The sequence below is a fragment of the Roseibium polysiphoniae genome, assembly GCF_014842925.1.
Classification (GTDB): domain Bacteria; phylum Pseudomonadota; class Alphaproteobacteria; order Rhizobiales; family Stappiaceae; genus Roseibium; species Roseibium polysiphoniae.
Genome location: NZ_JACYXJ010000007.1, coordinates 56,789 through 282,420, shown reverse-complemented (window position 1 = coordinate 282,420; position 225,632 = coordinate 56,789). Strand labels below are relative to the sequence as shown.

Sequence of the window (225,632 nt, the reverse complement as noted above, 5' to 3'; positions counted from 1 at the left end):
CGTGCGCTATCTGATTGTCGCCGCGATCACGCTGGGAATTTTCTAGGCCACGGACGCAAAAAAGCCCGGGCATTGCCCGGGCTTTTCAGCAGTCTGTCGAAATGGTCTTAGGCAGCTGCGGCCGTATGCAGACGCGCCTGAACGATCTGGTGGCCCTTGAGGCCGGAAACCGTCTTTGCGCCCGCGAGGATCGCGAGATCCACGAGCGGCTCCATGAGAACGACCAGCATGTAGGTCGCACCGAATGTGCTGACTGAAGCAAGGTTCGCAGCGCCAAAGCCCTGACCGTAGAAGGCCCAGAAGGCCACCCAGGCAACCACACCGCCCTGATAGGCGGTCGAGAGGGCAAGCGCCTGTCCATAGCTCAGGTCGACATAGGCGGTTTTCGCCGGAATGACCTTTTTGGCCAGCATGGCGACTGCGAAAAGCGGCACCAGAAGCGTCGTGACGTTCATGCCGTACTGCGGCAGGTCGGCGGGGGCGAAGAACACGCCCTGCAAGAGCAAGCCGCCGGCAAGGCCTAGCGCTGCGGGACCTGCGCCGAACAGCAGGAACAGGGTCGAGCCGAGAATGAAGTGCACCTCGGAAACGCCAACCGGATAATGCGGCAGAATCTGAAAGAAGCTGAAAACAAGCGCGGTTGTTAGAACGCTGCGGTTGAGAAGGCCGGTAATTCCGCCATTGTCCTGGCGATTGGTGATGGCCATCTTGGCCGCATAACCAAGGGACGCGATCGCTGTTGCGTAGCTGAGAGTGAGTTTGGCACCGTCGACGATACCCGGTTCGATATGCATTTTTTTCTCCTGTCCACACCCACCGTGGGAAGGGTTGCTAGAGGCCCGGCCGCGAGGCCGGAGTTTGTATGGCAGGTCTCCTGGCTTGCAGCTCAACGCCCGTTCCGCCTTCCCGGCGCGCTCAGCCGAGCACGCCAGTGGCTTTTGGAATGGACTTGCCGCTCACAGTTGCGGGGGCAGCCACGGTTTCGGTCCCTTTTGGGTACGCCTCACCGTGTTCCCTTTTAATCCGCCGCACCGTTTGATTGGCGGAACCATCGAACCACAATTGCGGAATCTGCACCCTCTTTGCAAGCCATTTTGCCGCCAAGGCGAAATGCTTCAGGGAATGAGCCAGTTTTGAGGTGTCACATTCGTCCGCCGGCAGGAGCGCGCGCGTCGCAAAAGTGCGTCACGCAATGTTCATATGAACGAAGCGTGGCAGTCATCCGAACGCCATAGGGTTCTGACCGTGACGCCGATGCGCGGTTTGCTATCCGGTCATTGATGGCTGGAGCTCGGGAAAAACGACGGTTTCGCTGCGGTATTTCTGCTGCTGAAATCGACAGAAAGACCGCTCCGAAATTTATATCGATGGCTGGTCTTCCATGTTCGTTTTGACTGTCGTTTAATGTTCATATGAGCGACATATAGCGTTCATATGAAAACAATACGAAACGCAGGCGTTATCACACAGGCTGTCGAGCAAGCCATTTTGGCAGCCTGGATACTCAACTGCTGACCGAGGCATTCGCCTCAATTGATGGGAGCAAACATAATGGCTTACCGTAAGACTGTCGCCAGCATCGTCGCTGCGGCCGCTATGCTCGGCACTTCTTCTGTTTCTTATGCTGCAACCGAATTCACCTGGTGGCACGCAATGGGCGGCCGCCTCGGCGAAGTCGTCAACGAAATCTCCACTGGCTACAACGCCTCCCAGGATGCGTGTAACCTGACACCGGTCTTCAAGGGCGGCTACGAAGACGCTCTGACCGCTGGTATCGCTGCGTTCCGCGCTGGCGAACAGCCGAACATCCTGCAGGTTTTTGATGCCGGTTCCGCAACCATCATCGGCGCTCCGGGCGCTGTTGTACCGGTTGAAGACCTGCTGAACGACAACGGCGTTGAGTTCAACATCGAAGACTACATTGCCGGTGTTCGCTATTTCTACGCTGACGGCGAAGGCAAGATGATCGGCATGCCGTTCAACTCCTCCGCTCCGATCCTCTACGTGAACGAAGACGCCATGAAAAAAGCTGGCGTTGAAGCTCCGAAGACCTACGAAGAGTTCGAAGCAATTGCTCCGAAGCTGAAAGAAGCTGGCTACGTGCCGCTCGTTCAGTCCCACCTTCCTTGGGAATTCGTCGAAAACTTCAAGTCCCGTCATGACCTTCAGTTCGCAACGAACAACAACGGTTACGACGGTGCAGAAGGCACTGAGTTGATCTTCGGTGAGCCAATCCGCAACCACTTCAAGGCTGTCAAGAAGTGGCTCGATGCTGACCTGTTCGGCTATTACGGCACCGGCTGGGGCGACAACCAGGCTCCGTTCAACGAAGGCAAGGTTGCTCTGTGGATCGGTTCTTCCGGGTCCTTCGGTGGCATCTCCAAGACCGTTGAATTCCCGTTCTCTGCAACGTTCCTGCCTTACTGGGATGCTGTTGAAGGCGCGAACAAGGCTTCCTTCATCGGTGGTGCTGCTCTCTTCGCAATGTCCGGCAAGTCGGCTGAAGAAAACAAGTGTACCGCTTCCTTCTTCGAGTACCTGACGTCTCCTGAAGTCCAGTACATGTGGCACAAAGAGACCGGCTATGTGCCGATCACCGAAGCTGCTTACGAACTGGCCAAGAAAGACGGTCACTACGACCGCACACCGGCAGCCGAAGTTGGCATTCAGCAGCTTTCTCTGGAAGGCGGCGAGTGGACCAAGGGCTACCGCATGGGCTTCTACGTTCAGGTTCGTGACGTCATGAACCGTGAACTCGGCAAGGTCATGTCCGGCGAAACCGACGTTGACAACGCATTCGACGTTATCAAGGCCGACGGCGACAAGCTTCTTGAGCGTTTTGCCAAGACCACCGGAAACTAATTTCCGAGCTTGAGATCCGATGGGGGCGCGTTGAGCGCCCCCATTCCCATGAAGCGGGCGGGTGCGATGGTGTCACAACCATGACCCGCCGCGTTCGTTCGCGGTGAGACGATGAAAAAAGTCCAGTTCCAATCACGTCTGATCCCCTATCTCCTGCTGTTACCGCAGCTCGGGATTGTCGGGGTCTTTTTCCTTTGGCCGGCAGCAGAGGCGGTGCGCTCTTCCTTTTACCTGGAAGATCCGTTCGGCTTTGGCTCGACCTTTGTCGGTTTCGACAATTTCATCGATACGGTCACTTCGACGGACTACGGGCGCGTGGCCCGGTTCACGGGCGTTTTCACATTCTTCGTAACAGCCCTTTCCCTGGGCATTGCGTTGTTGCTGGCCGTTAAGGCCGACAAGGTTCTGCGCGGTGCATCGAGCTACAAGACCCTGTTGATGTGGGTCTATGCCGTTGCGCCCCCGGTCGCCGGCCTTATCGGCATTTTGCTGTTCGACCAGCATGTCGGGCCGATCGTGGATCTGGTGGCGATGTTCGGCTGGGAAATGCAGGTGGGCGTCAGTTACTCCGACACTGCGATCGCAATGGTCGTTGCAGCGGTCTGGAAGCAGGTCCCGGTCAACTTCATCTTCTTCCTGTCAGGTCTTCAGGGGATTTCCAAATCGGTCCAGGAGGCTGCCAGCATTGACTGCCGGTCGGGCTTCCGCCGCTTTTGGACGGTCACATTCCCACTGCTCGCGCCGACCGGTTTCTTCTTGTTGATCATCAACATCACCTACGCCTTCTTCGACACCTTCGGCATCATCGACGTGATCCTCAAGACCGAGCCGGGCAACAACCCGGTGACCCTGGTCTACAAGGTTTACCTGGACGGGTTCCGCGGCAATGACCTTGGCGGTTCCTCCGCACAATCCGTCATTCTGATGGCCCTGGTGTTCATCCTGACAATCATCCAGTTCCGCCTTATCGAGCGGCGCGTTCACTACACCTGAGGAGGCGGGGATGAAACGTTTGCAAATCTGGGATCATGTGATCCTGCTTTCCGGCGTCTTCTTCATGGTTGCGCCCGTCGTGCTGGCCTTCATCACGTCAACACACGACGCGGTGACCATATACAGGTCAGGCCTCCAATTCGGATTTGGCGACCAGGGGCTGCAAGCCTATGAGGACGTCCTGTTCCGGGCTGGCGGCTTCACCAAGGAAGTCAACGGCCTGGTCATGCTGAAGAATTCGCTGATCCTTGGCCTTGGCTTTGCCATCGGCAAGATCGTGATCTCGATGCTGGCCGCCTACGCCATCGTCTACTTCCGGTTTCCGATGGCGACCTTCTGCTTCTGGATCATCTTCTCCACGCTCCTGCTGCCGCTGGAAGTTAGGATCCTGCCGTCCTACGAAATCGTTCAACAGCTCGGCATGGTCAACACCTACCAGGGGCTGATCGTCCCATTGATCGCATCGGCGACTGGCACATTCTTCTTCCGCCAGTTTTTCATGTCGGTTCCTGACGAACTGACAGAGGCAGCCCGCATCGACGGTGCGGGTCCGTGGAAGTTCTTCATCGATATCCTGGTTCCATTGTCGAAAACGATGATGGCCGCGATCTTCATCATCATGTTCGTCTATGGCTGGAACCAGTATCTCTGGCCAACGCTGATCACGACCGATGAATCGTTCTTTACCCTGGTGCGCGGGATCAAGCAGATCCTTCAGGTATGGGTCGGAGCACAGATCCCTGACTACGATCAGATCATGGCCATGGCGATCCTCGCGATGCTGCCGCCTGTCATCGTTGTGGTGATCTTCCAAAGCTGGTTTGTCAAAGGGCTCGTCGAGAGCGACAAGTGAGGTTCTAAATGTCTACGATTACTCTCGATACAGTCCGCAAGGTCTATGCCGGAGATGTGGAAGCAGTCAAAGGTGTTTCCATCGATATCGCCGACGGCGAGTTCATTGTTCTGGTCGGCCCGTCCGGCTGCGGCAAGTCCACGCTGCTGCGCATGATTGCAGGGCTTGAGGATATCACCACCGGTGAAATCAGCATCGGCGACCGCGTGGTCAACAAGGTTGATCCTGCAGATCGCGACATCGCGATGGTGTTCCAGAACTATGCGCTCTACCCGCATATGTCGGTCTATAACAACCTCGCCTATGGCCTGAAGAACAGGAACATGGACAAGGCGGAAATCGACCGCCGTGTGAAGGAAGCTGCCCGCATTCTGGAAATTGGCGACTATCTCGATCGCAAGCCGCGCGCCTTGTCCGGCGGCCAGCGCCAGCGTGTCGCCATGGGGCGCGCCATCGTGCGTGAGCCGGCCGCTTTCCTGTTTGATGAGCCGCTGTCCAACCTCGATGCCAAGCTGCGCGTTCAGATGCGCGTCGAAATCAAGCGCCTGCAGAAGGGCCTGGGCACGACGAGCGTCTATGTCACTCACGATCAGCTCGAAGCCATGACCCTGGCGGATCGTCTTGTCGTCCTCAATGGCGGCAACATCGAGCAGATCGGTGCACCGATCGACGTCTACGACAAGCCAGCGTCGACCTTTGTCGCGAGCTTTATCGGCTCGCCCGCCATGAACTTGCTCAAAGTGAAGGGCGACGAAAACGGCCTTTCTCTGGTGAGTGGCAAGGGTCTGTCGGGTGCGAATGCGTTCGGCAAGTCCGCCTATACGCTTGGTATTCGGCCCGAGCACATGAGCGTTGTGGAAGCGCCAAAGGGCGACGGAAACTCAGGCGTGGATCTGGAGATCAAGGTCAACGTTCTCGAGCCGGTCGGAGCTGAAAGCTACATCTATGGCGAGTTTGCCGAAAGCGGTGAGGAAATCGTTGTCCGTGTCGAGAGTCACTCCACCTATGAGCCTGGCCAGACGCTATTCCTGCGTGCCGAGCCAAAGGACGTGCACTTCTTCGATGCAGAAACGGGCGCTCGCATTGAGTCCTGATCGGATTTGAAGGGCAGCCTACGAGGGCGCTGCCTTTCAAGGAAAAGCCGCTCCGGGCAACCGGGGCGGCTTTTTAATTGCTGCAGAATTCTCTATCGGGTGAGCTGTTTGAGACGAAGCATTGCGGCGATCCCGAAAGCCGGGCCAAGTGCCATGATGATGAAGACTGCTTGCCAGCCAATCGCGAGCGCCAGAACCGGTGTCAGCTGGACTGTGGCGAATGTCAGGGCGAAGCCCAGCGCCGTCTGGAATGTCATCAGGCTGCCGGTCTGGTCCGGCGGGGAGTGATCGGCAACAAGCGCAGAGAACTGGGCTGAATCGGGCAGGATGGCGGCGCCCCAGATCAGAACACAGAGGATCGTCAGCCATGCAGGCCCGCCGAAGGTGATCGCGCTGGCAACTGCGCCGCAACCGCTCACAACAAGGGCGACGATTGCTATGTTTTCCTTGCCAAAGCGGTCTGCAAAAAGCCCGCCGACGACACAGGCAACACCGCCGGCTGCTATTGCGCCAAAGGCGAGCAGGCGGCCGAGGGCGATGGCCTCCGCCTCGGGCATCGACATTGCAAAGGACACCGTGGCCGCGAGGCCGATCCAGGCCCACATCGCATAGAGCTCCCACATATGGCCGAGGTATCCGGCATAGGCGAGGCGCACTTTTCGATTGGTCCAGGCCGCTCCGATGGTGCGGATGTCAAAGCGGCCAGCTGCTGCATGGAACGGTCCGAGCGCCGCGGCCAGGCACAAGAATGCTCCGGCAACCGAAGCAAGAGAGGCGATTGAAACGCTCCAACGCCAGTCGGCGCCTCCGGCAAGCGCCAAGAGATGGGGTGCTGCCGATCCAAAGGTCAGGGCACCTACGAGAGCTCCAACCAGAAAACCGCGGTCCTTCTGTCCCCAGCCGACGGCAATCTTCAGCCCGACAGGATAGACACCGGCCAGAAGAGCGCCCGTAACAAAGCGCGCGAGGATCGCCAGGTTGCCGCCTGGAGTGACGACGAGAAGCGACGCATTGGCGAGCGCGGCAGCAATTGCACACAGTGCAAACAGGCGCCTTGGATCCATACGGTCGGGCAGCCCGGAAACCGCGGATGCGACTGCGCCGACAACGAAGCCGGCTTGAACGGCACTCGAAAGGGCCGCTTGCCGGAACTCCGAGATAGCGGTTTCCGCTACCATGTCGGGAAGGATTGCCGCGGACATGAACCAAAGGCTCATGCCTGCGATCTCCGCAAGCATCAAGAGTGCCAGCGAGACCGGCTTGGCCAGCTTGTTCTGAGGATTCATGACGTTTGCGCCAATCCGAGGTCCTGCCGCTGTTTGCGAGTGAGTTTGGCCGTGATGATTGCGTGGGCCGCCTTGATATAGGCGCAGCAATCTTCCTTGCTCAGTGCATCAGGGTCCTCGACGCGCACCCACTTGGCTCTTGCCAGATAAGGTGCTGGAACAATGCCTTCTTCCTGGATCAGCATCGAATAGGCCATATCCGAACATTTGAAATTAACCCGCTGCTCGCCTTCGCTGCCCCATGAGGAGCAGATGGCGAAGATCTTGCCACCGACCTTCCAGACCGAGGCGTTGCCCCATTGGACGACATTGGTCGACGCAGGAAGGCCTGCGCAGAAGCTGTTGAATTCGTCTCGGGTCAAGGGATTGCCTGCCATGAAAGAGAAGTCCCGCGAAGTTTTCAGCTTTTGCCCCTGAGAGCAAGGCAGCTCATGGCGCAGCCAATTCAATACAATGTGTCACACCTGCCGGCCGGCGGTCCTCTAACTTACCAAAGGAACCAAAAGGGACTTGGTGAGATGAAGGCAATTTCGAACGAGCTGATAGCGGCGGCACAGGCCGGTGACCAGAGCGCGCTGGAGGCGGTGCTCATCGGAATTCAGGACAAGATGTATCACCTATCAATGCGGGTTCTGGCCAACCCAGACGATGCACTGGAGGCGACACAGGAGATCCTGATCTTGATCCTGACGAAACTCTCCACCTTCCGGGGAGAGAGCGCTTTCTCCACTTGGGCCTATCGGGTCGCAAGCAATCACCTTCTGGGCGCGAAAAAACTGCGAGACCGGGATCCAGGTCTGACGTTTGATCTCTTCAAAGCGGATCTCGAAACCGGGCTTGTCGCCGATCCGCCCGCCGCGCCAGACGAGGCTCTTATGCTCAACGAGCTTCGGATCTCCTGCACAATGGCGATGTTGCTCTGTCTCGATTTCAATCATCGCCTTGCTTATGTGCTCGGCGATATTCTCGAATTCGACCACGTGGAAGCAGCGGCGATCCTGGAAATAACTTCAGACAATTATCGCAAGCGTTTGTCACGGGCCAGAAAGGACGTGATTGCCTTTACGTCCACATCCTGCGGCGTGGTTTCCAAGACCGCCAAATGCAATTGCCGGAGCCGCTTGCCTGCTGCGATTGCCGCAGGCCGCGTAAGGCGGGACGATCTTGCCCATGCAGATGCTCGGCAGCCGAGCTATCAAGAGGTGGTCGCCGACGTTGAAACAATGGTCGGGGATCTCAAGACCCTGAAGCTTCAGCGCAGCGTTCCAGAGCCCGCATTTCCACAAAACCTGTTGGCGCAGATAGCAGGCATCGTCTCGCTACCGCACTGACCTTGATCGCCTGAACACTGTTCATGGACGAGTTTTCAACCGGCCGGATTTGGCGGGAACGCTCCCTCTTTGTCCGGTCCCTTCCCCCTCCAAGAAAGGAGAAACGATGACTTGGAAAACAATACTCAAGACCACCGCGGCGGTCGCCGGCCTTGTCGCCACGACGCTGAACCCGACCTTTGCAACGGAGACATATGAGATGAATGAAGAGCAGAAACAGGTCATGAAGGCCATCGAAACCATGACGTCGGACTTTCAGAAGGCTGACTACGATAAGGTAATGAACGCCTATGAATCTCAGGCGTCCGTCGTTTTCGAACCGGGCAAACCAGTCTCTGATCCTCAACATGTTCGCCAGGGTTTCGAGGTTTTCGGCACCATGAAACCTGTCTTCACCTACGCGGGCCACGAGGTGATCGTTGAAGGAGATATCGCAGTCCATCTCGCGCCATGGGATATGACCGGTACCGGGCCTGATGGCAAGCCATTGAGCATGAGTGGGCTATCGGTTGCGGTCCTGCGCAAGCAGACGGACGGGAGTTGGAAGATGGTGATCGACAATCCCCATGGACAGCGGTTGATCCCGCAATAAGTCGGCCCGAGCAGAACGCTCTGAAACACTCTCTCTGAAATCGGGTCGTCAGGTAACCATAGCTGTGTTGGCTGTGGTCATCTGGCGGCCCTTAGCTTGAAAGATCCGCCGACTGTCGCCATATTCGATAACGAAACGGAGTGAAGGACACTCCTGTTCGGATGCCGCTCAAAATGGGTCCGGACGCAAGGTCGCTTTAAAAGGACTTTGGCGATGACACGCATGTCAGCGTTTTCAAGCCCGTTCATGCTCGGGTTCGATGATATCGAGCGCGTGCTTGATAGGGTTTCCAAGGCTGCCAATGACGGCTACCCGCCCTACAATATTGAGCGTCTGCCGAAAACGGACGAACAGGGCGACGTCATTCGGATCACTCTTGCGGTTGCCGGCTTCACCCGGGACCAGCTCGATGTGTCCGTTGAAGAGAGCCAGCTTGTCATTCGGGGTCGTCAGATTGACGACAAGACCCGGCAGTATTTGCACCGCGGGATCGCTGCCCGCCAGTTCCAGCGCGCATTTGTGCTGGCAGAAGGGATCGAAATCCTTGGTGCGGACCTGAAGGATGGCCTATTGTCTATCGATCTTGCGCGTCCGGAGCCTGAACGTGTGATCCGGAAGATCGAAATCTCCAGCGGCGACTGACACTCCCCCGCCGGAAAAAACCTTGGAGAGACCATGACGCGTAACACCAATGATGCTGCAGCGCTGGCGCGAGAAGCGGAGCTGATTGCCATGAGCGAAGAGGTCCTGGCGGACCTCGGTATCGGCAGCATGGCGTATATCCGAAAGCTCCAGGCCAAGGATATGGCCGCGCTCTTCCCGGAAGTGCCGCCGATTCAGGACAGCACAACGCTTTGGGCGCTGCTCAATGCAGACGGCACACCGATCCTTCTAGCGGACAGTCGCGAAGCAGCTCTGGCCAATGCCTTCGAGCACGACCTTGAAATGGTCAGCGTTCACTGATCGTCTGGAATGGACGACATTACAAAACACCGGTGCGAGCGATCGCGCCGGTGTTTTTTTATGCTCTAATTGGTGGTTTCCGCCACTTTGGATCGAGGTGATGACACTTCTTCTGACAGCCGTGAAGTTTGCGGTTTTGGCGATTTTCGCCAGGGCTGTCCCTTGAACCAGGCCACCACATAGGCAACTGCAATCAGAGCCGCAAAGCCGAGCAGGTTGGACAAGGTCTGAGGTAGCCATTCGCCGCGCCCCCAGACCATGTCGCGGAGAATGCCGGCAGCTTGAGCGATGACCAGGCTCGCCATGAAAACCGCAAGGGATTGTTGGCCGACTTTCTGAACGATGCGGACGAAGCCACCCCAGATGCGGCCATGCCCGAAGAGTCGAAAGCCTTTGTCGCCTGCTGCGACCCAGGCAAGGTAAGCCAGCGCCAGGAAGTGCACGTACCGCAGGAAGCCGAGCTCACTCTTGATCCAGAGTGGTTTCAACATGTCCCTGACGATCTGTGCAAACTCGACGTTGAGATGGATCCGGAAGTAGGCGAAGGGCAGGGAAAGAAGCAGCACAGCGATCGCGAGCGCAATCAGGCGCTCATCCACCGGCGGTGCCGGAATCCAGCCTCGCATGAAGGCAAAGCCGGTAAAGAACACCAGCTGCCACGCGAAAGGATTGAAGTACCAGGAGCGGTCAGACCACGGCTCTGCGGGCAGGTTCAGCAGTTGGAAATTGGCAGCAAGCCAGAGCCCGATGGAGAGTACGAAGGCGGCCCAGACCGAGATCCGCGATGCGATCATGATGACGGGTATCAAGGCTAGGATCACAATGTACATCGGCAGGATGTCGAAGTAATTCGGCACATAGGTCAGCGTCAGCAGCCCTGGCAAATTCAGGGGCGTATTGTCAAAGAACGGCCAGAGGTTCAGCGATCCGACATAATTCTGGGTCAGATCGCAGCATTGCGTGAGAAAGCCGCTTTCGTGGATCGCGACAAGGCCTGCCGCAATGACAAGGAACTGGCAGATATGCGCCCAGTAGACCTGCCACATCCGCTGCGCCACTCGCGCAATTCCCATTCCTGCGCCGTGAACGTCAAACACCTTGCCGAAGGCGAGCGCGGAGGCCATGCCCGAACAGAAGACGAAGATCTCCGTGGCATCTGAAAACCCGAAGCGGGCCGGGATCCAAAGCGTCCACCAGTTTCCCGGAAGATGGGCGATATAGATGATGAACATGCCTATGCCGCGAAAGAAGTCGAGGCGAGGGTCGCGGAATTTGGTCGGGCTTGATTGAGCGTTCACGTCAGAAATCAGTCCATGGGCTGGGCGGTCCAGCTTATCGGCCGCCAAGGGCAATGTCGGTTTTCAGCTCAAGTCAGGCGTGAGCTGCGCGCAGCCGTTCGTCTAGCATGATCTTGGAAGCGCTGCGCATTTTCTCGCAGGTTTCGAACCTTTGCTCGGCAAAGTGATCTACCGCGCCACGTTTGCGGGTGCGGTCCTTCAGGACCCTTTCGGCATCTTCAGCAAAACCGGCTCGAAGGGCGGCGTCGATGGTGATGCGTTCGAAGACATCCCTTTGAGCGTGGGAGCCGCCAATGGTCGGAAGCTCATCTCTCGCGGACGAGAGCATGTGGAAGGCCGAAGCGTAATTGCCTTTGCGATACTGCTCGAGGCCCAGGCCGACTGGCACACCGGCTTTTGCGGAAATGCGAGCAATGTCTCCTGTTTGACGTGAGCGCGACTGCAGGTCTCCCAACAGGCGCTCGGCTCCCATGCGGCGCCCGCCATTCAGCAGCGCCAGCAGGTAATGCAGATCCGCAAACACGTTGCAGCCGTCCTCCGCGCGTTTGTCCGAAAGCAGCGCAAGTTCTTCCCAGCGTGCGCCCACATTGACGCCTTCAATCTCAAGGCGTGAGAGCAGGGAAGTGGCGTTGGAAATATCGCGGAAATCATCCGTCCGGTCGCGGCGGATCTCTTCGTCGTAAAGCGACAACACCTTGTCGATCTCGCCGCGCTCCAGATACATCAGCGCAAGGTGCCACCAGACATGGTAGCCGAAGTTGTTGCAATGCGCCCAGCCTTCAGGTCGATGCTCAAGCCAGGTAATACCTTCGTCCGCCCGGCCGGTCATGTCGTGGACATGGGCGACCGCATGGAGCCCCCACGCGTCGTCCGTGGCATGCTGGAGGCCCTTGCGGCCAAGCAGCTCCGCGTCCCGGTAGTCTCCGGTTTCCTCGAGCGCAAAGGCGCGGCAGCCAAGAATATAACCATAAGACGGATGCTTGCTGTCATAGGCTCCAAAAACACTGTCGATCGACGCACGCATGCCCTTTGAATCGCCCAGAACAAATCGAATGGCGTGCACCAGCTTCACGATCAAGGCGTCCCGGGGAGCCGACGTGAGCACACGGTCCAGGCGTTCGGCCGCATGTGATGGCCACCCGTCAAGCCAGTCAGCCAGCGCGCCCATGAGCGCTTTTTCCCGCTCGGTGAGGTCCGCCGTTTTGCTGATCTTTTGGGTCGTGCTCAGGCAGTCCTTGGCCGTCGCCACGAGCTCCGAGCGGCCCATTAGCAGGCAGAAGATACCGCGCGTCGCATGTGCCATGGCGAAATCGGGAGCCAGCTCCAGCGCCTGTTCCAGGTGGACTGCAGTCTCTTTGCCATGTGCGAGGAAGGCATTTACGGCCGCATTCCAATGAACGACGGCTTGCTGGCTTGAGACTGTGACGTCATAGCCGAACTGATCTGTATAGCGCATGGCAAGCCCTTTGACCGTATTGCTGGCATTTCCGGAATGTGTGCGACAGAAAAGGCGGGGCCTAATCAGCTGCAAAATCACATCCTCGCATTGCAACAAGAGGGCAGGCGGCTTCTGAACTGCAACACACAAAAAGGTGTTAGCTCTGTGTTGAGTTGGCCGTAATGCTGCCTCAAAATGGAATCTCTTTCTCCATAGGCAGTTCGATAGCGGATGGTATTTCTTGTTGGATCAATGGGAAATGCTTAGATGGGTTCCATGACAGTCACGACCGTAACACCTCCGAATGAGGGTTCTCAGAAGCCCATACTCGCCTTTGCTGTTGCAGCTTTGGTGATCGTCGCGCTTGGCGCCTACTCGCTCGGCGGAGCGCGCCAGGCGGGAGCCGCCCTGATTGGCGGCCTCGCTGGTCTTTCCCTCTATCACGCCAGTTTCGGCTTCACCGCCGCCTGGCGTCATATTGTGACCGAGAAGCGCGGAACGGGCCTGCGTGCTCAGTTCGTCCTCATCCTTCTGACATCCGCTGTTGCCTTTCCCCTGATCGCCTGGGGCGGTGATTTCGGCATGCCGACCGGCGGCTTTGTCTTTCCTTTCGGCTATGCGGCAGCCGTTGGCGCATTCATGTTCGGTCTTGGCATGCAGCTCGGTGGAGGCTGCGCATCCGGCACGCTCTTCACCGCAGGCGGAGGGTCAACACGGATGATGGTCACCCTTGCGGCCTTCATCCTTGGATCGGTCCTCGCGACAGCCCACATGCATCTTTGGGGACAGCTGCCCAAGCTGCCGGCCTATTCTCTGGTGAGCAATTTCGGCCCGCTCGCCGCCTTTGCGATCACTGCGGTGGTGTTGGGCGCAATTGCCGTTGCAACGATCAAGATCGAGAAAAAGGCGCATGGTCGGGTTCTCGAAGCGCGAAAGACCGCCTCCCTTACGACAGGTCCCTGGTCTCCCATGCTCGGTGCTGTAATGCTTGCCGTGGTCGGCATTCTCACCTTCATCGTCGTTGGTCGGCCCTGGGGCATCACCTCGGGTTTTGCTCTCTGGGGTGCGAAGGTTTTCGCGGCAATCGGCATCCCGGTCGAAACCTGGCCCTATTGGCAGTGGCAGACCAAGGCGCTTGAAGCGAGCGTCCTTTCGGACAGCACCTCGGTCATGAATTTCGGCATCATTTTCGGTGCGCTGGCGGCTGCTGCGCTTGCCGGCAAGTTTGCGCCGGTTTGGCATCTGTCCGCCAGAGATCTGCTGACCGCGATCGTTGGTGGCCTGTTGATGGGCTACGGGGCGCGGCTGGCCTATGGCTGTAACATCGGCGCCTATCTTGGCGGGATTGTCTCCGGATCCATGCACGGCTGGCTGTGGCTGGTCTTTGCCTTTGCCGGAAGTTTGCTCGGCACGCGTCTTCGCCTCAAGCTCGGAATGGGTTGAGGCGCCTGCGCCTGAGCACTCGATTGTGATCAGCACGTGAGCGCTTTTACAGTCCGGCGCCTTCAAATCGGCGTCTGTTGCGTTTCATTCTCCCCTCCCATCCATGAAGGAGAATGACATGACTTTGTTTCGCTCGATCCTTGCGTCCACGCTGGTGCTGGTTTGGTTTTCGGCCCAAGGGTTGGCCAGTGGCCTGCAACCCCGTGATGGCTGGCGGATCATCGATACGCCGCACGCATTTTCTGAACTCGTGGATCGGGTAAAGGCTGCGGTGAAGGCCGAGAAGATGGGTCTTGTCACACAGGCGAGTGCGTCTGCGGGAGCAAAGGGCCAAGGGATTGTCATCCCGGGAAACCAGGTACTCGGTGTCTATCGCAATGATTACGCCCGCCGGATGCTCAAGACCTCCATCGCTGCTGGCATCGAAGCGCCCATCCGCTTCTACGTCACCGAGAACCACGACAAGTCCGCGACGCTTTCCTGGAAGACACCCAGCGAGGTTTTTGAACCTTATATGGCCGAAGGCGGCGATGACCTGAAAGTCATGGCAGCAGAGCTCGACGGTGTCTTTGAAGCGATCGCCAAGCGTGCCACCATCGAGTAGCGCCAGGCTCTAAAAGGCGACATCGCCGGTCACCTTCGGCACGATGGGCGCGAGGCACTCATGAAGCCGGGTTTCCCATTCGCGCAGTTTGCCCCGCGAAGATGCAACTGGATTGAGCGGGGCAAAAAGTGAATAAAGCGGTTCGATACCGTGCGTTGGCAGACCTCTGGCGGAACGAGGTCCTCCGGCACGGTGTTCGGCAAAACGCTTGCCGATCGGGCGCGTGGTCGAACCCACGTACGCGCCATACCAGAGATTGGTCTCCGTATAGCCACCTCTCAGGATGACATAGACCTTTCCCCTTGCTGATGACTTGGGCGCGGTCTCCTGAATGTCCGGCAGAAGAACGTCTCTGACCGAGCGCCTTGCATCGGCCAGCCAGACAATCGGCTCCAGGTCCGCGTTGGCGAATTTCATTCGGGCCTGCAGATCTTCACGCCTGATCGTCAGTTCCTCCAGAGCGAGCGTCGCCAGCTCAAGGCAGGGTGGCTGGAGCTGAAGCCATCCTCCGATCAATGTGTCCAGATGCCCGCTCTTCCACATCGAGAAGGGGCGCGGGCTGGAATAGTCGAGCCCGTCTAGCGGCGGGTTGCAATCCGGGGCATGGCGTCTGTGTTCCATCTTGATACTTTTTGCGTTTCCGGGCGCCGGGGGCAAGGTGCCCGCTGAGACTTTTGCCTTTCCTTTTGGCAGCGGCGCACAAGGAACAGGCTTGCAAGAAGCGTTTGGGGCACTACCTTTGATCTCATGTTTAACAACCTGAAAGGAGGTGTGCCCATGTCTAGTGAGACCCTGAATTTGGCCCTTAAGTCTGGGCGGAATGTGTCGGTGCCGGAGCAGCCTCTGGCAACAACAGGTTTCGCCGGGATCTAGTCCGGACAAAAAGGTCAGTTCGATCTCATGGGAGGCCCGCTTTGCGGGCCTCTTTGCGTTTCACAGGTCGTGCGTCTTTCCAGAGTGATAGTCTTGGAATTTTGTTTCATTTGTAACTAATATCGGTTCGGGTCAACCGTCAGGGAGGGACATGTGACCAGACCAAGACTTCATTCCTACTTCCGCAGTTCGACATCCTATCGACTGCGCATTGCTCTCAATCTGAAGGGCGTGGAGACAGACTACATTGCGCATCATCTGAGAACCGGTGCGCAGCGTTTCGAAAGTTACCTTAAGCTCAACCCGCAAGGGCTTGTGCCTTCACTGGAGCTGCCGGACGAGAGTGTTGTTCTCATCCAGTCCCTGCCAATCATCGAGTATCTTGAAGAGACGATCCCTGAACCGCCCCTGCTGCCGGCTGACCCGATAGGACGCGCACGCGTGCGGGCACTGGCGCAGATGATTGCCTGTGAAATCCATCCGGTGAACAATTTGCGTGTGCTCAACGAGCTCCGGCAAAGCTTCGGGGCTGACGACGATGCGGTTGCTGACTGGTTCAGGCACTGGGTCGTGGAAACCTTTGGTCCGCTTGAGGCGCTGCTGTTTGGCAGCCCGGATACGGGAACCTTTTGCCACGGCGACAACCCGGGCCTCGCGGATATCTGCCTCGTCGCGCAGGTTGCGAACAACCAGCGTTTTCAGGTCGACATGAGCCCCTATCCGACCATTCGCCGCATCTACGACGCCTGTATGGAACGGCACGAGTTTCAGCAAGCTGCGCCAGCCAACCAGCCGGACGCTGAATAACCTGGCAAACACCGAGCAGAGCACGGCGGTCACTCGACCGCCGTGCTCTGTGTTGAACCAGGACCTGTTGCTCAGACCAATCCGATGGCCTTGCGAACATCTTCGTCGCGAAGCGAGCAATCCATACCTTTGTAGGCGTCTCCGGCATCCGTTGCGAGCCAGGCGATTGCCTCGCCGACCCACTCCGGGGGAATGTGGACGCCCGGGTCGAGCTGGCTGACCGGGTTGATGCCGGATGCCTTGATCGCGACCTGCATTTCGGTGGCAACCGTACCGGGGCTCAGGCCGAGGACGCGCACGCCTTTGTCGCCAAACTCCTTGTCAGCGCATTTCGTCAGGGACAGAACGGCGGCCTTTGATGAGCAATAATGGCTCCAGCCCTCAAGTGCGCCGGTCGCTGCACCAGAGCTGATGTTGATCACTGTCCCGCTTCCTTGCGCAGCCATAACCGGCAACGCTTCGTGAAGGCCGTAGTAGACACCCTTGACGTTGACATCGATGACCTTTCCCCAGGCTTCTGGATCGGAATCCTCGATCCGGTTGATCGGGTCGATCAGTCCTGCATTGTTCACCAGGATGTCCAGGCTGCCGAACTTTTGGGTGCAAAGGGCAACGGCATCTGCAACAGCCTTGTAGTCGGACACGTCGCAGGCAATCGCTTCCGCCTGGCCACCTTCGGCGCGGATCTCGGAAGCAATCCGTTCGATGTCCGACGTGCTGCGCGCTGCGAGAACAACCGCAGCGCCATGCTTCGCCAGGATACGGGCAGTGGCCTCTCCGATGCCTCGGCTTGCACCTGTCACAAGAGCAGCTTTTCCATTCAAGTCAGGCATTTGGTCCCCCAGTCGTTCGTTGTTTGGAAGCCACCATCTAGGAACAAATTGCTTGAGATGCCAGAGGTGCGGTTGTGCGACTTGCCTTTCAGGCCGCTTGCGTCATTCTCCGGCTATGACTTTTTCCTATCAAGCTTTGCGTGAGCGCCTTCGGCATCTCTATTTCGGTCAATCATCAGCTGCCCGCATCTGGCGCTATGTGCTGTTGACGTTCGACGTGTTGACGATTGGGTATTTTATCGTCTCTTCGATGCTGGATCCCGGCCGGATCCATCATGAAATCGACTACCTGATCGCGGGTGTCTTGCTGCTCGACTACCTCGGGAGATTGATGGCTTCCGCGCAGCCCGGGCGCTATGTGATCAGCTTTACAGCCATGGCGGATGTGGTTGTCATCGCATCCCTGATCGCACCGGCCTTCTTCGAAAACCTGGCTTTCCTGCGCGTGATCCGCATGCTGCGTCTGCTGCGCTCCTATCATGTGCTCAAGGAGCTGCGAGACTCCTCTCGCTGGTTCAAACGCAACGAGGAAATCATCCACTCGGGCGTGAACCTCGTCGTGTTCATCTTCATCGTGACGGCCCTGGTTTACGTCGTGGAGGACGATCGCAATCCGGCGATCAACAACTATCTGGATGCCCTGTATTTCACCGTCACGACGCTGACCACAACCGGGTTCGGCGACATCACCATGAGCGACAGCGCGGGACGGTTGCTCACGGTCGCCATCATGATCTTTGGCGTGGCGTTGTTCCTGCGTCTTGTCCAGACGATCTTCCGGCCGGTCAAGGTCCACTACAAATGCCCGGATTGCGGCTTGAGCCGTCATGATACGGATGCCGTTCACTGCAAGCACTGTGGACGGGTCTTGAACATTCCGACCGAGGGTGAGTGGGGATAGGCGCGGAAGATATCTTCTTTTCCACCTGATCGCGTCACTGTGATTGGCAGGCTCTTGGGATCGCTGGCAGATGATGACAACGTCTGATGACCGATTGTCGACGTCGACCTAAAGGAGCGTCCATGCCCTCGAAGAAGTCCGTGCTTGCAATCTCATTCTGGTGGGCCCTTGCCTTGCAGCCAGCTGTGGCTGCAGATGCCTGCGGCGGTGAAGTGCCCTGTGAGCTTGAAGAGGGTACTTATTATGCTCTCTTGCCCGATGATGCTGAAACGGTGCCGCCTGTTGGCGCAGTGTTTTATCTTCATGGGCATCGCGGGAAAGCACTGAACGCGGTTCGGAATGCCTCGTTCAAGAAACTTGCGAACGATCTGAATGTTGTCTTTGTTGCAGTTCAGGGGATCGATGGCACGTGGTCATTTCCCACCGGTCCGCGAAGTCTGCGCGATGAAAACGCGTTTTTTGACGCAGTTCTCGACGATGTCGAAGACCGGTTTCACATCGATCGTGAAAAGACCCTTCTCACCGGCTTTTCATCTGGCGGCTTCATGACCTGGTATCTGGCTTGTGACGATGCGGACCGGTTTGCAGGATACGCTCCGATCGCCGGTGCCTTCTGGAAGCCCCTGCCTGAAGAATGCCCGACTGAGGCTCCCTATCTGTTCCACGTTCATGGAACGTCGGACACGGTCGTGCCGCTTGAGGGGCGTCCGCTTGGTGGTGGAAAGTATCACCAGGGAGATGTCTTCAAGAGTTTTGATGTCTGGCTTCAGCAGCTTGGACTGACTGACGACAAACCCATGACCTATGACGACGGCAGCCTGAGCTGTGAGCGCTGGTCGCCTGAAACGGGGCTGCTTGAGCTTTGCCTTCATGATGGTGGGCACAATGTGCGCGCCGAGTGGATGGAGCGTGCATGGCATGAACTTGGCAAGCTGAAGGGCTGGTCCTGATCACGGCATTTGACGAACACTTGAGCGAATTTGCTGCTCTGCCGGGCGCGGAGCAGTTGACGGGAGAGAATTCAGTCGGCTCATTGGGCGCAACGCAATTCTCTTGGTGAGCCCTTGTCAGTGTCTTCCTCTCCCGCCGGCGCCCTGTCTGGCCTTGTTGTTCTTGACCTGTCGAGGATTCTCGCCGGTCCGACGTGCACCCAGATCCTCGGAGACCTGGGAGCCGAGGTCATCAAGATCGAGCGGCCGGAGAAAGGCGACGATACGCGTGGTTGGGGCCCGCCCTTCCTGAAGGATGCCGCAGGCCGCGAAACGCAGGAAAGCGCCTATTACCTGTCGTCCAATCGCAACAAGCGATCTGTTGCGATCAACCTGGCATCGGAGGCCGGACAGAAGCTGGTCAGGGATTTGGCCATTAAAGCGGATGTTCTCGTCGAGAACTTCAAGGTCGGCGACCTGAAGCGCCGGGGCCTGGATTTTGACAGCTTGAAAGCTGTCAACCCTGGCCTGATCTATTGCTCGATCTCCGGCTTCGGGCAAACAGGACCCTATTCCTCAAGGGCAGGCTACGACTTTCTGATCCAGGGGATGGGCGGGATCATGTCATTGACTGGACTTCCCGACGATGAAGGCGGCACGGAAACCAAGGTGGGTGTCGGCATCGCCGATGTCATGTGCGGTATGTACGCAACTGTGTCGATCCTTGCTGCATTGAACCATCGGAACAAGACTGGTGAAGGGCAGTATCTCGATATTTCTCTTTTCGACAGCCAGGTCTCCTGGTTGATCAACCAGGGTGTTGCTCATCTGGTTTCAGGAGAGATTCCGGGGCGTCTCGGAAATGGTCATCCAACCATTGTGCCCTATGAGACTTTTCCTGCGAGTGACATGTCGTTCATCCTGGCTGTTGGGAATGACAGTCAGTTCAAGAAATTCTGCGTGGCGGCTGGCGCTCCTGCCTTGGCAGACGACCCACGATTTGCCGCCAATGCGGATCGCGTACGAAATCGCAAGGACCTTGTGCCGCTGATCCGCCGACTGACGATTGAAAAAACAGCGGTTGAGTGGATTGAGCTTCTTGAACGCGAGGGCGTGCCCTGTGGCCCCGTGAACGACCTTGGGTCGGTCTTCACAGACCCACAGGTGCTTGCCCGCAATATGAAGATTTCAATGCCGCACGAACTGAGTGGATCGGTCGACCTGATCGGATCGCCCATTCGCATGAGCAAGACGCCTGTCGCCTACCGTCGTTCGCCGCCAACGCTGGGCGAAGGAACCGAGGACGTCCTGACATCCCTGCTGGGCCTGACAGACGACGACATTCGGCAGCTGTCAGCGAGCGGCTCCATCCAGACAAGACAATCTAGGGAAGAACCTGAATGACCACCGGAGCCGATATTATTGCGGGCAAGCTGCATGCTGCCGGGTGTCGCCACGCCTTTGGCATCCCTGGCGGCGAAGTTCTCGCCCTGATGGACAGTATCGACCGTGCAGGCATACGCTTTGTACTGGTCAAGCATGAGAATGCAGGTGGCTTCATGGCAGAGGGTGGGTGGCATGCCGATGGAGCACCTGGCGTTCTGCTCGCAACACTCGGGCCTGGCGTTGCCAACGCCATTAATGTGGTTGCAAATGCCTGGCAGGATCGCGTGCCCCTGGTCTTTCTCACCGGTTGTGTCGATGCTGCAGAGGCGGAAAGCTACACGCATCAGGTGTTCGACCATCAGCAGCTGCTGCGGCCGATCGTGAAGGCCAGCTTCTCCGCCCGCCTGGATGCTCTTGACGTCATGATGGTCAAGGCGATTGCGATTGCCCTTGAGGGACAGCCGGGACCGGTCCATATCGACGTGCCGATCAAGGTCGCCGAGGCGTTGACGCAAGAACCCTGGAATCCGAACCGGGGTCCCTCGCTGCCGCAGCTGGCGGTCGCCGATGGCCCACATCTGACGGAGGCCCTGGAGCTATTTGCAAAGGCGAAGCGGCCGATCGCTATCGCCGGTGTCGATGCGATGAATGAAGGTGCAGGACCCGAGCTGGCGGCTTTCTGCAGGCAATTCTCGATCCCCTTGATCACCAGCTACAAGGGCAAGGGCCTGCTTGATGAAATGGATGCTCTGGCGCTGGGCGGCGCAGGCCTTTCTCCCAAAGCGGACAACATTTTCCTTCCGTTGATCAACCAGAGCGATTGCGTCCTGCTTCTTGGATACGATCCGATCGAGATGCGGGCAAACTGGCGCAATCCCTGGCCCGATGACGCCCCTGTCATTGATGTGTCGCCTGTGCTGAGAGCCCATGGGATGCACAAGGCGCGTTTTGAGCTGCGCAGTTCAGTAAAATCCGCGTTGTCCGTGTTTTCCAAAAGCAGGACGGCTGATGCGCCGGCCTGGCCCGCCGGAGAGCCTGCCAGGGCCAGGGCGGACCTGGAGAGTGCATTCGCTCCTGAAACAGATGGCTGGGGCCCCGCGACTGTCTTCCATACCCTTCGCAAGCTGACGCCGGATGAAACCGTCGTAACGGCCGACAGCGGTGCGCATCGGATTCTTGTCAGCCAGATCTGGAAATGCAGACAGCCGAGAGGGATGCTCCAGTCCTCGGCTCTATGCACGATGGGATGTGCGGTTCCACTGGCGATCGGACATCGACTGATTGATGACACTGAGGCGCCTGTCGTTGCTTTCGTTGGTGATGCGGGACTTGAGATGTGTCTGGGAGAACTCTCGACGCTTCGTGATCTGGGCCTGCCAGTGATCATTTGTGTCCTTGTGGACCGGTCCTTGTCGCTGATCGAACTGAAGCAAAGGGCCAGCCAGCGTGCAAATGTTGGCGTCGATTTTGGCGAGACCGATTTCCCGGAAATCGCGCGCGCCTACGGCGGCCACGGGACTTGGGTCGAAGCGGTTGACGGGCTGGCGAACGAGATTGAGGGTGCGTTGCATAGACCTGGATTTACAATTATTGCGTGCCGAATCTCAAATCGCGCCTATGACGGTAAACTCTGATTTGCATCGTGTGGAGGGTTCGAGGGGCGTCGTAATGCCCTGGAAAGCAAGCATTCCAGCCTAATTTAACGCATTCATTATTCTTGCCACTATTGGGCGAATACGTTTCGGCGACTTTACGTTGAAAAATGCGCAAAACACGCAATGTAGCTCGATATGTCTCAAGCGAATATCATCGATAAAAATACTAAATTTATGATTTATTGATCGATGTTTCCCCTCGATTGAAGATATGAGGGTATAAATAGAAACCACCCCTATATCGGGAATTCGATGTAGATATTATGATTTTAATGTAAATTTATCATGATGTAAAGCAATTGTATAAGATATAGTTATATTATTCTTGATTTATTATCATTTTAGTAAAAAGCAACACCTATAGAATCAAATAATACTTAGTATCTTAATAAGTAAATATACGTCATCTTTGTCGGTTTAATTTTTCATTAACCGTTTCGATCTCTCATCTCCACAAGTGTTAGTTGCCGAATTGCTGCCGCGGCCCTTTGCAATTGTGGATTTAGAAAAATGAATACTGAAAATATTGTCACCGATAAAAATGACGATACTCGCGAGTATTTCGAGCTTCCTCAGATTTGTGATCTGGCGGCCGCTTCGAAGGTCCACGCGGCGATGTGTGACCGCGGTGAGAGTTCCGATCTCCTGATCGACGCAGGCAGGGTGGAACGCTGCGGCACGGCCGTTGCGCAAATTCTGCTGGCCGCTTCGATCGATCTCGAGGGCCAAGGCAACCGGCTCGTCATTTCATCCATGTCTGAACAATTCAAAATGTCTCTGCAGGACCTTGGTCTCGGAGATTGCCTGTGTAGCTGGGAGTAATCGCATCATGGCGAAACGCGCACTAACCGTTGATGACAGCAAAACCATGCGGGACATGGTGGCTTTCACCCTGAAGGGAGCCGGTTTTGATGTCCTTGAAGCGGAAGACGGCGTTCATGCCCTTTCGGTGGTGAAGGGGCAGAAGGTCGATGTCGTCATCACGGATATCAACATGCCGAACATGGATGGGGTGACGCTCGTCCGCGAACTCCGGGCAAAGGCCGAGTTCAAGTCGACACCCATCTTGATCCTGACCACCGAGGGTGGGGATGACAAGAAGGCCAGCGGCAAGGCCGCCGGCGCAACCGGCTGGATCGTCAAGCCCTTTGCCCCGGACAAGCTGCTGTCCGTGGTCAACAAGGTCTGTCCCTGACCCTATCCGCACTGAGATGAAGTTTCGCACCGACAGGTCACGTTTATGAGCAATGACGGCACATCCGGATCAGATTTCGAGCGCTTCCGAATTACGTTTTTCGAAGAGTGCAACGAGATCCTGGCCGATCTGGAAGTTCATCTGACGCAGCTGCAGGAAGAAGCTCTCGACAATGAGGGCCTGAATGCGGTTTTCAGGGCGGCTCATTCCATCAAGGCGGGCGCAGGTGCCTTCGGCTTTACCGATCTTGTCAACTTCACGCATTCCTTCGAGGCGTTGCTCGACAAGATGCGCGACGGCGAGATCGATCAGACACCTCAGGTCGCAGACCTTCTCGTCCGTGGCGGTGATGTACTCGCAGAACTCGTCTCGGCAGCCCAGGAAAACCGGTCCGCAGGGCCGGACTTCGGCGCCGATGTGCTCGAACAGGTCAACGATCTGTTGGGCAGTGGTCAAAAGCCGACAGAGGTTTCGTCGGATGCCGATGCTCAACAGGCGACGGTCAGCAGCGGGATGGGCATTTGGACTATTAGGCTGACACCCAATGCAGATCTCTTCAAGAACGCTACGGAACCGCTGCTCCTGATCCGGGAGCTGCGCGAGTTGGGATCGCTCAAGATCCAGTGCGACCGCAGCCAGTTGCCACCATTGCGCAAGCTGGATCCTGAGCTGGCCTATTTCTCGTGGACGTTCGATCTGGAGTCTGAGTGCTCAAGTGCGGACATCGAGGAAGTCTTCGAATTCGTTGACGACACCTGCGAAATCGCGATCGAGCGCGCGGTCTCGTCAGAGGAAGACGCCGAAACCGCTGAAGTGCCGCCAGAAGGTACAGAGGTTCAGCCAGAAGTAAGTCTGCCTGCTAAAAGCGTTGCGGCGAAAGAAGCAGCGCCGGCCGGCAACAAGGCCAAGGCTGCTGCGGCGTCCTCCATTCGTGTGGAGCTTGGCCGGATTGACCGCCTTGTGAACACGGTCGGCGAGCTTGTGATCACCCAGGCAATGCTCGCTCAGGAGCTGGCCGACCTGACCGCGGACAACGAAAGACAGCCCATCGCAGGGCAGGAACAGCTCGCCAATCTCACGAGGGAGCTGCAGGAATGTGTCATGGCGATCCGCATGCAGCCGGTGAAGTCGGTTTTTGCGCGTATGCCGCGCCTGGTACGGGATTTGTCCGGGAAGCTGGGCAAGAAAATATACCTGCGCATGTCTGGCGAGCATACCGAGGTCGACAAGACGATCATCGAAGAGCTCGCCGACCCGCTGACCCACATGATCCGCAACTCCATCGATCATGGACTGGAAACACCGGACGAGCGTGTCGCAGCGGGCAAACCGGAAGAGGGAACAATCGACTTGTCGGCTGCGCATGTGGGCGGCAACATCGTGATAAGCATCAGCGACGACGGTGCGGGGATCAACCGCGAACGGGTTCTTGCGATCGCGATTGACAAGGGCATTGTTCTGCCCGACGCTCATCTCACCGATCAGGAAATCGACGAGCTTATCTTCGCACCCGGCTTCTCGACCGCCGAGGAGGTCACCGACATCTCCGGCCGCGGCGTTGGCATGGATGTCGTGAGACGAAACATCGTCAGTCTTGGTGGCCGTATTCAGATTCAGTCGCAACCGGGGCATGGCACACGGCTCAACATGCTGATCCCGCTAACCCTCGCGGTGCTCGATGGCATGATCGTGGCGGTCGGAAACCAGCGCTACATTCTTCCGATTACAAGCATTGTCGAGAGTTTCAGGCCGAGCCCGTCCCAGATGCGGCGCCTGGATGATTGGACACAGGTTGTCCAGATCAGGGGCGAATTCATTCGTATCGTTCGCCTTTGCGACCTCTTCAATGTCGAAAATGCAACCCACGACCCAACGCAGGGTCTGGTCGTTCTGACGGAAGTCGCGGGCGGCGGGAAAATCGGCATCACCGTTGATGAGCTCATTGGTCAGCAGCAGATCGTGATCAAGAGCCTGAACGACAATTTCGATCCGGTTCCCGGCATCTCCGGAGCGACAATTCTCGGCAACGGCAAGGTGGCGTTGATTCTGGATATCGAACAGTTGGCCGGCATGAAAGCGACGGTGCCTTTGCCGCACGACGGGGACGGTCCGAAAGAGGTCGATACTCCCGTCGCGATTGTGGCGGCCGAATGAGGATGGGGGACGAAATCATGCAAGCAAACATGCTTCAGGCACAGGATTCAAATCCGGCTGTCAAAGGGTCAGAGACGGCAGCAAGTGAAATTGTTGCGTCGCCGACCTCTTGCCAGTTCATCAGTTTTCGCCTCGGCGAAGATGAATATGCGATCGACATCATGGCGGTCCGCGAGATCAAGGGATGGACCGATGCCACGCCCCTGCCAAACCAGCCGCCGCACGTTCTCGGCGTTCTGAACCTTCGTGGCGCGATCGTACCTATCCTCGATCTTCGCAGCCGATTTGGACAGGGGCTGACAGAGGCCACGCCCATGCATGTGGTCATCATCGCCAACGTTGCCGAACGCACCTTCGGCATCCTTGTCGATGCTGTCTCAGACATCCTCACGGTGGAACCCGAAGAGATCAAAACCGTACCCGATGCTGACCGTTCCGAGGGCGAGGACTATCTGTCCGGGATCATCAACGCCGACCATGGAATGGTGGTGGTTCTTGGCCTTCAGGAACTCTTCCGCTGATGCAATCCCATTATAGCAACCGACGCCAGACCGGTTCTGAAGCTTTCCAGGAGAGAAAAATGCAGACCACCGATGAGACGGCCCAAATTGCCCCGCAACGCAGCGGTGGCTTTTCGGTCAAAAAGAAAGTTCTGATCTTTTCGAGCATCTTGACTGTCACGATCCTGTTGATCGCTGGCCTGTCATTCCTGTCTTACTCTCGGACAAATCAGTCCTTCGCAGAGGTCGAGAAGGCATTTGCCGCCGAATACGAGATGGCGCATTTGCTCCAGAACTTCCTGGTTCTGAAAGCCGACGCACGCGAGTATCTCCTGGGCGCATTGGATGGCAGCTCCTCCCCGGTGCCTGAAAAGCTTGTCGTATTTGAAAAACAGCTTGGCGAAACCAAGGGTCATGTGAGCGCGCGCCATCACGAGGGACTGGCCAAAGTCGAAACCGACACGCTCGAATTTCATGAGCTCTATGAGAAGGCAAGCCATCTCAAGCAAGAAGAGCAGGTGTTGTTCCTGGAGACTCTGAAACCGCTTGGCGAAGAGCTTGAGAAAGTCATTCACGACGTCGAGACAGCCGCGATCCGGAGCACAAACTCCAATGCGATCTCCCAATCGGCGGCGCTCATGGAGCAGTTGATGAAAGGGCGCCTGATTGCAAACCAGGTGATTTCATCCGGCAAAAGCGACGGCGTCGAAAAGGCGGAACAATCGCTTGCCAAGAGCGAAGTTTTGATCGCCTCGCTTGCCAATTCCTCAATCCCGGGCGTGTCGTCGCGGGCCGCGGAGATTTCGGGCAAGGCGGCCGCATATTCCGAGACGCTTACCAAGATCGTTCAACTCGCAGAAGAGCTTCACGCGCTGATTGAGAACGACATGGTGTCGACGGCGGGACACATCGAAGAAGACTTCGAAAACATCATGTCCGCGTTGAGCGACGAAGAAAAACAAATCGCTCACGGCGTCGAAACCTCGACCTTCACGACCTTCCTGATCAACGCAGGTTCGTCGGTGCTTGCCCTCGTGATGTGTGTGCTTTTCGCCCGCCTGGTCATTCGCGGCATCGTCAAGCCGCTCACGGATCTGAGCGATCAGATGGTCGAGCTTTCCAATGGCGCGCTTGATCTGGACGTGGCGTATCAGGATCGCTCTGATGAAGTCGGCCAGCTGGCACGTGAACTGGAGAATTTCCGCAAGGCAGCCAACGATTCCGAACTGCTTCTCGGCGTGAATACCCGGATCAAGGTCGCGCTGGACAATTGTACGACCAACATCATGCTGGCCGATATGGATGGCAACATCGCCTATCTGAACAAGTCAGTCTCGAAGATGATGCGCAATGCCGAAAAAGACTTGCGCGAGGTGTTCCCAGGTTTTGCAGCAGACGAGCTGGTTGGAACCAATATCGACATCTTCCACAAGAACCCGGCACATCAACGCAACATCCTGGCTTCGCTTAATCAGACGCTTGAGACTGAAATCAAGGTCGGCAGTCGCGATTTCGGCCTGATTGCCAACCCTGTCCTGGATGCGAATGGAAATCGTCTGGGTGCGGTTGTCGAGTGGACCGATGTCACCGAAGAGCGTCGCGTTGAGAGTGAGATTTCCACGGTGGTTGATGCGGCGGCCAACGGAAACTTCCGCGAGAAGCTGCCGCTCGAGGGCAAGCAAGACTTTATGCTTCGCCTGAGCACCTCGATCAACGAACTGTGCGAGACAACTGCAAATGCGCTCGATGACGTGAATGGCAAGCTTCGGCTTCTGTCACAAGGTGATCTCACCACCCGCGTGACCACGCCATATTCTGGCATGTTCGACGAGCTGAAAAACAATCTGAACGACACGGCAATCCGTTTGGCGGAGATCGTTTCGGAAGTTGCAACGGGGGCTGGTGAAGTCAGCAACGCTTCGGCCGAAATCACGTCGGGGACGACAGACCTTTCGGAGCGGACCGAGCAGCAAGCGTCCAATCTGGAGGAAACATCGGCCTCCATGGAAGAAATGGCCGCGACGATCCGTCAGAACGCGGAAAACGCGCAGCAGGCTGATCAACTCGTTGCAACTGCGAACCAGGTGGCAACGCACGGCGGTGATGTTGTCACCAAAGCGGTCGATGCGATGAGCCGGATTGAATCGTCCTCGCAGAAGATCTCCGACATCATTGGCGTGATTGATGAAATCGCCTTCCAGACCAACCTGCTTGCCTTGAACGCCGCGGTAGAGGCAGCGCGTGCGGGCGATGCCGGCAAGGGCTTTGCGGTCGTGGCCTCCGAGGTTCGCTCTCTCGCACAGCGCTCTTCGGAAGCGGCGAAGGACATCAAGGACCTGATCGTCGAAAGCGGCGGACAGGTGACCGATGGCGTTGATCTGGTGAACAACACTGGCGAAACGCTCAGTGAGATCGTTACGTCGGTGAAGAAGGTGGCGGATATCGTCTCGGAAATTGCCGCGGCCAGTCGCGAGCAGGCGACCGGCGTTGAGGAAATCAACAAGGCGGTGAGCCAGATGGATGAAATGACCCAGCAGAACTCCTCCTTGGTCGAGGAAAATGCAGCGGCCTGCCGCATGCTTCAAAGCCAAGCCGAGAACATGAGCCAGCGCATGGCGTTCTTCAAGACGGATGCCGCCATGCTCAACGCGGCGCCTCAGGTTGCGTCAGCCGGCGGCAATGTCGCCACGCTTGGCGGAAGCGCCGCCGCATATGGCCGGCCCGCGCGAGCGGGAGCGGTTGCCCTCCAGGAAAATCTCGCGGTCGCGATCAACGCGGATGACGACTGGAAAGAGTTCTAGGCCCTCTTCACGCCGCGGCGGGTGCAATGCGCCCGCCGCAGGATTGCGAGTGATTGATCATGTTAGCCGCCGCTGCCCAAGACGCCGATAGAGAGTTCAGCTTCAACGAGCAGGAATTCCGCTACATTGCGGACCTGGTCAAGACGAAGACTGGGATCGTTCTCGCTGATCATAAGAAGAACATGGTCTACTCGCGCCTGGCCCGGCGCCTGAGAGCGTTGCGTCTTGAGAGCTTTGAAGCCTATTGCAGTTTTCTCGAGAGCGGAGACTCCGAGGATGAAATGGGCATGTTCATCAATGCAATCACCACCAATTTGACCCGCTTCTTTCGCGAGCCCCATCACTTCGATCATCTGGCGGAAAAAATGTCGGAGCAGTTTGGAAACGCTCCAACCGCCTCGCGCATCAGGATCTGGTCAGCCGGATGTTCATCAGGTGAAGAGCCGTACTCCGTCGCAATGACCATGGCAGAGAGCCTCACACGGCTTTCGGCCTATAACTTCCGAATTTTGGCGACCGATCTGGATACCTCCATGGTCGCCAATGCAACAGCTGGACGTTACAGGCTTCGAGACGCGGAAGGTCTTTCCAAGGCTCGGCTTGCGAAATGGACAATTCAGGATCGCAGCAGGAATGAGATGACCATCAAGCAGGGACTGCGGGATCTGATAACTTTCAAGCAACTCAACCTCCTTCACGACTGGCCGATGAAGGGGAAATTCGACGCGATCTTCTGCCGGAATGTGATGATCTACTTCGATGGCCCCACGAAGGACCGTTTGCTGAACCGGTTTCACAGCTGCCTGGCGCCGGGAGGATGGCTTTATATCGGGCACTCGGAAACGATTCTGGAGCAACGGGACCAGCTGATCCCGATGGGCAAAACCATCTATCGAAAGGCCCTCCGGTGAGAACAGCGGCGTCCCTCGCGCGCTCTGGCCAGCGTTTTCCAGCTGATGCTCAGATCGAACAGACCGCGCTTTACCACAAGGTCCGGGTCCTTCCAGGGGACACAAGAACGGTCTCTGAGCCGGAGCAAACGCTTGTGACAATTCTCGGCTCTTGCATTTCGGCTTGCATCCGAAATCCGAGAACCGGCTTTGGCGGCATGAACCACTTCATGCTGCCTCAAAGTGATACCGGCCAATGGAACGGAGCAAGCGCTGCCCTGCGATACGGCAATTTCGCGATGGAAGCTCTGATCAACATGGTCCTGAAGAGCGGCTGCTCCCGGCAGGAACTCGAGATCAAGATCTTTGGTGGCGCGAACCTCGGATTTCATTCGGCCCGTGTCGGAACCAAGAATGTCGACTTCGTGAGGCAGTATCTGCGCACGGAAGGGCTAGCCGTGTCGGCATCGGATGTTGGTGGAAATCACGGCCGGAGGATCTACTACCGCCCGTCCACGGGCGTCGTTCGCCAGCTTTATATCCGCACCAATCAGGAAGCACGTGTTGCGAGTGAAGAACTGAACTACGCCGAAACCCTGAAGACCGAAACCGCGTCCGGTTCGATCGAACTCTTTTGAAGCAGGTCATGACCATGTCCCGAGAGATAAAGGTTCTGATAGTCGATGACAGCGCGCTGGTTCGCCAGATGCTGACGGAAATGCTGTCGTCCGACCCGGCAATAAATGTTGTGGGAACGGCTTCCGACCCGATCTTCGCGCGGAAATTGATCAAGGAGCTTAATCCGGATGTTGTGACGCTGGATGTGGAGATGCCGCGCATGGACGGTCTTCACTTTCTTGAAAAGATCATGACCTTGCGCCCCATGCCCGTTGTGATGGTGTCGTCGTTGACCCAAAAGGGTGCAGATGCAGCTTTCCGGGCTCTGGAACTGGGCGCTGTAGATATCGTCGGGAAACCGACACTTGATCTGAAAGATTCATTTCAGCACCTTCGCAGCGAGATTACCGCCAAGGTCAAAGCCGCTGCATCGGCGCGCGTCAGGGCTCGTCGAAGCCATACGCCTCCGCAGACGGCGCGCCCGGTCTCATCGCACTACAAGACCACAGAGCGGGTGGTCTGCATCGGGGCCTCCACCGGAGGTGTTGAAGCGCTTGCACAGGTTCTGCGCAGCCTTCCGGGCGACGCGCCGGCAATTGCGATCACCCAGCACATGCCACAAAGCTTCACGCCGAAGTTCGCGGCCAGGCTCAACCGCATGTGCGCCATCAGGATTGCCGAGGCGCACGGCGGCGAGAGAATGCTTCCCGGACATGCCTATCTGGCACCGGGTGGGACGCATTTGAGCATCCAGCGCTCCGGCGCCAACTACGTCTGCAAGGTTGACGGCAACACGCTTGTCAGTGGTCACTGCCCCTCCGTCGACGTTCTCTTCCGGTCCGCAGCAGAAAACATCGGCGTGAATGCAGTCGGTGTGTTGCTGACAGGCATGGGCCGGGATGGTGCCGAAGGACTAAAGGCAATTCGAGATGCCGGCGGCAACACCATAGGTCAGGACGAGGCGACTTGCATTGTCTATGGCATGCCGCGCGCTGCGCAGGAGCTGGGTGCCGTCGAGCGCCAGGTCCCCCTCGGCGAAGTCGCGGAAACTCTTTTGAATGAATGTGCAAAGGACGGCAGGCAGGCAGTTCGTATCTGATCCTGTGTTCAAGCCGATTTGGAAAGACCCGAGAATGGAGGCCGCCATGGTAGCGAGTGAAAAGGCCGAAGACGTCGCATCAATTGAGGACGTGGATGGAGACCTCTTCGAGGGGGAGACGCACGAGCCGAGGTCGGAGATCGCTTCGACGGGCGGCGAGCAGTTGCATGCCTTCTCTCTTGAGTTGGGCGAGAGCGAGGTGTTGGGCCGGCTTGAGGATCAACGGTCGGTCCAGCAGCAGACGCTGGAATTCTTGATCAAGGAAATCGGCAGTGTCTCCGAGTATGTCGAGGAGAACACCTCGTCTCTGACGGAGCGTTTCCGGAGCATGGCGGTTGCCTCGCGAGAGCAGAGCGGTGTCGTCGACACCATGGCTTACGACGTCCAGCACATCGCGGTCGAAGAGAACGATGTTCCGATCAGCGAGTTGGCAAAAGACCTCTCTGACACGATGGAGGACTTCTTCAAGAAGGTGGTCTTCCTGTCCTCGCGTGGCGTGAAGATGTCCTACACGCTCGATGACATCTTCAAGGTTCTTGAAAACATGCAGGAGAGCATCAACGAGATCGAGCGGATCAACCGTCAGACCAACCTGCTTGCCCTGAATGCCAAGATCGAAGCCGCGCGGGCCGGTGAGGCGGGCAAGGGCTTCGCCGTGGTGGCCGAAGAGGTGCGCAGCCTCGCGACGTCGGTCAACGATCTGTCTTCGGATCTGCGGGATCAGACCAGCCGGGTCACCGCAGGCCTTGATGGTGGCTATTCCATCATTAAGGAAATCGCGACCGTTGATATGTCAGAAGACAATATAGCGGCGCATGAACGCTTGAAGGTCATGACCAAGGGCTTTGTTGACAAGAATGCCCAACTCGCTGGTACTCTTAAGCGGAGCGCCGAAGCAAGTCAGAAAATGGAAATGGAGATCGGCGCGTCTATTGTCGAGCTGCAGTTTCAGGATCGAGCCAAACAACGGCTCGAAGGCGTATGCGACGCCATATTGAAGATGCTGGCGGTTTCAGGGGAAACCCTGCCGGGAACGGCCGTCTCGCTTGAAGGTACGAGCCTTGAGTTTCGACAGGCCCTCGCGAGCGAAATCGCAAACATCTTCAAACTGGGAACGTTGAAGTCCGCGTATGAGGCAGAATTCGGCATTGTGTCCGCCGAAACTGCAAGTGCCACAGCTGACGATGCATCCGGATCTGATGATGACGACATCGAATTGTTTTAGGAGATCCCAATGAATTTGAGAACCGAATGCAATGGAACGCAATACACGGCCTTTATCAGCGGTCAGTTGCAGTATCAGGACAATGGTGCCTTCCGCACATTGGTCGATGACATGACTGAGGCCAACGTCAAGAACTGCGTTTTTGAACTGTCCGACCTCACATCCATCGATTCCGCCGGGCTTGGAATGCTTGTTATCGCGTCCGACGCTGGCAAGAAAAATGGATGGGCGCTGACCTTGAGCGGCGCCAAGGGGCAGGTTCGCAAAATTCTGGAGCTCTCTCGCTTCGACCAGCTGATGACGATCACTGACTAGGCTTTGGGAGTAGGGAGGGAGGACGATGGTCGGAACGGCTCTGACAAGCTCTGACTTTACAGATCCTGGTCCCGCTCCGGGAAGCGGACTTCTGGAATTGGGGACGCTGGCAAGCGCGCGTCTCCTGTTGATCGACGACAGCCGCTTTGCCCGCAAGACCATCAACGCCATCCTGGCCAATCATGGATTTACCAACGTCAAGTTGGCAACAGACGGCGAAGAAGGGCTTCGCGTTGCACGCGAGTGGCTGCCCGAGGTCATTATTACTGACCTTTTCATGCCGGTGAAAACAGGCTTCGATCTGTGCCGGGAGCTACGTGAGGACGCGGCCTTTCAGGAAACGCCGATCATTGTTCAGACGTCGTCCGACACCCCGGCGTTGCGCGGCGATGTTTTTGAAGCGGGTGCTTCGGATCTGATCAACAAGCCAATCAATGCGCGCGAACTTCTGAGCCGGATACGCGTGCATCTGGAACGTCTCCGGCTGATTGAAAGCCTCAAGACCTATCGCCGCCAAATGCATGAGGAATTGAACTCGGCCAAGGCGATGCAGATGGAGCTTCTGCCGGCCGACCAGACGATCGATGCAATGGAGCAGGAATTTCCGGTGAAATTTGCCTGGCACAGCCAGCCTTGTCAGGGGCTTGCAGGCGATATCTGGGGGGCAGAGAGGCTCGATGATCACCGCATCAGAATATGGAATGCGGACTTCACGGGCCACGGCGTCAAGTCGGCGCTGAACACCTTCCGGCTCAACACATTTCTGCGGACCTCCTTGAAGGATGATCGTCGAGGTCCTGGTGATTGGCTTGCGACCGTCAATGATTTCCTGTGCGAGGTGCTTCCCGTTGGGCAGTTCGCAACCATGCTGTGCTGCGATGTTGATTTTCGCGAAAGTACGATCGATCTTGCCTCGGCTGGAGCACCACAGCCAATCCTTGAAACGGATGGGCGCAATGAAGTGGCCTCCATTGGTGGGATACCCTTGGGCATCTCCGAGGGCGTCGTTTTCGACCAGATCCGGCTGCCATTTCCCGTTGGAAGTTGCCTGTTTGCCTACAGTGATGCCCTGACCGAAACACCTTCGGCTGAGACCCCGCTTTACGACATGGATCCCCTGATCGACCGGCTTGACGAGCTCACCGACGTGAAGTTGTCAAAGCGCCCGCTCGCGCTCGTCGGCGATCTTGCTGCCGTGGCGCCGGAGGGGCTGGACGATGATCTGACCTTGGTTTTCCTCGAGCATGTGAAGGTCAAGCGCGTACGCGATGAGCAGGGAGATTGCAGCCAGATACACCTCGTTAGTGAAAAGGCTGATGAGCCGGTGGCAAGCGCTGTGGTTTCCCAGGACACTTTCGTCATTCGGACCATGCAGGATGCCGAGGAACTCACCAAGGAACTGGCAGCGCAATATCCGGAGCCGGATGCGGTTAGTACGGGAATATGGGAGTTGTTGGCCAACGCGATCGAACACGGCAATCTGGCCATACGCCATGACGAAAAAACAGAACTTCTGCTGGCAAATGAGTTGGACAGTGAGATCGAGTTGAGGCTTTCCCTGCCGGTCTTTCGCGATCGCCGGGTTCAGGTTGAATTCGAGAAATCCGACAGCCAGATCAAGCTCAAGATTGCCGATGAAGGCGAAGGTTTTGACTTTCAGACTTATCTGGACGGCGAGGCAAGACTGGACGCGCCCAATGGCCGAGGCATCGCGATTGCGCAGAAGTTGTCTTTCGACGGCCTGACCTATCGGGGAAAGGGCAACATCGTCGAAGCGGTTGTTGAGTTGTCAAAGGCTGAGCCGTGTAATTCTGCCTAGCCTTCGGCCGGGTAAAAATCCCAAACGAGCCTTCGGGCCAACGTCTCTTCGTTATGGCGCATGCGCAAGCTCAGAAGGTCCGACATGGCCTCCATTTGCACGCTGTATGTCTCGGCTTGAACCGCAAAATTCGTCGTCGATTGCGTTTCGTTCGGCTTCAGCAGCAAAGCGGGCAGTTTTTCAAAATGCACATACTGCCAGGTCCCGTCATACCTCGATATCAGGGAGCGATCCCGTCCGTCAGTGCTCAGTGAAAGGCCTTCAGGAACGGTCGCGAGCCAGCGATAATCGTACTCCCATATGGCCGTCGAACGCCACCGATCTGGCGCTTTTCCCTCGACAAAGGGCACCAGGGAACCGCCGTCGGGCGCATGGTTCGGTTCAATATTGAGCAGGTCCAGCAGTGTCGGGAAAATGTCGACCGCGGATGTGAAAGACGGCACCCTGACGGCCTCTTGGGCCGCAGGTGGCTTGATGATCAGTGGGATATGATAGCTCTCGCGGTAGAAGCCACCTTTTCCGAGCATGCCGTGATCGCCCATCATCTCTGCGTGGTCGGAGGTGAAGATAATCAGCGTGTTTTTGAAATCGCCGGAGGTCTTGAGCCGCTCGAGTATACGACCGATCTGGGCATCGACTTCGGAAATCATTCCAAAATAAAGCGCCCTCAAACGTCTGAGATCGCGCTGGCTCAAATCCCGCGCAAGTCCTTTGGCGCCGGGAATGTGCGAGAGCTTTTGGCTGGCTTGAAGCGCCGCCGCCAACGGATGAACCGCTGCCTCAAGGTCAATAGACGCTGACCCGGCAAAGCTTGCATCATCTTCCGGGTCGTACATCGTGTTGTAGGGCTCTGGCACGCAGATCGGCGGATGCGGCCGGAGAAACGAGACATGCGCGAACCAAGGTTCTTGCGGTTCTTGTTCATCGTGCCAATTCAGAAAGGCATCGGTGAGAAAAGCTGTCTGTGTTTCGTTGGCGCCATAACGTGTCGGTGCGAGTGAAATCCTTTCACCCGCCTCAGGCTCAACGTGATGAATTGTATCCAGGCTCCGGCGATCGTAATCGCGCGAGGCAAGCCACGAGAGCCAGGGTTTATCATCCTCCGGGAGAGATTGCCTCACTTCAAAACCGGGAAGCGTTCCCTCGTAACTCTGTAAGTTTGGATCGGCAGGCGCTAGCGTTCTGGGGTCCGGGGACGTGTCGGTATAGCCAAAAAGAGAAGGCAGATATCCCGCCCGGCGCGCGGCACGGGCAATGTTGTCGAACCGATCATCCAGCGGCGCGCCATTCCAGATCACCCTGTGGTTCATCTGGTACAGCCCGGTATAGAGCGACGCACGCGCCGGCGAACACGGCGCAGTGGCAGCATAGTGATTTTCGAAGAACGTCCCATCCGCGGCAAGTTCATCGAGTGCCGGTGTCTTGACGGACGGATGTCCCGCCGCGCCAAGGCAGTCGCCCCGCCATTGATCTGCAGTGATGAGAAGAATGTTGGGGCGGGTGCGCGTCATGCCTGCTCTAGCCTTTCAATCAAGGCAGGAAGGTCTGCCACCGTATCAATGACGTGGTCGGCCCCGGCTGCAGTGAGCTTTTCGGTCGCGAGCTGACGCAGGGCGTCGACTTCCGACTCGGGCAGTGCGGCGAGTTCTTCAGGTGTTTTGCCGGCATAATTCCCGGAAAGCGCCAGACCCACCGTTACGCAGCCTGCTGCGACACCCTCCGCGATCCCCGGCTCGGTATCATCCACCTTGATCACGAGCTCCGGCGGATAGACCACCAGATCAACAAAACACTGGTACATGCCGATCGGCCCTGGTCGCCCCTCGGGGAGGTCGTCCGCACAGATCAGATTGTCCGGCTCATATCCTTGTGCGGCGGCAACTGGCAGCACACGCTTCATGATCGAGCGGGTGTAGCCGGTGGTCGAGCCAATCTTCATGCTGCGCGCTCTGAGCCAGGTGACGACTTCCTTCGCGCCCGGGACTAGGGTTGCGAAGTCGGCCACAACCTCCTCATTCATGGGTACGAAGATCTTGTAGACCGCATCAACATCCGCATCCGTCGGTGCTGCCCCGTGCTTGTCGGTCCATTGGGCGGCAATGTCGGGATCGTCCATCATTGAGCGGATATGATCCCACTTTGGCGCACCCATGGGCGCACGCGCCTGCTCGATCGTCGCCGTAATGCCGAATTTTTCGAAGGCCTTGACGAAAACGCCCATCGGCGCAAAGGAGCCGAAATCAATCATCGTGCCGGCCCAGTCGAAGACGACAGCCTTGAATTTTGTCATGAGGGGGTCCTATCCGAAAAGCTCTTGAATGGTTTCCTCGCCAATGGCGAAAGCAGTTGATGCGCCGCAGCCGGCTGTCACCACAACGATCCGGGTCGCGTCATCCGGTGCATCGGTAAAGCGCCAGCGGTCTGCTGCAGACGCATATGTTCCGATCCAGGCCTCGCTGACCTCATAAGGGCCGAGATCGAGAACGGCATCCATTTCTTCTAAGATGAGATCGTTGACGCCATTGTCGATGAACGGATCAGGTGTAGGGCCATAGTGATGGCTGTCTCCCACAACGAGGCTTCCGTCGGCGGACTGGACGACAATCAGGTGAATGCCATTTTGCCGGCAGGCTGCCTGCTCCTTGTCGAGGAGCTGCTTGAGGGGAGCCGCTTCGGGCAGATCCGCATAGCCGAGATAGCGCGCCAGACCGAGATCAGACATGACGGCGGTGCCCAATGGCGCTGGTTTTTCTGGCTTCACGCGCAGCATCTGCAATTTGCACCGGGTCACACCATAAGGCGCGATGCGGTCGGCAAACAGGCTGGTTCCATCATCGCCAGGACAGACAATCACGGATTCTGCGTGGACGTCGCCACGGGAGGTCACGAGCTTCGGAGTCTCGACCGAGGTGATGCTTGTTTGCCAAAGAAAGTCGACGCCCTTCTCGGCCTCGAGCCAGGAAGCAATGCGTGGCAGGGCATCTTTGGACTCTACACGCAGCTCAAAAGGCGAATAAAGCGCAGCCGATATACCGCCCACGCGTAGGCGAGGCGCTTTTTCCAGCGCTTGAGCAGGTGTGAGCCGTTGGCACTCGGCCCCCATTTCGGTCCGGAGAAATGCGTCAATAACGGCCTCCGCCTCGGGCCTGCGCGCGGTCATGGTGAGGCCGCGATGCAGGATTGGAATGCCAGCGCTTTCGGCAACCTTGCCCCAGACCGTGCGGCTGCGCATTGCCTTTTGCCAGCAGTCTCCGGCTTGTTGCCCGGTGATCGTGACGAATCCGAAGTTGCGGATTGAGGCCCCGTTCGCTGCGGCGTCCCGGTCGATCACAATGACCCTTTTGCCTCGATTTGCAGCGGCAAGTGCGTGCGCGAGGCCGACAATACCGGCTCCGACAACAGCGAGGTCGTAACTGCTTGGTTTCATGAAGTCTCCACCAAAGAGGGACGCAATGAGGTGAGCCTGGCAATGCAGGAATCTTGCCAAATAGGACGGTGCGATCCTGATCGCTTAGCTCATTTAACACGACGGGATTATGATGGTGGCTTAGTTTTCTGTGTCCTGTCGTTTCGCGCCGAAAAATTGCCTCCTGGGGCCATGTCGCAGCTGATTGCGATCTGGACCCGCTGGCGGCCTTGGCCTATTCCTCCCTTCCAACAAAGGGTCAAATGACAGCCACACGGCTCACCCAGAAGGTTCGGGAGAGAGAATGAAAATCTGCGCGACAAAAAAGGCGATCCGTGAGGAGGTTCGCGAGACGAGACGCAAGGGTTTGAGCGTCGCACTCGTGCCGACGATGGGGTTCCTGCATGAGGGGCATCTGTCGCTGGTCCGGGAGGCAGCATCGCAGGCCGACCGTGTTGTTGTCTCCATCTTTGTCAATCCGACCCAGTTTGGCCCGAATGAAGATTTGAGCTCCTATCCGCGCGATCCCGAGCGTGACTTGAAGCTTTTGCAAGACGAGGGCGTTGCGGCGGTCTTCATGCCCGATGTTGACGAAATGTACGGCGTCTCCGGCGACACATTTGTCGAGGTGCCAGGCCTTTCGGGCATTTTGCAGGGCGCTCTTCGGCCTGGGCATTTTCGCGGAGTCGCGACGGTTGTGACCAAATTGTTCAACATTGTCGGGCCGGACGTCGCCGTTTTTGGCGAAAAAGACTACCAGCAACTGGCGCTGATCCGGCAAATGGTTCGCGATCTGGACATGCCGCTCAAGATCATCGGTCATCCGACGGTGCGCGAAGCCGATGGTCTTGCGATGTCGTCACGCAATGTCCGCTTGGAGCCAGATCAAAGGGCGGAGGCCCCGGCGTTGAACCGTTCGCTTCTGGCGGCCAATGACGTCGCACGCGCCGGCGGGACGGTCGCCGACATGGATCTGGCCGTCAGGACGGTCCTCTCTGAGGCAAGTCTCGGCAAGGTCGAAAGCGTTGATATTCGAGACGCCGAGACCCTTGAAGAGCTAGAGGGCGTGCTGACCAGGCCAGCGGTCCTGCTCCTTGCCGTGCGTTTCGGAAAGGTTCTTCTGATTGACCAAAAGGTCATTCATCCAGGGACCAAAGGGTAATTGCACTGGCTCGCTTCAGGGCTTAAATCCAGCGCGACGACGCTTCTTTGAAAGGATGCTCGATGAGCACGCAAAAACCGATCCGCCGTGTCACGGTGCCCCAGATTGCAGCGAGAAAGGGAGGTGACCCGATCGTGTCACTCACCTCTTATCACGCGCATACGGCGGCCATCGTCGATAAATACGCGGATTTCATCCTCGTCGGCGACAGCCTGGGCATGGTGATGCATGGCATGGAGTCCACGGTCGGTGTGCCGCTTGATCTGATGATCATGCATGGCAAGGCAGTGGTACGTGGCACCCAGCGCGCCTTGATCGTGGTTGATATGCCCTTTGGCACCTACGAGGAAAGCCCAGCCGTCGCATTCCGCAATGCTGCGCGGATCATGAAGGAAACGGGGTGTGGTGCGGTCAAGCTCGAAGGCGGCAAGCGCATGGCCGAGACCATTCACTTTCTCACCGAGCGGGGCATTCCCGTCATGGCACATACAGGTCTGACGCCGCAGTCGAGCCACGTCATGGGGGGCTTCAAGACCCAGGGGCGCGATGAAGACAGCTGGCCGATGCATGAGGAAGACGCCAAGGCGGTGTCCGAGGCTGGCGCCTTTGCCATCGTGCTTGAAGGAATGGTCGAACCGCTCGCAGCGAAGATCACCAAGCAGATTGCCATCCCGACCATCGGCATTGGTGCGTCGGCAGATTGCGACGGTCAGATCCTGGTGCTCGAGGACATGCTCGGCCTGAACCCGAAACCACCGAAGTTCGTCAAAGTCTATGGCGACCTCGGCAACCAGATCGAAAATGCGGTCAAGTCCTACGCGGACGAGGTCAAGGACCGCTCCTTCCCATCTGCGGCTCAAACCTACACGTAGGACCCGAGCACGCAGTCAGTTCCAAAGCCCGCCGAACTTCGGGGGGCGTTTTTCCGCCTTGCCGGCGAAATTGATCAAAATGGCGGAGAGAGAGGGATTCGAACCCTCGGAACGCTTGCGCGCTCAACGGTTTTCGAGACCGCCCCGTTCAACCACTCCGGCACCTCTCCGCGGCACTTAAGATAAACGAGTCTCAAGTGGCGCGGAACATAGACAAGGCTTTTCTGAGCCGCAAGAGCCTGTTGAGCGGTTTTCGCGTTTTTTATCGCAGGCGGGAAAGGGGGCGACGACTGCAAGGGCCAGGCAATCGGTAAGACCACGTGCCCGACAACGAGAAAGCGCATTACGGCAAAGCGATAGTGTCCTGGCGCGTCGCTGGTTGATCGGCCCGAAACTGGCAGTTAAGCGTTGACTTGTGAGGCGCCATGCATATAGTGCGCGAGCTTGAAGAGGCGGGATTGGCAACGATTCCGCTCTTTCGCCTTGTTCGAAGGCCTGGCAGGCATCAGCGGTAACATCCGCAGTTCCTGCCGCAAAGACCCTGACTGTCCCAACAGACAAGTTGTTTCCGGGCGCCAACGAACAGCAACGGACCGCATCTGCCGTCAAAATGGCAGAGCGTAGTAAAAACGAAAAGAAGGACGTGCGAGACATGTTCGCAGTGATCAAGACCGGCGGTAAACAGTACACCGTCGCCGCAGACGATCTTCTGAAGATCGAAAAGCTCGATGCCGAAGCTGGCAGCACCGTTACCTTTGACGAAGTGCTCATGCTCGGCAACGGCACCGACACGACAGTCGGCGCGCCGCTTGTTGAAGGCGCCAGCGTTGTTGCTGAAGTCGTTGAGCAGGGCCGTAACCGCAAGATTATCATTTTCAAAAAGCGTCGGCGTCAGAACTCCCGTCGTCGCAATGGCCATCGTCAGTCCTTCACCATGGTGAAAGTGACCGACATTCTGGCCGCTGGTGCAAAGCCGGCGAAAAAGGCTGCGCCGAAGAAGGCTGAAGCCAAGAAAGAAGAGCCGGCAGCTGCAAGCGATGACGCTGTAACGCCGCTGTTCACCGCGCCGGAAGGCAAGGCCGACGATCTGAAGAAGATCTCCGGCGTTGGACCGGTTCTGGAGAAGAAGCTGAACGCGCTGGGCATCACCACCTATGCGCAGGTCGCTGCTTTCTCCGCCGACGATATCGCCCGCGTCGACGATGCCTTGAGCTTCAAGGGCCGCATCGAGCGCGACAACTGGCTTGAGCAGGCCAAGGAACTGGCTGGCGAATAATCGCTGCCATCCGGTCTGAACAACACTTTTAGGAACGAGGAGCACCCTCATGGCACATAAAAAGGCAGGCGGTTCGTCACGCAACGGTCGCGATTCCGCTGGTCGCCGTCTCGGCATCAAGAAGTATGGCGGCGAAGCCGTAATCCCGGGCAACATCATTGCGCGCCAGCGTGGCACGCAGTGGCATCCGGGCACGGGCGTTGGCATGGGCAAGGACCACACAATCTTCGCAACGGTCGAAGGCAAGGTGGAATTCCAGGCCAAAGCCAACAAGCGAACCTTCATTAACGTGCTTCCAGTGGCGGAAGCAGCGGAGTAAAGCCGACGTGTTATCGAAAACCGCCGGCGCCTCATAGCCCCGGCGGTTCAAGATGAACCGGTCAAAGTTCAAGGGGAGATGGGGCGCCATCTCCCCTTTTTCTTTGAATTTTGACTGGAGTTGGAAACATGGTTGTTGAGAGTGATGGTCTCTTAGACGAAAGCTGTCGTGGTGCGGCCCCCTTGCCGCAGGAAGCCGTCCGGGTGCGTCTTGATTTGCCGCGAACGGACGATCTGGCCGATATCGTATATCTGGCCAATAACCATCGTATCGCAGCAAACCTGGCGACCATGCCGCATCCTTTCGGCCTTGCCGACGCAAAGATGCTTGTTGCGAAAGCCGAAGCGGCGAGAGGCAATAGCGCCGTCTTCGCGATCAGGCTGACGGTAACCGGCCGCTTCATTGGCGTCGCCCGCTATGCCGAACTCGAAGCCGGCAGTCCGGTTCACGTCGGCTATTGGCTTGGCGAAGCGTTCTGGGGACAGGGACTTGCAACCGAGGCGCTGCATTCCCTCGTCGATCATGCCTTTACCTATGGCGACATGAGGGAACTTACCGGCGCTTGTCGGGTTACCAATCCTGGGTCCCGCCGGGTTCTGATCAAGTCCGGTTTCCAGTATCGCGACCAGTCGATGATCCATTCGCTTGGTGCGGGCGGGAATGTTCCGATTGAACGGTTCAATCTGGAAAGGGCCGTTTGGTCATCTTTGAAGACGTGGGGAGGGCGCCGGTGATGCTTCCGACCCTGACAACGAAGAGATTGGTTTTGCGACCGATCCAATCGAGCGACGCGGAAGCCATCGCAGCCCTGGGCGGCAAGGACTTCGAGGTTGCAAGGTGGCTGACAGGTTGTTCCTGGCCATACAACGAAGGCGATGCTGAAACCTTTGTTGCCGATGTGATGGCTGGGAACCCGTTGGAGCGCGAAGCGGCTTTCGCGATGACGCTTGGCGGTATCTTTATCGGCATGATCGCGATCGAGGCGCCGGGAGATCTTGAACAGGAGCCTGACTGTCCGACCTTGGGCTATTGGATCGGGCGAAGCTTTCAAGGCTTTGGCTACACCAGTGAGGCAGCGAAAGCTGTTCTGGATTGGGCCTTTGCCGCATATGACTGCCAGGCTATTGCGGCAAGGGCCTATGAGGAGAATACGGCGTCCCGTGCACTTCTCAGAAAACAGGGGTTTCGGCCTGTCGGAATGACAGAGCGGTTTGCCAAGCCCTTGGACCGGAAGGTCTCATGCGTCGTTGTTCGCCTGGAACGGGATGACTTCGAGGCCCGGCGGGTAGCGGCGTGAAGCATGTTACTACCATCGAGCGGCGGGCGCTGCGTCCGTCGTTTGCGGCTGATTTGGACTGTATCGTCGACTTGATTGACGGTGTTTCGCCACTCTAGTTGCCGGAACGGTCTACTTTGAGGTATTGGCAGGGCCGCGCCGAGTGGTTCTAAAGAGTATATGAGTGAGGCCGTAGGCGCAGTAGGCACGGCTTTCGTGAGCAAATGAGTAACCTGACCGACAGGACAGAAAGAAGAAAACAATGAAATTCCTCGATCAGGCCAAGATCTTTATGCGCTCCGGAAATGGTGGTGCGGGCTGTGTATCGTTTCGGCGAGAAAAATACATCGAATACGGCGGGCCGGATGGCGGCGATGGTGGCCGTGGCGGTGACGTTTGGGTTGAGTGCGTAGACGGACTCAACACGCTGATTGACTACCGCTATCAGCAGCACTTCAAGGCCGAGACCGGCATTCACGGCATGGGCAAGAACCGAACCGGCGCCGATGGTGGCGACGTGACGCTCAAGGTGCCCGTGGGAACGCAGGTTCTCGAAGAAGACAATGAGACCGTCGTCGCTGATTTGACCGAGGTCGGGCAGAAAGTGCTTTTGCTCAAGGGCGGCAACGGCGGTTTTGGCAACGCGCATTTCAAATCATCGGTCAATCAGGCGCCGCGCCGTGCGAACCCTGGCCTCGTCGGCGAAGAAAAATGGATTTGGCTTCGGCTCAAACTGATTGCGGACGCGGGCCTCGTTGGACTTCCCAACGCCGGCAAGTCGACGTTTCTCGCAACCGTGTCGGCAGCAAAGCCGAAGATTGCAGACTATCCATTCACGACGCTTCATCCCAACCTCGGCATTGTCCAGATTGATGGCAACAGCTTTGCCATGGCCGATATTCCCGGATTGATTGAGGGGGCACATGAAGGCACAGGCTTGGGCGATCGGTTCCTCGGCCATGTCGAACGCACCAGGGTCCTTCTTCATCTGGTCGATGGTTCAAGCGTCGAGGACCCGGGCGAAGCCTACCGCGTGGTGCGCGGAGAGCTGGAGGCCTATGGTCATGGTCTGGCCGAGAAGCCGGAGATCGTCGCCCTGTCGAAATGCGATGCTCTGACGGATGAACTGATCGAGGAGCAATCAGCCTCTCTCGAAGCGGCTTGTGGTCAGAAGCCACTGATCCTGTCCTCCGCCAGTGGCCACAACGTGGATCGGGCGCTGCGCATGATCATGCGCGCGATCGACAAGGACAAGCAGGACTCAGCGAATGAAGTGCCGTCCAAGGAGCAGGAAGGCTGGCATCCCTGATGGCCAGCCTGCGTCCCCTGTCACAGCACGGCCGCATCGTCGTGAAGATTGGCTCTGCCCTTCTCGTGGAAAGAGGGGAGCTAAAGCGCGACTGGCTGGATGCGATGATCGAGGATCTTGTGTCGCTGGTGAAGGCCGGCTCCGAGGTCATTGTGGTTTCTTCCGGATCGATTGCTCTGGGGCGCGGCATCTTGGCTTTGCCAGCGGGACCTTTGAAATTGGAGGAAAGCCAGGCCGCAGCTGCGGCGGGTCAGATTGCGCTTGCCAAGGCCTATGCGGAGAGTTTGGACCGGTTCGGCATTCAGGCCGGGCAGATCCTTTTGACATTGGGTGATACGGAGGAGCGTCGGCGCTATCTGAACGCCCGCGCCACGATCGGGACGCTGCTGAAGCTCGGAGCGGTGCCGATCATCAACGAAAATGACTCAGTTGCGACCTCCGAAATTCGATATGGGGACAACGACAGGTTGGCCGCCCGTGTGGCGACCATGGCCAGCGCGGATTGTCTCGTTCTTCTGTCCGACATTGATGGTCTCTACACTGCACCACCCCTGACGAACCCGGATGCGGTCTTTTTGCCTGAAGTGCCTCGCATTACGCCGGAAATTGAAGCCATGGCGGGAAGTGCAGGGTCCGAGCTGTCCCGCGGCGGCATGAAAACCAAGATCGATGCCGGCAAGATCGCAACTGCGGCCGGAACATCAATGGTGATCACGTCTGGAAAGGCTCTCAATCCTCTCAAGCGTTTGAATGAAGGCGCTCGTGGAACCTGGTTTCCGGCTCTGGCAACGCCGGCGACAGCCCGCAAGGCCTGGATTGGAGGTCACCTGGAGCCGCGTGGAGAGATCCAGCTCGACCCGGGCGCAGTCAAAGCGCTTCAAGACGGAAAAAGCCTTCTGCCGGCGGGCGTGACACGCGTTTCTGGAGAGTTCTCCCGTGGTGATGCGGTTCGGATACTTGATCCGGAAGGTCGGGACATTGGTCGCGGCTTGATAGCCTATGACCTCGATGAAGCGGTCATGATCGCGGGGCGAAACAGCCGAGAAATCGAGGCGATCGTTGGCTATCCGGGGCGGGCCGAAATGATCCATCGCGATGATCTCGTGCTGGACGATGCAATTTCAGGCTGAAACCGGTAAGAAAGCCGGGGTCAGAGATTTGGGTCTGCAATCGCAGACGATGAAGCGGAACGAGAAAAATGTTGGAAAAGGTTGAGTCCGTCAACGTTCAGGCTCTCATGGCAGAAATCGGTCAGCGCGCTCGCGCGGCAAGCCGAATACTTGCCGTGGCTCCAACCGAAACCAAGGACAGCGCGCTTAAAGAAATGGCCAAAGCCGTGCGCGCAGCCATGCCGGATATCCTTCAGGGCAACGCCAAGGACCTTGAGTTGATGCGCGCGAACGGTCAAAGCGCATCGTTTCTCGATCGCGGAACGTTGACCGAAGAGCGCATCGAGGCTGTTGCTCAGGCGCTGGAAGATATTGTTGCGCTGGATGACCCGGTCGGCAGCGTGATTTCGGCCTGGGAGCGACCTAACGGTCTTAAGATCGAACGTGTTCGAACTCCGCTAGGCGTCATCGGCGTGATTTACGAGAGCCGTCCGAACGTGACCGCAGATGCTGGCGCGCTCTGTCTGAAGGCGGGCAATGCGGTGGTTCTGCGCGGCGGCTCGGATACGATCCATTCCAACAAGGCCATACATGCGGCTCTGCAGGCTGGTCTTAAGGCAGCCGGCTTGCCAGAAGACGCCATTCAGATGGTGCCGGTCACCGATCGCGCGGCCGTTGGCGAGATGCTGAAGGGGCTCGGCGGCAATCTGGATGTGATCGTCCCACGCGGTGGCAAGAGCCTCGTGGCGCGAGTCCAGGACGAAGCCCGGGTGCCGGTCTTTGCTCATCTGGAAGGCCTCGTACATATCTTTGTCGACAGACAGGCTGATCTGAACAAGGCTCTCGACATCGTCGTCAATTCCAAGATGCGGCGCACCGGTATTTGCGGAGCACTGGAAACCTTGATGTTTGATGAGGCCGTGGCCCACAGCCATCTGCCTGCGATCGTGAAGGCACTGCAAGACGCAGGCTGTGAAGTGCGCGGCGATGCACGCACGCGCGAGCTTTGCGAAAACGTGGTGCCTGCGAGCGAAGCCGACTGGAGCACTGAATATCTTGATGAGATCCTGGCGGTGAGAGTCGTCTCTGGCCTCGATGAAGCCATTGAACACATCTCAGCCTATAGCTCCAATCATACCGATTGTATCGTCACGGAAGACATTGACGCGGCAGAAGCCTTCTTCCAGCGCGTCGATTCAGCCATCGTTTTGCATAATGCGTCTACGCAGTTCGCTGACGGCGGTGAATTCGGTATGGGGGCAGAAATCGGCATTGCGACAGGGCGTATGCACGCGCGCGGCCCTGTTGGTGTGGAGCAACTGACAAGCTTCAAGTATCGTGTTCGCGGCGAGGGACAGATCCGTTCATGACGGCATGTTCCGGTCAAGAAAAGCTGGTTCCTGAATGGTTGAAGTTGCCCCACGCGGAGCGCGGCAATCGCATCGGCATATTCGGTGGCTCGTTCAATCCGGCACACAGTGGACATCTGCTGGTCGCGGAGACAGCCTTGAAGCGTCTCGATCTTGATCAGGTTTGGTGGCTGGTTACCCCTGGAAACCCTCTCAAGGATCACGCAGAACTTGCGCCGCTCGAAATGCGGGTCCATATGACCAGTGCGCTGGCCAACCATCCAAAGATGAGGGTTTGCGCTCACGAAGTGATTCTCGGATCGCCCTACACGGCAAAGACGATCCAGTTGCTGAAGCGAAAACGTCCTGCGTTGAACTTTGTTTGGATTATGGGGGCCGACAATCTCGCCGGATTTCATCATTGGCAGGATTGGCGGTCGATTGTTCAAACCGTTCCGATCGCGATCATCGACCGACCGGGCTCGTCATTGGCGACCCTCGGCGCACCACTGGCGAAAGCCTATGAGCGCCAAAGAGTTGCAGAGGAAGACGCTTCCTTGCTGGCAGATCTGAAGCCGCCTGCTTGGACATTTCTTCACTCCGCACTCGACAACACGTCCTCAACTGGTTTGAGGCAGAAGAAGATTCCGTAACGGAAAGTGAAGCCCCTGGATTTGTTGCATGTCTTGAAAATGCAAACTTGAAGGGCTTATCCTATAGGAGGGCGCCGATATGGCGTCCGAGGTACGGTCAAACCGTCCCCCGACATGATGTGCGGGGGCAACAAGGCGAAAGGCACAAAACCTGACCATGACCTTTGAAAGTGAGGGGGCCATCCAGTCCGCTCCGAAACAGTCTCCCGCAAGCGCTGAACTTTCGGGTGAGCTGATCGATACGGTTCTCGCCAGTCTTGAAGACTCCAAGGCAGAGGACATTGTGACTCTCCAAATCTCCGGTAAAAGCTCATTGGCGGATCAAATGGTGATCGCCTCGGGTCGCTCGCATCGTCATGTGGGTGCGATTGCTGATCACCTTCTGCGCGACGTCAAGGACGCGGGTGCCGGTAACGCCAACATTGAAGGTCTGACGACCTGCGATTGGGTTCTGATCGATGTCGGTGACGTCATCGTCCACATTTTCCGTCCTGAAGTGCGAGGTTTCTACAACCTCGAGAAAATGTGGGCCCCTGAGCCGGACGACGCACCGCAGTACGTCGGCTAGCAAGCTGGCTGGTCTGAGAGAGTAAGAGTGCGGGGCCATCGGCCCTGCAAGGGATGCTATGCGGTTTAATATAACCTGTGTCGGGCGCATGAAATCCGGGTCCGACAAGGATTTGTTCGACCGCTATATTGACCGCGCTAGAAAAACCGGACGCGGTCTCGGCTTGGCGGACATCTCTGTCAGGGAGATCACGGAGAGCCGCGCCCAACGGGGGGCTGACCGCAAGGCAGAAGAGGCTGCTTCCCTGGAGGCAGCGTTGCCTGCGGGTGGAAAACTCGTTGTCCTGGACGAGCACGGAAAATCCCTGAGCAGCTCTGATTTCAGTTCGAAGCTGGAAGCCTGGAAAGATGAGGGTGTTCCCGATGTCTCCTTCGCCATTGGCGGCGCTGATGGTCACGGCGATCGCATATTGGCCCGGGCTGACCTGAAGATTGCCTTTGGGGCGATGACTTGGCCGCACCAGATCGTTCGTATTCTCCTGGCAGAGCAGATTTACAGAGCCCTGACGATTCAGGCGGGCCATCCCTATCATCGCGAGTAATCTGCGCTAGGGCGTCGCCAAGACTTGGATTGCAGTCGCGGTTTCGCGAGATGCCCGGTTGTCGCCTTAATCAGCCGCTAGGTTGTAATCTTGCCAGTGGCGGCCCGCAGCAGGATCTGGTGAACGGTTCCTTAACGATGCATTGGGTATCGACTCCTCATGACGGACCGATTGATCGGCAGATGGCACGCGAGACCTTCGAGGCTCTGCCCGCATGAGCAGAGACGCCACTCGCTGGGCGTTATCTCGTCGATTGTGGCATCGGGACTTTTGCTGTTGATCGCAATCGATCCGGCAATATCCACTGAAACTGTTGAAGCGCCTGAGACGGCGTCAACCGCTCCGGAAATCGATCAAGCAGCTCTTCAAAAACAGGTGCGAGAGCAGGAACTCTTGGCACTGGGGCGCGACATGGAAGTCTCGGATCAAAGACAGTCGGAAATCGAACGGGAAATCCAGCTGATCGACCGGGACAGAGACACGCTGAACAGCAAGATCCTGACCGCCGCCGATACCATCAAATCACTCGAGACCAAACTGACCGACACCGAAAGGCGGCTTCTTCGCCTCGCGGAAAACGAAGACACGGTCCGCATGTCCTTGAGAGGGCGCCGGGGTGTCCTCGCTGAGGTTTTGGCTGCCCTTCAGCGTATTGGCCGGCGTCCGCCACCGGCCTTGGCGGTGCGCCCTAGTGACGCACTGGCAGCGGTACGAAGCGCAATCCTGCTCAACGCCGTCATGCCTGAACTGAGAGTGGAAACCGAAGCGCTCGCCGCCGATTTGGCGGAACTCAGCCGTCTGAAGTCTGTAATCGCCGAAGAGAAGAAGAGTCTGCGCGGCGATGCCATGCGTCTTGCGGAAGAAAAATCCCGCCTTGAGCTGCTCCTAAGCGCCAAGCGTCAGGAGCGCGACAAGACGGCGGCAGAGCTTGCCCAGGAAAAGGCAAGGTCGCAGGAATTGGCCGCAAAGGCGGGCACTCTCAAGGAATTGATCGCCGATCTTGAACGCGAAATCGAGAGCGCCAGAACCGCGGCAGCAAAGTCTCGTGAGGCCGAGAGACAGGCCCGTCTTGACCAGAGCGAGCGTCAGGATCCCTTTTCTGATCCGGGTCGGCTCGCGCCTGCTGTTGCCTTTGAGGATACAAAAGGCCGCTTGCCCCGGCCGGTTTCCGGTGAGATGGTGCGGGACTTCGGTCAGGAAGATGAGTTCGGTAGCCTCACACAAGGGCAGTCGATCACAACTCGAGCAGGATCACGTGTTACCTCGCCCTCTGATGGCTGGGTTGTCTATGCTGGACCCTTTCGTTCGTTCGGCCAGCTCTTGATCCTGAACACAGGCGGCGGTTACCATGTACTTCTTGCCGGCATGGACCGAATCGACGCTGAATTGGGGCAATTCGTGCTTGCAGGGGAACCTGTAGGCGTTATGGGCACAACCAAATGGGCAAGTGCCTCCACGATTGGTTTGGGTTCTTCCCAGCCGATCCTGTATGTTGAATTTCGCAAAGACGGAAGTGCGATCGATCCCACACCCTGGTGGGTGCGCGTTGAAGAAGAAAAGGCTCGCGGATGATTCGGAAAGCTTCACTGCTACTCGTTGGTGCGCTGATGGGGGCTGCTGCAGTCACCACGCTGACCCAGATACCCTTCCGGGTCAGTGACGCGGCCAATGCCGCTGCGTCTGACACCTATCGCCAACTCAATCTCTTTGGTGATGTCTTCGAGCGCGTGCGCTCCGATTACGTCGAGATGCCAGATGATGCGCAGCTGATTGAAAGCGCGATCAACGGCATGCTGACCTCGCTGGACCCGCATTCCAGCTATATGTCCCCCAAGAGCTTCCGCGACATGCAGGTGCAGACCCGCGGCGAATTCGGTGGACTTGGTATCGAGGTCACCATGGAAGATGGTCTCGTTAAGGTCGTCTCCCCGATCGATGATACGCCAGCCTACAAGGCCGGTGTGCTGGCGGGCGATTTGATCACCCATATCGACGGCGAGCAAGTTCAGGGATTGACCCTGAATGAGGCGGTCGAAAAGATGCGTGGCCCGGTCAAGACCGACATCATCGTGACAATTCGGCGCGAGGGTGCGGGCGAGCCGCTCGATATCACCATCACGCGCGACATCATCCGCATTCGCTCGGTGCGCTGGCGTGAAGAAGGCGATGTTGGCTATGTCCGCATCACCCAGTTCAATGAGCAGACATTCGATGGCCTGAAGAAGGGCATCGAAGAGACGGCGAACAACATCGGCGAAGACAATATCAAGGGCTTCGTCATTGACCTTCGCAACAACCCGGGTGGTCTTCTTGACCAGGCGATTGCAGTCTCTGATGCTTTCCTCGAACGCGGCGAGATTGTCTCGACGCGCGGCAGGAACTCTGATGAGACCCAGCGCTACAACGCCCGCAGTGGCGATCTGACTGAAGGCAAGCCGGTGATCATTCTGGTCAACGGTGGCTCTGCCTCCGCGTCGGAGATCGTTGCTGGTGCTCTGCAGGATCATCGCCGGGCGACGATCCTTGGAACGCGTTCGTTCGGTAAGGGCTCGGTCCAGACCATCATTCCGCTGGGTGCAAATGGTGCTATTCGTCTGACGACGGCACGCTACTACACGCCGTCCGGTGTCTCTATCCAGGCGAAGGGCATCGCCCCTGACATCGAGTCCCTGCAGGACTTGCCGGATGAGCTCAAGGGACGCGCTGAAACCAAGGGCGAGGCCGGGTTGCGCGGTCACCTAGAGGCTGAAGGCGAAGAGGGCGAAAAAGAGCAGTCTGGCAGCCAGGCCTATGTACCTGCCGACCCGGCTGAAGATACGCAATTGAAGCTGGCGCTTGATCTCTTGCGCGGCGAACAGGTGAACAGCGCGTTCCCGCCGACCGGCGACTCCGCTTCGGCGCCAAATTGATAAAGCTGGTGGCCGCGCTTTGATACAGAAGCGCGGCCACCACTCTTCTGCTCGAGCCGAAACAAAGGATGCCCGACGGACCCCATGGCGAGTGAAGATCTCTCTGCACCCTTAGGACTTGGAAAACGCCGAATCCTTCGTCTCCCCTTTGGATTGATGGGGGTGGGGATCTTGAGCGTTGTGGCGACGACTGCGGCGATCTGGATGGGGGTTGTGAACGATCCCTTCGGCGGCGAACCGGTCGCTGTGGTGCCACTGGAAAACTCCGTCAAGGGCCTCTCCTCTCGCGATATCGAAGTCGTCGAAATTCGCCCCTCACTTGAAGGCGATCTAGGCCCCAATCTGAGGCGTGAGCAGAACAATGCGAACCTGGGACCTCGCTATAACCTTCAAGCGTCAGAAGGGGGCGATGGTCCGTCCGCGGGACTTCTGATCAACCCTGACCCGCGCGTCAGCGAGAGATCCGACTACGGATTCTTGCCGCGTATCAGCTCGGATGGCGTCCGGCCTCTGGACGCCTATGCGCGACCGTTTTCGAGCGAATTCGCATCCATTCCAAAGATCGCAGTGATCATCGGTGGGCTTGGGTTGAGCGAGACCGGGACGCAGAACGCCATCGACAGTCTGCCGGCCGACGTGACCTTTGCCATGGCACCCTATGGCTCCAACATGGACCGCTGGATGCAGAGCGCACGCACCAAGGGGCACGAACTTCTGCTCCAGTTGCCGCTTGAGCCTTTTGACTTTCCTGACAATGACCCCGGTCCGCACACTTTGCTCATCAGTCTGCGTCCTGCCGAGATGATGGATCGTTTGGCATGGTTGATGACGCGGGTCACAAACTATGTTGGCGTGATCAATGAAATGGGTGCGCGCTATACGTCGACGCGGCCTTCCATGCAGTATCTGTTGGAAAAGCTCACCGGCCGCGGCCTGATGTTCGTCGACAACGGAGCATCTTCGCGCAGCATGTCCGCCGAAGTCGCTGCCGAGGTTAAAGCACCCTTCAGTGCGGTCGATGTTGTGCTGGATGCCGTTCCGCGGGAAGACCAGATCAACGCGAAACTGCTTCAGTTGGAGGGCGTCGCCAGAGCGCGCGGTGTCGCCGTGGCCTCCGGTTCGGCTCTGCCGGTCACGGTCCGCCAACTCGAGGTCTGGTCTCGCGACCTTGAAGAGCGGGGCCTTTTGCTCGTGCCTGTAAGCGCAACGATTGATCGATGAGTGATTTCCGTGCCTAAAGAGAGAACGGACCCGGGCTTTCCTGTTGTTTCAGACGGATTGCCATACCGCCCCTGTGTCGGAATCATGGTGTTGAATGAGGCTGGCAAGGTCTGGGTCGGTAAGCGAGACGACGGCAAGGGCGCTTCCGAGTACGAGTTCGCCTGGCAAATGCCACAGGGCGGGATCGATACCAGCGAGGACCCGAAGGTGGCCGCGCTGAGAGAGCTTTACGAAGAAACCTCGATCCATTCTGTCTCGGTTGTCGGCGAGACTGCGGACTGGCTGACCTACGACTATCCTGCGGAAGTCATCGCCGTGTCACGGCGCAAGAAATACCGGGGACAGGCGCAGAAATGGTATGCTGTGCGCTTCACCGGCCCGGTTGATGAGATCAACGTCCTCTCACCGCCTGATGGCCATAAGCCTGAGTTTTGCGAATGGAAATGGGTGGACGCTCAGACGCTCCCCGGACTGATCGTCCCCTTCAAGCGGGGCGTCTACGAAGTGGTTGTGTCCGCTTTTTCTCATCTGACGGCCTAAGCCGACATGATGGATCGTCTTCCTCCGTTCGATCTGATTGACCTTCGCCTTCTTCTCGCCATGTCTGAACACCGGCACTTCGCTCGGGCTGCTGCTGCATGTGGCCTGTCGCAACCCGCCCTGTCTGCAAGAATACGGCGTCTGGAGGCGGCTCTCGCGACGCCATTGATTTTTCGGGGCAAACGGTTCGAAGGTTTTACACCCGAGGGAGAGCGGATCCTCGTCTGGGCAAGACGCATTTTGTCTGACTGCGGCGGCTTGGTGCAGGACGTTGCCGTTTCAGGCAGCCCGTCTGGGGTCTTGCGGCTCGGTGTTGTGCCATCTGCCGCGCCCTATGCGGGTCGGCTTTGCGGTCGCCTCGCACGGATCCATCCCCGCATAACCTTCCGGGTCCTATCCCTGTCATCATCTGCGATCGAGGCTGGACTGGCGGACTTTAGTCTCGATGCAGGGCTCACCTATCTGGCTGAAGGCACTCCGGCGGATTGCAAAGCATTTCCGATCTACGAGGAAACCTACTGTCTCGTCGCAGCGCAAAATGTCGATCTGAAAGCGACTAACGCAACGAAGATGACCTGGTCTCAGGCGGCTGAGCTGCCTCTTTGTTTGTTGACGCCTGACATGCAGAACCGCCGGATCATAGAGGCCGCGTTCGCACAGGCGGGCAAGACGCCCGAGACGCCATTTGAATCGAACAGCTTCAACGCGATACTTGCACTTGTCCGAGACGGCGGCTTTGCGACCATCTTGCCACGCCTTCAGGTGGATGCAGGACTGAGCGAGGGCCTGCAGGTCCTCGATCTCGTCGACCCTGACGCGCGGGCGAAGCTCGGCATCCTCGTGCCCCAGCGTGAACCGGCGCTGCCCGTGACATCAGCTTTAGTTGCAGCGATACCGGATATTGCCTGAAAATTGATAATTTCAGATTATCAAATGATCCGCATTGATGACTTGCCATTGCATTTGGAAGGACGTTTCCTCAGGCTATTATAGCCAGCGGGAACAGATGACATGACATTCGGCAAGGGGCTTTCCAGAAAGCCGTCCCAGCCCAAGGGCCGCCAGCTCGAAGAAACAGCTCTTGAAGATGTACGCAGTCTCTTGGGAAATGAGACCCGGCAGCGCGACTTCCTGATTGAGCATCTCCACAAGATCCAGGATAAATTCGGTTGTCTGCATGCTCGGCATCTGAAGGCGCTAGCCGAAGAGATGCGCTTGTCTCAGGCCGAGATTTTCGAAGTTGCGAGCTTCTATCATCACTTCGATATCATTCGGGAAGGCGAAGCGGCGCCTGCTCCACTGACAGTGAGGGTCTGCGACAGCATCGCCTGTTCACTTAAGGGAAGCGAAGCATTAGCTGCTTCTCTTCAGACAGGTTTGGATCCCGCGAAGATCAGGGTTCAAAAGGTTCCTTGCATAGGGAGATGCGCTGGCGCGCCTGCGGTCCAGGTCGGCAAGAAGGCCATCGATGGCGCGAATGAACTCGCGGTTCACTCGGCGATCTATGCTGGAGATCAGCTCCCGCTTCTGCCAGAATTTGTAGGGTTGAAAGCCTATCTTGCGGCTGGCGGCTATGAGGTTCTGCAAAAGGTCAGGGCCGGAAGTCTGGACGCTGTCGACATCGCAGACCATGCATTGGCAGCTGGCCTTCGCGGTCTCGGCGGGGCAGGGTTCCCGACCGGTACGAAGTGGAAGATCGTTCACGACCTTCCCGGTCCGAAATATCTGACAGTGAATGGGGATGAGGGAGAGCCCGGCACCTTCAAGGATCGTTACCATCTTGAACGGGACCCGCATCGCATGCTCGAAGGCGCCCTCATTGCTGCACATGCGATTGGTGCGGAGCGCATTTACCTCTACATGCGCGATGAGTATCCGGCCGTTCTCGCCATCCTGAAAGCAGAAATCGCGCTCCTGAGAGAGTGTGGTGTCATCACGACGATCGATATCGAGCTTCGGCGCGGCGCAGGCGCCTATATCTGCGGCGAGGAAAGCGCGATGATCGAATCCATCGAAGGCAAGCGGGGACTGCCGCGCCACAGGCCGCCTTACATTGCGCAGGTGGGACTGTTTGGCCGGCCGACACTCAATCACAACGTTGAGACCCTGTTCTGGCTCCGTGACATCATCGAAAAAGGCTCGGACTGGTTTGCCGCGCAGGGACGCCGCGGCCACAAGGGTTTTCGCTCTTTCTCAGTTTCCGGCCGCGTGAAGAACCCTGGCGTCAAAGAGGCTCCGGCCGGCGTCACCATGAATGAACTGATCGAAGAGTTCTGTGGTGGCATGGAGGACGGCCATACCTTCAAGGCCTATCTTCCCGGAGGAGCTTCTGGTGGCATCCTGCCAGCCTTGCTTGGCGATGAACCTCTCGATTTCGGCACATTGGAAAAACACGGCTGTTTTATCGGAAGCCATGCCGTGTTGGTCTTTTCGGATCGTGACAACATGCGTGACGTCGCACTCAATCTCATGCGGTTCTTCAAGCATGAAAGCTGCGGCCAGTGCACGCCTTGCCGCTCAGGCACCGAAAAGATGGTCTCGCTGCTGACGGAAAAGACTTGGGATCGTGACAAAATCGCGGATCTGGATGAGGTCATGCGCTCGGCGTCTATCTGCGGTCTGGGGCAAGCGGCTCCAAACCCAGTGGCCTCCGTCCTCAAATTCTTCCCCGAGGAGTTCGACCAATGAGTGAGGTCGTCACCTTCACACTTGATGGAAAGTCCGTCACCGCTTCCGAAGATGAAACCATCTGGCAAGTGGCAAAGAGGGAAGGCGTTGGCATCCCGCATTTGTGTCACAAGGATGCGCCGGGCTATCGCTCGGACGGCAATTGTCGTGCCTGTATGGTCGATATTGAGGGTGAGCGCACCCTAACCGCCTCCTGCATCCGTCATCCTGCGGAAGGCATGGTCGTCAACACGGAGACGGAGCGGGCAACCAAGGCCCGCGAGATGGTTTTTGAACTGCTGATGGCCGATCAGCCAGATCGGCATGCGCACCCTGACCCGGAAAGCGACTTTTGGCGCTGGTCCGACAATATTGGTGTGACAGCGAGCCGATATGCTCCCTGCGAAAGGCCCGCGCAGGACGTTTCGCATCCGGCAATCGCCGTCAATCTGGAGGCTTGCATTGCCTGTAACCTTTGTGAACGCGCCTGTCGTGAGGTCCAGGTCAATGACGTGATCGGGATGGGGTGGCGTGGCAGCCACGCAGCGCCAGTCTTCGACCTCGCCGATCCGATGGGCCTTTCAAGCTGTGTCGCTTGCGGCGAATGCGTGTCGGCCTGTCCTACAGGTGCACTCTTCGAAAAGAGCTTGATGGATGAGACGGCGGCAACGCGAACGGTCTATCCGGACGAAACTGTCGACAGTGTCTGTCCATTCTGTGGCGTTGGCTGTCTGACGTCCGTGTCGGTCAGCGACGGCAAGATCGTAAAGGTCGAAGGGCGCGACGGACCTGCCAACGAAAACCGGCTATGCGTCAAAGGCCGGTTTGGTTTTGATTATGTCTCAAGTCCTGAACGTTTGACGAAGCCGCTGGTACGGCGGGAGGATGCACCCAAAGACCCCGAGTTGAAACTGAACCCGTCCAACTATTTGACGGTGTTCCGGGAGGCGTCCTGGGAGGAAGCGCTCCACCGTGCCGCGGATGGCTTGAAAGAGAGCTATGGCGCAAAGGGCGGAGCAGGCCTTGCCGGCTTCGGATCCGCCAAAGGCTCAAATGAAGAAGCCTATCTGTTCCAGAAATTCATCCGCCAGGGATTTGGCACCAACAACGTCGATCATTGCACGCGTCTGTGCCACGCCTCTTCGGTTGCCGCACTAATGGAAGGTATCGGCTCTGGCGCGGTCACGGCGCCCTTCAGTTCGGCACTTGATGCGGATTGTATCATTGTCATCGGCGCGAGGCCTGAGCAGAACCACCCCGTTGCGGCAACATATCTGAAGCAGGCGGCTCAACGCGGTGCCAAGCTTGTCGTCATGGACCCGCGTCACCAGGGTCTGATGCGTTTCGCCGATTATGCGCTGGTGTTCAAGCCCGGCTCCGACGTTGCGATGCTGAACGCAATTCTGAATGTCATTATCACCGAGGGGCTTTACGACAGCCAGTACATTGCAGCTCATGTGGATGGCTTTGAGGCACTGAAGGAAAAGATTGCGGATTTCACGCCGGAGGCAATGGAACCGGTCTGCGGTATTGATGCCGAAACCTTGCGTGAAGTCGCTCGCCTGTATGCCAAGAGCGGCAAGTCGATCATCTTCTGGGGCATGGGCGTTTCGCAGCACGTGCACGGAACGGACAACGTCCGCTGCCTGATTGCCATGGCACTGACGACCGGACACATCGGGCGGCCCGGGACTGGCCTCCATCCGCTCCGCGGTCAAAACAACGTGCAGGGTGCCTCGGACGCAGGGCTCATTCCGCAAGTGTTTCCGGATTATCGCTCGGTTGAAGACCCGGCGATACTCGCGGAATTTGAAGACGCCTGGGGAAGGACGCTCGATCCGCAACGTGGACTGACCGTCGTTGAAATCATGGATGACATTCTCGCCGGTGGCATTGAAGCCATGTATGTCATGGGTGAGAACCCGGCCATGTCAGACCCGGACCAGCATCATGCGCGCAAGGCCCTGACAAGCCTGAAGCACCTTGTCGTGCAGGATATCTTCCTGACAGAGACGGCCTGGCATGCCGATGTGATCTTGCCGGCTACGGCTCACGCCGAAAAGCTCGGCACCTTCACCAACACCAACCGTCAGGTTCAGATCGGACGCCCCTGCGTTTCCGCGCCAGGTGAGGCGCGACCGGATCTGGATCTGATCATCGAGCTCGCAAATCGGGTTGGTCTGAATTGGGACTACTCGGGGGTGCCGGAGGTCTATGAGGAAATGCGCTCGCACATGCGTTCGCTGGAGCACATTTCCTGGGATCGGCTGGAACGCGATGGAACGGTGACCTATCCGGCTGACGATGACCATGCACCCGGCAATGAAATCCTCTTCGGCCAATCCTTCCCCACCAGTGACGGGCGCGCCAGGATTGTTCCGACAGATCTTGTGCCGCCAGCCGAGCTGCCTGACGCTGATTTCCCGCTCGTCCTGACAACAGGTCGCATGCTGGAGCATTGGCACACCGGGGCAATGACCCGCCGTGCAACTGTGCTGGATGCGATTGAGCCAGAGCCCGTTGTCTCCATGCATCCAAAGGAAATTCGCAAGGCTGGATTGGAAGTCGGACAGCAGGTGAGGGTCGAGACCCGCCGCGGGACGATCACATTGACGCTTCGCGCTGATCGCGACGTTTCAACAGGAATGCTTTTCATTCCGTTCTGTTTCCAGGAAGCCCCAGCGAATTTCCTGACAAATCCGCAGTTGGATCCTTTCGGCAAAATTCCGGAGTTCAAGTACTGTGCTGCGAGGATAGCACCAGCGATGCTCGAGGCTGCGGAGTAGGGCCTAGGCCGCCCACTCTTCGCGAACGTCCGGATCAGTTTCGCTTTCGAGGCGCCGCGCGAGCTCGGCTGAGCGCTCGTCTTCTGGCGCGAGTTGCCGAAAGGCCCAGGCCGCGGCGCCTCTGACAACAGGGGCGTAGTCATCCAACAGGGCTCGCACTTTCGCCAGGAACTCAGGCTCCCTGGAATTTCCGGCCGCGATCAACACGTTTCGAAGAAACCTGTTTCGTCCGATCCGTTTGATAGGCGAGCCGGAAAAGAGCTTTCGAAATGCGGCATCGTCAAGCGCGAGAAGATCGCCGAGCTGGGGTGATTTCAGATCATCCCGCGCGATCAACTTCGCCTCGCTGGCCGTCGAGGCGAATTTGTTCCAGGGGCAGGCTGCCAGGCAGTCGTCACAGCCGTAGATCCTGTTGCCCATTGGTTTTCGCAACTCTGTCGGGATTGGCCCTGCGTGCTCGATCGTCAGATAGGAGATGCAGCGCCTGGCGTCGATCTGATAGGGGGCCGGGAAAGCGTCAGTCGGGCAGTTTTCAAGGCAGGCCCGGCAGGATCCACAATGATCGATCTCTCCGCCTGAAGGTGGCAGTTCCAGTGTGGTGAAGATCGATCCCAGAAAGAACCAGGATCCGAGTTCTCGCGACACAAGATTTGTATGCTTGCCCTGCCAACCAAGCCCTGCCGCCTCCGCAAGGGGCTTTTCCATGACGGGTGCAGTGTCGACGAAGACTTTAACGTCGCCTCCTGCGCGCGAGCCGAGGAAATTGGCAAGCTCCTTCAGTCGCCCCTTGATGACATCATGGTAATCCCGGTGCCGGGCATAGACCGATATGCCGGCGCTGCGCGGGTCTTCCAGATGGGCGAGCGGGGCATCCTCGGGCCCATAGTTCATCGCGAGCATGATCACTGATCTGACTTCTGGCCAAAGCTTGCGAGGGTCTCCCCGGCGTTCAGCGGTCTCTTGCATCCAGCCCATGCTGCCGTGATGACCCGCGTCCAGAAACTGGCGCAGTCGCTCAGGTGCTTGTGGAATGCTGGTCGCGGAAGTGATCCTCAGCCCGTCGAACCCGAGGCTTGAGGCTTTGTCTTCGAGCGCCTTGATCAGCTTTTCGGTCTTGCCGGGTTTGCCTGCCGTATTGCTCAGAAGTCCAGATCCGCGTAGGTCGCCGCCGCCGGCATGCCCAGGATCTTCTCGCCCAGAAGTGGACGCATGCTCGGCCGTGATTTGACCCGAGCGTACCAGCTCTTCACGTTGTCTTCCGCCGCCCATGGCACTTCACCCAGATAGTCAGCGCAGGAGAGCTCGGCTGCGAGCGCGAAATCGGCGAATGACAGCCGATCCCCTGCGATCCACCTGCGCGAAGCCACAAGATAGCCGAAATATCGCAGATGGTGGTGGATGTTTGCGCGCGCGACCCGCAGCGCGGCAGAATCAGGCTCGCCGCCGCCCGCAGACTTCGGCATTGTCTGCTTGTAGATGCGCTCCCGGACAAGATGGCCGACGACTTCGAGGTCAAACTTGCTGAGCGACCAATCGACCAGACGGCGACACTCTGCGCGCGCATCTGGGTGATCCGGCATCAAACGCCTGTCCGCGACCGCGTAGCCACGGGTCTCATCAAGATATTCCATGATAGGCGAGGCGCCGCAAATCGGTGGACCATCGTTCTCAACGAGAACGGGCACGGTGCCGGCCGGGTTGAGGTCGAGCAGCTCCGCGGGACGCTCCCAGGGATTTATGGTCCGTTCCTGATACTCGGCTCCATACTCCTTCAACATCAAACGAACGAAGCGGGACGACGGCGAGAACGGATGATGATAGAGCGTGAGCATGAAAGAGGTTGGAACAGCCTGTTGGAGACGGTTTATCTATGGCACCTGATCGCGTGCCGATAGCTGTCAATTATGTCCTAAGGGTGGTTATCAAGGGTTTGACGCCAACCGAATTTGCTGGAAATTGTGTGTCGATTTTTGTGGGATCCGGCAAAGCTGATTTTTAGATCATTTGGAGACTTTATTGATGGAAGAACAAACGATCATCAACGCACTGATTCTGGGGATTGTTGAGGGTCTTACAGAGTTCATTCCGGTGTCTTCGACCGGCCACATCCTGCTCTTGGGGCATTTTCTGGACTTCGAGAGCACGGGCAAGACCTTCGAGGTCTTGATTCAGCTTGGCGCCATCCTCGCGATCCTGACCGTCTATGCCGCGCGGCTTTGGAACCTGGCCATGGCGCTGCCGAGCGATGGAAAGTCGAGGCGGTTTGTTTTCGGCATCTTCTTGGCTTTTCTGCCAGCCGCCGTCATCGGGGTCATGGCGCATGGCTTTATCAAGACCGTGCTGTTCGAATCCCCCGCTCTGATCTGCACCACCCTGCTGGTAGGCGGTATCATTCTGCTCTGGGTCGACAGGCTGCCTCTTAAGCCGCGCTACACCGACGTGATGGACTATCCCCTGAGCCTCTGTTTCAAGATTGGCCTGTTTCAATGTCTTGCCATGGTTCCAGGTGTTTCCCGGTCCGGCTCGACAATTGCAGGCTCCTTGCTAATGGGAACCGACAAGCGTTCTGCGGCTGAGTTTTCTTTTTTTCTGGCCATGCCAACAATGGCGGGCGCGTTTGCCTATGATCTCTATAAGAACCGCGATGTTCTTTCGATGAATGATGCCGTGATCATTACGATCGGCTTCATAGCGTCCTTTGTTGCTGGCGTCTTCGTTGTGAAAGGGCTCCTCAATTTCGTCACCCGCCATGGTTTCGCGCCCTTTGCCTGGTGGCGCATCATTGTTGGCCTGCTCGGCTTTATGGGGCTCTATTACCTCGGTTGATCGGCGTCAGGTCACTTGCACTCTGTGCGCACTCGCAAGTTCTTCCAGTTCAGCTGCAAGTGGCTCTCTCAGATCTGCGGGCTCGATGAGTTCTGCGCCCGGGCCGAGCCAGCGGATCAAGGGAAAAAGGCGGCTTCGACTGACATCGGGAAGGCTGATCAAAACATTGCCGTCAGATCCGGGTGTGAAGACAGCATGTCGATAGTACCAGTCGGACATGAGTTTGGCGGCATGGTGCGCGGTGACGCGTATCAGAGCACTTGGTCTTTCTGTTTCCCAGCGGCGCATGGCCTGAGACAGCCAGGCTCCTCCAAGGAATTGCCGTATGGAAAAAGCCTTCTCCGGCTGAAACCTGAAACCGCTGACTTCAATATTGCGAACGCGGTCGGCGCGATAGATCTTCAGGCTGTCAGCGCCGACTGATCGGCCGACAAGGTACCAAAGATCGCGGTCGAACAAGACGCCATAGGGCTCTACGTCATGCGCGCGCGGTTGAGGTCGCGCCGGGTTGAGGTGATCGAAGCGAACACGCCGGCTCTCCAGGAGACCGGTCATGAAGCCGTCGAGTGCTCTCTGCCAATCGGCATTCGGTTCGAGATGTGTGCCTGCGTGGAAAATGTCTGCGGGGACAGGTTCGATACCGATAATGCGGTCAGCTTCGCTCAAGAGTGGTTGCACCGACTTTGGCAGCGACGCCACTAGCTTGCTTTCAGCGGCGACGAGCTCTTCCACCAGAGGTATGGTCCGAATGCCGCGCACAAGGGCAAGGGCGGTAAGAAGTGCTGCAGTCTCCCTGCGGGTCAAGGCGACAGGCGGTTGGAGAAAACCTTTCTCCAGACGGTAACCGCCCTCTGCGCCGCGCTCGGCTTCAATCGGAATGCCGAGCGCAAGCAGACGGTCCACATCTCGGTAGATTGTCCTTAGCGAGACCTCGAAGCGCTCCGAAAGCGTCGTTGCTGTCACGAGTTTTCCGCCAGTCAGGAGCAGCAAGATGCCCAATGCGCGTTCTATCGGGTTCATCTGCGTCCTCTCCCGTTCGGCCAATTCTGACAGATTTTCAGAAAAAGGAACATAACAAGAATATACCTGACTCCCTGCTGTCAGGATTGACCAGGCATTCTCTTTTTATCGCCGGACGGACTTCACCCGCGGCCATCAGAAAAGGGAGTTGAACTCATGACCATGGCAACCGATAGAATCTACCGCCAAAAGGCGGCGAGCCGGGCTCTTCCTCTCACGCTGCTTGTCTTGCTTGGCAGGCGGATACGGGAAGTGCTCGAGTACCGTAGAACCATTCGAGCGCTTCAAAGACTCGATGATCGTAGTCTGCGCGATATCGGCGTGACCCGTACCGCCATGGGATTTGAAATGATGCCGGACGAGCTGCGCCGACAGCGGTGACGCTGAGCGATGCGCGACGAAAGCAAAACGGGCGGCCTGGGCCGCCCGTTCAAAAATCAATCTTCAGTCGTTCGATCAGGCGGCGCGATGCGCGTCGAACTGTCCGTGCTCACGAAAGCGGTCCAGATAGGTCGGTAGGATTGCGGCCAGCGTCGCCGGCTTGATACCGATACCTTCAAGGGTTCGTTCTTCCTTGGCCGCCGCTTCCGAAACAATATTGTCGCTTCTCAGAAGCTCCACCTGATCTGCCGTAAGCAGTGGCTTCGGCAGGATCTGCATCACGCGGCCAAGAGCACTTGCAACGTCAAACGGAATTGGTAGAAGCGTGCGCTTGCGACGGGTCACGTGGAGCATGAGCTCCAGACATTCCTTGAAGCTGACGACTTCCGGTCCACCGAGCTCATACGTGGCGCCGGCGGTCAGCTCTCCGTCAACCGACTTTGCCACCGCTTCAGCCACGTCACAGACGTAGACAGGCTGAAATTTCGTTTCGCCGCCACCAATCAGTGGCAGTGCGGGGGCAATCCGCGACATGGAAGCGAACTTGTTGAAGAAATCATCTTCCGGGCCAAACACGATCGAGGGACGCAGAATGACGCTGCCCGGCAGGGTCTCAAGGGCGCCTTGCTCGCCTTCGGCCTTGGACCGCGCATAGTCGGAAGCGGAGTTCTCGTCAGCACCAACCGCGGAGATGTGCGTGATCCCGGAAAGACCAGCGGCACGTGCTGCTTCGGCGATCGCGCGCGGCCCAAAGGACTGCACCGCGTCAAAGCTTTGCTTGCCCGAAGGAAACAGGATCCCGACAGCGTTCACGACGGCATCTGCGCCTTGCACGGCACGATCGACCGACCAGCGATAACGCAGATTGGCCTGTACGGGCATGATCTGTCCCGGCGCTCCAAGAGGCTGGAGGTGTTCGGCAAGATCCGGGCGGCGCACCGCAGCGCGGACCCGGTAGCCACGGCGGGCAAGTGCCTGCACGATATGGCGTCCGAGGAAGCCGGATGCTCCGAAGACTGTTACGAGTTTTCCATTGAGAGCCATGGACATGCCGGTTGCCCCCTGTCGCGTCCAAATGATGTTGCAGTTCTTTCAAGAACCAAACGTTCCTCAGTCTCTTAGACCTTTGCCGTCACCCTGTGAAGGGGCTAGCGTTTTCTGCTTGTGAATGAGTTTAATTGTTTTCACTTCTGTGATTGACAAGATCCCGACCCGTCCTTAAAAGCCCCTCTCACAGCCCAGGTGGCGGAATTGGTAGACGCACTAGCTTCAGGTGCTAGCGCTCGCAAGGGCGTGGAGGTTCGAGTCCTCTCCTGGGCACCAAAAATTCTTTCGGATAGACTGCCAAGATCCGAAATTTCCGAAAAAGGTCCGGTTCCCGGGCCTTTTTTCGTTTCTTGAGCCGGCCTTTGATGCTTTTGGATGCAACAAGGACGACAACTTGACTATGTTAAGTGGCGTTCTTGTTTCTGTTGGCAATGCTGTGGCTCCAAAAATCTGTTGTTGCCCTCTCAAAAGCAAATAAGATGCGTTACTGTTCTTCAGGAGCCTAAATGTATCGCCTGATCTCTCCCTCGGTGTTTCTACTGGTGACCGCAGTCGGCCTGAGCGCGACGGTTTCCTATCATGAGGCGGTCAAGCTCGCCGAGACAAGCCGTTTCACCTCTTTGGCGGAGCAGGCTAGCAACAGCATTGTTTCGCGGGTGGGCAACCACATCTCCCTGCTTCACGCAACGCGTGCGCTTTATTCTGCCAACAAGGGCGAGGTGAGTGAGCAGGCGTTTTCGGCCTTTGTTTCAGGACTGGATCTGAGCGGCGAGTATAGCGGCGTTCAAGGGATCGGATTTGCCAAGGTCATTCAGCCGGATGCAGAACCAGACATCGCGGCCGATCTTAAGAGGAACTACAATCTGGATCGCGAGGTCTGGCCGGAGTCGTCAGAGGATCTCAGGACCGCGATCCTTCTGCTCGAGCCATCCAATCCGCGAAATATTGCAGCCCTTGGCTATGACATGTACAGCGATCCGGTTCGTCGCACGGCCATGCAGAGTGCTGTTGAGCTCAAAGATGCAGTCGCGTCCGGGCCGGTCGAGTTGGTTCAGGAAATCACCGAGGACAAACAAGCTGGCTTCCTGGTCTATCTTCCCTGGTATGCGCCTGGCGCTGACGAGAGTGAAGAGGCGGACGAAAATCCGCTCGACGGATTTATCTACGCTCCCTTTCGTGCCGGCGATCTTCATCGCGCGGCATTGGAACCTGGGGCGCAATTGCCGGTTCTGGTCGAGACATTCGACGTTAGCGGCAACGAGCCTATCCAGCTTTACAAGTCTGGCGGTTTCGAGAGCCGTGTCGCGGACAGCGGACCGAAAGTGATCGTTTCTGCTGAAGTTGCCGGCAGGAATTGGGAATTCAACATCTATCCGACCAGACAATTCCGCGATCCATCAGACTATTATCCGGTCTATGGGCTCGGCGTCGGAGTGCTTCTGATCGCCTTTTTTGCGGCAGCGTTGTCGCATGCTCAGTTCCGTGCAGGGATGACCGCAAGGGCGTTGGCAACTGCAAATAGGCAAGGTCTCGAGGAAAAGGAGCTGATGCTTCAGGAAATGAAGCATCGCTTGAAAAACGCGATCGCCCGGATCGCGGCAATTGCGCGCCAAACCGCCAGCAACTCCGAGGACCTCGAGGAGTTCTCGCAATCCTTCCAATCTAGAATGATCTCGATGGCGAATGCTCAAGATATGCTGACCCGCTCGCAGTGGTCGCGGGCGGATTTGAGAGAGCTGCTTTATTCGGAAGTGTCTCAAGTCCTTGGCGATGACGTTGCCGATGAAGCCTTGTCTGGCGACGCGGTGGAGTTGAACGAAAAGGCAACCCAGGCATTGGGACTGGTCTTCCATGAGCTTGCGACCAACGCGCTGAAATACGGCGCCGTGACGGATGCCGAGGGTGTCTTGTCTGTTTCCTGGCGGATCGATGGGCGTGGCCGCCAACGCAGCCTTTTGATCGAATGGGTTGAAAAGCGCGCGCCGATTGCCATTCAGGCCGATAAAAAACCAGGCTTTGGCACCCGTTTGATTGATATGAACATCAAACTGGAGCTCTCGGGCACGATCGAGCGGGAGATCGGAGAGTCTCAGACCCGTATTCTGATCCGTCTACCGAATGCCTCTGTTTCCTGAAGACTGCTATCTATCGCCGTTGCATCCTGAAGTAGGTGGAGTTGCCCCGCTTTGCCCGGTTGGCGGCCGAAAGAGAGGAATTGCGCTGGGGAAACCTTGCGCGACGGCCTTTCATGTTCTACCTGACACAAGAGTTCAAACGGGCATCTTGGCCCCGATTTACCTGAGTTCCTCCGCAGGCCGCAGGGACAGTTTGAGGAGCCAGTCACACTCATGACGATCCGCAGCCACAAGCACGATCTTCCCGATCTCTCTGCCTATGAAAATGCAGAGGCTGTGGCGGTTGACACTGAGACCCTCGGGCTCAACCCTCACCGTGATCGTCTATGTGTAGTCCAGCTGTCTGCGGGCGACGGGAGTGCCGATGTCGTGCAGATTGCACGGGGCCAAACCGAGGCGCCGAACCTTGCCAGGCTTCTGACTGATCCTTCCAAGCCGAAGATCTTTCATTTTGCAAGATTCGATGTCGCCGTTCTGAAGCGGTATCTGGATATCGCGGTAACCCCGGTGTGGTGCACCAAGATCGCCTCCAAGCTTGTCCGGACCTATACGGACCGCCATGGTCTCAAGGATATCACTCGCGAGCTCGTCGGTGTCGAGTTGTCGAAGCAGCAGCAGAGCTCCGATTGGGCCGCCGAAAAGCTCTCGGACGCACAGCTGGCCTATGCGGCATCTGATGTGTTGCACTTACACAAGCTCAAGACGCGTCTGGAAGCCATGCTTGAACGCGAAGAGCGCGCACATATCGCCAAGGCCTGTTTCGAGTTTCTACCGGTTCGCGCCGAGCTCGATCTCAAGGGTTGGGACGAAAACGACATTTTCGCTCACTCATGAGCATGATAGGACCTAGGCTGCAATGACGATGGCAGTAGCCGATACGACTGGAGTGACCGCGCGGCCAACCGAAAGCCGTGCCCAGCGCTCTGCGCGCCGTCACAGCCGGATGGTCAAAGTTCTGCGCATCTTGCTGCCGCTTACTGGCGTGCTGATTCTGGCGGGGATGACGGCGCTGGTCGTCGTGTTCAACATTCTGACCGGGCTCGGCATTGGAAATGTAAGTTTGAGCAGTGATGGCCTTGTGATGGATCGTCCGGAGCTTTCTGGCCATGACGGAGAACGATCGTACAAAGTGTCCGCAGTCAGGGCCATCCAGCGGCTGAGCGATCCCCGGATCATCGATCTTGAGAACATCCGGGCCGATATTGTGTTAGATCCGACTCAAAGTGCGAAGGTCTCGGCTCTGAAGGGAACATATGACAATGGCGCTGAAACGCTCGCGCTCTATGATGGTCTTCAGGTGGAGTGGAGTGAAGGCTACATCGTTGACCTCGCTGAGGTGACCATTGATTTGAAATCCGGGGCTTTGAAAACGACCGAGCCGTTCTCGATCCGATCGGAAAATGGCAACATTCGCGCTGGACAATTGACCTATGATCAGGACAAGGGGATCGTCCGGTTTACCGACGGCATCAGGATGGTGCTGACCCCGGGCGCCCAAGAGGAATAACCGATGATGAAATTTCTACAGGTTGCCGTGATCGGCGTCTTTTCCCTTTGTGCATTGACCGGCTACTCCGCGGCGCAAACCTTTTCTGACGCATTCGCGGGCTTTGGGTCCAACGACAAGGAGCCGATTCAGATCGAGGCAGAGGAACTCGAGGTCGAGGACAAGACCAACAGCGCCACCTTTAAGGGCGATGTCGTCGTGACCCAGGGTGAGACCCAACTCAAGACACAAAAGCTGCGGGTTTTTTACGATGGCTCTGCCTCTGGCACCACACAGCAAAAAATTTCACGGTTGGAGGCGGCCGGTCGCGTTTATATCTCCGCGAAGGACCAGACCGCGACTGGCGATGAGGCAAGCTTCGACATGAAACGTGAAGTCATGGTCATGACGGGTGATGAAGTCGTGCTCAGTCAGGGACCAAACGTTGTCGTCGGCAATCGTCTGACCGTCAATCTCAAGACGGGTAAGGCGGACCTTCAGGCTCAAAAATCAGGCCGTGTTAAGGTGCTTATTCAGCCTAACAGCCTCGACAATAACTAGCAGCCGCCTCCTAGGGGCCACAGACAGCTTGCCGTTGAGGTTGCGGGATCTCGCCGGAAATAGCCAATAATGGAATTCAATTGGTGAAACTCTTCCCCTTTACCTCTTCAGGTAAACTCCAATCCGGTGATGCAAGCGCCCAGGAAACTGGCTCGCTCGTCGTCGATGGCATTGGTAAGACCTATGGCCGCCGCCAGGTGGTCAAATATGTGAGCCTTGAGGTCAAGCCGGGCGAGGCTGTCGGTCTGCTAGGGCCCAATGGTGCGGGCAAAACCACCACTTTCTATATGATTACGGGCCTGATCCGCCCGGACCAGGGCGCGATCGCACTGAATGGCTTCGATATCACGCGTTTGCCCATGTATCGGCGTGCTCGACTGGGCATCGGATATCTGCCCCAGGAAGCGTCAATTTTCCGCGGGTTGACGGTCGAAGAGAACATCCGCGCCGTGCTGGAGATTATCGAACCTGATCGGCGCAAGCGCAATGAAGATCTCGATGAGTTGCTGGCCGAATTCGGCCTGACTCACTTGCGCAAATCCCCCTCTATTGCTTTGTCTGGCGGTGAGCGGCGGCGCGTCGAGATTGCCCGGGCGCTGGCCAGCCGACCCTCTTTCATGCTGCTAGATGAACCTTTCGCGGGCATTGATCCGATTGCCGTTGGCGACATCCAGCAACTCGTTCGTCATCTGACCGAGCGGGGGATCGGTGTTCTGATTACCGACCACAACGTCAGGGAAACCCTGGGCCTCATCGACAGGGCCTATATCATTGCTGCAGGTGAAGTTCTCACCGAAGGCCTGCCGAACGATATTGTGGCCAATCCGGACGTGCGCCGTTTGTATCTGGGTGAGCAATTTACACTTTGATGACAACACCGGGGATAGGGTATAGCAAGAAGCGGACCAACCACGCTTAGAGAAGACCCCGGACTAGATGGCAATTACAACAAAGCTGGAGATGCGGCAAAGCCAGTCGCTGATCATGACGCCGCAGCTGATGCAGGCGATCAAGCTGTTGCAAATGTCGAACCTTGACCTGGTCGCCTATGTCGATGCGGAACTTGAGAGAAATCCGCTCCTTGAAAAGGGAGAGAGCGAGCCCGGTGGAGCCGGCGAGATTGGAGACGCCCCGGCATCCGATGATCGGCCGGTACAAGGCGAGCTAGTCTCGACCGGCGATGAGCCCCAGGCTGGCGACTGGATGGAAAGCCAGTTGGAAACCGGATCCGAAGCAATTGCGACACGCCTCGATACGGATCTCGGCAATGTATTTCCAGATGAGCCAGGCGTACCGTCCTCACCGGACCCCGCCGCACTAAAAGGCGGCGACAGTTATAAGAACACCTCCAGTAGCTCGGCGGGTGAAGACTATAATCTTGAGGCGTTTGTTGCGGAGGAGGAGTCGCTTGTTTCCTCGCTGGAAGACCAGATGCACTTGGTTTTTTCGGAGCCGGCAGACAAGTTGATCGCAGGTCATCTGATCAATTCTCTCGACGAGAATGGATATCTTTTTCTTGATCTTGAAGAGACGGCCCTGCAGCTGGGTGTCTCGCTCGAGAGAGTGGAAAGCACACTTGCCATTCTGCAAACGTTCGAACCCGCCGGCGTCTTTGCCAGAGGTCTGGCCGAATGCCTGAAATTGCAGCTGGTCGAGCGCAATCGGTTCGATCCCGCGATGGAAGCCTTGATTGATAATATTGAGCTTCTCGCCAAGCATGACTACGCGGCTCTGCGGCGCGTTTGCAGCGTGGATGATGAAGACCTGGCCGAGATGATTACGGAGATCAAGGCGCTGGACCCAAAGCCCGGCAGCGTCTTCGGCTCATCACTGGTTCAACCGATGGTTCCCGATGTCCTGATCCGGCGCTCGCCTGATGGAACCTGGTCAGTGGAGCTGAACACGGACACCTTGCCGAAGGTCTTGGTCAATCAGACCTATTACGCAACGATCACGCGCAACGCCCGGAACGAGGTTGAGAAGGAATACCTGACGGATTGCCTGCAGACGGCGAACTGGCTCGTCAAAAGCCTGGACCAACGCGCGAAAACGGTGCTCAAGGTGTCGACTGAGATTGTTCGACAGCAAGACGGTTTCCTGACCTACGGCATTGAACATCTGCGGCCGCTGAACCTGAAAACCATCGCGGACGCAATTGGAATGCATGAGTCCACCATCAGCCGGGTCACATCCAACAAGTACATGGCGACACCCCGTGGTATCTATGAGCTGAAGTATTTCTTCTCATCCGCCATCTCCGCTACAGTTGGAGGCGACGCTCATTCCGCCGAGTCTGTACGGCATAAAATCAGGCAGATGATCGACGCGGAATCGCCGTCCGCTATTCTTTCTGACGATACGATTGTTAAAAACTTAAAGCACGACGGCGTGGATATCGCGCGGCGGACCGTTGCCAAATACCGTGAGGCGATGAAGATCCCGTCGTCGGTTCAAAGGCGGCGCGAGAAACGCGCGCGGAGCTAACTATCTAAATTAAAAGTCAAATTCTCTCCGCTCTTTTCAATGTTCTGTTTTTGCGAGGTAATGCCGTGGGATTTTGCGACACTGCCGCGTGTAATTTCACACCGAGCGCGATTGACAGCGGCGATGCAGGTGCGTATACGACGCGCCGCAAGTGTTAAGTGACGAGGGGATGGCGCTTCCGCGCTGACTGGTCCATTCTGTAGGCTTGAAACGTGACCCGTTTCAAGCGTCGGCTTTTAGCTGACGGCCTTTTGGTCCAAACGAGAATAAGAGGTCCCCATGGCTTTGCGGATTTCGGGAAAAAATGTTGATGTTGGAGACGCGCTGCGGACCCATGTCACAGACCGAATTGAGGATGCGCTTACCAAGTATTTTGCTGGCGGCTACAACGGACATGTGACGTTGAGCCGGGAAGGTACTGGGTTCAAGTCGGAATGCACTTTGCATTTGGATACTGGCACTGTTCTGCAGGTGTCGGCTCAGGACCAGGAGCCGCGGCAGAGCTTTGATCAGGCGGCGGACAAGATTGAAAAGAGGCTGCGGCGGTACAAGCGGAAGCTGAAGGACCATCATGGTCATAACGGCAATGGCCGCGAAGCTTTCGAGGCGGCTTCCTATGTACTTGCCTCGACCGAGGACGAGGAAGAGTTGCCGGCAGATTTCAATCCGCTGGTAATTGCCGAGACCTCGGCGAAGGTCAAAACGATGACCGTTGGCATGGCTGTGATGGAACTGGATCTGACGGAAACGCCAGTCGTTCTGTTCAAAAATGCAGCAAACGGCGGCGTAAATGTCGTCTATCGTCGTTCAGACGGCAATATTGGCTGGATAGATCCGGCCTTGGTGGCCCAGCAGGCTGCCGAATAAAATTATAATGAGTTGGCGCCGGCTACTCCTCCAGAGCTGGCGCTGACGCACTTGTAGGCATTTGAAATGGATCTTGGTGATCTTCTGACAAAAGAGGCGGTAATCGCCGGACTGAAAGCCAAAAGCAAAAAGCAGGCTATTCAGGAAATGTCTGCGAAAGCAGCTGAGCTGACTGGGCTCTCCGAGCGAGAGGTGTTCGATACGCTGCTTCAGCGCGAACGTCTCGGGTCGACCGGTGTCGGCAATGGCATTGCGATCCCGCATGGCAAGCTGACTCGCCTAGACCGTCTTGTTGGTTTGTTTGCGCGGCTCGACAAGCCTGTAGACTTTGATGCATTGGATGACGAGCCGGTCGATCTGGTGTTTTTGCTCCTGGCGCCTGAGGGGGCTGGAGCTGATCATCTCAAGGCGCTTGCCCGGATCGCGAGACAGCTTCGGGACGCGGCGGTCACAAAAGCCATCCGAAGCTCAAGTGACCCTGAAGAGATCTATGCTCTGCTCACCCAGTCGATTGCGTCTTCCAACGCTGCTTGATGGTCTGAGCTGTTTGAGATGACCTGAAAAACCGGCCTTGAGCCGGTTTTTTCGTTTTTGCCGCACTTACGCTTTCACGCGGACGGGCTCTCTTTGAGGCGGCAGGTGCGTACCGTTGGCATCGGCAGAGAGCGTTTGCGGTCCTTCCAGAAGGGCCCGGAGAGAAAGTGGTGACAGCTCCGCTTGGGGTGTCGTTTCTTCCGGAATTCGCCAGAATGTCGACTTGATTGCCATCAGGCCGATAGAAGGGCTGGAGGATAACACCGCAAATGGAACGGCAAGCAGAGGCCCCAAGGCGATCGGGATCACAGGCCATACCGCAACAAGTGGCTGTGTCGCGATCCAGGAGATCGCCAGCACTCCAAACAGGGTCTGTGGCCAGAGTTTTGATGCCGTGAGCCCAAGCGGAAGCTGTTCGACTTCACGGCCCTGGGCACCCCAGCCGATGGTTTTTCCAAGAGCCAGACCACCGATGAACAGCGTATGCGCCATTGCCATGATCGGGGCGAGCATTGAGGAATAGACGATTTCTGTCAGGGCACTCGCGAGGACACGGAAGGTGCCGCCAAAGCCTCTGCGGAGATCTTTTTGTGCGAGAATGTCGGTGACCGTGGCAAGCTTGGGCGCAAACACCATCGTCATGATGGTGATAAAGAGCGCATAGCCGGTTTCAGCTCGAAACAGCGGGGCGTCAGCCGCCGTGACACCAGCGAGAGCGGCGCTGACCATAAAGCCGATCCAGGCCGGAGACCCGATGAACATCAGCATCGCGAGGAAGAGCTGAACTCGGCTGACCGGCAGAAGGCGCGGCATGGTCAGCAAGCGCCGATACTGGAAATTGCCTTGGCACCAACGTAGGTCACGCCGGATAAATTCAAGCAGGTGTGGTGGATTCTCCTCGTAGCTTCCACCTTCTTGCGGCAATACGCGAACCTCATAACCGGCGCGACGCATCAGAACCGCTTCGACTTGGTCGTGGGACAGAATAGCGCCACTGAGTGGTCCATTGCCTGGCAATGTCGGCAGCTTGCAGTTTTCGATGAAGGGCTTGATACGCAAGAGCGCATTATGCCCCCAGTAGGGGCCGCAATCGCCTTGCCACCAGGCGCTGCCGATCGTGTAGGACCGCATGCCAAGGCGCATGCCAAACTGAAACACGCGCGCAAAGGCGCTTTCGGTGGGAAGGCCAACGACCAAACTCTGCAAGATGCCAAGGCGCGGGTTCAATTCCATACGCCTGACAAGACCGAGGATTGCATCTGCGGACATGTAACTGTCGGCATCCAGAACCAGAGCGAAGTCGTAGTCGACACCCCATCTCTCGCAGAAATCTTCGATATTGCCGGCCTTGAAGCCGGTATTCTCTGTCCGTCTGCGATAGGCTACGGGGATATCCGCGCCCCAGTTGCTTGTAAGGCGAGCTACCATTGCCTGCTCTTGCATGGCGATGTCATCACGCGAGGTGTCGCTGAGGACGAAAAGCGAAAAGGACTTGGCTTCACCGGAGCGGAGCAAGCTGGCAAGCATTGCGTTGAGACGGGTCTCAAGCAGTTCAACGTCTTCATCACGAATGCAGGACAGGATCGCTGTCTGCGACGTCAGTGCTGCATCCTTTTCACCGGCGGCAATCGGGCAGACATAGGCTGCTGGGTCCTTTGCCAGGCGCATGGTGAGCAAGCCAATGACGGCGTTCCAGAAACCGATGATGGTCCAGGGAAGGGTCAACAGGAAGCATGTGAACATAATGCCCTTGAGAACTCCGACGTCGCCTGTCGCGAGGGTCAGAGCCATCAGGCCAGAAAGACCGAGGAAGCTGACGATAACCAGCCCTGCAAAAATGATCCGCCGACGGGTCATGGGCAATACTCTTGAGTTCTGAAGCTGCATTTCAGATACATCACGCATAAATGTGACTTTCAAAACCGGATTGCTTCGCAATAGTGCAATTGTCAACGGTGCTTACGGATCGTCCAGTGACGTAGTTCAACCCTGCGGTGATTTCATGACCGAAAAAAGAAACAGTATGGCTAGAGCACTTTGGTACAGCGCGAAGGAAATCTGCGAAATTCGTGATCAGGATTTGCCGCAACTTGCGACCGGACAGCTCCGCGTTCGCACGATCAACAGCGCGGTTAGCCGGGGAACAGAGGGACTGGTTTTCCGGGGAAGCGTGCCCGAGAGCGAGTGGCATCGTATGCGCGCGCCGCATCAAGATGGAGAGTTCCCGTTTCCGGTCAAGTATGGATACGCTTGTGTCGGCCAGGTCGAGACCGGGCCCCATCAGCACATTGGCGAATTCGTCTTTGGTCTGTTTCCACATCAAACGCACTTCAATGCCTCACTGAACGAATTGCACATTCTGCCTGACGGGGTTCCGGCAGAACGGGCAGTCCTCGCAGCCAATATGGAGACTGCTCTCAATGCTTTATGGGATGGATTGCCTTCACCTGGGGATCACATCTGCGTGGTCGGGGGCGGCGTAGTCGGCCTGCTGACGGCCTATCTCGCGGCAAGGATTCCAGCCACAAACGTGACGTTGGTGGACGTCAACGACGCGCGTGCTGTCCTTGCAGAGACACTGGGTTTCGACTTCGCCAAACCCGAAGGCGCACCTGCGGATCAGGATTTGGTTTTTCATACGAGTGCGCAGGCAGCGGGATTGGAGACGGCGTTGAAAGCAGCCGGAGACGGAGCGACGGTTGTCGAGATGAGCTGGTACGGGGCAACATCCGTGTCCGTGCCACTTGGCGCCGACTTTCATGCGCGCAGACTGAGCCTGAAGTCCAGCCAAGTCGGGACCATTCCCGTTGCTCGGCAGGCGAGATGGAACTACCGCCGCCGTCTTGGCGTTGCCCTCTCGCTTCTAAGGGATCCCGCGCTAGATCTCCTAGTAAGTCACCGCATACCATTTGAAGAAGCACCACACCGTCTTCCCGAAATATTGACTGGTCAGTTAGATGCGCTTGCGCCAGTGCTGGTCTACTCGTGAGCCAAAACCAAGGAAATTCAGAGCCAATGTTTGCAGTCGAAGTTAGAGATCACGTCATGATCGCTCATTCCTTCAAGGGTGAGCTTTTCGGACCAGCGCAGGCACTGCATGGCGCCACTTTTGTGATTGATGCAGCCTTCATGTCGAAAGAACTCGACAGCAATGGCGTTGTCATCGATATCGGACGCGCACACGAGGCCTTGAAGGAAGTTCTTGAGCCGCTGAACTACAAGAATCTCGATGACGTGCCCGAATTTGAAGGCATCAACACGACAACCGAGTTCCTGACCAAGCATATTCACGACCACCTTGCCAAAGCGGCGCGGGAAGACCGTCTGGGACGTGTTGGCACCGAGTTAGACAGCTTGAGAGTCACCATTTCTGAGTCTCACGTCGCCCGCGCCTGGTATGAAGCGTCTATCGCCTGATGCTAGAACCTGACAGGCAACGCCAGCTGGTCTATTTCGCCTATCCGGGTGATTTGGACACGCCGACTGGTGGATATGGATACGATCGCCGGATCATTTCTGGCCTGCGCGATGCTGGCTGGGACGTTGAGCTGCTGGAGCTCGGCGAGGGCTTCCCGTTTCCAACACGTGAAACACTCGATCAGGCCAGTCGGCGTCTGAACAGCCTGCCGGAGGGCTCGCGCGTCATCGTTGACGGGTTGGCGTTTGGCGTGCTCGCGAAAGCTGTTGCCAGCGCGGCGGACAATGTCGAGCTGATCGCATTGGTTCACCATCCTCTGTGTAAGGAAAATGGCATCGACGCAGCAACGGCCAAGGCTCTTGAGGAGGGCGAAAAAACAGCTTTGCAATTCGCCCGCCGCGTCATCGTAACGAGCTCCGCGACAGGAGATCAGGTCCGCGATCTCTTCGAGGTTTCCGAGGATCGGTTGCACGTGGTCGAGCCAGGGACCGACCGCGCGCAGGAGAACGCGTATCGAGATGAAGGACCGGTTTGCCTGTTGTCCGTCGGCACGATCGTTCAGCGAAAGGGTTACGACCTCCTTTTTGAGGCACTTTCGGACCTCAAAGCGTACGATTGGCACCTGGGCATTGTCGGAGATACAAGTCGCGACAAGAACTGCTTTTCACAACTGTCGGCGCAACTCCGCGAACTCTCACTCTCCGATCGCGTGCGTTTTCACGGCGCCGTTGACGCCGCCAAGCTGTCGGGGTTTTACGCTGCTGCCGATGTGTTTGTCCTCGCGAGCCGCTATGAGGGCTACGGCATGGCGTTCACAGAGGCTCTGTCCCATGGGTTGCCCGTCCTTGGAAGCGGTGCGGGAGCTGTCGGGGAAACTCTTGCGAGAGATGGGGCGATTTATTGCGGGGTCGAGGATGTCGGCCAGCTTCGAGGCGCATTGGAGAAACTGCTGAAGTGCTCCAACGAACGAAAGAAGTTAGGCATGGCGGCCTGGGCCAGCAGCAAGACCCTGCCGACATGGGACGACGCAGCAATGGCGTTCGCCAGGATCTTGGAGCTCGACTCATGAGCGGCTTCTCCCCCGATTGGCTTGCTCTCCGCGAGCCCTTTGACCTGAAGGCTCGCAACCAGAAGATTGAAGATGCTTTCTGTGCTGCCTTGCCCACCGATCGTACAGTTCACATTCTGGACCTTGGCAGTGGCGCTGGATCAACCGTCGCGGCTATGTCTGAAAAGCTTTCCGGCTCCCAGAACTGGACCCTGGTGGACAACGACCCACGTCTTCTCGACGTTGCGGCAGAGCGCTTGTCGGAAACGCCCGGTGTGAACATTCAGGTCGAGATCGCGGATCTCTCGCGTGATCTTGATGATTTGCCGTGGGGTACCGTGGATGCGGTTACGACGTCGGCCTTCCTGGACCTTGTGACGGAGGAGTTCCTCGGGACGCTTGTCGAAACGGTCACCGCTTCCTCAAAGCCGTTCCTCGCCAGCCTGTCTTATGATGGCAGAGCATCTTGCGACCCGGTCGATCCGCTTGATGATGCAATTCGTCAGGCCATGAACACGCATCAAAGGACGGACAAAGGCTTTGGCGCTGCGCTCGGTCCATTCGCCTGGAACGCTGCGGCCAATCTGTTCAGGCAAGCCGGTTACAAGGTCACAACCGGAGCCTCAGACTGGATTGCCGATCGTGACAGCGCCGCCTTCCAAATGGCATTGTTGGCAGGGTGGATCGAAGCGGCTTCTGAGGTGGGGATGGATCCCGAGCAACTTGCCCGCTGGCAAACGCGCCGCCTGGGCGAAATTGAAGATGGACACCTCTCTGTCATCGTTGGCCATCAAGACTTGGTTGCTTTGCCGCCTCGGGCGTAGGGTAGGGTAGGGTAGGGTAGGGTAGGGGCGGCACCTCGTTTCTGGAGAGAGGCCATAGCCAGCTCTAGGTTGGCGTTGGAGAGGAAGTCGGATGGCTAGAAGTGATACGCGCTACAGTGCGCTGGCGAGGCTATTTCATTGGCTGACGGTCGTGCTCGTTCTGACCATGGTGCCTGCAGGCATCGTGATGATCCGTATTGATGGCGGATCTTTGCAGAACACCTTGTTTGACTATCACCGCTCAGTTGGTTTTGTACTTCTCGTATTAACGTTGGTCCGGCTGGTTTTTCGTTTTGGATCCCATCCGGCGCCGCTGCCGGAGGCTATCCCGCTTTGGCAGCGTATGGCAGCAAGAGCGACCCATGCTTTTCTCTATATCTTTCTGATTCTAAACCCGCTGGTTGGCTGGGTGGCGACATCTGCCTACGGCGCAGCGATCGAGGTCTTCGGCCTGTTCACGCTGCCTGCCCTGGTGGCAAAGGATCGTGCCCTGGCGGATCAACTTTTCCCGATACACGAAGTTCTCGGACTTGCCTTTGTAGCTGTCGTCACGGTGCACATCGGGGCCGCCTTGTTCCACGGATTGATCAAGCGGGACGGTGTTCTTCAGAGAATGCTGTGAAACCGGTGGCAGACTCGTTTGGCCAGGATTACGAGATCCTGGTTGTTAACGGGGCTAGTTGACTGGGATGGCTCGTTGAATTGCAATTGTAGTAAGTATTCTTCAGTTTTTGTTAATGTAAAAGAATTGAAGTTCAAATTTATAGAAATATTAACCAAGCGCTTTAAGCTGAGTTTATCTATTCTGTCATAGTAAGTTCTCCCTAGGGAACAAGAACGGCCTCTCAATTGCGGGGAGGTCAAATGACAGGGAATAGCATCATGAATTCTACGATCCGCGAATTGCTGTCCAAACACGGCGGTCTTCCTATCACAGTGGACAAGCTGGCCGATGCCGATGATCTCTATGAAGCGGGGCTGTCTTCCTTTGCATCGGTGCAGCTGATGCTTGCGCTTGAGGAAGAGTTTGACGTCGAGTTCCCCGAGAACCTTCTCAATCGGAAGTCATTCTCTTCGATTGCATCCATCGCCGATGCGCTTTCCCAAATCACTGAAGATCGCCAGGTCGCTTGAGATGAATATTGCAGGCCCGGTTTCGGCCATGACCCTCGCGGAGCGCGCTCGTCGCGCGGCGAAGGTGGCCGCAGAATTTGCGGACCGCGTTGATGCCGAGGGCCGCTTTCCGCGTGAAGGCATGGACGCTCTGAAGGCTGAGCGTCTCATGGGTGTCATGATCCGTCCGGAGCTTGGCGGCGAAGCTGCCAGCATGACCGAGATCGCCGATCTATGTGCGATCCTTGGCCAAGCCTGCGCTTCGACCGCGATGACCTACGCCATGCATCAGATCCAGATTGCAAGTCTCGCTGACTACGCTGTTGGCAGCGCATGGCATGAGGCATTTCTAAAGCGGATCTGTGATGAACAGCTTCTGATCGCGTCGGCGACCAGTGAGGCTGGGATCGGAGGGAACCTTCGCAATTCCATCTGTGCCATGGATCTCGACGGTGAAACGGCGCGGCTTGAAAAGAATGCGACCGTTATCTCCTACGGAGCGATGGCAGACGCTATCATCGTGACCTCTCGGCGAAATGCCGATGCGCCACACTCCGATCAGATCGCAACGCTGTTCTTGAAGGAGCAATACTCACTTGAGCGTACCTCCGTCTGGGACACGCTCGGCATGCGCGGAACATGTTCAGACGGTTACATCTTCAAGGCAGAAGCCCCTGCGGAGCAAATCCTGCCGAAGCCGTTTGCGGAAATCGCCGCGCAATCCATGCTTGCGGTCTCGCACCTGCTGTGGGGCGCACTCTGGTATGGCATCGCAGCTGATGCGCTCGCGCGGTCTCAGGCATTCGTCAAGGCGGCTGCCCGCAAGTCCCCCGGCCAGACACCTCCAGGCGCACTGCGACTGGCAGAAGCGTCGAACCTCTTGCAGCAGGTCAAGGCCAATGTGGTCGCGGGCCTGAAGCAGTTCGAAGCCGCCAAGGGCGATGCCGATGCGTTGAATGCGATGAGCTTCTCTGTCGCCATGAACAACATCAAGGTCGGTACCTCCCAAATGATCCTGACGATCATCAATCATTGCATGCTGATTTGCGGAATTGCCGCCTATAAGAACGGAACACCCTTCAGTCTCGGCCGTCATCTGCGCGACGCACATTCTGCGCAGCTGATGATTTCGAACGACCGCATTCTCGGCAATACGTCAACAATGCTCTTGGTCAACAAACAAGATACCAGCCTTTTAGGATAGATCAGATGGACGCTCAGGTTTCGTTTCTCGATCAGCTTTTCAATCAGGGTATTCTGCACGACAGCGGTGTTGATGGCCTTTATGCGCGCAGTGCGGCCTTCGAAGATGTCATTTCGCGATTTGAAGAGTTCGCGCTGAGCTTCGGTCAGGATGAGATTTCCGAGGCGATGGTCTTTCCGCCGGGAATGCCGCTTACCGATTTTGAAACCAGTGGCTATATGAAGAATTTCCCGCAGTTGGCGGGCACAGTTCATGCCTTTTGCGGCAGCGACCATGACCACATGGGTCTGATCCAATGCATGGCAGCTGGCGAGGACTGGTCAGAAAGTCAGAAAAAGACCGATGTCGCCCTGACGCCGGCTGCCTGTTATCCGCTTTATCCGATCCTCGCCCGCCGAGGACGTCTGCCGGAAGCTGGAGCCTACGTTGCTCTTCAGTCCTACTGCTTCCGCAATGAGCCGTCCAAGGAACCGACGCGGATGCAGATGTTCCGCCAGCGCGAATATGTTCGTGTCGGCACCGAAGAACAGACGATTGAGTTCCGGGAAACCTGGAAGCAGCGCGGCCAGGAGATGATGAGGATTCTGGAGCTCCCTCATGAGGTCGAGGTCGCGAACGATCCGTTTTTCGGCCGTGTTGGCCGGATGATGGGCGCGAGCCAACGCGAGCAGGAGTTGAAGTTTGAACTCGTGATCCCTGTCAACTCAGGCGCAAACCCGACTGCCTGCATGAGTTTCAACTATCACATGGATAACTTCGGCAAGGCCTGGAACATCCAGCAAGCTGACGGCTCACCAGCCCATACAGCCTGTGTGGGCTTCGGGCTTGAGCGCCTTGCACTGGCGCTTTTCCGCCACCACGGTTTCGATGTGAATGCATGGCCAAATAGCGTTCGCTCCGCCCTTTGGGGCTGAGTGGTGAGGGGACACTATGGCAGATAAGATCTTTCCGGGTCTGGATCCGGCCTCCTATGTTCGACATGCGCTGCATTCTGCTGAGCGGGATTGGCCGGAGACAAATTGTTACCTCGACGTATGGCTTGAGGTTCTGCCAGCGCTCGGCCTGCCGCCGGAAGCTTGTCTGGCCTATTCCGTCATGCAGGATTTCGAGGGCGATCAGTTCACTTTTTTCAAAGTGCCGCTCGAAGACCTGGAAAGCCTTTATGGTCTCAAAGTCACCGAACTTGCTATCTACGATCGGGTCGAGATCCACGTATTGGAGCAGATCCGCCGTGGCCGCCTGTCACTCGTGGAAGTCGACAGCTATTTCCTCCCCGATACGCAAGGCGTCGGATACCATCAGTCTCACGGCAAGACGACGATAGCGATCAACCGGCTCGACATCGAAAACCGGACGATGGACTACTTCCACGGTCTTGGACTTCATCACCTCGAGGGTGACGACTTTGACGGCGTCTTCCAGCGCGATGCCCATGCACGCGACCTGCCGTTTTTGCCCTACACCGAGTTCGTCAAGCTGCCTGAGGCAAACATCGGCGCGTCAGAGCTGGTTGAACGCTCGCAAGCGCTGCTCGCGGCCTATCTGGCAAAGCGTCCCGAGCACAATCCGGTTGCTGCCTTTGCTGAGGTCTTCCCTTGCCAGGTGGAGGAGGTCGCCGAGCGTCCGTTCGAGTTTTTCCATCTGTATGCGTTCAACACGCTGCGCCAGCTCGGAGCCAATTTTGAGCTTTTCTCTGCTCACCTTGATTGGCTCGGTCGCAACGGCGTTGTGAGACTGGATGCGCCTGCAGACGCAGCGCGTCGCATCTCTACGACCTGTAAGACAGTTCAATTCCAGTTGGCGCGTGCTGTCATGCGCAAGAAATTCGACAAGCTTCAGCCCGCACTTGAGCCTGCCATAACGGCATGGGACGAGTTGACCTCTTCCCTTGACGATCGTTTTGCCAAGCCCAGCTGCGAAGCAGCCTGAAGATGTCTCTCGCCTTGTCTGTATCCGGTGACCGGGTCACCGAACTTACCGAGGGTTGGCGCCTCCTGTTGACGGACGCAAATGCCTTTCCGGAACCGCCAGATCTTTCGGGCGCATCAGGTTGGGTTGAGGCCAGCGTTCCTGGAACGGTTGCTGGAACCTTGGCCGCCGCTGGTCTCTATGATCCTGAAAAACCGTCTCCGCTGCACGATAAGGATGCCTGGTACGTCGTGCCGCTGCCGGTTGAGACGCCGGGCAAGCGTGAGCTTGTTTTCGATGGCCTTGCGACGCTTGCCGAGATCTATCTGGATGGCGTTCACATCGCATATTCGGACAACATGTTTTTGCGGCAGGCGGTCGAAGTCGATCTATCGGGGAAGCATGAGCTCGCGATCTGCTTCCGCGCCTTGGCACCTCATCTTGAGCACAAAGGGCCTCGCGCCCGCTGGCGTCCTCAACTGGCGACCTCTCAAGGACTGCGTTTGGTCAGGACGACGCTGCTGGGCCATATGCCGGGCTGGTGTCCCAAGATCCATGCAGTCGGTCCCTGGAGGCCGATTAGCCTGATCGAACCAAGCAATCTTCGAGCCGAAGGTCTCCGCATGACGGCTGGCCTGTATGAGGCAGGCTGTGGCGTTCTGGAAGTCGACCTGGCATTGGCAGGCACTGCAAGCGAGGTTTACTTGCAATGCGCCGGAAAAAAAGCGCGTCTGACACGTACCTCCAGCGATCGATATCACGGCGAGTTGCTTTTGCCAGACATCGCTCCCTGGATGCCGCATACCCATGGTGAGCCGACGCTACATGCAGTCTATATTGACGTCGGTGGCGAGAAGATCGATCTCGGGAAGACAGGATTCCGGACCATCGCGGTGGATCGTGGCGACGACGGCAAAGGCTTCGGCCTTGTTGTCAACGGTGTGTCTGTATTTTGTCGCGGTGCAGTTTGGACGTCAGCGGATCTCCTGAACTTGTCGGGGGACATAGAAAGCTACCGTCACCTGCTGGAACTCGCCCGCGATGCAGGCATGAACATGCTCCGCATCGGCGGCACCATGGTCTATGAGTCTCGCGCCTTTTTTGAACTCTGTGATGAACTTGGCATTCTGGTCTGGAAGGATTTTCAATTCGCCAACTACGACTATCCCGTCAAGGACGAGGCATTTGTCGAAAGCGTCCGCACCGAGGCTCGGCAGCAGCTTTTGCGGTCGCAGGGATGCCCGTCCCTCGGGGTACTGTGCGGGGGCAGCGAGATTTACCAGCAAGGCGCCATGATGGGACTGCCGGAAGAACGCTGGAAGGGGCCCCTGTGTACGGAGATCCTTGCGAATGTCGCTGCTGAGTTTCGTGCGGATGTGCCCTATGTCGAGAACTCGCCTTGCCAAGGCGCTCTGCCGTTCTCGGCGAATGAGGGCATTGCCCACTATTACGGTGTCGGCGCCTATCAGCGGCCACTTGAAGATGCACGTCGCGCAGAAGTGCGTTTTGCGGCTGAGTGCCTAGCCTTTTCGAATGTACCGGAGGCTGCGACACTCGAGAGGCACTTGCCTGTCAAACCGGGGCATGACCCTCGCTGGAAAGAACGCATACCCCGTGACCGCGGTGCCGGTTGGGACTTTGAGGATGTGCGCGATCATTACCTCAAGGCGCACTATGGCATCGACCCGGCGGAGCTGCGCTATTGCGATCCGGAGAGGTACTTGGACCTGTCGCGTGCATTGACCGGCGAGATCATGGAAACGACATTTGCGGAGTGGCGCCGTGCGCGATCCACCTGCAAGGGGGCACTTGTCTGGACCTATCAGGATCTGATGCCAGGCGCGGGATGGGGTCTTGTCGACTCAACTGGCGTACCGAAGCCGGCGTATTATGCCCTGAAACGAGCATTCCGACCTGTCACCGTCAACCTGACCGACGAAGGCACAAATGGACTGGCAGTCCATGTGATCAACGACACGGGTCGATCCCGCGATCTTGTTTTGACCCTGACCTGTCTTCGCGACGGAGCAACGCCTGTGGTGTCGGGTCAGCGCGAGATGACGCTTCCCGCTCACAGCAATCAGGAACTTGCAGCAACCGACCTCTTCGGAGCGTTTTTCGACACCACCTACGCCTACCGTTTCGGGCCACCAGCCCATGACGTCACAGTCGCGCGCCTAACCGATCCCGAGAGCGAGGAGATCGTTGCCGAGGCGTTTCATTTTCCTGGCGGATTTGAGACGCTTCAATGGCCGTTGGACATTGAAGCAGGACTCTCAGAAGAAAGAGATGGGATCTGGACATTGAGCCTCGGTTCAACTCAGACGGCACGCTTCGTTCATCTGGAACTTGATGGTTTCGTTCCGTCTGACGACTGGTTTCATCTGGCTCCAGGTGCTTTGAAGAAAGTGAGGCTTCAAGGCGATCGCGGCTGTCCTGCTGGCGTGATAAAAGCGATTTCAGCTGGAAACGCCGTCATCGTCAAATCATAGTGGAGTCTGCAAGGGGCTTCGCCAAACGTCGTGATCAGGAACCTCGTTTCTTTGTGACCAAGATGGCCCCCCAAGTCAAAAAGCTTAGCAGGGTCTGTAGTGCGAAGCGCAGCAGCGCCGCGCCAACGAGCCCTCCCATTTTCGATCCGAACCAGACCATCGGAATCAGCGCAATGCTGCTGGCTATCAGCAAAGCCATGCGGGTTTTTTGGCTACCAATTGCGCGAAGTAGGTCGGCACCGATACCTGATAGCCCCATTAAAAGAGGGTAAAAGGCTAGGCATTTGACTACTCCCGATGTTCCGGCGAAATCGTCGCCAAGCACGAGTGGAATATAGTCAGCAATTAAAAAGAGACCGATCGCGACAGGAAGCGCAAGTCCGACCGCCGGAGGCAAAAGCTTCAACCCGAAGGCATAGCTGTTCTCTCGTCCCGCTGTGGCATGCCGGAAATGTCGGGTATAGGTCGCGTAAAGAAATGCGCGGACGGGGGCCGAGGCCGCATCAATAATCCGAAAACCGGCAGCATACTGGCCGCCTAATTCTGGACCAAGCGCGTGGACGACCACAGGTTTATCCAGATCCTTCATGCCGCCTATTGCAAGAAATTCAATACAATAGAGGCCGCCAAGTTTCAGTTCGTTCTTTAAAATTCCAAAGATCGGACGTCCAAGATCGCGCAGGACCATCGCTGCCGCGAAGGTCGCTGAGAGGACGCCTGACGCAAAAAACCACCAAGCCCAGTCGGTAATTGTCAGATCTTTGATCAAAGACGCGGCGATCGCTAAGAAAATCAGCTTTGAAGCTGCCATCAGGATGTTGATCAAGAGCTGTTTGTTAGCTTTGTCGAATGCCATGTAGGCCTGACCAGCCAGAACAATAAACCTTGTGAAGATTAGATCTGTGAGGGAAATGATGGTGAGGGGGACAAGCCCAACTGCGTCCCCAACGAGATAATGCAGGAAGGTGATCGTCGGAATCGCAACAAGTGGCAGTGTGAGGGTCATCATGATCAGCGCGTGGCCGAAGTACCGCGGAAACGCACTGGGATCGACCGCGGTTCTTTGAACCAAAAGGTATTCGCTGCCAACACCGATAATGATTCCGGAAATAATCGAAACGCTAGTGATGCTTACAAAAATGCCGTAGCCCTCGGCGCCGAGGGTACGGGAAACAAGCATGAAGAAACCTAATTGGATGACGAGCTGTAGCCCGAAATTCACTGTGTAGGAAAGCGTATTGGCAACCAGGCTGGACTGGCGGGCCTGGTTGATGACGGTTCCTATTTTGGAAGCAAGTTTCCCGGATGTGGTCGGGCACATGAGTTTTCCAGTTGGTAAGTGTCTGAAGTGAGGAGGGCTACGCGGTTTGAAAGGAAGAGAATTGTAAACCTATCATAGGGATCTTCCAGCTAGGTTAATCTGCTTCCGGAGAGCAAGTCGGAATCTTCCTTGTTAGCGTTCTGACTTTGATTTGTTAATTCCCTGGCTTAAGCATCTAGTAAAGATGATTTTATTACAGATATGGTGGCGCAAAATATGTTGGCTAGAACCCTTTTCCTAACATTTCATGGCATTGGTGAGCCTGTCACTAAGTTAAGTGAAGGCGAGGAGGGTTATTTTGTAACTGTTGATACTTATCGGCGCACGATTTATGCGCTTGAGGAACTTGAAGGTAACTCTGGAAATCAGATTTGCATTACTTTCGACGATGGTAATTTATCGGACTATCAGGTGGGCGTACCGGCTTTGCTGGATGTTGGGCGGACTGGGCATTTTTTTGTCTTGGCAGGCCGAATTGGGCAGCAGGGTTACCTAAGGGGGAAGCACATTCGCGATATGGTCGCTTCTGGCATGACAATTGGCAGTCATGGTTGGAATCATGTGGATTGGAGAAAGCTCGACCATGCGGGCCGAAAACAGGAGCTATACGACGCGCGACGCAAGATCGAGGATGTCGCGGGAATTGGTGTCACCGAGGCGGCTATTCCCTTTGGCCTGTTTGATCGACGTGTTCTGGCTGCATTGAAAGAAGGCGGATATGGGAAAGTATCCACAAGCACTGCCGGTCTTTGTTACGACAATGCATGGTTCCGGCCGCGATGGTCGGTAAAGCAGAATTTCGATCCGAAGCTCGACTTGCCTCAACGTTTAAGTGTCAAGCAGATCTGGAAAGGCACAGCGTATGCACAATTGCGAAGATTGCGCTATTTTGTCTGATTATTTGCGGCATAGAGCTGCGCCAACGGCAAATTGAACAAGGCTCTCAATTTGCCGAGGTTCAATGCCAGCTTCTGTTTCATCCGGAAGGAGCGGGCGCGATCAACGGGCCTTAATGCCAAAGCTAGGATGGCAGCGATAGTGCATTTGGCAACGGCATCACCTCCGAACTGAAATTGCCATAGCAGGCCTGGATTCTTCAATTTTCGGGAATTGGCATATGACTGGCCGGAACGGATGCCTCTACGAAGGATGTAGTCAGGTTCAAGCCGTTCCGGTGGCACATGCTCACGCGCGATTGCATCATCTGTCGCCACAATCACCGCCCCTCGAGCCGCAGCGTTTGCGAAGAAGGCAGTGTCTTCACCGCCGGACCTCCCGAGAGCTGGATCGAAACGCAAGGCGTGCTGTCGGATAAACCACATCCTTGCGAGTGTATTGCCGCCTCGTCCAGTGGTCAGTCGCTTGCCGCGATGTCCCCAGTCAGCATAGAGCGGATTTGCTCTTACGAGCCAACCCGGTGCATCGTTTGGATAAACCGGATACACCGGTCCAATGACAACGTCGGCGTTGTAGTCATTTTGACATTCAAACAACCGAATTAGCCAATCTCTTTCCACCCATTCGTCGTCGTCTACGAAAACAATCCACTCGCCCTCTGTCTGATCAAGGAGTGCATTTCGAGCAATGGATATATTGCCTGAAGCAACTGGAATACATTTTATGTCTAGGTCTTCCAGACGGAGCCTAGCAATTAGTCGGGCCGCCGCTTGATCCTTCGAATCATCCGCGACCAAAACGGTTAAGTTCTTACCGGGAAGGCACGCAATCTTTGAAAGGGATATCAAGGTTTCCGCGAGAGTCTCTCGTCCAACGCTAGCGATTGCAATCGTGATGTGTCCCAAGGGCTATCACTCCGGATTTTATTGCGCCTGTTCTACGTATTCCCAATATGTGCTTGGACCTTTGATGCGGCGTTAAAGGAAGGATAGGAAAATTGCGGTTGTTTGATCTACAAGCTCTGCAAGTCGCATTTTTGAAGTTTCTTAAGACGCGACAAGCTATTGCCATAGTCGCTGAATTGGATCTCGATCACTAGCCTGGGAAGCCGCTTTGTTTGTTGCCTCACCCGTGTTCTTCGATGGTCTCGCCGGGATGTTTCATGCCGCTGAGGGCTCTACAGCAATACTCATGCTAAGTCCTTGGGCTTATGAGGAGTTGTGTTCTCGCAAGGCTTTCAGAACCATGGCAGACCAATTTGCGGAAAATGGGTATCCGTGTCTGCGATTTGACTTCCCGGGAACTTGCCATTCTGCGATCGCGAGCGACGCAATTGATGATCCATTTGCATGGCGCAACGCTGCTGAAGCTGCTCTGGATCAGCTCATTGAACTCTGCGCGCCATCCCGCGTCATTCTCTTGGGTCAGGGGATCGGAGGCCTCATCGCGGGAGACCTCGCGCGTAAACGTGATGTTGCAGGCATCATTTACCTCGGCGCGGTGTCACAGGGGCGCACGCACCTTAGGGAAATTTCCGCTTGGACGGCGATGACGAAGCCGACTTTTCTTGTTGGGGCATCGGACGGCCCGGAGGGAGGGATTATGGCGGGCGGCTTCGTCCTGTCTGCCTCCACCGCAAGTGAGATTAAGGGACTGAGCCTTTTAAAAGGCGACGCACCCATGGTATCGCGAAGTCTTGTCGTTGAGCGGCCGGAAAACCCTGCTGATGTAAGATTCGCCGAGCATTTGATTTCAAGTGGTGCCTCGGTCGACCGCATTCCTTTCCACGGCTACGTCGATTACATTTCCAATCCTACGTTATCGCGTCTGCCTGAACAGACAGTTGGATCTATGCTGTCTTGGGTAAAGACGCATTTTCCCTCCAATAGCTCGCCTAGTGAACGTAGCCAGTCATTTCCGTCAAAGGTAGAAGTCCAGGGAGAGGGATTTCAAGAAACCTTTTGCCGGTTCGGGCCGGGTGCCATGTTCTTCGGAGTTCTTAGTGAGCCCGTGGAGAGTCAAGCCAGAACGGGATTGATCGTTCTGAACGCGGGGTATGATCATTCGTGTGGGTGGGGCCGCTATACCGTCGACCTTGCTCGAGAAATGGCAACGGATGGCTTTGCTGTACTGCGAATGGACATGGCAGGTATCGGTGAGACGCCTCTTTGGCCTGGGCAGCAGGAGCAAGTTCTCTACTCAGAGCGCCAGAATGACGATGTGAAGTGCGCGGTTGACTGGATGAAAGCTGAAAGATGCTACGAGAATATCATCATCATCGGACGATGTAGTGGAGCATATCAGGCATTCGTATCAGCGGAACTTGATATGCGTATCGATGGAGCATTCCTGATCAATGCGCGCAGACTGGTTTGGGATCCAGACGAAGACGTGGATGAGGCGATTCGAGAACCTATTCAAACTCTCAGCACCTATCGAAACAAAATAGCTAGTCCCAGACAGCTAAAGCGTTTGCTTTCTGGTGAACTTCCTATTTCAAGAGCGATAAAAAGACTTGCTCAAGCGTTGGGTAAAGTTGCAGACCAAAAGCTTGCGCCAGTACTTCGAAATTTTTCAAAGCATCATCGGCTAGATCGCATCCTTCATGCCAGACTGGAGGCACTTAGAGCACGCGGGGCGCCGGTCGAATTGGTCTACAGCGACGGTGATCGGGGTTTGCTTGAGGTGTCCAGCTGGTTTGGGCCGGGCACGGCTGGTTTGTCGAACTATCCAAACGTGAACTTATCCAGTGTTCCTAATGCTGACCATAATCTCAGTCCACTTCCGGCCAGGGTGGAGGTCACCGCCAAACTCCTTGAATTCGCCCGACGCCTTGAACGCCGCTGAAGTAGAGGTTTTTTTGATCAGGAGCCTGTCATCAAAAGCGCATGAGGACGGTCGCCTGCGAGCTTGTTGAGCCGCGCGGCCAATTCTTGCGATGATGCCGCACGTTCACTCTCTTCTGCCAGTGCGACCAGCAATAGATCAGAGACTGCAAGTAAAGGAGCGTCGCTGGAAAGATCATGTAAGAGCGGGCCGTCGATGACAGTGAGATCGTAATTCCGAGTGATATGGGCCAGCTCTCGTGTGGCCTTCCCGCTTAATTCAAAGGGCTTGTAGCGTGACTGACCGGCAATAAGGGAAACAAAGGAAATCCCGAGTTCTGGGTCTTCGCGGACACGCTCTTGTAATGTTTGTCTTCGACGAGCGGCCACACCATCCAGATCTCGCGTCAATCCCTTCTGAAGGGGATCGGCGTCTACAAGCAACACCTTTAAGCCGCGGCAGGCTCCAGAGAAGGCAACCGCGAAAGCGAGCATAGTTTGACCCTGGTTTGTGTCTGGGGCTGTGATCAGCGCAACGCGAGCATCTGTTTCTTCGGCGAGTTGATCAATTCGTTCTTGGATTTTCTCGATTGCGCGACCGAATTCAGCGTCTTGGCCGTCAACCTCTTCATAGTAGAAAAGATCTAGAGCATGTCGGACATTGTCGACCTCTTCGCTTTGACGCGCGACACCGCTTCGCAAAGCTTCCGGGTCAATCATGCGGGGAATCCGACCGAGGATCGATAAAGGTGCTGCAGTAGTAAGCCGCCGGTCAATGTGCTTCGCAACTCTTCGGGTTGGTTCGGCGCCGGCCTGTTCATTTGCCAAGCCAAGTTGTCTCTCGCTCGTAGCCATCCGAGTGGACAAGGCGCTGTTGTACGCCAGCACCTCATATTTGTTCGTTAGCCTCGCTTTCAAGAGACGTAGTGCTGTTCCACCAATAGCGGCGCAACAGCCAACCAGGACGCCTAAAACAGCAGCAAGCGCAACGATCAATTTCTTCTTCGGCCATGTCGGGCTTTCCGGCGCCACGGCAGGAGAAATGACACGTGCATCAGGCACGACGACTTGGTCCAATGCGGAGATCTGTTTGGCCTTAGCAAGTGCATTTTCATAAAGTGTGCGGGTTGCGATGGCTTCTGTCTCTAGCTCGCGTAGGCGAATCCTCGCCGTTGAATCGACATTGTTGAGCGACCTAGCACTTTCTAAATCTGCCTCGAGATTGTTGACGCGATCGCGGGCAACCTTAAGCGATATCTTGGAGGAATCCCCAATCCTGACGACTTCATCCCGAATAAGTTGTTGAACTTCGGCAAGCTGCGATCGCGCCATAATCAGAGATGGGTGCGATGGTAGAAGGGCTGCAGAAAGGTTCGCTACATTTCTGGCAGCTTCGGAGTGTTGTTCGCGCAATTGCGTGATGGTTGGAGAGTTTATTGCATCGCTGATGGACTCTGCGTCTGCGCCCTGGCGCAGAAGACGTTGTATCTCTGTGTTCTTTGCCTCCGCCGCCGCTAGTGCACCTCGGGCTTCAATCAGACTGCTGTTGATACCTGCTAAAGCTTGCTCGGTGATGAGCCCGCCCTCTGCTCCAACCTGCAAGTTATTCTCAGCTCGGAATTCCTGAACACTGTCCTCGGCAAGCCGCAGCCGCTCACGCAGTCCGATAAGTCGATCTTCGATTTGAGATGTTACTTGATTTGAGGCTTGCTCGAGTTGGCGCTTTTGATCGCTTAGAAAACTGTTTGCGATTGCGACAGACAGACGGGCCGCCTTCGACGGATTTTTGGAATCTACGGAAATGGAAAGGATGAAGGTTTGGCCGTCGCGTTTGACTGTTGTCGCATCTGCGAGCGCTTTCAGTGCTTTGTTCTCTGCGTCTTGTTGGGAGCTCTCCCTTGAAGAGGTTGTCGGTCTCAGTACCTCTAGTAGCAGGCCGGCTAGCCCAGAGGACACGCCAGACCCGAATTCCGTGTCATCAATAAGTTTCTCCGAGCGAACGACAGGACGGAGGATCGTATCCGAGCGCAGCATCGCAACTTGACTATCAATGCGAATACTTTCGGTCAAAGCACTACGCGACTGTTGATTGAGGTCGAGAGGTTGCTTGATTGTGGGATCAATAAGAACGGCGGTCGTCGCAGTGAAAACAGGCGTTAGCATCAACGTGATTGCGATACTTATGAGAGTGAATAGCAACGCCGTTAGAAAAATGAATCTCGTGCGCGCCCTTAGGACTCTCAAAATGGCCAGAAAATCGAGGAGGTTCTGGGTGTTGACCCTAGCTGTCTCAGGCGGGTTATTCACGAATTGGGCCCTGCTTTACGCCATTTGTTAAAGCTATTTCATACGCGTTTATGGTTAGGGAACCCCTAATGCCGTTTCTAGGGGCGGCTATGAGACACTAGACTTCATTGCTTTATCGGCAGCTGACGGAAGGATAGGTAGAAGCGCAGCCACGATGAAGAGCATCCAAATGGGTGAGAAGCTACGAAACCAGCTACTTTCTAAAAAATTGTGGCAGCCCACGAACAAGACAAGCATCAGGCAAAGCCTCGCGAGTTGCGGATCTCTTTGGACGAGCTTGGTCGCTGACCTCAACGCAATCAATATCAAAACAAGCAGGATGCTTAAGCCGACAGCGCCCGTCTCGACAAGAACGTCGAGATAGCCGTTGTGCGCCTGCAGCAATAGGGAGACGAAACTTGGAGCTTCTCGGAAAACGATTGAGTCTACACCAACGCCCCAGAATGAAGAATATCCTTGGCCAACAAGCCAAGATCTTGAAATCACGTCGAGTACGAAGCTCCATATCACAGTTCTGCCTGTGAACGTTGTGTCCTCGAAGAGTGCCATTGAGAGCTCATCGAAACCAAAGCCAGAAACCGCCGACACGAAGGCCGCCAGTAACAGTCCTGTCGATGTCAACAGCAGTATGAGTGCGTAAGCGTTTATTTGTAAATGAAACGCCAGTGCAACGAAGATGTACACGACGAATGGGATCACCAACGTCAAGCCCAAAGATGTTTTAGACTGGCTGATAAAAAGAAGAGCCAAAGCTAATGCTAGGACCAAAATGAGTAGGGCACGGATTAGTCCTGTCTTGACGCTTACGCCATAGATTGTGAACAAGACTGCAAAGGCCATCACCGCGCCAAGGCCGTTCTTTTGCGGATATATACCTGCGTAGCCGATTGGGGTTGGCGGAATTACCAATACCGCAATGCAGTTAATCGCTACAGATAGGACAATCAAAACCAGCATGCGATTCAACATCGCTTCTCGACTGTCACCTAGTCCGATCGAAAGTACAAAGCAGATCACAAGTATCGACTGAAGAACAAGTCGGCGAAATGCGATTCCGGGCACCGGAGACCAGACAACGCTGAACGCAGAAATCGCCAAGTATGCAAAGATTGCTAATACTACTGGGTGGAGTAGCACGGCTGGAAGCTTATGCAGGCGCTTAAGCGACGCCAAGAGGGCTAAGCTCAAAAGGCATAGCCAAAAAAGCTGATTGAAAAAGTTCGACTTTGACGCCGCAATGTTGATGTCACCATCATCCGGGCCTCCGGAAGTCCTCATCATTAAAGGTGCTATGAGAACCGCGTAGGCGAAAATCAGCGCTGGGAGCCAACTTAGAAACTTGCCACCGAAATCGCTTTTTGGTTCGGTATTAGGCTGCTCAAACGATATTCTTTGATCTGTCACCCAAGCCTCCCGGGCGCTAAACTACGCTTGGACCCAAAGTCACGAATCATTCACTGAGCATAGCACGGCTTGGTCACTTGTTCGTTCGCTTGGAGGTCACCGTTTCAAACGGTTCACGGCCAAGCCCAGGGCTTCCGAGACTTCTAGGTCGATCTCGCTGTTTCCGCGTCCCTTTAGTATTCCAAAACCCACGTGATCATCCCACACGGCCCATCCAAAGTTGTAGTCTTCGGCCGTTAAGCGGAGGTCGCGATACCAAGCGACCCGACTACCGTCATCTGGGATATAGTCCGGTAATCTTGTGGTTCCGAACTCCCCAATTACAATTCTGTTTGGTGTAATGCCGTTGTTCAACGCCCAGTCAGAAATTACCTTGAAGCGTTTTTCCATGAAGGCTTTGTCTGGTCGTTTTTGTTGATAGTAGGATCGTACTTCACGCGCGACTTCATCAGGTGCGTTTTCAGGTTGCTTTTGTCCTGCCTTTTCAAGGACATCTTGGTGTACGCGGGACAGCCTATTGGAACGTTCAATCGACCCATTCGTCCAAGGGTAGCTCAGACCAGCGAGATAACGGGCGGGGGCAGAGGCCCAGGCAAGGCTCTGATGAGTAAAAAAATGTGGCTCGTAAAAGTGAATATCGAAAAGTGTCTGCTCATCGTAGTTTGCAGGATTGAGACGGGTTAGACCGTCGATTGAAGACCAGCAGCCTCCTGTCAAGACAATAGGCAGATTTGGCGCGACCTCACGCACGGCGTTGAAGAGCTTGAATTGAGACGTCGTCCAGTCTTCTCCGACGCTCCGTTTGCACGTTGGTTGTGGCTCATTCATCAATTCGAGCGCAACTTGAGTAGGAGGAAGGTCGCGAATACGGCGGGCAACCTCGCGCAACAGATCTCTGTATGCGGTAAAGGCTTCGCTGTCGGCTTCCTTCAAAATATCTGCGGGTCGCCAGACAGAAGCGTAGTTTGCCGGGTGCATGTCGACCATCACTGTGAGGTTGTTTTCCAACAATCTTAAGACCCACGCGCGCAGGTCATCAAGAAGCAGCCTCCGATCAGGATCCGACGCTGCGAGGAATGGCCCCGCGTCTACAGGTAAGCGTATGAAGTCGAAGCCGAGAGTTGTTAGCTGCATAAGCTCTAAGTCGGAAAAGCGGCTCATTTCCCCTTGGAAAGGGGGCCAAAGATAGCGACCCTTTTGGTTGGGGTCGCGATATGCAAAGCTTTGTAACCGGGCTAGGTTGATTCCTCGCCGAAACTCGGGAATGGCTTTTGCTTGTTCTGCGATATCATCGTTTTTCTGGTCCGGCGCCGGCATACGCTGAGCGACCAGCGTTATGGTAAGTGCTAGAAAGATAAGGGCAGCTGTAAGTGCAAAGCTCAAAACCAGGCGCTTGCTCATGAACCAGTGTTCCCTAAACTATATTTACGACAAACCTGCTCAAGGTCGTACTGATACCCAGAAATGATTCTGGCTGGATCGAAACGATCGTGAAGCAACTTGCTTGAGGAAGAGATCGCTCTTCGATAGAAGGTATTTTTTTGATAAAGGGCTTCAAGTGCGGCTAAGATTTCCGCTGCATTGCCTGGCTCTACAGCAAACCCTGCTTCGATTTCATCGAGATACCCGTCGATACCTGTATGCCGACTGTAAAGGATTGGTATGCCTGCAAAAAGTGCTTCAAGGTAAACCATGCCAAATGTTTCTTGCAGACTTGGCATGGTCAGGGCGAGATAATGCGGTAAATGCTCAAAAAGCGTCTTGCCATTCATGCCTCCGAGAAGTCGCACGGTTCCTGTTAGACCAAAACGCTCGATCTCGTCATTGACTGCTGAAATGGCTTTTTCGTCGCCAGGGCCAATGATATCTAAACCAATTTCAGGGTGAGACTTATGAAATTTGGCAAATCCCTCTAGCAGACCTGATAGGCCTTTTCGCTTCCGTAAGTTTAGATGAAATACTGTGACAAAGCGATCATTGGCCGGCACTGCTGGCAGATCTGGGGCGGTATTGCCTACAATGTTCGGCAGGAGACGCTCCTTGGCCGCTTGTAGAGAAACTTGTTTGTTGAAGGCTGGTTTGAACCAAGCTGAGACATGATAAATCTTGTCTGCGCGGAACGCGATCCTGCGCATTAGCCAACGGTAGTACGGCTTATAGATCAGGACGTTGCGTTCTGATTCCCCCCGAACTGAAACAAAGAAGCCTGTCGAAGCGCCATAATGCTCTGCGAGCCAAAGGCCAGCGATCCCTTCAAAGGCAAATTTATGAGCGTGGATTAGATCGGGTTCCCAGTCTTCCATCTCTAGCGTCTGGGCGATTTTACGCGCAACTCTGCGCATTGCCCTGGCAAGACCAAGTCCCATTGGCAAGCCGAAGTAGCGATATGAGAACAGACGCACACCGCCGGTAATGCCGCAGTCTACAAACGATGTGTTCCAGGGAAGACTTGTTCGTTTAAGTGATACAACAATATGCTCGCCAAAATCACCCTCGGCATCTTTGGCTGCCCCCAACACAAGGCGCTCAATGGCCGTAGTAGTGCGGTCCCGGTAAGGATTTGGATAGTCCGCGCTAATGTGAAGTACGCGGAAGATCGCACGTTCCTCAATCCGAGTAATATCACTCATCGACTTCCTTTCCCTTTGGGAGGCGGCATAGGCTCGGGTGTGCTTGAACCGTGGTGGTTTCGAATTTTGCAAAACGTCGTAAATTGGATGAACTGGTGATGAATACCTTGGGAACTGCTCCCTTCCGTGGGAGCCGACATATTTAAATTTATGCAAGTGTGTAACAGATATAAGTTAATGCCCGTTATATACGCTTGCGCAATGTCGCCTTGGCGACATCGCTACGCGACGTAGTAGGTTCTGCGCCGAAAAGCCGCGAGAAGAGCTGGGTTCACACCGGAGTAAACCTTTGGCATTGATGCTGACCGGCCCTATGCCAGAGCTTTGTGTGAAGTTGGCTAGATCTGTTTGCGCGACCGATCGACGGATTTTAACCTCTTGGTAAAGCTATAAAATTCTATTGGTAATCCTAGGAATGACAGTTGGCTGCAAAACGTTCACTCAAGATCCACTTTTCTGCCTCAGAAAGGGGCAGTCAGCGTTGATGGTGTACGCTGATATCTTGGTGGTGACGGGAGGGTCGCGGCGCGCGGATGGAATTACCAACAACAAAGACCTTGAAAAACACGCCCCGATTTGGTTGGCGGCATAGGCTTGTGCGGCTTGTATGGGGAGTTGTTTGGCTGTTGTTAGCTTCGTGGACGCAACCGTTCCACGGCTGGAGGCGGTTTCTGCTTCGTCTTTTCGGAGCAAAAGTTGGCCGCGGTGTCTATGTCGCGCCGACGGCTCGTATTTGGTATCCTGCTAACCTCGCTCTAGGTGATTTCGCTGCTGTTGCGGACTATGCAGACATCTATTGTATGGCTCCGATCTCGATCGGTAAGTACGCTGTGATTTCAAAGCGGGCCCATATCTGCACCGGAACTCATGACATCAATAGTGAGTTTTTCCCTTTGGTCACCTCACCTGTTGTCATTGGCGAATACGCTTGGATCACAGCTGACGCATTTGTCGGGCCAGGAGTGACGGTTGGAGAGGGAACGGTGCTTGGGACGCATTCAGTTGCGTTGAAGGATCTTGAGCCATGGCGGGTTTATGCGGGTAACCCACTCCGTGAAATAAAATCACGGCAGAAGTTTACTCGTCGGGATATACCCCCACGGGGCTGGCTAGAAGCTGCGCCGCGATGACCTGAGTGTTTTCTCCGCTAACCGCAGATGGACCTGGTAAGAGCGTTTTGATTGTTGCCGGCGCATTCGGTGGAGCTATTTTAGGTTTTGGGCTCGGCCTTGCCGTCGCGATATTAAGACGTATTTCCCGTCATCCTGTGATGCGCTCATATTTCTCGTTTCGTGACTGACGTAGCCGATATCTGAAATAAAACCACGAAATTTCCGGCTGTTTTTATCAAGCTATTAACCATCGTCTGAAGTCTCTGCCGTCTTTAACTCGGAATTTTGGATTCATACCTACTTTAGACCTGTCAAAAACCTCATGAAGCGACATGAGAAAAAACAAAATCTTAGTTCAATTAGGTCATTTCGATGCTTGCGCCACAGATGGATTTGGGACTGCGGAAAGACTGCAAGGCAGTCGAAATTGGTCCCTTGGAAATCATGAGGCTTGATCGATCGGCTGCGGTTGACCTCGTCCAGACATCAGTCCTCGGCAGGCATAAAACGGCGATTGCGATTTGCAATGCCCATACGATCTTGACGGCTTTTGACGACCCGAGCTTTGCTGACATTCTTCAGCAAATGACGCTTTTGAATGACGGCACAGGAGCCAATTTGGCCAGTCTGGTTTTGCATGGCCAGGCCTTTCCAGACAATTTGAACGGGACGGATCTCATTCCAAGCTTGCTCAAGTCTATCCAAGTTCCGATGCGCGTCTTCCTTTTAGGTGCTCGCGAAGAGGTGCTGCAGAGGACGCGGCAGGCCATCGAGCAAGACTATCCGCAACACCAGGTGGTCGGGTGCCGGAACGGATATTTCCCGCCAGAGGAAAACGAAGCCGTTTGTGCTCAGATTTCCTCAGTCAATCCAGACCTGCTCTTGGTTGCGATGGGGAACCCGGCTCAGGAACGGTTTATCGTCGAGAATCGTGATCGGATTGACGCAACAGTTTGTATAGGCGTGGGCGCGCTTTTTGATTTTATGTCGGGGAGTGTCGTTCGCGCGCCAAAGGCTGTACAGGCGCTTGGGCTTGAATGGCTTTTTCGCCTGCTTCAGGAGCCCACGCGGCTTTGGAAGCGTTACGTGGTCGGAATCCCGCGCTTTTTACTGGCGATCAATCGCCTGAGATCCAAGACTTAGCCAGTTCGCCTTCCCCCAAAATTTCTTCAGCCATGAGCAAAACTCGTTCTACAACTGGTGCGCTCTCCGCCTCGGGTAACCGCGGGCGCGCGACCATGATAACCGGCAATCCTAGCGATCGCGCCGCTTCAATCTTGGCGTGGGACCGTTCGCCGCCGCTGTTTTTTGAGACGACGTGCGTAATTTTGTGCCTCTGAAGGAGCCGTATTTCTTCCTCTGCGCTTTTCCCCGGGCGGGCCAGTTCAAGATGCCAGGTCGCGGGCAGGGGAACAGGCGGAGGCTCGATCATCCTCGCCAGAGCCCATAGATCGGATCTGCCAAAAAAGACTGAGACCTCCTTGCGCCCGACGGAAAGAAAGGCCCTGGACCCGCTGGGCAGCAGCTGATTTGCTGCTCGCAGATCTCCCGCATTGATCCAGTTATCGCCTTGAATTGGTTGCCAGAGAGGTCGGTCGAGCCTCAACAGGGCCACGCCAGCGGCCATCACCGCCTTGGCTGCATTCCAGCTCATCTGTGCGGCATACGGATGCGTCGCGTCAATCACGAGCGATGTGTTGGTTTGCCTGAGGTAATCGAGAAGACCTTCGGCACCACCAAATCCGCCAACACGTGTCTCGACACCAAGGTCAGGCAAGTCACGCACGACGCCGGCGAAGGATGCGGTGACATGAGCATGCGGGATTTGTTTGCTGAGCATAGGAGCAAGCTGTCGCGCCTCCTGCGTCCCGGCGAGCAGCAAGATCTCGGGCCTGCTACTCATCCCACCCCGCCTCTCCGGTGACGTTGCCCGATCGATCGACGATCAGAACCTGAATGTCGACTGGAGCATCTCGCAAAATGCCTCTGACTGCTGCCTTGGTTTCTTGTGCGAGAGGGAGACTGATATCGATGCCTTGCACAGTCGCTTCATCCAGAACTTCCTTGGCGGTATTGGCCTCAAGGCTCCTTCGGATCAAGTCCGCCGGTGCATGCGCCTTTTCAAGAAGCTCCGCCAGAAACGCAAAATCGACCTGGCTGCGCGCGGAGTGAAGATCCAATGCGCCTTGGGCGAGTTTGGTGAATTTGGCAAAGCCACCCGACAAGGTCAGCTTGGGCACTGGGTGGGCTCGGAGATACTTCAAAAGGCCGCCGGCAAAATCGCCCATGTCCAGATAAGCGGCGTCATCGAGATCATAGCGGGCGCGCACCGCATCTTCTGAGGTTGAGCCTGTCGCAGCGACCACGTGGGAGAGGCCCGTCGCGCGGGCAACATCAATGCCGCGGTGGATGGACGCAATCCAGGCCGCGCAGGAGAACGGGCGAACAATGCCGGTCGTACCAAGTATCGAAAGGCCTCCGATGATACCAAGCCGGCCATTGAGTGTCTTTTCGGCAAGGGCTTCACCGTCTTCGATTGAGACAGTGACCTCTACGTCGCCAGGCTCTCCGGTTGACATCGCGACGTCCGCAATCGCTTGACTGATCATTTGGCGTGGGACCGGGTTGATGGCTGGTTCTCCCGGAGGAATTGGAAGACCGGGCCGGGTTGCCGTTCCAACGCCCTCTCCAGCCTTGAACACGACGCCACTGCCAGGTTGCAGCCGGCGAACATCAACCCTGACCAAGGCGCCGTGAGTGACATCCGGATCGTCGCCTGCATCCTTGATGATTGCAGCGTATGCACGCCCCTTTTCCAAGGTGTGTCCGGCCAAAGCAAATGACGTTGTTCCACCGCGAGGGAGCGCAATTTCCACCGGATCGGGGAACGTGCCGGTCGCAAGGGCTTGAAACGCAGCCTTGGCGGCGCCTGTGGCGCAGGCTCCGGTGGTCCACCCACGTCTCAGTTCTGTCGGCTTTGTCCCGCTCATGAGGCCTTTATAGCTATAATTTCAAACCATGTATCCGTGCTTTGGCGGCATATGTCGGAGCGGCGGAATTTCTCTTCGTATCAGCGCTTGGCGTTGCCCCCCGGGCCAGATAGAAAAGATCCATGTCGATCAACGCAGAACAGATGAAGGTTCCCGAAGGCCTTCCCATTTTCGAAGCGGGTTGGGTGTGGCTCGCAGGTGCAGGCCCCGGGGATCCTGGGCTGCTGACGCTGCATGCTCTGAACGGTCTTCGGCAGGCGGATGTGGTTGTTTATGACGCTCTGGTTGACCAGAGTATCCTGTCGTGGGCGAAAGCTGATGCGATCACTGATTATGCCGGCAAGCGCGGCGGAAAGCCGAGCCCGAAACAGCGCGACATTACGCTGAAATTGATCGAATATGCTAAGGCAGGCAAGAAGGTGTTGCGCCTGAAAGGCGGAGATCCATTTGTCTTCGGGCGCGGCGGCGAGGAGGCGCTCGGCCTCGTCGGTGCGGGCGTTCCGTTCCGGATCATACCCGGTATCACCGCAGGGATCGGTGGTCTGGCCTATGCCGGCATTCCGGCGACTCATCGGGACACCAATCAGGCGGTGACCTTCCTGACTGGCCATGATCAGACCGGACTTACCCCGGACGCGATCAATTGGGATGGAATCGCAAAAGGCTCTCCGGTCATCGTCATGTATATGGCGATGAAGCACCTGGAAGCGATAGCCGGCAAACTGATTACCGGTGGAAGGTCTGTGGACGAACCTGTGGGCATTGTGTGCAACGCTTCCTTAGCCGCGCAAGAGGTTCTCGAGACGACGCTTGGAAACTGCGCCGTTGATGCGGCCACTGCCGGTATTGCCCCACCCGCCATCGTCTGTGTTGGCGAGGTGGTTCGCCTGCGCTCCGGGCTTGACTGGATGGGTGCCTTATCCGGTCGCTTGCTGAATTCTGACCCGCTCGGCCTCAATGCAGCACGTTCGACTGACGTTGGATGATCAGTACAGTGCCCAAAGGCGTTTTGATTGCCGCGCCCCAGTCCGGTGCCGGAAAAACAACAGTGACCCTTGCACTTCTCAGGGCGCTTCGGAACCGGGGAACAGCTGTTGCCTCGGCCAAGTCGGGACCGGATTACATCGATCCGAAGTTTCATGAAGCTGCGAGCGGGTCTCCCTGTATCAACCTCGACGCTTGGGCTATGCCGGTCAGCCAGATCCGAACACTGGCATGCGATCAAGCCGATGGTGCTAAGCTCCTTGTGATCGAAGGGGCCATGGGCCTCTTCGACGGGGCCGCCAATGGCCGAGGCTCTGCGGCAGACCTTGCTGCCGCGCTCGGAATACCCGTGGTGATGGTAATTGACTGCGCCAAGCAAGCGCAGTCCGTCGCAGCTTTGGTTTCCGGCTTTCAGCACTTTCACAAGGACCTGTCTATCGCCGGATTGATCCTCAACCGGGTCGGCAGTGCAAGGCATGAGGCGATGTTGAGGCGCGCCCTTGAGCCACTCGCAATTCCGGTTCTCGGAGCACTGCCTCGCGATGACCGGCTCGCCGTGCCAGAACGGCATCTCGGGTTGGTGCAGGCAGGAGAGCATGACGAACTCGAGCAGTTTCTGGACGAAGCCGCCGATCTTTGTGCAAATCAGATTGATCTCGATGGCCTGCAACAAGCTGCAGGTTCGATTGCTCATCACGCTACAACAGACCGGGATACTCTGCCACCATTTGGCCAGCGCATAGCGATCGCACGAGATGTGGCTTTTTCCTTTGCCTATCCGCATTTGCTGGATGGATGGAAAAAAGCTGGCGCCGAACTCAGTTTCTTTTCGCCTCTTGAAGACCAGCCTCCCCAAAGTGATGCGGATGCTATCTACCTGCCCGGGGGGTATCCCGAGCTCCATGCTGGAAAACTGTCGGCGGCCAGCATCTTCAAGACGGCCATGCAGCAAAGCGCTGAGCGAGGCACGTTGATCTATGGCGAGTGTGGCGGCTACATGACCCTCGGTGATGGGCTTGTCGATGCCAAGGGCAAGCGACATGAGATGCTCGGACTGCTGCCGCTTGAAACCAGCTTCGCCGATCGAAAACGGCATCTTGGCTATCGGGTCCTGACCCCGCTGGGCAGACTTCCCTGGACGCAGACCCTGTCAGCCCATGAGTTCCATTACGCAAGCACCGTTCGGGAAGGCCGGGCAGAAAGACTATTTTCGGCCATGGACGCCGAAGGCGCGCAGCTTGCCGACCTGGGCCTTCGTATCGGCTCGGTCATGGGATCCTTCGCCCATGTGATTGCCGCGCGATCCGAAGATCGCGCGCTGCCATGACACCTAAGCCTTGGCCTTCTTTTTCGGCCTGAGGACATGGACGTGGTCGGCGTCGTAGAGCGCCGAATCTCGAAAGTCGTGAGCCGGCTTCAAGGCGTGTCCAACAAAGATCAAGGCGGTCCTTGTGATTTTGGACTTTCGGACTTTGTCCGCGATGTCCGACAATGTTCCGTGAATGAAGTCCTGATCAGGCCAGCCGACACGGTAGGCGACGATGACTGGGCAATCGGCACCATAAAGCGGCGTCAGCTGCCTCTCGATCTCACGCAGATTGCGGATCGAAAGGTGGATTGCCAAAGTCGCGCCACTCTTGCCGAGGGTTTCGAGGTCCTCGTTGTTCGGCATGGCCGAGCTTTGCATGGTCGTTCGGGTGACGATGACCGTCTGAGCGACCTCAGGAATCGTAAGTTCGGTCTTCAGCGCAGCTGCCGCTGCGGCAAAGGCAGGGACCCCGGGTGTGACTTCGTAGTCGATCCCGAGGGCATCGAGCCGTCGCATCTGTTCTGCGGTTGCGCCGTAGATCGACGGGTCGCCGGAATGGACCCGAGCGACATCAAATCCCTTGTCGTGCGCGCCCTTGATTTCGGCGATGATCTCGTCGAGATGCATTGGCGCGGTATCAATCACGCGCGCGTCTTCGGGCGCAGCAGCGACAATTTGTTCCGGAACAAGAGAACCTGCATAGAGACAGACGTGGCAAGACTGAATCAGCTTCAGTCCGCGAACAGTGATCAAGTCCGGGTCGCCTGGGCCGGCGCCAATGAAATGAACGGTCATGCAACCTCTCCTGTCGCTTCGCTGGGCGCATCGATCCGCTTGGCGTAGCCGCGCGGCGTGTAGACAAATGGTTTGCCGTCACCACGCACAACAGCGCGGCTGTTGGATGAACCGACGAGCACTGTGGTCAACATGTCAACTTCGTCCACGGTGAGTGCTTCTAAGGTTGTGACACGGACTGTTTCTTCTGGTCGCCCGAGATTGAAGCCGAGCACAACTGGTGTATCTGCGGGGCGGTGCTTCAACAAAATTTCCCGCGCTGCCGCCAGCTGGGTACGCCGCCGCTTGGAAACGGGATTGTAGAAAGCGATCACGAAATCGCCTTCTGCCGCCGCTTTCAGGCGCTTTTCGATCGATTCCCACGGTGTGAGCAAATCGGAAAGCGAGATTGCGCAGAAGTCGTGCCCGAGCGGCGCGCCAATGCGCGCGGCGGCGGCCTGAAGTGCGGATATGCCAGGAGCGTTGATGATGGAGACACGTCGTGCGGCATCAGATACGCCGCCGTTTTCAATACCCCGGTCCAGAAGTTCATAGACGAGGGCACCCATGGCATAAATGCCGGAGTCGCCGGAACACACCAGGGCGACGTTGTGACCCTCACCCGCGCGCTCAAGAGCGAACCGGACCCGGTCCTGTTCTGCACCTAGCGGAAAGTTGTGATGGGTTTTGCCGGTGATGTGAGCGGCCACGATTTCAAGGTAGAGCGAGTAGCCGACCACATCTTGTGCCTCTGCCAGAAGCCGCGTCGCTTCGGGCGTTCGCCAGTCATCTGCCCCCGGGCCGATACCAATGACCGACAAATGGCCGCGTGGCCGGCCCGTGTCTGCTGGGTCGACCGGGGAGGGTGCGCGGGCGATGGCAACGGTTGCATTTTCGGTCTTTTGCTTTTCGACCACCAGAACGCCTTCGGGCCCAACGCTGGCAAGAGCGGCACCTTCGCTGACGCCATGACATCCGACCTCTTTGAAGACGACATCGGAGGGGTTTTTCAGCCTGGGCGTTTCAGCGTCGAGCCGATCGGCCGGAAAGACCCGGAACGGCACGTCAAGGGATGCGGCAAGCGCGTTCATTGCCGGCTCATCTGCCTTGAGATCCAGACTGGCGACGCAGGCGATGCTGCCTCTTGCAATCCCCGCAGCTTCGAGCGCCGTTGTGACCAGCTCAATCAGTTCAGCCGGTTCACAGCCTCGGGCGCACCCCACGCCGATGACGTGGGTTTTGGGATGGTACACGAGGCGGGTCGGCGAGCCGGCATCCGGAGCTTCTGTCGAGACAAGGGTGATCGGTGCAGTAGGAGACTGCGGAAGATCTGCGGCTTCAAGCCATGGAGCCGTTCCTTCTATGCGAACGGAAGCGCCGGAGAGCAGCTCCGCCATGACAGGCTTGGCGTCTTTCGGATTGCTCAATGTCCATCCGGATGGCGGCGTATCCAGGGCGACCCCAAGCGCCGTGTCTCCGGCTGTCGTCACTGCGGCATGACCAGAAAGGGCGACAGCAAGCTGCCGCGCAAGATCATTCGCGCCTCTATGGCCACCAAGCAGCGGAACAACGCTGGCCCCGTCTTCGGAAATGGCGAGGACAGGAGGTTCACTGCGTTTGTCCGACAGAAGCGGAGCAAGAGCCCTGATCAGAATACCGCTGGCGCAAACGCCAATAATGGGATGTCCGGCGCTGAACAGCATTCTGATGTGATCGACAGTTTCACTGAATAGCGTATCCGCGGCACGGATCCGACCGGCCAATCCGTGAATTGCGGCACCTGGAAGACTGGCTTCTATTCGCTGCGCGGTCTCGAGGCCGACGGAGTTCAGGACGAGAACGATGGGGGAAGCGTCCACGCTTCGTCTCCCTTGTAGATGAGGATCATGGAGAAATAGGGGGCAGTTTCGCAGTCGAGATCCGCCAGCCGGGAGACCTTTTGCTCCGGCAGGCTGGCGCGCTCGACATAACCGGCTTGCTCAAGAAGACCAAGCTCCTCGAGCAGCGCTTTGAGCCGGGGCAGGTGTCGTCCGACCTTCATGATCGCGACCGCCTGGGCGTCTTCGATACGGCACCGGATGTCTTCGTCAGAGAGAGGCCCAGGTATCACGGTCAAGACATCTGTACGGCTTGTCAGGGGACGCTGCAGTTGGGCAGCGCAAGCCGTCAGTGAGGTTACTCCCGGCACCACTTCACACACAAAGCGACCTGACAGCCGTTCGAACAGATACATGAATGAGCCGTAGAAGAACGGATCTCCCTCACAAAGAACCACGACGTCCGTGCCACCCTCAAGCACTTGAGCGATCTCAAGCGCTGCCTTGTCGTAGATCTGTTGAGCCGGGAAGCGGTCAACCCGCATCGGCACCACGATGGGGATCTCGCGCACATTCTGCGGAATGAACTCCGCAGCGATGGATCGCGCAAAGCTGGGCCCGGTGTCAGGCGCCGGATAAGCGATGACTTGCGCCGCCGTGATCAGTCGGTGGGCTTTCAGGGTCATCAACTCGGGATCACCTGGACCAAGGCCGATGCCATAGAGGGTTCCGCTCATAAGGATGTCTGGCTCCCTTTCACCAAGGCCCATTGGGTTACTGGCATCAATGGTCGCCATCCGGTCAGGTCACCGACAGGGCTTGCGCGCTGGATTGATATGCGGCTGAGTTCCCCGCCGAAATGTTGCCGCGCGCGCAGCAAAAAGGCTTCGCCTTCGAGCGTCACAGCATTTGCCACCAGCCGCCCTCCGGGTTGGAGCGCGTTATGGCAGACGTCAATGATACCGTCTGTTGTCAGCCCGCCGCCGATGAAGATTGCGTCGGGTTGAGGAAGGTCATCAAGCGCTTCCGGAGCGCAGGCGTCTCTTATTTCCAGCCCGGCGACACCTAGTGCGAGAGCGTTCCCCAATGCCATCGCCCGCCGCTCCGCATGCGGTTCGAGGCCGATTGCCTTGGCGTTTCGTGCCGCGCGCATCCATTCAATTCCGATCGAGCCACAGCCGGCGCCGATGTCCCAAAGAAGCGCGCCGGGATGCGGCATCAGGGCCGCGAGTGTCGTCGCCCTCACCTCGCGTTTGGTCATCTTGCCGTCGTGGCGAAAAGCGTCATCAGGGAGCCCAGGCGTGCGCGGCAGAAAACGCGTTCCCTGATCGGCTGTCACCTCCAGCGCAAGCGTATGGAAGTCGGTGACGTCTGCTTGCCAATTTTCCGCTGTCGAAGAAACGATTCGTTCTTCCGTGCCACCCAGATGTTCGAGAACGGTCATCCGTGTCCGACCGAAACCCGCGTCAGCCAGGATGTCGGCGACGCGTTGCGGCGTTTCTGCGTTGCTTGTCAGGGCGAGGATGCGTGCGCCGGGATAGAGAAAGCAGCGCAGGTTTTCGACGGGCCGCCCGTGTAGCGAAATGCAGTCAACATCTTGCACTGGCCAATGCATTCGGGAGGCGGCGAGCTGGAACGCAGACGGGACCGTAAAGATCTGCATTTCTTCGCGGGCAAAGCGGCGAACAAGGGTCGAGCCGATGCCGTACCATTGCGGATCTCCGGTCGCCAGAATCACAACGGGTATCCCGGCAAGGGCTTTGAGCTCGTCGTAGACGTTTGAAAAGGGGTTTGGCCAGGTTCTTTTCTCGCCGTCGAAAACGCCTCCAAGTGCAAAGTGACGCTCGCTGCCATAGACAACCTTCGCATTTGCCAGAAGACCTCTTGCCGCCTCGGACAGGTTGCCATCTTCGCCAATTCCGATCAGGGAAAGCCAGGGAGCAGTCATTTTTCGTCCAACGAATACGGGCGGCGCGGCTTGGGCGCGTCCAGTTCGCGTGGCGAGGCGTCGTTCACTTCACCGTGGCGCAGCGTTCCGCTTGAGCGTTTGGGCTTTGCGTCCTGTTGAGATGCCGAGCTGCCATGAGATAAAAACCCGCGAGATCGCAGGGCCTTGTTGCGGCCGGTCGAAAGACGTCCGGGCTTCTTGGGGGCCTCAACCATGGACGGTTTCCTCCGGCAGACCGGCCGCAAGTGCATTCACCGCCGCGGCTGCCATGGCGGATCCGCCGCGCCGGCCCTTGATTGCCAGATAAGGCAAGGAAAACGGATTTTCAGCAAGCGCGTCCTTGGATTCGGCAGCGCCTACGAACCCGACAGGAAAGCCGAGGATCAACGCTGGCCTAGGTCCTCCGTCGGCAATTGTTTCAAGCAGATGGAACAGGGCTGTCGGAGCATTGCCAATTGCGACGACAGCACCCTCCAGCGTGTCACGCCAAAGTTCAACGGCGGCGGCAGACCGTGTGGTCGCCAATTCGCCGGCAAGAGCTGAGACGCGGGTGTCATTCAGCCTACAAAGGACCTCATTGCCGGCTGTCAATCTGGATCGGATGATGCCATGCGTGACCATTTCCACGTCTGTCAGGATCGGTGCGCCGTCCGACAGCGCAGCTTGTCCCGCCTCGACGGCATCTTCGGAAAACATCAGATCATCGACAATATCCGTCATCCCACAAGCGTGGATCAAACGGATTGCGACCGGTTCTATTTGTTTTGGCAGACGGTAGAGTGCAGCCTCTGCACGCACTGTTGCAAAGGATTGCCGATAGATCGCTGAAGGATCGTGCTCATAACAATAGCGCGGGCCGTTAGTCGAAAGTTCGCTCACCCCTTTTTGTCCATGGACTTGGGACCGAGAGGGTGGTCCGCGTGCGGATAAGGGTGATGGTGGTGGTCGTGTTCATGATCGTGAGAATGGGCATGATCATGCGAGTGCTCGTGGTCGTGATGAGCATGGTCATGATGATGGTGAGCGGCAGCGCGCACCTTTTCTTCGCAGGCGCCGGTACAAAGTTCGTCACATAGCTTGCACTCGGCTTCTGCGCCAAGGCCTTCAACATGATGATGATGGCTTTCCTGGGCCAGACCAACCTCGGCTTCGAAGCCGAGCACCTGTTCCCGGTACTTGCACATCTGGCAGTTCATCAGATTGGCGCCTTGCAGGATTTCCTGCACACGGTCGGCCATTGTATTGATCACTTGCGGATGATCATTCAGGTAGCCGGCTTTCAGGAATTCGATGTCTGGGTGGTTCGCCGCAACTTCGTCTGTGTTCGAATAAATTCGCTGCACCAAAACGCCGGTAAAGAGGAAATACGGAAATACGACGATGCGCTTGTATCCGAGCTTGGCTGCATGTTCGAGGCCAGGCGCGACGAGCGGAAAGGTGACACCCGAATAGCAGGTCTCTGCCCAGCCAAATCCCATACCTTCCCAGAGCAGTCGCGTGATCTTGGTGACGTTAGAGTTAGCATCCGGGTCCGAGGCACCGCGTCCCACGACCATCAGCATCGTCTCGTGCATGGGAACGTCGCTTTCGGCGGCGTCGAGAGCCTCTTTGATTCTGGCGCCTGCAGCCTGGATCATGCGGACATCGACAGCCAGCTCCCGCCCATAGGTGACTTTCATATCAGGATGCTGGGCCTGATAGGTGTTCAAGACCGAGGGAATGTCATTTTTTGCGTGACCGGCTGCAAACAGCATTCCCGGGACAGCCAGCACGTGTGTGCAACCAGCCTCGCGAAGATTGTTGAGCCCGTCGTGGATGACCGGATTGGCAAATTCCAGGTAGCCATATTCAACTGGCCAGTTTGGAAAGCGTTGCTTGAGCCCCTCTGCGAGCTGGGCAAACTGTCTGACTGCGCCCTTGTTGCGGCTGCCGTGGCCGCAAATCATCAGGCCAAGTTTTTCGGTCATTGTGCAGCCTCTGCTTCGCCATCACTGTCCGGTTGCGGGTGCTGGTCAGCGCTTTCGTCTGATTTCCGTCGGCCTTTGAGGGCCGCAACGCCTGCGACCAGTGCCGCGCCGGCAAGTGCGGCAACGCCCACCCAATGGGAGTGCCCGGCAAGCTCGCCCAGATGCCCGACATGCGCGAACGCCAGACTAGGCGCGCCGGCGATTGTTGTACCCAAGACAAAGGCAGCCGACCGGCGTATCGAAGTCATCGTCATGAAAGGCGTCTCCCTCTTTCATTGTCGCGCAGGGGTGTATCACCACTTTGCGTTTTTACTCATCGCGCCGCGAAGGGAGAGAAAGCGGCGCAAGATACGAACGCCCGGCTTCCATTTGGAGGTCGAGCGAACACTCTGCGTCGACAGCTCTGGACTGGGTCCCCGAAATGGGTCAACCGTCACCAGAATCGCTTTCAGTCCTTAAATGGACGCCGTCTAGTCGCGCCAAGCTAGTGGACCCGCTCCTGGGGATCAACCTCGAATCCGACAGGAAAAAGTATGAGGCCGCTGTCTGCGTGACGGCGGCTGAATACCTGCGGCGTTGTTTGATATTGAAGTCTTGGAGGTCTTCGGCTAACCGGAGACCAACTGGGGAACGTCGTTGATGCGGTCGGGTTTGCAAGAAGTGCTGAGGGAGTTGAAATCAGCCGTCAAGATTTTGGCGCTGCTCCCGCTTCTGCTCGGCTTGCTGATCCCCTCTGGCTTTATGCCCGAGGTTACAAGCGACGGGCAGTTCACGGTCGTCATTTGTACCGCCGATGGACTGCAATCAGTGGCCCTTGACGAGAACGGTGCAATCGTTCCGGATGAAGACGGCGACGATACGGAGCAGGTCTCTGGCCTGTGCCCGTTTTCTGCCCTCGGCCAGAACATCGCGGCCGTCGAGCGGTTCTCTGTTCAAAGTTCTTTTGCCGCAGAACGCATTTTTTGGCCTGCTGGCCAAAGGGCGGTTTGCTATCCCGCTGCGGTTCCCTGCGTTGGCGCGCGAGCGCCCCCGCTTTCCATCTGACATTCCATTCAAAACTTGAAATTTGATGTCAATCCAGCATGTGGCGGCATTGCCACGCATGCAGGGAGAGGAAAGCAACATGTCTACTTCAAACCCAAACGATGTCGGGGCCGTCAGAGCCGCGACGTCGGCGGCGATAAAATCTCCATTCTATCTGGCGGCCTGGCGCTGGCATTTTTATGCTGGCCTGTTCGTCATTCCCTTTCTGACGATCCTGGCCATCACTGGTCTGACGATGATGTACATCGGTAATTTTGATGGCCGGGATGGCGGCTATCTCAAGATCCCGGTTCAGCAGAACGCAATTGTGCTCAGTGTCTCGGAGCAGGCTGACAACGCGCTCTCTGCCATCCCTGGAAGCAAAATGGTCGAATGGCTTAAGGCGAGGGGGCCTGAAAACCCGTCGGTCTTTCGCGTCAAGGCGGACAACGGCGCGCAGAGTATGGTCGCAGTCAATCCATATACGGGCGAAGTGGTCGATACATGGCCTCGGCGCAGTGGCTGGTACGACTTTGCAGATGGCATCCACAGCGATCTGATGATGGGAACCACCGGGGACCGCTTTCTTGAAATCGCCGCTGGCCTGAGCATCGTGATGATCATCACGGGTCTCTATCTCTGGTGGCCGCGAGACGGTTCATTCCTGCATGCCTTTGTGCCGAATTTGAAGACCTCGGGGCGCGCGCTTTGGCTGAGCCTGCACACTTTCATCGGGGTCTATGTCTCGGTCTTCCTCCTGCTCTTCCTGATCACCGGCATGTCCTGGACGGGTGTCTGGGGTAGCAAGATCATGCAGGCTTGGAGCACTTTCCCGGCCGAGAAATGGGACAACATTCCTCTCTCGGACGATACCCATGCATCGATGAACCACGCGCCACGCACCGGCGTGCCCTGGGCGCTGGAGCAGACGCCTATGCCGGCATCCGGTTCAGACGCGGGCACTGCGAGTATCGCGAGCGGTGCGCCTGTAACTGTCGACAGCGTTGCTGCTCTCGCACACGAGCTGGGCTTCACCGCCCGCTATCGGGTTTCCTATCCCAGTGGAGAGAACGGCGTCTGGACGATCAACCAGGATACGATGAGCGCAGATGCCGAGGATCCCTTTTCCGACAGAACGGTTCACATTGATCGCTACACCGGCAATGTGCTGGCAAACGTCGCCTTTGCCGATTACTCGCTGGCGGGCAAGGCAATGGCTGTCGGAACGCCGTTCCATATGGGCCTTATGGGGCTTTGGAACCTTGTCTTGAACACATTCGTCTGCCTCTCCGTGATATTTCTGTCGGTCAGCGGTGTGGTCATGTGGTGGATGCGCCGGCCGACGAAGAGCGCTATTCGTCTCTTTGCGCCACGTGTACCTGAAAATCGCCCGCACTGGCGCGGGGCCATGCTGGCCATGCTGATTGTGTCGCTGGCATTCCCGCTGGCGGGACTGGCGCTGATCGTAGCGCTTGCCCTCGATATTCTAGTGCTGTCCCGCATTCCGGCGCTGCGCAGCGCCTTTGCCTGATGAGACTGGGCGCTTCTAGGCGAGCGCCCAGTCATCAGCGTCTTCGCGGGCGCCGATAAGCGCAAGGCCGGTGGCAATGGAGGAGAGTTCTTCGCCACTGGCCAGTTTCGATGCCCCAAATCTTGTTTGAAACATGGATCTGAGCGCTGGAACGAACGACGTTCCACCTGTCAGGAAAACCTGATCCACGTCTGCGTCGGCGACACCGGCTGCGGTCAGTGTTTGGTCCAGAGCCTTGTCCATGCGACCAAGGTCTTCGGCAATCCAGCTGTCAAATTCAGATCGTGTTACCGTCACTTCGAAATCCCTGCCCAGAGGCTCGAAGCGCAATTCCACGCTCTCCTGGCTGGAGAGCTTCGCCTTGGCGTCAGAAACGGCCTTGTAGAGAGGATAACCCTGATCCTCATCTACCAGATCAATGAAGAGCTCAATCTTGTCCGGCTCGACGCACCAGCGCAGCAGTTTCTTCATCTCCTTGTAGTCGTCTGAGGTCTTGAAGACAGAGAGAAGGTGCCAGCGGGCAAAATTGGAAAACAAGTTGGGCGGCACCTCAAGGACCTTGCCCATGCTCTTGTAGTGACTGCCCTTGCCCAGCTCCGGCAGGATGACATTGTCGATGATCCGGTAGTCAAATGTGTCACCGGCGACGCCGACACCGCCTCGTCCAAGAGGCGTCGCTTTCAAAACACCTCCTTTGCGCGAAAACCGCATCAACGAGTAATCGCTTGTGCCGCCGCCAAAGTCGGCGACGAGAACCAGTGCATCCTGCTCCAGGCGCTGGGCAAAAGAAAATGCGGCCGCAACCGGCTCGAAGACAAACAGGATGTCGTCAAATCCAAACGAGGCAAGCGCCTTTCGGTAGCGCGCCATGGCGAGTTCTTCGTCGGGCGCGTTTCCCGCAAAGATCACAGGTCGGCCGACGACGAGGCGCGCACCATCTGCATTCATTGGCGCACTCAAATGTGCGAACGCCCCATGCACGAAGGTTCTCATGAGGCTTTCAAAATCATACGGGTTGCCGAAGACGCCGGTGCCCTTGAACTGCTTGCTCGCAACGAATGTTTTCAGCGACTGGATGAAACGAACATCGCCCATATACTCCAGAAATTGCTGGATGGCCCAGGGGCCGACAGCTGGAAGGGGCAAGCCACCGGGACTTCTGTCCAGAAAGCTAAGGAGTGTCGCAATGCCAGACCGGATCTCCGTGTCTGTCCCGAAGGTCAATTGCGTGGCCCCTGCGCCACTGTCGCAGGCAGCGAGCACGGTATTGGACGTTCCAAAGTCAAGACCATAGGCTTTGGGCATGGGAATACCTTGAGGCTTTGCCTGCAGAGGGGCACATCCGACCCTGCAGAATTTCGGACACTGGGAAGGGCGGGCTTCTTAGCTGCCAGGGAGGCTCAAGGCAACCCCCGGACAGGGGAATGCGGTTTCGACAGGCGCGCTTATCTGGATTGCCGATTGTCACAAGCCTGAACTACTGTGGTCCTTAGGAAAGAACCGAGGAGTTTCAATGTGACCAGCCATCTGGTTTTTACCGTGATCGCGCAGGACCGCCCCGGCCTTGTAGATCGCTTGGCAGAAGCAATCGCGGTTTCTGGCGGGAACTGGGTCGAAAGTTCGATGGCGCGGCTTGGCGGTGAATTCGCCGGGATCGTCAGCGTTGATATTGACCCTGACTCTCTTGGGGACCTGCACGAGAGATTTGACGCGCTGCTCACTGATGGCATAGCGATCACACTGCGCTCTGATGCTGCGCGCGCAGAGGCGCCAAGCGGATACGCGGCTCACCTCGATCTGGTGTCACAGGACCACCCGGGAATTCTCAGGCAGATCACTAAGGTTCTCAACGAGCACAACGTGAGTATCGAGCATCTGGAGACGGCAGTCGTGCAAGGTTCCATGTCAGGTGAGAAGCTGTTTAAGGCGTCGGCTGACTTGAGACTTCCTGATGGCCTTGGGCCAGGGGAATTGGGCGAGGCACTTCAGGAAACCGCAGCTGATATGATGGCAGATATCAACTTGATTGATTGAAACCGGATTGACGAAACGGCCAAATCTTGAAGCAAAATGCAGTGCTGCAGATTCTGTCAGGGCTTTGAGAGCCGAACCTTGCCGCAAATGTTTATAAGTCCCATCCGGTGTTTTTCCGGCTGAAAAGCTGGTGTTAGCGTTTTGCCTTACCACGCGTTTGGTGTGGAAATTCGGGACACTGACACCTCATGGCCAACACCACATGTGCCCCTGTGTCTTCTGCGGGAGCTGTCAACGAGCTCTTGCAGGGATGGGGACGCGATATTGCAGCTGCGCGTCAGGAGATGGGCCTGAGCCAGTCGTCCTGCGCCGCATGCCTCTTCCTTCGTGAGGAGACCGTTCGGGCGGTCGAGAACGGAGATCAGGACGTCGGCCTGGGAGCGTTCACAGCTGTCTTGTGGGCGCTGGGCCTGCTTGATCATCTGGAAGGGCCACTCCCGCCGATAGAGGTTGTTGAGCAACGTGCCTGTTTGCCAGTGAAGATCTTCGACTGGCAGGTCAGTCGTCTGCCGGTTCTCTTTCAAACTGGGGAAGCCCTGACGCCTGATACTGAGCCTGCGTGGCCTCATGAGCTTTGGGCACTTGGCGAGTGTGCAAATGGGGCGACCGGGGAGGCTTTCAGAAGAGGTGCCCCAAAAGACAAAGAAACCGGCGCAGAAAGTTCAGGCCAGGTTCCGACCTATCCTGAAGAACCAGCGGGACACAGTGCTCGGGATGACCGGTCTTTCCAACCTGAATGGCTCCAACGCCGCCAGGAACGTGAAGACATCAAAGATGAGCCGTCGCCCGACCGCAGTTTGAATGCGACCAACATGGGCGCCGGGACGTGGGCTGCAACGGAGCCTTTGCGCGGGCGCATGATGCAAGCCACACTTCAACTGCTGCGCAAAGGTCACCTTGCGCTTTCAAAATAGGGAACGGCAGCCCAGTGCGGTCTCACCCCAAAGGGCTGCCGTTCCCTGAGTTGACTTTAAAGCGTCATCACCACACGACCATCGATGCCACCAGCGCGCATCTTGTCAAAAATCGCGTTGATGTTGTCGAGCGAGTCCTCGGTGTAGTGGGACGCTACCTTGCCCTCTGCGGCAAACTCCAGGGACTCCACAAGGTCATTTCGTGTTCCGACGATGGAGCCACGAATGGTCTTGCGCATCAGAACGGTCTCGAAGATCGGCAGGGGGAAGTCACCTGGCGGCAGACCGACCAAGCTCATCGTGCCGCCGCGGCCAAGCATGCCGACCCCTTGAGAGAAGGAGCTGTTGGAAACGGCGGTGACCAGAACCCCCTCTGCCCCGCCGCCGCTCTGAAGCTCCTTGACCGGGTCAGTGTTCGCAGCATTGATCACCGTGTCGGCGCCGAGTTTTTTTGCTAGGGCAAGCTTGCTATCCGAGATGTCGACAGCGACCACATGCCGTCCCATGGCCTTGGCGTATTGCACGGCAAGATGGCCAAGGCCGCCCACGCCAACAATGACAACCGTATCGCCCGGCTTCGTATCGGTCTCCTTCAAGCCTTTATAGACGGTAACGCCGGCGCAGAGGATCGGCGCTGCAGGCGCGAAGTCAAGTCGATCGGGCAGGTGTCCGACATACTCCGGATCGGCCAGAACGTATTCAGCGAAACCGCCGTTGACGCTGTAGCCGGTGTTTTGCTGGTCGGGGCAAAGCGTCTCCCAACCGCCGACGCAGTGACGGCAATGACCACAGGCCGTGTGGAGCCACGGCACGCCAACGCGGTCTCCTTCCTTCACGGTGGTGACGCCTGCGCCGACTTCGCAAACGAAACCGACACCTTCGTGTCCCGGAATGAAAGGTGGTGCGGGCTTGACTGGCCAATCGCCTTCGACCGCGTGAAGATCTGTGTGACAGACGCCGCAGGCTTCTATCTTCACCACGATCTTGCCCGGTTTCGCTTCGGGCCGTTTGACCGACGAGATATCGAGTGGCGCGCCAAAGGCACGTACGACAGCTGCTTTCATTTCATTGGACATGGAATTTCCCGCAAATTTGCAATGTAAGCGCGGGAATAGTCTCGTCTGCTGTCGATTTTGACAATACGCAGGAGACCCTAAGGGATTTCCCGTGTTTGTTCAGAAACTTGCACAAAAATGTTGGGGGAGAGCAGGTAAAGCCCAAACCGGAAATTGTTGCGCTTTGAATCGCCTGGCGGCGAAGCGCAAATAAAATGGCGGACAGAGAGGGATTCGAACCCTCGGAACGCTTGCACGCTCACACGCTTTCCAAGCGTGCGCCTTAAGCCACTCGGCCACCTGTCCATTTGCAGCGGGAACGCCCGCCTGCAAGTCGCGCAATATACTGACGAAAAACGGAAGCGCAAGCAGCAATGGCAGTTTTTTCCGAACGTCCCTCAGCCTGTGGATTGTCTGTGTTGCGCATCACAGAACAGCATCACGAAAGAGTGCATACATTGAAAATTGCGTCTCGGCAGAAAGCTGGGATAGAATGCTTTTGAATTAATTTTTTTATGCACTGAAGCCTGAGCCTTCGATGGCACCGATAGAGCGGGTTGGCGGTTTTCGAGACGGGAAAGATTAAAAAATAAAAGCCCAAACGGGCTTATGGGAGAGAAGTGGACTTTGTGTAATGTTTATAGTTTTGCGTTTCTTGCTGAGAGTCCTCGGCTCGTTTCTGTTGGCGGCAGCCCTCGTGGCGATGATTTCGGATGGCAGTCGCACGATCGCCCAATCTGAGGTGATCTTACTGTCATCGTTTGATTTCTGGGCGAGCCTTTCAGCCGACAGCCTCGCAGAGGTTCGCGCTGGTCTTGAGGCAAGCGGTGCTCCGTTTCTTTGGGATCCGGTCCTGAAAACGATCCTGAGTTGGCCGGTCTGGGTCGGCTGTTCGATCTTGGGTATCCTTTGCCTCTGGATCGGGCGCACGAGATCACGAGATACGACTGCGATTGCGTTCTAGGGATCAAATCCTTCGATGCGTCTGGGCTGATGCAGGCTGCACAGGTCAACGGTGAGCGGCGGCGACTTGATATTTGCCGACGTCTCAGCGTCGCCGAGAGGCAGGGTCGTGTTCTCCGTGCTTGCGCACAGGCGCCATTTCCAAGCCCAATAGGGCTCTGTGTGTATGTACATTCGTCACCAGACTAGCCTTGCCAAGCGCGGTGGGAATGCCATCTTTAGGGCAGAGTCGCGACGCGCTGAACAATCATTGGTTCGCGCCAGAAGGAGCCACCCATGTCTTTCATGACGATGCTGACCAAAAAATTTGCGTTGCCAAGTGCCGAGGAGGCATTGCCGGGGCGGGATGAACCGATCGTTCCGGAAAACGCGCACTTCGTCTCTGGAAGATCCCTGACCGGGCCATTTCCGGAGGGTTACAAGACGGTCGTTCTCGGGATGGGATGTTTTTGGGGCGCAGAGCGCCTGTTTTGGGAGACAGATGGCGTATGGGTGAGCGCTGTTGGATATGCAGGCGGCCATACGCCCAATCCGACCTACAACGAGACCTGCACGGGCCGAACCGGCCACACGGAAGTCGTTCTGGTTGTCTATGACCCAAGTAAAGTCACGCTCAATGCCCTGCTCAAAGTCTTTTGGGAAAATCACGACCCGACACAGGGCATGCGTCAGGGCAATGACACGGGAACGCAGTACCGCTCGGCGATTTATGTTTCGGCCGCCGATGATCTGAGCGTGGCCGAACACTCGCGTGCTTCCTTTCAGCAGGCTTTGAAGGATGCAGGGCGCGCTGCTGCTATCACTACGGAAGTTTCGATGCTTGACGCGTTTTACTATGCGGAAGACTATCACCAGCAGTATTTGGCAAAGAACCCCTCAGGGTACTGCGGACTGAAGGGGACAGGCGTCTCCTGCGTTGGCTAATCGGCCCATTTGGTGCGCAATCAGTAATTGTGACAATGGAAAGTCAGCGGATTATTCATAATCAATAGAATTATCCTGGCTTGATCCTTGTTGGAGCAAGCTTTTTGATGTGCCGCAGCAGCCTCCTCGGTAAGGCGTGTTGGATTGAATGCAATTAAAAATTGAAGTTCTAGCGAGGCGGTTTTTTCGCTTCTGAGTTGAAAAGCGAAAGATAACGTTAGAAAAAATTAAAGGTATATCTGTCAATGTCGCGCCATCGAGAGAGTTGAAATCTCGGTCAGAAATTTGGCGAGCGGCTGCAGAAAATGTCCAAGCGATTTGTTGCGATTTACTTTTTGGCCGCTTGTAGCTTGATGTTGCTGGCATCACTGCAACCCGGAGATTCCGGAAAAATTGCAGTGTTTGCTAGCCCTTGGAGCAACACAGCGCCTGATATTGTTGCACGCGCCGGCGGCAGGATCGTTTCGACCGATTCCTCTGGGTGGATTGCTGTCTCGGTAGCGGAGGATGAGGGTCTGGTGGGCCGGCTGTATTCTTCTGGAGCAGTTTTTGTGGCGTCATCGATTGTCGCGCAAGCCTGTGCCGGACTGACGAGATGGGCTGGGGAGAGTGAAATATGAGTGAGAATGTGACGCAGAGTTCGGGTCTGGATGCCCTTCGTACTTCATTCGCGAAGTACATCATTTTTTTCATCTGGGCGAATGTCATTCTGGTAATGGTCGCTACGGCATGGAATGGCACAGCGCCGCTGGTCGTGATTTCAGGGGCCGCGTTGTTGCTTGGAGCGGGGGCCACCGCAACATGGCTGAAATTTAAGAACGGCGCCGAGACAAGAATTGCAACGTCTATTTCACTCGCTGCACTTGTCGCCCTTTTTGTCGCCGGCATGGCCAGTGCCGACCCGACTACGTCCTATCAGCTCGACGCACATATGTACTTCTTCGCCATGTTGGCGATATTGGCTGGATGGGTAGACTGGCGTGCCCTGGTTGCCTACGCGGGCGTCGTGGCCGTTCACCACCTCGTTTTGAATTTCGCACTTCCCTGGGCTGTGTTCCCCAATGGTGCCGACTTCGCACGCGTTGTCTTTCACGCGGTCATTGTCGTAGCTGAGGTCGCCGTTCTCTGGTGGACGGTAGCTCAGCTTGAGAAAGCATTCTTCCTGTCCGACAAGGCGCGCAGCGATGCTGAAGCGGCGCAAATTCAGGCTTCTTCCATGCAGAAGGCGGAAGATGCCCGCATGAACGAAGAACGCGAGCGCCAGGGTCGAGTAGGCGAGCGGATTTCAGAGTTCCGGCAGGAAATTGAAATCAAGCTGTCTGCCGTTACGGAACAGGTTCGCGCCATGCGCAGCGCGTCCCAGGACCTTGGTTCGGTCGCCGAAGACACATCCAGCCGTGCGGCAGTCGCGGCGGATGCATCTGATACTGCGTCTTCAAACGTGCAGACCGTTGCTTCTGCGGCGGAAGAGCTGTCGTCCTCAATCGGAGAGATCTCCCGCCAGGTTGAGCAGACCACCGGCATCGTTGCCCAGGCAACGGAAGGCGCGCAGACGAGTAATCAGAAAGTGGCAGGTCTTGCAGAGGCGGCAAATCGCATTGGTGAGGTTGTGACCCTCATTCAGGCGATTGCCGAGCAGACCAACCTTCTGGCGCTCAACGCCACCATTGAGGCTGCACGCGCAGGTGAGGCTGGCAAGGGCTTCGCCGTCGTCGCCGCTGAAGTCAAGGAACTCGCCAATCAGACGTCCAAGGCGACGGAAGAGATCGGCGCTCAGATTTCGGCGATCCAGAACGAAACCAAGGACGCGGTTGAGGCCATCGGCGCGATCGCTGCGACAATGGATGAAGTCAACAACTACACCTCTGCCATTGCTGCAGCCGTCGAGGAGCAAGGCTCTGCAACCGACGAGATCTCTCGCAACGTCGCGGAAGCGGCAAATGGCACGGGGCTGGTCGCGACCAACATTGGCGGCCTGAGCGAAGCGGCCGAGCGCACGACGGCGTCGGCTTCTACCGTTGCTCAGTCTGCTGAAGAGCTGGAGCGCGAAGCAGAGCTGATGCGCGCTTCGGTCGATGCCTTCCTCAAGGATGTTGCTGCCTAAGATTTTCGGCAACTGGATCTGTGACACGGCCGCCCTGGCAACGGGGCGGCCGTTTCCTTTTGCGCATGAGCCGCCGCGCTTGACCCCTGCGGTCTGGAGTGCCAAGAGCCAAGGCAGAACAGCCGACAGAGACTCATGGGTGAGGATCGGGCACCAAGCTGGCAGTTTCAGAAATCTTCATGGCATCCCGCGTTCTTGAAAATGGTTCTGTCCTTCTCCTCGATTGCCTTCGGGAAAAGCGCGGGCGTCTTTTCTCACAGCCACAGCAGGTTCTGACCTGTCGGGCGCTCGACGACGTCGCCACCACACTGAACGCCGTGGACGAGGCAGTGGCCAGCGGCTTTCACGTCGCCGGCTTTCTTGGCTATGAACTCGGATATGCCTTTGAAGAGAAGCTAAGAGGGTCCCTTAAGGACACAGGAGAGCTGCTGGCCTGGTTCGGTATCTACCGCGAGGCGCCGCAGATTCTCGATCTTGAAGCATGCCGCGACCTGCTCGCACGCACGGCTGGCGGGGAGACCGCGTCCCTGGGGACGCCCGAGTTCGACTGGTCGGCAGACGAATACGGTGCGGCTTTCCATGAGGTTCAAGAACACCTCGCTCAAGGCGATATCTATCAGGTCAATCTGACGTTACGGGCGCGGTTCGAGCACAAAGGACCTCCGGAAGCCTTGCTGCTCGATCTGCTGCGCAAACAACCCGTGGCGCACGCTGCCTATCTGCAATTGGAAGACAGAACGGTCCTCTCCCTGTCGCCTGAACTGTTTTTGGAACGGCAAGGTGATTGCTTGCGCACCCGGCCGATGAAGGGGACCGCGCCCCGAGGGCGGACCACCCGGGAGGATGAGCGCATTTCCCGTCAACTCTCGGCGGACCCGAAGCAGCGCGCTGAGAACACGATGATCGTCGATCTCATGCGCAATGACCTGTCGCGCATCGCGGAGCCCGGCTCAGTCAAGGTGACAGCACTCTGTGAGGTCGAGCGCTACAAGAGCCTTCATCAGATGACGTCGACTGTTGAGGCAAGGGTTGGGAAGGATGTGCGGTTCTCCAAAATCATCGAAAGGCTCTTTCCCTGCGGCTCGATTACCGGCGCGCCAAAACTCAGCGCGATGATGATTGCCGATCGGCTCGAAAGCTCACCTAGAGGCGTCTACACCGGCTCCATAGGCTTTATCGAACCAAGCGGTGACTTCAATTTCAATGTCGCCATCAGAACGTTGGTTCTGAAATCGAACGGGCAGGGGGAGGTTGGCACCGGTTCAGGTGTTGTTTTCGATTCCGGAGCTACGCCAGAGTACGACGAGTGCCAGCTGAAGTTGAAATTCCTTTCAAGCGAGACGTCGTCATTCCATCTCTTTGAGACCATAGCTTTTAAGCCTGCGGACGGTTTTCTGCTGCTTGAACGACATCTGGCGCGTCTGTCCAACTCCTCGACCTACTTCGGCTTTCAGTACGACGAGGGGGCTGTCAGGGACGCATTGCAAGATATGGCTGCGGATCTTATCGGCCCAACGCGGCTGAAAATACAGTTATCTGAACTGGGTGAGATAACGATCTCGCACACACCCCTTGTTGCCGTCACCAGAGACGAGGTGTGGGACGTCGCGGTGGCCTCTGAAGCTTGCCACTCATCGGATGCATTCCTCTATCATAAGACCACAAACCGTAGCTTCTATGATGAGACCCGCACTGCATATGCCGACGAGACAGGCTGTCAGGAAGTTTTGTTCCTGAATGAAAACGGCTTTTTTACAGAGGGCAGTTTCACCAATCTTTTCTTGAAGAGAGATGGCAAGCTGCTCACGCCGGCAATCGAGCATGGCCTTTTGCCTGGAACGCTGCGCGCGGGCTTGCTTGAACGCGGCTTGGCTGCGGAAGCCGACCTGGCCCTCGAAGATCTCCAGTGCGCCGACGAAATCTATGTTGGAAATTCCGTACGCGGACTTGTTCCCGTCCGATTGATCGACGCGAAGCAGTCTTAGTCGGCCTCGGCGCGCCACGGCACAAGCTCGAGTTCGGGCCACTGTGCTTTCATCCTTGCGCCTTTCTCCAAATATGTTTGTCGGTTGTCGAAGCTGTGGTTGGGCGCCAAGCGCATGCCGAATATATTGGACAGACCAAAGGGCGCGTGAATGTCGAGCTGGCCATCATTTTTCAGCCGAACCGCCACTGCGTGCGTTTTGGCGGCATAAAAGGTCAGAGACTCCATGGAGCAACTCAAAGGCGGATAGGGCCTTCCGAACCTCTTCTCGTACCAAAGGTGCACCCGAGCCTGGTTTTTGGTTTCCAATCGCTCGGCGAGCAGAGGCAGATCCGTTTCGACAGCGTTGATCACAGCGTCCTCGCCCTCATAGGACAAGTCGGTACCATCGAAATAGATGATGTCGTAGTCCTTGATGCCATGGTCTGCCGGGCGTCCGGTGAGGGCATTCCAGACCGTCTGGTAGACACCGCCGGAAACAAGCCATCCGTCAGGCAACCTGAGGCGCTTGATGGAGGTTAGGATCGCCATGATGTCGGGCGTCGCTCTCACGATGTCTTCTAGAGCAGCCCGGCGTTCATCCTCCGAGGAACGATAGCAATCGCCAAGGTAGTCGCGGTCAAATCTTGTGGCGTTAGCAGTGAGGGGCATTGTTGGACTCGCAAATCCGAAGAACCCAACGTTACGCGATTCTTGACACGCTGGAATAGATCAATGCGCCTAACGAACACTGCGCCGTAGATTGACCCCTCAAAAAGCCCGGGTCATCTATGGCGGGGGTGTCTTGTTGAGAGGAAAGTGTCATGAGGGACAGCAAATCAGTTCTGCAAATGGTCAAGGTGATATCATCGACCGTCGTCGTCGCAATCATGGGTGTTTTGCCATTGGCGAGTGAGGTCTACGCGCAGGCGCGACCCGATACGCGCACCATGACATGCGCTCAGGCTCAGGCCCTTGTGACACAGCGCGGTGAGGTAGTTATGACCACCGGGCCGAACACTTTCGAGCGGTTCATCGCGGATGCGCGATTTTGCTACTCGCGGACACCACTAACGGCACCGGCTTTCGCACCGACGAAAGACAACCAGAAATGCGACGTTGGAAAGCGTTGTCGTCAGCAGCGTAACTATCGCAATTAAAAAAGCGCTCTGGGTTGTCCAGAGCGCTTTGGTTTTGCTTGGTAAATGCCGACGGTCAGCCCCGAAGGGTGCCGCCCGTGGCCTTTTGAACTGACGCAATGATCTTCTGGCCGATGGCCTCGATCTCTTCATCGGTTAGCGTCTTTTGCTTCGGCTGCAGCGTGACGTCGATGGCGAGGGACTTGTGATCTTCCGGGATGCCCTTGCCTTCGTAGACGTCGAAGAGCGTCACGTCGGAAATCAGGGTCTTCTCAGCGCCGCGCGCGGCCTTCAGAAGCGTTTCAGCCGGCACTTCCTGCCCAACAACAAATGCAAAGTCACGGCGGACAGGCATGAGATCAGAGGCGTTGAGCGCACCCTTTGACCGACTTGCCTTGCCTTTCGGAACGGGCAAATTGTCGAGGTAGATTTCGAAACCTACAAGCGGGCCCTCGATGTCCAGCACACCGAGCGTGCGCGGATGAATTTCGCCAAAGACGGCAAGGGTGTTTTTTGGTCCGAGCTTGAGCGCGCCGGAGCGTCCGGGGTGGAAGTAATCCGGTGCATCAACATAGACCTGCAACTTGTCGACGGGTGCTCCAGCCGCCGCGAGCGCAGCCAGGGCGTCGGCCTTTGCATCAAACACGCTCACTGTCCGGGTTGGCGCGGACCAATGGCGCCCCTGACCTTCAAGCACTGCAGTGCCTCGGCGGATTCCGGCGGCGACCATCTTCTGGTCATTTGGTGCGTCGCCTTCAAAGATCTGTCCGACTTCGAACAGTCCCACGTCCGGAAAGCCTCGATCGGCATTTCTTTGAGCAGCTGTAAGAAGGCCCGGCAACAGGCTGGGACGCATTTCGGACATGTCCGAGGAAATCGGATTGGCGAGGGTCAGCTCGGGCTTTCCACCACCGAATGCCTCGGCTTCCACCTTGGCGATGAACGACCAGGTGACAGCTTCGTTCAAGCCTCTTGAGGCAAGCGAGCGGCGGGCCCTGCTGCGCCGAATTTGTCCAGGCGTCAGGACCTTGGCTCCAACGTTTCCAGTGCGAGGCAGCGGCGTTGATGGAACCCTGTCGAGACCGATGATCCGAACCACTTCCTCAACGAGGTCCGCCTTGCCCTCGATGTCTGGACGCCAGTTGGGCGCTGCAACCTTGATCGTCGCGCCAGAACCGGAAATCCAGAAACCCAGTGCCTTCAACACAACGTTGATTTCCGCGACGCTGGCATCGATGCCGGAAAGACGTTTGACCTCGGAAAGGGGAAACTCGATGATGTTTGTGTCGTCCGGAACTCTGCCAGAGACGACCACGTCCGATGCCTCACCGCCACACAGATCGAGCACCAGTTTGGTCGCGGCTTCAAGTCCGGGCAGCATGTAGTCCGGATCGACGCCGCGCTCAAAGCGATAGCGAGCATCGGTGTTGACGCCGAGTTTACGGCCTGTCGCGGCGATCGTGTCTTCATCCCATAGAGCAGATTCGATCAGCACGTCGGTGGTTTCTTCCGTGCAGCCGGAAATCTCCCCGCCCAGGATGCCGCCGATGCTTTCCAGACCGTTGTCGTCGGAGATGACGCAAATGCTGTCATCCACCTCATAGGATTTGCCATTGAGCCCTTCGATGGTCTCACCCTTGGCGCCCCGGCGGACAACGAGGTCGCCCTTTACCTTGGCCGCATCAAAGACATGCAGCGGGCGTCCCTGGTCGAACGTCATGTAGTTCGTGATGTCGACCAGTGTGTTGATCGGGCGCAGGCCGATGGCCAGAAGCCGATCCTGCATCCACTTTGGAGAAGGACCGTTTTTGATGCCTTTGACCAAACGCAGGCCGAACGCCTTGCACAGCGGCTTTGTCTCGCCAAAGTCGAGTTTGACGCCGGTTGGGCAGGGGAACGCGCCGCGGACCTGATCATGGCTTCGTTCCTTAAGTCGGCCAACGCCGGCAGCCGCCAGATCGCGCGCAATGCCATAGACGCCCGTACAATCTGGCCGGTTCGGTGTCAGACCGATCTCAATGATCGGGTCGCTCAAGCCTGCCCATTCTGCATAGCTGACGCCGACCGGTGCATCTTCGGGAAGGTCAATGATGCCGTCATGCTCTTCGGAGAGCTCAAGTTCGCGCTCCGAACACATCATGCCGAAGCTCTCGACATCACGGATTTTGCCGACGGACAAGGTTACATCAAGACCTGGAACGTAATCTCCTGGGCGGCCCAGAACACCAACAAGACCGGTTCTTGCATTGGGAGCGCCGCAGACAATCTGCAGCGGCTCACCTTCGCCCGTATCAACCTTCAGGACGCGCAACCGGTCGGCATTCGGATGCTGTTCGGCGTCGAGCACTTTCGCAATCTTGAAATGAGAAAGCTTGGCCGCGCGATCCGTGACCTCCTCGACCTCGAGCCCGATCATGGTGAGCTTCTCGACGATTTCTTCGAGGCTCGCGTCGGTTTCAAGGTGTTCCTTCAACCAGGACAGGGTGAACTTCATGGTTCTGCTCTTTTGTTTTGGGCCGGTGCCACGTGCATGACACCGGAAAATTCAAGATCTAGGTCGCGCGCCAATCTCTATTGCGTGTGAAAACGCTCAAGTTCTGGCAGCGGCGATGCATCACTGTAATTCTCGGCAAAGCGCCGGCCGATGGAGGACAATTCGGTCGACCAGGCAATAACCATCTCAGGTGTGATGTCTTTGCCGGTGGAAATGACCTGGGCGGCCTCCGCTTCGATCCGGTCGCGCAAAATGCCCAACTCAACTTGAGCGGCATATTCTGCGCGGTACTTGCCGAGCCAGCCAATCGCCATCACGCCGATGACGATCAGAAGGGCGACCGAAGTAGTCAGGCTCGCCCATTTGGCGGTGCCCTTGATCCGGCGATCGCTCGCGACCAGGACAATGGAGACGATGGTCAGGAAGGCGACGATGTAGATGGCGGACAGAAAGCTTTCATACTTCTCGGCGCTGGCTTCTTCATGTGATGCTCTCAGGCCGGTGATGCGGTCCCTTAGATACAGCAGCGCGTCGGCCTGAGGACCGAGCTTCTCTCGAAAATATTCACCGCAGAACCGAAGCCGCCCACGCGCCTCGATCTTCTCGGCGCAGGCTTCCAGAAAGGAACTGGGGCTTGCGACGCGCTCGGTGTTTTCCTTGGTCTGCGCATAGACATTCGGAACTGCGGCGAGCCCAATGAAAGCTGCGGCAAGAAGGGTAGCAATCAGGCGGCTGATCATCGGCATTTTTGATCCAGAGCCTCTACGGTTCGAGAGTGAGCGGCATCCGCCGACTAGGATGAAAGACCGCCGAAAAGAGTCGGCAGGTCGAGCGGGCGAAAGCCGTAGTGCTGAATCCAGCGAACATCGGCGTCGAAGAAGGCACGCAGGTCCGGCATGCCGTACTTCAGCATGGCAAGACGGTCGATGCCGATGCCCCAGGCAAAGCCCTGATAGACGTCCGGATCGAGGCCGCAGTTGCGCAGGACATTTGGATGAACCATGCCGCAGCCCAAGATTTCCATCCAGTCGCTGCCTTCGCCGATCTTTACCTCGCCGCCCGAGCGGTCGCACTGGACGTCCACTTCCATGGACGGCTCGGTGAAAGGAAAGAAGCTGGGCCGGAACCGGAGCGTCACATTGTCGACCTCGAAGAACGCCTTGAGAAATTCCTCCAGGGTTCCTTTGAGATGACCGATGTGGCTGGCCTTGTCGATGACCAGGCCTTCGACCTGGTGGAACATCGGCGTATGGGTCTGGTCACTGTCGCAGCGATAGGTTCTGCCAGGGATAATGACACGGATCGGCGGTTCCTGGTTCCGCATCGTGCGGATCTGAACCGGGGACGTGTGTGTGCGAAGCAGCAGGCGCTCACCATCTTCTTTCTCATTAAAGAAGAATGTGTCGTGCATTTCGCGGGCCGGGTGCCCTTCAGGGAAATTCAGGGCAGTGAAGTTGAGCTCGTCGGTCTCGATATCCGGTCCTTCGGCAATCGCAAAGCCCATGTCGGCGAAGATTGCGGTCAACTCATCGGTGACCTGACTGACAGGGTGAATACGGCCGCTTTCAATCGGGCCTGGGCGCAGTGGCAAGGTAACGTCGACGCTTTCGCTGGCGAGGCGGGCTTCGAGAGCCGCTTCCGCGAGAACCGTCTTGCGCGTAGCGATGGCCTCGGTAACCCGCGCCTTGAGCCCGTTCAGGGCAGGACCCATGGTCTGACGCTCTTCAGGGCTCATCTTTCCGAGCGTTTTCATCTGCTCGGAGATCTTGCCTTTCTTGCCGAGGGCCGAAACACGGATCTCTTCAAGTTCAGCTTCGCTTGCGGCGCTTTCGACGGCGGCCAGAAGTTCGGTTTCTAGGGTGTTCAAGTCAGACATGGGTGCTCGATGTGTCGTACAGCGCTTGCGCGCTCTTCGGTCGAAAATGAGGTCGACGGCTCTTTTAGCGAAAAAAGACCGCCGATGCCACGGGGCACTTTACAATAAGTCCAGAAGTTTCATCCGCTAAGCAGGTGTATCTGAACTAAGAAGGTCCTGGTCAAACTCTAGCGACGGCCATCAATCACCGCCGGTCATGATTTCTTGACGAATTCCGTCAGGATCACGATGCGTTGGTCGTTGACACGCCCCTCAATTTGCTCTGCGTTGTCATGGACAAGTGAAATGTTGCGCACTGCAGTGCCGCGCTTTGCGGTAAAGCCTGCTCCTTTGACCTTGAGATCCTTGATCAAGGTCACTGTGTCGCCGCTGTTGAGCACGGCCCCGTGGGTGTCCTTATGGACAATGGCGGCGTCATCATCGTCTGCTGACTTCGTCACCCAGGCCTTTGCCCAGGCCAATGTCTCGTCATCCAGGTAGAGCATATCCAAGAGGTCTCTCGCCCACGTCTCTTCAGGCAGCTGGTTTAGCAGCCGCCAGGCGGTGACCTGAACGGCGGGCTCTTGGCTCCATGCGCTGTCGTTGAGGCAAAGCAAATGCTTTGGATCAAGTGGCTTCTCTCTCCGGATTTGTTTGGTGCAGGTTTCACAGGCTAGAACTGCCCGTTCGATTTGATTGCCGGTTCCACCGTCCACATCCACAGGCAACAACCCGTCTGCATTTCCGCAAATCTCGCAGACGTTTCCGGCGCGCAAGCGCAGTTCGGTTTCCAGGCTCATTGATCAACTCTCTATAAAAATGACAACGCCGGCAGAGCCGGCGGTGTTGAATGAATAATAAGACGACGCCGCTGCGCGGCGCTGAAGTCTGCTCAGTCGTCCATCTTCAGAGCCTGAATAAAGGCTTCCTGAGGAATTTCGACCTTGCCGAATTGACGCATCTTCTTTTTACCGGCCTTCTGCTTTTCCAGCAGCTTGCGTTTACGGGTGGCATCGCCACCGTAGCACTTTGCGGTCACGTCCTTGCGGAGAGCAGACAGCGTTTCACGCGCAATCACGCGGCCACCGATCGCTGCCTGGATCGGAATCTTGAACATGTGACGGGGAATCAGCTCCTTCAGCTTTTCCACCATCGCACGGCCACGGCGCTCTGCCTGGCTGCGGTGAACAAGAACGGAGAGGGCGTCGACTGGTTCTTCGTTGACCAGGATCGACATGCGGACAAGATCGCCCTCCCGGTATTCAGAGATCATGTAATCGAACGACGCGTAGCCCTTGGAGATCGACTTCAGGCGGTCATAGAAGTCGAACACCACTTCATTGAGCGGGAGGTCGTAGGTCAACATCGCCCGGCTGCCGACGTAGTTCAGGTCGACCTGGATCCCGCGGCGCTCCTGGCAGAGCTTCAGGATGCCACCGAGATAGTCATCCGGCGTCATGATCGTGGCGCGGATCCAAGGTTCACGGATCTCGTTGATTTTCACCACATCGGGCATGTCAGCCGGGTTGTGCAGCTCGACTTCGGTCTCGTCTGTCAACGTCATCTGATAGACAACGGAGGGAGCCGTCGCGATCAGATCAAGGTTGAATTCCCGCTCGAGACGCTCCTGCACGATCTCCAGATGGAGCAGGCCGAGGAAGCCACAGCGGAAGCCAAATCCGAGTGCCGCAGAGGTTTCCATCTCATAGGAGAAGCTTGCATCGTTCAGGCGGAGCTTGCCCATGGCGGCGCGCAGATCTTCAAAGTCGTTGGCGTCCACGGGGAACAAACCGCAGAAAACCACCGGCTGAGCCGGTTTGAAGCCAGGCAGGGCTTCTGCACAGGGCTTCTTGTCGAGCGTGATCGTGTCACCCACGCGCGTATCGGCCACTTCCTTGATGGAGCCGGTGAAGACGCCGATCTCGCCCGTCTTCAATTCCTCGACCTGCAGGAACTTGGGCGTCATGACACCAACGCGGTCGATATCATAGGCAGCGCCCGTGCCCATCATCTTGATCTTCTGGCCCTTTTTCAGGGATCCATCGATGATGCGGACAAGGACCATCACACCCAGATAGGTGTCATACCAGCTATCGACCAGCATCGCCTTGAGTGTCTCATCCGGATCGCCCTCAGGAGCCGGCAGCTTTGCAACAATGGCTTCCAGCACGTCATCAACGCCGAGGCCCGTCTTGGCAGAAATCATGCAGGCTTCTGACGCGTCGATGCCGATGACGTCCTCGATCTGCTCCTTGATCCGGTCAGGCTCAGCAGCCGGCAGGTCGATCTTGTTGAGCACGGTAACGATTTCGTGGTCGTTCTCAATTGCCTGGTAGACGTTCGCGAGGGTCTGGGCTTCAACGCCCTGACTGGCATCAACCACGAGCAGGGAGCCCTCGCAGGCTGCTAGGGATCGGGAAACCTCATAGGCAAAGTCGACGTGACCTGGTGTGTCGATCAGGTTCAAAACATACTGCTGTCCGTCCTTGGCATTGTAGATCAGTCGCACGGTTTGCGCCTTGATCGTGATGCCGCGTTCGCGTTCGATATCCATCGAATCGAGAACCTGAGATGTCATCTCGCGGTCGGTCATTGTTCCTGTCATCTGGATCAGACGATCGGCAAGCGTAGACTTGCCGTGGTCGATATGAGCCACGATGGAGAAATTGCGGATGTTGGAAAGTGTCTTCGTCGTCATGGCGACCGTTTAGCACTGAGAAGCCGGATCGCAAAGGAATTTGGCGGTGGAATTCGGCTCTATATGCGGATTTTCGGTGATCGTGCGTTGTTGTTGGGTGGCTTCTTGGAAGCTGCTTCACACCGTCATCTCTTCAGAAGCTCTCTGCCATTCCCATTAGCCCGACAAATTGTCCGTCAAAATCTTGCCAAGTGTGCGGCATTCTCGTGCAACTTCGCTGGCGAACTCTTTCATGTGCGTTTCCTCCAAAGTCGCCATGTTTCGCACAACGAGAGCGATATCACGATGAAGCGGTTCCAGGTCCCGTGGTTTGATTTCCACGAGCTGGCCAGTCTCAAGCGATGACGAAACGGCGGAGCGCGCGAAGAAACCAATCCCTTCTCCTGCTTCAACGAGGCTTTTTCCCGGATTTGTCGGAAGCTCGACCTGGACAGGAGCATTCAATGCAAAAGACATCGCGGTCGGTGGGGCAATTTGCCACCAGGCAAGGTGAAGGTAGCGCGGGGCCTTCTCCAGGATCTCTGTCATTGACGGCGATGAGCCAAGTTTCCTCGCGAGCGTCGGCGCAGCGACAAGCGGGGCATCCTCGCGGACGATCAGTAAAGGCTCTGCACTGGTTAAAATCGGATCAAGGTTTGGCCAACACATGATCGCCAGCTCGACCTCTTGCTCATGAAGCATAGTGGCGATTTGATTGTGCCGGCCCTCCCGGACCACGACGTCAATGATAGGGTTGCGCCGCTGAAAGCGGAGCAAAGCTTCGCTAATCAGGGGCATGATCATGGTTGATAGAGACCCAACTGAAAGTCGACCTCGTTCTGCTCGTCGTAAGGTCTCACGCGCCTCCTGAAGCACGCCGAGCATGCGTCTGCAGTAAGGAAGGAAGCCAATTCCCTGATCCGTCAATTGGATCTGTCGGCCCCGTTTGAAAAGTTGGACGCCCAAGGCGGTTTCAAGCGCCTGCATGCGCATAGAAACGGTTGCCTGTGTAACATTTAGTCGTGCCGAGGCCTTGGTGAAGCTGCCATCGCGAACAACGCGATCGAAGGTGCGAAGCTGATCTATATCCATTAGTATTTCTAATGTCAGAGATAATTTCTTTTGTTATTTTATATACTATGATGAATAAAACTAATTTGAAACGGGTAACTCATGCTTCTCCGACATGCTGTTCCTGAAGACCTTCCCGGTCTTCTTGATATCCACAACAACGCAGTAAAGACATTGAAGGCGATCTGGACCGATAAGTTGGACACGCTGGAGGATAGAACGACCTGGTTTGAGGAGAGAACACAGGCGGGCTATCCTGTTTTTGTGGTGGAGAATGAAGCGGGTGATGTGATCGGATTCGGTTCTTTAGGTCCGTATCGACCAAAGGAGGGGTATCGTCTAACGGTTGAGCATTCGATCTACATTTTACCTCAGGCAAGAGGCAAAGGCGCAGGCGGTCTGTTGCTTGAGAAGTTGATCGAAGTTGCTCGGGGCCAAGGATATCATGTGATGTTGGCAGCGGTTGATGGTGAGAATGCCGGTTCCATTGCACTACACTTAAAGTTTGGTTTTAAATCCGTGGGGCGCATTCCCCAGATCGGCGTAAAATTTGGTGAGTGGCTTGATTTGGTATTGATGTCTCTCGTCCTGGATGACCGAGTACGGCCACCGCAAGACTAAGAAAAGCGGTTAAAGCTACTGCGCAGCCAGCACAGTTTTGCAGCTTTTCGGCAGTGCGCTGAGTGCCATTGGTCTCTTCTTGACGACCTTAGGCTTCTTGTTCGGATCCTCCGGCTTTTTTGGCACCCATGGCTCATCGGACAGCCAGTAAGTCAGTTCTTTTCCGCACCCATCGCCGGGAGGTGGAGGGTTCTGATTCTTGCATCCGCTGCTGTCCTTCGGGCAGGTGAGGCGCACGTGAAAGTGATAGTGGTGTCCCCACCAGGGCCGCACTGTTCTCAGCCAGGACCTGTCCTTGCCGGTTTCAAACTCGCAGAGCGCCTTCTTGATGGTCGGGCTAACGAAAATTCGGGCGACCCGCTTGTCTGAAGCTGCTCGCCGGATCAGTCGGGCACGCGAATCTGTCCATTTTCTCGGATCGACGCTGCGGTCCGCATCTTTGACGTCAAGCGGACCCTTCAGCATCGAGATCGCAGAGATCTCTTCCCGCTCTTTTGCCGTCAAACGGCGATCAGGCATCTCGGTCAGCCAAATGTCTGCATCAAGGCCGATCTGGTGACTTGCATGGCCTGAAAGCATCGGACCGCCGCGTGGCTGCGCCAGATCTCCGACCAGAAGCCCACGCCAGCCGAGAGACGGCGCGTCGTTTGACAAGTCCTTGAGGAATTGCACCAGCTCCGGATGCCCCCAATTTCGGTTCCGCGACAGGCGCATGACCTGCCAATTTGCACCGTCCGTCGGCAGAGCTTCGCCGCCGGCAAGGCAACCCTTCGCATAGGACCCGATTGCACGTGCCGCCAACGGTGCTGAATCGGTCATCGCCCCGAAGTAGAGCTTCGCGGGCTCGTCGTCACGCAGAACCAACTGCTGCTTCTTATGCGAACTTACGTTGTTTTTTGATGGTGTCGCTTTTTGGGTAGGGACCGGTACGGCCAGAATCTCAGTTGCAGGCTTTTCGGATGGCAATGGGATGGCGCCTGTCGCAACGGGGAATGCGGCAATCAGTGTGATGGGCCAGATGAGATGTTGGCGAACCAATTGTAAGAACACTCGCGCCAATTTTTGATCCCTTGTTATGCTGCGGAAACAGGCTTGCCCGGCACTGGCGGCCGGGAGCGCCAGGATCAGCCCGTCTTGGCCGAAATGAGAAGCTCGGCGATCTCATCAAGGACAAGGGTCTCATCCCGAATAATGCGGTCGGCAGCCCCATTCAGCTGTAGGATATTGCCAGGCCGTGCGTTGTCCATCGCTTCGGCTTCGGCCGGGATATCGCCATCTATGCGAATATACCGCGTTTCGCCAAGATCGGTGAAAAGGCAATCGGCTTGATAACTCGCGGTTTGCGATTGGCCGTCGGTAAAGATTGAGAGGATTGGAACGCCGTTTGAAGGCAGCATCCAGCCAAGCGCTCCCCAGCCTGACGCTTCGCGATAGTTGAAAGAACGCTCTGGAGCATGGCCGGTGCCAAGCGATATGAGTGTGATGTCCTCTGCGGCCCAGCCCATCTTGCGCGCTTCGATGTAGGCGGCGATTGCCGGATCGTTCATGAAGACGGCGCCATCGATCAGCACATCTTCGCCGCCACGGGTCAGGTTCTCGACCTTGGCGGGCTCGAAAAAGGATGGCGCGGCTGTCGTCGCGCGCACGGCCTGCCAAAGATAATAGTCGTCAGGCTTGCTGCCGTCGTGCTGACGGCCATTTGTCATGAAAACCGCTTTGCGTTTCTCGATATCATATGCGGTGAGCACGAGATTGGTGAGCGCGCTTGCCATGGAGGTCCAGCCAAAACGCTCCTTCAAAATGCTCTCCAGTGGCCGCGCATCATAGCTTTCGTCAAACAATCCTAAGGGATTGGTCACGAAGCGTCCAAGTCTCTTGCCGAGGGAATGGGTGAAGATATCGCGTGCATCTCGCTCATAGAACTCTCTGAGTGTGCCAAGCGTTGCAGCTGCTTCGCCCTTCGCCCCGCCGGGTTTTGGGGCAGAAAGCCCCGCCGCGATCAAGCCGCCGGTCGATGTACCGCAAATGAGGTCGAAACACTGGTGCATCGCGAGCTGGATACCCTTGTGCGCCATGCGGCTTTCAAGGCTTTCCAAAATGCGGATCGGAATAAGTCCGCGTACCCCGCCACCATCAATTGACAAAATAAAGTATTTTTCTCGGGCCATGCCACTCTCTTCAACACAGTGAATGGAAATTCAGGCGCTTGAGCTGCGCTTCTCTAACGTCGCAAAATCCTCTTTCGCAATTGCGACACTGCCATGGCGATCCGGCATGTGTCTGCACAAATTTCGGCGTTGGAAAAGAAGCGGTAAAAGCGGGCCACGATGTTTTAAAGGTACTTCACTTCGGTCAGGTTTTATGCCGCCACTTCCAACACGATCAGCTTCTCGATAGGGTAGCATACCGTCCCACACAACAATACAGGGCCCCCATGAACATCGACCTACTGCGCCGACTTTGCGAGACGCCTGGAGTTCCAGGTCACGAACATCGCGTACGCGAACTGATCCTGTCCGAAATCGAGGGCCTCTTTGACGAGGTTACTGTGGATCCGATGGGGTCGCTCTTGTGCAAGCGAAACCCACGCAAAACCACCAAGAAAAAAGAGCCGCCCAAGAAGGTCATGCTGCTCTGTCATATGGATGAGATCGGTTTTCTGGTGTCCCACGTGACCGAAAAGGGGTTCCTCCATGTGCAGCCGGTCGGTGGCTTCGATCCGAGGAACCTTTTTTCAAGGCGCGTTCTCGTCTCAACTGACGACGGTGACTACAAGGGTGTGATGAATCCAGGTGGCCGGCCAATTCATATTTCCTCCCCTGAAGAACGAAAGAAGATCCCAGAGCCGGCAGATTTCGTCGTGGACTTGGGGATGGGAGAAGAAGCCCAGGAAAAAATCAGCATTGGCGACATGGTGACCATGGATGAGCCGCTGATCGAAATGGGCGACAAGATCGTTTCCAAGGCATTGGACAACCGCATTGCGTGCTGGCTCGGTATCGAGGCCGTTAGGGCGCTTGGTAACTCAAAGCACGCCTGCGAAATCCATGTGGCGTTCACTTGTCAGGAGGAGGTTGGTTTGCGCGGTGCTCGGACCGCTGCATTCGCGATCAAGCCGGACATCGGCTTTGGCGTCGACACGACGCTTGCCTGCGACACGCCTGGTGTGCCGGAGCAGGATCGGACCACAGTTCAGGGCAAAGGCTTTGGTCTTCACGTCAAGGATTCGAGCTTCATTGCCGATCGGGATCTGGTCAAGGAAGTCGAGGCGCTGGCTGTTAAGGCAAAAATCCCGTTCCAGCGCACGATGCTCAAGGCTGGAGGTCAGGATGGAGCTGCGGCGCAGCAGGCCGCTGCGGGCGCAAAGGCCGTCGGGATCGTTGTCGGGACAAGGTACATCCACACCGTGACGGAAATGATCCACCGCGACGACCTCAAGGCCGCCTGCGATATCCTCGCGGCTTATCTGAAAAAGGCCTGATTTATCAAGCGATACCGGCGAGCACGTTTCCGACCTGGTCGCCGGTCCCTGCATAAGCGGAGCTGACAGAGGCGCTCTGATAGCTGGCACTCACGTTGCCGAAGTCGGCCTCGATGTTCGACGCACTTGCGGAACGAACTGAAAGACCTGTCGCGCTGTCATAAGACACACGCTCGTAGGAAACGAATTCGGCTGAGATCGTGTTACCGCCAATCTCGGCTTCGATCGTGGTCGTTGAAACTGTGGCGCTCTCGTAGGAGGTCGAAGAGCTGGATGTCGCGCCTTCCTCCATGCCGAGCGCGGATTTCAGACGGCCAGCTGTCTTTTGATAGTCTTCGATCTTGGCCAGCGCATTTCTTTCGCTGTCCTCGTCGTTCTCACCTCTGCCCATCTCCACAGCAGTCTGCAGAGCGGCAATGACGGAGGCATCCTCTTCCGCCTTTTTGGAAGCAGCTTCAAGAGCAGTTAAAGCGGGAGCGGCGTTGTTTTCCTGATCCGAGCCAAGCTGGGCCTTTCCCGATCCTGCCTGGAAGGAGGCCGTGAGGATGCTGGTGCTTTGGGTCGTCGTTTCGATGGAAAGCTGCATGCGAGCCTCGGGCAAAGGGATAGATCTCTCTAAACGTCAGCCTCCGCTCAAATGCTTAAGAACTTGTTAACTCCTTCGGCGGCAGACCGCCGAGCGCTTTCGCCAGAAACCGGCCTGCGATGACCATCCCGCGCTCGTCTATGGTGTGACCCAGGTCGTCGAGAAGGTGGCTCTCGACCGGGATATTTGCCCCGAGCAACGCTTTTGATGCGGCATCAAGGTGATGAGGGGCAACGACGTCATCGTCCTGACCATGGATCAGGAGGACGGGCGCTTGGTTTTGAATGTCAGTAAGCCGGTCCGCGCCGGGCAGAAGGCCTGAGTAAGCGATCAGGGCGGCGGGAGGATGCCGACGGCGGAGGCCAACTTGAAGTGTCAGCATCGCCCCCTGGCTGAAGCCAACGATCGCAAGCTCGTTGTCACTGAGACCGAGCGCGTTGAGCTCCGCATCAATGAAGGCATTGAGCAGCGGGGCGGAGGCCTCTGCGCCGATGCGATACTCTCGTAAATCGCGTTCCTGCAGGGCAAACCATTGACGCCCACCAACCATATCGGACGGGAGGCGCTCTGGCGCGTCCGGCGCTACAAAGGCGGCGTCTGGCAGAACCGCCGACCAGGCGCGGCCGAGATCAATCAGGTCCGCGCCATCGGCGCCGTATCCATGCAGGATGATCACGAGCTGCCGTGCCGGCTTTCCCGAAGCGGGAGATAGGCGCGGTCCATTCAATGCGACTGGCGTCATGAACTTTCAACTTGGATCAAGAAACTGCGATCTATTCGGCCGCTACGAGAGTGGGTGCATTCCAGGCACCACTTTCGATCTCCTCGATTTGTTTGTCGATCTCTTTGATGACGAAGCGCGAGAAGGGCCCCAAATGAACATATAGAGCGAGCATCATCATCACTGGCTTGATTGCGCGGAAGTTGGTGAAAGCCGTTGCGATCAACGTGCGCCAGAAGGGTCCGCGGTAGGTCGTGTTTGTGAAGGTCATCGCCCAGACCAGACGGCCGAACAACCGCAGATCGTGAAAGAGACCCGCGCCGAAAAGTGATCCGTTTGCGCCCTTCATGTTCAGCATCTTTGCCACGTTGCGAACGCGTCCGAAATAAGCCTCTGGACCATAAACCCGATCAATCACGGTTTTGAAATCACGCAGGATCGCGGCTCGATCGCGGCGCGTTTCAAAGTTCAGTCCGGCGGTACACTGGTCACCAGCCTCTGTGTCAGGGTCATCGGTCGCAAAATCCGCGTGCAGCCGCCCTTCTGATGCCAGTCTGCGGGTGAGCTGTGTATTGGGAAGTGCATAGAGCAGACCCGTCATGGCGACAGGTATAGCGGCTTCCTCGATCAGTTCTGAAATCTCTGTTGCAACCTGATCGCTTTCTTCGTCGAAACCGACGATGAACCCAGCCAGCACGAAAATGCCAGCGTCGTAGATCTGGTGAACGCTTTTGGCGATATCGCGACGGGTGTTCTGCTTTTTGCGGGTCGCGACAAGGACCTCTGGGTCCGGGCTCTCAATGCCGATAAAGATGGAGAAGAAGCTTGCAGCCTGAAGCAGCGACAACAACTCCTTGTCATCGGCCAGATTGAGCGATGCTTCGGTAGACATTTCAAAGGGATAGTTCTTGGCCTTTTGCCAAGCGACGAGGTCGGGAAGGAAGCCTTTCACGGCCTTCTTGTTTCCGATCAGATTGTCATCAACAAAATCGACATGTCCACGATATCCGAGTTCATAGAGCCGATCGAGCTCTGCCAGCATTTGTGCATTGGTTTTGGTGCGCGGGCGCCGTCCGTACAATTCGATGATGTCGCAGAATTCGCAAGTGAAGGGGCATCCACGCGAATATTGCACGCCGATCTGCACGTAGTTCTTGAACGTCAGAAGGTCGAAGCGTGGAATCGGGCTCGAGGTAACATCTGCCTTGAATTTCTCTGCGGTAAAACACCCCTCACGTTCGCCAGCCTCCCAGGCCGCGATGAATGCATCGAGAATGCCCTCCGCTTCTCCCAGAACGCGAAAGTCAGCGTCAACGTAGATTTCCGGGCTCGAGGTCGCATCAGGGCCGCCGATAACGACGGGAATGCCTTTGGCCTTGCACGTGCGGATCATGGCGAGCGAGTCTGCCTGTTGGGGCAACATACCGCCGGTCATGACCATATCGGCCCAATCCAGATCTTCGTCCGAAAAGTCCTCTGTGTTTCGATCGACGAGCCGGACGTTCCAGGTTTCTGGCAACATGGCGGCAACCGTAATGAGACCCAACGGGGGGGCAGGATATTTTGCCCCGACCATCTCGCAGGTGGCGCCGTAGTTCCAAAAAGAACCGGCATTGAAGCGCGGGTAAACGAGCAGAACATTGCAAGCAGCGGTCGTCATGATTTCTCCCGAAGGCAAAAAAGGAACAAAAAAAGACCGTTTAAAGATAGCCTACTCAAAAATGTGGGTGGAAAAAGGAAAACCTGACATCAGGGCAAAATAAAAGGGCGGCCAAGCCGCCCTTCCGGATGTGTAAAGTAATCTAACTTTACAGGACTTTCAGGTCTTCGGCCATTGCTCGGCCTCGGCGCCACTCAAGATCGTAGGCCACGAGTTGGCCTTCGCTCAAGGTGTCAATTCCAGACCGGCGAAGCGCCGATATATCGACAAGGATATCTTCCCCGTCTTCCGGTTCGATCGTACCGACACCGCGGCGTATATCGAACCATTTTACATTGCCATGTTGCATGGACTTCAACTTTCCAAATTCAAACTCAACTCATCTTGAACGCTGGAGGGTTACTCCAAATTTTCGACGTCTTGATGACAGATATTATTGTAATAAATGCGCTTGCCCGAATGGCAGAAGCAGCTTTAACCAGCGTTTCGCATATAGTTTAACGTAGAGTTATTGATATGCAGGTCGTCGGTTGAAAACAGGAGAAATGTCTCGATATCGGAATCTACCTCCTGAACAATCTCTAGATAAGTAGTCTTCCGGAGAATACAAGAGTCAGTCTTGCGCGGGCCTTGCGTTTAAATATCAGGCCCACGCGAACGATTTCAAATGTCTTGGGAGGAGGCTAGTTTCTAACCGGCGAGCTCGCCGCGGATGACGTAGCGAAGAAGATCGACCACTTGGGATGACGTTTCGGCAACAGCAAGCGCGGCTGCATCCACCTCTTTCAAAGGATGCGTCAGTGCGGGATCGTGAAGGATTATGAGGGATTTCCCAAGAGCCGCCGCATAGCCGGCATCAAATGCGGCATTCCATTGCTTGTATTTGTCACCGAAGCGAACGACGACAATATCAGCTTTCTCTATAAGCGTGCGCGTGCGGATAGCATTCACTTTCGCGCCTTTGTTATCGTACCAGAACTTCTTTTCCTCATCGCCAAGAATGCGCGCGCCGCAGTCATCGCTGGCGCTGTGGTCAGTGACTGGAGCACTGAATGTCACGGGCAGATTGAGAGCTTCCGTGCCCTCTTTGATTTGCTCACGCCAATCAGTATGGATCTCGCCTGACAGATAGACAGACCAATTCGACATTTCCGTATCCCTTCAAAGGCCTTGTATTTGGAGACGGCAGGCTGCAGGTGATCTTGCGTGTCTGTCAACATAGTTGCACAGGCCGGTATGGCGGTGTCATCGTTGGTCAGACAAAGAGTTGCGACGATTTGAGCTGAGAAACCGCTTGTGGGTTGTGCGGCAGGTATTTACCTGTCTTCTGGCAGCATCTCGCGGGCAAAATCATTGTTCGCGAATGGCGCTGCTTTCCCGCCGTTGGTCACATTTCAGAACTGAAGGATTTAGTCTATGTCAGCGCTTTTGATTGGCGATGAAGCCCCCGATTTCGAGGTCGACACCACGGATGGCGTCATTCGCTTCCATGAAGTGATCGAAGGCTCCTGGGCCGTTCTCTTCTCCCACCCCAAAGATTTCACGCCCGTCTGCACGACGGAACTGGGCATGACTGCAAAACTGAAGGATGACTTCGACGCGCGCGGCGTAAAAGTGTTCGGTGTGTCGGTTGATCCGATCGACGATCATCGCGCTTGGATCGGTGACATCCAGGAAACGCAGGGTGTTGCGCTGAATTTCCCGTTGATCGCCGACCCGAAACGCGAAGTGGCGACGAAATACGGCATGATCCATCCAAATGCCAACGACACGCTGACCGTCAGGTCGCTTTTCGTCATTGGTCCGGACAAGAAGATCAAGCTCAAGATCGAGTATCCGGCGTCGACCGGCCGCAACTTTGACGAAGTGATGCGGGTCATCGACTCCTTGCAGCTCACCGCAAAGCACAAGGTTGCCACTCCGGCGAACTGGAAATCCGGTGAAGACGTAATCATCGTTCCAGCTGTGAGTGATGATGAGGCCAAGGAGAAGTACCCAGAGGGCTGGAAAACCTTGAAGCCTTATCTGCGCATCGTGCCGATGCCGAAATAGATTTCTGATGTAAAGACAAAAACACCCGCGGCAGGCCGCGGGTGTTTCACTCGGAAAGAGCGTCTGCCTGTGGTTTTAGGCAGCGCGAACCTGAGACAGGAACTGGTGCATTGCATCGCGAAGATGGGTGCTCCGCTCATGCAATTGTTCTACAGAGCTGCGCATGTCCGAGCTGAGATCTCCGGTCTTGCTGGCGGAAGAACTCACCTCAGTGATCGACTGAGAAACGCCGAGGGTTCCATCGGCTGCTTCTGTCACGTTGCTCGCAATCTCACTCGTTGCCGCATCTTGTTGTTCCGTCGACACAGCCATCTGCGACGTGCGTTCAGCAATCGAGCGAACCATGTCGGCAACGCTTGCGGTCGCTGAAATGCTGTCGTCGGCCGCTTCACGCATTTCGGAAATCTGACGGTCGATTTCTTCAGTTGCCTTTGACGTTTGCTCAGCGAGCGCCTTGACCTCTGAGGCGACGACCGCGAAGCCCTTGCCTGCGTCACCGGCACGAGCCGCCTCGATCGTCGCGTTCAGCGCCAGCAGGTTGGTCTGCTCAGCGATGTCAGTGATCAAGCTGGTCACATCACCGATCTTTGCGACCACCTGCTGAAGGGTTGCCACGGCCTGATTGGAGCGTTCAACCTCTGTCGATGCGTCATCAGCGAGTTTCGAAGACGCCCGAACCTGTTCGTTGATTTCGCGAATGGACGCCGAGAGTTCCTCGGTCGCGCCAGCGACTGTGTTCACGTTGCCTGTTGCCTGCTCGGCAGCGGCCGAAACAGACATGGCTTGCTGGGTCGTGCCGTTTGCAATGTTGAAGAGTGTTTCCGACTTCTCATTCAAGCTGCCCAGAGACTGAATGATCTCTTCGCTGGCCCCCATCACCGTTGCCTCGAATTCGGCGGCAACACGATCCATCTCAGCCTGTTTTTCGACGTCGGCATTTTCGCGCTGGCGGGCTGAATCAGCTTCTAGGTCACGGTTCTTGATCAAGTTCATGCGGAAGATGCCAAGAGCACCTGCCATGGTTCCGATCTCGTCGGACCGATTGCCGAAGTCAATCTCCTGGGTGGTGTCACCCTTGGCCAGACTGTCAACGATACGATTGAGTTTGCTGAGCGGGCGCGACACCAAAGTGTTGTTGATGAAGCCGAGAATGACCGCAAACGCGACGATAAGAAGGGCACTTGTCAGTGCGATGCTCTTTACGAGCTGAAGTTGCGCATCCTGGGCGCCAAGGAAGTTGCTTTTGCTCGTCTCCAGCGCTTCAGTCAGGCGTACCGAGGTCGTCTCGATGTTTTGCATCAAGGCACGACTTTCTGGCGTCAGCTCCAGTGCGCGGGCCAGATCAACCGTTTCGGGCGTGCGCATGTAGCCGACCTGCTTTTGCACAAACGTGCCGTACCAGGTCGACCATGCGGTCCGCATTTCATCGAGTAGGGCAGCCTCTTGGGGAATGGTGCTCTGAATGTCAGACTTCAGGCTGTCAAAACGACCTGCAATATCTGAAGACAGGTTGGCCGAGCGGTCACGCCAGTCGCGGTCACCAGTGAGCAGAAAGGTCTTCACTGCCAGCGCCTGGTCGTAAATCTCGCTCTTGAGTTCAAGTGACTGTGTGGTCACCGAGCTGACTGTCGATGCCGCATGCACCTGGTCGAGTGCCGAAACGGTTTTGAAGTAGGTCAGGCCACCGGCAATGGCGCCGATCAACGCCAGAATCGAAAAAGCGGCTGCGCCTTTTTTGGTGACGGAGATGTTTCCGAGCATGATGGGGTCTCTCTTCTTGTCAGCTTGCCGGCATGCTGCGGCGTTGCAGCTCGGTGAGGTTGACTTCGACGGTCGCAGAACCGATCGCTTTCGTCTTGGCTTCGTTGGCCAGCGCGAGGTTCAGCTGGGCGCGCCAGATCATGCGATCTTCGTCCCATTCTGCTTCATCGATAAAAATCGCGTCGGGGCTGACGTCGAATGTCTTCTGGAATTTCGCTTCGTCGCCTTGCCAGTAGTCGCCGGTAATGGCGCTCTGTCCGACGTTCAGGCCATTGGCGTCCATGACAAACAGTTCGGTAAACAGCCCGACACTTTCGGCCTGAACGCGAAGTAGGTAAATCGACAGCGGCGCGCTGAGCGTTGCCGAAATCAGCGGCTTGTCATCGTTTTCGCGTTCCGCCCGCCATTGGCCGTCGAGAGCGTCGATCTCATTTTGCTGAAGCGAGCCCCTGAGATCATTCTGGCTTTCGATGGAGAGAGCGACAATCGGGTTGCCTAGCCATGCGCGAACGCTTTCGATGAAAGCTGGATTGATCAGGCTCTCCGGGTCTGGAGCTGGCGGCTGGGCCAGGACCTGATTTGGGGCAAAGGCCGCGAAAAGCGCCAAGGCTGAAGTTGTTTTAAAATGCGTCATCCTGAACACCCTTTGATGTTTTCAGGACGATCATACGTCTTAAATGATTAACGACTGATTTTTGTGCAGTGCAATTTGACTATATTCGGGAATTAACACTGTAAAAAGTGGGTTTCTGACGCAGAAAATAGAATGTAAATGCTGATCGATTTCTTGTTTTGGGCTCTAATTGTCAAATTTACCAATAATACTACTAAGTGCATTCTTGTAATTCGAGAATTTGAAGTTGTAATTCAGTTCTGCCTTTACGCGCGCATTTGAGACCCTTTTGTTTTCTCCGTAGAACGAGCGGGCCATGGGCGTCAGATCCGCAGTCTCGAAGGGAACCTCTGCGGGTGGCGCAACACCGAGCAATTTTGCGGCATAGGTCACCACATCCTGAGGCGGCGCGGGCTCGTCGTCCGTCACGTTGTAGATGCGCGTTTTCGGCTGCTGCATGGCAGCTTCGAGGGCTCCCGCAATATCATCCACATGGATGCGGTTAAACACCTGCCCCGGCTTGATCAGCCGGCGCGCCTTGCCTTTCTTGAAGTTCTCAAACACGTTCCGCCCAGGGCCATAGATGCCAGACAGTCGGAAGATCTGGACGGGAAGCCCATAGGTCTCAGAAAAATTCAGCCAGGCGTTTTCTGCTGCAACACGCTGAACTGAGCGCTTCGACACAGGCTTGCAGGGGGTGTCTTCATCGACCCAGCCCCCATCGTGATTGCCATAGACGCCGACAGTCGAAAGGTAGCCGATCCATTGCGGGTGTCCTGCGGCAATGTCATCGCTATGATGGTGCAAGACGCGGTCACCGGTCTCATCAGGCCCGATTGAGATCAGGACATGAGTTGCCGTCCTGAGAGCCGCGGCGATGGCCTCCGTCGGCTCTTGCCCGTCAAATAGAAACGGCACAATGCCTTCGCTGTTCAGGCGTTCTGCCTTCTCGGCCGACCGCGTGGTTCCGCCGATCCAATCAAAGCGGTCTTTCACCCGCTCGATAAAAGCCTGTGATGAATAGCCGACGCCAAAGACGAATAAGCGCATCAATTCAGCCTCAAAGTTTCAGGTGCGGGCGGCGTATTTCGTAAAGGCAGATGCCCGTGGCCACGGCAAGATTCAGGCTGTCTGCCTGGCCGGCTTGCGGGATCCGGATCAGCGTCTTGCAAGCTGCCGCCATTTCGTCGCTCAGCCCCTGCTGCTCATTCCCCATCACAAGAAGGACGGGTTCGCCATATTCCGGCTCGCGGTAGTCGACGGAACCCTCGAGATGCGTTCCGGCCACGGTTCCAGGCCATCTTTTGAGCAACCCCTTGAACTGAGTGGCGCCAGTCTTGACGACGGGTACGTGGAACAGGGATCCCATTGTTGCGCGCACGGTTTCGACCGCAAACGGATCTGTGCAGTCGTCGATCAGGATCACGCCACTCGCGCCGACTGCATCAGCAGTTCGAATGATAGTGCCGAGATTGCCCGGATCACGCACCCGGTCGAGCGCGATCCAGACGGAAGACGTCCCGGGATCAATGTCCTCAAGCTGATGAAGCTTTTGCTCATAGACACCGACGACCATCTGCGGATTGTCTTTGCGGGTCATCGCGGACATGACGGCCGTATTGACTTCAAGGATCAACGCGCCCTGAGCTTTCGCTGTGGCGGCCGCTTTCTGGGCGATCGGGTTCTCGCGCGCCTCTGGACCCAGGGCGAGATAGCGGACAACCCACCCGGCTTCGAGCGCGTCCGTCACCAGTTTGAGACCCTCGGCTACGAACAACCCGGATTGTGTTCGGTGCTTGCGCTGGGACACCAGCCCCTTGATTTCCTTGACGAGAGGGTTGGAGTGGCTGGTGATCTGTTTCACCGCGCCGATACGCTTTGGCTTGTCGCTCATTGGCTGCTCCACCTCGAAAACAGTGAGGTCGACAGCGCGCGCGCGCTGTTTTCTTCCCGGATCACCAGTTCGCCCGACTCCAGCAAGCCACCCTGTTTGGACAGTGTTTCAGCCATGAGTTCGTGAATGGAAACGAAGCTCGACCGGATGGCATAGGCGGTGAGGATCATGAAGAGCGCGTCTTTGGAAAGTAGCTGCTGCAATTGTTCCAACATGCCAGGAAGGCTGGTGTAAATGTCCCAGACTTCGCCTTTGGGTCCGCGCCCATACTTCGGCGGATCGAGAATGATGCCGTCGTAGGTGTTGCCGCGCCGGACTTCTCGGGCGACAAACTTGGATGCATCTTCGCAGATCCAGCGGATCGGAAGGTCCTCAATGCCGGAAAGACTCTGGTTCTCCCTTGCATAGGTGATCGCCTTCTTGGACGCGTCAACATGGGTCACATGTGCGCCCTCCGTTGCAGGCAGAAGCGATGCCAGTCCGGTGTAGCCAAAGAGGTTGAGAATTTTTGGCTGTTTTTCCGGCGCACGGCGTTTCTCAGCGCGGATCTTTTCCGTAACCCAGTCCCAGTGGGCGGCCTGCTCGGGGAAGACGCCAACATGTCGGAACGACATGAAGCGCCCCACGTAGCTGACGGGCCCGTAGGACATGTTCCAGGTTTCGGCCACGTTGCCGGAAAACTTCCAGCGCCCGGGTCCTTCCTCGTCGGTGTCACCCGTGAAGACCGCATTGGCGCGATCCCAGGCCGACGACTTCAGCTTTGGAGTGCCCATAGCCTGGGGTTCCGGCCGGATGATCGTGTACTGACCATAACGCTCCAGCTTGCGGCCATGCCCCATGTCCAGCAGGCGGTAGTCTTTCCAACCATGCGTTTCCAGGATGACCGGCCAAGTCTGTTTGGGAGGCTGGCCGGGGCGGGGCAAGGCAGTTTCCGTCAAGGTGTCAACTCGGAGGTTTGTTGTTTCATCTCTTGCGAGGCCTTAGTCTTGATAGCTGCGCGGGTCAATCGTGAACCAAACATATGGCGTGCTTCAGGGGATTGTAGAGACAAATGCAAGAGAGCGGGAGCCAGATGCCTGAAACAACACGTGCGTGTTTGGATGCGCTCCCTCCGCAAGCTGCCGGTTCGCTCGAAAGACTGCGGCAGGTGATCCTCCAAACCGTGGAAGATGATCCGGCTATTTCCCAACCAATCGAAACGCTCAAGTGGGGCGAGATTGCCTTTGTACCAACAGCCAAGTCTGGCGGCACGACACTGCGCATTGCTTGGAAAAAGAAGAAGCCGGATTTTGTTGGTCTGTTCTTCCATTGCGGAACGAACGTATCAGAGCAAATAGATCAGTTTGTGCCGAAAGAGTGTGAACTGGACGGGCGTCGAGGGGCCCTGTTCCCTCTGGCCAAGCCGCTTCCAGAAGCAGCCATAAAAATGATCGCTGCACTTGTTCTCACCTACAGACGCCGCTGACCGGTTTTCAGCCGCACCGCCTAAATACTTTGACAAGGCAGTCTTTGTTTGCTGGACTTGATCCCGCGACGGGAGGCCGTCTGTCGCTGAGGGAGGAGAACGGCTGATGGCGATAGCAAGCACTACCGCATCCCATGTGGAGGCGGTGGCATCGACCGTGCACAATAGCGTCAATGCGACGACGTCGGTCGTCGCGGCGTCTTGGCGTCGGTCGATGGTTTACTACGGTCTCGATCCGGCCCGGCGTTCGGCGGCAAATCGGACCACGCACCATGAGCTCGCTTTGGCGCGCGAGGAAAATGGATCTCTCCTGGAGATCGCGCGGCCAAATCTGCAAAGACTGTTTCAAACTGCGGGCAAGGCTGGCTGTTGTGTCGCGCTGACCAATGCTGATGGCCTGATCTTGGAGGCCAACAGCACAGAGGCCGATCGGAGAAACTTCGAGGAGTGGGGCCTGACAGAAGGCGCGCTCTGGAACGAAGCGAACGAAGGCACAAACGGTATCGGGACCTGTCTTGCCGAAAACCGTCCGGTCATCATTTTCCAGAACCAGCATTTTCGCGCGCAAAACACGGCCATGAGCTGCATGGGCGCTCCGATCTACGATCCGTCAGGTGAGATCACTGCGGTTCTTGATATTTCAAGTTGCCGAACTGACCTGACGCATTCCTTCGCACAGGTTCTTGGTTCAGTTGTGACGGATAGCGCGCGCGCCGTGGAAAGCGATCTGTTTCGCTCCGCTTTTCCGCAGGCACGCATCGTTGTGGCGGAAGGGCATGGCGCATCGGGAGTATCTCTCCTCGCCGTAGACGAGGACGACCTGCTCATCGGCGCAACCCGCCTTGCGCGGCGCAACCTTGGGATCACGTCCCGGACCTTGGCCGAGATGCCGAGTCTTGGCGACTTGGTCGGAGGGCGTGTTACTGCCGCGCGCGACCTTGCCCGTGCAGAAAAGACCGAAATTCGCCGTGCCCTCGCGCATTGCAAGGGCAATGTCGCTGCCGCGGCCCGCGACCTGGGCATCAGCAGGGCGACTATGTATCGGCGGATGAACCAGCACGGTCTGCTGTCTGAGCGCTGACTGCGCGTTGTCTCACGTGTGAGACACATATGCGCCTTTGATCGATTGCCGCTTTGCGTCCGCTCGCGGTCTGATGCAAGCTCATTGTATTGCAGATTTCGTGATTTCAGGGCTTTGGGAGGAACTGAGTGAGGTCGATGACGCAGGCAATTCCGAGGTCGAGGCGCATTTGGACAGCGAAACCGACGTTGCGCCGGTCGGCCCTATGTTTGCAGTTCAGACCTATCGTTCTCAAGTCATTGTCGTTGTTTCGTTTCTGCAGCATCTCCGTGTGTAGGCGCTTGCCTTGTTCGGCCAGAGTGTTCAGTCTTGGTTCAACAGCTGGACGACGTCTCTCCAGCGATCTGCGGCTCGAAGGAAAGGTGCCTACAACATGGATATGAGCGGTGAGTACAGAATTGCAGCCCCACGTGAGGCTGTCTGGAAGGCGCTGAACGATCCGGCCGTCTTGAAGGAATGCATTCCAGGTTGCGAAGAGCTGGACATGATCAGCGATACGGAGATGACCGCAGCGGTCACCTCCAAGATCGGACCGGTCAAGGCCAAGTTCAAAGGCTCCGTCAAATTTGAAACCGTCAATGCGCCTGAGAGCTACACCATTGTTGGTGAGGGAAAGGGTGGTGTCGCCGGATTTGCCAAGGGCGGTGCGGATGTGCATTTGGCCGAAGATGGCGGCGACACGATCTTGACCTACACGGCAAAGGCGCAGGTGGGCGGCAAGCTGGCGCAGCTGGGCAGCCGTCTGATTGACTCTACCGCGCGCAAAATGGCTGACGACTTCTTTGGCAAGTTTTCTGAGATGGTGGGCGGCCAGGCTAACGGCGGGATTACTGACGACGAGCTCGACCCAGGTTTGGTTGAAGAAGCCAAATCAATCGCGGCGGAAGACGCTCCTGGTCATGTAGTTGAAGCAATTGAAGAGGTTGAACACGCGATCGAAGAGCGGGTTAATGATGCTGAGGAAAGGGTAGAGGTTGCCGCAGCAAAAGGGCTTTTGGGCGGTCCCTTTGTCTGGGGATTAATCGCGCTTGGCGCGGTGATCGCGATTTTGGCAATTCTGAACTGAGGTTCAGGTTCGCCGACAACGGTTTGGTCTGGCTGCTCCGATAGGAGGGGCCGGGCTGAAATTGAGGGAGAGAGAAATGACGACAGTGTCCATGACATTGAACGGCAAGAAGGTTTCGGCGCCCGTCGAAGACAGAACCTTGCTTGTCCATTATATCCGAGAAGCGCAAGGTCTCACTGGAACCCACGTCGGCTGTGACACGTCCCAGTGCGGCGCCTGTGTTGTCCACGTCAACGGCAAGGCGGTAAAATCCTGCACCATGTTGGCGGTTCAGGCCGGTGACGCTGATGTCACGACGGTTGAAGGCCTGGCAAATGGAGCCGAGCTTCATCCGGTTCAGGCGGCCTTTCGCGAGCATCACGGTCTGCAATGCGGTTTCTGCACGCCGGGCATGATCATGACCGCCGTCGATATGATTGAGCGGCATGGCGCCAGCCTCGATGAAAAGACTGTAAGGCACGAGCTCGAGGGCAACATCTGCCGCTGCACGGGCTATCAGAACATCGTCAAGGCGATCTTGGCCGCATCCGATCAGATGGCTGCGATGAAGACCGCAGCTGAATAAGCGGCGCATCAAACGGCCACAAGAGTACATTTTTTGGGAACATCTGCTGTCTTGGGAGACACGCCATGGGAGTTGACGGTATTGGGGCACGTGCCCTGCGTAAGGAAGACAAGCGTTTCATCACCGGCAAGGGCCGCTACACCGATGATATGGTGTTGCCGCGGATGGCCTATGCGGCTTTTGTTCGCTCGCCGCATGCTCATGCCAAAGTAACAGGCATCGACGCCTCCGCCGCACTGGCGATGCCTGGGGTTGATGCCGTTTTGACCGGCGAACAACTCGTTGGCGATGGCATCGGCAACCTGATTTGCGGCTGGATGGTTCATTCCAAGGACGGGTCGCCCATGAACATGGGCGCTTGGCGCGCCTTGGAGCCTGAAATCGTGCGCCATGTTGGCCAGGCTGTTGCAGTGGTCATCGCGGACACCCAGGCACAGGCGCGTGACGCCGCCGACGCGGTGATCGTCGACTACGACGAACTGCCTGCGATCGTCGATGCGGTTGCAGCCATGGAGGCAGGAGCGCCTCAACTGCATCCCGAAGCGTCCAATAACCTGATCTATGATTGGGAAATCGGTGATGAGGCGGCGACGAACGCTGCGTTCGAGCAGGCGGCCCATGTCACACGCATGGACATCCATAACAATCGCCTGGTTCCGAACCCGATGGAACCGCGGGCGGCGGTTGCCGATTACAATGACGCAGAAGAGCACTACACGCTCTACACGACGTCCCAGAACCCGCATGTCGCGCGCCTTGTTCTCTCAGCCTTCTACAACGTCGCTCCTGAAAACAAGCTTCGCGTCATTGCGCCGGACGTTGGCGGTGGATTTGGATCCAAGATCTTCATTTATCCGGAAGAGATCGTAGCGCTCTGGGCATCCAAACGTGTTGGCCGTCCAGTCAAATGGGTGTCTGATCGGACCGAGGCTTTCCTGACGGACGCACACGGGCGGGATCACAAATCGCACGCCGAACTGGCTCTCGATGCCGACAACAAGATCATCGGCTTCAGGGTCCAGACAGTCGCTAATCTTGGTGCGTATATGTCGTTGTTCTCATCCTCGGTCCCGACATATCTCTATGCGACGCTTCTGTCGGGTCAGTATGACATCCCGGCCATCCATGCGAATGTGAAGGCGGTCTATACCAACACCACCCCGGTAGATGCCTATCGCGGGGCGGGGCGGCCTGAAGCGACTTTCCTGGTCGAGCGAATGATGGAAACCGCTGCGCGTGAGGTTGGGCTTTCCCCGGCAGAATTCCGCAGGAAAAACTTCGTTCGTTCCTTCCCGCATCAAACACCGGTGATCATGTGCTACGACGCTGGCGACTATGATGCCACGCTGGACGCTGCCTTGAAGGCAATCGACCATGACGGCTTCCCGGCGCGCAAGGCGGAAGCGGCGAGCCGCGGCAAACTGCGTGGCATGGGTCTCAGTTGTTACATTGAAGCCTGCGGCATTGCCCCTTCGGCAGCGGTCGGGTCTCTGGGAGCAGGTGTCGGCCTTTGGGAATCGGCCGAAGTTCGGGTGAACCCTGTCGGCAGCATCGAGGTGCTGACCGGATCCCACAGCCATGGTCAGGGACATGAGACGACGTTCGCGCAGCTCATCTCAGAACGCTTTGGCCTCGACACGGACAGCGTCAATATCGTTCACGGCGACACCGACAAGGTTCAGTTCGGGATGGGAACCTACGGTTCACGTTCGGGTGCTGTTGGCATGTCAGCTATCGTCAAGGCGCTCGACAAGGTTGAAGCCAAGGCCAAGAAAATCGCTGCCCATCTGATGGAAGCTGCAGAAGGCGACATCCAGATTGAAGGCGGTGAACTGAAAGTCGCCGGTACGGACAAGAAGCTGAGCTTCACAGAGGTCGCCCTTGCTGCCTACACGGCCCATAACCTTCCCGAAGGCATGGAGCCGGGTTTGAAGGAAGGGGCCTTCTATGATCCGACCAACTTCACGTTCCCGGCGGGCACATATGCTTGCGAGGTGGAGATCGATCCAGATACCGGCAAGACCGAGATCGTCAACTTTGTTGCGGCGGATGATTTTGGCAAGATCATCAACCCGATGATCGTTGAAGGCCAGGTCCATGGCGGACTGACGCAAGGCATTGGGCAGGCGCTTCTTGAAAACGCGGCCTATGATGAAAGCGGTCAACTCGTGACGGGATCCTATATGGATTACACCATGCCAAGGGCGGATGATGTGCCATCCTACCAGCTGCTGACCACGGAAACGATCTGTCCGGGCAACCCGCTCGGCATGAAAGGTTGCGGGGAAGCCGGGGCCATCGGATCGCCACCGGCCGTCATCAATGCGATCACCGATGCCATCAACAACAACGACCTGTCCATGCCGGCAACGCCGGAGCGCGTTTGGCAGGCAAGCCGGGCTGGCTTGCAGCAGGCAGCCGAATAAGGGAGACCGAGAGATATGTATGAAACATCTTATCATCGTGCCGGGTCGGTTGCCGATGCTGCGGCGCTGATGGCGAAAGCCGAAGACGGGAAATTTCTCTCAGGTGGCCAGACGCTGATTCCAACCATGAAGCAGCGTTTGGCAGCTCCGTCCGATCTGGTCGATCTCATGGGCATTGCCGAGATGACGGGAATTTCGGACGAGGGCAGCGCCATCAAGATCGGTGCCGCGACCACCCATCATGAGGTCGCTACCTCGCCTGTTGTGAGTGAAGGGATCCCCGGTCTCGCGTCGCTTGCTGCAGGTATTGGCGATCCGGCGGTCCGTCACATGGGAACACTTGGTGGATCAATCTCGAACAATGACCCGGCGGCTGATTATCCAGCCGCTTTGGTTGCTCTTGGTGCCACGGTGACGACCAGCAAGCGGAGCCTCTCGGCGGACGAATTCTTTGTCGGCATGTTCGAAACAGCCCTCGAAGAAGACGAGATCGTCACGTCTGTGAGCTTTCCGAAGCCGTCCCAAAGCGCTTATGCCAAGTATCCAAACCCGGCGTCACGCTACGCCATGGCAGGTGTCTTTGTGGCCAAGATGTCCGGCGGAGATGTCCGGGTCGCCGTCACTGGTGCTGGCCAGGACGGCGTCTTCCGGGTTGCTGAGATGGAAACTGCGCTCTCGAGCAATTGGTCAGCCGAGGCGGTTGCTGGCGTCTCGGTGGATGCTGGTGATTTGCTTGCCGACATTCATGGCTCAGCAGAATACCGCGCCAACCTGGTCACCGTGATGGCCAAGCGTGCGGTTGCCGCCGCCGGTTGATCTGATTAGCAAGGTCCTAGAATAAAGAAAGGGCGGCTCGTAAGAGCCGCCCTTTTTGTTGTCTGCGGTTTCGCCAGGATCAGGCCGCGGCGACCTCGTCGAGAAAACGTTCGACCTGCGCCTTCAAGGTTTCTGTCTTGGAAGACAGCTCACCAGAAGCGGTCAGAACCATATCGGCGGATTGTGTAGTCTGATCGACGGCCTGAGACAGTTCCGACATGTTTGACGACACCCGCGTGGTGCCTTGGGCCGCACGCTGAACATTCTGAGAAATTTCGGTCGTAGCCGACCCCTGCTGCTCGACCGCAGCGGAGATCGTGGACGTATAGCTGTCGACCTCTTCCATGATCTCGGTGATCTCGGCAATCGCCTCGGCGGAATCTCGGGTGGCGCTCTGGATTGCGGAAATCTGGCTTGAGATTTCTTCGGTCGCCTTGGAGGTCTGGGTTGCCAATTCCTTCACTTCCGACGCGACCACGGCAAATCCCTTGCCGGCTTCTCCGGCGCGCGCTGCCTCGATCGTTGCATTCAAAGCAAGAAGGTTTGTTTGCTCGGCGATGGCCTGAATCAGGGTGATGACTTCGCCGATCTTGGCTGCCGAGGCTGCAAGCCCTTCAACCTTTTCGTTGGTCGAGCGTGTGCCGATTGTGGCTTTGCCGACAACTTCCGTCGTCTGGGAGACTTGGCGTGAAATCTCACCGATCGAAGCTGCCAGCTCTTCCGCCGCGCTTGCGACCGTCTGCACATTCTGCGTAGCGTCGTCCGCCGCACCGAGTGTTTGCGTCGCATGGCCGGAGCTCTCGCGGGCAATTTCGGTCAGGCCCTGAGCCGTACGGTCCAGCCCTTCGGCGGTTTCTCCGACGGAGGTCAGAACCTCGGTTGCAGCCGCACGGAAGCCGGTGATCAGCTCTTCGATCTTTTGCTGGCGCGCGAGACGTCCTTCTTCCTCGCTGGCGCTTTCCGCCTGCAGGCGGGTGCGCTCAACCGCATTGTCGCGGAAGATCTGGACCGTCCGGTTCATGTCGCCAATCTCATCGCCGCGGTCTGCGCCCAGAATGTCGACATCCGTATTGCCTTCAGCAAGTTCGGACATGACGCTTGTGGTTCTCTGGATCGGCTTGGTCACTGCAAAATTGAGCGCAACAGCAAGACAGACACCCACAGCGATCGCCGCAAGCAGAGTGAGGCCGATAACGACCATGGCCTGCTGGCTGGAGGAGGTTGCCTGGGCCGACTGGCCTGCCGCAATCTTGCCGATCATGCTGCTGACGTCATCAGAAAGCGTGTTCAGGATATCCGTCTGGCGGGTGGCTGCCGACTTGGCTTCAACGATCCCCGCAAAGCCTTCCTGGAAGGCCGCAATGGCTTCTTCGGCCGCAGCGAGCTGACCTTTGATGGACGGAAATTCTTTCGTGCCGCCCGCCAGATTTTTCTCGGACGCGATAACCGTCTCGAGTTGCGCCAGAACTTCCGTTCCGTCGGTGATTTCGCTTGAAGACAGAAACTCGAGTGTTGATGCCTTTACGGTCAACGCGCCTGCATTGAGTGCGGCCGAGTTGCGGGAGATTGCGTCAATCTTCTGAAGGCGTTCCGTGGCAGTTGATGCCATGGTTTGAACTTTCTCGACCGCTGCCGTTGTCTTGCCGCGTATTTCGTTCGAAGCGACGGCCAGCGCCGTGATGGCATCCTTCACCTCAAGCTTGAGCGTGTAAACGGCCATGAAGTCAGTCGTCGACATCAGCTTTACGAGCTTTTCCGAAAGGTCTGTCGCCGCCGCAGACAACACGCCGAAGTCTTCTCCGGAAATGCCCTCGATCTTGGCATCCTTTAGCGCTGCTGCCTTGGGCGCGAGCTCTTCCGCTTTCGCCTTTGCGGCTTGCATTTTATCGCCTGTGAGAGACGTGCCGGCTTCATTGTAGAGGTTTTGGATAATCAGGGCGCCCTCTTCGAGAAGGGCGGCTGTCTTGCCGACCTTGCCTGCGTTCGCTTGCGTTTCGCTGGCGAGACGCGCTGCTTCGGACGCTTCACCACGAACTTTGGCCGCTTGGGCATCGATGGCCATCGCCACGGTGCCAAGTTCGGTGATCGCGTCGTTGACCTCGTTTTGGTAGGATTCGCGCTGACCCAGAACTGTCGTCAGATCAACAAAGGTGGTTTTCAAACCCTCGACGGCCTCAAGGGCCTCCGTCACACCTAGCTGAGCATCCGGGTCTCCATCGAGTGTGCCGTTAAGCTGCTCTAGATTCCCTGAGAGTTGATCAATGGAGGCGACTGTCGCTGTGGCGGCGGTCGGCTCGAGATTGTCCAGGTAGGCAGTCCGTTGCGCGGTCACATCCTGAAGTTGTGACATGACCTGCATCGCTTGATCGGCGCTCTGAAACCGGTTCGCGAGGCCGTTCACCGAGATTGCACCGACAGCACCCACGATCCCCGTTAGCAAGAGCACGGAACCAAATCCGCCCCCAAGCTTAAGTCCGATCCGAATGTTGTTGAAAATACTAAGTATTTTTGACATTGGAAGTTCCCACCCAGGTCTTTATGACCAATTATTCTGTCCCATCTGAGATCAGAATAGATTCTAAGTATAAATTCCGGGTAAATGAAAAACTTCTATATATCGGCGCTGATTTTCCTGATTTTGGACTTCTTGACCGGCTGGTTCCGGTCAAGAGGACCTAACGTTTCGGTCTTGTGATAGTATATCTTCCCAAAGGGAATGTAATCGCAGTCGTGAGAGTCAACCCATTGAATGTACGAGCTTTGTTTTCCTTCACCACCTGTATCAAACGTGCTGACCGCCGTTGATGTGGATCTCAGAGCCGGTGACATATGATGACGGATTGGTGCAGAGGAAGTGGATTGTATCGGCCACCTCATCCGGGCGGCCCAGCCGGCGCAGCGGAATATCGTCGATCATTTTTTCCGTACCCGGTGAAAGAATGGACGTGTCGATTTCGCCCGGCGCAATAGCGTTGACGCGGATGCCATGAGGTCCAAAGTCGGCCGCCATTTCCCGTGTCAGAGAAGACAGAGCGGCTTTGGAAGTCGCGTAGGCGGTGCCGGCAAATGGGTGGACTCTTGAGCCTGCGATGGAGGTCACATTCACGATGGAACCGCCCGCATTCTTGAGCTCGCTGAAGAGACCGCGGCCGAGCATGATTGGCGCAAAGAAATTGACCTGAAAGACATGGCGCCAGTTGTGCATCGGAGTGGTGATCGAGTCGAGCCGCTGCCCGTCGTCGCCCTTTGGGCTGATGCCGGCATTGTTGACGAGGGCATGCAACTTGGATCCGTGCGGCTCCAGCCGCTTGCGCATTTCCTGCACCGCATAGCCGAGGTTCTCCGGATCGGAAAGATCGACCTGAATATGATCCTCCGGACCCATCGGCCAAGGACACTTGTCGGAAAACGCATGGCGCGAACAGGTGATGACACGCCATCCAGCTGCCGAGAACCGCTTGACGGTCGCATGGCCGATGCCGCGGCTGGCGCCTGTCAAGACAATCGTGCGTCTTTCATCAATCGAGTTCTCGTCGGTCATCCAGATTGCCTTGATCTCATATTTTCGTATTGCTACGGGAAAGTTGACTTTTTGGGTTCACTTTAGTTTAAGCGCAGGAACCCATCTATGACAGAATAGATCGAAAAAACGAAACGTTGTGGGTCCCGGGATGATCATCTGTTCGTGTAATGTGTTGTCAGACAAGCAGCTCCGCAAGGCGGCAGAAGAAATGCGTGCGGATCCAAACGGAAAAGTTCCCACCCCCGGCGCCGTGTTTCGTCATCTGGGGTGTCGTCCAAGGTGTGGCAGCTGTTTTCCCTCGGTCATTGACTTGATCCACGAAAAGGGATCAGAAGAGACGGCAGCCGCCAGTGACGGCTATAGCCGGCTCAAGACGGCCACAGGCAGATAACCAGCAGGGAGAACGCTCGATGAAGGGCAACACGCAGGTCATCGAGTATCTCAACAAGGCCTTGCGTCACGAGTTGACTGCGGTCAACCAGTACTGGCTGCACTCTCGCCTTCTTCGGAACTGGGGTTTCACCAAACTCGCCAACAAAGAGGCCGAGGAGACGCTGGAAGAGCGCGGTCACGCGGACCAGATCATTGAACGGATCTTGTTTTTGGAAGGCTATCCAAATCTCCAGGTACTCGACCCAATGCGCATCGGGACAACCTTGAAGGACTGCCTGGAAGGCGATCTTGCGGGCGAATATGCCGCACGGGCTCTGTATCACGAGGCACGCATGGTGTGCCACGAGGCAGAAGATTACGTGTCCATGAAACTCTTCGAAGCGCTGCTGGGAGATGAGGAGGGGCACATCGACTTTCTGGAGACCCAGCTCGAGCTGATCGAGCGCATTGGCATCGACCGTTACGGGTTGCTTCAGTCTACGTCTGCCGACGTCAGTACCTAAGTCAGGCCATTTGCGAGAGCGCCACTGGCTCTGTTCATCAAAGCTCTACCAGATCACCGCCAGCTGCATCTGCGTCTTCCTTGTCGTGAGTGACCAGCAAGACGGGCAGACCCCGTTCCCGCGCGAGTCTGAAAACGAGATCGCGCAGATCGGCGCGGCGAGACTGGTCCAGGCTTGAGAACGGCTCGTCCAGAAGCAAGGCTTCGGGTTCCGCCAGCAGCAGCCTCATCAGAGCTATTCGCGTTTGCTGGCCGCCCGACAACGTTGCGGGATCGCGATCTGCAAAATCGTCCATGCCGATATCGCAAAGAGAAGCCTCTACTGCAGTCGCTCTTTCGTGTTTGGTCATGCCGCCATTTGGCAGGCCGAAAAGAAGATTGTCGCGAACGGACATATGTGGAAACAGCAGAGGTGACTGAAACATAAAACCGACATGCCTGTCCTGGGGGGAGAGGGTGGTTATGTCGCGGTTGTTCAGAATGAGCCTGCCGGTCGCCTCGAAGGGCGGTCGCAGAAAACCACCCACATATTCAAGAAGCGTCGATTTGCCCGCCCCGCTGTCGCCCATCACTGTCAGGACGTCCCCCGGTGCAACGGTCTTGGACAAACTGAGCAGAGTACGGCCGCCGAGCGATATCTTCACATCTTTGAGCATGAGCCCAAGGGTCATCTGATCACTTTCATGGCGGCTCGGTTCCGAAACAGCAGGGCCGGGATAGCGGCGGCTACGCTAAATCCGATCAGAGGTACCAGTAACTGCAATGTCCCATAGAGGGCAATCAGGGGCCGGTTGCCACCGCTCGAAAGGGCGAGACTTTCGGTGGTGATGGTCACGACACGGCCGGCTCCGATCATCAGCGTCGGAAGATATTGACCGACGGAAACGGCCAGACCGACTGCAAGAGCAACAAGCAAGGGGCGAAGCAGCAGAGGTAGCCGAACCATCAGGAAAATGCGGTTTGCAGAGGACCCAAGACTGGAAGCGATCTTGGCGAAGCGCGGGTCGAGTTCGTTCCATGGGTCTTTCAGGGAAAGATAGACGTAGGGCAGTACAAAGATGAGATGGCCGAGGCCAACGGCGAACATGGTTCCGTCCAGATGAAGTCTGGCGAAAAGCACCTGCAAGCCGAAAAGGAATGACACTTGCGGAACAAGCAGGGGCAGAAAGACGAAACCATCGAAAGCCGCTTTTTCAGCGCTCGAAACGCCACGTGCCCGCGTTTTGGCCTCAAGGTGCCAGAGAACGAGTATACCGGCGATCAGCGACGCTGGAATGCCGATGGCCAGGGTTGTGAGCAAAGGCGCACCTGCGACCTCTCCCAGTCCAGTCCAGAGTTTCGCGGTGAGGGCAGCGGGTAAACTGTCCGGGAACCACCAGCTTTTCGTGACCGACCAAATCGGCAGCAATAAAATGCCGGCGACCATGCCGCCGACGACGATCGACATACCCGCAAGGACTGAAAGGTTGAACGGTCTATCGCGTCGGTGTCTCTTGCCAGAGGCGCTGTGCCCAAGTCTTCTGGCAATTCGCTCGAGCAAAAACCAGATCAACAAAGCAAGTCCAGACAGGGCAAGTTGCAAGAGGGCCGCCGCGGAGGCCTGAAAGCGGATCGCTGGATCCGGGTCCGCCATCCAGCCCATAATCCGTGGGGCAAGAGGAGCCGGTGTCGTGGGCCCCAGAATCTGTGCCATGTCGACAACGGAAGTCGAGTAGACAAGCACCGCCAAGACGGGCAGGCGGATACGGCTGTAGACCTCTGGCAGACATGCCTTCAGGAAACCGGCCGTTCGGCCATATCCAAGTGTGGCCGTCACCTTCATCTTCCGAAAGCTATCTGTCTGCGGCAGCACTGCGAGTGTCATCAGGAACAGGAACGGCACTTCCTTCATGATGAGGCCGAGGGTCATGGCCACGCCAAAGGGGTCGTTGAGAATGAGCAGGTCTGGCGGTCGATCAAAGCCGGTTGCCCATGGCGACAGCAGACGCACAAGGAAGCCGCTCGGCGCGATCAGGAACGCGAGGCCAAAGGCGGCGGCTGCATGCGGCACGGCAAGGAGCGGGGATAATAGGCGCCGCACGAGCTTGAATGCTGGCGTGCCCATCCAGCCCGCAACAAAGAGCATGGTAATGGCGAGTGAAAGCACTGTCGCCGCGAGCCCGGTGCCGAGGCTCAGGCCGATGGAACGGAATATGCCGGGAGTCGCGAAAAGGTCCCTCAAGGGCCTAAGAGACAGTTCCTGCCCGCCAAGTGCCGGCAGGTAGCCGAAGGCGGGGAGGAGCGTCCCTGCAAGGCCGGCCAAGAGTGGCCCGACGAGCAGTAGGACCACCAACGCAGTCGGCAGGCGGCTCATCATCAATCTGTCCCGCCGAGGTCATACCAGGCCGTCAAAGGCTCACGAACCACCGTAGCGCGCAGCCCAGGCTTTTTCCAAAGCTGCCACCCAGCTCGGGTGGGGTTCAGGAAGTGTCGCGCCGAGGTCATCAGGTCTCAGTGTTGCAGGACCAAGGTCGATTGCTGCAAAGGTTGCCTTGTCGGCATCAGGCAGCTTTGCCACATCAAGAACCGTGGGGTCGCCCCAAACTGCAGGGTTCTGCTTGCGCGCCTGGGCCTCCGGTGAAAGCAGGAAGTTGGCCAGAGCCATCGCACCTTCTTTGGCGGAGCTGTTGAAGGGGATCGCTACAAAGTGGGTGTTGCCAATGGTGCCGCCGTCAAAAACGAAACTGCGTGCGCTTGCTGGCAGCTCATCATTCGCGATCGCGCTGGATGCATCCCCCGGATTGAAGGTGATCGCAACGTCGAGTTCTCCATCGGCCAGCAGCTGACGCATCTGGGCCGCATTTTGCGGAAAGGCCTGTGCCTTGCGCCACATGTTTGGGTGCAGTTCGTCGAGATAGGCAAAGAGTGGTGCGACGTCCTTGTCAAAGCGATCGGCAACCACGGGCTTTGAGAGCTTTGCCGGGTCGTCGATTGTCGAAATCAGGACCTGCTTGAGAAATGTCGAGCCGTGAAAGTTGGGCGGCTGAGGATAGCTGATCCGGCCGGGGTTTTCGGCAGCATGAGCGGCAAGGGCCGCGAGGCTCCTGGGCGGCTTGGGAAGCCGGGCCTGGTCATGTATGAACACCAGCTTGGCCATGCCCCACGGGCTTTCCTGGCCATCTGTCGCTACTGTGAAATCCGAGAGCACGGTCGGCTTGCCGATGACATCCACATATGTCCAGTTCGGCAAGGATTGGGCCCATCCTGGAGCTGCGAGCAGCTGCTGGGCCTTGAGGGTGCGAAAGTTCTCGCCGTTGATCCAGACCAGGTCAACACTTCCGACTGTCTCACGTCCCGCCGTTTTTTCGGCGATGATCTGGGTTACGACGCCTGCCGTATCGGCCACCTTCACATGGTTGACCGTCACGTCATGGCGTTTTTCGAGTTCCGAAGCCGCCCATGCGATGTAATCGTTGATGCGCGGCTCACCGCCCCAGGCGTGAAAGTAGACGGTTTGTCCTTTCGCTGCCTCCAGGGTCTCAGCCCAGTCATCATCCGCGGCTGCGGCAGGCAAAGCCAGGGCGCCGGCGAAGGCGGTGGCGAAAAGCAACTTTCCCAGATGAGTGTGAAGATCTTTGATGCGCATCGCTTGCCCCTTCAACTTGTTGCCTTTCTCTGACGTGCCTGGGTGTTACCGGTCAAGACAATGCTTTGTGAAGCTCGGTGATCGCAAGCTCAGACAGGCAGGACGTGCGTGTCCTTGATTTCCTCCATGACGGCGTAGGTGTGAGTTTCACGAACACCGGGCAGGGTCAGGATGACATCAGACAGAAACCGGCGATAGGCCTCCATGTCGAGAACCCTGCTCTTCACAAGGTAATCAAATCCACCCGCCACCATGTGGCATTCGAGAATGTCTGGCGACCGTTCCACGGCGTATTTGAAGGCGTCGAAGATCTCGGGAGATGTGCGGTCGAGTTTTATTTCGACAAAGACGAGAAGCCCACGCCCGACCTTCGACGGAGCGAGCTTGGCTGCAAAGCTTTCGATGAAGCCGTCTCGGATCAGACGTTTGGTTCGCTCAGCGGTCGCGGTGGCCGACATACTGATGCGCTCGGACAGTTCCGTGTTGGTGACCCGGGAGTCCTTTTGAAGTTCTGACAGGATTTTCCGATCAGTTCGATCCAGATCCGTGAAATTCACCACCAAAGCCTCAGTTCTATAAAAATTTCTCCAAATATAGGGCAAAAATCAGAGGATATAAATTCAAAATATAACACAAACTGAGAAATCAACGTTGTCGCGCGGGCGTTCGGCTGCCGCCGCTAGGGAGTTCTTGTCATGAGTGCTGATATGGCTGTTTTCCAGGAAGGCATGGATCAACTCGGCGTCGAGCCATTTCGCGCTGCCTACGCGCCCGATGACCAACCATTGGTGCGCCGCCTTCTCGCAGAGACAGCGCTGGCTCCGGAGATCGAGGCAAAAATCAATGCGCGCGCCGAGGGCTATATCAACGACATGCGGTCGACGGCAGTTGGCCTCGGCGGCGTCGAGGACTTCATGCGGGAATTCGGCCTGACGACTAGAGAAGGCCTGGCGATGATGGTTCTCGCCGAGGCACTTCTGCGCGTACCCGACGCAGCGACTGCGGATCGCTTGATTGAAGACAAGCTGGCAGCGGCTCGTTTCGATGACCCAAGCGGACCAAAATCGGATACCTGGCTTGTGTCTGCGTCATCCTGGGCGCTGGGCGTTACCTCCCGTCTTCTGCATCCCGGCGATACGCCGCAGAGCATCCTTGGCTCACTGGTCAAGCGAATGGGCATGCCGGCGGTTCGCACGGCAACCAAGAAGGCGATGAGATTGCTCGGCCACCAATTTGTGCTTGGCGAAACCATCGCTCGCGCTCTCGACCGCGCAAAGACACAGGAAGCCAAGGGCTATCGCTACTCCTACGACATGCTGGGCGAAGGAGCCCGGACGGCAAGGGACGCGGAGCGCTATTTCAAGTCTTACGCGGATGCGATTGACGCTATTGGTAAGGCGGCCGGCTTGGAGAAACTGCCGAACCGGCCCGGCATCTCGGTCAAGCTCTCGGCGCTTCACCCAAGGTATGAAGCGGTCAACGGTGAGCGGGTTCGAGACGAGGTGGTGCCTCGCCTGATCAAGTTGGCCGAGATGGCGCGGTCGTACGATCTTAATTTCACCGTCGATGCGGAAGAGGCAGATCGTCTTGAACTGTCGCTGGATATCATCGCAGCCGTGCTGGCGGATCCGGTCACAAAAGGCTGGGATGGTTTCGGCCTTGCTGTCCAAGCTTATCAAAAGCGTGGCTGTGAGGTGATTGATTGGCTGATCGCCGCTGCGCGTCATCACGATCGGCGTTTGATGGTGCGGCTCGTGAAGGGCGCATACTGGGATACAGAGATCAAACATGCTCAGGAGCAGGGCGCGGCCGGCTACCCTGTCTTTACTCGCAAGGCGGCCACGGATCTGTCCTATCTTGCCTGCGCCAAACGCATGCTTGCCGCTAGGGATGTTCTTTACCCGCAGTTCGCCACACACAATGCACTGACCGTCGCCCAGATCGCGGAGATCGCAGGCAACAACGAAGGCTACGAATTCCAACGCCTTCATGGCATGGGAGAAAGTCTCTACAAGTCTGTGTGCGAACGCGACGGCTATGCTTGTAGAATTTACGCTCCCGTCGGCGGCCACAAGGATCTGTTGGCCTACCTGGTGCGCAGGCTCCTCGAGAACGGCGCCAATTCCTCATTCGTGACAATCGTGGGGGACAGCTCCGTACCCGTTGAGGCCCTGCTTCGCCCGGCGTCAGAGATTCTGGAGGCGGGCAAACATGCCTCCAACAGATCTATCCCACTGCCTTCAGATCTCTATGGCTCCAGCCGTCAGAACTCCGATGGTATCGAATTCGGGTGCGCTGCCGAGCGTCATGAGCTGGTCGATGGCATGGCTAAGACCGTTGCTCCGACCACGGATGCAAAGCCGCTTGTTGGGGACCGGGATGTCTCAGGTAAGGCGGAACAGGTGCTTTCGCCCGCCGACGGACAGACTGTTGTCGGAACCGTCGTCAATGCAACCAGTGAGCTTGCAAAAACGGCTATGGATGTCGCAAGCCAGGGGTTCGAAACCTGGTCTCGTCGACCTGTTGAAGAGCGGGCTGAAGCACTTTCGAAAATGGCCGATCTGCTGGAGCAGAACAGAGATCGGTTGATGGCCTTGCTGAGCCTGGAGGCAGGCAAGACACTGCCCGACGGCATCGCCGAGATTCGCGAAGCGGTGGACTTTTGCCGGTATTATGCGGATCAGGCGAACGCACTGTTCGGCGAAGGCATGCTCATGCCGGGACCAACGGGTGAGGAAAACAGGTATCGATTGCGGGGCCGCGGAGTTTTTGTTTGTATTTCGCCTTGGAATTTCCCGTTGGCCATCTTCCTCGGGCAAGTAAGCGCGGCGCTCGTCGCAGGCAATGCGGTTGTGGCCAAAGCGGCGGAGCAGACCCCGCTGATAGCCTATGAAGCGGTTCGCCTTTTCCACGAAGCCGGTGTCCCGATGGATGTCTTGTGCTTCCTGCCGGGCGATGGTGCTGTCGGAGCGGCTCTGACTTCGGATCCGCGGGTCGCAGGCGTCGCCTTTACCGGGTCCACCGAAACCGCTTGGGCCATCAATCGCTCGCTCGCAGAAAAGCGGGGGCCGATTGTGCCCTTGATTGCCGAAACCGGCGGCATCAATGCGATGCTCGTTGACGCCACGGCGCTGCTGGAACAGGTCTGCGATGACGTCATGATGTCGGCTTTCAGATCGGCTGGACAGCGCTGCTCGGCTCTTCGCTTACTGTTTGCGCAGGCTGATGTCGCTGACGATCTGCTCCAAATGCTCGAAGGCGCTGCTGATGAGCTTGCCTTGGGAGATCCAAGGTCGCCCGCCACGGACATTGGTCCGGTGATTGATGTAGAGGCGCGGGACGGCATTCTGGCGCATGTTGAATACATGCAGGATACGCAGACACTTCGATATCAGGGCAAAACCCCGCAAGGCGCTCTCTCGGACGGCTCTTGGGTCGCTCCGCACATCGTCGAACTTGATCGAGCAGAAGCACTGACCAAGGAGGTGTTCGGCCCCGTTCTGCATGTGGTTCGCTATCAGGCCAAGGACATCGACAAGGTGCTGGAGACGATCGCTGCCAGCGGTTATGGCCTGACCCTCGGCGTTCACAGCCGAATAGATGCCACGGTCAAAAAGGTTGTCGATAGGCTGTCCGTGGGCAATGTCTACATCAACCGCAACACGATTGGCGCTGTTGTCGGCACTCAACCTTTTGGCGGGTCTGGTCTCTCTGGTACCGGTCCAAAGGCGGGCGGCCCCGCTTACCTTCAACGCTTTGCCCTGGAGCAGGTTGTCTCGATCAACACAGCCGCGGCCGGCGGAAACGCCAGCCTTGTTGCAGCTTCCGACGATTGAGGTGCTATCCCGTCTGCTAGTGTCAGCAGACGGCTTGGCGGCGCTGTTGTAGCTTAGCCTCGGGAATGGCCGTCGAAAGGGTTGGTCGAGTCTGCGGCAACGAGGAGCCTTGCGTCGCTTGGCAACCGGTCCTCGGAGAGCCCGCCGTCCTTGAGCACGTGCTTGCCGGCCTGGATGAAGTCCTGGAGCGTTCCGCTGAACGGCGTATAGGCCTTGTGCTCTAGCCAATGTGCATAGGTGCCAGTGTCGTCGTCGGCGCGAGCGTGGAGAGCATCTTCGAGGTCGTCCCGGAAAACTTTCATGTCACTTGGAAGAACGCCGAGCGCATTCTGCTCGATCTGTCCGCTTTCGAAAGTTAGTTGCACAAGGGGAGACAAGGACGTCAGCCCAAGGTCCGCGATTGCGGTCATCCACGCAATCCAAAGCAGATTATCCGGCTCCGGGGCGACGGTTGTTGGAAACTGCCTCAGCTTTTCTGCGGCGACGTCCAACGGCAGGTGTCCGTCAAGGACGTTAAAGGTCCAGCAACGCAGAAAGGCTTCGCGAACCAGCCAATCCGTTCTCGGTGAGGCGACAATGTCCCAGCAGGCATCTGCCTGGTCGGCTCCGAGAGCCATCAGCGCACGAGGAATGGTGTCACCGACGGAGTCGTGTACAAGTGCTGCTGCTTTTTGGCTGTCGCTGCAAAGGATCGCGCTAAGGGGTTTGAAGGCTTCTTCTATCCTGAGCGCGGCGAGCAGATGAATGCCAAAGAACAATGCATCGTGTTCCTCGGCGCTCACCGGCAGTCCCCGGGTTTCGCGTTCGAGCAACAGAAGAAAAGTCGGCACGCAGGCGGCAGGTGTTTCGAGGCAAAACGAAAGCGTTGGCCATGGTAGGTCGTCGCGTTCTGCCAGCCCTGCAACAATGTCCTGTCGGTTCATGTCACGATCCTCACATCGCAGTGTAGCATACGCAACCTTCAACCAGGATCGTCTACGTTTTTTTCCTGGGTTTCACCCGGCTCGTCGCCTCCGCGTTCAGCGGGTCATCCGGCCACGGGTGCTTTGGATAGCGCCCCTTCATCTCTGCCTTTACGTCGGCCCAGGACCCCGCCCAGAACCCGGGCAGGTCACGTGTCACCTGGATGGGGCGATGAGCCGGAGAAAGCAGTGCCAGCGTCAACGGGATTTTGCCGCCGCACACGTAGGGATGCACGGATTGTCCGAAAAGTTCCTGGACACGGATCGAGATGCTTGGACCGCTTTCCGCACCATAGTCGATGGGCGCCCTGGTGCCGGTCGGCGCGATGAAATGTGTGGGCGCGAGCCGATCCAGCTTGGCCTGTACATCATGAGGAAGCAGGCTGCTGAGGGCATCACCCAGACACGCAGCGTCGATATCGTCGATTGACCTCAGGCCTGCTAGGAAAGGCCCAAGCCAGTCCTTCAGGCTTCTTGTGAGGCTTTCGTCGGAAAGATCGGGCAGATCGGCTTGCCCGTTTTGGCGAAGGTAACTGATGCGGCCGCGAAGGCGCAGTTGCTCCTTGCTCCAGGACAACCTTGCCGAACCCCGTTTTCCGAGTTCCTCAACCATTGCCTCTTCAACAGCGGCAGGGTCTGGCGAAGAGATCTGTCGCGATTCCAGTTCTACCGCGCCAAAACGACGAATACGCCGCGCGCTGATGCTCCCGCCCTTTTCAAGGCGAACCTTGTCTTCTTCCACGATGTCGTGTCCGAAGTGGTGCTCGATTTCACTCTTGGTGATGGGAGCGCAGGTCATGATTCTACCGTTGGCTGCACGTCCTTGAATGTCTGCGACGACCAAGAAAGGCGCTACAGCCAGTGCGTGTTCTTCCGGTAACGCCGCGCCCCGGCCATTTGAAAGGCGAAATCGTCCACGAGGCCCACGCGCATCGGCAATCCTGTCGGGATACGCAAGAGCAAGCAACCAGCCAGCGTCTTCAAGGTCTATGGACCCGCTATCCTTCCGTCTGCCCTCGCTCTTGTTGAGCAGCGCGAGCCAACGCTCTGCCATGGAACGGGAAGCCTGGGCTCGTTTTGAACTTGTATCGCGCAGTTGCCGCAGCTGTTCGCGCAGATCCGGATCTCGGCCACCAAGTCCTGGCTCTGAAAGCAGCACCGCGAGATAAGCGGCGGTGCGCCCTGCTCCCTCGCGTTGTCCTTCATTCAGCATATGGGCAAGGCGAGGGGAGAGTGGCAGTCTGCCGAGAGCCTTGCCTTGAGAGGTCAGCTGCTGATTGGCGTCGAGAGCGCCAAGCGAGCGCAGAAGAGACAGCGCTTCTGCCCACGCCCCCGCGGGCGGCGGGTCGAGAAACGCCAGCTGACTTGGATCCAGCGTACCCCAGGATGCCAGGTCCAGCGCCAGAGCGGAGAGGTCTGTCTCGAGAATTTCGGGCGTTTCATGAGCAACGAGAGCAGCTGTCTGGGCTTCATCCCAAAGGCGGTAGCAAACACCAGGCTCGGTTCGGCCCGCTCGCCCTCGCCGTTGATCTGCTGTGGCGAGCGAAACCCGAACCGTCTCAAGCCGGTTCAACCCGGTTTGAGGTTCGTATTTTGGAACTCTGGAAAGTCCGCTGTCGATGACCACTCGCACGCCTTCAATTGTCAGCGATGTCTGGGCGATGGCGGTCGCCAGGACGATTTTCCTTGTGCCAGGCTCGGCAGGGCGAATTGCAAGATCCTGGGCTCTGCCGTCCAATGCACCATAGAGCGGAGCGAGCACGCAGTTTTGTGGGAGGGTGTCGGCGAGCAGATCGGCAGTTCGCTTGATCTCAGCCTGCCCCGGAAGAAACACCAGAACCGATCCACTCTCCTCATCAAGTGCCTTGCGAACAGCTTTTGCGATTTGAGGCTCCAGCCGATCTTGCGTTCGTCGGCCGAGGTAATGCGTCTGAACGGGAAAGCTGCGCCCCTTGCTTTCGATAACCTCGCACTCGCCCATCAGGCGGGAGACGGTTGCGGCATCGATCGTGGAGGACATCGGTAAGAGCCGTAGATCTTCGCGAAGCGCTCCCTGGACGTCCAGCGCCAGGGCGAGGCCAAGATCGCCGTCCAGAGATCTTTCATGAAATTCATCGAACAAGACGGCTGCGATCCCGGCAAGTTCGGGATCATCAAGGATCATGCGGGTGAAAATGCCCTCGGTGATGACCTCGATCCGCGTTTTCGGGCCGACCCTCGTGTCCATGCGAACGCGGTATCCTACGCGTTCACCGACGGCTTCCCCCAGTTCCGAGGCCATGCGTTGGGCTGCGGCACGCGCGGCAAGGCGTCTGGGCTCAAGCACAAGAATGCGCCTGTCCCCACGCCAAGGCGCGTCGAGCAGAGCAAGCGGCACACGCGTGGTCTTGCCGGCGCCAGGATCTGCAACCAGAACGGCGTTCGACGTCTCTTCAAGAGTGGATGTCAGCTTGCCAAGAACGGCATCGATCGGAAGTGGCGTTGAAGAGGCGCTCGTGGACATGAGGCCTAGCCGGTGGCGTTCGACACGACTGTCTCGCGGCTCCAGCGGCGCCCTTTAAGTTCGACGACGAAGCGGTCGGGAGATCGTGCGAAGGCCACAAGGCCTTCGAGTGCCGGATTGCCATGACGAACAATATAGGTGGGTATGGCGCTCATTAGTGATTGATGCGGGGCCTTCGCCTCAAACGAGCGACGGAATTGACCATCGGTCAGAAAGCGATCGATCCGTGGTGTCACACCACCAGTCAGGTAGACGCCGCCGCGCGCGAGAAGCGAGAGTGCGAAATCCCCGGCAACACGACCCAGCGCGCGCGCAAAGGTCTCGAGTGTCTTTGTTGCGACCGCGTCGTTCGCCTCTGCCGCTTGAGTGATATCGGCTGCGGTCTCGAAAGATCGCTCCAAATTCATTGAGAGGCTTACACCACGGGCAAGTCGCGGCAGGCCTGAGCCACTGAGGATCTGTTCCGCGCCAAGCCGTCCGCCAACACGTTCAATCTTTTCGAAAATCGGAAAGTCTTCTTCCGTGACCGGGCCGATCTCGACATGACCTCCTTCGCCGGGAACCGGGATCCAGGTGTCCGCGGCATGGATCATCGCAGCGGCACCAAGGCCGGTTCCTGGCCCAAGGACAAACTTGGTCGATGCCGGGCGAGGGGCGCCCCGTCCAACCTGCTCGATGTCCGAACCCTCAAGATTTGGCAACGCAAGCGCCTGCGCTTCGAAGTCGTTGACGATAATGACATCGTCGAGGGACAGGTCTTCGATCAGCTTCAGGGGTTCGATGACCCAGTCGGCATTTGTCAATGGGATCTTGTTGCCCGTTACTGGACCTGCCACGGCAATGATGGCTGTGCGCGGTTGCGCGCCGCTCGCCTTGTCGAGAGTTGCCCGTATGGCGCCGGAAATATCCGAATGATCGGCCGTTGCAGTCGGCACGCAGAATTCAGTCTCTGTGTCAGGTCCATGCACCAGAGCAAAACGCGCATTCGTGCCGCCAATGTCCGCGACAAGAATTGGATAGGCGAAGGTGGCAAGGAACTGATTGGGAAGACTCATATGGCCGATACGCTGATTTCAGGTGTTGTAGAGGTTGTTTTTAAACCGGTTAAACGTGCAGAGCGAAGAAGAATTTCAGCCGTTGCCAAATTCAGCGCCATCGGGAGGTCGTAAACCAGAGCCAATCGCATCAGTGCCTTGACGTCCACGTCGTGCGGCATCGGGCTCAGGGGATCGACGAAAAAGATCAGGCCGTTCAGTCGCCCCTCGGCGATGAGGGCGCCAATCTGCTGGTCGCCGCCGAGCGGGCCGCTCTTCAGGCGGGTAATATTCAGACGGCTACAGCCTTCCTCGATCCGTCCGCCAGTCGTGCCGGTCGCGACCAAAGTGAAGGGCAGCAGCTTCTCTTCATTTCTGACTGCGAAGTCGACCATAGCGTCTTTCTTCGCGTCGTGGGCGACAAGGGCAAGCATAGGCCGGGTGTTCATGCGTCATCCTCTGCAACTGATTTGGCAAGCCAAGACAGATGTACAGGGATTTCCCGGCAGGGGTAAAGGATAAGGCGAAAAGATCCCACGTGGAGCGGCGGATAAGGTCGCCCCCGGCGTATATTCTAGAAAGTTTCTATGGCTCGGAGCGTTTGCCCCGAGCGCATCATCTAGTCAAACATTGAACAGCGAACCGGCTTGCGCGCAGAGACTTTACGCACGAGCGGTTCTTCAAAACTGAGGCCGGCAATCTCCATGACGAGTTTCATCCGGATTGCATCCTCAAAGCCTTCCTTCGATCTGACGGGGATTGCAAAAGACCCGGGCCCGCCTATGACACAGTCTTCATAGTAGTGATCGAGATTCAGCATTGCCTGCCAGGAATTGGCATTGGCTTTCATCATCAAGGGAAGGCCATTGATCGTCACGCCTGATGAAAGCAACTTGTCACGTATCTGGGTGACGGAGCCGCCCTGATTGTTCGGACCATCGCCGGAGATGTCGATGACGCGCCGAAGGCCATTGTACTTGTTCGCCTGCACGAGCTCGACTGACTTGGAAAGCGCCGAGGCGATAGACGTTCGCTGAACCTGCCGTAGCGGGGCCTCAGCGATATGGGATGCGAAGGCAGAGGCAGACGCCTTGTCCTGTATGACCATCCATTCGGCGACCATGAAGTGTTCGTCAACGCCGCCCCACTCCATGTAGGCAACGGCAATACGTCCTATTGGACCGTATTTGACGGCTTCCAGTACCTCATCAGATGTTAGGGCTGCAACATAGCCTGCCCTTTGGACTTCCTGTTCTTCCGTGTCCATTGACTGCGAAATGTCGACCGCAAGGACGAGCTCGACGTCGACTTCATTGGCAGGATCATAGTTGAAGGTATAGCCGTATTTGACCGGCATGGTGAAATCGCGGGCATGGGATGGGACTGTAAATATGCCTGAGACAAGGCCGGCAAGCAGGGACGCACCGGCAACGCAAACCGTTTTCTTGTATGTGTCGAGACGCATGACTTGTGCTCCTATTCTGACCCGAAGGTTGATTAGTCACGTCTCCCCCTTTTCTATTAGAGGCCGAATTTCTTAGCGCTTCGTTCCTCGTGAAAATCGCGGATTATCTGGAACCTTCCTTAGCTGTCAAAACTACGTTGCTTGATAGTCAACCTATGAATACTGCTTGATTTCGCTTAACTGGCAAAGCGAAAAAGCGCACGTAGTGCATATATTCCACAGGAAGAGTGGTGAGAGGTCGAGAATCAGTCGAGCGAGAGGGCTTTTGATCGCGGAAAGGGCGCAATTCGCGCGGCGCCTGCACTTATCTTAGGCGCTCAGCCTGCGGCGTAAGCAGCCTTGCTCTAAACTTCGAAAAGGATTGCGAATCTGGGACTTTTTACCGGCAAGACGCTTGACGGCATGGGGCTGCCCGGGCAAACATCCGAATAAATTCTCAGTCGGTGAAGATTTTTTCGGGCCACGAGAGTTGAGGGCAGGGCTGCGGGAGCCTTCTTCTCGGTTGTTCTGACATCGTATTTGCTACGGCAACTGCGAACAAGGCCTCAGATCTGATGAGGCTCTTAGTAGAGGTGGTGACACGCCCATGCAGGCGCGCGACGACGATTGGACGAATTATCTTGCGATCAGAGCCGCATGGCTGTCCTTCGTCGGTGGGCGAACGCAAGGCGAGATCGCGTCTCAACTTGGCATCTCGCCAGCGAAGGTGCATCGCCTGATCGCTCACGCCCAAAAGGCCGGATACGTCAAGTTTCACGTTGAAGGACGGCCGCTCGAGTGTCTGGAGCTTGAAGAACTTCTCGCAGATCAGTTCAACCTGAGGACCTGTATCATTGCGCCGGATCTAGGTGCGGGGGATCAGGAGAGCGCAATTCGCGCAGTGGCATCCGCAGGGGCTCATGTTCTTGCTGGAATTCTGGGCTCACCAGACGTCAAGAAAGTCGGCGTGGGCATGGGTCGCACGCTCAAGGCCGCCGTTGAGGAAATGCCGCGGCTTGCGCGGCCGGACCTCGCGGTTATGTCGATCTGCGGATCTCTGACGCGCACGCTTGCTGCCAATCCCTATGATGTCGTGCAATTGCTTCAGGACCGGACCGGCGGCGAGGGCTACTACCTGCCGGTGCCTTATTTCGCGGAAACGCTCGAGGAAAAGGAGATGTTCCTTGGGCAGCGCAGTGTTCAGGATCTGCTCGGTCGGGCGCGCAAGGCTGACGTGTTTGTTGTCGGCATCGGCTCCGTTGAAGAAGAAGGGCATCTCATCCAAAGAGGGATGATCACGGCCCAGGAGCAGGAAGAACTGGACCAGAGTGGCGCAGCGAGCGACCTCATGGGCAGGTTCTTGACACTGGACGGCGAAGTTGCGCCAGTCCGCATAGGAGATTGTGCTGTCGGCCTTCATTTCAATGAAGTCAAAGGCAGTCGACTTATTGCACTGGTGGGCGGTGAGACCAAGGTCGATGCGACCCTTGCTGCACTGCGCGCCGGTGTCATTACCGACCTGATTGCAGATGAAACCCTTGCGAGGGCTTTGCGTGATCGGATCGGATTAAAGCTGGCGCAATCCGCCTAAAGCGGATGCGTCAAGAGGGGAAGTAATGAGGAACCGCCCCGCTGGGCGGCTCAAAGTGTCGGAGGACATACAAGTGAAGAAGCTCCTGACGATTAGCGTGGCTCTTGCAGGCGTCGCGTTTTCGACGGCCGCTATGGCCGCAGACATCAAGCCCGCAGTCCTTTACGATCTTGGCGGAAAGTTCGACAAGTCGTTCAACGAGGCTGCCTACACCGGTGCCGAAAAGTTCACTGCGGACACCGGCGTCGCCTACCGCGATTTCGAAATTCAGAACGACAGCCAGCGTGAACAGGCGCTGCGCAATTTCGCCAAGCGCGGTCAGAGCCCGATTGTGGCGATTGGCTTCTCTCAGGCCAACGCTGTTGAGAAGGTCGCCAAGGAATTTCCGGACACTCAGTTCGCAATCGTCGACATGGTCGTCGACCTACCGAACGTTCGCTCGATCGTCTTCAAGGAACACGAAGGCTCCTACATCGTAGGCATGCTTGCCGCGATGGCCTCTGAAACCGGCAAGGTTGGTTTCATCGGCGGGATGGACATTCCGCTGATCCGTAAATTCGCCTGCGGCTACAAGCAGGGCGCATTGGCCGTCAACGCGGATGCGGAAGTCTTTGAGAACATGACGGGCACGACCGGCGCAGCCTGGAACGATCCGGTGAAGGGCGGCGAATTGGCCAAGTCCCAGTTCGACCGTGGTGCCGACGTTGTTTATCACGCAGCCGGCGGCACGGGCATTGGTGTGCTTCAGGCAGCTGCGGATGCTGGCAAGCTCGGCATCGGCGTCGACAGCAACCAGAATGCTCTGCATCCCGGATCTGTCCTGTCATCCATGCTCAAGCGCGTTGACGTTGCCGTCTACAGCGCATTCGAAGATGCCAAGAACGATGCCTGGACATCGGGCTTTTCCGTTCTCGGTCTCGCCGAAGGTGGCGTTGATTGGGCGCTCGACGAAAACAACGAGAAGCTGATCACCCCGGAAATGAAAGCCGCTGTCGACAAGGCGCGCGCCGGCATCGTCTCCGGAACGATCACGGTTCACGACTACATGGCCGATCAGAACTGCCCGTTCTAAGGCCTTTGATCTCCCCGCATCGGTCGCAATGGCTGGTGCGGGGATTTTGATTTTGCGTTGGGTGCTGACGGTCCGGCGTACTCAAGATTGCTGTTGCCCGGAAAGGGCCGACAGCTGAAGAGCATGTGATCTGAAAACATGACACAACGGGACCCGGTTTCCTGGACGAGGGCTGAGACATGACGCCGGCAATCGAACTTCGGAAGATCAACAAGAGCTTCGGCCCTGTCCACGCCAACAAGGAAATTGACCTTGTCGTGGAAAAGGGGTCGATCCACGGCATCATTGGCGAAAATGGAGCCGGGAAATCGACGTTGATGTCGATCCTCTACGGGTTTTACCAGGCTGACCGCGGCGACATTCTCATATCCGGAGAAGAGGTTTCGATCGCCGATTCCAAAACAGCGATCTCGCTCGGTATTGGAATGGTGCATCAGCATTTCATGCTGGTCGATAACTTCAGCGTTCTTGAAAACGTCGTTCTTGGCGCTGAGGGCAGTGCGAGACTGGCTGGTGGACTGTCCAAGGCACGCAAAGAGCTCAAGCGTCTGGAGGACGACTATGAACTCCGCGTCGATCCGGATGCCCTGATCGGCGATCTTCCCGTTGGGTTGCAGCAAAGGGTCGAGATCTTGAAGGCGCTTTTCAGAGGTGCGGAGATCCTGATCCTCGACGAGCCGACAGGTGTCCTGACACCGGCGGAAGCAGATCACCTCTTTAAGATCCTCGAAGTTCTGAGGGATGAGGGCAAAACGGTCCTTTTGATCACCCACAAGCTGCGTGAAATCATGGCGATCACCGATACGGTGTCTGTCATGCGCCGCGGTGAGATGGTTGCGACACGCAAGACGGCCGAAACCTCGATGGAAGACTTGGCCGAACTGATGGTCGGCCGCCGCGTATTGCTCCAGGTCGACAAAAAGCCGGCGCAGCCCAAGGAAAAGGTTCTTGTGGTGGACGGGCTGAACGTCGTGGACAGCCGCGGCGTTAAGGTCGTCAAAAACGTTTCCTTTGATGTCCGTGCCGGTGAGATCGTTGGGATCGCAGGCGTCTCAGGCAACGGCCAGTCCGAACTGCTGGAAACCCTTGCGGGCATTCGCAGCGCCAGCAAGGGGACGGTCTGGATAGATGGTGAGCTGATCGATTTAGAGAAGCGGGACGTCAACGCGGCATCCATGCGTCAGAAAAACATGGGCCACGTTCCGGAAGATCGTCACCGAATGGGTCTTGTGACCTCCTTCGCCGAATACGAGAATGCCATTCTCGGCCATCACAACGATCCTCGATACTCGAACGGCATGTTGCTTGACGTCGCGGGGATCAAGGAAACGGCACGAATGGAGATCGAAAAATACGATATTCGGCCGCCAAATCCATTGCTCAAAACGGCCAATTTTTCAGGTGGCAATCAGCAGAAGATTGTTCTCGCCCGTGAGATCGAACGCGATCCGACCGTGCTTCTCGTCGGTCAGCCGACGCGGGGCGTCGACATTGGGGCGATCGAATTCATCCACAAGCGGTTGATTGAGTTGCGGGACGCCGGAAAGGGCATTCTGCTGGTCTCTGTCGAACTCGATGAAATCAGGGCGCTGGCTGATCGGGTGCTTGTCATGTTCGATGGCTCCATTGTGGGGGAACGCGCACCAGATGCAGACGAAAGCGAGCTGGGCCTGCTGATGGCCGGTGTACACGGAGAAGCGAAATGAGCGCCGGACAACTGCCACGTTGGGTCGATTTCGGCTTAATACCGGCCCTTAATCTAATTGCGGCCTTTTTTGTGTCCGGGCTGGTGGTGCTTCTGATCGGCGAGAACCCTTTGGAGGCCGTTGAAATTCTGCTTTGGGGTTCGCTCGGATATGGCGAGGGCATTGGCTTTACGCTCTTCAATGCGACGAGCTTTATCTTCACGGGGTTGGCGGTCGCGGTGGCGTTTCACGCAGGGCTCTTCAACATCGGCGGTGAGGGGCAGGCCTATGTTGGCGGTCTCGGTGTCGCCTTTGCCTGTCTGGCGCTTGATCGCTACGTCCCCTGGTGGGTCACATTACCATTTGCTGTGGCCGGCGGCGCGCTCTTCGGAGCGGCTTGGGCGTTGATTCCAGCATGGCTGCAAGCGACGCGTGGAAGCCACATCGTCATCACCACCATCATGTTCAATTTCATCGGCGCAGCCTTGATGGGCTATCTGCTCGTTGATGTGATCGCCAAACCAGGGTCGATGCAACCCGAAACCCGCACCTTCGAGGATGGAGGGCGCCTGCCTTTGCTGGACAACCTGATACCCGGAGATTTTTTCGGGACATCACAGGTGAACTTGTCGCTTGTCATCGCCCTGATCTGTTGTTTCCTGGTTTGGGCTCTGATCTGGCGGACTCGGCTAGGCTATGAAATCCGGACGTTCGGCGCAAATCCCACTGCCGCCGTCTATGCAGGCATCTCCCCGGTGCGCATCACGATCGTCACCATGCTGATTTCCGGCGCCATGGCCGGGCTTATGGCGATCAACGAAATCATGGGTGCTCAGCACCGGCTGCTGATTGAATTTGTTGCGGGGTACGGTTTCGTGGGCATCGCGGTTGCGCTGATGGGGCGCGCTCATCCGGTCGGGATTGTGCTGGCAGCGATTTTGTTCGGCATGCTGTACCAGGGCGGGGCGGAGCTTTCTTTCGAAAAACCCGCCATCACGCGCGATATGATCATCGTGATCCAGGGGCTGGTGATCCTCTTCGCCGGCGCCCTTGAGTACATGTTCCGGCCGGCCCTTGTGCAGCTTTTCAGCTTCGCCGGGGCTCCTGCTGGCCAGGCGGATTAGGAGAAAGCCATGTTCGAGACTTATCTCCATACAATGATCCTGATCCTGGACTCTACCGTCCGGCTGTCGACGCCATTGCTTCTGGCTTGTCTCGCGGGGCTCTATTCAGAGCGCTCAGGCATCGTTGACATCGGACTTGAGGGCAAGATGCTGGGCGCTGCCTTCGGAGCTGGCGCAGTCGGGTACATGACAGGAAACGCTTGGCTCGGACTGCTGGCAGGCATTGGTGTATCGATCTTTCTGGCCCTGCTGCACGGCTTTGCCTCCATCACCAATCGAGGCAACCAGATTGTCTCGGGCGTTGCGATCAATTTTCTGGCGGCGGGGCTGACGGCTCTCCTGGGTCAATCGTGGTTTCGTCAGGGTGGCCGGACACCTCCTCTGCCCAAAGAAGGCCGGTTTCAGGACATTGAACTTCCTTTTGCCGAACAGGTTGAAACGGTCCCTGTCATCGGCCCGATCTATTCTGAGCTCCTCTCAGGTCACAATATATTGGTGTATCTGGCCTTCGCGGCAGTTCCCCTGACTTGGTGGATCCTTTTCAGAACACGTTTCGGTCTGAGGCTGAGAGCTGTAGGCGAAAATCCGGCAGCGGTTGATACGGCAGGGATTTCGGTCGTCTGGCTGCGCTATCGCGCCGTGATCGCCTGCGGTATTTTGTGCGGAGTTGCTGGCAGCTACCTTTCGATCGCCCAATCCTCAGGGTTTATCAAGGACATGACGGCGGGACGTGGCTTCATCGCCCTTGCCGCTCTCATCTTTGCGAAGTGGAAGCCTGGAAATGCAATGTTGGCTTGCCTGCTCTTCGGCTTCCTTGATGCTGTTGCGATCCGGCTGCAGGGGCAGGAAATTCCCGGTATTGGCGATGTGCCTGTTCAGTTCTTCCAGGCTCTGCCCTACATCCTGACAGTGATCCTTCTCGCGGGTTTCATCGGCAAGGCCATTCCGCCCAAGGCCTCGGGCGTGCCCTATCTGAAGGAACGGACATGACGCAGATTCAAGATCTGTTCGACGCTGCGAAAGCAGCGCGCGAGAACGCTTATGCGCCTTATTCCAAGTTTAAGGTTGGGGCGGCACTACGCACGGAAGATGGCTTGATCTTCTCTGGCTGCAATGTCGAAAATGCGGCTTTTCCTGAAGGCGTTTGCGCGGAAGCCGGCGCGATCAGCGCCATGGTGTTGGGTGGAGGCAGCCAAATTTCCGAGGTTGTCGTCATCGCTGACGCTGCGCTTTGCACACCATGCGGTGGGTGCCGTCAGAAATTGAAAGAATTTGAAGGTCAGGGCATGACCATCCACGTGGCTGATCTCAATGAGATCAAGCAAAGCTTCACAATGGATGGACTGTTGCCTGCCGGGTTTCAACTTGAGGAAAAGGACTGACAACCCATGAGTGGTTATGGTCGTGAATGCGCCGACATCGTCCGCGCCGCCCGTCCGGGTTCCTATCGCATTGGCATGATCCTCGGCTCTGGCCTGGGATCTCTGGCCGACGAAGTGGAGGATGCGGTTCGCATCCCCTATTCCCACCTGACGGAATTCCCGATTTCCACGGTGACATCGCATTCAAGCGAATTGGTCGCCGGGACGTTGGCTGGCGTTCCAGTCGTAATTCTGTCGGGGCGTGCGCACTACTATGAAGGCGGCGATCCGACAGTGATGCGCACCCCGGTTGAAACTCTCAAGGAGTTGGGATGCGAGATCTTGCTGGCAACAAATGCGGCCGGATCTCTGCGGGAGGAAGTTGCTCCTGGTAGCCCGATGCTGATTTCCGATCACATCAACTGGTCTGGAAAAAATCCGCTGATCGGGGAAGAGGATGAGAAGCGTTTCCTCGACATGAGCTCCGCTTATGATCCGGATCTGCGCGCCGCAATGGCGAAAGTCGCCGAGGCGACGGGCTCTGCGGTGCCGGACGGGGTGTACATGTGGTTCTCTGGTCCGTCTTTCGAGACGCCCGCAGAGATCAGAATGGCGAAGACCCTCGGCGCTGATGCGGTCGGCATGTCAACCGTGCCAGAAGTTATCATCGCGCGGTTTCTCGGCATGCGGGTTGCCGCGATGTCAATCATCACCAACTACGGTGCGGGACTGCAGGCGCACGCCTTGTCCCATGACGAAACGAAGAGTGTCGCGCTCAAGGGCATGGACCGGATGAAACAGCTGGTTCGCGCCTTCGTGAAGGAAATCGGAAATGACTGATGCGCTCAAGGTAGCGACTGCCAAGCGAGCTTTGGGGTTGGTTGACCTGACCAATCTCAACGACGATTGCACTGCAGCGGATATCACTGCCCTCTGCAAGCGAGCGGTCACGGATTATGGCCATGTGGCTGCGATCTGTATCTGGCCGCGTTTTGTCGAGCAGGGTGTTGCCGAGCTGACGGGCACAGGCGTCAAGGTCGCCACCGTCGTCAACTTCCCTGATGGTGGTGTTGAAACATCAAGCGTTGTCGCTGAAACCGAGCAGGCTATTCGCGACGGCGCCGACGAGATCGACCTGGTGATGCCCTACAAGGCGTTTATGGATGGGCGAAAAGGATTTGCGGAAGAGCAGATCATTCGCGTCAAGGCCGCGATCCCGGCCCCCGCGATCCTCAAGGTTATTCTCGAAACCGGTGAGATCAAGGACCCCCTCCTGATTCACATGGCCTCCGAAATTGCGATCATTGCGGGAGCGGACTTTATCAAGACGTCAACCGGCAAGGTTCCGGTCAACGCGACGCTGGAAGCCGCCGAAGTCATGCTCACCGTGATTGAGGAAACACGACGCGACGTGCTGAAGGACGTAGGCTTCAAACCTGCCGGCGGCATTCGTACCGTCGATGACGCAGCTGCTTATCTGGCCCTCGCGGACAGAATCCTTGGTTCGAACTGGCCGTCTGCCGCAACTTTCCGCTTTGGCGCAAGTGGCCTTCTGGATGCGCTGCTCGGTGCCATCAATGGATCTGATGCTGCTGCAGGAGAAGGGTACTGATCATGCTGCCGCAGGAAATCATCCGGAAAAAACGTGATGGGGGTGAGCTGAGCCCTGAGGAAATTTCCTTTTTCGTGCGCGGACTCGCCGATGGCAGCGTGACCGAAGGTCAGGTAGCTGCGCTTGCGATGGCGGTCTTCTTTCAAAGGATGAGCGTCGACGAACGTGTTGCACTGACCCTTGGCATGCGGGACAGCGGTGACGTCATGGATTGGTCGGATATTCAGGCGCCGGTTCTCGACAAGCATTCGACAGGCGGCGTTGGTGACAACGTCTCCCTCATGCTTGCGCCAGCGCTTGCCGCCTGCGGCGCGGCAGTGCCCATGATTTCGGGCCGAGGTCTTGGGCACACGGGCGGAACGCTCGATAAGTTCGATACCATCCCCGGCTATCAGACGCAGCCGGACAACGAGCTTTTTCACAAGGTTGTCAAGGAAGTCGGCTGCGCCGTCATTGGCCAGACCGGTAATCTCGCACCCGCCGACAAGCGCTTCTATGCCATCCGCGATGTCACCGGCACGGTCGAAAGCCTGGACCTCATCACCGCGTCCATTCTCTCCAAGAAACTGGCTGCTGGTCTGCAGGGCTTGGTCCTCGACGTGAAATGGGGGACGGGTGCCTTTATGGCGACGCTCGACGAGGCAAGGGCTCTGGCGGAAAGCCTCGTCCTTGTCGCCAATGGCGCAGGGCTGAAGACCACGGCGCTTCTGACCGATATGAACGAACCACTTGCATCCGCGGCTGGCAATGCGGTTGAGGTCCAAAATGCGGTGGACTTCCTGAAGGGCACAGCGATAGACAACCGTCTGTGGGACGTGACGGTTGCTCAGGGTGGCGAGCTTCTGGCGACCGGCGGGTTGGCGCAAACGGCTGAGACCGGCTCGGATCTGATGCGAGAAGCCTTCGAGAGCGGTCGGGCCGCAGAGGTTTTTGCCAAAATGGTATCTGCCCTGGGTGGTCCGAACGACTTTATGGAGAAATCCGAAATCTACCTTCCCAAGGCCCCGGTCACGGCTCCTGTCTATCCATCACAAGATGGCGTCGTCACTCATATCGATGCGAGAGCGGTCGGTGTCGCGGTGGTCGAGCTTGGGGGTGGTCGCAAGGCTGCCGCGGACATCATCGACCCGGCGGTCGGGCTCACTGATCTGGCCGGTGTCGGACATCGCGTTGACGCGGACGCACCGATTGCACTTGTTCACGCATCTGATGAGGGTGCAGCGGAACGGGCCGCAATCGCACTCCGGAACGCCTATCGCATCGGAGACGCAATGGAGGTTCCCGACCGCCCAAGTGTCGTCGATCGCATCGCGCCCTAAAGACGCCAGGCGTAGTGGTGACCGGCAACGGTCGAATGACAGGCCTGAAATGGCCAAGAACAAGGTTGCCTGAAGCAACTGCAAAGAAGAGGGAACCCGCATGTCACGTGCGATACTGTGTGTCCTGGACAGTTTCGGGATCGGTGGCGCGCCAGACGCTGAACGCTTCGGCGACGCCGGTTCTGACACGCTCGGCCATATCGCGGAAGCCTGCGCCAGAGGTGAAGGCGATCGTGAGGGCTTGCGCGAGGGGTCACTCCATCTACCGAATCTGGACAGGCTCGGCCTTGGTCGTGCTTCTAAGCTGTCCAACGGAATTGCCGCGCCCGGCCTCGACTTTGCGGGCGAGCCCGATGGCATCTGGGGCTGCGCGGCGGAGGTCTCCAACGGCAAGGATACGCCATCAGGACACTGGGAAATCGCGGGCGTGCCGGTGCGCTTTGACTGGGGGTATTTTTCAGACACTGTTCCAACCTTCCCTGAGGCCTTGATCAGCGAAGTGATTGAACGCGGCGAGATACCCGGTGTTTTGGGCAATAAACACGCGTCTGGCACGGTGATCATTCAGGAATTGGGTGAGGAGCATCTTCGGACCGGCAAGCCGATCTTCTATACCTCCGCCGATTCCGTCATCCAGATTGCAGCCCACGAAGAACACTTCGGGCTGGAGCGGCTATATGCCCTGTGCGAACTGACCCGTGAGATTTTGGATCCCTACAATATTGGCCGCGTGATCGCCCGGCCATTCGTAGGCACCTCCGCGCAGGACTTCGTTCGCACACCCAATCGCCGGGATTATTCCGTGCTGCCGCCAGAGCCAACGCTTCTGGATCGCCTCGCTGATCAGGGGCGCAGCGTGTTCGGCGTCGGCAAGATATCCGATATTTTCGCCCATCAGGGTGTCAGCAAGGTCCTGAAGGGCGCCGGCAACGACGAACTTTTTGACAAGACCTTGGAAGCGATGGCCTTGGCGAAAGATGGCGATCTCGTCTTTTCCAATTTCATCGACTTCGATTCTCTCTATGGCCACCGGCGCGACGTGCCAGGGTATGCAGCGGCCCTTGAGCATTTTGACCAGCGTTTGCCTGAAATGATTGCGCAATTACGGGAAGGTGATCTCTTGATCCTGACCGCTGATCATGGTTGCGATCCAACCTGGCAGGGCACGGATCATACGCGCGAGCATATCCCGGTGATCGGAACGGGGCCGGGTATCGAGGGTCGGTCGATCGGGGTGCGTTCGACCTTCGCTGATATCGGCGAGAGCATTGCCCTGCATCTGGGCATTGCGCCTGGCGCTCACGGCACGAGTTTTCTCTGAACTTCGACAATCCCGGTAAAATCCGAGCTGACGTCGAATCGAAATTCATGACAGCATGTGGTTTCTCGGCCGGGAAATTCATGGATCATGGATGCAGGCGGTCAACGAACTGGCGACAGCGAGAACATGATCAACAAGATGTCGGTGCCCAAGGCTGAATTGCATTGCCACATAGAGGGTGCAGCGCCGCCGTCTCTGGTGGTGCGCCTAGCCGACAAATATCAGGTCGACGTTTCGTCGATCATCAACGGCAATGGCAAATACGTCTGGTCGGATTTCACCAGCTTCCTTCAAGCCTATGATCTTGCAAGTTCTGTTTTCAAGACGCCGGCAGACTATGCTCTCTTGAGTGAAACCTATTTCCGCATGTTGTCAGCGGAAGGCGCGATTTACGGCGAGATCTTTATTTCTCCCGATCATGCGCAGGCCGCAGGTCTTTCCTATCGCTCTTACGTCGAAGGCCTCGCTGCCGGAATCGGGCGGGCCAAAGAGGAAACCGGGATCGAAGGCCGAATGATCGCAATCGGTGTTCGACACTTCGGTGCTGCGTCTGTCGAGCGTGTCGCCAAGGAAGTGATCGGCAATCCTCATCCGATGGTCACGGGATTTGGGCTGGCGGGCGATGAGCGTGAGGGGCATCCGGCGAATTTTGCCAAGGCGTTCAGAATGGCCGGAGAGGCCGGTCTCGGTTTGACGGCACACGCCGGCGAATTTGGAGGCCCGAACAGCATCGTCGCCGCGCTCGAGTTCTTGCGGGTCAAGCGTTTGGGACACGGCGTGCGGGCAATCGAGGACAAGGAACTGGTCAAGCGCCTTGTTGATGAAAGCGTGGTTCTAGAGGTCTGCCCAGGCTCAAACCTCGCGCTCGGTGTCTACTCGGTGCTCAGGTTTCACCCGATCAACCTGCTGCGCCGGGCAGGTGTCCGCGTGACGTTGAACTCCGACGACCCTCCGTTCTTTCACACCACGCTCGGCAAGGAATATGCGAGCGTCTCCAAGACATTTGGCTGGAGCTTCGAAGACCAGATGGAGATCACCAGAAACGCTATCGCAGCAGCGTTTTGTGATCACGCGACGAAGCAACGTCTTCTGGTCAGGTTGGACAGCGCGGCCGTCTCCTGATCGACGGGCGGATCGTTAATTGCTCGGCTTTGTCTCGAGGTCTTCCTCGTCGGCGCGATCTTCCAGCTCGTCCTGATCTGTCCGAGGATCGAGCAGAGACGTCTCCGGTGTGCTCAAACGCCCAGTCGAGACGACGGGGACAAAATCGGTCTTCTCATCTGTATCCAGAGTCGCGCGCTGCGTCATGCGCCAGATCGCAAAGAGGATCATGCTGAGGTGTGCAGCAGCGGTGACCTGAAAGAGGGCTCCTGGGTAGGTTGCTGTCATCAGCCCGGCGGCCGCAAGTGGTCCAATCATGGTGCCCGTGCCGAAAATCAACAACAGACCGCCGCTGGTTTTGAGGAAGTCTCCCGGGTCCGCATGGTCACTCGCATGCGCAACGATCACCGGGTACATGGAATAGATTGTCCCGCCAAACGCAGCGACCAAGGCGATGGTCAGCCCCGTGTCGTAGTCACCGAAGAGAGACAGGCTCGTACCGATACCCATGGCCATCAAGGCCACGGAGACGAGCACGATCCGTCGATCGAGGCGATCCGAAACATATCCGATCGGAATCTGGATAATGGCTCCAATCAAGAGCGCCAAGGACATCATGATCGCGATGTCCGACACCTCGAGGCCGATACGGCGGCCATAGACGGCCCCAAGCGTTCCGAAGGCGCCGTTTGATATGCCGACAAGGAAAATCGCGACGACCGCGATCGGGGAATTTTTCCAAAGCAGTTTTAGATCAAGCCTTGCCTGGGTCAGCGGTGCTGGTGTCATCGCGGTCGAAAGCGCGGTGGGCAGAAGGGCTAGGGAATAGATGATGGAGCCGAGCACAAAGAACAGGTAGCCGTTTGGATCGCCGAGCGTCAGGAGCATCTGGCCGATCGTGGTCGCGCCGAGGTTGATCATGGTGTAAATGCCGAAGATCTTGCCACGCGTTTCATTGGTGGCACGCTCATTCAGCCAGCTCTCAACGATCATTGCAGCGCCTGCGAAACAGAAGCCGGACAATGAGCGGAGAAGCACCCAGGTAAATGGATGGAGCAGCAACAGGTTGAGAAGCAGGGTGATACCTGCAAGAGAAGCCAGGACGCCAAACGTCCGAATATGTCCGACACGCTGGACGATCAGTGGAACGCAAAGGCACCCGGCCATATACCCAAGGGCCCATCCTGCGCCGAGCAAGCCGAGCGATGAATCTGAAAACCCTTCTGCAAGGCCGCGAACCGGCAGCAATAGGCCATGCAGCCCGCCCGCAAGCAACAGCAATGCGGAACCGGTCAGAAGGGCTGCGATCGAAAAGACTGTCGACATCGTGTCTCAACAAGTTGGCGGTCGACTTAGACCGGCGTAGGCAAGATGGCGCGCATTAAACTCTCGCAATCAAAAACACCAGAGAATAAATAACTGCCGCAATTGAGCGCTCCGATCCTTTGGAGTATCAGCCAAAACCATCATATTGTTGTTTAAGCCGCTGGAATAAGAAAAGTTCCATAGCTACCGGTGCATTTGGCGAATCCGCAAATCGATCGCGTGGTCAGCGGCATCAAAACAGAGTTCGTGAAAGTTGATTGATTTATGAATGATAGCAACGCGGTCTCTGCGGCTGTTTCAATATTGAGTGTTGAAACAATAGGTGTTCGAACACAGCAGATTTTACAGGCGGCATACGATGGCGAGATCAGCGGATTGCGCATTTGCCCTGAGCGCCTGCAGACCGCCGTTGACTGGGCTTCTGCCGAGATCGAAAAAAACCATCCGGATCACCAGATTCCGCCGCTCGGATGTTGGCGCCAGTTCGAGGCGGGGGCGATGGACCGGTGGGGTATGCTCGCTGGAGCCCGAGGCTTTCAATCCGCTGAGGAAATGCTGAGATCAGCCGGCGACCTGGCAGTCCTGTCGGCTGTCATGGATGTTGCGCTGCGACCGGGATGGACATTTGTCGAGCCGATCTCAGGTCATGCCTTTGACGGCGCGTTGGGGCGTGCACTGGCCGCCCTGACAATGTTCGCCGCGGGGACATTTTCTGCAGAGCCGGATGATCCATTGCGTGTCGATGCACATGCGATGATCCGTCTCGAAGAAGCAGAGATTGCTGCCGGCCTTCAGCTGAGTGAGTTAGACGATAGCAGTGAAATTTCTCAGCTGACGGCATTGTTGCGGCGGCTTGGTGAGACAATCGGGCTGCGTCCTGATCTGTTTGAATTGAACGATGAAGTTCGCCCCGGCTGCTTGCTGCAAAGTCTGAGCACCCAGTCGACTGACGGCGTTCTGCATGCACCAGACATCGTCGATGGCTTGCTCGATGGTTTGTCACCCCTTTGGCAGGGCGGTGCAATGTTGGATGAGGTCATCCTCGGCGACACGTGGCGGCACACAAGTTCGGTGAAGGCCATGGTTGCGTCGGATTTGGTGCCGTTTCATCTGCCAGCTTTGGCAATCTTTTACAGTTTCATCGAACCCTTGGCCTGGGTCAGCCTCTCCGTTGACGATCTCGAAGCGATACCGGGTCTAGCCAATCTTGAGCACGCTGCCCTGCTCCTGGCGTGCGGTGCGATTGAGTTCGAAACTGATACGCCCGAGACTTCGGAGAAGCAGGCAGTGGAGCTGCGGGCAATAACCCTCGGCCTCTTGTGCGAGCTTGCCAAAAGACTGCGGTCCGAGCTGGATGCGGATGAAACATCGTTGCCACTGACCTGCGTTCAGGAAGGTGGGACGCTTCCCGCCGGAAGGGCAATTGCACGGGAAAATCCCGACGCATGGCGCAGAGCGTCAAAAATCCTCGGCGGCGGGGGTGTTTTTTGGCTACCTTTCAGGGCATAGCACTTCAAACTGTTCTGAACGGCACAGGCCCATCATCTTGGGCCCCCAAACCAAAGAGGCAAACATGTCCGGAGCCACAATCGTCGATCATCCGCTGGTCCAGCACAAGCTGACAATCATGCGTGACAAGGGAACCTCCACACAGGGCTTCCGCCGTCTGCTGCGCGAGATATCGCTTCTGCTGTGCTATGAGGTGACACGCGACCTGCCGGTGGTGAACCAGACGATCGAGACGCCGATTTGTGAAATGCAGGCACCGACGCTCGCCGGTAAAAAGCTGGTCTTTGCGTCCGTCCTGCGGGCAGGCAATGGCCTGCTTGAAGGTATGCTGGATCTGGTGCCGTCCGCGCGCGTGGCGCATATCGGACTTTATCGTGACCCCGACACGCTGCAGCCGGTTGAATACTATTTCAAGGCACCCGAAGACCTGAACGAGCGCCTGGTGATCGTGGTCGATCCGATGCTTGCGACGGCCAATTCGGCCATTGCCGCTGTTGAAAAGCTGAAGCAGCGCGGTGCCAACAATATACGTTTCTTGTGCCTCCTTGCAGCGCCGGAAGGTGTCGCCAAGTTCATCGATGCGCACCCGGATGTTCCGGTGTTTACCGCCTCTATCGACGAGAAGCTGAACGATCACGGCTACATCGTGCCGGGTCTTGGCGATGCGGGCGACCGGATGTACGGCACCAAGTAAGTCGCTCAAGCTATCGAGTTGAGGCGCTCGGATCCGTCCGGGCGCCTTTTCTGTTTGTGCTGGCACCGTGTTGGTTCGTATCGTGTGAATGATGGTTCGGAGGGGAGGGGCGACAATGATCACCGTATTTGGATCAATCAATCTGGATCTGGTCGTTGCAGTGCCAAGGCTTCCCGAACGCGGTGAAACGGTCATCGGGCCCGACCATCAGGCCTTTCCTGGCGGAAAAGGCGCAAATCAGGCTTTGGCTGCTCGGCGTGCTGGAGCTGTGGTGCAAATGGTGGGCGCGGTTGGTCAAGATGCATTCGCGGCCCCTGCTTTGACCGGTCTGGATGACGCTGGGGTCAAGCTGGATACGGTTCGGCGGCTGGAGGGCGCGACAGGTCTTGCCTTCATCGGTGTCGAGGCGAGCGGTGAAAATCAGATCATTGTTGCCAGTGGTGTGAATACGCGCGTGTCAGCAGACTGGTTGCAGGCGACGCTGACACCTGAAGACATCTTGCTAATGCAAGGCGAGCTTCCGGAAGCTGAACTCATCTCGGCGATTGAGTTTGGGCGCGCTGCCGATGCAACGCTCATTTGGAACCCAGCGCCCGTACCAAGTCAAAAGTGTGCAGCTTTGGCCGGTGATGTTGACGTTCTTGTCGTCAATCGGGGCGAGGCGGAAGAATTGGCGGCGTTGCTGGGACTGCCATCCGAGCCGGAGGCATTCGCCAGCGCATTCTCCCAAAACGATGTGCTGGTCGTGGTGACGATGGGAGCGAACGGGATCTATGCGGGCAAGGGGTCACAGCGTTTTCGGATCAAGGCCCCGGCGGTCGACGTTCAAGATACGACGGGAGCCGGTGATGCTTTCTGTGGCGCGCTGGCCGCTGCCATTGACCGAGGAGATCAAACCGAAGCTGCATTGAAACAGGCAGTGGCTGCAGGCAGCCTGGCGTGTACTGTGACGGGCGCTCAATCAAGCGCGCCCAGCCAAAGTGATATCCAGAAACTTGCCGCCGAGCTCTAAAATTGAGCCGCCTTCACGTCGTGCTAAGGGGTCTTTGTTAGGTTCGCGGTTCGATTGGAAAATCCGGTTCACAGAGAAGCTTACCGACCAATGTGGCCTGTCTCGCTTATAATTTTGATTGTTGCTGCAACCGCTCTGATCGTCCCGCGTTTAGTGGATGGTGATGACATCCTGGGCCTTATCGAGATGGCCAAGGGCGGGCAGGAAGTTTCTTCGGCAGATGACACCGATAAAACAGGTTCAGGAAGGACACATAAAATCCAGGCGGGCGACAATGGACAATATATGACCGAGGCGCGGCTCAATGGGCGGTTTCTCGATATGCTGGTCGATACCGGCGCTTCCGCGGTTGTGTTGCCCGAACGTCAGGCCAAGAAGATTGGCATATTTCTGCAACCTTCCGATTATAACGTCCCTGTCCAGACTGCGAATGGTGCCACGCATGGTGCGCACTCTGTTGTCCGTGAACTGAAGTTGGGTCCAATCCGCTTGAAAAACATCGACGTGATTGTTCTGAAAGATGAGGCCCTGTCTGTCCCGCTGTTGGGAATGTCCGCCTTAGGGCGTCTCAAGGGTTTTGACATTTCGAATGACACCATGATCCTTGTTCAGTAAGGTCCCGTCATTCCTTAAACATGCCCTTTCCCAGCAATGGATTTGACCCGTTTTACCCCTAAGAGGTGAGTAATGTTTCCCAAGCCGCAGCCCATTCTTCAACCGAATACCTATGCCTACGAATCCTTGCCGATGGTCAAGCCAACGGGCTTCCGCGAATACGATGCGCGTTGGTTGTTCGAAAAAGAGATCAACCTGATGGGCATGCAGGCTCTTGGCATGGGCATTGGCACACTCATGCACGAGCGCGGCGTGCGGCCGGATATCGTCGTCGGGCATGACTTTCGCAGCTATTCCTCCGCGATCAAGATGGCTGTGATCAACGGATTGCTGGCTGCTGGCATCAATGTTCATGACATCGGTCTCGCGATGTCGCCAATGGCGTATTTCGCACAGTTCGCATTGGATGTGCCCGCGGTCGCGATGATCACCGCATCCCACAATGACAATGGCTGGACCGGTGTCAAAATGGGCATCAATCGTCCGCTGACCTTCGGCCCGGACGAAATGGGACGTCTGAAGGACATCGTGCTTGAAGCGGCATTCGACGCAAAGGGTGGTGGTAGCTATCGCTATGTTGAAGACTTTGCCGAGATCTACATCAAGGATCTTACCGACCGGCCAAAGCTGAAGCGCCCGATCAAGATCGTCGCGGCTTGTGGCAACGGCACGGCTGGTGCCTTCGCGCCGCGAATTCTGGAGGCCATTGGTGCGGAAGTGATCCCTCTCGACACCGAACTCGACCATAGCTTCCCGCGCTACAATCCAAACCCGGAAGACATGAAGATGCTTCATGCCATCCGCGACAAGGTGCTCGAAACCGAAGCCGAGGTCGGCCTTGGCTTTGACGGCGATGGCGATCGGTGCGGCGTTGTCGATAATGAAGGCGAAGAAATCTTCGCCGACAAGGTGGGCGTTATGCTGGCGCGCGACATTTCCGCTCTGCACCCCAATTCTCAGTTCGTTGTCGACGTGAAATCGACCGGTCTCTTCAATACCGATCCAGTCTTGAAAGCCAATGGCGCCAAGACCGACTACCACAAGACCGGCCATTCCTACATCAAGCGCCGGGTGACGGAGCTTGGCGCTATCGTCGGGTTTGAGAAGTCGGGACACTACTTCTTCAATGCACCCATCGGCCGCGGTTATGACGATGGTCTGGTGTCGGCGATCGCGATTCTCGACATGCTCGACAGGAATCCGGACAAGACAATGGCGGATCTCCGCCGCGACCTTCCCAAGACCTGGGGCTCACCGACGATGGCTCCGCATTGCGAAGACGAAATCAAATATGAGGTCGTCGACCGCGTCGTTGCACGGTTTAAGGACATGCAGGCGAAAGGCGAGAAGGTTGCCGGAAGCCCAATCACGGATCTGATCACTGTGAACGGCGTCCGAGTTGTCACCGATGATGGTACCTGGGGTCTCGTTCGGGCATCTTCCAACAAGCCGGAACTGGTCGTTGTTGTTGAAAGCCCTGCTTCCGAAGAGCGGCTCCATGCGATGTTCAAGGCGGTGGATACGGTCCTGCGCGAGAATCCGGAAGTGGGCGAGTACAATCAGACGCTCTAAAGCAGCGTGAGGTTAGCGGAGTGGAGGGCCAGCCCTCTACTCCTTTCGCGTCGGTCTGCGGGCAGGCGTCTTTTAAGAAAATCAGGAATGCAATGGCGACGATCCGGGACTTCGGGAGACTTCCAGATGGAACTGCGGTTCAGGAAGTCAGTCTGAAAAAAGGGCCACTTGAAGCCAAGGTCTTGACCTACGGCGCTATAATCCGGGACCTGGCCTTTAACGGCAAGACAGTTGTCCTGGGGTTTGAGGATCTGGAAAGCTACCTGCAGCACGACGCATTCTTCGGCGCCGTGGCGGGCCGGTGCGCAAACCGGATCTCGAATGGCCGGTTCGAGATTGACGGTCATGCCTATCAGTTGGTGCAGAACATTGAGGGCAAGCATCACCTCCATGGTGGCGATGTTGGCTTCGCCAACCGTGTCTGGTCATTGGAGCAGCATGACAAGGCAAGCGTCCTGCTGAAACTTGTCTCCGAAGACGGAGATGAAGGCTATCCAGGGCGTGTTGAAGTCTTGTGCCGCTACACCCTCACAGGCACCGGCGCGTTGCGGGTAAAATTCACCGCAACCACCGACAAGACAACGATCGTCAATGTGACCCAGCACAGCTATTTCAATCTTGCGGGCACGCCCGACATCCTGGACCATACGCTTGAGATTGCGGCCGATCGGTATCTGCCTGTTACGGATGAATTCGTTCCCTCAGGTGAGATCCGCAACGTTGAGTGGACTCCCTATGATTTCCGCGAAGGCCGGAAGTTGAGGAGGAAGGCATCCGAGACGGATGTGATCTTTGATCACAATTTCTGTCTGAGCGATGAGCCGCTTGATCAGGTTGCTTTTGCTGCTGCCCTCGAGGACCCGGAAGGCGACTGCCGCATGGAAGTCTGGACCACCGAGCCCGGTATTCAGCTTTACGATGGCTATAAGATTGAGACGACCTCTCCCGGTTTGCATGGGGCGGACTACGGTGCCTGTGCCGGGCTTTGCTTGGAAACGCAACGTTGGCCAGACAGCGTCAATCATGACAATTTCACTGGAGTGCTTTTGCATCCGGATGAGACTTACAACCACATCACCGAATTCCGTTTTTCCTGAGCGGTTTTGATTGGAAGGAACCGTCTCCTTGAAAACAATCTTTTCTCAGAACCAGCTCAAGCATGCTCCTGAACATGAAATTTCTGATGGTCAGTTAAAGCCGGCCGTCGAGATACCTGAGCGGGCTGAAATTGTCTTGCGCACTGTTCAAAGCCGTGAACTGGGGGAAGTGGTCGAGCCAAAGGATTTTGGCGAGAGACCGCTCGCCCGTGTTCATTCGCCAGACTACCTCGCGTTTATGGAGAGCTTCTGGGAGCGATGGACTGCGACCGGACGGAGTTCTGAAGCATTTCCCTTTGTGTGGCCGATACGGTCCTTGCGTGAAGACCCGGCGCCTGACCACATCGATGGCCTTTTGGGTCGATACTCCATGGATGCAGGCACGCCGATTGGCCCGCACACTTTTGAGGCCGCGAAAGCTGCAGCCAACACCGCGCTTACAGCAGCAGAAATGGTGCAGCAGGGTGAAAGAGCCGCATTTGGTCTTTGCCGCCCGCCCGGACATCATGCGGGGCACGATTTTTTCGGGGGCTACTGTTTTTTGAACAATGCGGCCATTTCCGCGCAATGGCTCAGAGATCATGGCGCTGACCGGGTTGCCATCCTCGATGTGGACTACCATCACGGCAACGGCACTCAGTCGATCTTTTACGATCGATCCGATGTGCTCTTCCTCTCCCTGCACGCCGATCCGAAAGTGGAATATCCATATTTCCTGGGCCATGAGGATGAAGCAGGCGAGAATGCCGGCAAGGGTTATACTCGCAACTGGCCGATGCCGCTTGGCACCAACTGGCGAGCTTATGAAGAAGCGCTTGATGACGCCTGTCGTTGGCTTCTGGTCTACAAACCTGACTACCTAATCGTCTCGCTTGGACTCGACTGCTTCGAAAAGGACCCGATCTCAGGGTTCAAGTTCGAAAGCGATGACTTTACCAAGCTTGGGCGGCGGCTTGCTCTCCTCGGTCTTCCAACGATTTTCCTCATGGAAGGTGGCTATGCCGTCGATGCTCTCGGCACCAATTGCGTGAATGTTCTGGAAGGTTTCGAGCGCGGTTGATCCAGGGGCGCTCAGACCGGCAGCCCCATCTCTCGGAGGTCCTGCCGGAGTTTATCGGCACCGGTGAAATGCAGAGCCGCCATCCCGGCTTCGCGGGCACCTGCGACGTTTTTCTCTGAATCGTCGATGAAGACGCATTCCGATGGAGTGATGGTATTTCTCGCAAAGAGAGCTTCATAGATGCGGAGGTCGGGTTTTAGAAGTCTCTCCTCGGCCGAGACGATGATGTCCCTGAAGGAGGTCTTGAGAAAGGGAAAGCGGTCCTGAGCTTCGGCAAACTTCTCCTGTGAGAAATTGGTGATCGCATAAAGCGGAACATCTGCCTTCTTCAAAGCCTCGAGAATGTCGACAGACCCTTGTATCGCACCTGGAACCATATCGTGCCAACGTGAAGAGTAAGCTTCGATAAGTTCGGCGTGTTCGGGGTGTTGGGAACTAAGTGATGAAACGGCCTCGTTCCAGCTTCGTCCCAAGTCCTGCTGGAGATTCCAATCCATCGAGCAGATCTCAGATAGAAAGAAATGCCGGGCTGCCTCGTCCGGGATCAGATCTCGGTAGAGGTGCTCAGGGTCCCATTCAACCAGAACATTTCCGACATCAAAAACGACTGTTGAAATGGCGGTGGTCATGAAAACTCCTGAATTTGCTATTGAGATGGCGATTAAATCTTTAAGCATCGATGCGTGCTTCGAAGCTAGGTACTAACCGATGGCAAAATTATGAAAATCAGAGTTTCTCTCTTTCTCGCGCTGACTGCACTGATCCTCTTGCCTGCCACGTCAAGCTGGGCTCAGCAGCAAGGACTGCAGAGACTGCGATTGGGGGTTGCGGTTGGTGCAGATGAAGCGATGCGAGAACGCATTGAGCCATTTCGTCTCTATCTGGAAGACGAGCTTGATATACCCGTTGATTTGTTCCTGATCGATACGCTCGGCGAACTTTCGGAAGCTCTTGTTAAAGGGGACATTGACTATGCACGCCTCTCGCCGGCGTCCTATGCCGCCGCCTTTACCCAATGTGCGTGCGTCGAGCCACTGGCGACCGCGCGCCCGGATCATTTTCCAGCCCGCTTCTATTCCGTACTGATTGTCAAATCGACAGATCAAAGCGCGACACTTTCAGATCTGAAGGGCGGCCGGCTGGGCGTTGGACAGCCAAATTCCATCTCCAGCTATAGGGTGCCGCTTTCGAACTTATTTGCTGAAGGCATTGATGTGCGCCAGCATTTTCGGACCAGCGTCAGGGTCAAGGACCCGGTCGAAGGTTTGCAGGCCGTGCTTGAAGAGAGAGTTGACGCGAGCTTGGGCTGGTCGACACTGTCTGGAAAGACGGAGACAGGTTACACGGCCGGGACCCTCAACGAGCTTTTCACGAGCGGGGCAGCCGGGCTGGACAAGTTGCAGATTGTCTGGCGCTCGCCCGCCATCCCCTACAACGCGCATGCGGTTCGAACGGATCTTCCTGATGAGCGAAAGCGTGCGCTTCGTGGTGCCTTGCTCGAACTGCGGGATGCATCTCCCGCGGCCTATTTTTCGATCGAGCCTGATTTTCCAGGGGGACTGGAGCCTGTTGTTCACGCTGACTACCGCGCCATGCTCAGGTCGTATGCTCCGGAATTTCAGGAAGTGCTCACGGTCAAACCCTAGAGGAACCGGGCTGTGTGCCGGCGGATCATGGCTTCCTCATTTGTCGGAATGACGAGCACGCTTACGCGAGAATCTGTGCTGGAAATGTCAGTCTCTCCTGCATCATTCTTGTCCGGGTCAATTTTCAATCCCAGCCAGTCCAGTTTTTCGCAAACGCGCTCCCTGATTGTAGTCGCGTTCTCCCCAATGCCGCCGGTGAAGACCAGGGTATCGAGACCGTTCAAGATGGCTGCCATCGCGCCAAGTTCGCGGCGTATGCGAAAAACGAAATAGTCGATCGCCTTGGCGGCTTCTGATGATGTGCTTTCGCTGAGCGCCCGCATGTCCTGGCTGATGCCTGAAAGACCCTTCAGTCCGGATTCTTTGTAAAGAAGGTCGGAGACGTCCTCAGGGCTCATGCCTTTGGTCGTCATGAGGTAGAGGACAACTCCGGGATCCAGCTGGCCGCAGCGGGTGCCCATTGGCAGACCATCGAGCGCGGTGAAGCCCATCGTCGAGCCGATGCTCTGTCCATTCTTGATCGCGCACATCGAGGCCCCGTTGCCCAGGTGAGCGACAACCAGACGACCATTGTGTGCGGAAGGGAGGCTTTCTTTGAGGTGCTGACAGATGTACTCGTAGGAAAGGCCGTGAAATCCGTAGCGACGGATCCCTTCATCATAGTAACAACCAGGTAGCGCGAATGTGTCGTTGACCCACGGATGGTGCCGATGGAACGCGGTGTCGAAACACGCGACCTGTATGGCCTGGGGGAACGCCGACTTGGCAGCGGTGACACCGGCTAGATTATGTGGTTGGTGCAGTGGCGCCAGCGGGATCAGGGTTTCGAGTTCTTCGAGCAGGGCGTCATCAATGACGCGCGGCCGCGAATGAAGGTGGCCACCATGAACGACCCTGTGGCCAACGGCGTCTATCCGGGCAAGACCGGTGAGATCTTTGAGATAGGACAGAAGCGCACCGAGCGCTGTCTTGTGCGATTGGCCAGTATCTGACGATAGCGCCTCGTCCCTGCAGGTTTCATCAGCACAGTTCTTGATGAAGATCCAGGGCTTGGCTCCGAGCCCCGTGACCTGGCCCTTAACCGTCTCGTTGTCTCCATCGTAGAGGTCGAATTTGATCGACGAAGAGCCTGAGTTCAGCACGAGGATAGTTGGATCGCTCATCTGCTCAGCCCTCGATCGGCTCAAGAGTTTCAACAGGATTGCCTGTCGCCTTCCAATGGTTGAACAACAGGGCCAAGGCGCAAGATGCGAGCCGTGCTCTGCTGTCGTCCGCCCGACTGGTGAGCATGATCGGCACCTTGGCGCCAATGACAAGGCCCGCTGCCTCCGCGTGGGCGATGAAGGTCAGCTCCTTTGCAAGCATATTGCCCGATTCCAGATTGGGTACGATGAGCACTTCTGCTCGCCCGGCAACGAGAGAGGTGATACCTTTTGTGCGTGCGGCCTGGACGTCGATCGCATTGTCCATCGCAAGCGGTCCATCGACGATGCCACCCCTGATCTGATTTCGCTCCGCCATTTTGGAAAGGATCGCTGCGTCGAGGCTGGACGGAATCGCTGGGTTGACGGTTTCGATCGCGGATAAAATACCGACCTTCGGCAAGGGCAGGCCAAGCGATAGAGCAGCGTCGATCGCATTTTGAGTGATGTCGACTTTGGTGTTGAGATCAGGAGCAATGTTGATGGCTGCGTCCGAGATCACCACGGGTGTCGCGCGGCCTGGAATGTCCATGACAAAAACATGGCTGATCCGCCGCTTTGTGCGAAGGCCACCGTCGCGCTTAACGATATGCCGCAGCAGGTCATCTGTGTGCAGATGTCCTTTCATGACAGCTTTGACTTTGCCCTCGTGAACCATTGCGACGGCTTTTGCCGCAGCCTCTGATTCATCTTCGATATCGATGAGGGAAAACGGAGAGAGGTCCTCCCCGATATCTTTGGCTGCAGCCTCGATGCGATCGCGCGCGCCGATCAAAATAGGCTCGATCAAGCCCTCTCTTGCTGCAAGAATTGCACCTTCCAGTGAACTTGCGTCATCGGGCGCAACGACCGCCGTTGGGAGAGCCGGTAGTGTTTTCGCGAGCGTGATCAGGCGGTTAAAATGCCGGTGTCGCTCAATCAGGAGCGCAGGGAGCTCCGACGCGTCAAATTCGATCTGTTGTTTGGGTGCGACAACCTCGGCCATGCCCGACGCCACAAGGTCTCCAGCTTCAGTGCTGACGGTGGTTTCGAGGTCGAGCATTTCATTGGGCTTTTTGGCGGTCACTTTGACCCGAACCGTCAGACTGTCACCCACCGCAACTCGGCGGTGAAACGTCAGGGTTTGCGTCCTGTAGACGGTTCCAGGCCCGGGCAGGATGTTTCCCAACACCGCGGATATCAAGGCGCCGACCCACATGGATGGGGCCAGAGGCGTGTCGACGACACCATCACCTGTCCAATCGGTATCCGGCAGATTGAGGGGGTTCCGGTTCCCGGACGCATGCGCGAAGATGAGCAGATCGTTGGTTGAGCATACGCGGGTGATTTCCGCACAATCACCGACCACAATCTGGTCAAATGTTTTATTCGTCGCCATTCTTGCCCTCGTCCATCTGCGTGGAGCGGCGCTCCAATCCGCACATCAATTTGCTGCAACGCAACGTAGATGCGAAGACACTAGCCGTCTTTTACGACGGATCAAATACGGGCAAATGGCTATGCGAGGGCTCAGTTGAAGGTGACTGAGGTCGACAATCTGGGTCTTAAAAAGTAGACGTCACCCATCGGAATGGTCGCAGCGCTGGGAAACAGGTTCTGCGCCAGGCTCGCGAACATCGGGATATATGTGTAGTTTGATTGTCCTACCACGAGTGACGTTCCGGCTTTTGCAACCGTGTCAGGGATATCGATCGGTGGTTCTGACCCGGTAGGCCAAGGCGTGCCTCCGTCTTGATCGACGCTCCAGTCGACTTCAGCATTGCCGTTACCATCGAAGCTGACACTTGCGATCGTGACAGACAACCTTGAGCTCTCGTAAGGGCTCATGATTGCGGACGCCGCAAGCATGATGTCAGCTGCTTCTGACGTCGAAATGGACTCGCTTTGGGCGACGAGATCGGCGACAGAGCTCGCAATCTGGCTGACTTTTCGATCTTGGTTCAAAGCACTGGTCGTCTCGGCCATCCCGATGAGCAGCAAGAGAAGGAACGGCAAGATGAGAGCGAACTCGACCGCAGCCACACCGGACCGATCAGCGGTAAACTGCGACGCTGTCTCTCTTCGCCGATTTCGTTCTCGCGCAGCTACCATGGGAAAGGCTCATTCCTGAAGATCACGGTCGAAAACAGCAGCCGCTCCATATTTCCTGTGTCGCCTGCATCTGTGCGAAGCATCGAGGTAAACATTGGCCATCTATAAACGACCCGCGCCACGACAATGTCACTCGCCGAACCGATCTCGAAGTCCGTATCTTCTTCAAGCTCTCCGTCTTCATCCAGAAGTGGCGTCAGGTCATCAAGGCCTGCGAAATCGCTATAGGTCTGAACATCGATGGTCAGCCTGGACATCTGGCAAAGAACGCCTGTCATGTTTGTGCAGACTTCGGTCTTAAAGGCAGCTGCGTCAAAGCTCCCTTGATGTGCCTGGCCGGTTCTGATTAATCGCGCGGATTCTAGCGTCGCATTATCGAGAACCCTATTCACGAAGAATGCTAGGCCGAATTCGAAAAGTCCAAAGACCAACATGAGAAAGGGAAGGCCAACAGCCGCAAACTCGATTGCTGTCACACCGTTCCGGTCCCTCGTGTATCGCCGCAGCATATGTCCGAGGAGACTTGTCACGCAGGAAAAGCGACGGCTGGAACGGGTCGGTCCGCAATTCTTGTTTGCCGACTTCATCATGGAGCGCTCTAGTTTGAACCGCCAGCAGCTTGGACTGCCAGGTCGTTGCGCGTTGTTGACTGCTGTGCTGCAGACGCAAAAGCTTCTTCACTATCTCCCATGCGCAAGGTTGGTTCACAAACAGGTGCGCATGAATAGGTTGTCCGGGCGGAGTTTCTTGTAACCGATACGGTATTCTCGCCAGACGCCTTTACGATGATGACTTCATCTATAATCGGTTTGTTGGCGTCATCCAGAATAACCAGGTTGGTACTGCCGTAAGCTTTTCCGGTGACAACGACTGTGTAGCGATCATGCATGGAGACGTCTGCGATAAATGGATTTCCGACGATAACGGTGCTCGCGGGCTCGTCGATCCGGAATACCTTCGCGCGATCTACAATTACCGAAACAACAGCCTCTTCGGAGGTTGCCGCCTGTCCGGAAAGCGTGAGGACGGCGCAAATGCACATTCTTTTGAGCATAGAAAAATCCATCGTCATGACCTACCTCAGATCTGATGAGGTTTACGAATGTTTACCAAGAACAAGGTGAAGGAAGCCCTAACGCGCGGTGTATTTTGTGGCGCCACGCTGGATGGCAAATAGAGCGTTTGAATAGGAAATAGGAAGAAGCTCGATGACAGAATTCTAGAATGTTGATCTCGTCAATGTGTCAAGTAAAAATGCCAAAATTATATAAAAATTAACTGACATAAATTCGATTTTTAAAATAATTTGAATGAATTAGGAGTTGTGATGATGATTAAATAGAAAAATTTGATAATTATAAGAGAGTAGAGTTGTGAGAATTGGGGAAAAATTTAGAAAACTAAGAAATATACTATTAACTATAAAGAAGATGCTGCGTAAAAAACCGCGCATACTTGGTAATTTTAACTCCTTGGAAACGGGCGGCGGCTACATTGCCCTCATGTTCGAACGGTCGACCAACAGGCACGACGAACGCAGAAGCTGTCAAAACAAGTGGTACATTGGAGTAAACTCATGAAAAATCTTTTCGCACGTTTTGCTAAGGACGAATCTGGCGCAACCGCAATCGAATACGGCCTTATCGCTGGTCTTATCGCCGTTGCCCTGATCACGGTTCTCGGCACGATGTCGACAAACCTGAACGGTCTTTTCACAAGCATCTCTAACGCGCTTTCCTCTGCTTCCTAAGAGATAGCTCGAGTTTAAAGAAATTTGGAGCGGTCGGGCGATTTGCGAGCCGGCCGCTCTGAAAAGCAAACGGGCGACTTTCGCCCGTTTTTGCGTTGGTTAACCGTTTGGCCACCAGCAACAGATAGTTTGCATCCAGGTCATAACGAATAACGGCAACCGACATGGAAAATGCAGCAATATTTTCGATATTTCCAGTGCTCGTCGTCTTTGCGGGAGCATCCGATCTCCTCACTATGACCATTCCCAATCGGGTTTCCATTCTGCTGATCCTGGCGTTTGGATTGATGGGTGTCCTGGCCGGCTTTTCGGTTCAAGAGTGGGGCATTCACTTGCTCGGCGGCGCGGCCGTCTTCTTACCGTGCTTTATTATGTTCTTTTTGGGCTGGATGGGCGGCGGTGACGCGAAGGTCGCGAGTGCAATTGCCCTCTGGTTTGGCTTCGGTGCCAGCTTGACTCAATTTCTGCTGCTAACGACAATTTATGGCATGGCACTGACGTTAGGTATTTTGGCATTTAGGCTTATTCCGGTGCTGCCCGGTTTTTGCTTGGGGCAGGGGTGGCTTTTGAAGCTTCACGACAAGCAAACGGGAATTCCCTACGGCATTGCGATATCGGCAGCCGCTCTGCACACATACTCTTCTTCTGCATGGTTCGATCTTCTCAGCTGAGCACCCTGACTCTTCTGTTCGAGCATTTTCAGGGTCGTTGTGAAGTAAACAAAGAGTAAATTTCCGAAAAGAAAACATTAATCAAATTTAACCAAGTTTCGTCATTATGGATTAACCATGTTTTGACGAATTGCGAGCGATATTGAAAGCAGACGGCGCTTCTTCTGCCGTCCAGGCCGGTGGATTTTTCTATGAAGTACGCACGATTGGTGGTTCTTGGAGTGGCGCTGGGGGCAGGTCTTCTGGCAGCTCGCATGGTGATGAATAGCAAATCTCCCGAGCCGCAGGTTGTCGTTACCCAAGCAGACACCGGCCAGAGCGAAGAGGTGTTGGTCGCATCGCGCGATATCGTTCTGGGATCCAAATTGTCTCCTAAAGATCTTGAATGGACGGATTGGCCGCAAGACGCTGTACCCAAGGGCGCAATTCTGAAGTCATCTGACCCAGAGGCTCGCTCAATTTATACCGGGCAGATCGCGAAAGCGCCGATCTACGACGGCGAGCCCATTCGAGCTCAGCGCCTCATAGATACGGAAAAAGGCTTTATGGCTGCGATGCTTCCCAAGGGCATGCGCGCCATTGCCGTGAGCGTCGAGGCAGAAACAACAGCCGGAGGCTTCATACTTCCCGGCGACAAGATTGATCTCATCTTGACGCAAACGGGGGAAGGAAACTCGGCGGTCAGCGAAACCATACTCGAAAATGTACGAGTGCTGGCGATTGATGAGACGACGGCGGGCGAGCAGGACAAGAAAAGTCTCTCCCCAAAACGTACAGCAACTTTGGAACTCACTCTCGATCAAGCCGAGATCGTTGCGCAGTCCCAACAGGTAGGAACGATATCTCTCGCTTTGCGCAGTGCTCAAGATTCGTCTGATGACGAAGTTGATGTCGTGCGTAAACGCGGAGGAGTGAGTTTTGTGAAATATGGCGTTTCAAGTCAGGCACCGACACGATGATAATTTCCTTCAGCAAGCGTATTCATGCCAGGCCTTTTGAAGACCGTTTAGGGAGAAGGTTCGGCCTGTCGTTCCTTCTGTGCAGCCTGTTTCTCGCGGTATGCGCTTATTCGACGGCGGCTTCTGCAGGAACGGATTTTCCTACCCAGGTGCATGTCGCCTCGGGTGAGCGCGTGAAGTCGCGGATACTCAACGTTGGGATCGGCCGCTCGATTATTATCAATCTTGCCGAGCCGGTCGCAGATGTTCTGGTGTCGAATCCGGAGATCGCTGACGCAGTGGTGCGCACGCAGCACAGGGTTTTTGTGCTTGGAAACAAGGCAGGGCAGGCCAATCTTGTCCTCTTCAGCCGGTCAGGTCGCGAACTTGCGAGCTTCAATCTACGTGTCGAGCCGGATACGACTGACCTGACAGCGCTTATCCGCCGGGTCGTCCCAGGCTCGAGCATCAACGCGGAAGCCCTGAACGGGAATATCCTGCTCACGGGAACGGCCAAGAGCACCGGCGACGCGCAACGCGCCGGAGATCTTGCCGCCCGATTTGCAGGTGAGGGAGTTACGGCTGCCCAAGTGTTGAATATGATTGCCGTCGATGGCAAAGACCAGGTGCATCTGAAGGTGACGGTTGCCGAGGTTGAGCGTTCCATCATCAAGCAGCTCGGTGTCGAACTCGGTGGCACGATTGGTATCGGGAATTATTCGACGACGTTCAACAATCCAACGTCCTTCAATGTCAATTCGAGTATCGTTAACCAATCCAGCGTGGGAACGACGTTCCTTGCTGGTGGTTCATCGGTCAATGCCAACGTAGAGGCATTGCAGCGTGATGGTGTCATCAGAACACTCGCTGAACCGACGCTGACTGCGATCTCTGGCGAAAACGCGAGTTTTCTAGCTGGCGGAGAATTCCCCATCCCCGTTGCTCAAGATGACAACACGGTTTCGGTCGAATTCAAGAAATTCGGTGTTGGCTTGGACTTCACGCCTGTTGTTCTGTCCGGTGGGCGCATTAGCCTTCGCGTCAAGACTGAGGTCAGCGAACTCACAACCGACGGCGCCGTGACAACGGGAGACATTACAATCTCCGCCTTGAAGGTGCGACGCGCAGAATCGACTTTGGAACTTCCGTCAGGAGGCACGTTGGTCATGGCAGGTCTCCTGAAAGAGACCTATAGCCAGTCAATCAATGGCATTCCTGGTTTGATGCAGCTGCCGATCTTGGGTGCCTTGTTCAAGAGCCGCGATTTTCTGCGCGAACAGACCGAGCTCGTTGTTTTTGTGACACCTTACGCGGTGTCTCCTGTCGCACGAAGCAAGATCACCCGTCCAGATAAGAACCTTCTTCCGCCGTCGGACGCAGAGACGATCTTTTTGAACCGTCTTAACAAGATTTTCCGCAGTCCCGGGAAGGTTGCCGAGGGCACCTATCACGGCCAAGTCGGCTTTATTTATAAGTGAGGAACAGACGATGAGCTTATCTTCCGTTGCAATGTTCCCGAAAGTCAGATCCTTGGCTGTTTGTCTGCTGGGGACAGGGTTGCTTGCCGGGTGCCAAACACAGTCGGTGGAAAACCAGTCTGCGATGCTTGCGGCAAATGACTATCAGTTGAGACATCCGATTATCATCACTGAGCAGCCAGAGACTCTTGACCTGCCGATTGGTTTCAACACCAGGGGTCTGAACAGGCATTTGTCGGACAGCGTTGCTGCTTTCGCGAGTCAGTCAAAGGCCAACGGTGATGGCAAAGTTGAGATCCTGGTGCCCTCCGGGTCTGGCAATGAAGCCGCCGTCCATGCGGTTGTCCCGTCTATTCGAGCGGCTTTGAAACGCGGTGGAGTTTCCGGGCGTCAGACAGCGACACGCAGTTATCGGGTGGAGGACGCCTCGGCCGAGGCGCCTATCCGCTTGTCGTATGCCAGAGTCATGGCGACTGCTGGGCCTTGTGGCGAATGGCCCAAAGATATCGGCGGCAGCGTCAATCAGAACAACGACTACTACAATTTCGGCTGTGCTCATCAGGCTAACCTCGCTGCAATGGTCAGCAACCCGGCTGATCTGATTACGCCGCGCGCAAGCACGCCTTCGGATCAGATGCGCAGAGCGGTCGTCTACGAAAAATTCAGGGCCGGTGAAGTGACGGCAAGCGAGTACAAAGAAGGCGACGGCGCCACCGTTTCGGAGTGATGATGTCAATGAGCACCGAGCTTAAATTGTCCGATACGGGCGCAGATCTGGATCCGCACACCGTTTACGAACCTCAATCGACCGCGCCAAATGCAGGCATCGATATGAGGCCAATTCCAAGGATCTCGGTTCAAGGCTTTTGTCTGAGTGACAACACGAGCCGCACGATTGAGATCGCGGCGGAGGACCGCCGGATGGCGAAAGCCCATGTGAAGGTTCACATGGGCGGTATTCCGGCGGCAATTGAATTCTATGCGCAAGCCCCGACGCCAAATCTTATCATCGTGGAGGCTGGCAACGAGCGATCGGCGCTTGTCGCTGATCTAGAGCGGCTAGCAGAATATTGCGATGCAGGCACCAAGGTTATCGTTATCGGCGGGATCAATGATGTCTCTCTCTATCGAGATCTCATTCATCAAGGCGTCAGCGAGTATCTGGTTGCACCGATTGACGTGTATCAGCTCATTGGTTCGATCGGTGAGCTATACGGTGATCCTGATACAGAACCGCTAGGTCGCACGATTGCATTTTTCGGCGTAAAGGGCGGCTGCGGATCTTCTACGGTCGCGCACAACAGTGCTTGGGCGCTCGCTCGCAACTTTGAGAATGAAGTTTCAGTTGCGGATTTCGACTTGCCCTTCGGGACAGCCGGACTGGATTTTAATCAGGATCCGCTGCAAGGCGTATTGGAGGCAGTGTCTTCCCCTGAGCGCCTCGATGAAACGTTCTTGGATCGCATTTTGTCCAAGTGCAGCGAGCACCTGAGTTTACTGGCCTCTCCTGCGTCTCTTGAGCGGACCTACGATTATGGTGAGAGCGCTTTTGATGGTCTCATCGACACCATGCGCAGTTGCACGCCGACAATTGTGCTGGATGTGCCGCATGTGTGGAACGGCTGGACCAAAAATGTTCTGGTCAGCGCAGATGAGGTTGTCATCGTTGCTGAACCGGATCTCGCCAATCTTCGTAATGCGAAAAACGTCGTCGATACTTTGAAGCAACTACGTCCGAACGACAGGTTACCGCAGCTCGTTATGAACCGGGTCAATGTACCGAAACGACCTGAGATCAAGCCGGATGAATTCGCGTCTGCACTCGGTCTGCCCGCACCGCTGATCATACCGTTCGACCCACAGCTCTTCGGAACAGCTGCCAACAACGGGCAGATGATCGCCGAGTTGGACGCAAAGCACAGTGTAAGTGCCCTGTTTTCAGAACTTGCACAGCAGGTGTCCGGGCGCAGCGACACCAACAAGTCCAAGCGGACCGGGCTGAATTCACTGCTTTCGAAATTGATCGGCAAGACGGCTTAGCGTCATCAGCGTAGCGGAGAAATAGACAACGATGTTCGGTAGACGTGGTACATCGCCTTCAGGAGCGGCGCCAGGGAGGCCCTTCCGGCCAGACGCGGCGGAAGCATCTCCTTTGGCCGCGCCTATCGAAGAAGTTGCAGTCAAGAGCGATGCGGCAACTCCAGAGGGTTCGCAGGCAGAGGCACCGCAACCAAAACCAGAGCCGAATGATAGGAAGAGCCGGAAGTCCGGCGAGTACTATGAGACCAAGGGGCAGATCTTTAGCGCCCTCGTTGAAGCAATTGACCTTTCGCAGCTGAGCCGCCTTGGCCCAGAAGATGCCCGTGATGAAATTCGGGACGTCGTCAACGATATCATTGCGCTCAAAAATGTCGTGATGTCGATTTCTGAGCAGGAGGACCTGCTCGAGGACATCTGTAACGACGTTCTTGGCTATGGCCCGTTGGAGCCTCTTCTCGCGCGTGACGATATCGCTGATATTATGGTCAATGGTGCCCACACGGTCTACATCGAGACCGAGGGCAAAATGCAGCAGACTGGCGTCCACTTCCGCGACAATGCGCAACTTATGAACATTTGCCAGCGGATCGTAAGTCAGGTCGGACGCCGCGTCGACGATTCCAGCCCGATATGTGATGCGCGTCTTCCCGATGGGTCTCGTGTCAACGTCATCGCACCGCCACTCGCGATCGATGGACCCGCGCTCACAATTCGTAAGTTCAAGCGAGACAAGCTCACACTCGATCAGCTCGTCAAATATGGATCGATCACGCCGGAAGGCGCCACAATCCTGCAAATCATCGGCAAATCTCGATGCAACGTGCTCATTTCTGGTGGTACGGGTTCGGGCAAGACGACTCTTCTCAACTGCCTTACGGCCTATATCGAGAGCACCGAACGCATTATCACCTGCGAGGATTCAGCGGAACTTCAGCTACAACAGCCTCATGTGGTGCGCTTGGAGACTCGGCCTCCAAACCTCGAGGGTGAAGGCGAAATCACCATGCGAGACCTGGTCAAGAACTGCCTTCGCATGCGGCCTGAACGCATTATCGTTGGTGAGGTTCGCGGGCCGGAAGCATTTGATTTGTTGCAGGCCATGAACACCGGCCACGATGGGTCCATGGGCACCCTGCATGCGAACTCTCCTCGTGAGGCGCTGTCGCGGCTGGAATCAATGATCACCATGGGTGGGTTCTCTTTGCCCTCTCGGACCCTCCGGGAAATGATCGTCTCGTCCATCGACGTGGTTGTACAGGCTGCGCGTCTTCGCGATGGCTCGCGACGAATTACCCACGTGACCGAAGTCATGGGCATGGAGGGCGACGTCATTATCACTCAAGACGTCTTCCTCTATGACATGATTGGCGAGGATCCGAGCGGGCGCATTCTTGGACGCCACCGGTCTACGGGTATTGGCCGTCCCAGGTTCTGGGAACGCGCGCGTTACTTTGGCGAAGAGCATCGTCTCGCCGCCGCTTTGGATGCTTCTGAACAACCGGAATACGTCAATGAGTGAGCGCGCCCATGCCTGACCTTCAGTCTTTGCTTGGTCCCGGCCTCACCACGCTGGGTGTCGCGATCTTGGTCGCGGTGAGCATCGGTGGCGTGATCTACGCGCTGTTTCAGCCTGCTCTGTCTGGAACGAAGCGCCGAGACGAACGCATCAACGTGATTGCGACTCGATCCCAATCTGTTGACGTCCGTTCGCAAGTAAGAGATGGCGACAAGCGCAGAAAGTCCGTTCAGGATCAGCTCAAGGAATTCGAGGAACGGCAGAAAAAGAAGCTGAACAAGCAATCCAATATCTCCCTGACCGCGCGTATGGAGCAGGCGGGCTTGAACTGGGAGCGAAAGCACTTCATTTTTTTCAGCATAGCTTGCGCCCTAGTTTTTCTGTTGCTCGGTCTTGTCTTCAGCAAGAGCCTTCTGATCGCTCTGGCGCTCGGATTCGCGGGCGGGCTTGGCTTTCCCAGATGGTTCATCAATGCAAAGCGTCGTCGGCGTTTTGATGCTTTTCTAAATGAGCTGCCGAATGCCGTGGACATTATCGTTCGTGGTGTGAAGGCAGGTTTGCCATTGGGAGACTGCATCCGGATCGTTGCCAATGAAGCGGCTGAGCCGGTCGCAAGTGAATTTCAAAAAATCGTAGAGACGCAGGTTATGGGCATATCGCTGACGGACTCTGTCGCGCGACTTCCCGAGCGTGTCCCGGTTGCTGAGGCAAATTTCTTTGCGATCGTGGTCGCGATTCAGCAAAGGGCTGGCGGCGGCCTGTCTGAGGCTTTGGGCAACCTGTCCAAAGTTTTGCGGGGCCGCAAGACAATGAAACGTAAAATTCAGGCTCTCAGCTCTGAGGCAAAATCTTCTGCGGGTATCATTGGTGCGCTGCCATTCCTGGTGACGGGGGCTATGTATATGATTGCTCCTGACTACATCATGCTTTTGTTTACGCGAACTGCTGGCCACATCATCATCGCCTGTGGCTTGTTTTGGATGTTCTGCGGCATCATGGTGATGCGCAAGATGATCAATTTCGACTTCTAGGAAAGAGAAGAAATGGACCTGGAAGCAATTGCCAACAGTCAATTCCTGATCGCTGTCTTGGCCGCCGTCGCGGTCGCTGGAACGCTCTATACACTCGTCGTTCCCTTTTTTGAGCGGGACGGTCTGAAGTCACGCATGAAGTCGGTCGCGCTTGAGCGCGACAAGATGCGCGCACGGGAAAGATCACGTCTGGCGGCCGAGAAGAACGATCCACGCACCGCGTTACGCGCCAAACCCAAAGAGCAGGTCAAGAATATCGTTGATCGGTTGAATTTGATGGCGATGTTGTCTGATGAGGAGACCAAGAACAAGCTGAGAATGGCAGGCTATCGAGGCACCGGCCCACTATACACTTTCCTCTTTGCGCGTGTTGCGCTGCCCGGGATTCTGCTGATTGTCGCGGCATTTTATGCCTTTGTAATTCTCGTTGATGCTTTTCCGCTTATGACGCGGGTCGCAGGTTGTATCTTTGTTGCGGGCTTGGGCGTTTTCATACCTAACCTTTACGTGCAAAATCGGATTACCAATCGTCAGCTTTCCATCCGCAGGGCTTGGCCCGATGCCCTGGATTTGATGCTGATTTGCGTTGAGTCCGGAATGTCGATTGAAGCAGCCTTTGGGCGGGTCGCAGAAGAGATCGGTGTGCAGTCAATTCCGCTAGCCGAAGAATTGACGCTTACGAATGCGGAGTTGTCGTATCTCGGGGAACGCAGGCTGGCTTACGAAAACCTCGCCACGCGAACCGGCGTTGATGGCGTGAAGAATGTCATGATGGCTCTCATTCAGGCCGAACGATACGGAACGCCTGTCGGAAATGCGATCCGCGTAATGTCGGACGACAATCGTGAGCAACGTATGCAGGAAGCCGAGAAGAAGGCAGCATCCCTGCCGCCCAAACTGACGGTTCCGATGATTGTCTTTTTCCTGCCAGTCTTGTTTTTTGTTATTTTGGGCCCGGCCGTTATGCAGGTCCTGGATACATTTGGACCACCCAAATAAGCTGAGCTTTACTCGTCAAAAGTAAGCTCAAGGCCCTTGGTCGAATTTAATAAATCAGCCGTTGTTTGAGAGCATCTGCCTGAGGTACGCGATGTTTGCCTCCGCCTGCCGCGGATCCAGCTCGGCGCGTGCAACTTGTTCAGCTTCGGAAAATTTGCCTTGTACCCCAAGGACGAGCGCAAGATTCTGACGCACCCTGCTGTCAGCGCCAGGAAGTGCCGAAGCCTTGCGCAGCGTGTATTCTGCTTCGGGCAACTGGTTGGATAAGAGGTGAGACAGGCCAAGGTTGTTCAGAAGGCTGGGATCGTTTGGCTGGATCTTGAGCGCCTGATTGTAGAGAGCACGCGCGCGCTCATGATTTCCCATCTGATCGTGCACAGCCGCTTCTGCCGACATGAGCTTCCAGTCAGGCATCTGCGGGGATTGAGCGCGCTGCAGAACGTTAAGGGCTTCGCCAAACTTGCCATTCATCGCCAGGATCTTGCCATACGCTGAGGCGATCTCGCGATCCTTGGGATGGGCAATCACGGCACTGCGCAGAACGGCCATAGATTGCGTGATCTGCCCGTTTTGCCGCAATGCGTTCGCATAGCCAACAGTGGCGGTTTTGTCCTGACGATTTCTCTCGTACTGTGCGCCCCAGCTTGAAACGGCGCGCCGAGCCTGAGCTGAACCCGGTGCCGCATAGGGCTGACTGGTGGCAGAGGCATGAGTGCCGATGCTGCCGCGCTTCGTCGCCGAGCAACCTGCTGCCAACATGAGAACACTCATTGCTGCGGCAATGGGAACCAGGCGCGAACGACGACGCTGCAGATTGTTGGTTTGAGAAGGCATAGCTGACTTCCTGGCAAGAGGACGCAAGGTTACGGACTACCTTTGAAATAACCTGTTAACCCTAATGCTTTGTTAAACGTCGCATTTTGCATGTGAGATGCGAGGCCTCGCTTTGGAAAGCTCGGGCTCCTCAGCTTGCCAATCAGGGGAGGGGCGCGTAACAGTTTTTAGGATCGAAACCCTCCATCCATCCTCAAGGAGCCAGTCTTGCGCCACTCCCTTATCCGTAAAAGCGAAGCGTTGGATCCGACGCCGATCTACGCAGTCAACGAGGCAAGTGTCGACAGTGTCGTCGGCCAGCTCGGACTAGCTGCCGGGAACTGGGTCTCACGTCACGGATATAAGGGTGAGCCGGGTCGCACATTGGTGGTCCCAGCAGCAGAAGGCTCACAGGTTGCGGTTCTTTACGGCACTGATGAGGTGGGGCTCTCCTCAACCTTTGCTTTAGGATCGCTGGTAACCGCGCTGCCATCCGGGGACTATGTTTTCGAAACCCCATTGCCAGACATTGAATTGGGTCTCTTGGGGTTCGCCCTCTCGTCCTACCGCTTCAACCGATATCGAAAATCCGGCGGAGACCTCCCGCGACTTGTGGTCCCAGATGACGTCGATCTCGAACGCTTGTATACGGTGCTGGATGGCGTAGAGCTCGCCCGTGATTTGATCAACACACCAGCCAATGATCTTGGTCCGGAGGAGCTAGCCGCCGCGATCACCAAACTCTTTGAAGAGCATGGCGGAAAAGGTGAAGTCATCGTCGGCGAGGACCTATTGGAACGGGGTTTCCCCATGGTCCATGCCGTTGGGCGAGCGAGTGCCAACGCGCCGCGGCTGGCCGACTTCACCTGGGGAGACGAGAAGGCGCCCAAAGTTACGCTTGTCGGCAAGGGTGTGATCTTTGATACGGGCGGGCTCGACATCAAACCCGCCAGTGCGATGACTTTGATGAAGAAAGACATGGGGGGAGCGGCCAACGTTCTTGGCCTCGCATCCATGATCATGGCTGCGAAACTGCCTGTTCGCCTTCGGGTCATCGTACCCTGCGTCGAGAACGCCATCTCGGGAAATGCTTTCCGGCCCGGTGACGTCTTGCCAAGCCGCAAGGGCCTTACCGTCGAAATTGGGAACACGGATGCGGAAGGCCGCTTGGTGCTCGCAGATGCACTCGCACTTGCTGACGAGGAAACGCCGGATCTTCTGATCGATATGGCGACGTTGACCGGAGCTGCACGGGTCGCACTCGGGCCGGATCTGCCACCCTTTTACACTGAAGATGATGAGCTGGCAGAGGAGGTCGCCATTTTATCTGAGGCGAGCGCGGATCCACTGTGGCGTTTGCCGCTCTGGCAACCCTACATGAAGTACCTCGACAGCAAGATTGCAGATATCAACCATATCAATACATCAGGGGTTGGTTTCGCCGGCTCGATCACCGCGGCCCTGTTTTTGTCCCGTTTTGTCGAAAATACCACTGCTTGGGTTCATTTCGATATCTATGGCTGGACGCCGATTGACAAGCCCGGCAAACCGTCTGGAGGGGAGGCGCAGGGCATTCGATGCCTCTTCGATTTAATCAGTGAGAAATATTCTTCCTGAAGATAACGGCTCCGAAACGGTTCCATGCTTGAATGATCGGATGTGAAATCGAAAAGGATGCACCTCCGACATGGCAGTTGAGATACGCGCCTCCCAGGCGCTGAAGCTTTTGCATGAGGTAAATCTGGCGCTCGTGAGAGACCAGGAGCAGGATCTTTCGGCGCGCCAAATCACGATCCTTATGACGGTCTATCTTGAGCCGCCGCCCCACACGGTAAGGGGGCTGGCTGCCAAGTTGAATGTCACAAAGCCAGCGATCACGCGGGCACTGGATACACTTGGAGGTATGAGGCTGCTATCCAGGAAAAGGGATGAAGCCGATCGGCGGAACGTAATCATTACGAGAACGGTTGAGGGTGCGCTTTACCTCGAGCAACTTGGCGATATCGTCGTTGAAAAGGCGCGTGAGCTACCCCGTTAGGGACTTTTCTCGTCCATGGTGGTTTCGGAGATTTTTGAATGCCAATTGACCTCGATCGTCGTCTTCATCCGGTCCGTTCCGACCTCGCCGCTAGTGGCTATGAGGATCGTGTCGTGGCCGAAAGATTTGTGCCGGGCGCAATCAAGATCGTGACCGCTGACTATCTGGATATGAGGCCTGCGCCCGAACTTCAGAAACCAATCGACAGCCAAGCACTCCATGGCGAAGTCGTGACCGTTTTCGAGGAGACGGACGACGGTTGGTCTTGGGGCCAGCTCGAGACAGATGGGTATGTCGGCTGGATCTTGTCGGAGGGCCTGGGTGCACACCACTCATCGACGCACCAAGTGTCGTCCCTGCGGACCTATCGCTATCCAGTCGCCGATCTTAAATTTCCACCCCTTGGACTCATTTCTATCGGGGCGCATGTTTCTGTCGTCGGCCGCAAGACGACGCGCGGTCTGGATTATGCGATCTTGAGCGATGGATCGGCTGTTGTTGCGCGCCACCTCATGCCATTGGGAGAGACGCTGGTGGATTGGGTTGGCGTTGCAGAACAGTTCATCGGCACGCCTTACCGTTGGGGTGGTCGCACGAGCCTCGGCCTGGATTGTTCAGCGCTGGTCCAGCTGTCTGCCAGCTTTGCCGGGCACACGCTGCTGCGCGACAGTGATATGCAGGAGAAAGACGCAGGTGTGCTGCTCTCCGATGTCGGACTGTCTGACCTTCAACGCGGGGACCTGGTGTTCTGGAAGGGACATGTCGGGATCATTCAGGAGAAGAACCGACTGCTGCATGCGAGTGGCCACACAATGATTGTTTCGAGTGAGCCTCTCGATAAGGCCGTGGAGCGGATTTCAAAAAATGAGTGGGGTGCGGTCACCACTCTCCGGCGTTTGTGAATGAGCTAAAACTCCGCGTTCAATGCTCCGAGGGGAGTGCCTCTGCGGTGGCAGCTTCGCCAGGAATCTCGCCTAGATCCAGATCTTCGATCTTCTGGCTGCGCTTGGCGATCTTGTCCGTCGAAATCAGGATCTGATCGATATCCTTGTTGGCTTGTCCGAAATGGGATTGCAGCTTCAAAACTCGATCATTGAGGCGCCCGACATCGGCAGTCAGATGTGCGACTTCGGCCTGAATGAGATGCGCCTGTTCGCGCATCCTGGCATCACGAAGAACAGCCTGAATCACCTGGATAGATAGCATCAATAGCGATGGCGAAACGATCACGACCCGCGACCTATGGGCTTTTTGCACCTGGTCCTCGAAACCTTCATTCAGCTCGGCAAAGACGCTTTCTGACGGCACGAACAGGAAAGCCGTGTCTTGGGTCTCGCCCGGCAGAAGGTATTTTTCCCGAATGTCCTGAATGTGCTTGGTAAAGTCGCGACGAAACTGAGCCTGCGCCTGTTTGAGCTGATCGTCGCTCTTGGCATGCCTGAGGAGGTTAAAGGCTTCGAGTGGGAACTTCGCGTCGATTGCGAGGGATGGCGCCCCGTTGGGCATGTGAACCAGGCAGTCCGGACGAGACCCGGTCGAAAGCGTTGCCTGGAAACTGTACCCGCTTGGCGGCAACTGATCCTGGATAATGGCTTCCATTCTTCCTTGGCCAAAAGCGCCTCGCGTTTGCTTGTTGGAAAGGATGGTTTGCAGCTCCACGACCTGCCCTGACAAATCGGTGATGGTGCGTTGGGCGCGGTCGATCACGGCCAGGCGTTCATGCAGCTGGCGCAGTCCCTCGTGCGTCTGTTTGGTCGTGTCGGCCATCGATATGCCGAGTTTGTGGCCCATCCCGTCGAGACGGTCGTTTACCGCGCGCATCATGTCGGATTGCCGCGATCCGAACACCTCGGCCATCGTCTGCATACGGCCTGTCATTTCCCCCTGCGATTTCAAAAGTGTCGCAAGGTGGCTCTCCAGCTCGTGAATACGCTCGGTGGCGGCTGTTTCGGCTTCGGCGCGAATTCGCAGCTGCCGCCGCGACCCCAAAACCAGCCACGCGATAAGCAACAACAGGAAAAGGCCGCCAGCGACAGAAGCCTCCAGCGCAGTCACAGGATAGCCACTCAGGACAAAAAGAACAGTTTGCATGAAACAAACATAGAACGATTCGCTCGCACTTGCAGTCCGCATGTTGAGCGTCTTCCAAGGACAACCATTGTCGCTGGACGTGTGATCAAGCTTTGCTGGACGGGAATTAATGGCCAAACTGCGCGCGAAACGGGGATATGTGCCCCCCTTTCACGTTGACCCTTGGCACGGCTTTGCCTATGTCAGTCCCATGACGAAACGTGACATCATAATTATTCCCGATCAGGTCCTGCGCGAAGTATGTGAGCCCATAACTTCCGTCGACGACGACGTGCGCGCTCTGGCCGATGATATGCTTGAGACAATGTATGACGCGCCGGGGATAGGCCTTGCCGCGAGTCAGATTGGCGTCTTGAAGCGCGTTTTTGTGCTTGATGTTGCCCAGGAAGATGCGCCCAAGGAGCCGATGGTCTTCATCAATCCGGAAATCGTTTGGAAAAGCGACGAGCTTTCCGTCTATCAGGAAGGTTGTCTTTCGATTCCGGAATTCTATGAAGAAGTCGAACGTCCAGCCTCGGTGAAGGTGCAGTTTCTCAATCGGGAGGGAGCCGAGCAGGAAATCGAGGCCGATGGCCTTCTGTCAACCTGCATCCAGCACGAATTGGATCACCTCAATGGAACACTCTTCATCGACTATCTGTCGAAATTGAAGCGTGACCGTGTGATGAAAAAATTCGCGAAACAGGCCAAGCAGTTCGGTAAGGTCTGACCTTCGCCGGCTGAAACGGAAGAAACAATCGATGGATTATGCATTCTTCCTGAAGATGTTCGCCGCATTGTTCGCGATTATGAACCCGATCGCCAACCTTCCTGTGTTCCTGTCGCTCACTGCGGACAAGACACCTGCGGGACAACGGGCAGTCGCGATCACCTTGATTGTCGCTCTTGTCGTTGGTTGCTGCATCATCGCTCTTGCTGGCAATGAAATCCTTGCCGTGTTCGGGATCTCTCTGGACGCCTTCCGTCTGGCAGGTGGTTTTCTGATCCTTTTGATCGCGCTGAACCTGATCTCGGGTGAGCAGAGCAAGGCGCATCATGGGACCGAAAAGGAACAGGAGCATCACGCTTCTCAGGAAAACCCTGCAATTTATCCACTGACGGTGCCGATCCTTTTGGGTCCGGGGACAATTTCGACCCTCATTATCTTTCGTGGGCAGGCTGACGGACTTGCTCAGGAAGTCGCATATGGCGCGGCTGCGGCAGCTTCGGTTGTGTTATTGGGTGTGACTTTCCTGGCGGCTCCTTTTTTGGAAAAGCTGCTCGGCCAGACCGCGACAAGCGTCATGAGCCGCCTGATGGGAATGATCCTTGCGGCAATTGCGATGGAAATGATGGTGTCCAGTCTCAAAGCCCTGTTGCCGGGACTGGCCTGATCGCGCAATAAGGGCGCGATCACTCAAGCAGCCGGAAACGATATGACACTTCGCATCATTTTCATGGGAACGCCTGAATTCTCCGTTCCGACACTGATGGAAATCGTTGGCCATGGCCATGATGTCGTAGCCTGCTACTCGCAGCCGCCACGGCCTGCGGGCCGAGGCATGGAGCTCAAGAAGTCTCCGGTCCATGAAGCTGCGGAATCTTTCGGCATTCCGGTTTTCACACCCGCATCCTTGAAGGACTCTGAAGAGCAGCAAAAATTCGCTGATCTCGATGCGGATGTTGCGGTTGTCGTTGCTTATGGCTTGCTGCTGCCCAAGGCTGTTCTGGAAGCGCCACGCGAGGGATGCCTCAATCTCCATGCTTCGCTGTTGCCGCGTTGGCGCGGGGCGGCGCCGATCAATCGCGCAATCATGGCCGGCGATGTAGAGACAGCGGTGCAGGTCATGCGGATGGAGGAAGGTCTCGACACCGGCCCTGTGTGCATGTCCGAGACTGTTGCGATCGGCGACAATACGACCGCTGGAGAACTGCATGACCAACTGTCGGGACTCGGCGGTGACCTGATGGTGCGCGCACTCGCGGCATTGTCTCGCGGTGCTTTGAACCAGATGCCGCAGACGGAGACTGGCGTCACCTATGCCCGTAAACTCTCGAAAGATGAGACCCGGATTGACTGGGCGCTCGGCGCGAAGGTCGTACATGACCACATTCGCGGGCTTTCGCCGTTTCCAGGTGCCTGGTGCGAAATGATGCTCGCGGATAAGTCTGAGCGGGTTAAAGTCCTCCGCAGTCAGCTTGCGGAAGGCACTGGCTCGGCCGGCGAGGTCTTGGCGTTGGACGGCAATGGTCCAGTGGTGGGATGCGGTGCTGGCGCTGTCAGGCTCGTTCAGGTACAGCGCGCGGGCAAGAAAGCAGTTTCGGGCGAAGACTTTCTGCGCGGGGCGACACTATCGGTGGGCGAAACGCTGTCTTGAGGTCGGCGTAGCCAGCACCAGTGCAAATAGGAGAAGGACCGCAAAATGAGCGATCACTTCGAGCCGGAAAAACTGATCGTTCGAGCGGTCGAACCCGCTGATGAGCTTGGTGTAAGGGAGCTTGTGACCGCTGCCTTTGATCAGTCAACAGAAGCGGGCCTGGTTCATAAACTCAGACACTGCGGCGCATTGGTTCTCGAGCTTGTCGCAGTCACGGACCGAGGAAGGATCCTCGGTCATGTTGCGTTCAGTCGTGTGACGCCAACCAACATTGGCGCGGGCCAGGAGCTGAAGATTAGCTGCCTCGCGCCAGTCTCTGTCTGGCCGGAGTTTCAGCGTCAGGGCATTGGTTCACGGGTCATTCGCGCCGGACTGGATCAACTCAAGGACCTGGGGGAAGACCTTGTTCTGGTGCTCGGTCCTCCAGCTTATTTTCCACGGTTCGGCTTCGACCCTGCCTTGGCGCGAAAGGTCCGCGCGCCCTATGCGGGTGATGCCTTCCAGGCAGTTGCGCTGACAGATGCCGTTGAAGCCGACCTGCCCATTGAAGTTGCCTTTGCCACACCCTTTCAGGAATTCGAGTAAGATACGGAATGCCGCGTTACAGCTTCACTGTTGAATATGATGGCCGGCCCTATTGCGGTTGGCAGCGTCAGGCGAACGGCCCGTCTGTTCAGGCAGCTCTCGAGCGTGCCATCAAGGCGTTCAGCGGTGAAGAGGTGACCATTGGTGGCGCAGGCAGAACCGATGCAGGTGTTCATGCCACTGGTCAGGTGGCTCATGTGGACCTTGAAAAAGCATGGCCTGCGGCGACAGTTCTGCGTGCGATCAATTTTCATATTCAGCCCGACCCAGTTGTTCTGCTCGACTGTGCAGAGATGCATGAGGGGTTCGACTCTCGGTTTTCAGCCATTCGCCGATCCTACCGCTACCGGATCTTCAATCGCTCTGCGCGTCTCACGTTTGAACGAGGCCTTGCCTGGCATGTGAAGGCAGAGCTTGATGCAGATGCGATGAATGACGCCGCGCAGGAGTTTGTCGGTCATCACGACTTCACGACGTTCCGTCACGCAAAATGTCAGGCCAAAAGCCCGGAGAAAACACTCGAGACTTTCTCAGTGAGGCGTGAAGGGCTGTTCGTGATTGCTGAATGCTCTTCGCGTTCATTTCTGCACAATCAGGTGAGGTCGATGGTAGGGACACTCAAGCTGGTTGGTGAGGGCAAATGGACGGCGCAGGATGTGCGAGCTGCCCTTGCGGCCCGGGACAGGAAAGCCTGCGGGCCCGTGGCGCCGGCTGATGGTCTGTATCTGACAGGCGTCGACTACCGATCCAAGGACAAGGATATCGCCAAGGCGAAGGCCAAGAAATTGGAAGAAAGCCAGCGCTAGCTCGGAACCTCCGGTTCGACACACTTCTTGTAGAGGTGCCAGGTCGTGTGGCCGAGGATTGGTAGTGTGATGACGAGCCCGGCGAAGGCCGGTGCGATCGACACAATCAGACTAATCGTGACCACGATGGCCCAGCCGATCATGGGGACGGGCGACATGGCAACAGCCTTCACGCTCGTAATCATTGCAGTGATGAAGTCTCGGTCCTCTTCCATAAGGAGAGGAAAGGAGACCACCGTCAGCGAAAACAGGATGAGGGACAGGATTGCGCCGACAACATGCCCTATGGCGAGAAACATGAGGCCTTCTGGTGTGTTGACGATCTCGGACAGGAATTCGCCAAAGGAAGCGAAGGACCTGAAGCCGAGGAAAAGCGCAAGCAGAAGGCGGACCTGGTACATCCACATGATCTGAACGAATAAGACGACAAACGCCATCCAGGAAAGTTCGCGGCTTTTCTGGGCCCACATGGTGCCAAGGATCGCCGACCAGCTCAGCGGTTCATTTCGGCTCAATCTGCGGCTAACCTCATAGAGACCGACCGCTGCGAATGGGCCAATCAATGCAAAACCGGCAGCAAGAGGGTAGCTCAGGTAGCTCATGTCGAACGCCGCCGCAGTCAGCACGATAAGCAGGCCGCCGATGGTGAAGAAGGCGCCGAAGGCCAGACCATAGATCGGAGCTCTGTGGAAGTCCCGCATGCCGTCACCGAGCGCATCGATTACGTCGGAGATCGAGATCTGCCGAACCACCGGTGCCTTTCGAAGAGGCGACGCTGTATCCGTATCGGTCTTGTCCGTGCTGTCTGTCATCATTTTCCTCCCGCGTCGCTCCCGAAACGACCTGACCATCATGACCAGCGGAAAGTCGAACGCCAATCGTACTTTTCGGTATGCGCATTGAATTTCGTACGGAAGCCATGGGAAGAATGCGCTTTTGGCGCAGCTCGCTGACTGCAAAACCGGATCTTTGCTTGATCCAGCGGCAGCTTGCGACTAACTGCAGGACAGTATTTGCAATTCTGAGCCGCGAGCGGATTTTAAATGTCTTCGAACGACAGCCAGGTAAACGCGACACCCGGATTGGCTTGGCTGCTTGCCAGCCCCATTGGGCGGCTGGGCCGTGAGCCTTATTGGCTGGTTCTGTTCCTGGTCTGGATTGTCATCGGCATTGCGATCAACATGTGGTTCGGTTCAATCGATGAGGATGTCTCGATCGAAAATCTTACGCTTCAGGGGTTCGTTGAATCGAACCCCTTGTTTCCAGTTCTGTTTTTTGTCCTTCAGTGGGTTGAATTGGCGCTGGTCATCAAGCGGTGCCAAGACATTGGCATTACCGGCTTTACGGCGCTTTTGATTTTTGTTCCCGGGGTGAATATTCTTGTGGTGCTCGTGCTTGGCTTTATTCCGAGCCAGCAGATGCCCAACCGTTTTGGTCCGTTTCCAAACAGCTATTATCGCCGCAAGTCCTGATTGCTTCAGGGTTCTCAATTCAGATCGTGACCGCGCAGATCCAGAGGTTCCATGTCCGCCCAGCATTCTCCCGCAGTTCAATTTGCCCGAAATCTGATCCGTTGCCCGTCGGTGACGCCAGCTGAGGGCGGGGCGCTGGATTACCTCGAAAAACTTCTGGGCGGCGCCGGCCTCAAGATAGATCGTGTCACATTCACAGACAGTGACACCCCGAACGTTGAGAACCTATTCGCTTCGATTGGATCAGGAAGCCCTCATTTCGTCTTCGCTGGGCACACAGACGTGGTCCCGCCTGGCGACGAAGCTGATTGGAGCCACGCACCTTTCGCTGGAGACATCGTCGGGGGCACGCTTTTCGGTCGGGGTGCGGTTGACATGAAAGGTGGTGTCGCTTGCTTCGCTGCAGCGGCACTGGATTTCCTGGAGGCAAATGGCCCGGAATTTGGCGGGAAAATCTCGTTCCTGATCACCGGCGATGAAGAAGGGCCGGCCGTGAACGGGACCGTAAAGCTTCTCCAATGGGCGGAAGAGCAGGGTCATCGTTTTGACGCCTGTATCGTCGGAGAGCCAACCAATCCGAATGAGCTCGGCGATGCCATAAAGGTCGGTCGTCGTGGATCCTTGTCGGGGACCGTTGTCGTGACCGGCGTTCAAGGTCACGCGGCCTATCCCGAAAATGCAAACAACCCGATCCCTGGTCTCATGCGCCTGATGAGTGCGCTGGATGAGGTGGCCTTCGATGGTGGCAATGATCGTTTTCAGCCGAGCAATCTGGAGATTGTAACGTTTGATGTGGGCAATCCGGCGTTCAATGTCATACCGGCAAAGGCGGAAGCGCGCTTCAACATCCGGTTCAATGACACTTGGTCCCTGGACACTCTGAAAGCCAAAATCGAAGGTATTCTGTCGGACGCAGCGAGTGATGATCTAGAATGGTCGGTCGTGTTCCGGCGTGACGCCAGCGAGTCTTTTTTGACCCGTGACGAAACGCTCATCAAGGCGCTGAGCAATTCGGTCGAAGCCATAACAGGTAGAACGCCCGCGCTGACGACCGGCGGCGGCACTTCTGACGCAAGGTTTGTGAAGAATTATTGCCCTGTCGTCGAATTCGGCCTCGTCGGCCAAACCATGCACAAGGTCGACGAATGTGTTGCGTTGGCCGACGTCGATGGTCTCACGGCCATCTACCGGAAATTCCTCGACGACTACTTCCAAGAAGCCAAAGGTGGTTGATCTATGCTGAGCGGACAGGAAATTGCGCGTGCCCTTCAGGGAAGCTGGATGCTCTTGCGCAATCGTCCCGAAGGCATGCGTGGCTTCGATCTGTCGATTGAGGGGTTCTGGCGCTCGTTTGCGGTGGTCTTCCTGCTTGTGCCGCTTTTTGTCGTCAGTTCATTGGCTGAGCGAAAGCTCCTTTTGGACGAGACGGATTTCCTTCCCGCGGGTGCCTTCTGGCTTGCCCAATTTACCAGTCTTGGACTGGACTGGGTGGCCTTACCTCTATTGCTCGCGGGACTCGCAAAGCCTCTCGGCATTTCTGCAGGCTATGTCCCATTCATCGTCGCGCGCAACTGGACAAGCCTCCTGGCAGCCCTGCCGTATGTGTTTGTCGGCCTTCTCTATCTGGCAGGACTGATCGCGCCTGGCATCATGGTTTTGCTGTCCCTTGTGACCTTGATTGTGGTCATCTGGTACCGCTTCATCATTGCGCGCGTCGCCTTGCAAGCAAGCATGAGCATGACGATCGGTGTCGTCATTCTCGACATCATTCTGTCCTTATTGATTGGGGAGCTCGCGGGACGGATTTGGGGATTGTGATCTCCCGGGGTCCTGTCGGTCCTGCCGTTTTTGCGTATCGGATAGGACCTCGGCAAACCAGTCGGCAGCCAACCGAACCGTTTCTTTTTGCCTGACGTTTTCATGGAAAACGATCCAGAGCGGCCTGCTGACGACGACATCGTGGTCGAGCACCTCTAGATCCGGTTCATCTTCGAAGAGCAGATCAGGCAACATGGCAGAGCCTGCCCCTGCTTTCACCGCTGCCAGTATCGCCGAAAGGCTTGAAAACCGTGCAGAGGGTTCGCTCCCATGCCGGGACTTCATGGCGGCGATTTCCGGCAGATCGTCATATTCGCGTTCATAGGCAAAATACGGCAAAGCGTGTTTCCCGACCGGAACGGCGGAGCGTGCTGCAACAGGGCGAAAGCGAATGTCGCGTGCCTTGCGTATGATCAGCATTCCTTCGTTCGGCCGGTTAAGTCGAAGAGCAATTTCAGCGTCTCGGCGGGCAAGGCTGTGTGTTGCCGTCGAGGCGACGACCTCAAGCACGATATGAGGATGCCTGCGCGAGAATTCACCGATGCGCGGCGCGATGAGCTGGTCGATGACCATCGGTAGTGCACTGACCCGAAGTGTCTGGACGCCGCTGTTTGGCAGAGGCAATTGGGTCAAGGCTTTTTCCATTGCCTGTGCTGCCGACAGGAGGGAGGTCCCGGTCGCAGTTGGAACAAGTTTGCCGCCCGCGCGCTTGAATATGGGCATGCCAACGACCGCTTCAGCAGCGGTCAAACGGCGGGCAACTGTCGTCTCGTTGACATCGGACTCGGCGGCGGCCGCGGTCAATGTGCCTTTACGGGAAATCAGGAGCAGTAGATGATAGGAATTCCAGTCGAGCATTCCTGCATATTTGCATGTGCTTCCTGCAGTATCGAGTGTTTAATTGCCGCGTATGCGAGCATAGTTTCCTTCGTAAAACGTATGGAGAAACTGCATGAAGCCAGCTGGGGCGAAGCGCCCTCAAACTCTTTTAGAGCTAACGGGTGGAGCGTCTGAGTGGGAGCGGCCTGTACCAGAGGAAACGGTCTTAATCCTTGTTGCAGTTCAGGAAGAGTACAAATCGGGACGCCTGCGGCTCAGCGGTGTGGATGAGGCTCTGAGCGAAATTGTACAACTTCGAGCCCGGGCCTCGGAACTTGGAATTCCTGTCGTGCATGCGTTCAATGACGGAGGGCTTGGTGATCTCTTCGAGCCCGCTGCCAGCGGTATGTTTTGTTCTGAAGGAACTCCGCGACCAGGTGAACGGGTCATTTCGAAAACCAAACCAAATGCTTTTGCAGACACGGGACTCGCAGAACAGCTTCAACGGGATGGCGTCAAGAACATAATCGTTGGCGGTTTTATGTCCCACCTGTGCGTGTCAAATACGATCCGCGGCGGTTTTGAACATGGATTTCGCGGCGCAGTGGTCGCTAGCGCTTGCGCAAGCCGGCCTCTGCCGCTGCCAACCGGAGGCTCGTTGCCGGGCTATGCGGTGCATGACGCTGCGATGGCCTCCATCGCCGACCTTTTCGCAACAGTGTTGCCCAACGTCTGCGCGATATGAAAACACCCGCGAAGCGTTGCCGCGCGGGTGTCGTCGTGCCGTCTGTTTGAGCGTTAGTCGCGCAGAAGGTCGTTGATGGAAGTTTTGGAGCGCGTCTGTTCATCGACACGCTTTACAATGACCGCGCAATAGAGGCTCGGGCCCTGCGTCCCGTCCGGAAGCGGTTTGCCAGGCATGTTGCCGGGAACGACGACCGAGTAGGCAGGGACTTCACCGATGAAGATCTCACCCGTGTTGCGGTCGATGATCTTTGTCGAGGCACTGATAAAGACGCCCATCGAAAGCACGGCACCCTCGCGCACGACAACGCCTTCAACGACTTCCGAACGAGCACCGATAAAGCAATTGTCTTCGATGATCACCGGACCGGCCTGAAGGGGCTCCAAAACGCCGCCGATGCCGACGCCGCCCGACAGATGAACGTTCTTGCCGATCTGGGCACACGAACCCACGGTCGCCCATGTATCGACCATCGTTCCTTCATCGACATAGGCGCCGAGATTGACGAAAGACGGCATCAGCACAACGCCTTTGCCGATGAATGCAGAGCGACGCACCGTGCAATTTGGAACCGCGCGGAAGCCGGCTTCCTGGAAATCAACGCCGCGCCAGCCGTCGAACTTGGACGGAACCTTGTCCCACCAAGTGGCGTCCCCAGGGCCGCCCTTGATGACTTCCATCGCGTTCAGCCGGAAAGACAGGAGAACTGCTTTCTTGGTCCATTGGTTTACGCTCCACTCGCCGTCTTTCTTCTCTGCGACGCGCAGCTCACCGCGATCGAGCAGATTGAGTGTCTTCTCGACAGCATCACGCACATCGCCGGTGGTATGGGTGTCGATGTTTGCGCGGTCTTCAAACGCTGCATCGACGGTCGCGGCGAGTTTGACGAGATCGTGGGTCATCAGTCTCAATATCTCCGGCAGGAAGCGGGTTAAATAGTGTGGCGGACCTAAGCCGCGCTGCGCGGGCGTGTCAAGCGCAGGTGCGGCAAAATCGGCTTTGACGCCTTGGCAAAAATGAGAAAAGCGGCCGCTGCTGCTGGCTGGGCATTGCGCGTCGACGGTTCAAGTGAACCCGATCGCCTCGTCGGTCAGATCCAGGTCGCTACACAGATCATCTCCGGGCCGCAGCACATCGGCGATTTGATCTTACCCCCGTCATTCGGGCATTTGGTGATCTGAACCTCGGTGCCGTCATCTCGCTTGAGCACAAGTCAATTGTATTGAGGGCCAGGGGACATAGATCCTGATCAAAGGAGACAGTCGCTGGGCGGCGCAGGCCAACAGAAAAGGACGGCATATGGAACTGTGGATCCCGATTACTGTCTTTGCGGCCTTTTGCCAGAATCTCCGTTCAGCGCTTCAGCGCCACCTCAAGGACAGCTTCGGCACGACTGCAGCCACTTTCGTCCGCTTTGGCTATGGTTTTCCATTCGCGCTTCTTTACGTTGGCATCCTGCATGTCTTCGCCGGGATGCCATTGCCCCGGATCAATAGCGCATTCCTGGTGTCTGGCGCGCTGGGAGGTCTGGCGCAAATCGGCGCGACCTTCTTGCTGATCCATCTCTTCTCCTATCGAAATTTCGCCGTCGGGACAGCTTATTCCAAGACGGAGCCGATCCAGGCAGCCCTGTTCGGATTTGTTCTGCTTGGCGAGACGCTGTCGCTACCGGTCATGATGTGTATCGTTCTTGGCATCGCAGGCGTTGTCATGATTTCACTGGCGCGCACGCAGCTCAGTGCGCAGGCAATTACCAGCTCACTCATCGGAAAATCCGCACTGATCGGACTGGCGTCGGCAGCTCTGTTTGGTGCCTCTGCTGCCTTCTACCGGTCCGCCTCATTGTCGCTGGGCGGGCCAGGGTTTCTGATGCAGGCGGGCTTCTCACTGGCCTGTGTGAAATTGTTCCAATCAGCACTCATGGCGAGCTGGATGTTTTTCCGAACGCCACATCAGTTGAGCCTTACACTACGCCATTGGCGTATATCCACGCTGGTGGGATTGGCTGGAATACTCGGTTCGCTCGGCTGGTTCACAGCGATGACACTTCAGCCTGCGGCCTATGTGCGAGCACTGGCGCAGATCGAGCTGGTCTTCACGTTTGCCGTATCATGGCTTGTGTTCCGCGAAGCGATTTCACGCAATGAGCTGTTGGGATGTAGTCTGATCATGCTGGCCGTCATCGGAATCATTCTGTCTTCATGACGGCCAGCATGGCTTGATCTTGGCAATTGCTCCCGACGGCTTACTGGTTGAGAACAATTACCTTTGTGCTGCCGCCGTCGCAGGTGTAGCAGCAGCTTCGGCATCTGTTTCGGTTGTTATAGCCGACGCCCCAGTAACTGTTGTTGCGGTTTCGGACCCAGGCTCCATAACAGACTTTCTCCCCGTAGCGGCAGGAGATGCGAATGGTCTTGTTGCTGTAGTCGTCCAGTACGTAAACCTTATTGTTGCCCGGCCAAACATGCCCGCGCCGGGTGTCCGAATAAAGCTCAACATCAACGATCTTCGGATGTTCGCTGCGGAACTCCCAGGTCAAGCTTTCCGCTCGGACCTGCTGCGAAGCGTCCAAAATAAGGATGAAAGGTAGGCTGCACAAAACCAGCAAGAGCCGGAGGCTCAATCTCTTCAACATTAATACTCCCCCAATTACTTGAGAATGCAGGTTTAACTCTGCATCTAACCCCGATTTCAGTATGGCGTGAACAGCCGCGGTTGTTCAAGTGGCGGCGGGGAGGCGGCCTGACAAGCGCCGGGTTGGATCCGAATTGTCCAGCGCCAAAGGATAATCAAAGGATTTCATCTAGCACCGTCAGTGTTGCTCATGGGCACACGCCCACTACGCGAACCTTAACCCGCGGCCTTGAGGAGCCAGTCTCTGAAGGCGGAGACGGGGCGTGACAAGGGCCGGTTGGGGGAGCGGACAAACCAGTAGCCGGTATCCAATTCGAGAACAGGCCAATCGGGCATAACCAGGTGACCGGCGGCGATTTCCTGCTCGACAAATCGTCGGTCGATAACGACTGCGCCCATGCCGGCAATCGCTGCCTGAATTGCCAGATCACGGCTTTCAAGAAGCGTTCCGGATGTTGCCTCGCTATGCTCGAGGCCAGCTTCGTTCAGCCACAGAGACCAATCATTGCGGCGGCTTGCACTGTGCAGCAAGCGCAGCTTGGAGAGTATCTCACCGGGCTTGCCGCCTTCGCCGGGAAGCAGAGAAGGCGCCATGGCAACGGCGAGATGCTCTTGCCAGAGCAAGGTGCTGTCGATGGCCTGCCAGTTGCCTTTACCCAGGCGAATGGCGCAGTCGTAATTCTCTCGTTCGAGGTCGATGACACGGGTCGAGGCAGACAGCAGGATCTCAACGTCGGGCTGAATCGCTTGAAAATCGGGAAGGCGCGGAATGAGCCAGCGCGTTGCGAATGTGGAGACCGTGCTGATTCTGAGTTCGGTGCGCCCACGCCGCTTGAAACTGTCGACGGCACCTTCAATTCGGTCGAAGGCGTCGCCTATGCCAAGAGCAAGACGCTGGCCTTCTTCTGTGAGCGTGAGCCCGCGCCCATCTCTGAGAACAAGCGTTGCACCAAGCTCACTCTCCAGCTTGCGCATCAAATGGGAAAGTGCGGACGGCGAGACGCCAAGTTCTTCAGCTGCTTGTGCTGCCCGGCCATGGCGTGCCAGAAGAGAAAATGCATGAAGAGCGCGCAAGGACGCCATGGCTCGACCGACCTATCGTTTGAGATTAGCTCAATATACGACAGGCAGAAGCCCAGAGCCAGAGTTCTAAAGTCGTGCCCTAGAGTGCGCCTTTCACAGCGGTCAGGAAGCCGGCGAGATGATCGGTAACGAAGTCGACGGGACTTTGGTCCTCGCCTTCCAGGTCCCACCCTTCACGAAACACGTCTCTCGTTCCCGAAGGCACGATCAGAACAGTGCGCATGCCGAGCCGGTGCGGGACATCGAGATTTTTCTGAAGGTCTTCGAACATTGCTGCGCGCGCTGGACTGACACCAGTTTGCTGCAGGAAAATGTCGTAGGTTTCCCGGTTCGGTTTCGGCATCAGGTCGGCGGCCACTATGTCGAAGATGTCTTCAAAATGGTCGGTGATCCCCAAAGCTGTCGCGGTTCGCTCGGCATGGGGCCTGTCGCCATTTGTAAAAATGAATTTGCGCCCGGGCAGGTCAGCAATCGCCGAGCCAAGGGCTGGGTCGGGTGCTATGTTTGAATAGTCAATGTCATGAGCGTGTCTGAGGAAATCGTCAGGGTCGATGTCGTGTTCCATCATCAGGCCGCGCAGCGTGGTGCCATATTGATGATAGTAGGCCTTCTGCTGCGCCATTGCCTCGTCCTTGCCCAGGTTGAGCAGGCGGGCGACATAGCTTGCGATCTGATCATTGATCTGGCTGAAGAGATCAGTCTCTGCAGGATACAGAGTATTGTCGAGATCGAAGATCCAGGCTTCGACCCCTTTGAAGACCCTGAGGTCCTGCGCATGGGCATGGGAACCCTCGCGTGAAATGATTTTCTTGCCGGTCACGGGCGGATCAACGTCCCGACGCCGCGATCGGTAAAGAGTTCCAGCAGCACGGCGTGAGGCACTTTTCCGTCCAGGATGACGACACCTTCAACGCCCTGGTCCAGAGCCTCGATACATGTTTCCACCTTCGGGATCATGCCTCCTGAAATCGTGCCATCCGCAATAAGCTCACGTGCCTTGGCAACGGTCAGCTGCTTGATCAGGTTGCCTTCGCCGTCGAGAACGCCGGGAACGTCGGTAAGAAACAGCAGACGTTTTGCATTGAGAGATCCGGCAACAGCCCCGGCAAACGTGTCGGCGTTGATATTGTAGGTCTCGCCTTCGGGCCCCGGAGCGACCGGCGCAACAACCGGGATGAGGTCTTCCTTGAGCACCAGCTTCAGGACCGTTGGATTGACATCCGCCGGCTCGCCCACAAAACCCAGATCAACGACGTTCTCGATGTTTGAATCCGGATCGACAACGGTGCGACGCAGTTTCTCGGCCGTGACCATGTTGCCGTCCTTGCCGCAAAGGCCGACCGCCCGGCCACCTTCTGCGTTGATCGATTGGACGATTTCCTTGTTGATCGATCCGGCCAGAACCATTTCGACGATCTCGACCGTCGCCTTGTCTGTTACACGCAGCCCTGCCTTGAACTCACTCACGATTCCGAGGCGTGTGAGCATCTTTCCGATCTGGGGTCCGCCACCGTGGACAACAACGGGATGGACGCCGGACTGCCGCAGCAGGGTGATGTCGCGAGCGAAGGCCTTGCCAAGCTCCGGGTCGCCCATTGCGTGGCCACCGTATTTGACCACAACCGTTCGGTCATCATAGCGCTGCATGTACGGCAGGGCCTGAGCGATGACATGGGCGCGGCTATGCTGATCCGAGGAAGTCATTGGGCGGGTGGTCTCACTTTGGATTCACGTCTTGTGCGTGGCTTGATAGCTTTTTTCGTTTCGCGTCTCAATCAGAAGGCCTGAACTCAGTTCAGAACCAGATGATTGATTTCTGCGCGCAGCTCCTCGATGCCGTTCACCTTTTCCGAGGATGTTGCGATGATTGCCGGAAAGGCAGCTGGCCGCTTTGACAGGTTGGCAAGCGTCTCTTCCTTGAGGCGTGTCAGGGCTGGAGGTTTGATCTTGTCCGACTTGGTCAAGACAACCTGATAGATGACGGCCGCCTTGTCGAGCAGGGCCATCGCCTGCAGGTCGATTGGTTTGATGCCATGCCGGCTGTCGATCAACAGGAAGACGCGGCGCAGGGTCGGCCGTCCGCGCAGATAGGCAAACACCAGATTTGTCCAGGCCTCGACCAGCTCCTTCGGCGCCTGGGCATATCCATACCCCGGCATGTCGACGATGGTCAGCGGCGCCTCGTCTGCTGAAAAGAAGTTCAGCATTTGGGTTCGACCTGGCGTGCTCGAAGTTCTGGCCAGTCCCTTGCGTCCGGTCAACGCGTTGATGAGGCTGGATTTGCCAACGTTGGAGCGTCCGGCAAAGGCAATCTCGGTGTCGCCAATGTCGGGGAGGTTTGCCATGTCGGTGACACTGGTCAGAAAGTCCCAGCGCTTGGCGAAAAGCAGGCGGCCGGCTTCGATCTGGTCTTCGGTGAATTTTTCTTCTTCGCTCATGTTTGGTCTTCTAGCTGGCATTGCGCCCCGCGTCGAGTAGACGATGCAGGACGCCCTGTCTTGCCTGATGTTAGCGGTCAACCTTGCGCAATTCAGCTGGATCGGCTCCGCGTATCGCAGATAGGTTTTCCGTGATCTTGGCGATCGGCCAGTCCCACCAGGCTATTTCCAGCATCTGGGAGATAATGTCGTCGAAAAAGCGTTGCCTCACGATCATGGCCGGATTGCCAACCGCCACGCAGTAGGGAGGGACATCGCGGGCGACGACGGCCTTGGCGCCAATGATTGCGCCGTCGCCGATACAAACGCCGGGCATGATGGTTGCACCCGTCCCGATCCAGACATCGTTTCCGATGATCGTGTCGCCGCGAGACTGCTTTGGGAAAACGGAAGTGTCGTAACCCGTTTCCCAGCCTTCCTGAAAGATATGGAAAGGGTAGGTTGATAGTCCGTCGAAGGCATGGTTCGCGCCGTTCATGATAAACTCGACGCCTGTCGCCAGGGCGCAGAACTTACCAATGACCAGGCGGTCTCCGAGAAAATCAAAGTGATAGCGAACGCATTTTTCCTGGAAGCGCTCCGCTTCGAATGGGTCATTGTAATAGCTGTAGTCACCGGCCTCGATATTGCTGCCGGAAATGACGTTTTTGATAAAGACGGTGTGTTGTGCGCCCGAAAATGGGAAACGGGCCTGCGGATCCGGACCGTGCATGGGGCCTCCGTAAGTGTCAGATGTTGCGCAAGGAAAGAATGCAGCTGATGCTGCAGTT

215 protein-coding genes, 3 tRNA genes, 1 pseudogene and 1 riboswitch (1 of these 220 cut by a window edge) are annotated in these 225,632 nt (G+C 56.7%); of the genes and pseudogenes, 135 read left to right on the top strand and 84 right to left on the bottom strand.

Features of this window, described 5'->3' with window-relative positions; translation table 11 throughout:
• Nucleotides 1-46, top strand: partial view of a YqaA family protein gene (locus IG617_RS19580; protein WP_338110050.1) — the final stretch only. Its footprint begins 392 nt before the window's first position; the window shows 46 of its 438 coding nt (coding positions 393-438); its start codon lies beyond the left edge, outside the window; its stop codon occupies nt 44-46.
• A 61-nt stretch (nt 47-107) separates the two neighbouring features.
• Here IG617_RS19580 and IG617_RS19575 read toward each other — a convergent pair whose 3' ends face one another.
• Complete coding sequence (locus IG617_RS19575) at nt 108-794, bottom strand: energy-coupling factor ABC transporter permease (RefSeq protein WP_192110920.1); 687 nt, start codon at nt 792-794, stop codon at nt 108-110.
• Nucleotides 795-847: 53 nt separating this feature from the next.
• Nucleotides 848-1,068: riboswitch (cobalamin riboswitch) on the bottom strand.
• A gap of 483 nt (nt 1,069-1,551) precedes the next feature.
• Here IG617_RS19575 and IG617_RS19570 point away from each other — a divergent pair.
• The 4 genes from IG617_RS19570 (at nt 1,552) to IG617_RS19555 (ending at nt 5,802) form a co-directional block, all read left to right on the top strand.
• Nucleotides 1,552-2,862: an extracellular solute-binding protein gene (locus IG617_RS19570; protein ID WP_192110919.1), complete on the top strand. Its 1,311-nt coding sequence runs from the start codon at nt 1,552-1,554 to the stop codon at nt 2,860-2,862.
• 111 nt (nt 2,863-2,973) lie between these two features.
• Nucleotides 2,974-3,855, top strand: a complete 882-nt coding sequence (locus tag IG617_RS19565) for an ABC transporter permease subunit (protein WP_192110918.1) — start codon at nt 2,974-2,976, stop codon at nt 3,853-3,855.
• Nucleotides 3,856-3,865: 10 nt separating this feature from the next.
• Nucleotides 3,866-4,708 (top strand): sn-glycerol-3-phosphate ABC transporter permease UgpE, encoded by an 843-nt coding sequence (ugpE, locus tag IG617_RS19560; RefSeq protein WP_192110917.1) that lies wholly within the window; start codon nt 3,866-3,868, stop codon nt 4,706-4,708.
• A gap of 8 nt (nt 4,709-4,716) precedes the next feature.
• A complete protein-coding gene (locus IG617_RS19555; protein WP_192110916.1) occupies nt 4,717-5,802 on the top strand; it encodes a sn-glycerol-3-phosphate import ATP-binding protein UgpC in 1,086 nt (361 codons plus the stop codon).
• A 92-nt stretch (nt 5,803-5,894) separates the two neighbouring features.
• On the opposite strand, the gene IG617_RS19550 is transcribed toward IG617_RS19555, so the two are convergent.
• The gene (locus tag IG617_RS19550) at nt 5,895-7,088 is read right to left on the bottom strand and encodes an MFS transporter (protein ID WP_209008623.1); all 1,194 of its coding nucleotides are present in this window, start codon (nt 7,086-7,088) and stop codon (nt 5,895-5,897) included.
• Nucleotides 7,085-7,465 (bottom strand): MmcQ/YjbR family DNA-binding protein, encoded by a 381-nt coding sequence (locus IG617_RS19545; protein ID WP_209008622.1) that lies wholly within the window; start codon nt 7,463-7,465, stop codon nt 7,085-7,087. The genes IG617_RS19550 and IG617_RS19545 overlap by 4 nt, the downstream gene beginning before the upstream one ends.
• Nucleotides 7,466-7,606: 141 nt before the next feature.
• Between IG617_RS19545 and IG617_RS19540 the strand changes: the two genes are divergently transcribed.
• From IG617_RS19540 to IG617_RS19525, 4 genes are all read left to right on the top strand, one after another.
• Nucleotides 7,607-8,419: an RNA polymerase sigma factor gene (locus IG617_RS19540; protein WP_192110915.1), complete on the top strand. Its 813-nt coding sequence runs from the start codon at nt 7,607-7,609 to the stop codon at nt 8,417-8,419.
• Between the two features lie 106 nt (nt 8,420-8,525).
• On the top strand, nt 8,526-9,011 hold the full coding sequence (locus tag IG617_RS19535; protein ID WP_192110914.1) for a YybH family protein: 486 nt from the start codon (nt 8,526-8,528) through the stop codon (nt 9,009-9,011).
• Between the two features lie 213 nt (nt 9,012-9,224).
• Nucleotides 9,225-9,653: an Hsp20 family protein gene (locus tag IG617_RS19530; RefSeq protein ID WP_162858376.1), complete on the top strand. Its 429-nt coding sequence runs from the start codon at nt 9,225-9,227 to the stop codon at nt 9,651-9,653.
• Nucleotides 9,654-9,686: 33 nt separating this feature from the next.
• Nucleotides 9,687-9,974 carry a BQ00720 family protein gene (locus IG617_RS19525; RefSeq protein WP_209003961.1) on the top strand — a complete coding sequence of 96 codons (288 nt, stop codon included), beginning with the start codon at nt 9,687-9,689 and terminating at the stop codon, nt 9,972-9,974.
• Nucleotides 9,975-10,039: 65 nt separating this feature from the next.
• Here the strand turns inward: IG617_RS19525 and IG617_RS19520 are convergent, their stop codons facing one another.
• Together IG617_RS19520 and IG617_RS19515 are read right to left on the bottom strand one after the other, a co-directional pair.
• Nucleotides 10,040-11,272 (bottom strand): OpgC family protein, encoded by a 1,233-nt coding sequence (locus IG617_RS19520; RefSeq protein ID WP_338110042.1) that lies wholly within the window; start codon nt 11,270-11,272, stop codon nt 10,040-10,042.
• Nucleotides 11,273-11,345: 73 nt separating this feature from the next.
• Nucleotides 11,346-12,728, bottom strand: coding sequence for a tetratricopeptide repeat protein (locus tag IG617_RS19515; RefSeq protein WP_192110913.1), 1,383 nt, complete (start codon nt 12,726-12,728; stop codon nt 11,346-11,348).
• Nucleotides 12,729-12,977: 249 nt separating this feature from the next.
• Here IG617_RS19515 and IG617_RS19510 point away from each other — a divergent pair, with 249 nt between their 5' ends.
• Together IG617_RS19510 and IG617_RS19505 are read left to right on the top strand one after the other, a co-directional pair.
• The gene (locus IG617_RS19510) at nt 12,978-14,153 is read left to right on the top strand and encodes a YeeE/YedE family protein (protein WP_420826161.1); all 1,176 of its coding nucleotides are present in this window, start codon (nt 12,978-12,980) and stop codon (nt 14,151-14,153) included.
• 118 nt (nt 14,154-14,271) lie between these two features.
• Nucleotides 14,272-14,757, top strand: coding sequence for a DUF302 domain-containing protein (locus IG617_RS19505; RefSeq protein WP_192110912.1), 486 nt, complete (start codon nt 14,272-14,274; stop codon nt 14,755-14,757).
• Nucleotides 14,758-14,766: 9 nt separating this feature from the next.
• On the opposite strand, the gene IG617_RS19500 is transcribed toward IG617_RS19505, so the two are convergent.
• Nucleotides 14,767-15,378 (bottom strand): GIY-YIG nuclease family protein, encoded by a 612-nt coding sequence (locus IG617_RS19500; RefSeq protein WP_192110911.1) that lies wholly within the window; start codon nt 15,376-15,378, stop codon nt 14,767-14,769.
• A gap of 405 nt (nt 15,379-15,783) precedes the next feature.
• Here IG617_RS19500 and maiA point away from each other — a divergent pair, with 405 nt between their 5' ends.
• Nucleotides 15,784-16,437 (top strand): maleylacetoacetate isomerase, encoded by a 654-nt coding sequence (maiA, locus tag IG617_RS19495; RefSeq protein ID WP_192110910.1) that lies wholly within the window; start codon nt 15,784-15,786, stop codon nt 16,435-16,437.
• Nucleotides 16,438-16,508: 71 nt separating this feature from the next.
• Here the strand turns inward: maiA and IG617_RS19490 are convergent, their stop codons facing one another.
• The gene (locus IG617_RS19490) at nt 16,509-17,270 is read right to left on the bottom strand and encodes an SDR family oxidoreductase (RefSeq protein ID WP_192110909.1); all 762 of its coding nucleotides are present in this window, start codon (nt 17,268-17,270) and stop codon (nt 16,509-16,511) included.
• Nucleotides 17,271-17,385: 115 nt separating this feature from the next.
• On the opposite strand from IG617_RS19490, the gene IG617_RS19485 reads away from it, so the two are divergent.
• The 15 genes from IG617_RS19485 to IG617_RS19415 all read left to right on the top strand — a co-directional run bounded on the left by IG617_RS19485 (nt 17,386) and on the right by IG617_RS19415 (nt 34,757).
• Nucleotides 17,386-18,171, top strand: a complete 786-nt coding sequence (locus IG617_RS19485; RefSeq protein ID WP_192110908.1) for an ion channel — start codon at nt 17,386-17,388, stop codon at nt 18,169-18,171.
• A gap of 122 nt (nt 18,172-18,293) precedes the next feature.
• Nucleotides 18,294-19,121, top strand: coding sequence for a CE1 family esterase (locus IG617_RS19480; RefSeq protein ID WP_192110907.1), 828 nt, complete (start codon nt 18,294-18,296; stop codon nt 19,119-19,121).
• A 120-nt stretch (nt 19,122-19,241) separates the two neighbouring features.
• Nucleotides 19,242-20,504 (top strand): CoA transferase, encoded by a 1,263-nt coding sequence (locus IG617_RS19475; RefSeq protein WP_192110906.1) that lies wholly within the window; start codon nt 19,242-19,244, stop codon nt 20,502-20,504.
• Nucleotides 20,501-22,120 (top strand): thiamine pyrophosphate-binding protein, encoded by a 1,620-nt coding sequence (locus IG617_RS19470; protein WP_192110905.1) that lies wholly within the window; start codon nt 20,501-20,503, stop codon nt 22,118-22,120. Before IG617_RS19475 ends, IG617_RS19470 begins: the two co-directional genes overlap by 4 nt.
• A 531-nt stretch (nt 22,121-22,651) precedes the next feature.
• Nucleotides 22,652-22,963 (top strand): STAS domain-containing protein, encoded by a 312-nt coding sequence (locus IG617_RS19465; protein ID WP_192110904.1) that lies wholly within the window; start codon nt 22,652-22,654, stop codon nt 22,961-22,963.
• 7 nt (nt 22,964-22,970) lie between these two features.
• Entirely contained in the window at nt 22,971-23,336 is a 366-nt protein-coding gene (locus IG617_RS19460; RefSeq protein WP_153770463.1) for a response regulator, read from the top strand.
• Between the two features lie 45 nt (nt 23,337-23,381).
• A complete protein-coding gene (locus IG617_RS19455; protein ID WP_192110903.1) occupies nt 23,382-25,490 on the top strand; it encodes a chemotaxis protein CheA in 2,109 nt (702 codons plus the stop codon).
• Between the two features lie 17 nt (nt 25,491-25,507).
• Complete coding sequence (locus IG617_RS19450) at nt 25,508-26,011, top strand: chemotaxis protein CheW (protein ID WP_254170635.1); 504 nt, start codon at nt 25,508-25,510, stop codon at nt 26,009-26,011.
• A 59-nt stretch (nt 26,012-26,070) separates the two neighbouring features.
• Nucleotides 26,071-28,791, top strand: a complete 2,721-nt coding sequence (locus IG617_RS19445) for a methyl-accepting chemotaxis protein (RefSeq protein ID WP_192110902.1) — start codon at nt 26,071-26,073, stop codon at nt 28,789-28,791.
• A gap of 59 nt (nt 28,792-28,850) precedes the next feature.
• Nucleotides 28,851-29,702, top strand: coding sequence for a CheR family methyltransferase (locus IG617_RS19440; RefSeq protein WP_192111114.1), 852 nt, complete (start codon nt 28,851-28,853; stop codon nt 29,700-29,702).
• Nucleotides 29,699-30,319, top strand: coding sequence for a chemoreceptor glutamine deamidase CheD (locus IG617_RS19435; RefSeq protein ID WP_209008619.1), 621 nt, complete (start codon nt 29,699-29,701; stop codon nt 30,317-30,319). The genes IG617_RS19440 and IG617_RS19435 overlap by 4 nt, the downstream gene beginning before the upstream one ends.
• Before the next feature lie 14 nt (nt 30,320-30,333).
• Nucleotides 30,334-31,398 carry a protein-glutamate methylesterase/protein-glutamine glutaminase gene (locus IG617_RS19430; RefSeq protein WP_192111113.1) on the top strand — a complete coding sequence of 355 codons (1,065 nt, stop codon included), beginning with the start codon at nt 30,334-30,336 and terminating at the stop codon, nt 31,396-31,398.
• 46 nt (nt 31,399-31,444) lie between these two features.
• Nucleotides 31,445-32,623, top strand: a complete 1,179-nt coding sequence (locus tag IG617_RS19425; RefSeq protein ID WP_192110900.1) for a methyl-accepting chemotaxis protein — start codon at nt 31,445-31,447, stop codon at nt 32,621-32,623.
• A gap of 9 nt (nt 32,624-32,632) precedes the next feature.
• Nucleotides 32,633-32,938, top strand: a complete 306-nt coding sequence (locus IG617_RS19420) for an STAS domain-containing protein (protein WP_192110899.1) — start codon at nt 32,633-32,635, stop codon at nt 32,936-32,938.
• A gap of 25 nt (nt 32,939-32,963) precedes the next feature.
• The gene (locus tag IG617_RS19415) at nt 32,964-34,757 is read left to right on the top strand and encodes an ATP-binding SpoIIE family protein phosphatase (protein ID WP_192110898.1); all 1,794 of its coding nucleotides are present in this window, start codon (nt 32,964-32,966) and stop codon (nt 34,755-34,757) included.
• Here the strand turns inward: IG617_RS19415 and IG617_RS19410 are convergent.
• The 3 genes from IG617_RS19410 to IG617_RS19400 are packed head-to-tail and all read right to left on the bottom strand — an operon-like array spanning nt 34,754 to nt 38,184.
• On the bottom strand, nt 34,754-36,268 hold the full coding sequence (locus IG617_RS19410; protein WP_192110897.1) for a sulfatase-like hydrolase/transferase: 1,515 nt from the start codon (nt 36,266-36,268) through the stop codon (nt 34,754-34,756). The genes IG617_RS19415 and IG617_RS19410 overlap by 4 nt on opposite strands.
• Nucleotides 36,265-37,047 (bottom strand): phosphonoacetaldehyde hydrolase, encoded by a 783-nt coding sequence (phnX, locus tag IG617_RS19405; protein ID WP_192110896.1) that lies wholly within the window; start codon nt 37,045-37,047, stop codon nt 36,265-36,267. The genes IG617_RS19410 and phnX overlap by 4 nt, the downstream gene beginning before the upstream one ends.
• 9 nt (nt 37,048-37,056) lie before the next feature.
• Nucleotides 37,057-38,184 carry a TIGR03364 family FAD-dependent oxidoreductase gene (locus IG617_RS19400; protein WP_192110895.1) on the bottom strand — a complete coding sequence of 376 codons (1,128 nt, stop codon included), beginning with the start codon at nt 38,182-38,184 and terminating at the stop codon, nt 37,057-37,059.
• 283 nt (nt 38,185-38,467) lie between these two features.
• Between IG617_RS19400 and panC the strand changes: the two genes are divergently transcribed.
• Nucleotides 38,468-39,325 (top strand): pantoate--beta-alanine ligase, encoded by an 858-nt coding sequence (gene panC, locus IG617_RS19395; RefSeq protein WP_192110894.1) that lies wholly within the window; start codon nt 38,468-38,470, stop codon nt 39,323-39,325.
• Between the two features lie 62 nt (nt 39,326-39,387).
• Complete coding sequence (gene panB, locus IG617_RS19390; protein ID WP_192110893.1) at nt 39,388-40,197, top strand: 3-methyl-2-oxobutanoate hydroxymethyltransferase; 810 nt, start codon at nt 39,388-39,390, stop codon at nt 40,195-40,197.
• Between the two features lie 80 nt (nt 40,198-40,277).
• Here the strand turns inward: panB and IG617_RS19385 are convergent.
• Nucleotides 40,278-40,367, bottom strand: a tRNA-Ser gene (locus IG617_RS19385).
• Nucleotides 40,368-40,849: 482 nt separating this feature from the next.
• Here IG617_RS19385 and IG617_RS19380 point away from each other — a divergent pair.
• The 17 genes from IG617_RS19380 to fdhF all read left to right on the top strand — a co-directional run bounded on the left by IG617_RS19380 (nt 40,850) and on the right by fdhF (nt 58,720).
• Nucleotides 40,850-41,473, top strand: a complete 624-nt coding sequence (locus IG617_RS19380; protein WP_192110892.1) for a 50S ribosomal protein L21 — start codon at nt 40,850-40,852, stop codon at nt 41,471-41,473.
• A 49-nt stretch (nt 41,474-41,522) separates the two neighbouring features.
• Nucleotides 41,523-41,792: a 50S ribosomal protein L27 gene (gene rpmA, locus IG617_RS19375; protein WP_153770478.1), complete on the top strand. Its 270-nt coding sequence runs from the start codon at nt 41,523-41,525 to the stop codon at nt 41,790-41,792.
• 128 nt (nt 41,793-41,920) lie between these two features.
• Nucleotides 41,921-42,526, top strand: a complete 606-nt coding sequence (locus IG617_RS19370) for a GNAT family N-acetyltransferase (RefSeq protein ID WP_192110891.1) — start codon at nt 41,921-41,923, stop codon at nt 42,524-42,526.
• Nucleotides 42,526-43,089, top strand: coding sequence for a GNAT family N-acetyltransferase (locus IG617_RS19365; protein ID WP_192111112.1), 564 nt, complete (start codon nt 42,526-42,528; stop codon nt 43,087-43,089). Before IG617_RS19370 ends, IG617_RS19365 begins: the two co-directional genes overlap by 1 nt.
• A gap of 241 nt (nt 43,090-43,330) precedes the next feature.
• A complete protein-coding gene (gene obgE, locus IG617_RS19360) occupies nt 43,331-44,377 on the top strand; it encodes a GTPase ObgE (protein ID WP_192110890.1) in 1,047 nt (348 codons plus the stop codon).
• A complete protein-coding gene (gene proB, locus IG617_RS19355; RefSeq protein WP_192110889.1) occupies nt 44,377-45,507 on the top strand; it encodes a glutamate 5-kinase in 1,131 nt (376 codons plus the stop codon). Before obgE ends, proB begins: the two co-directional genes overlap by 1 nt.
• A gap of 68 nt (nt 45,508-45,575) precedes the next feature.
• On the top strand, nt 45,576-46,856 hold the full coding sequence (locus IG617_RS19350) for a glutamate-5-semialdehyde dehydrogenase (RefSeq protein WP_192110888.1): 1,281 nt from the start codon (nt 45,576-45,578) through the stop codon (nt 46,854-46,856).
• The gene (locus tag IG617_RS19345; protein WP_192110887.1) at nt 46,853-47,488 is read left to right on the top strand and encodes a nicotinate-nucleotide adenylyltransferase; all 636 of its coding nucleotides are present in this window, start codon (nt 46,853-46,855) and stop codon (nt 47,486-47,488) included. Before IG617_RS19350 ends, IG617_RS19345 begins: the two co-directional genes overlap by 4 nt.
• 157 nt (nt 47,489-47,645) lie before the next feature.
• Nucleotides 47,646-48,056, top strand: a complete 411-nt coding sequence (gene rsfS / locus IG617_RS19340; RefSeq protein ID WP_192110886.1) for a ribosome silencing factor — start codon at nt 47,646-47,648, stop codon at nt 48,054-48,056.
• A gap of 58 nt (nt 48,057-48,114) precedes the next feature.
• Nucleotides 48,115-48,597, top strand: a complete 483-nt coding sequence (gene rlmH, locus IG617_RS19335) for a 23S rRNA (pseudouridine(1915)-N(3))-methyltransferase RlmH (protein WP_192110885.1) — start codon at nt 48,115-48,117, stop codon at nt 48,595-48,597.
• Nucleotides 48,598-48,756: 159 nt separating this feature from the next.
• The gene (locus IG617_RS19330) at nt 48,757-50,169 is read left to right on the top strand and encodes a murein hydrolase activator EnvC family protein (protein ID WP_192110884.1); all 1,413 of its coding nucleotides are present in this window, start codon (nt 48,757-48,759) and stop codon (nt 50,167-50,169) included.
• Complete coding sequence (locus tag IG617_RS19325; RefSeq protein ID WP_192110883.1) at nt 50,166-51,506, top strand: S41 family peptidase; 1,341 nt, start codon at nt 50,166-50,168, stop codon at nt 51,504-51,506. Before IG617_RS19330 ends, IG617_RS19325 begins: the two co-directional genes overlap by 4 nt.
• 162 nt (nt 51,507-51,668) lie before the next feature.
• Nucleotides 51,669-52,727, top strand: coding sequence for a divergent polysaccharide deacetylase family protein (locus tag IG617_RS19320; RefSeq protein ID WP_338110041.1), 1,059 nt, complete (start codon nt 51,669-51,671; stop codon nt 52,725-52,727).
• A 9-nt stretch (nt 52,728-52,736) separates the two neighbouring features.
• Nucleotides 52,737-53,267, top strand: coding sequence for an RNA pyrophosphohydrolase (locus IG617_RS19315; RefSeq protein ID WP_338110040.1), 531 nt, complete (start codon nt 52,737-52,739; stop codon nt 53,265-53,267).
• A 6-nt stretch (nt 53,268-53,273) separates the two neighbouring features.
• The gene (locus IG617_RS19310) at nt 53,274-54,176 is read left to right on the top strand and encodes a LysR family transcriptional regulator (RefSeq protein WP_192110881.1); all 903 of its coding nucleotides are present in this window, start codon (nt 53,274-53,276) and stop codon (nt 54,174-54,176) included.
• 102 nt (nt 54,177-54,278) lie between these two features.
• Nucleotides 54,279-55,955 carry an NADH-ubiquinone oxidoreductase-F iron-sulfur binding region domain-containing protein gene (locus IG617_RS19305; protein WP_192110880.1) on the top strand — a complete coding sequence of 559 codons (1,677 nt, stop codon included), beginning with the start codon at nt 54,279-54,281 and terminating at the stop codon, nt 55,953-55,955.
• Nucleotides 55,952-58,720: a formate dehydrogenase subunit alpha gene (gene fdhF, locus IG617_RS19300; RefSeq protein ID WP_192110879.1), complete on the top strand. Its 2,769-nt coding sequence runs from the start codon at nt 55,952-55,954 to the stop codon at nt 58,718-58,720. The genes IG617_RS19305 and fdhF overlap by 4 nt, the downstream gene beginning before the upstream one ends.
• A 3-nt stretch (nt 58,721-58,723) precedes the next feature.
• Here the strand turns inward: fdhF and queG are convergent, their stop codons facing one another.
• Together queG and IG617_RS19290 are read right to left on the bottom strand one after the other, a co-directional pair.
• Nucleotides 58,724-59,821, bottom strand: a complete 1,098-nt coding sequence (queG, locus tag IG617_RS19295) for a tRNA epoxyqueuosine(34) reductase QueG (RefSeq protein WP_192111110.1) — start codon at nt 59,819-59,821, stop codon at nt 58,724-58,726.
• Nucleotides 59,822-59,859: 38 nt separating this feature from the next.
• Nucleotides 59,860-60,552 (bottom strand): glutathione S-transferase family protein, encoded by a 693-nt coding sequence (locus tag IG617_RS19290; RefSeq protein WP_192110878.1) that lies wholly within the window; start codon nt 60,550-60,552, stop codon nt 59,860-59,862.
• 187 nt (nt 60,553-60,739) lie between these two features.
• Here IG617_RS19290 and IG617_RS19285 point away from each other — a divergent pair, with 187 nt between their 5' ends.
• Nucleotides 60,740-61,546 (top strand): undecaprenyl-diphosphate phosphatase, encoded by an 807-nt coding sequence (locus tag IG617_RS19285; RefSeq protein WP_192110877.1) that lies wholly within the window; start codon nt 60,740-60,742, stop codon nt 61,544-61,546.
• 6 nt (nt 61,547-61,552) lie between these two features.
• Here the strand turns inward: IG617_RS19285 and IG617_RS19280 are convergent, their stop codons facing one another.
• On the bottom strand, nt 61,553-62,566 hold the full coding sequence (locus IG617_RS19280) for a helix-turn-helix transcriptional regulator (RefSeq protein ID WP_192110876.1): 1,014 nt from the start codon (nt 62,564-62,566) through the stop codon (nt 61,553-61,555).
• 156 nt (nt 62,567-62,722) lie between these two features.
• Between IG617_RS19280 and IG617_RS19275 the strand changes: the two genes are divergently transcribed.
• Nucleotides 62,723-62,947: a YjiS-like domain-containing protein gene (locus tag IG617_RS19275; protein ID WP_192110875.1), complete on the top strand. Its 225-nt coding sequence runs from the start codon at nt 62,723-62,725 to the stop codon at nt 62,945-62,947.
• A 75-nt stretch (nt 62,948-63,022) separates the two neighbouring features.
• On the opposite strand, the gene IG617_RS19270 is transcribed toward IG617_RS19275, so the two are convergent.
• Nucleotides 63,023-63,997, bottom strand: a complete 975-nt coding sequence (locus IG617_RS19270) for a complex I NDUFA9 subunit family protein (RefSeq protein ID WP_192110874.1) — start codon at nt 63,995-63,997, stop codon at nt 63,023-63,025.
• A gap of 186 nt (nt 63,998-64,183) precedes the next feature.
• Between IG617_RS19270 and IG617_RS19265 the strand changes: the two genes are divergently transcribed.
• From IG617_RS19265 to ptsN, 9 genes are all read left to right on the top strand, one after another.
• A tRNA-Leu gene (locus IG617_RS19265) sits at nt 64,184-64,270 on the top strand.
• Between the two features lie 230 nt (nt 64,271-64,500).
• Nucleotides 64,501-66,129 (top strand): CHASE domain-containing protein, encoded by a 1,629-nt coding sequence (locus IG617_RS19260; RefSeq protein ID WP_192110873.1) that lies wholly within the window; start codon nt 64,501-64,503, stop codon nt 66,127-66,129.
• A 213-nt stretch (nt 66,130-66,342) separates the two neighbouring features.
• A complete protein-coding gene (locus IG617_RS19255; RefSeq protein ID WP_192110872.1) occupies nt 66,343-66,963 on the top strand; it encodes a ribonuclease D in 621 nt (206 codons plus the stop codon).
• Nucleotides 66,964-66,985: 22 nt separating this feature from the next.
• The gene (lptC, locus tag IG617_RS19250; protein ID WP_209008616.1) at nt 66,986-67,636 is read left to right on the top strand and encodes an LPS export ABC transporter periplasmic protein LptC; all 651 of its coding nucleotides are present in this window, start codon (nt 66,986-66,988) and stop codon (nt 67,634-67,636) included.
• 3 nt (nt 67,637-67,639) lie between these two features.
• Nucleotides 67,640-68,176, top strand: coding sequence for a lipopolysaccharide transport periplasmic protein LptA (gene lptA / locus IG617_RS19245; protein ID WP_192110871.1), 537 nt, complete (start codon nt 67,640-67,642; stop codon nt 68,174-68,176).
• An 83-nt stretch (nt 68,177-68,259) separates the two neighbouring features.
• Complete coding sequence (gene lptB, locus IG617_RS19240; RefSeq protein WP_192110870.1) at nt 68,260-69,045, top strand: LPS export ABC transporter ATP-binding protein; 786 nt, start codon at nt 68,260-68,262, stop codon at nt 69,043-69,045.
• 67 nt (nt 69,046-69,112) lie between these two features.
• Nucleotides 69,113-70,660, top strand: a complete 1,548-nt coding sequence (gene rpoN, locus IG617_RS19235) for an RNA polymerase factor sigma-54 (protein ID WP_192110869.1) — start codon at nt 69,113-69,115, stop codon at nt 70,658-70,660.
• Between the two features lie 279 nt (nt 70,661-70,939).
• Nucleotides 70,940-71,527, top strand: a complete 588-nt coding sequence (gene hpf / locus IG617_RS19230) for a ribosome hibernation-promoting factor, HPF/YfiA family (RefSeq protein WP_192110868.1) — start codon at nt 70,940-70,942, stop codon at nt 71,525-71,527.
• Nucleotides 71,528-71,593: 66 nt separating this feature from the next.
• A complete protein-coding gene (gene ptsN / locus IG617_RS19225; RefSeq protein ID WP_192110867.1) occupies nt 71,594-72,061 on the top strand; it encodes a PTS IIA-like nitrogen regulatory protein PtsN in 468 nt (155 codons plus the stop codon).
• 66 nt (nt 72,062-72,127) lie between these two features.
• Here the strand turns inward: ptsN and mdoH are convergent, their stop codons facing one another.
• Nucleotides 72,128-73,948: a glucans biosynthesis glucosyltransferase MdoH gene (gene mdoH, locus IG617_RS19220; RefSeq protein ID WP_276529841.1), complete on the bottom strand. Its 1,821-nt coding sequence runs from the start codon at nt 73,946-73,948 to the stop codon at nt 72,128-72,130.
• A 136-nt stretch (nt 73,949-74,084) separates the two neighbouring features.
• Here mdoH and IG617_RS19215 point away from each other — a divergent pair, with 136 nt between their 5' ends.
• From IG617_RS19215 to IG617_RS19170, 10 genes are all read left to right on the top strand, one after another.
• Nucleotides 74,085-75,050 carry a zinc-dependent alcohol dehydrogenase gene (locus tag IG617_RS19215; protein ID WP_254170634.1) on the top strand — a complete coding sequence of 322 codons (966 nt, stop codon included), beginning with the start codon at nt 74,085-74,087 and terminating at the stop codon, nt 75,048-75,050.
• A gap of 26 nt (nt 75,051-75,076) precedes the next feature.
• Nucleotides 75,077-75,478 (top strand): 6-pyruvoyl trahydropterin synthase family protein, encoded by a 402-nt coding sequence (locus tag IG617_RS19210; RefSeq protein WP_192110864.1) that lies wholly within the window; start codon nt 75,077-75,079, stop codon nt 75,476-75,478.
• Nucleotides 75,478-76,548 carry a glycosyltransferase family 4 protein gene (locus IG617_RS19205; RefSeq protein ID WP_192110863.1) on the top strand — a complete coding sequence of 357 codons (1,071 nt, stop codon included), beginning with the start codon at nt 75,478-75,480 and terminating at the stop codon, nt 76,546-76,548. Before IG617_RS19210 ends, IG617_RS19205 begins: the two co-directional genes overlap by 1 nt.
• Nucleotides 76,545-77,351 carry a class I SAM-dependent methyltransferase gene (locus tag IG617_RS19200; RefSeq protein WP_192110862.1) on the top strand — a complete coding sequence of 269 codons (807 nt, stop codon included), beginning with the start codon at nt 76,545-76,547 and terminating at the stop codon, nt 77,349-77,351. Before IG617_RS19205 ends, IG617_RS19200 begins: the two co-directional genes overlap by 4 nt.
• Nucleotides 77,352-77,442: 91 nt before the next feature.
• Nucleotides 77,443-77,973, top strand: a complete 531-nt coding sequence (locus IG617_RS19195; protein ID WP_192110861.1) for a cytochrome b — start codon at nt 77,443-77,445, stop codon at nt 77,971-77,973.
• Between the two features lie 260 nt (nt 77,974-78,233).
• The gene (locus IG617_RS19190; protein ID WP_192110860.1) at nt 78,234-78,485 is read left to right on the top strand and encodes an acyl carrier protein; all 252 of its coding nucleotides are present in this window, start codon (nt 78,234-78,236) and stop codon (nt 78,483-78,485) included.
• A 1-nt stretch (nt 78,486) separates the two neighbouring features.
• On the top strand, nt 78,487-79,668 hold the full coding sequence (locus tag IG617_RS19185; protein WP_192110859.1) for an acyl-CoA dehydrogenase family protein: 1,182 nt from the start codon (nt 78,487-78,489) through the stop codon (nt 79,666-79,668).
• A 5-nt stretch (nt 79,669-79,673) separates the two neighbouring features.
• Nucleotides 79,674-80,582 carry an amino acid--[acyl-carrier-protein] ligase gene (locus tag IG617_RS19180; protein ID WP_192110858.1) on the top strand — a complete coding sequence of 303 codons (909 nt, stop codon included), beginning with the start codon at nt 79,674-79,676 and terminating at the stop codon, nt 80,580-80,582.
• Between the two features lie 16 nt (nt 80,583-80,598).
• Nucleotides 80,599-81,597 (top strand): DUF1839 family protein, encoded by a 999-nt coding sequence (locus IG617_RS19175; RefSeq protein WP_192110857.1) that lies wholly within the window; start codon nt 80,599-80,601, stop codon nt 81,595-81,597.
• A 2-nt stretch (nt 81,598-81,599) separates the two neighbouring features.
• Nucleotides 81,600-84,068, top strand: a complete 2,469-nt coding sequence (locus IG617_RS19170; RefSeq protein WP_192110856.1) for a glycoside hydrolase family 2 protein — start codon at nt 81,600-81,602, stop codon at nt 84,066-84,068.
• 34 nt (nt 84,069-84,102) lie between these two features.
• Here IG617_RS19170 and IG617_RS19165 read toward each other — a convergent pair whose 3' ends face one another.
• On the bottom strand, nt 84,103-85,389 hold the full coding sequence (locus IG617_RS19165) for a lipopolysaccharide biosynthesis protein (RefSeq protein WP_192110855.1): 1,287 nt from the start codon (nt 85,387-85,389) through the stop codon (nt 84,103-84,105).
• 216 nt (nt 85,390-85,605) lie between these two features.
• On the opposite strand from IG617_RS19165, the gene IG617_RS19160 reads away from it, so the two are divergent.
• Nucleotides 85,606-86,286, top strand: a complete 681-nt coding sequence (locus IG617_RS19160) for a polysaccharide deacetylase family protein (RefSeq protein ID WP_192110854.1) — start codon at nt 85,606-85,608, stop codon at nt 86,284-86,286.
• Here IG617_RS19160 and IG617_RS19155 read toward each other — a convergent pair.
• Nucleotides 86,274-87,191, bottom strand: a complete 918-nt coding sequence (locus IG617_RS19155; RefSeq protein ID WP_192110853.1) for a glycosyltransferase family 2 protein — start codon at nt 87,189-87,191, stop codon at nt 86,274-86,276. The two genes, IG617_RS19160 and IG617_RS19155, sit on opposite strands and share 13 nt — an antisense overlap.
• A 208-nt stretch (nt 87,192-87,399) precedes the next feature.
• Here IG617_RS19155 and IG617_RS19150 point away from each other — a divergent pair, with 208 nt between their 5' ends.
• Nucleotides 87,400-89,133 (top strand): alpha/beta fold hydrolase, encoded by a 1,734-nt coding sequence (locus IG617_RS19150; protein WP_192110852.1) that lies wholly within the window; start codon nt 87,400-87,402, stop codon nt 89,131-89,133.
• Nucleotides 89,134-89,150: 17 nt separating this feature from the next.
• Here IG617_RS19150 and IG617_RS19145 read toward each other — a convergent pair whose 3' ends face one another.
• The 4 genes from IG617_RS19145 to IG617_RS19130 all read right to left on the bottom strand — a co-directional run bounded on the left by IG617_RS19145 (nt 89,151) and on the right by IG617_RS19130 (nt 95,452).
• On the bottom strand, nt 89,151-91,418 hold the full coding sequence (locus tag IG617_RS19145; RefSeq protein WP_192110851.1) for a GNVR domain-containing protein: 2,268 nt from the start codon (nt 91,416-91,418) through the stop codon (nt 89,151-89,153).
• 87 nt (nt 91,419-91,505) lie between these two features.
• Entirely contained in the window at nt 91,506-92,822 is a 1,317-nt protein-coding gene (locus tag IG617_RS21910; protein WP_192110850.1) for an O-antigen ligase family protein, read from the bottom strand.
• A gap of 96 nt (nt 92,823-92,918) precedes the next feature.
• Complete coding sequence (locus IG617_RS19135; RefSeq protein ID WP_192110849.1) at nt 92,919-94,223, bottom strand: glycoside hydrolase family 5 protein; 1,305 nt, start codon at nt 94,221-94,223, stop codon at nt 92,919-92,921.
• Nucleotides 94,220-95,452 (bottom strand): glycosyltransferase, encoded by a 1,233-nt coding sequence (locus IG617_RS19130; protein WP_192110848.1) that lies wholly within the window; start codon nt 95,450-95,452, stop codon nt 94,220-94,222. Before IG617_RS19130 ends, IG617_RS19135 begins: the two co-directional genes overlap by 4 nt.
• Before the next feature lie 1,556 nt (nt 95,453-97,008).
• Between IG617_RS19130 and IG617_RS19120 the strand changes: the two genes are divergently transcribed.
• On the top strand, nt 97,009-97,707 hold the full coding sequence (locus tag IG617_RS19120; protein WP_209008613.1) for a WecB/TagA/CpsF family glycosyltransferase: 699 nt from the start codon (nt 97,009-97,011) through the stop codon (nt 97,705-97,707).
• Here IG617_RS19120 and IG617_RS19115 read toward each other — a convergent pair.
• Both IG617_RS19115 and IG617_RS19110 read right to left on the bottom strand, forming a co-directional pair.
• Nucleotides 97,682-98,467, bottom strand: a complete 786-nt coding sequence (locus tag IG617_RS19115; RefSeq protein ID WP_192110845.1) for a cobalt-precorrin-6A reductase — start codon at nt 98,465-98,467, stop codon at nt 97,682-97,684. The genes IG617_RS19120 and IG617_RS19115 overlap by 26 nt on opposite strands.
• Nucleotides 98,460-99,554, bottom strand: coding sequence for a cobalt-precorrin-5B (C(1))-methyltransferase (locus IG617_RS19110; protein ID WP_192110844.1), 1,095 nt, complete (start codon nt 99,552-99,554; stop codon nt 98,460-98,462). The genes IG617_RS19115 and IG617_RS19110 overlap by 8 nt, the downstream gene beginning before the upstream one ends.
• 122 nt (nt 99,555-99,676) lie before the next feature.
• On the opposite strand from IG617_RS19110, the gene cobA reads away from it, so the two are divergent.
• Nucleotides 99,677-100,540: a uroporphyrinogen-III C-methyltransferase gene (cobA, locus tag IG617_RS19105; protein ID WP_192110843.1), complete on the top strand. Its 864-nt coding sequence runs from the start codon at nt 99,677-99,679 to the stop codon at nt 100,538-100,540.
• On the top strand, nt 100,537-101,865 hold the full coding sequence (locus tag IG617_RS19100; protein WP_192110842.1) for a cobyrinic acid a,c-diamide synthase CobB: 1,329 nt from the start codon (nt 100,537-100,539) through the stop codon (nt 101,863-101,865). The genes cobA and IG617_RS19100 overlap by 4 nt, the downstream gene beginning before the upstream one ends.
• Before the next feature lie 3 nt (nt 101,866-101,868).
• Here IG617_RS19100 and cobM read toward each other — a convergent pair whose 3' ends face one another.
• From cobM to IG617_RS19060, 8 genes are read right to left on the bottom strand one after another with little or no spacing between them, the layout of a single operon-like run.
• Nucleotides 101,869-102,642 (bottom strand): precorrin-4 C(11)-methyltransferase, encoded by a 774-nt coding sequence (gene cobM, locus IG617_RS19095; protein ID WP_192110841.1) that lies wholly within the window; start codon nt 102,640-102,642, stop codon nt 101,869-101,871.
• Nucleotides 102,639-104,480, bottom strand: coding sequence for a precorrin-3B C(17)-methyltransferase (gene cobJ / locus IG617_RS19090; RefSeq protein ID WP_192110840.1), 1,842 nt, complete (start codon nt 104,478-104,480; stop codon nt 102,639-102,641). Before cobJ ends, cobM begins: the two co-directional genes overlap by 4 nt.
• The gene (cobI, locus tag IG617_RS19085; RefSeq protein WP_192110839.1) at nt 104,450-105,175 is read right to left on the bottom strand and encodes a precorrin-2 C(20)-methyltransferase; all 726 of its coding nucleotides are present in this window, start codon (nt 105,173-105,175) and stop codon (nt 104,450-104,452) included. Before cobI ends, cobJ begins: the two co-directional genes overlap by 31 nt.
• A complete protein-coding gene (gene cbiE, locus IG617_RS19080; protein WP_192110838.1) occupies nt 105,172-106,386 on the bottom strand; it encodes a precorrin-6y C5,15-methyltransferase (decarboxylating) subunit CbiE in 1,215 nt (404 codons plus the stop codon). The genes cobI and cbiE overlap by 4 nt, the downstream gene beginning before the upstream one ends.
• Nucleotides 106,383-106,601 carry a hypothetical protein gene (locus IG617_RS19075; RefSeq protein WP_192110837.1) on the bottom strand — a complete coding sequence of 73 codons (219 nt, stop codon included), beginning with the start codon at nt 106,599-106,601 and terminating at the stop codon, nt 106,383-106,385. The genes cbiE and IG617_RS19075 overlap by 4 nt, the downstream gene beginning before the upstream one ends.
• Nucleotides 106,594-107,265: a precorrin-8X methylmutase gene (locus tag IG617_RS19070; protein WP_192110836.1), complete on the bottom strand. Its 672-nt coding sequence runs from the start codon at nt 107,263-107,265 to the stop codon at nt 106,594-106,596. The genes IG617_RS19075 and IG617_RS19070 overlap by 8 nt, the downstream gene beginning before the upstream one ends.
• Nucleotides 107,262-108,353, bottom strand: a complete 1,092-nt coding sequence (locus IG617_RS19065; RefSeq protein ID WP_192110835.1) for a sirohydrochlorin chelatase — start codon at nt 108,351-108,353, stop codon at nt 107,262-107,264. The genes IG617_RS19070 and IG617_RS19065 overlap by 4 nt, the downstream gene beginning before the upstream one ends.
• A complete protein-coding gene (locus tag IG617_RS19060) occupies nt 108,350-108,607 on the bottom strand; it encodes a DUF6732 family protein (RefSeq protein ID WP_254170633.1) in 258 nt (85 codons plus the stop codon). The genes IG617_RS19065 and IG617_RS19060 overlap by 4 nt, the downstream gene beginning before the upstream one ends.
• A gap of 385 nt (nt 108,608-108,992) precedes the next feature.
• Here IG617_RS19060 and IG617_RS19055 point away from each other — a divergent pair, with 385 nt between their 5' ends.
• Nucleotides 108,993-109,397: a hypothetical protein gene (locus tag IG617_RS19055; protein WP_192110834.1), complete on the top strand. Its 405-nt coding sequence runs from the start codon at nt 108,993-108,995 to the stop codon at nt 109,395-109,397.
• Between the two features lie 79 nt (nt 109,398-109,476).
• Nucleotides 109,477-110,907, top strand: a complete 1,431-nt coding sequence (locus IG617_RS19050) for a PepSY-associated TM helix domain-containing protein (protein WP_192110833.1) — start codon at nt 109,477-109,479, stop codon at nt 110,905-110,907.
• A 15-nt stretch (nt 110,908-110,922) separates the two neighbouring features.
• On the opposite strand, the gene IG617_RS19045 is transcribed toward IG617_RS19050, so the two are convergent.
• A complete protein-coding gene (locus IG617_RS19045; RefSeq protein ID WP_192110832.1) occupies nt 110,923-112,212 on the bottom strand; it encodes an Hsp70 family protein in 1,290 nt (429 codons plus the stop codon).
• 210 nt (nt 112,213-112,422) lie between these two features.
• Here IG617_RS19045 and IG617_RS19040 point away from each other — a divergent pair, with 210 nt between their 5' ends.
• On the top strand, nt 112,423-112,941 hold the full coding sequence (locus IG617_RS19040; protein WP_192110831.1) for an ACT domain-containing protein: 519 nt from the start codon (nt 112,423-112,425) through the stop codon (nt 112,939-112,941).
• Nucleotides 112,942-113,129: 188 nt separating this feature from the next.
• Nucleotides 113,130-113,855: a helix-turn-helix domain-containing protein gene (locus IG617_RS19035; RefSeq protein ID WP_192110830.1), complete on the top strand. Its 726-nt coding sequence runs from the start codon at nt 113,130-113,132 to the stop codon at nt 113,853-113,855.
• 56 nt (nt 113,856-113,911) lie between these two features.
• Here the strand turns inward: IG617_RS19035 and adhP are convergent, their stop codons facing one another.
• Together adhP and IG617_RS19025 are read right to left on the bottom strand one after the other, a co-directional pair.
• Complete coding sequence (gene adhP / locus IG617_RS19030) at nt 113,912-114,931, bottom strand: alcohol dehydrogenase AdhP (RefSeq protein WP_192110829.1); 1,020 nt, start codon at nt 114,929-114,931, stop codon at nt 113,912-113,914.
• A gap of 195 nt (nt 114,932-115,126) precedes the next feature.
• Nucleotides 115,127-115,216, bottom strand: a tRNA-Ser gene (locus tag IG617_RS19025).
• Nucleotides 115,217-115,544: 328 nt separating this feature from the next.
• On the opposite strand from IG617_RS19025, the gene IG617_RS19020 reads away from it, so the two are divergent.
• The 4 genes from IG617_RS19020 to pabB all read left to right on the top strand — a co-directional run bounded on the left by IG617_RS19020 (nt 115,545) and on the right by pabB (nt 120,886).
• Nucleotides 115,545-115,874, top strand: a complete 330-nt coding sequence (locus IG617_RS19020) for a hypothetical protein (protein WP_192110828.1) — start codon at nt 115,545-115,547, stop codon at nt 115,872-115,874.
• Nucleotides 115,875-116,149: 275 nt separating this feature from the next.
• Nucleotides 116,150-116,797, top strand: coding sequence for a peptide-methionine (S)-S-oxide reductase MsrA (gene msrA, locus IG617_RS19015; protein ID WP_192110827.1), 648 nt, complete (start codon nt 116,150-116,152; stop codon nt 116,795-116,797).
• 616 nt (nt 116,798-117,413) lie between these two features.
• A complete protein-coding gene (locus tag IG617_RS19010) occupies nt 117,414-118,901 on the top strand; it encodes a methyl-accepting chemotaxis protein (protein ID WP_192110826.1) in 1,488 nt (495 codons plus the stop codon).
• A gap of 179 nt (nt 118,902-119,080) precedes the next feature.
• Nucleotides 119,081-120,886 (top strand): aminodeoxychorismate synthase component I, encoded by a 1,806-nt coding sequence (gene pabB, locus IG617_RS19005; protein ID WP_192110825.1) that lies wholly within the window; start codon nt 119,081-119,083, stop codon nt 120,884-120,886.
• Here pabB and IG617_RS19000 read toward each other — a convergent pair.
• A complete protein-coding gene (locus IG617_RS19000) occupies nt 120,883-121,536 on the bottom strand; it encodes a nucleotidyltransferase family protein (protein WP_192110824.1) in 654 nt (217 codons plus the stop codon). The genes pabB and IG617_RS19000 overlap by 4 nt on opposite strands.
• A 152-nt stretch (nt 121,537-121,688) precedes the next feature.
• Here IG617_RS19000 and IG617_RS18995 point away from each other — a divergent pair, with 152 nt between their 5' ends.
• Nucleotides 121,689-122,024 (top strand): hypothetical protein, encoded by a 336-nt coding sequence (locus IG617_RS18995; protein WP_254170632.1) that lies wholly within the window; start codon nt 121,689-121,691, stop codon nt 122,022-122,024.
• Between the two features lie 55 nt (nt 122,025-122,079).
• Here IG617_RS18995 and pheT read toward each other — a convergent pair whose 3' ends face one another.
• The 6 genes from pheT to IG617_RS18965 form a co-directional block, all read right to left on the bottom strand.
• On the bottom strand, nt 122,080-124,497 hold the full coding sequence (gene pheT, locus IG617_RS18990; RefSeq protein WP_192110823.1) for a phenylalanine--tRNA ligase subunit beta: 2,418 nt from the start codon (nt 124,495-124,497) through the stop codon (nt 122,080-122,082).
• A gap of 77 nt (nt 124,498-124,574) precedes the next feature.
• On the bottom strand, nt 124,575-125,243 hold the full coding sequence (locus IG617_RS18985; protein ID WP_192110822.1) for a phenylalanyl-tRNA synthetase subunit alpha: 669 nt from the start codon (nt 125,241-125,243) through the stop codon (nt 124,575-124,577).
• A 47-nt stretch (nt 125,244-125,290) separates the two neighbouring features.
• Nucleotides 125,291-126,373, bottom strand: coding sequence for a phenylalanine--tRNA ligase subunit alpha (gene pheS / locus IG617_RS18980; protein WP_192110821.1), 1,083 nt, complete (start codon nt 126,371-126,373; stop codon nt 125,291-125,293).
• Nucleotides 126,374-126,567: 194 nt separating this feature from the next.
• Nucleotides 126,568-127,152: a PhnA domain-containing protein gene (locus IG617_RS21545; RefSeq protein ID WP_192110820.1), complete on the bottom strand. Its 585-nt coding sequence runs from the start codon at nt 127,150-127,152 to the stop codon at nt 126,568-126,570.
• Nucleotides 127,153-127,244: 92 nt separating this feature from the next.
• On the bottom strand, nt 127,245-129,050 hold the full coding sequence (lepA, locus tag IG617_RS18970) for a translation elongation factor 4 (RefSeq protein ID WP_192110819.1): 1,806 nt from the start codon (nt 129,048-129,050) through the stop codon (nt 127,245-127,247).
• Between the two features lie 156 nt (nt 129,051-129,206).
• Nucleotides 129,207-130,121, bottom strand: a complete 915-nt coding sequence (locus tag IG617_RS18965) for a LysR family transcriptional regulator (protein WP_192110818.1) — start codon at nt 130,119-130,121, stop codon at nt 129,207-129,209.
• Nucleotides 130,122-130,202: 81 nt separating this feature from the next.
• Between IG617_RS18965 and IG617_RS18960 the strand changes: the two genes are divergently transcribed.
• On the top strand, nt 130,203-130,721 hold the full coding sequence (locus IG617_RS18960; protein WP_192110817.1) for a GNAT family N-acetyltransferase: 519 nt from the start codon (nt 130,203-130,205) through the stop codon (nt 130,719-130,721).
• Between the two features lie 15 nt (nt 130,722-130,736).
• On the opposite strand, the gene mepA is transcribed toward IG617_RS18960, so the two are convergent.
• Nucleotides 130,737-131,693, bottom strand: a complete 957-nt coding sequence (gene mepA / locus IG617_RS18955; RefSeq protein WP_420826163.1) for a penicillin-insensitive murein endopeptidase — start codon at nt 131,691-131,693, stop codon at nt 130,737-130,739.
• A gap of 152 nt (nt 131,694-131,845) precedes the next feature.
• A complete protein-coding gene (locus tag IG617_RS18950) occupies nt 131,846-132,889 on the bottom strand; it encodes a patatin-like phospholipase family protein (RefSeq protein WP_192110816.1) in 1,044 nt (347 codons plus the stop codon).
• A 266-nt stretch (nt 132,890-133,155) separates the two neighbouring features.
• Here IG617_RS18950 and IG617_RS18945 point away from each other — a divergent pair, with 266 nt between their 5' ends.
• The gene (locus IG617_RS18945; protein ID WP_192110815.1) at nt 133,156-134,202 is read left to right on the top strand and encodes a M42 family metallopeptidase; all 1,047 of its coding nucleotides are present in this window, start codon (nt 133,156-133,158) and stop codon (nt 134,200-134,202) included.
• A 4-nt stretch (nt 134,203-134,206) separates the two neighbouring features.
• Here the strand turns inward: IG617_RS18945 and IG617_RS18940 are convergent, their stop codons facing one another.
• From IG617_RS18940 to IG617_RS18920, 5 genes are all read right to left on the bottom strand, one after another.
• The gene (locus IG617_RS18940; protein ID WP_192110814.1) at nt 134,207-134,788 is read right to left on the bottom strand and encodes a hypothetical protein; all 582 of its coding nucleotides are present in this window, start codon (nt 134,786-134,788) and stop codon (nt 134,207-134,209) included.
• A 55-nt stretch (nt 134,789-134,843) separates the two neighbouring features.
• The gene (locus IG617_RS18935; protein WP_192110813.1) at nt 134,844-135,530 is read right to left on the bottom strand and encodes an alpha/beta hydrolase; all 687 of its coding nucleotides are present in this window, start codon (nt 135,528-135,530) and stop codon (nt 134,844-134,846) included.
• A 31-nt stretch (nt 135,531-135,561) separates the two neighbouring features.
• Nucleotides 135,562-137,169: a B12-binding domain-containing radical SAM protein gene (locus tag IG617_RS18930; protein ID WP_192110812.1), complete on the bottom strand. Its 1,608-nt coding sequence runs from the start codon at nt 137,167-137,169 to the stop codon at nt 135,562-135,564.
• A 148-nt stretch (nt 137,170-137,317) separates the two neighbouring features.
• Nucleotides 137,318-137,518 (bottom strand): cold-shock protein, encoded by a 201-nt coding sequence (locus IG617_RS18925; RefSeq protein ID WP_192110811.1) that lies wholly within the window; start codon nt 137,516-137,518, stop codon nt 137,318-137,320.
• A 341-nt stretch (nt 137,519-137,859) separates the two neighbouring features.
• On the bottom strand, nt 137,860-138,318 hold the full coding sequence (locus IG617_RS18920; RefSeq protein WP_192110810.1) for a YtoQ family protein: 459 nt from the start codon (nt 138,316-138,318) through the stop codon (nt 137,860-137,862).
• Nucleotides 138,319-138,585: 267 nt separating this feature from the next.
• On the opposite strand from IG617_RS18920, the gene IG617_RS18915 reads away from it, so the two are divergent.
• Nucleotides 138,586-139,221, top strand: coding sequence for a peroxiredoxin (locus IG617_RS18915; RefSeq protein WP_192110809.1), 636 nt, complete (start codon nt 138,586-138,588; stop codon nt 139,219-139,221).
• 75 nt (nt 139,222-139,296) lie between these two features.
• Here IG617_RS18915 and IG617_RS18910 read toward each other — a convergent pair whose 3' ends face one another.
• The 5 genes from IG617_RS18910 to IG617_RS18890 form a co-directional block, all read right to left on the bottom strand.
• The gene (locus IG617_RS18910) at nt 139,297-140,982 is read right to left on the bottom strand and encodes a methyl-accepting chemotaxis protein (RefSeq protein WP_192110808.1); all 1,686 of its coding nucleotides are present in this window, start codon (nt 140,980-140,982) and stop codon (nt 139,297-139,299) included.
• A gap of 19 nt (nt 140,983-141,001) precedes the next feature.
• The gene (locus IG617_RS18905) at nt 141,002-141,616 is read right to left on the bottom strand and encodes a hypothetical protein (protein ID WP_209008612.1); all 615 of its coding nucleotides are present in this window, start codon (nt 141,614-141,616) and stop codon (nt 141,002-141,004) included.
• 165 nt (nt 141,617-141,781) lie between these two features.
• On the bottom strand, nt 141,782-142,645 hold the full coding sequence (locus IG617_RS18900) for an SDR family oxidoreductase (protein WP_192110807.1): 864 nt from the start codon (nt 142,643-142,645) through the stop codon (nt 141,782-141,784).
• 10 nt (nt 142,646-142,655) lie between these two features.
• Nucleotides 142,656-143,489, bottom strand: a complete 834-nt coding sequence (locus IG617_RS18895; protein ID WP_192110806.1) for a TrmH family RNA methyltransferase — start codon at nt 143,487-143,489, stop codon at nt 142,656-142,658.
• Nucleotides 143,486-144,427, bottom strand: coding sequence for a class I SAM-dependent rRNA methyltransferase (locus IG617_RS18890; protein ID WP_192110805.1), 942 nt, complete (start codon nt 144,425-144,427; stop codon nt 143,486-143,488). Before IG617_RS18890 ends, IG617_RS18895 begins: the two co-directional genes overlap by 4 nt.
• 134 nt (nt 144,428-144,561) lie before the next feature.
• On the opposite strand from IG617_RS18890, the gene IG617_RS18885 reads away from it, so the two are divergent.
• The 7 genes from IG617_RS18885 to IG617_RS18855 all read left to right on the top strand — a co-directional run bounded on the left by IG617_RS18885 (nt 144,562) and on the right by IG617_RS18855 (nt 150,908).
• A complete protein-coding gene (locus IG617_RS18885; protein ID WP_192110804.1) occupies nt 144,562-144,954 on the top strand; it encodes a DUF1801 domain-containing protein in 393 nt (130 codons plus the stop codon).
• Between the two features lie 106 nt (nt 144,955-145,060).
• Nucleotides 145,061-146,035 (top strand): GAF domain-containing protein, encoded by a 975-nt coding sequence (locus IG617_RS18880; protein ID WP_192110803.1) that lies wholly within the window; start codon nt 145,061-145,063, stop codon nt 146,033-146,035.
• 73 nt (nt 146,036-146,108) lie between these two features.
• Nucleotides 146,109-146,312 carry a hypothetical protein gene (locus IG617_RS18875; protein ID WP_192110802.1) on the top strand — a complete coding sequence of 68 codons (204 nt, stop codon included), beginning with the start codon at nt 146,109-146,111 and terminating at the stop codon, nt 146,310-146,312.
• A gap of 96 nt (nt 146,313-146,408) precedes the next feature.
• A complete protein-coding gene (locus IG617_RS18870) occupies nt 146,409-147,101 on the top strand; it encodes an SRPBCC family protein (RefSeq protein ID WP_192110801.1) in 693 nt (230 codons plus the stop codon).
• A 76-nt stretch (nt 147,102-147,177) separates the two neighbouring features.
• Entirely contained in the window at nt 147,178-147,666 is a 489-nt protein-coding gene (locus IG617_RS18865) for a (2Fe-2S)-binding protein (protein ID WP_192110800.1), read from the top strand.
• 65 nt (nt 147,667-147,731) lie between these two features.
• Complete coding sequence (locus IG617_RS18860; RefSeq protein ID WP_192110799.1) at nt 147,732-150,092, top strand: xanthine dehydrogenase family protein molybdopterin-binding subunit; 2,361 nt, start codon at nt 147,732-147,734, stop codon at nt 150,090-150,092.
• A gap of 15 nt (nt 150,093-150,107) precedes the next feature.
• Nucleotides 150,108-150,908, top strand: coding sequence for an FAD binding domain-containing protein (locus IG617_RS18855; protein WP_192110798.1), 801 nt, complete (start codon nt 150,108-150,110; stop codon nt 150,906-150,908).
• A gap of 79 nt (nt 150,909-150,987) precedes the next feature.
• On the opposite strand, the gene IG617_RS18850 is transcribed toward IG617_RS18855, so the two are convergent.
• Entirely contained in the window at nt 150,988-153,423 is a 2,436-nt protein-coding gene (locus tag IG617_RS18850) for a methyl-accepting chemotaxis protein (RefSeq protein WP_209008611.1), read from the bottom strand.
• Between the two features lie 267 nt (nt 153,424-153,690).
• Nucleotides 153,691-154,449, bottom strand: a complete 759-nt coding sequence (locus IG617_RS18845) for an SDR family NAD(P)-dependent oxidoreductase (RefSeq protein WP_192110797.1) — start codon at nt 154,447-154,449, stop codon at nt 153,691-153,693.
• Between the two features lie 130 nt (nt 154,450-154,579).
• On the opposite strand from IG617_RS18845, the gene IG617_RS18840 reads away from it, so the two are divergent.
• Nucleotides 154,580-154,822, top strand: coding sequence for a (2Fe-2S)-binding protein (locus IG617_RS18840; RefSeq protein ID WP_192110796.1), 243 nt, complete (start codon nt 154,580-154,582; stop codon nt 154,820-154,822).
• Nucleotides 154,823-154,841: 19 nt separating this feature from the next.
• A complete protein-coding gene (bfr, locus tag IG617_RS18835) occupies nt 154,842-155,327 on the top strand; it encodes a bacterioferritin (protein ID WP_192110795.1) in 486 nt (161 codons plus the stop codon).
• A gap of 37 nt (nt 155,328-155,364) precedes the next feature.
• Here the strand turns inward: bfr and IG617_RS18830 are convergent, their stop codons facing one another.
• The 4 genes from IG617_RS18830 to IG617_RS18815 form a co-directional block, all read right to left on the bottom strand.
• Nucleotides 155,365-155,997 carry an ATP-binding cassette domain-containing protein gene (locus IG617_RS18830; RefSeq protein WP_192110794.1) on the bottom strand — a complete coding sequence of 211 codons (633 nt, stop codon included), beginning with the start codon at nt 155,995-155,997 and terminating at the stop codon, nt 155,365-155,367.
• Nucleotides 155,994-157,682: an ABC transporter permease gene (locus tag IG617_RS18825; RefSeq protein ID WP_192110793.1), complete on the bottom strand. Its 1,689-nt coding sequence runs from the start codon at nt 157,680-157,682 to the stop codon at nt 155,994-155,996. The genes IG617_RS18830 and IG617_RS18825 overlap by 4 nt, the downstream gene beginning before the upstream one ends.
• Before the next feature lie 39 nt (nt 157,683-157,721).
• On the bottom strand, nt 157,722-158,951 hold the full coding sequence (locus IG617_RS18820) for an ABC transporter substrate-binding protein (protein WP_192110792.1): 1,230 nt from the start codon (nt 158,949-158,951) through the stop codon (nt 157,722-157,724).
• A gap of 89 nt (nt 158,952-159,040) precedes the next feature.
• Nucleotides 159,041-159,511: an Lrp/AsnC ligand binding domain-containing protein gene (locus tag IG617_RS18815; RefSeq protein ID WP_192110791.1), complete on the bottom strand. Its 471-nt coding sequence runs from the start codon at nt 159,509-159,511 to the stop codon at nt 159,041-159,043.
• Nucleotides 159,512-159,646: 135 nt separating this feature from the next.
• On the opposite strand from IG617_RS18815, the gene putA reads away from it, so the two are divergent.
• Nucleotides 159,647-162,787, top strand: a complete 3,141-nt coding sequence (gene putA, locus IG617_RS18810) for a bifunctional proline dehydrogenase/L-glutamate gamma-semialdehyde dehydrogenase PutA (protein WP_192110790.1) — start codon at nt 159,647-159,649, stop codon at nt 162,785-162,787.
• Between the two features lie 53 nt (nt 162,788-162,840).
• On the opposite strand, the gene IG617_RS18805 is transcribed toward putA, so the two are convergent.
• The 5 genes from IG617_RS18805 to IG617_RS18785 form a co-directional block, all read right to left on the bottom strand.
• Nucleotides 162,841-163,710: a hypothetical protein gene (locus IG617_RS18805; protein WP_192110789.1), complete on the bottom strand. Its 870-nt coding sequence runs from the start codon at nt 163,708-163,710 to the stop codon at nt 162,841-162,843.
• Between the two features lie 52 nt (nt 163,711-163,762).
• Nucleotides 163,763-166,252 (bottom strand): ATP-dependent helicase HrpB, encoded by a 2,490-nt coding sequence (gene hrpB, locus IG617_RS18800; protein ID WP_192110788.1) that lies wholly within the window; start codon nt 166,250-166,252, stop codon nt 163,763-163,765.
• A 5-nt stretch (nt 166,253-166,257) separates the two neighbouring features.
• Nucleotides 166,258-167,307 (bottom strand): glucokinase, encoded by a 1,050-nt coding sequence (gene glk / locus IG617_RS18795; RefSeq protein ID WP_192110787.1) that lies wholly within the window; start codon nt 167,305-167,307, stop codon nt 166,258-166,260.
• Complete coding sequence (locus IG617_RS18790; protein WP_192110786.1) at nt 167,304-167,735, bottom strand: methylglyoxal synthase; 432 nt, start codon at nt 167,733-167,735, stop codon at nt 167,304-167,306. The genes glk and IG617_RS18790 overlap by 4 nt, the downstream gene beginning before the upstream one ends.
• 170 nt (nt 167,736-167,905) lie before the next feature.
• The gene (locus IG617_RS18785; protein ID WP_420826162.1) at nt 167,906-168,643 is read right to left on the bottom strand and encodes a DUF1194 domain-containing protein; all 738 of its coding nucleotides are present in this window, start codon (nt 168,641-168,643) and stop codon (nt 167,906-167,908) included.
• Nucleotides 168,644-169,337: 694 nt separating this feature from the next.
• Here IG617_RS18785 and IG617_RS18780 point away from each other — a divergent pair.
• From IG617_RS18780 to IG617_RS18730, 11 genes are all read left to right on the top strand, one after another.
• On the top strand, nt 169,338-170,321 hold the full coding sequence (locus IG617_RS18780; protein WP_192110784.1) for a sugar-binding transcriptional regulator: 984 nt from the start codon (nt 169,338-169,340) through the stop codon (nt 170,319-170,321).
• A 73-nt stretch (nt 170,322-170,394) separates the two neighbouring features.
• Nucleotides 170,395-171,393: a BMP family ABC transporter substrate-binding protein gene (locus IG617_RS18775; RefSeq protein WP_192110783.1), complete on the top strand. Its 999-nt coding sequence runs from the start codon at nt 170,395-170,397 to the stop codon at nt 171,391-171,393.
• Nucleotides 171,394-171,572: 179 nt separating this feature from the next.
• Complete coding sequence (locus IG617_RS18770) at nt 171,573-173,099, top strand: ABC transporter ATP-binding protein (protein ID WP_192110782.1); 1,527 nt, start codon at nt 171,573-171,575, stop codon at nt 173,097-173,099.
• Nucleotides 173,096-174,202, top strand: coding sequence for an ABC transporter permease (locus tag IG617_RS18765; protein WP_192110781.1), 1,107 nt, complete (start codon nt 173,096-173,098; stop codon nt 174,200-174,202). Before IG617_RS18770 ends, IG617_RS18765 begins: the two co-directional genes overlap by 4 nt.
• A 9-nt stretch (nt 174,203-174,211) precedes the next feature.
• Nucleotides 174,212-175,192, top strand: coding sequence for an ABC transporter permease (locus IG617_RS18760; RefSeq protein WP_192110780.1), 981 nt, complete (start codon nt 174,212-174,214; stop codon nt 175,190-175,192).
• Nucleotides 175,189-175,584 (top strand): cytidine deaminase, encoded by a 396-nt coding sequence (cdd, locus tag IG617_RS18755; RefSeq protein WP_192110779.1) that lies wholly within the window; start codon nt 175,189-175,191, stop codon nt 175,582-175,584. Before IG617_RS18760 ends, cdd begins: the two co-directional genes overlap by 4 nt.
• Nucleotides 175,585-175,590: 6 nt before the next feature.
• Nucleotides 175,591-176,403, top strand: a complete 813-nt coding sequence (locus IG617_RS18750) for a purine-nucleoside phosphorylase (protein ID WP_192110778.1) — start codon at nt 175,591-175,593, stop codon at nt 176,401-176,403.
• On the top strand, nt 176,396-177,175 hold the full coding sequence (deoC, locus tag IG617_RS18745; protein ID WP_192110777.1) for a deoxyribose-phosphate aldolase: 780 nt from the start codon (nt 176,396-176,398) through the stop codon (nt 177,173-177,175). Before IG617_RS18750 ends, deoC begins: the two co-directional genes overlap by 8 nt.
• 2 nt (nt 177,176-177,177) lie before the next feature.
• On the top strand, nt 177,178-178,494 hold the full coding sequence (deoA, locus tag IG617_RS18740; RefSeq protein ID WP_192110776.1) for a thymidine phosphorylase: 1,317 nt from the start codon (nt 177,178-177,180) through the stop codon (nt 178,492-178,494).
• Between the two features lie 100 nt (nt 178,495-178,594).
• Complete coding sequence (locus IG617_RS18735; RefSeq protein ID WP_192110775.1) at nt 178,595-179,815, top strand: phosphopentomutase; 1,221 nt, start codon at nt 178,595-178,597, stop codon at nt 179,813-179,815.
• 87 nt (nt 179,816-179,902) lie between these two features.
• A complete protein-coding gene (locus tag IG617_RS18730; RefSeq protein WP_420826158.1) occupies nt 179,903-180,937 on the top strand; it encodes an adenosine deaminase in 1,035 nt (344 codons plus the stop codon).
• A 15-nt stretch (nt 180,938-180,952) separates the two neighbouring features.
• On the opposite strand, the gene IG617_RS18725 is transcribed toward IG617_RS18730, so the two are convergent.
• Complete coding sequence (locus IG617_RS18725; protein ID WP_192110774.1) at nt 180,953-182,242, bottom strand: MFS transporter; 1,290 nt, start codon at nt 182,240-182,242, stop codon at nt 180,953-180,955.
• 264 nt (nt 182,243-182,506) lie between these two features.
• On the opposite strand from IG617_RS18725, the gene IG617_RS18720 reads away from it, so the two are divergent.
• From IG617_RS18720 to IG617_RS18690, 7 genes are all read left to right on the top strand, one after another.
• Entirely contained in the window at nt 182,507-183,751 is a 1,245-nt protein-coding gene (locus tag IG617_RS18720; RefSeq protein WP_254170628.1) for a DUF1688 family protein, read from the top strand.
• A 64-nt stretch (nt 183,752-183,815) separates the two neighbouring features.
• Nucleotides 183,816-184,445, top strand: a complete 630-nt coding sequence (gene upp / locus IG617_RS18715; protein ID WP_192110772.1) for a uracil phosphoribosyltransferase — start codon at nt 183,816-183,818, stop codon at nt 184,443-184,445.
• Between the two features lie 115 nt (nt 184,446-184,560).
• Entirely contained in the window at nt 184,561-185,457 is an 897-nt protein-coding gene (locus IG617_RS18710) for a ribokinase (protein WP_192110771.1), read from the top strand.
• 90 nt (nt 185,458-185,547) lie between these two features.
• A complete protein-coding gene (locus IG617_RS18705) occupies nt 185,548-186,072 on the top strand; it encodes a retropepsin-like aspartic protease family protein (protein ID WP_192110770.1) in 525 nt (174 codons plus the stop codon).
• Nucleotides 186,073-186,144: 72 nt separating this feature from the next.
• Nucleotides 186,145-187,644 carry a phosphomannomutase/phosphoglucomutase gene (locus IG617_RS18700; RefSeq protein ID WP_192110769.1) on the top strand — a complete coding sequence of 500 codons (1,500 nt, stop codon included), beginning with the start codon at nt 186,145-186,147 and terminating at the stop codon, nt 187,642-187,644.
• A gap of 92 nt (nt 187,645-187,736) precedes the next feature.
• On the top strand, nt 187,737-188,741 hold the full coding sequence (locus IG617_RS18695) for an aldose epimerase family protein (RefSeq protein WP_192110768.1): 1,005 nt from the start codon (nt 187,737-187,739) through the stop codon (nt 188,739-188,741).
• A 28-nt stretch (nt 188,742-188,769) separates the two neighbouring features.
• Nucleotides 188,770-189,801 (top strand): histone deacetylase family protein, encoded by a 1,032-nt coding sequence (locus IG617_RS18690; protein ID WP_192110767.1) that lies wholly within the window; start codon nt 188,770-188,772, stop codon nt 189,799-189,801.
• 11 nt (nt 189,802-189,812) lie between these two features.
• On the opposite strand, the gene IG617_RS18685 is transcribed toward IG617_RS18690, so the two are convergent.
• Nucleotides 189,813-190,430, bottom strand: a complete 618-nt coding sequence (locus IG617_RS18685; RefSeq protein WP_192110766.1) for an HAD family hydrolase — start codon at nt 190,428-190,430, stop codon at nt 189,813-189,815.
• Nucleotides 190,431-190,520: 90 nt separating this feature from the next.
• Here IG617_RS18685 and IG617_RS18680 point away from each other — a divergent pair, with 90 nt between their 5' ends.
• Nucleotides 190,521-191,447, top strand: coding sequence for a phosphate/phosphite/phosphonate ABC transporter substrate-binding protein (locus IG617_RS18680; protein ID WP_192110765.1), 927 nt, complete (start codon nt 190,521-190,523; stop codon nt 191,445-191,447).
• On the opposite strand, the gene IG617_RS18675 is transcribed toward IG617_RS18680, so the two are convergent.
• The 6 genes and pseudogenes from IG617_RS18675 to IG617_RS18655 form a co-directional block, all read right to left on the bottom strand.
• On the bottom strand, nt 191,444-192,610 hold the full coding sequence (locus tag IG617_RS18675) for an acetate/propionate family kinase (RefSeq protein WP_192110764.1): 1,167 nt from the start codon (nt 192,608-192,610) through the stop codon (nt 191,444-191,446). The genes IG617_RS18680 and IG617_RS18675 overlap by 4 nt on opposite strands.
• 4 nt (nt 192,611-192,614) lie before the next feature.
• On the bottom strand, nt 192,615-194,027 hold the full coding sequence (locus IG617_RS18670) for a bifunctional enoyl-CoA hydratase/phosphate acetyltransferase (protein WP_192110763.1): 1,413 nt from the start codon (nt 194,025-194,027) through the stop codon (nt 192,615-192,617).
• Between the two features lie 131 nt (nt 194,028-194,158).
• Nucleotides 194,159-194,740, bottom strand: a complete 582-nt coding sequence (locus IG617_RS18665; protein ID WP_192110762.1) for a TadE/TadG family type IV pilus assembly protein — start codon at nt 194,738-194,740, stop codon at nt 194,159-194,161.
• Nucleotides 194,734-195,018 carry a hypothetical protein gene (locus tag IG617_RS21725; RefSeq protein WP_254170665.1) on the bottom strand — a complete coding sequence of 95 codons (285 nt, stop codon included), beginning with the start codon at nt 195,016-195,018 and terminating at the stop codon, nt 194,734-194,736. The genes IG617_RS18665 and IG617_RS21725 overlap by 7 nt, the downstream gene beginning before the upstream one ends.
• Nucleotides 195,019-195,102: 84 nt before the next feature.
• A pseudogene (locus IG617_RS21855) lies at nt 195,103-195,249 on the bottom strand (TadE/TadG family type IV pilus assembly protein); the annotation flags it as partial.
• Nucleotides 195,250-195,338: 89 nt separating this feature from the next.
• Nucleotides 195,339-195,812, bottom strand: coding sequence for a pilus assembly protein N-terminal domain-containing protein (locus tag IG617_RS18655; protein WP_192110761.1), 474 nt, complete (start codon nt 195,810-195,812; stop codon nt 195,339-195,341).
• Between the two features lie 504 nt (nt 195,813-196,316).
• Between IG617_RS18655 and IG617_RS18650 the strand changes: the two genes are divergently transcribed.
• The 9 genes from IG617_RS18650 (at nt 196,317) to IG617_RS18610 (ending at nt 205,163) form a co-directional block, all read left to right on the top strand.
• Nucleotides 196,317-196,490: a Flp family type IVb pilin gene (locus IG617_RS18650; protein WP_192110760.1), complete on the top strand. Its 174-nt coding sequence runs from the start codon at nt 196,317-196,319 to the stop codon at nt 196,488-196,490.
• A 164-nt stretch (nt 196,491-196,654) separates the two neighbouring features.
• The gene (locus IG617_RS18645) at nt 196,655-197,161 is read left to right on the top strand and encodes an A24 family peptidase (protein WP_192110759.1); all 507 of its coding nucleotides are present in this window, start codon (nt 196,655-196,657) and stop codon (nt 197,159-197,161) included.
• 191 nt (nt 197,162-197,352) lie between these two features.
• Nucleotides 197,353-198,120 (top strand): Flp pilus assembly protein CpaB, encoded by a 768-nt coding sequence (gene cpaB, locus IG617_RS18640; RefSeq protein WP_192110758.1) that lies wholly within the window; start codon nt 197,353-197,355, stop codon nt 198,118-198,120.
• A 173-nt stretch (nt 198,121-198,293) separates the two neighbouring features.
• Entirely contained in the window at nt 198,294-199,577 is a 1,284-nt protein-coding gene (locus IG617_RS18635) for a type II and III secretion system protein family protein (protein WP_209008608.1), read from the top strand.
• Nucleotides 199,578-199,587: 10 nt separating this feature from the next.
• Nucleotides 199,588-200,304 carry a CpaD family pilus assembly protein gene (locus IG617_RS18630; protein WP_209008607.1) on the top strand — a complete coding sequence of 239 codons (717 nt, stop codon included), beginning with the start codon at nt 199,588-199,590 and terminating at the stop codon, nt 200,302-200,304.
• 194 nt (nt 200,305-200,498) lie between these two features.
• A complete protein-coding gene (locus IG617_RS18625) occupies nt 200,499-201,617 on the top strand; it encodes a CpaE/TadZ family protein (protein ID WP_254170627.1) in 1,119 nt (372 codons plus the stop codon).
• A gap of 31 nt (nt 201,618-201,648) precedes the next feature.
• Nucleotides 201,649-203,136, top strand: a complete 1,488-nt coding sequence (locus IG617_RS18620) for a TadA family conjugal transfer-associated ATPase (RefSeq protein WP_192110755.1) — start codon at nt 201,649-201,651, stop codon at nt 203,134-203,136.
• Nucleotides 203,137-203,144: 8 nt separating this feature from the next.
• Entirely contained in the window at nt 203,145-204,164 is a 1,020-nt protein-coding gene (locus IG617_RS18615) for a type II secretion system F family protein (RefSeq protein ID WP_192110754.1), read from the top strand.
• Nucleotides 204,165-204,176: 12 nt separating this feature from the next.
• A complete protein-coding gene (locus IG617_RS18610) occupies nt 204,177-205,163 on the top strand; it encodes a type II secretion system F family protein (RefSeq protein ID WP_192110753.1) in 987 nt (328 codons plus the stop codon).
• A 54-nt stretch (nt 205,164-205,217) separates the two neighbouring features.
• On the opposite strand, the gene IG617_RS18605 is transcribed toward IG617_RS18610, so the two are convergent.
• Nucleotides 205,218-205,997 (bottom strand): tetratricopeptide repeat protein, encoded by a 780-nt coding sequence (locus IG617_RS18605; protein WP_192110752.1) that lies wholly within the window; start codon nt 205,995-205,997, stop codon nt 205,218-205,220.
• A 207-nt stretch (nt 205,998-206,204) separates the two neighbouring features.
• On the opposite strand from IG617_RS18605, the gene IG617_RS18600 reads away from it, so the two are divergent.
• The 3 genes from IG617_RS18600 to IG617_RS18590 all read left to right on the top strand — a co-directional run bounded on the left by IG617_RS18600 (nt 206,205) and on the right by IG617_RS18590 (nt 208,916).
• Nucleotides 206,205-207,593, top strand: a complete 1,389-nt coding sequence (locus tag IG617_RS18600; RefSeq protein ID WP_192110751.1) for a leucyl aminopeptidase family protein — start codon at nt 206,205-206,207, stop codon at nt 207,591-207,593.
• Nucleotides 207,594-207,663: 70 nt separating this feature from the next.
• Nucleotides 207,664-208,014, top strand: a complete 351-nt coding sequence (locus IG617_RS18595; RefSeq protein ID WP_192110750.1) for a MarR family transcriptional regulator — start codon at nt 207,664-207,666, stop codon at nt 208,012-208,014.
• Nucleotides 208,015-208,052: 38 nt separating this feature from the next.
• Nucleotides 208,053-208,916 (top strand): C40 family peptidase, encoded by an 864-nt coding sequence (locus tag IG617_RS18590; protein WP_192110749.1) that lies wholly within the window; start codon nt 208,053-208,055, stop codon nt 208,914-208,916.
• Between the two features lie 19 nt (nt 208,917-208,935).
• Here the strand turns inward: IG617_RS18590 and IG617_RS18585 are convergent, their stop codons facing one another.
• Entirely contained in the window at nt 208,936-210,105 is a 1,170-nt protein-coding gene (locus tag IG617_RS18585) for a DNA recombination protein RmuC (protein WP_192110748.1), read from the bottom strand.
• A 190-nt stretch (nt 210,106-210,295) separates the two neighbouring features.
• Between IG617_RS18585 and def the strand changes: the two genes are divergently transcribed.
• The 5 genes from def to truA are packed head-to-tail and all read left to right on the top strand — an operon-like array spanning nt 210,296 to nt 213,853.
• On the top strand, nt 210,296-210,814 hold the full coding sequence (gene def, locus IG617_RS18580; RefSeq protein WP_192111100.1) for a peptide deformylase: 519 nt from the start codon (nt 210,296-210,298) through the stop codon (nt 210,812-210,814).
• Nucleotides 210,815-210,845: 31 nt separating this feature from the next.
• Nucleotides 210,846-211,478: a MarC family protein gene (locus IG617_RS18575; protein WP_192110747.1), complete on the top strand. Its 633-nt coding sequence runs from the start codon at nt 210,846-210,848 to the stop codon at nt 211,476-211,478.
• Between the two features lie 42 nt (nt 211,479-211,520).
• Nucleotides 211,521-212,462 carry a methionyl-tRNA formyltransferase gene (gene fmt, locus IG617_RS18570; protein WP_192110746.1) on the top strand — a complete coding sequence of 314 codons (942 nt, stop codon included), beginning with the start codon at nt 211,521-211,523 and terminating at the stop codon, nt 212,460-212,462.
• A gap of 45 nt (nt 212,463-212,507) precedes the next feature.
• Nucleotides 212,508-213,047: a GNAT family N-acetyltransferase gene (locus IG617_RS18565; protein WP_192110745.1), complete on the top strand. Its 540-nt coding sequence runs from the start codon at nt 212,508-212,510 to the stop codon at nt 213,045-213,047.
• A gap of 8 nt (nt 213,048-213,055) precedes the next feature.
• Complete coding sequence (gene truA, locus IG617_RS18560) at nt 213,056-213,853, top strand: tRNA pseudouridine(38-40) synthase TruA (protein ID WP_192110744.1); 798 nt, start codon at nt 213,056-213,058, stop codon at nt 213,851-213,853.
• On the opposite strand, the gene IG617_RS18555 is transcribed toward truA, so the two are convergent.
• Nucleotides 213,850-214,665 (bottom strand): DUF2189 domain-containing protein, encoded by an 816-nt coding sequence (locus IG617_RS18555; RefSeq protein WP_254170626.1) that lies wholly within the window; start codon nt 214,663-214,665, stop codon nt 213,850-213,852. The two genes, truA and IG617_RS18555, sit on opposite strands and share 4 nt — an antisense overlap.
• Nucleotides 214,666-214,896: 231 nt before the next feature.
• Between IG617_RS18555 and IG617_RS18550 the strand changes: the two genes are divergently transcribed.
• The 3 genes from IG617_RS18550 to IG617_RS18540 are packed head-to-tail and all read left to right on the top strand — an operon-like array spanning nt 214,897 to nt 217,143.
• Nucleotides 214,897-215,325 carry a DUF805 domain-containing protein gene (locus IG617_RS18550; protein WP_192110743.1) on the top strand — a complete coding sequence of 143 codons (429 nt, stop codon included), beginning with the start codon at nt 214,897-214,899 and terminating at the stop codon, nt 215,323-215,325.
• Nucleotides 215,326-215,376: 51 nt separating this feature from the next.
• Nucleotides 215,377-216,558: a succinyl-diaminopimelate desuccinylase gene (gene dapE / locus IG617_RS18545; protein WP_192110742.1), complete on the top strand. Its 1,182-nt coding sequence runs from the start codon at nt 215,377-215,379 to the stop codon at nt 216,556-216,558.
• A 3-nt stretch (nt 216,559-216,561) separates the two neighbouring features.
• Nucleotides 216,562-217,143 carry a hypothetical protein gene (locus IG617_RS18540; RefSeq protein WP_192110741.1) on the top strand — a complete coding sequence of 194 codons (582 nt, stop codon included), beginning with the start codon at nt 216,562-216,564 and terminating at the stop codon, nt 217,141-217,143.
• On the opposite strand, the gene IG617_RS18535 is transcribed toward IG617_RS18540, so the two are convergent.
• Nucleotides 217,102-218,001 (bottom strand): LysR family transcriptional regulator, encoded by a 900-nt coding sequence (locus tag IG617_RS18535; RefSeq protein ID WP_192110740.1) that lies wholly within the window; start codon nt 217,999-218,001, stop codon nt 217,102-217,104. The two genes, IG617_RS18540 and IG617_RS18535, sit on opposite strands and share 42 nt — an antisense overlap.
• A gap of 94 nt (nt 218,002-218,095) precedes the next feature.
• Between IG617_RS18535 and IG617_RS18530 the strand changes: the two genes are divergently transcribed.
• Nucleotides 218,096-218,707, top strand: coding sequence for an isochorismatase family protein (locus IG617_RS18530; RefSeq protein WP_192110739.1), 612 nt, complete (start codon nt 218,096-218,098; stop codon nt 218,705-218,707).
• A 53-nt stretch (nt 218,708-218,760) separates the two neighbouring features.
• Here the strand turns inward: IG617_RS18530 and dapD are convergent, their stop codons facing one another.
• Nucleotides 218,761-219,609 (bottom strand): 2,3,4,5-tetrahydropyridine-2,6-dicarboxylate N-succinyltransferase, encoded by an 849-nt coding sequence (gene dapD, locus IG617_RS18525; protein WP_192110738.1) that lies wholly within the window; start codon nt 219,607-219,609, stop codon nt 218,761-218,763.
• Nucleotides 219,610-220,006: 397 nt separating this feature from the next.
• Here dapD and IG617_RS18520 point away from each other — a divergent pair, with 397 nt between their 5' ends.
• Nucleotides 220,007-220,912 carry a DMT family transporter gene (locus IG617_RS18520; RefSeq protein ID WP_192110737.1) on the top strand — a complete coding sequence of 302 codons (906 nt, stop codon included), beginning with the start codon at nt 220,007-220,009 and terminating at the stop codon, nt 220,910-220,912.
• Between the two features lie 40 nt (nt 220,913-220,952).
• On the opposite strand, the gene IG617_RS18515 is transcribed toward IG617_RS18520, so the two are convergent.
• The 6 genes from IG617_RS18515 to IG617_RS18490 form a co-directional block, all read right to left on the bottom strand.
• The gene (locus tag IG617_RS18515; RefSeq protein ID WP_209008606.1) at nt 220,953-221,246 is read right to left on the bottom strand and encodes a hypothetical protein; all 294 of its coding nucleotides are present in this window, start codon (nt 221,244-221,246) and stop codon (nt 220,953-220,955) included.
• A 311-nt stretch (nt 221,247-221,557) separates the two neighbouring features.
• Nucleotides 221,558-222,424, bottom strand: a complete 867-nt coding sequence (locus tag IG617_RS18510; protein WP_192110736.1) for a LysR substrate-binding domain-containing protein — start codon at nt 222,422-222,424, stop codon at nt 221,558-221,560.
• Between the two features lie 79 nt (nt 222,425-222,503).
• A complete protein-coding gene (locus IG617_RS18505; RefSeq protein WP_192110735.1) occupies nt 222,504-223,244 on the bottom strand; it encodes a pyrimidine 5'-nucleotidase in 741 nt (246 codons plus the stop codon).
• The gene (gene argB / locus IG617_RS18500) at nt 223,241-224,128 is read right to left on the bottom strand and encodes an acetylglutamate kinase (RefSeq protein WP_192110734.1); all 888 of its coding nucleotides are present in this window, start codon (nt 224,126-224,128) and stop codon (nt 223,241-223,243) included. Before argB ends, IG617_RS18505 begins: the two co-directional genes overlap by 4 nt.
• Nucleotides 224,129-224,214: 86 nt before the next feature.
• Nucleotides 224,215-224,862, bottom strand: a complete 648-nt coding sequence (gene yihA, locus IG617_RS18495) for a ribosome biogenesis GTP-binding protein YihA/YsxC (protein ID WP_192110733.1) — start codon at nt 224,860-224,862, stop codon at nt 224,215-224,217.
• Nucleotides 224,863-224,932: 70 nt separating this feature from the next.
• Nucleotides 224,933-225,574 (bottom strand): CatB-related O-acetyltransferase, encoded by a 642-nt coding sequence (locus IG617_RS18490; protein ID WP_192110732.1) that lies wholly within the window; start codon nt 225,572-225,574, stop codon nt 224,933-224,935.
• Nucleotides 225,575-225,632: the final 58 nt, after the last annotated feature.

What these genes read in the sequence shown, in the direction of transcription:
- IG617_RS19575 (WP_192110920.1), bottom strand. Translation starts at nt 794, where the DNA reads ATGCATATCGAACCGGGTATCGTCGACGGTGCCAAACTCACTCTCAGC.
- IG617_RS19570 (WP_192110919.1), top strand. Translation starts at nt 1,552, where the DNA reads ATGGCTTACCGTAAGACTGTCGCCAGCATCGTCGCTGCGGCCGCTATG.
- IG617_RS19565 (WP_192110918.1), top strand. Translation starts at nt 2,974, where the DNA reads ATGAAAAAAGTCCAGTTCCAATCACGTCTGATCCCCTATCTCCTGCTG.
- ugpE (WP_192110917.1), top strand. Translation starts at nt 3,866, where the DNA reads ATGAAACGTTTGCAAATCTGGGATCATGTGATCCTGCTTTCCGGCGTC.
- IG617_RS19555 (WP_192110916.1), top strand. Translation starts at nt 4,717, where the DNA reads ATGTCTACGATTACTCTCGATACAGTCCGCAAGGTCTATGCCGGAGAT.
- IG617_RS19550 (WP_209008623.1), bottom strand. Translation starts at nt 7,088, where the DNA reads ATGAATCCTCAGAACAAGCTGGCCAAGCCGGTCTCGCTGGCACTCTTG.
- IG617_RS19545 (WP_209008622.1), bottom strand. Translation starts at nt 7,465, where the DNA reads ATGGCAGGCAATCCCTTGACCCGAGACGAATTCAACAGCTTCTGCGCA.
- IG617_RS19540 (WP_192110915.1), top strand. Translation starts at nt 7,607, where the DNA reads ATGAAGGCAATTTCGAACGAGCTGATAGCGGCGGCACAGGCCGGTGAC.
- IG617_RS19535 (WP_192110914.1), top strand. Translation starts at nt 8,526, where the DNA reads ATGACTTGGAAAACAATACTCAAGACCACCGCGGCGGTCGCCGGCCTT.
- IG617_RS19530 (WP_162858376.1), top strand. Translation starts at nt 9,225, where the DNA reads ATGACACGCATGTCAGCGTTTTCAAGCCCGTTCATGCTCGGGTTCGAT.
- IG617_RS19525 (WP_209003961.1), top strand. Translation starts at nt 9,687, where the DNA reads ATGACGCGTAACACCAATGATGCTGCAGCGCTGGCGCGAGAAGCGGAG.
- IG617_RS19515 (WP_192110913.1), bottom strand. Translation starts at nt 12,728, where the DNA reads ATGCGCTATACAGATCAGTTCGGCTATGACGTCACAGTCTCAAGCCAG.
- IG617_RS19510 (WP_420826161.1), top strand. Translation starts at nt 12,978, where the DNA reads ATGGGTTCCATGACAGTCACGACCGTAACACCTCCGAATGAGGGTTCT.
- IG617_RS19505 (WP_192110912.1), top strand. Translation starts at nt 14,272, where the DNA reads ATGACTTTGTTTCGCTCGATCCTTGCGTCCACGCTGGTGCTGGTTTGG.
- IG617_RS19500 (WP_192110911.1), bottom strand. Translation starts at nt 15,378, where the DNA reads ATGGAACACAGACGCCATGCCCCGGATTGCAACCCGCCGCTAGACGGG.
- IG617_RS19490 (WP_192110909.1), bottom strand. Translation starts at nt 17,270, where the DNA reads ATGCCTGACTTGAATGGAAAAGCTGCTCTTGTGACAGGTGCAAGCCGA.
- IG617_RS19485 (WP_192110908.1), top strand. Translation starts at nt 17,386, where the DNA reads ATGACTTTTTCCTATCAAGCTTTGCGTGAGCGCCTTCGGCATCTCTAT.
- IG617_RS19480 (WP_192110907.1), top strand. Translation starts at nt 18,294, where the DNA reads ATGCCCTCGAAGAAGTCCGTGCTTGCAATCTCATTCTGGTGGGCCCTT.
- IG617_RS19470 (WP_192110905.1), top strand. Translation starts at nt 20,501, where the DNA reads ATGACCACCGGAGCCGATATTATTGCGGGCAAGCTGCATGCTGCCGGG.
- IG617_RS19465 (WP_192110904.1), top strand. Translation starts at nt 22,652, where the DNA reads ATGAATACTGAAAATATTGTCACCGATAAAAATGACGATACTCGCGAG.
- IG617_RS19460 (WP_153770463.1), top strand. Translation starts at nt 22,971, where the DNA reads ATGGCGAAACGCGCACTAACCGTTGATGACAGCAAAACCATGCGGGAC.
- IG617_RS19455 (WP_192110903.1), top strand. Translation starts at nt 23,382, where the DNA reads ATGAGCAATGACGGCACATCCGGATCAGATTTCGAGCGCTTCCGAATT.
- IG617_RS19450 (WP_254170635.1), top strand. Translation starts at nt 25,508, where the DNA reads ATGCAAGCAAACATGCTTCAGGCACAGGATTCAAATCCGGCTGTCAAA.
- IG617_RS19445 (WP_192110902.1), top strand. Translation starts at nt 26,071, where the DNA reads ATGCAGACCACCGATGAGACGGCCCAAATTGCCCCGCAACGCAGCGGT.
- IG617_RS19440 (WP_192111114.1), top strand. Translation starts at nt 28,851, where the DNA reads ATGTTAGCCGCCGCTGCCCAAGACGCCGATAGAGAGTTCAGCTTCAAC.
- IG617_RS19430 (WP_192111113.1), top strand. Translation starts at nt 30,334, where the DNA reads ATGTCCCGAGAGATAAAGGTTCTGATAGTCGATGACAGCGCGCTGGTT.
- IG617_RS19425 (WP_192110900.1), top strand. Translation starts at nt 31,445, where the DNA reads ATGGTAGCGAGTGAAAAGGCCGAAGACGTCGCATCAATTGAGGACGTG.
- IG617_RS19420 (WP_192110899.1), top strand. Translation starts at nt 32,633, where the DNA reads ATGAATTTGAGAACCGAATGCAATGGAACGCAATACACGGCCTTTATC.
- IG617_RS19415 (WP_192110898.1), top strand. Translation starts at nt 32,964, where the DNA reads ATGGTCGGAACGGCTCTGACAAGCTCTGACTTTACAGATCCTGGTCCC.
- IG617_RS19410 (WP_192110897.1), bottom strand. Translation starts at nt 36,268, where the DNA reads ATGACGCGCACCCGCCCCAACATTCTTCTCATCACTGCAGATCAATGG.
- phnX (WP_192110896.1), bottom strand. Translation starts at nt 37,047, where the DNA reads ATGACAAAATTCAAGGCTGTCGTCTTCGACTGGGCCGGCACGATGATT.
- IG617_RS19400 (WP_192110895.1), bottom strand. Translation starts at nt 38,184, where the DNA reads ATGAAACCAAGCAGTTACGACCTCGCTGTTGTCGGAGCCGGTATTGTC.
- panC (WP_192110894.1), top strand. Translation starts at nt 38,468, where the DNA reads ATGAAAATCTGCGCGACAAAAAAGGCGATCCGTGAGGAGGTTCGCGAG.
- panB (WP_192110893.1), top strand. Translation starts at nt 39,388, where the DNA reads ATGAGCACGCAAAAACCGATCCGCCGTGTCACGGTGCCCCAGATTGCA.
- IG617_RS19380 (WP_192110892.1), top strand. Translation starts at nt 40,850, where the DNA reads ATGTTCGCAGTGATCAAGACCGGCGGTAAACAGTACACCGTCGCCGCA.
- rpmA (WP_153770478.1), top strand. Translation starts at nt 41,523, where the DNA reads ATGGCACATAAAAAGGCAGGCGGTTCGTCACGCAACGGTCGCGATTCC.
- IG617_RS19370 (WP_192110891.1), top strand. Translation starts at nt 41,921, where the DNA reads ATGGTTGTTGAGAGTGATGGTCTCTTAGACGAAAGCTGTCGTGGTGCG.
- IG617_RS19365 (WP_192111112.1), top strand. Translation starts at nt 42,526, where the DNA reads ATGCTTCCGACCCTGACAACGAAGAGATTGGTTTTGCGACCGATCCAA.
- obgE (WP_192110890.1), top strand. Translation starts at nt 43,331, where the DNA reads ATGAAATTCCTCGATCAGGCCAAGATCTTTATGCGCTCCGGAAATGGT.
- proB (WP_192110889.1), top strand. Translation starts at nt 44,377, where the DNA reads ATGGCCAGCCTGCGTCCCCTGTCACAGCACGGCCGCATCGTCGTGAAG.
- IG617_RS19350 (WP_192110888.1), top strand. Translation starts at nt 45,576, where the DNA reads ATGTTGGAAAAGGTTGAGTCCGTCAACGTTCAGGCTCTCATGGCAGAA.
- IG617_RS19345 (WP_192110887.1), top strand. Translation starts at nt 46,853, where the DNA reads ATGACGGCATGTTCCGGTCAAGAAAAGCTGGTTCCTGAATGGTTGAAG.
- rsfS (WP_192110886.1), top strand. Translation starts at nt 47,646, where the DNA reads ATGACCTTTGAAAGTGAGGGGGCCATCCAGTCCGCTCCGAAACAGTCT.
- rlmH (WP_192110885.1), top strand. Translation starts at nt 48,115, where the DNA reads ATGCGGTTTAATATAACCTGTGTCGGGCGCATGAAATCCGGGTCCGAC.
- IG617_RS19330 (WP_192110884.1), top strand. Translation starts at nt 48,757, where the DNA reads ATGACGGACCGATTGATCGGCAGATGGCACGCGAGACCTTCGAGGCTC.
- IG617_RS19325 (WP_192110883.1), top strand. Translation starts at nt 50,166, where the DNA reads ATGATTCGGAAAGCTTCACTGCTACTCGTTGGTGCGCTGATGGGGGCT.
- IG617_RS19310 (WP_192110881.1), top strand. Translation starts at nt 53,274, where the DNA reads ATGATGGATCGTCTTCCTCCGTTCGATCTGATTGACCTTCGCCTTCTT.
- IG617_RS19305 (WP_192110880.1), top strand. Translation starts at nt 54,279, where the DNA reads ATGACATTCGGCAAGGGGCTTTCCAGAAAGCCGTCCCAGCCCAAGGGC.
- fdhF (WP_192110879.1), top strand. Translation starts at nt 55,952, where the DNA reads ATGAGTGAGGTCGTCACCTTCACACTTGATGGAAAGTCCGTCACCGCT.
- IG617_RS19290 (WP_192110878.1), bottom strand. Translation starts at nt 60,552, where the DNA reads ATGCTCACGCTCTATCATCATCCGTTCTCGCCGTCGTCCCGCTTCGTT.
- IG617_RS19285 (WP_192110877.1), top strand. Translation starts at nt 60,740, where the DNA reads ATGGAAGAACAAACGATCATCAACGCACTGATTCTGGGGATTGTTGAG.
- IG617_RS19280 (WP_192110876.1), bottom strand. Translation starts at nt 62,566, where the DNA reads ATGAACCCGATAGAACGCGCATTGGGCATCTTGCTGCTCCTGACTGGC.
- IG617_RS19275 (WP_192110875.1), top strand. Translation starts at nt 62,723, where the DNA reads ATGACCATGGCAACCGATAGAATCTACCGCCAAAAGGCGGCGAGCCGG.
- IG617_RS19270 (WP_192110874.1), bottom strand. Translation starts at nt 63,997, where the DNA reads ATGTCCATGGCTCTCAATGGAAAACTCGTAACAGTCTTCGGAGCATCC.
- IG617_RS19260 (WP_192110873.1), top strand. Translation starts at nt 64,501, where the DNA reads ATGTATCGCCTGATCTCTCCCTCGGTGTTTCTACTGGTGACCGCAGTC.
- IG617_RS19255 (WP_192110872.1), top strand. Translation starts at nt 66,343, where the DNA reads ATGACGATCCGCAGCCACAAGCACGATCTTCCCGATCTCTCTGCCTAT.
- lptC (WP_209008616.1), top strand. Translation starts at nt 66,986, where the DNA reads ATGACGATGGCAGTAGCCGATACGACTGGAGTGACCGCGCGGCCAACC.
- lptA (WP_192110871.1), top strand. Translation starts at nt 67,640, where the DNA reads ATGATGAAATTTCTACAGGTTGCCGTGATCGGCGTCTTTTCCCTTTGT.
- rpoN (WP_192110869.1), top strand. Translation starts at nt 69,113, where the DNA reads ATGGCAATTACAACAAAGCTGGAGATGCGGCAAAGCCAGTCGCTGATC.
- hpf (WP_192110868.1), top strand. Translation starts at nt 70,940, where the DNA reads ATGGCTTTGCGGATTTCGGGAAAAAATGTTGATGTTGGAGACGCGCTG.
- ptsN (WP_192110867.1), top strand. Translation starts at nt 71,594, where the DNA reads ATGGATCTTGGTGATCTTCTGACAAAAGAGGCGGTAATCGCCGGACTG.
- mdoH (WP_276529841.1), bottom strand. Translation starts at nt 73,948, where the DNA reads ATGCAGCTTCAGAACTCAAGAGTATTGCCCATGACCCGTCGGCGGATC.
- IG617_RS19215 (WP_254170634.1), top strand. Translation starts at nt 74,085, where the DNA reads ATGGCTAGAGCACTTTGGTACAGCGCGAAGGAAATCTGCGAAATTCGT.
- IG617_RS19210 (WP_192110864.1), top strand. Translation starts at nt 75,077, where the DNA reads ATGTTTGCAGTCGAAGTTAGAGATCACGTCATGATCGCTCATTCCTTC.
- IG617_RS19205 (WP_192110863.1), top strand. Translation starts at nt 75,478, where the DNA reads ATGCTAGAACCTGACAGGCAACGCCAGCTGGTCTATTTCGCCTATCCG.
- IG617_RS19200 (WP_192110862.1), top strand. Translation starts at nt 76,545, where the DNA reads ATGAGCGGCTTCTCCCCCGATTGGCTTGCTCTCCGCGAGCCCTTTGAC.
- IG617_RS19195 (WP_192110861.1), top strand. Translation starts at nt 77,443, where the DNA reads ATGGCTAGAAGTGATACGCGCTACAGTGCGCTGGCGAGGCTATTTCAT.
- IG617_RS19190 (WP_192110860.1), top strand. Translation starts at nt 78,234, where the DNA reads ATGAATTCTACGATCCGCGAATTGCTGTCCAAACACGGCGGTCTTCCT.
- IG617_RS19185 (WP_192110859.1), top strand. Translation starts at nt 78,487, where the DNA reads ATGAATATTGCAGGCCCGGTTTCGGCCATGACCCTCGCGGAGCGCGCT.
- IG617_RS19180 (WP_192110858.1), top strand. Translation starts at nt 79,674, where the DNA reads ATGGACGCTCAGGTTTCGTTTCTCGATCAGCTTTTCAATCAGGGTATT.
- IG617_RS19175 (WP_192110857.1), top strand. Translation starts at nt 80,599, where the DNA reads ATGGCAGATAAGATCTTTCCGGGTCTGGATCCGGCCTCCTATGTTCGA.
- IG617_RS19170 (WP_192110856.1), top strand. Translation starts at nt 81,600, where the DNA reads ATGTCTCTCGCCTTGTCTGTATCCGGTGACCGGGTCACCGAACTTACC.
- IG617_RS19165 (WP_192110855.1), bottom strand. Translation starts at nt 85,389, where the DNA reads ATGTGCCCGACCACATCCGGGAAACTTGCTTCCAAAATAGGAACCGTC.
- IG617_RS19160 (WP_192110854.1), top strand. Translation starts at nt 85,606, where the DNA reads ATGTTGGCTAGAACCCTTTTCCTAACATTTCATGGCATTGGTGAGCCT.
- IG617_RS19135 (WP_192110849.1), bottom strand. Translation starts at nt 94,223, where the DNA reads ATGAGCAAGCGCCTGGTTTTGAGCTTTGCACTTACAGCTGCCCTTATC.
- IG617_RS19130 (WP_192110848.1), bottom strand. Translation starts at nt 95,452, where the DNA reads ATGAGTGATATTACTCGGATTGAGGAACGTGCGATCTTCCGCGTACTT.
- IG617_RS19120 (WP_209008613.1), top strand. Translation starts at nt 97,009, where the DNA reads ATGAGGCTTGATCGATCGGCTGCGGTTGACCTCGTCCAGACATCAGTC.
- IG617_RS19115 (WP_192110845.1), bottom strand. Translation starts at nt 98,467, where the DNA reads ATGAGTAGCAGGCCCGAGATCTTGCTGCTCGCCGGGACGCAGGAGGCG.
- IG617_RS19110 (WP_192110844.1), bottom strand. Translation starts at nt 99,554, where the DNA reads ATGAGCGGGACAAAGCCGACAGAACTGAGACGTGGGTGGACCACCGGA.
- cobA (WP_192110843.1), top strand. Translation starts at nt 99,677, where the DNA reads ATGTCGATCAACGCAGAACAGATGAAGGTTCCCGAAGGCCTTCCCATT.
- IG617_RS19100 (WP_192110842.1), top strand. Translation starts at nt 100,537, where the DNA reads ATGATCAGTACAGTGCCCAAAGGCGTTTTGATTGCCGCGCCCCAGTCC.
- cobM (WP_192110841.1), bottom strand. Translation starts at nt 102,642, where the DNA reads ATGACCGTTCATTTCATTGGCGCCGGCCCAGGCGACCCGGACTTGATC.
- cobI (WP_192110839.1), bottom strand. Translation starts at nt 105,175, where the DNA reads ATGAGCGGAACCCTCTATGGCATCGGCCTTGGTCCAGGTGATCCCGAG.
- cbiE (WP_192110838.1), bottom strand. Translation starts at nt 106,386, where the DNA reads ATGACTGCTCCCTGGCTTTCCCTGATCGGAATTGGCGAAGATGGCAAC.
- IG617_RS19075 (WP_192110837.1), bottom strand. Translation starts at nt 106,601, where the DNA reads ATGGTTGAGGCCCCCAAGAAGCCCGGACGTCTTTCGACCGGCCGCAAC.
- IG617_RS19065 (WP_192110835.1), bottom strand. Translation starts at nt 108,353, where the DNA reads ATGACCGAAAAACTTGGCCTGATGATTTGCGGCCACGGCAGCCGCAAC.
- IG617_RS19060 (WP_254170633.1), bottom strand. Translation starts at nt 108,607, where the DNA reads ATGACGATGACTTCGATACGCCGGTCGGCTGCCTTTGTCTTGGGTACA.
- IG617_RS19055 (WP_192110834.1), top strand. Translation starts at nt 108,993, where the DNA reads ATGCGGTCGGGTTTGCAAGAAGTGCTGAGGGAGTTGAAATCAGCCGTC.
- IG617_RS19050 (WP_192110833.1), top strand. Translation starts at nt 109,477, where the DNA reads ATGTCTACTTCAAACCCAAACGATGTCGGGGCCGTCAGAGCCGCGACG.
- IG617_RS19045 (WP_192110832.1), bottom strand. Translation starts at nt 112,212, where the DNA reads ATGCCCAAAGCCTATGGTCTTGACTTTGGAACGTCCAATACCGTGCTC.
- IG617_RS19035 (WP_192110830.1), top strand. Translation starts at nt 113,130, where the DNA reads ATGGCCAACACCACATGTGCCCCTGTGTCTTCTGCGGGAGCTGTCAAC.
- adhP (WP_192110829.1), bottom strand. Translation starts at nt 114,931, where the DNA reads ATGTCCAATGAAATGAAAGCAGCTGTCGTACGTGCCTTTGGCGCGCCA.
- IG617_RS19020 (WP_192110828.1), top strand. Translation starts at nt 115,545, where the DNA reads ATGTTTATAGTTTTGCGTTTCTTGCTGAGAGTCCTCGGCTCGTTTCTG.
- msrA (WP_192110827.1), top strand. Translation starts at nt 116,150, where the DNA reads ATGTCTTTCATGACGATGCTGACCAAAAAATTTGCGTTGCCAAGTGCC.
- IG617_RS19010 (WP_192110826.1), top strand. Translation starts at nt 117,414, where the DNA reads ATGAGTGAGAATGTGACGCAGAGTTCGGGTCTGGATGCCCTTCGTACT.
- pabB (WP_192110825.1), top strand. Translation starts at nt 119,081, where the DNA reads ATGGCATCCCGCGTTCTTGAAAATGGTTCTGTCCTTCTCCTCGATTGC.
- IG617_RS19000 (WP_192110824.1), bottom strand. Translation starts at nt 121,536, where the DNA reads ATGCCCCTCACTGCTAACGCCACAAGATTTGACCGCGACTACCTTGGC.
- IG617_RS18995 (WP_254170632.1), top strand. Translation starts at nt 121,689, where the DNA reads ATGAGGGACAGCAAATCAGTTCTGCAAATGGTCAAGGTGATATCATCG.
- pheT (WP_192110823.1), bottom strand. Translation starts at nt 124,497, where the DNA reads ATGAAGTTCACCCTGTCCTGGTTGAAGGAACACCTTGAAACCGACGCG.
- IG617_RS18985 (WP_192110822.1), bottom strand. Translation starts at nt 125,243, where the DNA reads ATGCCGATGATCAGCCGCCTGATTGCTACCCTTCTTGCCGCAGCTTTC.
- pheS (WP_192110821.1), bottom strand. Translation starts at nt 126,373, where the DNA reads ATGTCTGACTTGAACACCCTAGAAACCGAACTTCTGGCCGCCGTCGAA.
- IG617_RS21545 (WP_192110820.1), bottom strand. Translation starts at nt 127,152, where the DNA reads ATGAGCCTGGAAACCGAACTGCGCTTGCGCGCCGGAAACGTCTGCGAG.
- lepA (WP_192110819.1), bottom strand. Translation starts at nt 129,050, where the DNA reads ATGACGACGAAGACACTTTCCAACATCCGCAATTTCTCCATCGTGGCT.
- IG617_RS18965 (WP_192110818.1), bottom strand. Translation starts at nt 130,121, where the DNA reads ATGGATATAGATCAGCTTCGCACCTTCGATCGCGTTGTTCGCGATGGC.
- IG617_RS18960 (WP_192110817.1), top strand. Translation starts at nt 130,203, where the DNA reads ATGCTTCTCCGACATGCTGTTCCTGAAGACCTTCCCGGTCTTCTTGAT.
- IG617_RS18950 (WP_192110816.1), bottom strand. Translation starts at nt 132,889, where the DNA reads ATGGCCCGAGAAAAATACTTTATTTTGTCAATTGATGGTGGCGGGGTA.
- IG617_RS18945 (WP_192110815.1), top strand. Translation starts at nt 133,156, where the DNA reads ATGAACATCGACCTACTGCGCCGACTTTGCGAGACGCCTGGAGTTCCA.
- IG617_RS18940 (WP_192110814.1), bottom strand. Translation starts at nt 134,788, where the DNA reads ATGCAGCTTTCCATCGAAACGACGACCCAAAGCACCAGCATCCTCACG.
- IG617_RS18935 (WP_192110813.1), bottom strand. Translation starts at nt 135,530, where the DNA reads ATGACGCCAGTCGCATTGAATGGACCGCGCCTATCTCCCGCTTCGGGA.
- IG617_RS18930 (WP_192110812.1), bottom strand. Translation starts at nt 137,169, where the DNA reads ATGACGACCGCTGCTTGCAATGTTCTGCTCGTTTACCCGCGCTTCAAT.
- IG617_RS18925 (WP_192110811.1), bottom strand. Translation starts at nt 137,518, where the DNA reads ATGCAACATGGCAATGTAAAATGGTTCGATATACGCCGCGGTGTCGGT.
- IG617_RS18920 (WP_192110810.1), bottom strand. Translation starts at nt 138,318, where the DNA reads ATGTCGAATTGGTCTGTCTATCTGTCAGGCGAGATCCATACTGATTGG.
- IG617_RS18915 (WP_192110809.1), top strand. Translation starts at nt 138,586, where the DNA reads ATGTCAGCGCTTTTGATTGGCGATGAAGCCCCCGATTTCGAGGTCGAC.
- IG617_RS18910 (WP_192110808.1), bottom strand. Translation starts at nt 140,982, where the DNA reads ATGCTCGGAAACATCTCCGTCACCAAAAAAGGCGCAGCCGCTTTTTCG.
- IG617_RS18905 (WP_209008612.1), bottom strand. Translation starts at nt 141,616, where the DNA reads ATGACGCATTTTAAAACAACTTCAGCCTTGGCGCTTTTCGCGGCCTTT.
- IG617_RS18900 (WP_192110807.1), bottom strand. Translation starts at nt 142,645, where the DNA reads ATGCGCTTATTCGTCTTTGGCGTCGGCTATTCATCACAGGCTTTTATC.
- IG617_RS18895 (WP_192110806.1), bottom strand. Translation starts at nt 143,489, where the DNA reads ATGAGCGACAAGCCAAAGCGTATCGGCGCGGTGAAACAGATCACCAGC.
- IG617_RS18885 (WP_192110804.1), top strand. Translation starts at nt 144,562, where the DNA reads ATGCCTGAAACAACACGTGCGTGTTTGGATGCGCTCCCTCCGCAAGCT.
- IG617_RS18880 (WP_192110803.1), top strand. Translation starts at nt 145,061, where the DNA reads ATGGCGATAGCAAGCACTACCGCATCCCATGTGGAGGCGGTGGCATCG.
- IG617_RS18875 (WP_192110802.1), top strand. Translation starts at nt 146,109, where the DNA reads ATGCAAGCTCATTGTATTGCAGATTTCGTGATTTCAGGGCTTTGGGAG.
- IG617_RS18870 (WP_192110801.1), top strand. Translation starts at nt 146,409, where the DNA reads ATGGATATGAGCGGTGAGTACAGAATTGCAGCCCCACGTGAGGCTGTC.
- IG617_RS18865 (WP_192110800.1), top strand. Translation starts at nt 147,178, where the DNA reads ATGACGACAGTGTCCATGACATTGAACGGCAAGAAGGTTTCGGCGCCC.
- IG617_RS18860 (WP_192110799.1), top strand. Translation starts at nt 147,732, where the DNA reads ATGGGAGTTGACGGTATTGGGGCACGTGCCCTGCGTAAGGAAGACAAG.
- IG617_RS18855 (WP_192110798.1), top strand. Translation starts at nt 150,108, where the DNA reads ATGTATGAAACATCTTATCATCGTGCCGGGTCGGTTGCCGATGCTGCG.
- IG617_RS18850 (WP_209008611.1), bottom strand. Translation starts at nt 153,423, where the DNA reads ATGTCAAAAATACTTAGTATTTTCAACAACATTCGGATCGGACTTAAG.
- IG617_RS18845 (WP_192110797.1), bottom strand. Translation starts at nt 154,449, where the DNA reads ATGACCGACGAGAACTCGATTGATGAAAGACGCACGATTGTCTTGACA.
- IG617_RS18840 (WP_192110796.1), top strand. Translation starts at nt 154,580, where the DNA reads ATGATCATCTGTTCGTGTAATGTGTTGTCAGACAAGCAGCTCCGCAAG.
- bfr (WP_192110795.1), top strand. Translation starts at nt 154,842, where the DNA reads ATGAAGGGCAACACGCAGGTCATCGAGTATCTCAACAAGGCCTTGCGT.
- IG617_RS18830 (WP_192110794.1), bottom strand. Translation starts at nt 155,997, where the DNA reads ATGACCCTTGGGCTCATGCTCAAAGATGTGAAGATATCGCTCGGCGGC.
- IG617_RS18825 (WP_192110793.1), bottom strand. Translation starts at nt 157,682, where the DNA reads ATGATGAGCCGCCTGCCGACTGCGTTGGTGGTCCTACTGCTCGTCGGG.
- IG617_RS18820 (WP_192110792.1), bottom strand. Translation starts at nt 158,951, where the DNA reads ATGCGCATCAAAGATCTTCACACTCATCTGGGAAAGTTGCTTTTCGCC.
- putA (WP_192110790.1), top strand. Translation starts at nt 159,647, where the DNA reads ATGAGTGCTGATATGGCTGTTTTCCAGGAAGGCATGGATCAACTCGGC.
- IG617_RS18805 (WP_192110789.1), bottom strand. Translation starts at nt 163,710, where the DNA reads ATGAACCGACAGGACATTGTTGCAGGGCTGGCAGAACGCGACGACCTA.
- hrpB (WP_192110788.1), bottom strand. Translation starts at nt 166,252, where the DNA reads ATGTCCACGAGCGCCTCTTCAACGCCACTTCCGATCGATGCCGTTCTT.
- glk (WP_192110787.1), bottom strand. Translation starts at nt 167,307, where the DNA reads ATGAGTCTTCCCAATCAGTTCCTTGCCACCTTCGCCTATCCAATTCTT.
- IG617_RS18790 (WP_192110786.1), bottom strand. Translation starts at nt 167,735, where the DNA reads ATGAACACCCGGCCTATGCTTGCCCTTGTCGCCCACGACGCGAAGAAA.
- IG617_RS18785 (WP_420826162.1), bottom strand. Translation starts at nt 168,643, where the DNA reads ATGCCGGTCAAATACGGCTATACCTTCAACTATGATCCTGCCAATGAA.
- IG617_RS18780 (WP_192110784.1), top strand. Translation starts at nt 169,338, where the DNA reads ATGCAGGCGCGCGACGACGATTGGACGAATTATCTTGCGATCAGAGCC.
- IG617_RS18770 (WP_192110782.1), top strand. Translation starts at nt 171,573, where the DNA reads ATGACGCCGGCAATCGAACTTCGGAAGATCAACAAGAGCTTCGGCCCT.
- IG617_RS18765 (WP_192110781.1), top strand. Translation starts at nt 173,096, where the DNA reads ATGAGCGCCGGACAACTGCCACGTTGGGTCGATTTCGGCTTAATACCG.
- IG617_RS18760 (WP_192110780.1), top strand. Translation starts at nt 174,212, where the DNA reads ATGTTCGAGACTTATCTCCATACAATGATCCTGATCCTGGACTCTACC.
- cdd (WP_192110779.1), top strand. Translation starts at nt 175,189, where the DNA reads ATGACGCAGATTCAAGATCTGTTCGACGCTGCGAAAGCAGCGCGCGAG.
- IG617_RS18750 (WP_192110778.1), top strand. Translation starts at nt 175,591, where the DNA reads ATGAGTGGTTATGGTCGTGAATGCGCCGACATCGTCCGCGCCGCCCGT.
- deoC (WP_192110777.1), top strand. Translation starts at nt 176,396, where the DNA reads ATGACTGATGCGCTCAAGGTAGCGACTGCCAAGCGAGCTTTGGGGTTG.
- deoA (WP_192110776.1), top strand. Translation starts at nt 177,178, where the DNA reads ATGCTGCCGCAGGAAATCATCCGGAAAAAACGTGATGGGGGTGAGCTG.
- IG617_RS18735 (WP_192110775.1), top strand. Translation starts at nt 178,595, where the DNA reads ATGTCACGTGCGATACTGTGTGTCCTGGACAGTTTCGGGATCGGTGGC.
- IG617_RS18730 (WP_420826158.1), top strand. Translation starts at nt 179,903, where the DNA reads ATGGATGCAGGCGGTCAACGAACTGGCGACAGCGAGAACATGATCAAC.
- IG617_RS18725 (WP_192110774.1), bottom strand. Translation starts at nt 182,242, where the DNA reads ATGTCGACAGTCTTTTCGATCGCAGCCCTTCTGACCGGTTCCGCATTG.
- IG617_RS18720 (WP_254170628.1), top strand. Translation starts at nt 182,507, where the DNA reads ATGAATGATAGCAACGCGGTCTCTGCGGCTGTTTCAATATTGAGTGTT.
- upp (WP_192110772.1), top strand. Translation starts at nt 183,816, where the DNA reads ATGTCCGGAGCCACAATCGTCGATCATCCGCTGGTCCAGCACAAGCTG.
- IG617_RS18710 (WP_192110771.1), top strand. Translation starts at nt 184,561, where the DNA reads ATGATCACCGTATTTGGATCAATCAATCTGGATCTGGTCGTTGCAGTG.
- IG617_RS18705 (WP_192110770.1), top strand. Translation starts at nt 185,548, where the DNA reads ATGTGGCCTGTCTCGCTTATAATTTTGATTGTTGCTGCAACCGCTCTG.
- IG617_RS18700 (WP_192110769.1), top strand. Translation starts at nt 186,145, where the DNA reads ATGTTTCCCAAGCCGCAGCCCATTCTTCAACCGAATACCTATGCCTAC.
- IG617_RS18695 (WP_192110768.1), top strand. Translation starts at nt 187,737, where the DNA reads ATGGCGACGATCCGGGACTTCGGGAGACTTCCAGATGGAACTGCGGTT.
- IG617_RS18685 (WP_192110766.1), bottom strand. Translation starts at nt 190,430, where the DNA reads ATGACCACCGCCATTTCAACAGTCGTTTTTGATGTCGGAAATGTTCTG.
- IG617_RS18680 (WP_192110765.1), top strand. Translation starts at nt 190,521, where the DNA reads ATGAAAATCAGAGTTTCTCTCTTTCTCGCGCTGACTGCACTGATCCTC.
- IG617_RS18675 (WP_192110764.1), bottom strand. Translation starts at nt 192,610, where the DNA reads ATGAGCGATCCAACTATCCTCGTGCTGAACTCAGGCTCTTCGTCGATC.
- IG617_RS18670 (WP_192110763.1), bottom strand. Translation starts at nt 194,027, where the DNA reads ATGGCGACGAATAAAACATTTGACCAGATTGTGGTCGGTGATTGTGCG.
- IG617_RS18665 (WP_192110762.1), bottom strand. Translation starts at nt 194,740, where the DNA reads ATGGTAGCTGCGCGAGAACGAAATCGGCGAAGAGAGACAGCGTCGCAG.
- IG617_RS21725 (WP_254170665.1), bottom strand. Translation starts at nt 195,018, where the DNA reads ATGACAGGCGTTCTTTGCCAGATGTCCAGGCTGACCATCGATGTTCAG.
- IG617_RS18655 (WP_192110761.1), bottom strand. Translation starts at nt 195,812, where the DNA reads ATGACGATGGATTTTTCTATGCTCAAAAGAATGTGCATTTGCGCCGTC.
- IG617_RS18650 (WP_192110760.1), top strand. Translation starts at nt 196,317, where the DNA reads ATGAAAAATCTTTTCGCACGTTTTGCTAAGGACGAATCTGGCGCAACC.
- IG617_RS18645 (WP_192110759.1), top strand. Translation starts at nt 196,655, where the DNA reads ATGGAAAATGCAGCAATATTTTCGATATTTCCAGTGCTCGTCGTCTTT.
- cpaB (WP_192110758.1), top strand. Translation starts at nt 197,353, where the DNA reads ATGAAGTACGCACGATTGGTGGTTCTTGGAGTGGCGCTGGGGGCAGGT.
- IG617_RS18630 (WP_209008607.1), top strand. Translation starts at nt 199,588, where the DNA reads ATGAGCTTATCTTCCGTTGCAATGTTCCCGAAAGTCAGATCCTTGGCT.
- IG617_RS18625 (WP_254170627.1), top strand. Translation starts at nt 200,499, where the DNA reads ATGGCGAAAGCCCATGTGAAGGTTCACATGGGCGGTATTCCGGCGGCA.
- IG617_RS18620 (WP_192110755.1), top strand. Translation starts at nt 201,649, where the DNA reads ATGTTCGGTAGACGTGGTACATCGCCTTCAGGAGCGGCGCCAGGGAGG.
- IG617_RS18615 (WP_192110754.1), top strand. Translation starts at nt 203,145, where the DNA reads ATGCCTGACCTTCAGTCTTTGCTTGGTCCCGGCCTCACCACGCTGGGT.
- IG617_RS18610 (WP_192110753.1), top strand. Translation starts at nt 204,177, where the DNA reads ATGGACCTGGAAGCAATTGCCAACAGTCAATTCCTGATCGCTGTCTTG.
- IG617_RS18605 (WP_192110752.1), bottom strand. Translation starts at nt 205,997, where the DNA reads ATGCCTTCTCAAACCAACAATCTGCAGCGTCGTCGTTCGCGCCTGGTT.
- IG617_RS18595 (WP_192110750.1), top strand. Translation starts at nt 207,664, where the DNA reads ATGGCAGTTGAGATACGCGCCTCCCAGGCGCTGAAGCTTTTGCATGAG.
- IG617_RS18590 (WP_192110749.1), top strand. Translation starts at nt 208,053, where the DNA reads ATGCCAATTGACCTCGATCGTCGTCTTCATCCGGTCCGTTCCGACCTC.
- IG617_RS18585 (WP_192110748.1), bottom strand. Translation starts at nt 210,105, where the DNA reads ATGCAAACTGTTCTTTTTGTCCTGAGTGGCTATCCTGTGACTGCGCTG.
- def (WP_192111100.1), top strand. Translation starts at nt 210,296, where the DNA reads ATGACGAAACGTGACATCATAATTATTCCCGATCAGGTCCTGCGCGAA.
- IG617_RS18575 (WP_192110747.1), top strand. Translation starts at nt 210,846, where the DNA reads ATGGATTATGCATTCTTCCTGAAGATGTTCGCCGCATTGTTCGCGATT.
- fmt (WP_192110746.1), top strand. Translation starts at nt 211,521, where the DNA reads ATGACACTTCGCATCATTTTCATGGGAACGCCTGAATTCTCCGTTCCG.
- IG617_RS18565 (WP_192110745.1), top strand. Translation starts at nt 212,508, where the DNA reads ATGAGCGATCACTTCGAGCCGGAAAAACTGATCGTTCGAGCGGTCGAA.
- truA (WP_192110744.1), top strand. Translation starts at nt 213,056, where the DNA reads ATGCCGCGTTACAGCTTCACTGTTGAATATGATGGCCGGCCCTATTGC.
- IG617_RS18555 (WP_254170626.1), bottom strand. Translation starts at nt 214,665, where the DNA reads ATGACAGACAGCACGGACAAGACCGATACGGATACAGCGTCGCCTCTT.
- IG617_RS18550 (WP_192110743.1), top strand. Translation starts at nt 214,897, where the DNA reads ATGTCTTCGAACGACAGCCAGGTAAACGCGACACCCGGATTGGCTTGG.
- dapE (WP_192110742.1), top strand. Translation starts at nt 215,377, where the DNA reads ATGTCCGCCCAGCATTCTCCCGCAGTTCAATTTGCCCGAAATCTGATC.
- IG617_RS18540 (WP_192110741.1), top strand. Translation starts at nt 216,562, where the DNA reads ATGCTGAGCGGACAGGAAATTGCGCGTGCCCTTCAGGGAAGCTGGATG.
- IG617_RS18535 (WP_192110740.1), bottom strand. Translation starts at nt 218,001, where the DNA reads ATGCTCGACTGGAATTCCTATCATCTACTGCTCCTGATTTCCCGTAAA.
- IG617_RS18530 (WP_192110739.1), top strand. Translation starts at nt 218,096, where the DNA reads ATGAAGCCAGCTGGGGCGAAGCGCCCTCAAACTCTTTTAGAGCTAACG.
- dapD (WP_192110738.1), bottom strand. Translation starts at nt 219,609, where the DNA reads ATGACCCACGATCTCGTCAAACTCGCCGCGACCGTCGATGCAGCGTTT.
- IG617_RS18520 (WP_192110737.1), top strand. Translation starts at nt 220,007, where the DNA reads ATGGAACTGTGGATCCCGATTACTGTCTTTGCGGCCTTTTGCCAGAAT.
- IG617_RS18510 (WP_192110736.1), bottom strand. Translation starts at nt 222,424, where the DNA reads ATGGCGTCCTTGCGCGCTCTTCATGCATTTTCTCTTCTGGCACGCCAT.
- argB (WP_192110734.1), bottom strand. Translation starts at nt 224,128, where the DNA reads ATGACTTCCTCGGATCAGCATAGCCGCGCCCATGTCATCGCTCAGGCC.
- yihA (WP_192110733.1), bottom strand. Translation starts at nt 224,862, where the DNA reads ATGAGCGAAGAAGAAAAATTCACCGAAGACCAGATCGAAGCCGGCCGC.
- IG617_RS18490 (WP_192110732.1), bottom strand. Translation starts at nt 225,574, where the DNA reads ATGCACGGTCCGGATCCGCAGGCCCGTTTCCCATTTTCGGGCGCACAA.